The sequence below is a fragment of the Nostoc sp. genome (assembly GCF_036917355.1).
GTDB lineage: Bacteria > Cyanobacteriota > Cyanobacteriia > Cyanobacteriales > Nostocaceae > Nostoc.
On sequence record NZ_JBALDP010000030.1, the window covers coordinates 1 to 218,644 of the forward strand.

At 41.0% G+C, this 218,644-nt stretch carries 177 protein-coding genes, 9 pseudogenes and 1 CRISPR repeat array; of the genes and pseudogenes, 92 read left to right on the forward strand and 94 right to left on the reverse strand.

The features are described from left to right. Positions 1–231 precede the first annotated feature (231 nt). Positions 232–1,245: an alpha/beta hydrolase gene (locus V7K53_RS08400; protein WP_335197093.1), complete on the forward strand. Its 1,014-nt coding sequence runs from the start codon at positions 232–234 to the stop codon at positions 1,243–1,245. Between the two features lie 214 nt (positions 1,246–1,459). Here V7K53_RS08400 and V7K53_RS08405 read toward each other — a convergent pair whose 3' ends face one another. From V7K53_RS08405 to V7K53_RS08415, 3 genes are all read right to left on the reverse strand, one after another. Then, positions 1,460–3,331, reverse strand: a complete 1,872-nt coding sequence (locus tag V7K53_RS08405) for a lipoxygenase family protein (RefSeq protein ID WP_335197094.1) — start codon at positions 3,329–3,331, stop codon at positions 1,460–1,462. A 162-nt stretch (positions 3,332–3,493) separates the two neighbouring features. Beyond that, positions 3,494–3,625 carry a hypothetical protein gene (locus V7K53_RS08410; RefSeq protein WP_335197095.1) on the reverse strand — a complete coding sequence of 44 codons (132 nt, stop codon included), beginning with the start codon at positions 3,623–3,625 and terminating at the stop codon, positions 3,494–3,496. 685 nt (positions 3,626–4,310) lie between these two features. Beyond that, positions 4,311–5,960, reverse strand: a complete 1,650-nt coding sequence (locus V7K53_RS08415; RefSeq protein WP_335197096.1) for a Ppx/GppA phosphatase family protein — start codon at positions 5,958–5,960, stop codon at positions 4,311–4,313. A gap of 339 nt (positions 5,961–6,299) precedes the next feature. Between V7K53_RS08415 and V7K53_RS08420 the strand changes: the two genes are divergently transcribed. Next, a complete protein-coding gene (locus V7K53_RS08420) occupies positions 6,300–7,181 on the forward strand; it encodes a 4-hydroxybenzoate solanesyltransferase (protein WP_335197097.1) in 882 nt (293 codons plus the stop codon). A gap of 125 nt (positions 7,182–7,306) precedes the next feature. Here V7K53_RS08420 and V7K53_RS08425 read toward each other — a convergent pair whose 3' ends face one another. From V7K53_RS08425 to V7K53_RS08435, 3 genes are all read right to left on the reverse strand, one after another. Continuing rightward, entirely contained in the window at positions 7,307–7,453 is a 147-nt protein-coding gene (locus V7K53_RS08425) for a transposase family protein (protein WP_335197098.1), read from the reverse strand. 142 nt (positions 7,454–7,595) lie between these two features. Continuing rightward, on the reverse strand, positions 7,596–9,107 hold the full coding sequence (locus tag V7K53_RS08430) for a hypothetical protein (protein WP_335197099.1): 1,512 nt from the start codon (positions 9,105–9,107) through the stop codon (positions 7,596–7,598). A 659-nt stretch (positions 9,108–9,766) separates the two neighbouring features. After that, complete coding sequence (locus V7K53_RS08435) at positions 9,767–10,285, reverse strand: hypothetical protein (RefSeq protein ID WP_335197100.1); 519 nt, start codon at positions 10,283–10,285, stop codon at positions 9,767–9,769. A gap of 739 nt (positions 10,286–11,024) precedes the next feature. Here V7K53_RS08435 and V7K53_RS08440 point away from each other — a divergent pair. Beyond that, complete coding sequence (locus tag V7K53_RS08440) at positions 11,025–11,690, forward strand: NIL domain-containing protein (protein WP_335197101.1); 666 nt, start codon at positions 11,025–11,027, stop codon at positions 11,688–11,690. A 27-nt stretch (positions 11,691–11,717) separates the two neighbouring features. Beyond that, the gene (locus V7K53_RS08445; protein WP_335197102.1) at positions 11,718–12,056 is read left to right on the forward strand and encodes an NIL domain-containing protein; all 339 of its coding nucleotides are present in this window, start codon (positions 11,718–11,720) and stop codon (positions 12,054–12,056) included. A 6-nt stretch (positions 12,057–12,062) separates the two neighbouring features. On the opposite strand, the gene V7K53_RS08450 is transcribed toward V7K53_RS08445, so the two are convergent. Further along, positions 12,063–12,653 (reverse strand): Crp/Fnr family transcriptional regulator, encoded by a 591-nt coding sequence (locus V7K53_RS08450; RefSeq protein ID WP_334715912.1) that lies wholly within the window; start codon positions 12,651–12,653, stop codon positions 12,063–12,065. A gap of 252 nt (positions 12,654–12,905) precedes the next feature. After that, a complete protein-coding gene (cysE, locus tag V7K53_RS08455) occupies positions 12,906–13,631 on the reverse strand; it encodes a serine O-acetyltransferase (protein ID WP_335197103.1) in 726 nt (241 codons plus the stop codon). 226 nt (positions 13,632–13,857) lie between these two features. Here cysE and V7K53_RS08460 point away from each other — a divergent pair, with 226 nt between their 5' ends. The 3 genes from V7K53_RS08460 to V7K53_RS08470 all read left to right on the forward strand — a co-directional run bounded on the left by V7K53_RS08460 (position 13,858) and on the right by V7K53_RS08470 (position 16,904). Then, positions 13,858–14,328, forward strand: coding sequence for an RrF2 family transcriptional regulator (locus V7K53_RS08460; RefSeq protein WP_322692964.1), 471 nt, complete (start codon positions 13,858–13,860; stop codon positions 14,326–14,328). Between the two features lie 18 nt (positions 14,329–14,346). After that, on the forward strand, positions 14,347–15,309 hold the full coding sequence (cysK, locus tag V7K53_RS08465; RefSeq protein WP_099103540.1) for a cysteine synthase A: 963 nt from the start codon (positions 14,347–14,349) through the stop codon (positions 15,307–15,309). 233 nt (positions 15,310–15,542) lie between these two features. After that, positions 15,543–16,904, forward strand: coding sequence for a DUF3574 domain-containing protein (locus V7K53_RS08470; protein ID WP_335197104.1), 1,362 nt, complete (start codon positions 15,543–15,545; stop codon positions 16,902–16,904). A gap of 23 nt (positions 16,905–16,927) precedes the next feature. Here V7K53_RS08470 and V7K53_RS08475 read toward each other — a convergent pair whose 3' ends face one another. Beyond that, a complete protein-coding gene (locus V7K53_RS08475; RefSeq protein ID WP_335197105.1) occupies positions 16,928–17,638 on the reverse strand; it encodes a cadmium resistance transporter in 711 nt (236 codons plus the stop codon). Positions 17,639–17,888: 250 nt separating this feature from the next. Between V7K53_RS08475 and V7K53_RS08480 the strand changes: the two genes are divergently transcribed. Further along, positions 17,889–18,542 (forward strand): cadmium resistance transporter, encoded by a 654-nt coding sequence (locus tag V7K53_RS08480; RefSeq protein ID WP_335197106.1) that lies wholly within the window; start codon positions 17,889–17,891, stop codon positions 18,540–18,542. A gap of 51 nt (positions 18,543–18,593) precedes the next feature. Here the strand turns inward: V7K53_RS08480 and V7K53_RS08485 are convergent, their stop codons facing one another. Then, positions 18,594–19,391, reverse strand: coding sequence for a sulfite exporter TauE/SafE family protein (locus tag V7K53_RS08485; RefSeq protein ID WP_335197240.1), 798 nt, complete (start codon positions 19,389–19,391; stop codon positions 18,594–18,596). Positions 19,392–19,814: 423 nt separating this feature from the next. On the opposite strand from V7K53_RS08485, the pseudogene V7K53_RS08490 reads away from it, so the two are divergent. The 7 genes and pseudogenes from V7K53_RS08490 to hetF form a co-directional block, all read left to right on the forward strand. Beyond that, a pseudogene (locus V7K53_RS08490) lies at positions 19,815–19,992 on the forward strand (NADH-dependent alcohol dehydrogenase); the annotation flags it as partial. Between the two features lie 231 nt (positions 19,993–20,223). Beyond that, complete coding sequence (locus V7K53_RS08495) at positions 20,224–20,811, forward strand: TetR/AcrR family transcriptional regulator (protein ID WP_335197107.1); 588 nt, start codon at positions 20,224–20,226, stop codon at positions 20,809–20,811. A gap of 41 nt (positions 20,812–20,852) precedes the next feature. Continuing rightward, complete coding sequence (locus tag V7K53_RS08500) at positions 20,853–21,299, forward strand: acyl-CoA thioesterase (RefSeq protein ID WP_335197108.1); 447 nt, start codon at positions 20,853–20,855, stop codon at positions 21,297–21,299. 839 nt (positions 21,300–22,138) lie between these two features. Continuing rightward, entirely contained in the window at positions 22,139–22,969 is an 831-nt protein-coding gene (locus V7K53_RS08505) for a phytoene/squalene synthase family protein (RefSeq protein ID WP_335197109.1), read from the forward strand. A 680-nt stretch (positions 22,970–23,649) separates the two neighbouring features. Continuing rightward, a complete protein-coding gene (locus tag V7K53_RS08510; protein ID WP_335197110.1) occupies positions 23,650–25,245 on the forward strand; it encodes a serine/threonine-protein kinase in 1,596 nt (531 codons plus the stop codon). 695 nt (positions 25,246–25,940) lie between these two features. Further along, a complete protein-coding gene (locus V7K53_RS08515) occupies positions 25,941–26,699 on the forward strand; it encodes an FHA domain-containing protein (protein WP_335197111.1) in 759 nt (252 codons plus the stop codon). Positions 26,700–28,493: 1,794 nt separating this feature from the next. Beyond that, positions 28,494–30,998 (forward strand): cell division protein HetF, encoded by a 2,505-nt coding sequence (gene hetF, locus V7K53_RS08520; RefSeq protein ID WP_335197112.1) that lies wholly within the window; start codon positions 28,494–28,496, stop codon positions 30,996–30,998. Positions 30,999–31,068: 70 nt separating this feature from the next. On the opposite strand, the gene V7K53_RS08525 is transcribed toward hetF, so the two are convergent. From V7K53_RS08525 to V7K53_RS08545, 5 genes and pseudogenes are all read right to left on the reverse strand, one after another. Further along, positions 31,069–31,635 (reverse strand): antibiotic biosynthesis monooxygenase, encoded by a 567-nt coding sequence (locus V7K53_RS08525; RefSeq protein WP_335197113.1) that lies wholly within the window; start codon positions 31,633–31,635, stop codon positions 31,069–31,071. Positions 31,636–31,783: 148 nt separating this feature from the next. After that, complete coding sequence (locus V7K53_RS08530) at positions 31,784–32,722, reverse strand: SMP-30/gluconolactonase/LRE family protein (RefSeq protein WP_335197114.1); 939 nt, start codon at positions 32,720–32,722, stop codon at positions 31,784–31,786. A 6-nt stretch (positions 32,723–32,728) separates the two neighbouring features. Then, positions 32,729–32,881 (reverse strand): annotated as a pseudogene (locus tag V7K53_RS08535) (short-chain dehydrogenase); the annotation flags it as partial. A 213-nt stretch (positions 32,882–33,094) separates the two neighbouring features. Beyond that, a CRISPR array of direct repeats spans positions 33,095–34,515; the repeat unit is 37 nt; unit sequence GTTTCAATCCCTAATAGGGATTTTGATGAATTGCAAT. A gap of 401 nt (positions 34,516–34,916) precedes the next feature. Next, complete coding sequence (locus V7K53_RS08540) at positions 34,917–35,213, reverse strand: hypothetical protein (RefSeq protein WP_335197115.1); 297 nt, start codon at positions 35,211–35,213, stop codon at positions 34,917–34,919. A gap of 207 nt (positions 35,214–35,420) precedes the next feature. Continuing rightward, on the reverse strand, positions 35,421–36,257 hold the full coding sequence (locus V7K53_RS08545) for a prephenate/arogenate dehydrogenase (RefSeq protein WP_335197241.1): 837 nt from the start codon (positions 36,255–36,257) through the stop codon (positions 35,421–35,423). A gap of 70 nt (positions 36,258–36,327) precedes the next feature. Between V7K53_RS08545 and V7K53_RS08550 the strand changes: the two genes are divergently transcribed. The 3 genes from V7K53_RS08550 to V7K53_RS08560 all read left to right on the forward strand — a co-directional run bounded on the left by V7K53_RS08550 (position 36,328) and on the right by V7K53_RS08560 (position 39,527). Next, on the forward strand, positions 36,328–37,890 hold the full coding sequence (locus V7K53_RS08550) for a pentapeptide repeat-containing protein (protein WP_335197242.1): 1,563 nt from the start codon (positions 36,328–36,330) through the stop codon (positions 37,888–37,890). An 89-nt stretch (positions 37,891–37,979) separates the two neighbouring features. Beyond that, positions 37,980–38,573: a DUF1517 domain-containing protein gene (locus V7K53_RS08555; protein ID WP_335197116.1), complete on the forward strand. Its 594-nt coding sequence runs from the start codon at positions 37,980–37,982 to the stop codon at positions 38,571–38,573. A gap of 69 nt (positions 38,574–38,642) precedes the next feature. Continuing rightward, positions 38,643–39,527, forward strand: coding sequence for a hypothetical protein (locus V7K53_RS08560; RefSeq protein WP_335197117.1), 885 nt, complete (start codon positions 38,643–38,645; stop codon positions 39,525–39,527). 605 nt (positions 39,528–40,132) lie between these two features. Here V7K53_RS08560 and V7K53_RS08565 read toward each other — a convergent pair. Then, positions 40,133–40,501, reverse strand: a complete 369-nt coding sequence (locus tag V7K53_RS08565) for a hypothetical protein (RefSeq protein ID WP_335197118.1) — start codon at positions 40,499–40,501, stop codon at positions 40,133–40,135. A 189-nt stretch (positions 40,502–40,690) separates the two neighbouring features. Beyond that, on the reverse strand, positions 40,691–41,464 hold the full coding sequence (locus tag V7K53_RS08570) for a hypothetical protein (RefSeq protein WP_335197119.1): 774 nt from the start codon (positions 41,462–41,464) through the stop codon (positions 40,691–40,693). Between the two features lie 113 nt (positions 41,465–41,577). Between V7K53_RS08570 and V7K53_RS08575 the strand changes: the two genes are divergently transcribed. Further along, positions 41,578–42,045, forward strand: coding sequence for a hypothetical protein (locus tag V7K53_RS08575; RefSeq protein ID WP_335197120.1), 468 nt, complete (start codon positions 41,578–41,580; stop codon positions 42,043–42,045). 40 nt (positions 42,046–42,085) lie between these two features. On the opposite strand, the gene V7K53_RS08580 is transcribed toward V7K53_RS08575, so the two are convergent. Next, entirely contained in the window at positions 42,086–42,493 is a 408-nt protein-coding gene (locus tag V7K53_RS08580; RefSeq protein ID WP_335197243.1) for a hypothetical protein, read from the reverse strand. Between the two features lie 67 nt (positions 42,494–42,560). On the opposite strand from V7K53_RS08580, the gene V7K53_RS08585 reads away from it, so the two are divergent. After that, positions 42,561–43,226 (forward strand): class I SAM-dependent methyltransferase, encoded by a 666-nt coding sequence (locus V7K53_RS08585; protein ID WP_335197121.1) that lies wholly within the window; start codon positions 42,561–42,563, stop codon positions 43,224–43,226. A 54-nt stretch (positions 43,227–43,280) separates the two neighbouring features. On the opposite strand, the gene V7K53_RS08590 is transcribed toward V7K53_RS08585, so the two are convergent. The 8 genes and pseudogenes from V7K53_RS08590 to V7K53_RS08625 all read right to left on the reverse strand — a co-directional run bounded on the left by V7K53_RS08590 (position 43,281) and on the right by V7K53_RS08625 (position 53,428). Continuing rightward, the gene (locus tag V7K53_RS08590) at positions 43,281–44,957 is read right to left on the reverse strand and encodes a fasciclin domain-containing protein (RefSeq protein WP_335197122.1); all 1,677 of its coding nucleotides are present in this window, start codon (positions 44,955–44,957) and stop codon (positions 43,281–43,283) included. Between the two features lie 739 nt (positions 44,958–45,696). Beyond that, positions 45,697–46,164, reverse strand: coding sequence for a GNAT family N-acetyltransferase (locus tag V7K53_RS08595; protein ID WP_335197123.1), 468 nt, complete (start codon positions 46,162–46,164; stop codon positions 45,697–45,699). A 228-nt stretch (positions 46,165–46,392) separates the two neighbouring features. Further along, on the reverse strand, positions 46,393–46,968 hold the full coding sequence (locus V7K53_RS08600; RefSeq protein WP_335197248.1) for a hypothetical protein: 576 nt from the start codon (positions 46,966–46,968) through the stop codon (positions 46,393–46,395). Positions 46,969–47,097: 129 nt separating this feature from the next. Next, positions 47,098–48,099: pseudogene (locus tag V7K53_RS08605) on the reverse strand (M14 family metallopeptidase); the annotation flags it as partial. Positions 48,100–48,130: 31 nt separating this feature from the next. Continuing rightward, positions 48,131–48,313 (reverse strand): hypothetical protein, encoded by a 183-nt coding sequence (locus tag V7K53_RS08610; RefSeq protein ID WP_335197124.1) that lies wholly within the window; start codon positions 48,311–48,313, stop codon positions 48,131–48,133. A 2-nt stretch (positions 48,314–48,315) separates the two neighbouring features. Beyond that, the gene (locus V7K53_RS08615; RefSeq protein ID WP_179065490.1) at positions 48,316–48,510 is read right to left on the reverse strand and encodes a hypothetical protein; all 195 of its coding nucleotides are present in this window, start codon (positions 48,508–48,510) and stop codon (positions 48,316–48,318) included. Between the two features lie 167 nt (positions 48,511–48,677). Then, a complete protein-coding gene (locus V7K53_RS08620) occupies positions 48,678–52,532 on the reverse strand; it encodes a CHAT domain-containing protein (protein WP_335197125.1) in 3,855 nt (1,284 codons plus the stop codon). 197 nt (positions 52,533–52,729) lie between these two features. After that, complete coding sequence (locus tag V7K53_RS08625) at positions 52,730–53,428, reverse strand: hypothetical protein (protein WP_335197126.1); 699 nt, start codon at positions 53,426–53,428, stop codon at positions 52,730–52,732. 379 nt (positions 53,429–53,807) lie between these two features. On the opposite strand from V7K53_RS08625, the gene V7K53_RS08630 reads away from it, so the two are divergent. Beyond that, positions 53,808–55,865: a DNA polymerase III subunit gamma/tau gene (locus V7K53_RS08630; protein WP_335197127.1), complete on the forward strand. Its 2,058-nt coding sequence runs from the start codon at positions 53,808–53,810 to the stop codon at positions 55,863–55,865. Between the two features lie 66 nt (positions 55,866–55,931). On the opposite strand, the gene V7K53_RS08635 is transcribed toward V7K53_RS08630, so the two are convergent. Then, positions 55,932–57,338, reverse strand: a complete 1,407-nt coding sequence (locus tag V7K53_RS08635) for a glycosyltransferase (RefSeq protein ID WP_335197128.1) — start codon at positions 57,336–57,338, stop codon at positions 55,932–55,934. 203 nt (positions 57,339–57,541) lie between these two features. Beyond that, positions 57,542–57,691 (reverse strand): hypothetical protein, encoded by a 150-nt coding sequence (locus tag V7K53_RS08640; protein ID WP_335197130.1) that lies wholly within the window; start codon positions 57,689–57,691, stop codon positions 57,542–57,544. A 294-nt stretch (positions 57,692–57,985) separates the two neighbouring features. On the opposite strand from V7K53_RS08640, the gene ebsA reads away from it, so the two are divergent. Continuing rightward, positions 57,986–58,360: a type IV pilus biogenesis protein EbsA gene (gene ebsA / locus V7K53_RS08645; protein WP_289797664.1), complete on the forward strand. Its 375-nt coding sequence runs from the start codon at positions 57,986–57,988 to the stop codon at positions 58,358–58,360. Between the two features lie 167 nt (positions 58,361–58,527). On the opposite strand, the gene V7K53_RS08650 is transcribed toward ebsA, so the two are convergent. Continuing rightward, positions 58,528–59,331, reverse strand: a complete 804-nt coding sequence (locus V7K53_RS08650; RefSeq protein WP_335197131.1) for a PEP-CTERM sorting domain-containing protein — start codon at positions 59,329–59,331, stop codon at positions 58,528–58,530. A 227-nt stretch (positions 59,332–59,558) separates the two neighbouring features. Next, positions 59,559–61,544 (reverse strand): AAA-like domain-containing protein, encoded by a 1,986-nt coding sequence (locus V7K53_RS08655; protein ID WP_335197132.1) that lies wholly within the window; start codon positions 61,542–61,544, stop codon positions 59,559–59,561. A gap of 488 nt (positions 61,545–62,032) precedes the next feature. On the opposite strand from V7K53_RS08655, the gene V7K53_RS08660 reads away from it, so the two are divergent. Beyond that, positions 62,033–63,652, forward strand: a complete 1,620-nt coding sequence (locus V7K53_RS08660; RefSeq protein WP_335197133.1) for a PAS domain-containing protein — start codon at positions 62,033–62,035, stop codon at positions 63,650–63,652. Positions 63,653–63,809: 157 nt separating this feature from the next. On the opposite strand, the gene V7K53_RS08665 is transcribed toward V7K53_RS08660, so the two are convergent. Beyond that, positions 63,810–65,285 carry an SIMPL domain-containing protein gene (locus V7K53_RS08665; protein ID WP_335197134.1) on the reverse strand — a complete coding sequence of 492 codons (1,476 nt, stop codon included), beginning with the start codon at positions 65,283–65,285 and terminating at the stop codon, positions 63,810–63,812. 385 nt (positions 65,286–65,670) lie between these two features. Here V7K53_RS08665 and V7K53_RS08670 point away from each other — a divergent pair, with 385 nt between their 5' ends. From V7K53_RS08670 to V7K53_RS08685, 4 genes are all read left to right on the forward strand, one after another. Continuing rightward, positions 65,671–66,267 (forward strand): cytochrome b/b6 domain-containing protein, encoded by a 597-nt coding sequence (locus V7K53_RS08670; protein ID WP_335197135.1) that lies wholly within the window; start codon positions 65,671–65,673, stop codon positions 66,265–66,267. A gap of 27 nt (positions 66,268–66,294) precedes the next feature. Continuing rightward, positions 66,295–67,728 (forward strand): bifunctional orotidine-5'-phosphate decarboxylase/orotate phosphoribosyltransferase, encoded by a 1,434-nt coding sequence (locus tag V7K53_RS08675; protein WP_335197136.1) that lies wholly within the window; start codon positions 66,295–66,297, stop codon positions 67,726–67,728. A gap of 157 nt (positions 67,729–67,885) precedes the next feature. Further along, the gene (locus V7K53_RS08680; RefSeq protein WP_335197137.1) at positions 67,886–68,986 is read left to right on the forward strand and encodes an AI-2E family transporter; all 1,101 of its coding nucleotides are present in this window, start codon (positions 67,886–67,888) and stop codon (positions 68,984–68,986) included. A gap of 119 nt (positions 68,987–69,105) precedes the next feature. After that, positions 69,106–69,819 carry a serine/threonine protein kinase gene (locus tag V7K53_RS08685; protein WP_335197138.1) on the forward strand — a complete coding sequence of 238 codons (714 nt, stop codon included), beginning with the start codon at positions 69,106–69,108 and terminating at the stop codon, positions 69,817–69,819. Positions 69,820–70,001: 182 nt separating this feature from the next. On the opposite strand, the gene V7K53_RS08690 is transcribed toward V7K53_RS08685, so the two are convergent. The 3 genes from V7K53_RS08690 to V7K53_RS08700 form a co-directional block, all read right to left on the reverse strand. Further along, the gene (locus V7K53_RS08690; protein WP_335197139.1) at positions 70,002–70,982 is read right to left on the reverse strand and encodes an AbiJ-NTD4 domain-containing protein; all 981 of its coding nucleotides are present in this window, start codon (positions 70,980–70,982) and stop codon (positions 70,002–70,004) included. 202 nt (positions 70,983–71,184) lie between these two features. Next, on the reverse strand, positions 71,185–71,439 hold the full coding sequence (locus tag V7K53_RS08695; RefSeq protein ID WP_335197140.1) for a DUF5615 family PIN-like protein: 255 nt from the start codon (positions 71,437–71,439) through the stop codon (positions 71,185–71,187). Continuing rightward, positions 71,436–71,726, reverse strand: coding sequence for a DUF433 domain-containing protein (locus V7K53_RS08700; protein WP_094347923.1), 291 nt, complete (start codon positions 71,724–71,726; stop codon positions 71,436–71,438). The genes V7K53_RS08695 and V7K53_RS08700 overlap by 4 nt, the downstream gene beginning before the upstream one ends. A 252-nt stretch (positions 71,727–71,978) precedes the next feature. On the opposite strand from V7K53_RS08700, the gene V7K53_RS08705 reads away from it, so the two are divergent. Then, positions 71,979–73,889 carry a GTPase family protein gene (locus V7K53_RS08705; protein WP_335197141.1) on the forward strand — a complete coding sequence of 637 codons (1,911 nt, stop codon included), beginning with the start codon at positions 71,979–71,981 and terminating at the stop codon, positions 73,887–73,889. Between the two features lie 321 nt (positions 73,890–74,210). Continuing rightward, entirely contained in the window at positions 74,211–75,890 is a 1,680-nt protein-coding gene (locus V7K53_RS08710; RefSeq protein WP_335197142.1) for a hybrid sensor histidine kinase/response regulator, read from the forward strand. A 36-nt stretch (positions 75,891–75,926) separates the two neighbouring features. On the opposite strand, the gene V7K53_RS08715 is transcribed toward V7K53_RS08710, so the two are convergent. Both V7K53_RS08715 and V7K53_RS08720 read right to left on the reverse strand, forming a co-directional pair. Continuing rightward, positions 75,927–76,385 carry a DUF29 domain-containing protein gene (locus tag V7K53_RS08715; RefSeq protein ID WP_335197143.1) on the reverse strand — a complete coding sequence of 153 codons (459 nt, stop codon included), beginning with the start codon at positions 76,383–76,385 and terminating at the stop codon, positions 75,927–75,929. A gap of 158 nt (positions 76,386–76,543) precedes the next feature. After that, a complete protein-coding gene (locus tag V7K53_RS08720) occupies positions 76,544–77,653 on the reverse strand; it encodes an S-(hydroxymethyl)glutathione dehydrogenase/class III alcohol dehydrogenase (RefSeq protein WP_335197145.1) in 1,110 nt (369 codons plus the stop codon). A gap of 380 nt (positions 77,654–78,033) precedes the next feature. Here V7K53_RS08720 and V7K53_RS08725 point away from each other — a divergent pair, with 380 nt between their 5' ends. From V7K53_RS08725 to V7K53_RS08740, 4 genes are all read left to right on the forward strand, one after another. Then, positions 78,034–79,317, forward strand: a complete 1,284-nt coding sequence (locus tag V7K53_RS08725) for a valine--pyruvate transaminase (RefSeq protein ID WP_335197146.1) — start codon at positions 78,034–78,036, stop codon at positions 79,315–79,317. A 199-nt stretch (positions 79,318–79,516) separates the two neighbouring features. Further along, positions 79,517–80,269: a ribosome maturation factor RimM gene (rimM, locus tag V7K53_RS08730; protein ID WP_335197147.1), complete on the forward strand. Its 753-nt coding sequence runs from the start codon at positions 79,517–79,519 to the stop codon at positions 80,267–80,269. Positions 80,270–80,332: 63 nt separating this feature from the next. After that, on the forward strand, positions 80,333–80,569 hold the full coding sequence (locus V7K53_RS08735; protein ID WP_335187860.1) for a type II toxin-antitoxin system PemK/MazF family toxin: 237 nt from the start codon (positions 80,333–80,335) through the stop codon (positions 80,567–80,569). A gap of 315 nt (positions 80,570–80,884) precedes the next feature. After that, entirely contained in the window at positions 80,885–83,266 is a 2,382-nt protein-coding gene (locus tag V7K53_RS08740) for a phosphoketolase family protein (RefSeq protein WP_335197148.1), read from the forward strand. Positions 83,267–83,481: 215 nt separating this feature from the next. Here V7K53_RS08740 and V7K53_RS08745 read toward each other — a convergent pair whose 3' ends face one another. Then, positions 83,482–85,485 (reverse strand): hypothetical protein, encoded by a 2,004-nt coding sequence (locus V7K53_RS08745; RefSeq protein ID WP_335197149.1) that lies wholly within the window; start codon positions 85,483–85,485, stop codon positions 83,482–83,484. Positions 85,486–85,945: 460 nt separating this feature from the next. On the opposite strand from V7K53_RS08745, the pseudogene V7K53_RS34015 reads away from it, so the two are divergent. The 4 genes and pseudogenes from V7K53_RS34015 to V7K53_RS08770 form a co-directional block, all read left to right on the forward strand. Beyond that, positions 85,946–86,939: pseudogene (locus V7K53_RS34015) on the forward strand (IS982 family transposase); the annotation flags it as partial. A gap of 107 nt (positions 86,940–87,046) precedes the next feature. After that, complete coding sequence (locus V7K53_RS08760; protein ID WP_335197152.1) at positions 87,047–88,654, forward strand: DUF1565 domain-containing protein; 1,608 nt, start codon at positions 87,047–87,049, stop codon at positions 88,652–88,654. A 512-nt stretch (positions 88,655–89,166) separates the two neighbouring features. Then, positions 89,167–91,278: a bifunctional arginine dihydrolase/ornithine cyclodeaminase gene (argZ, locus tag V7K53_RS08765; RefSeq protein WP_335197153.1), complete on the forward strand. Its 2,112-nt coding sequence runs from the start codon at positions 89,167–89,169 to the stop codon at positions 91,276–91,278. A gap of 34 nt (positions 91,279–91,312) precedes the next feature. Beyond that, positions 91,313–91,837 carry a DUF2085 domain-containing protein gene (locus V7K53_RS08770; RefSeq protein WP_335197154.1) on the forward strand — a complete coding sequence of 175 codons (525 nt, stop codon included), beginning with the start codon at positions 91,313–91,315 and terminating at the stop codon, positions 91,835–91,837. Positions 91,838–91,989: 152 nt separating this feature from the next. On the opposite strand, the gene V7K53_RS08775 is transcribed toward V7K53_RS08770, so the two are convergent. The 7 genes from V7K53_RS08775 to V7K53_RS08805 all read right to left on the reverse strand — a co-directional run bounded on the left by V7K53_RS08775 (position 91,990) and on the right by V7K53_RS08805 (position 100,934). After that, complete coding sequence (locus tag V7K53_RS08775) at positions 91,990–93,267, reverse strand: glycosyltransferase (RefSeq protein ID WP_335197155.1); 1,278 nt, start codon at positions 93,265–93,267, stop codon at positions 91,990–91,992. Positions 93,268–94,041: 774 nt separating this feature from the next. After that, positions 94,042–95,301: a glycosyltransferase gene (locus V7K53_RS08780; protein WP_335197156.1), complete on the reverse strand. Its 1,260-nt coding sequence runs from the start codon at positions 95,299–95,301 to the stop codon at positions 94,042–94,044. Positions 95,302–95,492: 191 nt separating this feature from the next. Continuing rightward, on the reverse strand, positions 95,493–95,960 hold the full coding sequence (locus V7K53_RS08785; RefSeq protein ID WP_335197157.1) for a DUF2141 domain-containing protein: 468 nt from the start codon (positions 95,958–95,960) through the stop codon (positions 95,493–95,495). 78 nt (positions 95,961–96,038) lie between these two features. Beyond that, the gene (locus V7K53_RS08790; protein ID WP_335197158.1) at positions 96,039–97,022 is read right to left on the reverse strand and encodes a glycosyltransferase family 2 protein; all 984 of its coding nucleotides are present in this window, start codon (positions 97,020–97,022) and stop codon (positions 96,039–96,041) included. Positions 97,023–97,215: 193 nt separating this feature from the next. Continuing rightward, positions 97,216–98,220 (reverse strand): NAD-dependent epimerase/dehydratase family protein, encoded by a 1,005-nt coding sequence (locus tag V7K53_RS08795; RefSeq protein ID WP_335197159.1) that lies wholly within the window; start codon positions 98,218–98,220, stop codon positions 97,216–97,218. A 206-nt stretch (positions 98,221–98,426) separates the two neighbouring features. Continuing rightward, positions 98,427–99,605, reverse strand: coding sequence for an ABC transporter permease DevC (devC, locus tag V7K53_RS08800; RefSeq protein WP_335197160.1), 1,179 nt, complete (start codon positions 99,603–99,605; stop codon positions 98,427–98,429). Positions 99,606–99,725: 120 nt separating this feature from the next. Continuing rightward, positions 99,726–100,934: an ABC exporter membrane fusion protein gene (locus V7K53_RS08805; RefSeq protein WP_335197161.1), complete on the reverse strand. Its 1,209-nt coding sequence runs from the start codon at positions 100,932–100,934 to the stop codon at positions 99,726–99,728. A 1,330-nt stretch (positions 100,935–102,264) separates the two neighbouring features. Between V7K53_RS08805 and V7K53_RS08810 the strand changes: the two are divergent. The 7 genes and pseudogenes from V7K53_RS08810 to V7K53_RS08840 all read left to right on the forward strand — a co-directional run bounded on the left by V7K53_RS08810 (position 102,265) and on the right by V7K53_RS08840 (position 119,847). After that, positions 102,265–102,542, forward strand: a pseudogene (locus V7K53_RS08810) (hypothetical protein). A 224-nt stretch (positions 102,543–102,766) separates the two neighbouring features. Continuing rightward, on the forward strand, positions 102,767–108,184 hold the full coding sequence (locus tag V7K53_RS08815; protein WP_335197162.1) for a beta-ketoacyl synthase N-terminal-like domain-containing protein: 5,418 nt from the start codon (positions 102,767–102,769) through the stop codon (positions 108,182–108,184). A gap of 146 nt (positions 108,185–108,330) precedes the next feature. Continuing rightward, a complete protein-coding gene (locus tag V7K53_RS08820) occupies positions 108,331–110,058 on the forward strand; it encodes an SDR family NAD(P)-dependent oxidoreductase (RefSeq protein WP_335197163.1) in 1,728 nt (575 codons plus the stop codon). Positions 110,059–110,279: 221 nt separating this feature from the next. Then, positions 110,280–115,031 (forward strand): PfaB family protein, encoded by a 4,752-nt coding sequence (locus V7K53_RS08825; protein ID WP_335197164.1) that lies wholly within the window; start codon positions 110,280–110,282, stop codon positions 115,029–115,031. A gap of 296 nt (positions 115,032–115,327) precedes the next feature. Then, entirely contained in the window at positions 115,328–117,004 is a 1,677-nt protein-coding gene (locus V7K53_RS08830) for a PfaD family polyunsaturated fatty acid/polyketide biosynthesis protein (RefSeq protein WP_335197165.1), read from the forward strand. A 2-nt stretch (positions 117,005–117,006) separates the two neighbouring features. Then, positions 117,007–118,521, forward strand: coding sequence for a thioester reductase domain-containing protein (locus V7K53_RS08835; RefSeq protein ID WP_335197166.1), 1,515 nt, complete (start codon positions 117,007–117,009; stop codon positions 118,519–118,521). 522 nt (positions 118,522–119,043) lie between these two features. Continuing rightward, complete coding sequence (locus tag V7K53_RS08840) at positions 119,044–119,847, forward strand: SDR family NAD(P)-dependent oxidoreductase (protein WP_335197167.1); 804 nt, start codon at positions 119,044–119,046, stop codon at positions 119,845–119,847. Positions 119,848–119,894: 47 nt separating this feature from the next. On the opposite strand, the gene hetI is transcribed toward V7K53_RS08840, so the two are convergent. Beyond that, complete coding sequence (gene hetI, locus V7K53_RS08845; RefSeq protein WP_335197168.1) at positions 119,895–120,614, reverse strand: 4'-phosphopantetheinyl transferase HetI; 720 nt, start codon at positions 120,612–120,614, stop codon at positions 119,895–119,897. Positions 120,615–121,108: 494 nt separating this feature from the next. Here hetI and V7K53_RS08850 point away from each other — a divergent pair, with 494 nt between their 5' ends. Next, entirely contained in the window at positions 121,109–121,276 is a 168-nt protein-coding gene (locus V7K53_RS08850; protein ID WP_180277755.1) for a hypothetical protein, read from the forward strand. 91 nt (positions 121,277–121,367) lie between these two features. On the opposite strand, the gene V7K53_RS08855 is transcribed toward V7K53_RS08850, so the two are convergent. Continuing rightward, positions 121,368–122,432, reverse strand: coding sequence for a YheT family hydrolase (locus tag V7K53_RS08855; RefSeq protein WP_335197169.1), 1,065 nt, complete (start codon positions 122,430–122,432; stop codon positions 121,368–121,370). A gap of 157 nt (positions 122,433–122,589) precedes the next feature. Between V7K53_RS08855 and V7K53_RS08860 the strand changes: the two genes are divergently transcribed. Together V7K53_RS08860 and V7K53_RS08865 are read left to right on the forward strand one after the other, a co-directional pair. Beyond that, positions 122,590–123,333 (forward strand): response regulator transcription factor, encoded by a 744-nt coding sequence (locus V7K53_RS08860; RefSeq protein ID WP_335005140.1) that lies wholly within the window; start codon positions 122,590–122,592, stop codon positions 123,331–123,333. Positions 123,334–123,765: 432 nt separating this feature from the next. After that, entirely contained in the window at positions 123,766–124,230 is a 465-nt protein-coding gene (locus V7K53_RS08865) for a hypothetical protein (RefSeq protein ID WP_335197170.1), read from the forward strand. A 97-nt stretch (positions 124,231–124,327) separates the two neighbouring features. Here the strand turns inward: V7K53_RS08865 and V7K53_RS08870 are convergent, their stop codons facing one another. Beyond that, positions 124,328–125,170, reverse strand: coding sequence for a methyltransferase domain-containing protein (locus V7K53_RS08870; protein WP_335197171.1), 843 nt, complete (start codon positions 125,168–125,170; stop codon positions 124,328–124,330). Between the two features lie 267 nt (positions 125,171–125,437). Here V7K53_RS08870 and V7K53_RS08875 point away from each other — a divergent pair, with 267 nt between their 5' ends. Then, positions 125,438–126,772 (forward strand): TrkH family potassium uptake protein, encoded by a 1,335-nt coding sequence (locus V7K53_RS08875; RefSeq protein WP_335197172.1) that lies wholly within the window; start codon positions 125,438–125,440, stop codon positions 126,770–126,772. Positions 126,773–126,928: 156 nt separating this feature from the next. Continuing rightward, positions 126,929–127,624, forward strand: coding sequence for a potassium channel family protein (locus tag V7K53_RS08880; protein WP_322639626.1), 696 nt, complete (start codon positions 126,929–126,931; stop codon positions 127,622–127,624). A 208-nt stretch (positions 127,625–127,832) separates the two neighbouring features. On the opposite strand, the gene V7K53_RS08885 is transcribed toward V7K53_RS08880, so the two are convergent. Next, positions 127,833–128,933 (reverse strand): tetratricopeptide repeat protein, encoded by a 1,101-nt coding sequence (locus tag V7K53_RS08885; protein WP_335197173.1) that lies wholly within the window; start codon positions 128,931–128,933, stop codon positions 127,833–127,835. 111 nt (positions 128,934–129,044) lie between these two features. Further along, entirely contained in the window at positions 129,045–130,244 is a 1,200-nt protein-coding gene (queA, locus tag V7K53_RS08890) for a tRNA preQ1(34) S-adenosylmethionine ribosyltransferase-isomerase QueA (RefSeq protein ID WP_335197244.1), read from the reverse strand. A gap of 245 nt (positions 130,245–130,489) precedes the next feature. On the opposite strand from queA, the gene V7K53_RS08895 reads away from it, so the two are divergent. Beyond that, entirely contained in the window at positions 130,490–130,879 is a 390-nt protein-coding gene (locus V7K53_RS08895) for a hypothetical protein (RefSeq protein ID WP_012412259.1), read from the forward strand. A gap of 71 nt (positions 130,880–130,950) precedes the next feature. On the opposite strand, the gene V7K53_RS08900 is transcribed toward V7K53_RS08895, so the two are convergent. Then, the gene (locus V7K53_RS08900) at positions 130,951–131,481 is read right to left on the reverse strand and encodes a YraN family protein (protein ID WP_335197174.1); all 531 of its coding nucleotides are present in this window, start codon (positions 131,479–131,481) and stop codon (positions 130,951–130,953) included. A 14-nt stretch (positions 131,482–131,495) separates the two neighbouring features. On the opposite strand from V7K53_RS08900, the gene V7K53_RS08905 reads away from it, so the two are divergent. Beyond that, the gene (locus tag V7K53_RS08905; protein WP_442940476.1) at positions 131,496–132,101 is read left to right on the forward strand and encodes a pentapeptide repeat-containing protein; all 606 of its coding nucleotides are present in this window, start codon (positions 131,496–131,498) and stop codon (positions 132,099–132,101) included. A 63-nt stretch (positions 132,102–132,164) separates the two neighbouring features. Here the strand turns inward: V7K53_RS08905 and V7K53_RS08910 are convergent, their stop codons facing one another. After that, entirely contained in the window at positions 132,165–132,542 is a 378-nt protein-coding gene (locus V7K53_RS08910; protein WP_335197176.1) for a hypothetical protein, read from the reverse strand. Between the two features lie 163 nt (positions 132,543–132,705). Between V7K53_RS08910 and V7K53_RS08915 the strand changes: the two genes are divergently transcribed. The 4 genes from V7K53_RS08915 to V7K53_RS08930 all read left to right on the forward strand — a co-directional run bounded on the left by V7K53_RS08915 (position 132,706) and on the right by V7K53_RS08930 (position 136,334). Continuing rightward, entirely contained in the window at positions 132,706–133,485 is a 780-nt protein-coding gene (locus V7K53_RS08915; protein ID WP_335197177.1) for a Uma2 family endonuclease, read from the forward strand. Positions 133,486–133,580: 95 nt separating this feature from the next. Further along, positions 133,581–133,709 carry a hypothetical protein gene (locus tag V7K53_RS08920; protein WP_335197178.1) on the forward strand — a complete coding sequence of 43 codons (129 nt, stop codon included), beginning with the start codon at positions 133,581–133,583 and terminating at the stop codon, positions 133,707–133,709. 348 nt (positions 133,710–134,057) lie between these two features. Then, a complete protein-coding gene (locus V7K53_RS08925; protein ID WP_335197179.1) occupies positions 134,058–135,428 on the forward strand; it encodes an AAA family ATPase in 1,371 nt (456 codons plus the stop codon). Further along, entirely contained in the window at positions 135,429–136,334 is a 906-nt protein-coding gene (locus V7K53_RS08930; RefSeq protein ID WP_335197180.1) for a DUF4435 domain-containing protein, read from the forward strand. 201 nt (positions 136,335–136,535) lie between these two features. Here the strand turns inward: V7K53_RS08930 and V7K53_RS08935 are convergent, their stop codons facing one another. Then, complete coding sequence (locus tag V7K53_RS08935) at positions 136,536–138,290, reverse strand: N-acetylmuramoyl-L-alanine amidase (RefSeq protein ID WP_335197181.1); 1,755 nt, start codon at positions 138,288–138,290, stop codon at positions 136,536–136,538. Positions 138,291–138,374: 84 nt separating this feature from the next. Between V7K53_RS08935 and V7K53_RS08940 the strand changes: the two genes are divergently transcribed. Together V7K53_RS08940 and V7K53_RS08945 are read left to right on the forward strand one after the other, a co-directional pair. Continuing rightward, on the forward strand, positions 138,375–140,012 hold the full coding sequence (locus V7K53_RS08940; protein WP_335197182.1) for a CTP synthase: 1,638 nt from the start codon (positions 138,375–138,377) through the stop codon (positions 140,010–140,012). Between the two features lie 132 nt (positions 140,013–140,144). Beyond that, positions 140,145–140,567 (forward strand): hypothetical protein, encoded by a 423-nt coding sequence (locus V7K53_RS08945; protein ID WP_334844543.1) that lies wholly within the window; start codon positions 140,145–140,147, stop codon positions 140,565–140,567. A gap of 190 nt (positions 140,568–140,757) precedes the next feature. Here V7K53_RS08945 and V7K53_RS08950 read toward each other — a convergent pair whose 3' ends face one another. From V7K53_RS08950 to V7K53_RS08965, 4 genes are all read right to left on the reverse strand, one after another. Then, positions 140,758–142,227 carry a sugar ABC transporter substrate-binding protein gene (locus V7K53_RS08950; protein WP_335197183.1) on the reverse strand — a complete coding sequence of 490 codons (1,470 nt, stop codon included), beginning with the start codon at positions 142,225–142,227 and terminating at the stop codon, positions 140,758–140,760. A gap of 541 nt (positions 142,228–142,768) precedes the next feature. Further along, positions 142,769–143,665 carry an ROK family protein gene (locus V7K53_RS08955; protein ID WP_335197184.1) on the reverse strand — a complete coding sequence of 299 codons (897 nt, stop codon included), beginning with the start codon at positions 143,663–143,665 and terminating at the stop codon, positions 142,769–142,771. 144 nt (positions 143,666–143,809) lie between these two features. Beyond that, positions 143,810–144,019, reverse strand: a complete 210-nt coding sequence (locus tag V7K53_RS08960) for a hypothetical protein (protein WP_335197185.1) — start codon at positions 144,017–144,019, stop codon at positions 143,810–143,812. 87 nt (positions 144,020–144,106) lie between these two features. Then, the gene (locus tag V7K53_RS08965) at positions 144,107–145,003 is read right to left on the reverse strand and encodes an ABC transporter permease (protein ID WP_292726601.1); all 897 of its coding nucleotides are present in this window, start codon (positions 145,001–145,003) and stop codon (positions 144,107–144,109) included. Between the two features lie 328 nt (positions 145,004–145,331). Here V7K53_RS08965 and V7K53_RS08970 point away from each other — a divergent pair, with 328 nt between their 5' ends. Beyond that, the gene (locus tag V7K53_RS08970; protein WP_335197186.1) at positions 145,332–145,619 is read left to right on the forward strand and encodes a hypothetical protein; all 288 of its coding nucleotides are present in this window, start codon (positions 145,332–145,334) and stop codon (positions 145,617–145,619) included. Between the two features lie 238 nt (positions 145,620–145,857). On the opposite strand, the gene trxB is transcribed toward V7K53_RS08970, so the two are convergent. Continuing rightward, complete coding sequence (trxB, locus tag V7K53_RS08975; protein WP_335197245.1) at positions 145,858–147,228, reverse strand: thioredoxin-disulfide reductase; 1,371 nt, start codon at positions 147,226–147,228, stop codon at positions 145,858–145,860. A 180-nt stretch (positions 147,229–147,408) separates the two neighbouring features. On the opposite strand from trxB, the gene V7K53_RS08980 reads away from it, so the two are divergent. The 5 genes and pseudogenes from V7K53_RS08980 (at position 147,409) to V7K53_RS09000 (ending at position 152,193) form a co-directional block, all read left to right on the forward strand. After that, complete coding sequence (locus V7K53_RS08980; protein ID WP_335197187.1) at positions 147,409–147,975, forward strand: Uma2 family endonuclease; 567 nt, start codon at positions 147,409–147,411, stop codon at positions 147,973–147,975. 204 nt (positions 147,976–148,179) lie between these two features. Continuing rightward, complete coding sequence (locus tag V7K53_RS08985) at positions 148,180–148,734, forward strand: type IV pilin-like G/H family protein (protein WP_335197188.1); 555 nt, start codon at positions 148,180–148,182, stop codon at positions 148,732–148,734. Positions 148,735–148,869: 135 nt separating this feature from the next. After that, positions 148,870–151,089, forward strand: coding sequence for an O-linked N-acetylglucosamine transferase, SPINDLY family protein (locus tag V7K53_RS08990; protein ID WP_335197189.1), 2,220 nt, complete (start codon positions 148,870–148,872; stop codon positions 151,087–151,089). Between the two features lie 362 nt (positions 151,090–151,451). Beyond that, a pseudogene (locus V7K53_RS08995) lies at positions 151,452–151,870 on the forward strand (XisH family protein). After that, positions 151,858–152,193, forward strand: coding sequence for a XisI protein (locus V7K53_RS09000; RefSeq protein WP_335197190.1), 336 nt, complete (start codon positions 151,858–151,860; stop codon positions 152,191–152,193). Before V7K53_RS08995 ends, V7K53_RS09000 begins: the two are co-directional and overlap by 13 nt. Here the strand turns inward: V7K53_RS09000 and V7K53_RS09005 are convergent. From V7K53_RS09005 to V7K53_RS09050, 10 genes are all read right to left on the reverse strand, one after another. Further along, positions 152,190–157,052: a glycosyltransferase gene (locus V7K53_RS09005; RefSeq protein WP_335197191.1), complete on the reverse strand. Its 4,863-nt coding sequence runs from the start codon at positions 157,050–157,052 to the stop codon at positions 152,190–152,192. The genes V7K53_RS09000 and V7K53_RS09005 overlap by 4 nt on opposite strands. Positions 157,053–157,076: 24 nt before the next feature. After that, entirely contained in the window at positions 157,077–158,291 is a 1,215-nt protein-coding gene (locus tag V7K53_RS09010) for an aminotransferase class I/II-fold pyridoxal phosphate-dependent enzyme (RefSeq protein WP_335197192.1), read from the reverse strand. Positions 158,292–158,316: 25 nt separating this feature from the next. Next, complete coding sequence (locus V7K53_RS09015) at positions 158,317–159,132, reverse strand: methyltransferase domain-containing protein (protein WP_335197193.1); 816 nt, start codon at positions 159,130–159,132, stop codon at positions 158,317–158,319. A 127-nt stretch (positions 159,133–159,259) separates the two neighbouring features. Beyond that, the gene (locus V7K53_RS09020; protein WP_335197194.1) at positions 159,260–160,282 is read right to left on the reverse strand and encodes an aromatic ring-hydroxylating oxygenase subunit alpha; all 1,023 of its coding nucleotides are present in this window, start codon (positions 160,280–160,282) and stop codon (positions 159,260–159,262) included. Between the two features lies 1 nt (position 160,283). Beyond that, positions 160,284–160,916 (reverse strand): acetyltransferase, encoded by a 633-nt coding sequence (locus V7K53_RS09025; RefSeq protein WP_335197195.1) that lies wholly within the window; start codon positions 160,914–160,916, stop codon positions 160,284–160,286. Then, positions 160,916–161,680: an SDR family NAD(P)-dependent oxidoreductase gene (locus tag V7K53_RS09030; protein ID WP_335197196.1), complete on the reverse strand. Its 765-nt coding sequence runs from the start codon at positions 161,678–161,680 to the stop codon at positions 160,916–160,918. Before V7K53_RS09030 ends, V7K53_RS09025 begins: the two co-directional genes overlap by 1 nt. After that, a complete protein-coding gene (locus V7K53_RS09035; RefSeq protein ID WP_335197197.1) occupies positions 161,677–162,750 on the reverse strand; it encodes a ketoacyl-ACP synthase III in 1,074 nt (357 codons plus the stop codon). The genes V7K53_RS09030 and V7K53_RS09035 overlap by 4 nt, the downstream gene beginning before the upstream one ends. A 7-nt stretch (positions 162,751–162,757) precedes the next feature. Continuing rightward, the gene (locus V7K53_RS09040) at positions 162,758–162,982 is read right to left on the reverse strand and encodes an acyl carrier protein (protein ID WP_334958968.1); all 225 of its coding nucleotides are present in this window, start codon (positions 162,980–162,982) and stop codon (positions 162,758–162,760) included. 17 nt (positions 162,983–162,999) lie between these two features. Further along, positions 163,000–164,019 (reverse strand): ketoacyl-ACP synthase III, encoded by a 1,020-nt coding sequence (locus tag V7K53_RS09045; RefSeq protein WP_335197198.1) that lies wholly within the window; start codon positions 164,017–164,019, stop codon positions 163,000–163,002. Positions 164,020–164,128: 109 nt separating this feature from the next. Continuing rightward, positions 164,129–164,524 (reverse strand): tetratricopeptide repeat protein, encoded by a 396-nt coding sequence (locus V7K53_RS09050; protein WP_335197199.1) that lies wholly within the window; start codon positions 164,522–164,524, stop codon positions 164,129–164,131. A 145-nt stretch (positions 164,525–164,669) separates the two neighbouring features. On the opposite strand from V7K53_RS09050, the gene V7K53_RS09055 reads away from it, so the two are divergent. Continuing rightward, the gene (locus tag V7K53_RS09055) at positions 164,670–164,858 is read left to right on the forward strand and encodes a hypothetical protein (protein WP_335197200.1); all 189 of its coding nucleotides are present in this window, start codon (positions 164,670–164,672) and stop codon (positions 164,856–164,858) included. A gap of 692 nt (positions 164,859–165,550) precedes the next feature. Then, positions 165,551–165,769 carry a DUF4327 family protein gene (locus V7K53_RS09060; RefSeq protein ID WP_012407469.1) on the forward strand — a complete coding sequence of 73 codons (219 nt, stop codon included), beginning with the start codon at positions 165,551–165,553 and terminating at the stop codon, positions 165,767–165,769. A gap of 77 nt (positions 165,770–165,846) precedes the next feature. On the opposite strand, the gene V7K53_RS09065 is transcribed toward V7K53_RS09060, so the two are convergent. The 3 genes from V7K53_RS09065 to V7K53_RS09075 form a co-directional block, all read right to left on the reverse strand. Continuing rightward, positions 165,847–167,130, reverse strand: a complete 1,284-nt coding sequence (locus V7K53_RS09065; RefSeq protein WP_335197201.1) for a protein kinase domain-containing protein — start codon at positions 167,128–167,130, stop codon at positions 165,847–165,849. A 149-nt stretch (positions 167,131–167,279) separates the two neighbouring features. After that, complete coding sequence (locus V7K53_RS09070; RefSeq protein WP_335197202.1) at positions 167,280–169,274, reverse strand: serine/threonine phosphatase; 1,995 nt, start codon at positions 169,272–169,274, stop codon at positions 167,280–167,282. 280 nt (positions 169,275–169,554) lie between these two features. Continuing rightward, positions 169,555–170,346, reverse strand: a complete 792-nt coding sequence (locus tag V7K53_RS09075; protein WP_335197203.1) for a basic amino acid ABC transporter substrate-binding protein — start codon at positions 170,344–170,346, stop codon at positions 169,555–169,557. Positions 170,347–170,478: 132 nt separating this feature from the next. Here V7K53_RS09075 and V7K53_RS09080 point away from each other — a divergent pair, with 132 nt between their 5' ends. Continuing rightward, positions 170,479–171,681, forward strand: a complete 1,203-nt coding sequence (locus tag V7K53_RS09080) for an aminotransferase-like domain-containing protein (protein ID WP_335197204.1) — start codon at positions 170,479–170,481, stop codon at positions 171,679–171,681. A 125-nt stretch (positions 171,682–171,806) separates the two neighbouring features. Here V7K53_RS09080 and V7K53_RS09085 read toward each other — a convergent pair whose 3' ends face one another. From V7K53_RS09085 to V7K53_RS09100, 4 genes are all read right to left on the reverse strand, one after another. Further along, a complete protein-coding gene (locus V7K53_RS09085; RefSeq protein ID WP_335197205.1) occupies positions 171,807–172,262 on the reverse strand; it encodes a hypothetical protein in 456 nt (151 codons plus the stop codon). Positions 172,263–172,628: 366 nt separating this feature from the next. Beyond that, the gene (locus V7K53_RS09090) at positions 172,629–173,255 is read right to left on the reverse strand and encodes a J domain-containing protein (protein WP_335197206.1); all 627 of its coding nucleotides are present in this window, start codon (positions 173,253–173,255) and stop codon (positions 172,629–172,631) included. A gap of 225 nt (positions 173,256–173,480) precedes the next feature. Then, positions 173,481–174,092, reverse strand: a complete 612-nt coding sequence (locus tag V7K53_RS09095; RefSeq protein WP_179067384.1) for an ATP-dependent Clp protease proteolytic subunit — start codon at positions 174,090–174,092, stop codon at positions 173,481–173,483. Between the two features lie 120 nt (positions 174,093–174,212). Beyond that, positions 174,213–174,875, reverse strand: coding sequence for an ATP-dependent Clp protease proteolytic subunit (locus tag V7K53_RS09100; RefSeq protein ID WP_292732139.1), 663 nt, complete (start codon positions 174,873–174,875; stop codon positions 174,213–174,215). Positions 174,876–175,113: 238 nt separating this feature from the next. Between V7K53_RS09100 and V7K53_RS09105 the strand changes: the two genes are divergently transcribed. From V7K53_RS09105 to V7K53_RS09115, 3 genes are read left to right on the forward strand one after another with little or no spacing between them, the layout of a single operon-like run. After that, positions 175,114–176,370 carry a vWA domain-containing protein gene (locus tag V7K53_RS09105; RefSeq protein WP_335197207.1) on the forward strand — a complete coding sequence of 419 codons (1,257 nt, stop codon included), beginning with the start codon at positions 175,114–175,116 and terminating at the stop codon, positions 176,368–176,370. Then, the gene (locus V7K53_RS09110; RefSeq protein ID WP_335197208.1) at positions 176,367–177,647 is read left to right on the forward strand and encodes a vWA domain-containing protein; all 1,281 of its coding nucleotides are present in this window, start codon (positions 176,367–176,369) and stop codon (positions 177,645–177,647) included. Before V7K53_RS09105 ends, V7K53_RS09110 begins: the two co-directional genes overlap by 4 nt. Before the next feature lie 29 nt (positions 177,648–177,676). Beyond that, positions 177,677–178,375 (forward strand): SMI1/KNR4 family protein, encoded by a 699-nt coding sequence (locus V7K53_RS09115; RefSeq protein WP_335197209.1) that lies wholly within the window; start codon positions 177,677–177,679, stop codon positions 178,373–178,375. A gap of 315 nt (positions 178,376–178,690) precedes the next feature. On the opposite strand, the pseudogene V7K53_RS09120 reads toward V7K53_RS09115, so the two are convergent. Beyond that, positions 178,691–178,933: pseudogene (locus tag V7K53_RS09120) on the reverse strand (IS5/IS1182 family transposase); the annotation flags it as partial. Between the two features lie 423 nt (positions 178,934–179,356). Between V7K53_RS09120 and V7K53_RS09125 the strand changes: the two are divergent. Together V7K53_RS09125 and V7K53_RS09130 are read left to right on the forward strand one after the other, a co-directional pair. Then, positions 179,357–180,676 (forward strand): hypothetical protein, encoded by a 1,320-nt coding sequence (locus V7K53_RS09125; protein ID WP_335197210.1) that lies wholly within the window; start codon positions 179,357–179,359, stop codon positions 180,674–180,676. 368 nt (positions 180,677–181,044) lie between these two features. Next, positions 181,045–181,572 carry a GNAT family N-acetyltransferase gene (locus V7K53_RS09130; RefSeq protein ID WP_335197211.1) on the forward strand — a complete coding sequence of 176 codons (528 nt, stop codon included), beginning with the start codon at positions 181,045–181,047 and terminating at the stop codon, positions 181,570–181,572. 145 nt (positions 181,573–181,717) lie between these two features. Here the strand turns inward: V7K53_RS09130 and V7K53_RS09135 are convergent, their stop codons facing one another. Continuing rightward, positions 181,718–181,939, reverse strand: coding sequence for a hypothetical protein (locus V7K53_RS09135; protein WP_335197212.1), 222 nt, complete (start codon positions 181,937–181,939; stop codon positions 181,718–181,720). A gap of 304 nt (positions 181,940–182,243) precedes the next feature. On the opposite strand from V7K53_RS09135, the gene gloA2 reads away from it, so the two are divergent. Then, positions 182,244–182,630, forward strand: coding sequence for an SMU1112c/YaeR family gloxylase I-like metalloprotein (gene gloA2, locus V7K53_RS09140; protein ID WP_335197213.1), 387 nt, complete (start codon positions 182,244–182,246; stop codon positions 182,628–182,630). Positions 182,631–182,801: 171 nt separating this feature from the next. Here the strand turns inward: gloA2 and V7K53_RS09145 are convergent, their stop codons facing one another. Then, positions 182,802–183,299, reverse strand: a complete 498-nt coding sequence (locus tag V7K53_RS09145) for a hypothetical protein (protein WP_335197214.1) — start codon at positions 183,297–183,299, stop codon at positions 182,802–182,804. A 354-nt stretch (positions 183,300–183,653) separates the two neighbouring features. On the opposite strand from V7K53_RS09145, the gene bioU reads away from it, so the two are divergent. Together bioU and V7K53_RS09155 are read left to right on the forward strand one after the other, a co-directional pair. After that, positions 183,654–184,673 carry a (S)-8-amino-7-oxononanoate synthase BioU gene (bioU, locus tag V7K53_RS09150; protein WP_335197215.1) on the forward strand — a complete coding sequence of 340 codons (1,020 nt, stop codon included), beginning with the start codon at positions 183,654–183,656 and terminating at the stop codon, positions 184,671–184,673. Positions 184,674–184,907: 234 nt separating this feature from the next. Further along, positions 184,908–185,837 carry an alpha/beta fold hydrolase gene (locus V7K53_RS09155; protein ID WP_335197246.1) on the forward strand — a complete coding sequence of 310 codons (930 nt, stop codon included), beginning with the start codon at positions 184,908–184,910 and terminating at the stop codon, positions 185,835–185,837. A 40-nt stretch (positions 185,838–185,877) separates the two neighbouring features. Here V7K53_RS09155 and V7K53_RS09160 read toward each other — a convergent pair whose 3' ends face one another. After that, positions 185,878–186,243, reverse strand: a complete 366-nt coding sequence (locus tag V7K53_RS09160) for a phospholipid-binding protein (RefSeq protein ID WP_335197216.1) — start codon at positions 186,241–186,243, stop codon at positions 185,878–185,880. Between the two features lie 268 nt (positions 186,244–186,511). Here V7K53_RS09160 and ilvN point away from each other — a divergent pair, with 268 nt between their 5' ends. The 3 genes from ilvN (at position 186,512) to V7K53_RS09175 (ending at position 188,008) form a co-directional block, all read left to right on the forward strand. Then, positions 186,512–187,030, forward strand: coding sequence for an acetolactate synthase small subunit (gene ilvN / locus V7K53_RS09165; protein ID WP_099101540.1), 519 nt, complete (start codon positions 186,512–186,514; stop codon positions 187,028–187,030). 383 nt (positions 187,031–187,413) lie between these two features. Next, positions 187,414–187,719 (forward strand): type II toxin-antitoxin system Phd/YefM family antitoxin, encoded by a 306-nt coding sequence (locus V7K53_RS09170; RefSeq protein WP_334895304.1) that lies wholly within the window; start codon positions 187,414–187,416, stop codon positions 187,717–187,719. Continuing rightward, entirely contained in the window at positions 187,691–188,008 is a 318-nt protein-coding gene (locus tag V7K53_RS09175; RefSeq protein ID WP_335197217.1) for a Txe/YoeB family addiction module toxin, read from the forward strand. Before V7K53_RS09170 ends, V7K53_RS09175 begins: the two co-directional genes overlap by 29 nt. A gap of 5 nt (positions 188,009–188,013) precedes the next feature. Here V7K53_RS09175 and V7K53_RS09180 read toward each other — a convergent pair whose 3' ends face one another. From V7K53_RS09180 to V7K53_RS09200, 6 genes are all read right to left on the reverse strand, one after another. Continuing rightward, a complete protein-coding gene (locus V7K53_RS09180; RefSeq protein ID WP_335197218.1) occupies positions 188,014–189,141 on the reverse strand; it encodes a YbjN domain-containing protein in 1,128 nt (375 codons plus the stop codon). A gap of 208 nt (positions 189,142–189,349) precedes the next feature. Next, entirely contained in the window at positions 189,350–189,757 is a 408-nt protein-coding gene (locus V7K53_RS09185; protein WP_335197219.1) for a YbjN domain-containing protein, read from the reverse strand. 24 nt (positions 189,758–189,781) lie between these two features. Continuing rightward, positions 189,782–190,228 (reverse strand): hypothetical protein, encoded by a 447-nt coding sequence (locus V7K53_RS09190; protein ID WP_335197220.1) that lies wholly within the window; start codon positions 190,226–190,228, stop codon positions 189,782–189,784. Between the two features lie 15 nt (positions 190,229–190,243). Next, complete coding sequence (locus V7K53_RS09195) at positions 190,244–196,015, reverse strand: eCIS core domain-containing protein (protein ID WP_335197221.1); 5,772 nt, start codon at positions 196,013–196,015, stop codon at positions 190,244–190,246. A 353-nt stretch (positions 196,016–196,368) separates the two neighbouring features. Beyond that, positions 196,369–196,518: a DVUA0089 family protein gene (locus V7K53_RS34020; RefSeq protein ID WP_442940475.1), complete on the reverse strand. Its 150-nt coding sequence runs from the start codon at positions 196,516–196,518 to the stop codon at positions 196,369–196,371. Positions 196,519–196,697: 179 nt separating this feature from the next. Beyond that, the gene (locus V7K53_RS09200; protein ID WP_335197222.1) at positions 196,698–198,515 is read right to left on the reverse strand and encodes a calcium-binding protein; all 1,818 of its coding nucleotides are present in this window, start codon (positions 198,513–198,515) and stop codon (positions 196,698–196,700) included. Between the two features lie 853 nt (positions 198,516–199,368). Here V7K53_RS09200 and V7K53_RS09205 point away from each other — a divergent pair. Both V7K53_RS09205 and V7K53_RS09210 read left to right on the forward strand, forming a co-directional pair. Continuing rightward, positions 199,369–199,785 (forward strand): ribosomal maturation YjgA family protein, encoded by a 417-nt coding sequence (locus tag V7K53_RS09205; protein ID WP_335197223.1) that lies wholly within the window; start codon positions 199,369–199,371, stop codon positions 199,783–199,785. Continuing rightward, on the forward strand, positions 199,763–199,990 hold the full coding sequence (locus V7K53_RS09210; protein WP_335197224.1) for a DUF167 domain-containing protein: 228 nt from the start codon (positions 199,763–199,765) through the stop codon (positions 199,988–199,990). Before V7K53_RS09205 ends, V7K53_RS09210 begins: the two co-directional genes overlap by 23 nt. Before the next feature lie 122 nt (positions 199,991–200,112). On the opposite strand, the gene V7K53_RS09215 is transcribed toward V7K53_RS09210, so the two are convergent. Beyond that, a complete protein-coding gene (locus V7K53_RS09215; RefSeq protein WP_335197225.1) occupies positions 200,113–200,724 on the reverse strand; it encodes a glutathione S-transferase family protein in 612 nt (203 codons plus the stop codon). 198 nt (positions 200,725–200,922) lie between these two features. Between V7K53_RS09215 and V7K53_RS09220 the strand changes: the two genes are divergently transcribed. The 4 genes from V7K53_RS09220 (at position 200,923) to V7K53_RS09235 (ending at position 203,293) form a co-directional block, all read left to right on the forward strand. Continuing rightward, positions 200,923–201,624 carry an SOS response-associated peptidase gene (locus V7K53_RS09220; protein WP_335197226.1) on the forward strand — a complete coding sequence of 234 codons (702 nt, stop codon included), beginning with the start codon at positions 200,923–200,925 and terminating at the stop codon, positions 201,622–201,624. Between the two features lie 121 nt (positions 201,625–201,745). After that, positions 201,746–202,267 carry a photosystem I assembly protein Ycf3 gene (locus tag V7K53_RS09225; protein ID WP_335197227.1) on the forward strand — a complete coding sequence of 174 codons (522 nt, stop codon included), beginning with the start codon at positions 201,746–201,748 and terminating at the stop codon, positions 202,265–202,267. Between the two features lie 128 nt (positions 202,268–202,395). Beyond that, on the forward strand, positions 202,396–202,686 hold the full coding sequence (gene gatC / locus V7K53_RS09230; RefSeq protein WP_289797570.1) for an Asp-tRNA(Asn)/Glu-tRNA(Gln) amidotransferase subunit GatC: 291 nt from the start codon (positions 202,396–202,398) through the stop codon (positions 202,684–202,686). 346 nt (positions 202,687–203,032) lie between these two features. Further along, positions 203,033–203,293, forward strand: a complete 261-nt coding sequence (locus V7K53_RS09235) for a MoaD/ThiS family protein (RefSeq protein WP_099103963.1) — start codon at positions 203,033–203,035, stop codon at positions 203,291–203,293. A 68-nt stretch (positions 203,294–203,361) separates the two neighbouring features. On the opposite strand, the gene V7K53_RS09240 is transcribed toward V7K53_RS09235, so the two are convergent. Next, positions 203,362–204,219: a lysophospholipid acyltransferase family protein gene (locus tag V7K53_RS09240; RefSeq protein WP_335197228.1), complete on the reverse strand. Its 858-nt coding sequence runs from the start codon at positions 204,217–204,219 to the stop codon at positions 203,362–203,364. Between the two features lie 272 nt (positions 204,220–204,491). Between V7K53_RS09240 and V7K53_RS09245 the strand changes: the two are divergent. Further along, a pseudogene (locus tag V7K53_RS09245) lies at positions 204,492–205,164 on the forward strand (IS701 family transposase); the annotation flags it as partial. Between the two features lie 199 nt (positions 205,165–205,363). Here V7K53_RS09245 and V7K53_RS09250 read toward each other — a convergent pair. The 8 genes and pseudogenes from V7K53_RS09250 to purE form a co-directional block, all read right to left on the reverse strand. Continuing rightward, a pseudogene (locus V7K53_RS09250) lies at positions 205,364–205,564 on the reverse strand (hypothetical protein); the annotation flags it as partial. Beyond that, a complete protein-coding gene (cysW, locus tag V7K53_RS09255; protein WP_335197229.1) occupies positions 205,564–206,439 on the reverse strand; it encodes a sulfate ABC transporter permease subunit CysW in 876 nt (291 codons plus the stop codon). The gene cysW and the pseudogene V7K53_RS09250, both read right to left, overlap by 1 nt. Beyond that, positions 206,426–207,286, reverse strand: coding sequence for a sulfate ABC transporter permease subunit CysT (cysT, locus tag V7K53_RS09260; RefSeq protein WP_335197230.1), 861 nt, complete (start codon positions 207,284–207,286; stop codon positions 206,426–206,428). Before cysT ends, cysW begins: the two co-directional genes overlap by 14 nt. 146 nt (positions 207,287–207,432) lie before the next feature. Next, positions 207,433–208,581 carry a sulfate ABC transporter substrate-binding protein gene (locus tag V7K53_RS09265; protein WP_335197231.1) on the reverse strand — a complete coding sequence of 383 codons (1,149 nt, stop codon included), beginning with the start codon at positions 208,579–208,581 and terminating at the stop codon, positions 207,433–207,435. A 297-nt stretch (positions 208,582–208,878) separates the two neighbouring features. Beyond that, positions 208,879–209,643 (reverse strand): sulfite exporter TauE/SafE family protein, encoded by a 765-nt coding sequence (locus V7K53_RS09270; protein ID WP_335197232.1) that lies wholly within the window; start codon positions 209,641–209,643, stop codon positions 208,879–208,881. A gap of 426 nt (positions 209,644–210,069) precedes the next feature. Continuing rightward, positions 210,070–210,849: a class II glutamine amidotransferase gene (locus V7K53_RS09275; RefSeq protein ID WP_335197233.1), complete on the reverse strand. Its 780-nt coding sequence runs from the start codon at positions 210,847–210,849 to the stop codon at positions 210,070–210,072. A gap of 161 nt (positions 210,850–211,010) precedes the next feature. Beyond that, positions 211,011–211,310, reverse strand: a complete 300-nt coding sequence (locus V7K53_RS09280; RefSeq protein ID WP_335197234.1) for a putative quinol monooxygenase — start codon at positions 211,308–211,310, stop codon at positions 211,011–211,013. A 95-nt stretch (positions 211,311–211,405) separates the two neighbouring features. Continuing rightward, the gene (gene purE, locus V7K53_RS09285) at positions 211,406–211,924 is read right to left on the reverse strand and encodes a 5-(carboxyamino)imidazole ribonucleotide mutase (protein ID WP_335197235.1); all 519 of its coding nucleotides are present in this window, start codon (positions 211,922–211,924) and stop codon (positions 211,406–211,408) included. Positions 211,925–212,083: 159 nt separating this feature from the next. Here purE and nagA point away from each other — a divergent pair, with 159 nt between their 5' ends. The 8 genes from nagA to bchM all read left to right on the forward strand — a co-directional run bounded on the left by nagA (position 212,084) and on the right by bchM (position 218,447). Further along, on the forward strand, positions 212,084–213,247 hold the full coding sequence (nagA, locus tag V7K53_RS09290) for an N-acetylglucosamine-6-phosphate deacetylase (protein WP_335197236.1): 1,164 nt from the start codon (positions 212,084–212,086) through the stop codon (positions 213,245–213,247). 84 nt (positions 213,248–213,331) lie between these two features. Beyond that, entirely contained in the window at positions 213,332–213,739 is a 408-nt protein-coding gene (locus tag V7K53_RS09295; RefSeq protein ID WP_335187759.1) for a hypothetical protein, read from the forward strand. Positions 213,740–214,045: 306 nt separating this feature from the next. Continuing rightward, on the forward strand, positions 214,046–214,342 hold the full coding sequence (locus V7K53_RS09300; protein WP_335197237.1) for a hypothetical protein: 297 nt from the start codon (positions 214,046–214,048) through the stop codon (positions 214,340–214,342). Between the two features lie 3 nt (positions 214,343–214,345). Beyond that, a complete protein-coding gene (locus V7K53_RS09305; protein WP_335197247.1) occupies positions 214,346–216,337 on the forward strand; it encodes a tetratricopeptide repeat protein in 1,992 nt (663 codons plus the stop codon). Between the two features lie 85 nt (positions 216,338–216,422). Further along, positions 216,423–216,743, forward strand: coding sequence for a DUF433 domain-containing protein (locus V7K53_RS09310; RefSeq protein ID WP_335197238.1), 321 nt, complete (start codon positions 216,423–216,425; stop codon positions 216,741–216,743). Beyond that, complete coding sequence (locus tag V7K53_RS09315) at positions 216,740–217,087, forward strand: DUF5615 family PIN-like protein (RefSeq protein ID WP_335187753.1); 348 nt, start codon at positions 216,740–216,742, stop codon at positions 217,085–217,087. Before V7K53_RS09310 ends, V7K53_RS09315 begins: the two co-directional genes overlap by 4 nt. Positions 217,088–217,105: 18 nt before the next feature. After that, on the forward strand, positions 217,106–217,474 hold the full coding sequence (locus V7K53_RS09320) for a DUF4288 domain-containing protein (protein WP_335197239.1): 369 nt from the start codon (positions 217,106–217,108) through the stop codon (positions 217,472–217,474). 286 nt (positions 217,475–217,760) lie between these two features. Then, the gene (gene bchM / locus V7K53_RS09325) at positions 217,761–218,447 is read left to right on the forward strand and encodes a magnesium protoporphyrin IX methyltransferase (RefSeq protein ID WP_289797917.1); all 687 of its coding nucleotides are present in this window, start codon (positions 217,761–217,763) and stop codon (positions 218,445–218,447) included. The last annotated feature ends 197 nt before the right edge of the window (positions 218,448–218,644 follow it).

Below are 218,644 nucleotides of genomic sequence, written 5' to 3' on the forward strand. Positions count from 1 at the left end.
CGATTTCAATCTCAAAAGGACGGCTCATGAGTATTCAAATTTATCAAGTTTGCTTCCCTCTATTATATGCAGCTTCATATTAAATTGGTATAACATATATCTAGGATTCCTATTTAATTTTTTAATCAACTAAGCTGCTTAAAAGCTTGCCAGACAAAGATTTACTTTTCAGTATTCTGAGCAGGATTCAAGTAGGATTACTATATGTATATGAATATAATAATTACATAAATGAAAGTTGGCATTCAAAATACAGTAGAAATTCTAGAGCAAGTTCACCAATTAGAGTCCACATTAGGTCTTAAAAATGAAGCCTGCCGTTCTAAATTTTTGATTCATCCTGACTTCACATCAAAAGTTTTTTTGTTTTTGCATGGTTTTACAGCAGGCCCTTACCAGTTCGAGCCGCTTGGTAAAGCCTTCTTTAACAAGGGATATAACGTTTTGATTCCTTTACAACCCGGTCATGGACGCTCAGGTGACTGGAAGTCGCAAAATCCTCCACCGCTGCCAACAGATATTGAGATTTATCAACAATTTGTCATCAAATGGTTGCAGATTGCCAAAACGCTAGGTCAACAAGTTGTGATTGGTGGATTATCAACAGGTGGAACTTTAGCTGCTTGGTTAGCTTTAGAGTATCCTCAAGAGATTGACCGCACTTTATTGTTCACGCCTTATTTAGGTAGCCGCTATTTACTATTCGATCAACTCATCAAAATTCTGCCAATTTACTTTGAATGGTTCAACAAAAATGCACCTGGGAATTTTGGTTATAAAGGTTTTCGTCTCAAGGCCTTACGGATATTTCTAGAATTGGGATCTCAGGTTTTAGACAAGGCTCAAGGCTGTGTTTCTGCTCCAATCTTAATGGTATCTAGTGAGGCAGATCGTGCTGTTAGTCGCTCGAAACAGCAAGATTTTTTCCGAAGAGTACTTAAGCAGCAACCAAAATCCTGGTATTACTGTTTCGATGATTCGCTTCATATTGAACACCGAATGATGACAAAATTGGAAGACAATGATTATGAAGAACTGGTAATTACTCTTGCTAAAGCATTTGTTGAGAGTGATTTAACTTGGGTAGAGTTTCAGGAAATGGCAAAGCGGATAGCGCAGGGACAAGCCTATGACCAAATTATGCGAGAACTCAACTTTGATGAACAAGTTTTTCAACAGCTATCTGCAATGATGACTCAAGGTTTTGGCTGTGAGCATCTTAAATGTATCAATCCAGATTCTTAATGAGTATGTCAATTTTGCAAAAACGTCTTTCAAGACGTGATTTATCGCGTCTCTACATCAGGGTTAGGGTGGGGGAAAACCAGATTCATAAACTACTTCAGACTTGTGTGTACACCGTAGCCTTATTCTTGGGGAGGGAATTAAGGGATGGGGTGTTAGGGATTTTTGCAAGATACCTAATGATTAACTGTTGTTTTGATAGCTCACAAGAAGCTTATCCACTTGTACTGTTAGCCATACGAGAAGGTAGAAAGCCAGGGTAACATTCCTTTCGGCGTTTATTGTTTTGTTCGATGAGTTTTTCTAAACCTTGGAGCCGATATTGCAAGCCTTTTAGAACATTAATAGCTCGAAAGTCTTGAAAACTATTCACGCCGAAATCTGTAAATGCCTTGGGATCTTGCTTAGTGCCAATCACTGCCATAACGTTAACCTGAGCGAAGGTTGCCTCAACGCCAGGTAAAAAACTAGTGAGGCTCTCGTCCCGAACGATTCCTTTGATGGTTGGAATAGGCCGATAGATGGCTCCTGGCATATTCGGAATAAAAGCCATGTATTGGTATTGAATCCAGGCAATAGCTGAGTGTTGTGGGCCAGCAGTAAAAATGACTTGTGTGAGTAGATCGATCAACTGGTCGCGGTTGGTCAGACGGGATGGTAAAGAAACTATACCAAAACCTTGCTCGCTAATGGGTCTTTGTAAAACTTGTATCCAATTTTGTAGTTCAAAATCCTCACGGATATCTCGGTTGGATTTGTAGTAAATTGCTACATATTGACTAACATATTCTTCTAAGGCTTTCCACACTAGCAAGCCGTCATCACGATAGGGAAAATCTCGCAATACAGAACGGTCATCGACACCGCGCTGGCGTAAATTAGTAGGAAGAGCAAATTTGCTGAAATTGTTAAAAACCTCACTAACACCTTGATTTGCAAGGTTAAGTGAGCTTTCAAGAGTGCCTCCTAAAATGATATCTACCAATCCTCCAGGATTGATTAGTACCCGATCCGCAAGGGCATTGATTGCCATTGTGAACTCAAAATGGGGTTTTAGCAGCACATTCACGGGATGGCGAGCTGCTAGTTCGCGAACAGTAGCTAGTGCAATTGGTTCTAAAACAAGATGGGTCTGCCCCAAGTGACGTACTAACTCATGGACATAAAAATCAGCCATCTGAGCGATCAGTTTAGCTAAAGTCCAGTCAACCCCATCCATTGGTGTACAAAGCAGGCTGATTCCGGGAACTTGTCCTAGTTGGATGGCAATAGGGATTAAGCGTGAATCTCTGCGACTGCGATCGCAATAATAAAGTGTAAGTGGGGCAGTAAGAAATTGATTCTTTTTCGGAGTAACGGTATCACTATCAAGTAATGCATAATCGGTGACAAACAGATTGCCATTTTGAGTAGCACTTTTGAGAGTTTCTCTAACGTAGCCTCTTCTATATACACTTCTAAGCACAGTTTGAAAAATCTCATCCGTTATTCCAAGTTTTTGAGTCAGGCTGTAATTGAGTGTCAAGACATTGGTTAGTTCCATTGGGTTGGGGCCAGAAAGCCGCTGTTGCGCGAATGTGGCATCGCTTTGGAAGTTGTTCTTCTTGGCTACATCTGGTAAGGGCAGAATAGGAAAAACCGCAGCGTAGTCTTCTAACTTGAGAAATAATTGAGGATTCTTGAAAAACGCCTGTTGATTCGCTGCTACTTTCTCTGCCAAAATTCCCCGATTATTGTTATACCCTTCAGAAAAAATCTCTTGGGCAGGTAAAGTTGCCACACGGACAGAAGCTGGTAGCCGCGATGCAATCTGATATTCTTGACGTATTTGTTGTAACTGCTGTTGACGCTCTTGCTGGCATTTGAGCGGATCGTGTTGCGGTAAAGTTGGGATGTGCGGATTGACAGGAGGACTTGGCTTTGAAGGGTGAGTATCGCCTCTGACCAAGTTTTCCAAGCCAGGGGTACAGGCTAGACCTAATAGAGCTAGCATAGTACGGCGCGATAGGATGTATTTCTCTATTAATTGTTGGTGTCGTTGCTGTCGAGTCGGTAAGCGCATCACATTACCCTCCCCAAAAAACATACTTTTCAACCAATAAAAATCATACGGTATCTATCGTTTTTTGTGTAAAACATGATACTTATCTTCAAATTACTAAAAAAGGAAAAAACTCTTGGGGAGCGTCAGAAAGAATGCGTGCAAGTTGATTTATACCGTAATTACTTTAGGATGTGTAAGACTAAATTAGTATCGCTCAAAGAAACATTGCATTTGACTTTGGCAACTATCCTCTACCCCACGCATCAGTGAGGAGCCTACCGAAATTTTACCTTGAAGTGTCCAGACAACTGCGTAAGCGTAGCCCGTCGTAGACATCGCCATACCTAGCGGTAAAAATCTGCGCAAGTTTCTTTTGCAGCCCTCAATATTATGTCTGCTTGATTACTTATTAAACTAGTGAAATTTTATATAAGGATATCTAAGTTTCCCGGCTTAGATATCCACTAGCAACATAACCTACATTTAATAGATTGTTAATTCTATTCTAATTACTAATGTTTGTTTTTAAATGGTTCCTTGGGACAGTTATAAATTCATCCTTAAGTTAGATGTCAAAATGATATATTTTTTTAACTCGATACATTTTGCAAATTTAATTAAGATTTTTGTTGTATAATAGAATATTATTTGTTAATAATACCTTCTTAAAAAGTCATTAATTAAATAAATTTTTTGATTTTTACCTTAAGCTTTTATATTGAGACTAACTTCTCAAGCTGATTATCGATCGCAAGCATAAACATAAGCGGGAGCATCCACTTTTGGTGGATCGCCCTGCGCTAAGGCGCATGCTACGCGAACAGACTAGAAGTCTGGCGCTATACAAACTAAACCCGCCTGCGCGAGTTTCAGAGAGTCCGCGTAGGCGGACTTATCTGCGAGATGCACTCGCGTTCGTTTGTGTAGCCGCGATTTCCAATCGCTCGGTGTTTCATTCCAGTGAATGCTCCCAACATAAGCTATGTGCAGGTGCGTTACACTAGTTAACGCACCCCACCTTCTAAGACAAGTTAGGAATACTAGAATTTTCTAAACTCGCTACTAATTTCACTCCAAACTCTTCCTCAAACACTCCTTTTTTATAATTTAAGCTCCAAAGTTCTAAATCACAATCATCATCCAATTGAGTTGGGAAAATTAGTAGGTTGACCTGATTAAGTTGTGGATAATACTCACATTGCACTTGAGCGACTGCACCAATTTGTCGCCTATCTAATGCTACTGCTAATCTTAAAATCGCACTTAATTGACTAACAATTTGTCGCTGTTGTTTAGTCAGCAAACTCTGGTAGTTTTCATGTTTTTTCTTGGGCGGCGATTTGCGATGATAACGCGCTAAATTGGCAATAATTTCAATCTCGGTTTCTGTATAACCGAGTAATTCACCATTGCGAATTAAATAGTAAGAGTGCTTGTGATGAGACGAATGGCTGATATAATGACCGCAATTGTGTAATATGGCGGCTGCCCAGAGCATTTGTCGTTCATCAGTTCCCCAATGATGTAGAGTACCTTGAGTTTGGTCAAATAAACTCTCCGCAAATTTTGCGACGCGATCGCTGTATTCTAAATTGATATGGTATTTATCTGCGAGTTTGAGAACATTCCGTTCCCGAACTGAACTTTGGTAGCGCAGCTTATCTTCAATTAAACCGTGGGTTAGCATCCAGTCTACGATTACGCCTTCTCTCAGAGAACGCTCACAAACTGTAATCGATTCACTACCCAAAAGGGTCATTGCTTCCTGTAATATGACTGCGCCAGCGAGGATAACTTCAGGGCGCTTCTCTGGCATACCAGGAATCTCAGCTCTTTCGGAATTACTCAGTTTCCGCAAGCGATTTACCAACTCTTGCAAGTCTTTAAAACTAAATTGGTAGCCGTTGAGAGTGGAAGGAATAACACCCGACTTTTCTCGTGCATGAATCATCGCCAGGGTTTCAATTGTACCCGCCGTACCCACCAAACGCGGAGATTCCCCTAACTCTAGGTTTGCTAAGATTTCTTCTACAGAACGTTCCAACATCCCACGTGCATAAGCTTGCAGATACTGGAACTCAGTGTTGCTGATGGGATCAGTGGTGATTAACTCACTAGTAAGTCGCACTGCACCAACTTTGGTACTGGTGAGAGTACGGGCTTGGTGACTATCGCCTAAAATCAATTCTGTGGAACCACCGCCAATATCAATAATCATGTGGGGCTGGTTATTAAATTCCATCCCCGATAGCACACCAAGATAAATTCGCCGCGCTTCTTCTTGACCAGAAATCAAGTTAACGCTTAAACCCAACTCCGTTTCTATTGTGTGCAAAAAATCTTTACCATTGGGGGCTTCTCGCACAGCACTAGTTGCCACAGCGATAATTGTTTCAGCGTTGATAGTTTTGGCAACTTCTTGGAAGCGTCTTAAAGCCGCGATCGCCTTTTCAATTATCTCTGGTTTGAGTTCTCCAGTGGTAAGATTGCGATCGCCAAGCCTCACGGTTTCCTTTTCTCTAGCAATAATGCTGAAAGCTGGTAGTGTGGGGTCAATCTTGACTACTACCATGTGTAGAGAATTTGTTCCCAGGTCAATGGCAGCAATAATCCGATGTTGCTTAGATGGTTGAGTAGGAATACTCTCCCAGCTAGAAACTAAATTCAGCATCTAGTTTTCTCTCTTTATTAAGAAATGATGGCAAACGGTGATACGTCGGGGTAGCTAGCACTGATATTTATGACAACACACTTGCTCAGATTGAGTGCTGTTAGCGGTAGCAGAGCGTTGAGCCAGTGCTGAATATTGAGTAAATTAAAAAATACTCAGCATTCGCAACTCAGCTTGATCGAGGGTAACTGAGCTATGTATATTCACCCTACTATTTATAACCGCAGTGACTATTTAAAGTTGCCACTGGGGGTTATGTTTTTACAAATAACAAATAACGTTATTCTATAGATGTAAAGAAGTGTGAATTCATCTCTCTAAAGCTATTTGTTGATTTCTATGTTAACGACGCCAGAACGCCCCCAGTCACCAATTTGGCTTGTAATTATCCGGCTTTTACGCTGGCATAAACCAGAAGGGCGGTTAATTTTAATGATTCCTGCCCTTTGGGCTGTGTTTTTGGCAGCTTCAGGAAAACCGCCTTTACCTCTGGTTGGTGTGATTATATTGGGTACTCTGGCCACGAGTGCGGCTGGGTGTGTTATCAACGATTTGTGGGATCGGGATATCGATCCAGAAGTGGAGAGAACACGCGATCGCCCCCTCGCTTCTCGCGCCTTATCTGTGAAAGTTGGGATTGTAGTTGCGATCGTCTCTTTAGCGTGTGCAGCAGTCTTGGCCTTTTATCTTAACCCCCTGAGTTTCTGGTTATGCGTAGCAGCAGTGCCTGTAATTTTGCTTTATCCAGGTGCAAAGCGGGTGTTTCCCGTACCGCAACTGGTGCTTTCCATCGCTTGGGGTTTTGGGGTCTTGATTAGCTGGAGTGCAGTAACGCAAAGCATTTCTCAACCAACTTGGTTGCTTTGGGGTGCGACAGTACTGTGGACATTGGGATTTGATACAGTTTACGCCATGAGCGACAAAGAAGACGATCGCCGCATTGGTGTTAATTCTAGCGCCCTATTTTTTGGTAATTATGCCCCTCTAGCCATTGGAATTTTCTTTGCTGGCACAATCTTATTATTGTCTTGGTTAGGCGTAGTTATACATCTGCACTTAGCTTTCTGGATTGGCCTTGCAGTTGCTACTATCGGATGGGTTTGGCAGTCTCTACGATTAACAGACCGACACTTACCCAATTCTGCTTACGGTGAGATGTTCCGGCAAAATGTGTGGATTGGTTTTATTTTACTTGCTGGAATGATTGCTGGATCTTTCTAAGGAGTAAATTGGATTTACCCCCTTAATCCCCCCTTTCCAAGGCAGGTCTGTTTCATTCCACAAGGATAAGGAGTTTGTCAACATCATGAGAGATAAATCTGTGGGCAATAGCCAAGTCTGTGTATTTAGGTAAAATCCTCCAATGGTCGGTAGCCCCAATACCCAGTCATTGCTGCCAGCAATATGAGCAATAACACTAACCATAACTCATGTCTTCGTCCCCGGATGTGCCGATAATCTGGGACTTCCTGCAATTGTTCAATGAGATTCATACCCTTTATCTACCCATTTTTCTCCACCCTCCATAAATCATTATTATTTTTCTCTGCTTGTATGAAACCACCCTGCAACTTCGTAAAAGTTGTCGGGGATCTTGTTTTTCATGAATTATTTAGAATTGCTGTAGTGATTTTTCTACAAAAGCGTATACCAAATACCGTTATCATTTTGACGTAAAATACGGTATTTTCCCTCAAGAAATTCTAGCATTTTTGGGAAATTTTTGTTGATAGTAGGCTGCTGAATATAATCAATAAAGATATAAGGAGGCTTAGATGAATCTAACTCTTGTAGAAGTTTTGTCCATTGCTCAGGCAGAAAATATTCAAGTGCCCAACCACGTAGTGATGTTGCCTGAATTCGATTGGAGAAGTAGTAAATAGATGGATCGCCAGCTACATAAATATTACCAGGAAGACTTCCTGGTTGGGAGATAAATTCAGCCTCTGAACGAAGAGATGGATATTTTTCTCTAAAAACAGTCTGATATTTAAATCGTGTATCTTCAGTTAAAGCAAAGTTGTTATTAACCAGAACAACGCTCTTTTTTATAAGAGTATTAGATAAAGGCAAGAAAAACAAAAATATTAGCAAGATTGTAGTAAATGGGGAACTCAATTTTTTTAAAGACTCCCATAAAACATCTAATCCTTTAGTAGCTAAAATACCTAAAGGTACAAACAATAGTAAATAATGGTATTCCCAAAATGCGCCACGTTGTAGAACAATCACACCCCAAGCAAAAATACACCAAATCACAAGTAGCAAAGTCAATATATTCTTAGACTTACGCAATGATACATCTACTGCAACAGTAGCTGCTAAAAGTAGAGGGTAAAAATTATTTAAGAACCATTTTATTCCTGCAAAAAGCCCACTTGGGTCAAATTGGGAATTAGCAACAATCCGAGGTGGATATAAAAAGAATGTTTGATACAAAATTGGTAAACTATTAAACCAGGCATAATAGCTAACAATAAATAAAATAGGAAATATAATCCCCATAAAAATTGGAATAAATATTTCTACAAAAACTTTTTGAATTGGCTCCCGTTTGATTAGCACAGAATAGATTAAAAGAGTTAGCCAAAATGAAAGCAATATTAACAGAAGTATTAATTTAAATGTGATGACAATTCCACCAATAAAGCCTGATAGTAAAAGTAGAAAAAATCTTTTTCTACCTTCATATTGAAAAGATTGAGAAGTCAACCAAACACAAGTAAATAAAGGCAAACTAACCAGTGCCTCTACTTGAGTCAGATGCCAAGGCTTTGAAACAGTATAGTAAACGCCAACCGTTAACAAAGGTACTAGACTTGCGATTATCGGATGCCGAAAATAGCTTTTTAGACTCAGCAACAATATTATAGACAGAAACACCATGTAAATAAGTTCAAAGAGATGGATACCAATCTCATTAAAACCAAATAAAGTTCCTGCCAAAAAGTAAAAGCAAAAAATCCCCGGTTGCTTCACATCCCAAAAATCACGATAAAGTAACTTTCCTTGTTGCATCTCCAAAGCACCAAGCCTAAAAAATGCTTGATCTCCATCAAATGGAAAAGGTAAATGTATAAGACCAATAACCACAATTGCAATCAAAACGAGAAAGTCAATTTTATTGAATTTAGTAATATTAATCATCAAACTTTATAATCAAAATTTAACCGACTATCTTATGCTGATTAATATCCTAACAGGGGAAAGAAGAAGGTAATTTTAGGATATGAACTTAAAGTTTAAAGTTTTCGCGATCGCGCCAGCACTTACCTGTTAGTTTATTAATAATTAGCTCAAGTACTAACTAAGTCCCACGTAGTTGCGTGTGGATGGCTCATGTCGTTCGAGAGATTTGCCTTCATCCTTCTGGATGTATTTAATTTAACTAAGTATTAAGAGGTTTTAATCTTTGTGACGGTAGTGGTGTCCGTCGGTAAAGCTGCGGTTATTGGCAATGAGGAGCTATTTCTCTCCTTTCCCCCTGCTAACCGTTTGTAAGGCAATATGCATTTCTTTTGTTCCCCACTCTTTGCTACCGTGTATACACAAGTCGGATGTAAAGAGGTGCATAGGATTTCCAAGAGGCAAAAACTTTGGATAATCCCATCTTAATTCACGCTAAAACGATACCAGGAAAGCCGCAGACTTTCGGTTGATAAAAAAAGAGGCGGTATTATATGAGGCGATTCCCCAACATCAATCGCTAAATCTCTGGCAAATAAGTCGAGTAAATTGCTTAATGAAGGTGGTCTGATTAAGTGGGAGCTAAAAATTAAAAATGAAAGTAATGCAGTTTATTAAATTTAGCAACGTGACAGCTTACCAGAAAATATTACTATTTTGGAAAGGTCTATAGAACTTCCTAGTGATGATTGTGCAATTATATTAATACCTAATAGTCCTTGTCCACCACATGAAGTAGATAGAACAGCAATACCATCTTGCTTTGCAAATCCATTAGAACCGCTAGATGTAAACTTGGTAGTTTTAATGGGAGATATGGCTTGACCAAGAGCACCACCACTAAAGCTATAGGTTCTGCTTAAGCTAGCACCTTTACTCATTGAACTAACTGTAGCACTTCCTTTGTACAGTATCTGTATATCTTTGACGAAGAAACCACTAGGAATAAAAGTCTGAGCACGTAAAATACACCTTTGACGCTGACCCTCGCTTGCACTGATGTTATCCAAGGTGATTGGTAAGGTTCTACGGACAGATCCAGTCGGCTGATTTGCAACACTACATCCAACCGTTGTTATTGCTCCAAAAGAAATACTAGGCAAATCTTGAGCCAAAGCCTTGGTCGCAATAACGTTCATTCCAAAAATTGTAGATATAGACAGTAATACACCAAATTGTTTAAAGTTCATATAGATTGCACTCACGTTATTAAAGTTGTTTAAGGCGGTCAATTCTCAAGATAGTTAATGCAAGACTTGAGCGTCTCAATCTTGATGCTTGATATTAGAAAAAGAATGTAAAGAACTCGTAAATAAATACGGTGCTTATTAAAACTTAAATCTTGTAAACGACATTCCCCAGTTGCAGGGTCAGGTGATGATATTTTAGGGTTTATTCATGTAAGTCCCTAAAAGCTATGTGTAACTTATTCTCTCACAAGAACATCGAACGGGAGCAACGCGATTTGGTGAGGTCGGGTAAAAAGGATGCGTTCAGTTTTGATTCCAAGATAATAACGATATCAGCGAAGAGACAGATGAAATAACTTCTCAATTCGTTTAGTGTCAAGTACTCTACATAAACTGCTCCTAACTTACGTTAATTTGCTGATTGCTTTTTTGCGGACTTTGTGATATTTTCCTGTAAATAACAATTAAATCCATTAAATCCGTAGAGTTGCCGTAGTTAAATAAAAAGCCAGAAATATGAAAATTTCTATGAGGCTGATATTCAACCACACACAGTTAAATTGTAGGAGCACGGCATTAGTAAGATTTTCTGCCAAACCCAAAAATTGCGTAGGACTTCGGCATGGTTCGACTCCGCTCACCAGTCGCTCTGTTACCACCGTAGGTATGGCTATTGGAAATTAATCTGATGTCTGAGAGTAAATCTGTAGAACCTGCTTCAGTCCACAGTCGAATTCTTGTGCCTCAACGGTATAATAGACAACCTGTAATTTCTCGGCTGGTGTCTCGTTATAGTTTAACTGTCAATATCAAAGCTGCATCCCTGACATCCGACAGTGACAGCGATGGCTGGTTTGATTTGGAACTTTCAGGAAATCCTCAAAAACTGACAAATAGCCTATCTTACTTGCAAGGATTGGGAGTGAATTTACTGCAACTAGCGATCGCTAACCAAATTCAACCCAACCAGCACACTCTACCTTTCCCAAATCCAGCTACCAAACTGAGTCCCAAAGACTCTGCACAGCTGACAAATAAATGGCAAGAACAATTCCAGCAATGGATTTCTCTGGGTCAAACCAATCGATTGCGCTTGCAACTGTGCGTCTTAAAATCCTATTACGAAGAACCAGTGATTTCCGAGTTAGTTTCTCGTTATGGTCTAACAGTCAATATCACCAGTGCTATACTTCAACCCGATACGCAAGATGACGGCTGGTTTGACTTGGATTTGTGGGGGAGAACAAAGCAACTCTACTCTAGCTTGAGTTATTTAGAAAAACTGGGACTACCGATTTGGCTGGATTTGTCTAGCGTTTATAGCGATGTCTACGACGGGCTACGCCTACGCTAATTAATAAAATAAAATCATCACTATTTAATGGCAACACTAAATAACCAAAAAAACAATTCCCAAAACAGATTATCACTGGTTTCTTCAGTTTCTGAAAAAAGCCAAGTCACTCAGATTCGTCTGCGGATACATATTCCCAAATGCTATCTGCAAGCGCCCGTGATTTCGCAGTTAATTTCTACTTGTGGCTTGGTAGTTAATATTACCAAGGCTATGCTACAACCAAGTGCAGATGCAGAAGGATGCTTTGACATTGAACTGCGGGGAACAGTGCCACAAATTTCTCGCGGTTTAGCTTACCTAGAATCTTTGAATCTTAGAATTGTGGGTAAGCCGAATGCTGACGGCGATAGCTGGTTTTACTGAAATAATCTAAATTTCGTAGTACCAAATTTCTTCTTCTTTTAGGACAATTCGATGTAGGGAAAGACGATCGATCAAGCCCTCTTGTTCAAACTGCCCAAGAACACGAGTGATCGTAACACGAGTTGAACCGAGCATTTCCGCCAGGTCTTCATGAGTCAGACGCATATCTATTAAACGTCCCTTCTCAACTTCCGAACCAAACTTTTTGGATAACCATGCCAATAGCTTGATGAGCATAGTATCCACTTTTTTATGGCTACGAATAATCATCAATTCTTGAGCCTGTTGGATATGGGCCAGTAGAGTTTCTGTTAGTTCAGTCCACTCCTCTAGAGGTAAAACTGTTGCCTCCACTTTAGTTAGGCATTCCATCTGATAAGGTTCTAATTTTGACAACCTCTTACCAACGACATCTCCAGGCCCCCACAATCCTAAAGCAACAGTTGTACCATCTTCCAGATAGCTAAAAGTTCTCACAAAACCCGTTTCAATCTTCCAAAGGTCGTTATGATGCTCTGGCAGAAATGACCTACGGGCAAAAAGTTGCTTAGTATTGTTACTGCTTGAACTAGATAAGCTTGTGTACAAAGACACCATATTATATAAAACTATTCTCCGATAAATTAACCGTAGTATTACATTTATATCAGGTTATAAGAACCTATGGGTATTTTAAAGAGGGGAGAGATGAGCAGAGGAGCAGCACTTCTCTACGAGAGGCTGCACTTCGACTACGCTCAGTGACCACGCCAACGACTACGCTCAGTGACCGAGGAGAAGTTGCAGTAAGTTTTTCCCCTCTGCCCCTCTGCACCTCTGCCTCTTGTGCCCAATGTCCAATTTCCTAAATTAAATTCCCGCACCATCAAGAAAATCTTCTATCATCCCATCAGAATTATTACTCTTAGGGTTGTCGGTTAATTCGTCGCCAAGCTCAGTTGGGGACAAACTTGATTGTTCCAACTGCTCAAACTGTTTCTCTAGAGACTTGACGCGTTCAAATAAAGCGCGGATGACTTCAGCTTCTACGTCACGTACTTTATCATGATCCAGAACGTTGTTAGACGAGTTGTTCTGACGAGTTACGCGCCCTGGAATCCCAACTACAGTAGTGTTACTGGGGACATCTCGTAGCACCACAGAACCGGCTCCAATACGGACGCGATCGCCAATTTGAATATTTCCCAATACCTTCGCACCTGCTCCCACAACCACATGAGAACCTAAAGTTGGATGGCGTTTGCCGCTTTCTTTCCCAGTTCCGCCAAGGGTGACACCTTGATAAATCAGAGCATAGTCGCCCACGATTGCAGTCTCGCCAATCACTACTCCCATCCCGTGGTCAATAAACACTCCCTGGCCAATTAATGCCCCAGGATGAATTTCAATTCCGGTTAAAAACCTACTAATATGAGATATGAATCTTGGTATGAAGGGAATTCCAATTTTATACAGCCAGTGTGACAATCGATGAAACACTAGAGCTTGCAGTCCAGGGTAACAGAACAATACTTCTAGCCAGTTACGGGCTGCTGGATCACGCTCAAAAATGGTTCGCAAATCAGTTAGTAGCATACTCTGTTGAGATTTTTTTTGGTAGGTGAGGCTCTGAAAACAGAAACTCAGGATGATTCCCAGAAAAAGATCGAGTCCTTATATGGGAATTGTGTAATATCAAAATCTACGGTAATTCGATAGAGTATAGTGTTTTTGTGGGTAATAAGTGGGATGCTATCACATTCCACAGTTGAAAAAAATTAATTTCGCATAAACTGCGATAAGTCCCTCAATTCACCGTAGTATGTTGAGTACAGTGTTGAATAGCCAAAACTACGCTCTCTTGGATCTGTCTTCCAAAGTGGAATATGCGCTGCTGGCACTATTAGAACTGGCAAGCCACCACGGACAAAAACTTCCTTTAACTATGAGCGAGATTACTGCCAAGCAACCTATACCTGAGCGCTATCTGGAACAAATTTTGACCAACCTCCGGCGTGCTGGTGTGGTGCAGAGTCAACGCGGCTCTAAAGGAGGTTTCGTTTTAGTTCGGGAACCTTGGCAGATTACAATACTTGAAATTGTCACTTTGGTTGAAGGCGAGCGGAAAGAGAAAGATACCTCTAACTCTCCGACTCTGGAAAAGACTCTGGTTTATGAAGTTTGGGAGCAAGCTAACGCTGCCTCAATAGAAGTTTTGGGTCGTTATACACTCCAAGACTTGTGCGAGGAAAGAGAAACTCGCGCCCAGCAGAGTCCAATGTATTATATTTAGACACGACGGAGTACCCCCATGCGGATAGCGAAAGATATCACAGAGTTAATCGGCCGAACTCCTTTAGTTCAATTAAACAAGATTCCCCAAGCTTCAGGAGCGGTTGCTCGGATTGTGGTGAAGCTAGAAAGCATGAATCCAGCATCTTCTGTGAAAGACCGGATTGGCGCGAGTATGGTGGAAGCGGCGGAAGAAGCAGGCTTGATTCACCCCGGAAAAACTGTTTTAGTAGAGCCGACTTCTGGAAATACAGGAATTGCGCTAGCGATGGTGGCAGCTGCCAAGGGCTACCATCTCATTCTAACGATGCCTGACACAATGAGCCACGAAAGACGATCCATGCTCAAAGCTTATGGCGCTCAACTAGAGTTAACGCCAGGGGTAGAAGGGATGCGAGGAGCGATCGCTCATGCAGAACAGCTTGTAGCTAAAACGCCCAATGCTTATATGTTGCAGCAGTTCCGCAACCCCGCCAACCCGAAAGTTCACGCTGAAACCACAGCCGAAGAAATTTGGAATGATACCGATGGAGAGGTAGATATTCTCGTGGCGGGAGTGGGTACTGGTGGGACGATTACGGGAGTTTCAGAAGTTATTAAAAAACGGAAGCCGAGTTTCCAAGCGATCGCAGTTGAACCAAGCAACAGCCCGGTATTAGCAGGCGGTAAATCAGGTCCTCACAAAATTCAAGGTATCGGCGCGGGATTTGTCCCAGCAATTTACCGTTCAGAACTGGTAGATGAAGTGATTCAGGTAGCAGATGAGCAAGCGATCGCTTACAGCCGTCGCCTCGCAAAAGAAGAAGGATTGCTATCGGGGATTTCTACTGGCGCTGCTTTATACGCGGCTATTCAAGTGGCACAACGACCAGAAAATGCAGGTCGCCTCATCGTGATGATCCAGCCTAGCTTCGGCGAACGCTACCTCAGCACCTCACTATTCAAAGACCCAGAGGAGAATGAGTGGTTGAGTAAAGTTTGATTCAGGTGGGGTCTCAATCCCCATCAGTTAAGCCCAAAATCCTTGCTAGAGACGCATTAGCACAACAGGACGTTAGCGTAACCCAATCAAATTTCGCGTCTCTACAGGTCTAAAATATGAAACCTCTACTCAGTCTCGCGTCAGCTTGATTGAGCAAGTTATATCTTAGATTCAAGAATCTCAGTGTCTTTAGAACAGAGAGTGTCAAATCTAGCTTTTCGGAAAAATAACTAATGCCTAATCTAATAGTGAAGAATATTTTCACCGAAATTTCTACAACCTTAGCGACAGGTGTAGCGCTCTCTATTGGGATTTCATTTACTGCATTCAGGGCAGATGCTGCTTCCCTTATCCAGGAAAGTTTATTCTTTGGACGCGATATTCCTAGTGGTGGAGAAGTTTCTGATAGAGATTTTCAAACATTTTTAAACAATATCATTACTCCCCGCTTCCCAAATGGATTAACAGTTTTTGATGCCAACGGACAATACTTATACAATACAGGCAATATTATTCAGGAAAAATCTAAATACGTCACTCTCTTTATTGAAGATACCCCGAAAAATCAAGCCTCTATTTACGACATTAGTCAGGCGTATAACCAACAGTTTAATCAAGAAAGCGTTTTGCGAGTCTCAAATAAAGGAGTAAATGTTAGTTTCGGCTTAGGCGATTTATTTCAAAATTCTCCTAGTAACGAATTTATTAAAACAGATTTATATTTTGGGCGCGATATTCCCGGAGATGGGGAAGTTTCTAATAATGATTTTCAAACTTTCTTAAACAATGTCATTACCCCTCGCTTCCCAGATGGATTGACAGTTTTCGATGCTAATGGGCAGTATCTAGACAGCACAGGTACTATTATCAAGGAAAAGTCCAAGGACGTAACGCTCTTTTTTACAGATACCTCCAAAAATCAAGCATCCATCTATGACGTTGTTAGTAAATACACTCAAGAATTTAATCAAGAAAGTGTTTTGCAAGTTGCAGATGAAGATGTGAAAGTGAGTTTTGACCCAAGTGATATATTGAATGATACTCCAACTAACAAATTCATCAGAACAGATTTATACTTTGGGCGCGATATTCCCGGAGGTGGCGAGGTTTCTAATAATGATTTTCAAAGCTTTTTAAATAATGTCGTTACCCCTCTTTTTCCAGATGGATTAACTGTTTTCGATGCTAATGGACAGTATTTAGACAGCACAGGCAATATTATTGAAGAAAAGTCTAAGAGTATTTCCTTGTTTTTTAACGATACTCAGCAAAACAAAAACTCTATCTACAACATTATTAATAAATACACTCAACGATTCAATCAAGAAAGTGTTTTGCAAGTTGTTGATGAAAATGTAAATGTTAGCTTCATCACGGCATCACAACCAGTTACTATTCCTGAATCAAGTTTTGCTTGGGGTTTAGTTGCATTAGGTATTTTAGGTACTGGTTCAGTTCTCAAGAAAAAGATAGTAAAATCTACGACTCAAAGGCAGTATGTAACCGTTGCTGAATGGATGTTGAATACGGAAGCTCAAGTCTGCGTTGATAAGCCAGTAATCGAGGAATTTGCCACTCAAGGTAAACGCATTTAAATTAAAATCTAAAATTAGCTTTGTTATCTACTAGAATTTTCGCCAATTTTATCGTTACTTTCATTATTTTTCACCAAAATCATCAAACAGACACCACTAGCAGCTAGTTTTATTGGACTTAAAGCTTCACTTTTTAATACAATAAAAACCCCTAATCCGATCAGAATAAAAGGCACAAGATTATTAATATAGTGAGTCAATACATCAGCTATAACTCTGTTGTTAATTAATTTGTATGCAACGTAGCACCAAACTCCTAACAAGAGAAAAAATAATCCGATAATTACCAAAAAACTCTCTAAGTTGCAGCTAGCAAATAAAGGCACATAGACACTAATATTATCGCTACCATTAGCAATGGTAACAGCTGCCACACTATAAGCTTGGGGAGATAAAAAGCTAGTAATTGTTGATGCTTCAGCTTCTTCTGTGGCAGCTAGAACTTCTTTTGATGAATCTTCTTCCTGATTCACTAAGCTACTGATACCTATAGACATTGGTAGTAAACCAAGTAATCCAATCCAGTTTTTTGATAAAACTAATCCACCGAATAAACCCGAAAGGCTAAGGATTAACAGAACTGTAAAACCGAGAAACTGGCCAGCAACTATATGCCGGGGGCGAAAGTTAGCATTTATTTGAGAAAAAAACAACAATAGAATGACAATATCATCAATGTTAGTGGCAATGAACGCAATTGCCCCTGTAGTAATTTCAGTAACTAACTCGCTCATATTTAACAGCAGTTTTCAGGTATTTAGACTACGACTGAGATGGAGAATAAGGAGTGGGGAATGGTGTCAATACTGTTCGGTTAAGCATTTTTAACTTGAAATTGGGTTTGGGGAAAAGGTTAAAGGTTTTTCTTTTCCCTTTTCTCCTTCCCCTTTTCCCCTTAACCGAAAGGTATTGGGAGTGGTGTAGTTCAATTACTTGAAAGGTTAATTTGGTATGGTGGTAAATCGTAGATTCTAAAAATCAAGCATGAGTCAGCTAGGGACAGCCTTCAGTGAAGGGATAATTGCCTTCATCGCCACTAACATTGATGACATCATTATCTTGTTAATATTTTTTTCACAAGTAGATGCTAATTTCCGGCGGCGGCATATCTTACTCGGTCAATATCTGGGTTTTACAGCCATTATCATCGCTAGCTTACCAGGATTTTTTGGTGGATTGGTTGTACAGCGAGAATGGATAGGATTGTTAGGACTACTACCAATAGCAATTGGTATTCAACAATTAATATCTAGAAAAGAAGAAACTATAACAGTTCAGACAGTCAGTAGTGATTTTAGAGAGCCTACACCTACTAACCCGGTATTGTCTTTTATTTTGAGTATTTTGCACCCCCAAACCTATAAAGTGGCAGCAGTAACGATCGCTAATGGTGGTGACAATATTAGTATATATATCCCTTTGTTCGCTGGTCATAACCTTGCCAGTTTGGGAGTAATTTTAGGTATATTTTTTATCATGGTAGGGGTTTGGTGTGCGATCGCTTATTTTTTAAGCCGTCAACCTACCATTGCTAATATTTTAAGTCGCTACGGTAAAGCTGCCGTACCTTTTGTGTTAATTGGCTTGGGTCTGTTCATTATGTATGAGCGAGGTACATTCACTCTACTCTTTGGGTAAGAAGTTAATCAATCTTGGATGTTGGATTTGGAATTGAAAATCTCAAATTGGTTACACCTGATGAACTAATTTCCAACTCACCATCATTAAAATGGCGTAAATAATAAATCGTAGTGGCCGTTGCGGAGCTACTTGGCAGATTTTAGCACCTAGTAACACCCCAGGCACAGAGCCTAACCATATAGGCAGTACCAAATTCCAATCAACTGTTCCCAGGCTAAGATGACCAAGGGCTGTAAACAGCAGTAAAATTGCTGCGTGTGAAATATCAGTACCCACTAGCTTCCGTGCATCAAGGCGGAAAAACCCAATCAGCACTAGGGCAAACATTGAACCTGAAGAGACGCTAGTTAGACCGACAAAACAGCCTAAAATTGCTCCCAAAGTAATTGTTATAAATCGACCAAAGTTAGTTTCTAAGTCTAACTTTGGCAGTTCGGGTAAATTAAATTTTGGGAAAAAAGTCAATAACAACAATTGCACTAGTGCTAACACTGTGACTAGCAAAATCATCCCACCTAGCAAACGGAGCAAGATATTATCCAGGCTATACTCACCTGTATGTTTAATGAAGTGCAAAATCCCCACTCCGAACAATGAGCCCGGAACACTTCCAAAGGCCAACCATTTGACAACTTCTGTATCCAGGGTTTTTTGTTCCCAATGCTTGACGCTACCAACAACCTTCATTAATGTGGCAGCTACAACATCAGAACTCACGGCGATGGAAGGTGGAACCTGAAAAACAAAAATCAACATTGGGGTGATGAGAGAGGCTCCGCCAATTCCCGTCAAACCAACTATGATGCCAACGAAGAAGCTTAAGAATGGTAGTAATAAATAGTGCATACTCTTTGGGGGTTTGAGAAAGTCAGCTAGAACTTCACTACTAGAGAGCAATAACTCAGCCGAATCACAGCCCAGTGGTAGATAGAGCTGGTCATGGCAAGTTATTGTGTTTCTCAAAAGATGAGTGACACAAGAAAAGGTTATCCAGCTAAAAGTTAGAGCAGAGGATTACTGGACAACTTAAAACCTGTCTGGAAGTTTTTGGAAGTATGACAACTGGTATTTAGCTGAAACAGACTTTGATAACTGCTTATAGGTCAGTTGTTTGACTAAAATCAACTTCTTACTGGTTTTTTTGCGGTTTTACATACTAAAGCCGGTAAAGCGATGTACTTACCGTATTTTACTTGTAAACGCGATCAAACGTCCAGCGTATTCGCTTTGTATATCGCTATATTCTCTGGATAATAGACCGCAAGTCTAATAACTCATGGAAAATTTTGTTTTTACAACCCAGTCAAAATCCTGTTTAGCAAAGCTCAAATCGCCAATATTGCTGCTGAAATTTCTGTTGATGCCAAAATTTATCATTACCGACAGTAGAGGTAGCATCAAAACTAATAGTATTTATGACCAGGTGAAATCTGCGTTGTCTGAACGTTGTGCCAACTTACTTAACTATATTGTCTTCACTTCAAATGCCATCGTGCAAATCTATGTATACCTTGACTTCATCGAATAGATCTTTGTTCAGAACTCGGCGTTGAAAAATACTTGACCTGCAAGCATATATCATGATATTAATAAAAAGACTGTTCGGTCGGTAATTTTCAATTTACAGTAATTTTTAGTTCAGTAAATTTACAACTCTCTACTCTAATAAATCGCTGTAATGTCCAAAGGCGAAGAAACAAAAAATAGAATTCTCCACCAAGCAGCCGAACTGTTTAACCAACAGGGATATGCAGGCTCATCGATGTCAGACATTATGCGTGTAACTGGATTACAGAAAGGAGGAATTTACAATCACTTCCAAAGCAAAGACGATCTGGCACTACAGGCTTTTGATTTTGCGATCGCTCGCATTAAGCACCATACCAGATTTGCATTACGAAGTAAATACCACGCACTAGAACGTCTGCAAGCAATCATTGGGGTGTTTAGTAGCTTCACAGAAAATCCACCGATCAAGGGAGGGTGTCCACTGCTGAATACTGCTGTGGAAAGTGATGATGCTCATCCGGCGTTGCGAGAACGCGCTCAACAAGCGATGAACTCTTGGCTACATCTAATTTGTCGAATTATTGAAAAAGGAATTGAAAAGGGTGAAATTAGCCCTGAAGTGAGTGCTGATGAAATCGCTACCATCATAATCGCAACGCTGGAAGGAGGCATAATGATGAGCAAGCTTTATGGAGATTCAATTCATATCCATAGGGTAATTAATCACCTAAATCAATACTTGGAAGCTTCACTTTAATTGAACAGACCCAGCAGTATTAAAAAATATCAAGAGAAATAATGCTAGGAAATAACAATTTACACAGACCATTAGAAGTAGTATTAGCAATTCCTGTCAAAACATACGACATTGATTTTATGGGAATTGTGAGTAATATCGTGTATATCAGATGGCTAGAGGATTTACGTCTAAAGTTATTAGATGAACATTGGCAACTCAATCAACAAATTGAGCAAGGATATACACCAATTATCGCTGGGACTGAAATTGAATATAAACGTCCAATAAAGATTATCGATCGAGTGATTGGACGTTTATGGCTGAGTGGTTTAGGACGCTTAAAGTGGACTGTGCAAGCTGAAATTTTATCTAACAATGAGTTAGCAGCAGTGGCTAGCCAGAAGGGTGGTTTTGTCAGTCTGCAAAATAATCGTCTTATTCCCATTCCAGAAGAATTACAAAAAAAATATTTACAGTATCAACAAGGGATTCATAAAATTCAATAATTAGGAATACTTCAATATTTTTTTTAATTTATTACAGACTGTTCGGTTTGTTTGTATGTAAACATAATCTGGACCATAACACCGATTCTTGATGAATACGCGAAATAACCCCAATGCCTACGGCATCTCCTCTTGCTAAAAGCAGATGGGGAGGTGTCCTCTCATTCCCACTTCTTGAAAAAGTGGGGTAAAGGGTAAAGGTATGGAATTTTCCCTATTATTGCCAATATCGTAAATATACGGGAACTTCTTGTTTGGAGTTTTAGTCACTTTATGTCACTTTGAACAGCAAGGCGTTTCTGACTCCAATAGATTAGGTATAGTCCAACTCAGGCATCACAGCCTTATATGTCGTCCAATTTAACTGACCCTAACTCTTCGCTAAACCACTGTACCCATCCAAAGCTATGTACCAATGCTGTTATCCGTTGTCAGCATTTCCTGAATTGTCTTTATATATACAATAATTCCACTTTGTTAGTCAGATTAACGCAGACTTAAAGCACTTTTAAATCGCTAAAATGGATGTTTGCTTATAGAACAATTTCGTCATATCGAACCAAATATTACCATAATTCTTTATATGTTTGCTAAAAGTTTATGAAAGCTATATCAAACGACACTTCAAACACTTTTGCACCCAAAAACCTCTATACTAGACTAGACTTTGATAAATTTGAGAGTTTTGTTAATTGCAACACCAAAAACTATCAATTTTTAGATGAAATACTAGCGTATCTTATAGTCTATAGTTTTTAAGGTTTAGTCAAAACTATATCCAGTATCATCAAAAAACTGCAAACTTCATGTGGTGCAAAAATCAAGTGGGGAGTGAAAACATGAATTTACGTAGAGATGCATTGCAAATCCTCAAAGAAACTAGCCGAACTTTTTATATCCCAATTAGTGTTTTACCGCCAGAATTGCAAGAAGCAGTAGCATCGGCATATTTGTGTATGCGTGCCATTGATGAAATTGAAGATCATCCCGAACTAGATAACGCTACTAAAGCAAAGCTGTTAAGAACCATCAGCCTGACATTGCAGGCAGGAGTTGATGGCTTCGCGGTAGATGCTTTCTTTGCAGGATTTAGTGGGTATGAGAATTCATTAGAAGAAGTCACTTTGAGAATTAGAGAATGGTCACTGCTAGCACCAGACAGCATTGCACCTCGAATTTGGGACGCCACTGCTGCAATGGCAGACCGAATGGCTTATTGGGCAGAAAAAAACTGGAAAATTTACACAGAATCTGATTTAGATCGTTATACCTTTGGAGTTGCAGGTGCAGTGGGACTGTTACTTTCTGACTTGTGGGCTTGGTATGATGGAACACAAACGAACCGTACCCAGGCGATTGGTTTTGGCCGGGGTTTACAAGCAGTTAATATCTTGCGTAACCATACTGAAGATTTGGGGCGTGGGGTAGAATTCTTCCCAGAAGGTTGGAGTGCAGAAAATATGCAAGAGTATGCCCGGCGCAATCTAGCCCTGGCAGAAGCTTATATCAAAGACCTTCCTACCGGGCCAGCCTTAGATTTTTGTCAAATCCCCTTCACCTTGGCAAACGGCACCCTTGACGCCCTTGCTAATGGTAAAGAGAAACTCAGCCGCAGTGATGTTTTTGCACTTATCGAACAGCTGATTAGTGTGAACATGAAAGCTAGCTAATAATCTCTTAACGACTGATGGAGATAATTCTAAATTGCCTCCAAATTTGGGCATCCAAAATTCTACAACGAATATTCTGTAGAGTAGCCAGTGCGGTCTTCTCCCTTCTCTACGAGACGCTCCGCGTTCGCGTAGCGTTCCGAAGGAAAAGCGTTAGCCTCTCCCAAAGGGAGACGCTACGCGTAGCTTGCTTCCACAAAGTGGTACGAGAGGCTTGTCTGCGACACGCACTCGCGTTCGCCAACGGCATGGCTGGCATGGCTTCTCTACGAGAGGCTGCGCCAATGCTTAGAGCGAGTCCGCGAGCGTCTGGGGTTTCCCCAAATTAGTAACTGGCGTTGGACACTGCCCTCCAATACCTTTTAATACCAATTCTCCCATGCAAAAACCAGATTAAAGCTGATTTTCTGAATGTGATAATAGCGCGATAAACGCCACAAACCTTGAGAGAGCGTTATTAGGAATTACGAATTGCTAGAAAATAGCATAAACAGTATTTGCCAATGTAAGTATAATAAATAATCTTGTTTAGCGATCACCTTAGGTAATCTCAGTTAAACTTTAGGAACTCTTCAAAGGATTTCCAGCAAAAATTACCTGGCAAGAGTTGATTAATGTCTAAATAATTGGAAGGGAGTATAACACTCCCCGTGATTATTCGTGCAGCGAGTTGAGAGTGCATGAGCTACTGCTTAAATCCTACCTGTTCCGATCCAGAAAATTTGGTATATAGCCAAAGGTGTCAGTCTTGTGGCTCGCAACTACTGTTGCGCGATCGCTATCAGACGATCAAACCATTAGGTCAGGGTGGCTTTGGAGCGACCTTCCTAGCCAACGATCAAGGCTTACCAGGAGAACCGAGTTGCGTAATCAAACAATTACGCCCATCAGGAAGCGCCCCACACGTTTTACAGATGGCCAGAGAACTCTTTGAACGAGAAGCCAAAACTCTAGGTAAGATTGGCAATCATCCCCAAGTACCAAGATTGTTAGACTATTTTGAAGATCGCGAGCAATTCTACTTAGTTCAAGAATATATCAGTGGTGATACCTTGCAAGAGGAGGTCAAACTTAACGGCATCTTGAGCGAAACTGGAGTTAAGCAATTTTTGAGCGAGATTTTGCCACTGTTGCAATACATCCACGAGCAAAAGGTGATTCACCGTGATATCAAGCCAGCTAACTTAATCCGCCGCACTCAAGATGCTAGAATGGTGCTCATCGATTTTGGTGCCGTCAAAAACCAAATTAGCCAAAGTGCGACAGGCCCATCAGGACAGACAGCATTAACTGCGTATGCTATTGGTACTCCTGGTTTTGCACCTCCAGAGCAAATGGCTATGCGTCCAGTCTACGCCAGTGATATTTATGCATTGGGGGTCACATGCATTTATTTACTGACTAGCAAAACTCCTAAAGATTTAGATTACAATCCCAACACTGGCGAGATGATGTGGGAGCAGCTTGTGCAAGTGAGCGATCACTTGGGCAATGTGTTACGAAAAATGTTAGAGGTGTCTGTACGTAATCGCTATCAGTCTGCGGCAGAAGTTCTCAGAGCATTGGAAATAGAACCATACTTAGATAGTTTAGCAAAAGGTTTGCTGATTAAATCTGATAACGGATCTAAAGAGCGAACACATAACCACCTGGAAAATTCTGCTGTTTTATGTAACAACCCGGCTGCTACCAGCACTGGAGTGGCACAGGTAGCGGCAGCGATTCGTGCTAGACGAGCCAAGGCAGCTGAAGCCGCGGGATCGCACCAAGGTTCTGGGATGGCCAAATCAACAACTTTCAGTAGCAACAGCAATGGTTCACAAGGTCAAAATTCTAAAGTTGGGCGAAAGTTAGATACCCAAGGTTTATTAACAGCTTATCTGAAGGGAAGACGAGATTTTGCCTTACACAATTTAAATTTGCTAAATCTGCAAGGTGCTGATTTATCTCAAACAAATTTCCATTCTGCTCAATTGCAAAAAACCAATCTTCAGGGAGCAAATCTTCACAATAGTGACTTTGGCAGAGCTAGTCTTACTCGAGCAAATCTTAAGGATGCTAATTTGAGCAAAGCATACTTTAACCATGCTGATTTAGAAGGAGCAGACCTGCGAGGCGCAGACCTTAGCAATGCTTATCTCAGCAATGCTAACCTCCGAGGAGCTAATCTGTGTGGTGCTAATCTCACCAGTGCCAAAATTTCTGATGAGCAGCTAGCACTAGCAAAAACAAATTGGATGACCGTGCGCCCCAATGGAAAACGAGGCTTGTTGTGATTTGAAAGTGTGAACTAGCCCAATCTATAAACCGATGGAGTTTCGTAATTCATCGGGAATAGCCTCCTTTTGTCGCCATAGTTAGATGCGAATATTTTCCTATATTAGGTTCTAGATTATCCTGATGGATGAATCCTTTTTATTGAAGTCAATTATTTGAGATTAGCAGAATAGCCTCAACCCCCCTGCTTTTAAGTTTTCCATTTTTATTAAAAATTTTAAAACACTCATTTTATCAGAATCACAAGGTTGAACTTTTCTTATATCTGGGAAAATTAGCCCTGCTTCTTCTCGATAAAAACTTAGATTTATTCAGAATTGACCAAACATATATAATGTTTAGGTTGAGCCATAGCTATCACTCTCATAAATATTAAGAAATATCCAAATATCTAGCAAAAATACGTAGATGTTTGTTAATTCTTCATGAAATCTTTATGATTTTTATCTGTTACAAATAACAAATGATTATTTACAATAAACAATAAAGCATCATAATAATTTTCTAAAGGTATTTACATGCTTTTTATGGCTTATAAATAACAGGGAATCTCACACCTAAAATTTGTAAAATGAATGATCCTAAACCACTAAATTTTTCAAATGGCAGCAAAAAGCAAAAAATCAATTATTCCTGATTGTCGGCTGGAGATGTATATTACAACCGAAATCAGGTAGTATAAGGTTTACGTATAATGACTGACTTTGCACAAACGGAAATAGAACGGCGATTAACTTTATATCAAGTATTTCTCAAGTTGTATGAACACCACAGCAGCCTTCTAGATGAAATACTTCAGCTAGAAAACCTATCTCAACCTTCGTTGAGGAGAGTCAAGACGACGGGTTACGTACATGGCGTAGTGGATAGTGCTGCTGTTTATTTGATGACTAACTTGGGGGACAATCAGACTCAGAGTTTACGACAGCCACAACAAATCTGGACGATAGGTCGTAATCGCACCAGTGGTATTTGCATTGCTGACAATCATCTGTCTCGTCGCCACGCTGCTATTCAGCATATTGACGAGCAAGGCTTTTACTTAATTGATTTCAACAGTACCAATGGCTCGTTTGTGAATGGTAATCGGGCTGTTAGGCCGATTAAGCTCAAAGACGGCGATCGCATCCGTCTAGGAAATATGACTTTTGATTTTTTCGTGACTTCTACCTACCGCGTTCTGCCAACTGTTGCAATGGATTTATTGATGCAGCTTGTGCATCGAAGAAATAATCATACAGTAGACATACTTAGTTATTCCCAGAATAGACAAAAACCTTTAATTGAAAAACCAGATTCTAATTTAGAGGCTTTCAGAAATTTTGGAATAGTTGAGAAGCTTGAAAATTTTTATGACAACTTCAGTTCAGAACAGAAATCAGAAATTTTAGACCGCCTGTTTACCACACAATTACCGTCTAATTCCAACCAACTAAAAAATTGGAATTTCTAGCAGTTCTCAATTGCTTCAAGAGTGCTGTTAGCGGTAGTGTGATATTTAGTCTGTGCTGAGAAGGTAAGGTTTGCTGAGGCAGACAAATAGTGAAAGTTAAAAGGGAACTCGTCAAAATATATAAAAAAAATTAAGAATGTGATTAAATATCATAGCAATCATTTTGGAGTAGCGTCTCTAGCTCACAATAAAAAGAAACCGATTCAGGGATTGAGTGAGTAAGTTATGCTCTATCCTGGCAACAGGAGGATACTCAAGGTCTACCAGTAGTAGCAACAGTGATAGTGATGTACTCCGGTTATGTGGCTCACCGCTGCGCGTCTACGGCAAAAAAAACCCCCAGTGGGTGTTAACCTACTAGGGGAGTTAGTTATCAGGGTGCATCTACCAATTAAATGTTCTCAGGTTGAAGACTATACTCCGGATAAATTTGTACAAAGGTGAGTTATTTTTTAAATAAAAAAACCCCAGTGGGTGTTAGCCTACTAGGGGAGTGAGTTATCAGGGTGCATCTACCAATAATCTTTTCTAGGGCAGCCAGCATCTTCCCGGAAAAATGAACTAAATTAGGGTTGATGGTAATGTCTACGATGTGGTGTGAAGCTCGTACCTCTATGGAGAAGCAAGCTACACGTAGCATCTCTGAGAGAAAAAGACTCGCTAAGATTTCTCTACGAGATGCATTTGCGATCGCTATTGGTAACGCAAGTAGTAGAAAAAACTCCCAGTGGGTGTTAACCTATCAGGGGAGTGAGTTATCAGGGTCATTTATTTTTTTTAATAAAAAAAACCCCCAGTAGGTGTTAGCCTACTAGGGGAGTGAGTTATCAGGGTGCATCTACCAATAATCTTTTCTAGGGGCAGCTAGCATCTTCCGGGAAAAATGGACTAAATTAGAGGCGATGTCTACGATGGCCTGTAAAGCTCGTAGCCTTATGGAGAAGCAAGCTACGCGTAGTGTCTTTGAGAGGAAAAGACTCGCTAACATTTCTCTACTAGACGCATTCGCCTCGTTAGCAGTGACGTAGCTAGAAAAAACCCCCAGTGGGTGTTAACCAACCAGGGGAGTGAGTTATCAGGGTGCATCTACCAATAATCTTTTCTAAAATAAATGGGTCGCTACCGGATAAATTAGCAGAGGTTGAAGTTGTTACTGTTTGTCGATCGGAGAAAAACCTCAGAGGGGTTAGTTATCAGGATAGACCTGCCAATTAAACGATCGGTGCGCTGCTTTACAAAATGGGTGTGTCAAGGTTAATCAATAGGACTCAATTTTCATAAAAAAATCCCCAGTGGGCGTTAGCCTACCAGGGGAGTTAGTTATCAGGGTGCATCTACCACTTAAATGTTCTAGGTTTAACCACCATGCTCCGGATAAATTTATGAGAAAATTGATTGTTATCGTGTGTGAAAAAAACCAAAGCGGATATTAACTCAATTAGGGGAGTTAAAGATCGAGGGACATCCATCTATTAATCAAGTATTCTAGGATTAAGCACTATTTTCTGGTAGAGAATATCTGCGTCAGAAATTGCTGTTGTTTGCCAAAAACAAAAAAAACCCCCAGTGGGTGTTAGCCAACTAGGGGAGTTGAAGATCAAGGTGCATCTACCAATTAAGTGTTCTAGACCCAAGTAATCCGATCCGGATAAAGTTGTAAAGGCAGAAAAACCAAAACGACACCGAATCAGAAACATTCAGGGGCAGGATGCATCTAAATTATCAGAGAAAGCGAAAAATCGACTTGAAACTTTCGCGTTTCAAACCAGATTTAGGAGGCGGACAGGAGAAGTTGTGACCCAGGAATTCCATATTTCCGTAACCCCAGTAGGGCAAAATGACTACTTGGTGCGGACGGAACAAGTCGCGCCTGGGGTACCATTGGCAGAAGAATTGGTGACTTGGCCTATAGCTGATTGGTTGATGGCTGCTGGGCATTTGATGAATGACCCGTTGAATTCGGTGTTGCAAGGAGATCCATTTACCTCTGGTGGGCATGAAAGCGATATCGCCAGAAACTCTGTGAATTTAGTGGCGTTGGGTCAACAATTTTATAACGCCCTATTTCAAGGCACTCTCAGAGATAGTTGGATTACTGCCCAAGGTATTGCCCAGAACCATCAACAAGTACTACGCTTACGCTTGGGGCTAAAAGACACTAGATTAGCTCGTTTGCCTTGGGAAGTGATGCACGCAGGCGATCGCCCTCTGGCTACTGGGCCTTATGTGGCTTTTTCTCGCTTCCAAAGTGGAATTTTGGGGGCTTCTCCTTTGCGATCGCAAAATATGCCCACACCACAAGAACAAGGTGGTGTCAGAGTCTTGATGGTAATTGCTTCCCCCTCAGATCAAGTCCGTCTTGACTTGCAGAAACAAGAAGCAATTAAACTGCAAGCGGAACTTCACCGTCAAACGTCACGGCCTGGTGAAAGTCGCAATCGTTTCCCCGAAATTGAACTCACTGTACTAGATCAACCAGGACGGGAAGAACTGACGCAAGCCCTAGAACAAGGCAGATACCACGTTCTCCACTACTCTGGTCATAGTAACTTAGGCGCAAATGGCGGAGAAATTTATCTTGTTAGTCGCAGAACTGGCTTAACGGAAATCTTGACTGGAGACGATTTGGCAGGTTTGCTCGTCAACAATAATATCCAAATGGCAGTGTTTAATTCCTGCTTGGGCGCTTACACAGCAGCGTCAAATCCCTCTGGAGATACTGGCGAACGAAACTTAGCGGAAAGTCTGGTGAAGCGCGGAATTAGAAGCGTTTTGGCGATGTCAGAACGGATTCCTGATGAAGTGGCGTTGACACTAACACAATTGTTTTACCGCAATTTGAGTCAGGGATATCCAGTAGATTTGTGTGTAAGTCGGGTGCGTCAAGGATTAATCTCTGCCTATGGTTCTCACCAGATGTACTGGGCATTACCGATTTTATATCTCCAGCCAGAATTTGATGGTTTTTTAAGTCAGGAAACTGAGGTATCTGCAAGTGCGGATTCGCTGAATCAGTATAGTTCGCCTTTAGGGGTAACTTCCACGATGTACCCTGGTATACCTGATGATAGCGAGATGCCTTTAGGAATGGAAGACATGATTCCTAGTGGTTTGACGCGGGACTCTTCTGGGTTGGACTGGCTAGGTGAAGATACTTGGGGCGATCTGGTTGATGAAATTGAGTATGATGACCCAAGCTATGAAGAAGATTCTGCGATAGTTTCGGATTTGTTTCGTCAGCTAGATAACCAAAAACCTGGAACTGAAGCGGATCGACAAATTCACGAAAATAGTCTTCACCAAAGCCAGATATCAGAGGAAACGACTTCCTCAGAAGAGTCAGCAGATTTGTGGGGAGAAGTTCCACCACCGCCACCTGCAACTCCTGGAAACCTTGAAGAAAATTGGCAAAAGTCTAATTTTTCGCAATCGCAACCACCCCCACCAAGAAATCGTACCCGTCGCCGCAAACTGTGGCCGATTGTGGGTGTTGCGGGGATCGGTGCGATCGCTGCTGCGATCGGTTTAAATTGGTGGTGGCAAAATCGCCCCCAAGCACTGCCTAAAATACCAGAAATTCCCGCCCAGTCTCTACCTGATTCTCGACCGATTCAAAAGCAGCCGAATATCGATTTAGGGATAGAAGCCACTGGAATTGTCACCGCTACTGCTACGGAAAAATTGAGTCAGGGTGACTTGCAAGGTGGGCTATTGGCTGTAGAAGAACTACTGAATCGGGGCGCACTAGCTGCGGCTGAAACTTCCTTAAAACTAATTCCCAGTAAACAAGCTGACGATCCCTCTGTGAATTTTTACAAGGGACGATTGGCGTGGCAGTCTATCCAAACTGGAGACAATAACTATAGCGTCGATGATGCCCGCCGTTATTGGGAAACTGCTGCCAAAGCTAAACCAGAATCGCTTTTGTATAATAACGCTTTGGGATTTGCCTACTACACAGAAGGCAATTTGAATCGAGCCAATGATGCTTGGTTCAAGGCTTTGAATTTAGCTCTCAAAGAACAAAACACAAATTCAACATCCAGAAATACAGCAGTTCCTCAAGATGCTTTAACTTCCTATGCTGGTTTAGCTCTTGGATTGTATAAATCTGCACTTAGTCAATCTAATGGAAAGCAGACGCAATATTTGAATGAAGCGATTAAGTTGCGGCAAACGGTTCTCAAGTCCGATCCAGGAAATTTCCAGGTAGATAAATTAGCTAAAAATTGGCTGTGGACGGAGAAGGCGATTGAAGATTGGCGATCGCTCCTTCAGCAAAAAGGCGAAGAACAGTAATATATTGTGATGGCGCGATCGCTGTGATGGTTGTCTTCGGATCTGAAATAGAGTTAGTTCGACTTTATTCCTAAATTTTTCGTGATTTAGGATATAGCCAAAAGCTAAACAAGCGGCTAACTCTCGGCATGACAACATAGGTTAAGAGCAAAACCATAGTAATCGTTATAATCAACGAAATAATCAAGGGTGGTAAAGCACGAATTAGGGGTACTAAGAACGTATTCAATAAATTAATCAACACATATACAGCTCCCCAAGTTAGCAAGGCTGTTTTATAGCGCGGTGGAGTTTTTAATGGTTGACCAGGAAGAGAAAACCAAGCTTCTAATCCACTAATTTTTTGAACATAAGGATCGGATTCAACCAAATGCTTACCTTCATTGAGCAAATGTTCGCGATCGCGCGATGTCATCCACACCTCTAAATTTTCATAATTGTCAAATCGGAAGATAATCACATATTCATTTCTTACCCCAAGTTGGGGGCAAATCACATTTGTTCCCATGTGACCTACGTAAGTTCTGGAAACCCTGGTAATCTCCTTCAACCAAGCTTCGTAAGCAGTTTCACATCCAGGTTTGACAAGTTGTGTAATGACCACGGTTACAAATCGATCGTTCTGTTCTATCTCCATTATTTATGCCAATCAATTTTGGATTTTAGATTTTTTCACGTAGTTTACCAATTGCAGAGCAAGTAAAAATTTGCTTGCTGTGAAACATTTATAAATTTGGAATTTTCAATTAAAAATCCCAAATTTAAAATCTAAAATTCGGTCACGCTCAAGCTAAGGGATATCCAGGTTTTCCAACTTCAAGCCGAACAACATTAGCAGGAACGACACCAGTGGGTGGAGGTAAAAACATTCCACCATTGGTAACAACATAAATTGCAGTGCGGTCGCTTTCAGTTTGACCAAAAGCCACGGCTGTGCTGCCAATTACACCTGCCTCGGCTTGAGCAATAATAGTAGTACTGCGATCGCTTGCAATTCGTACCACACTGTTGTATATATGCGTTGCTCCATAAAGATTGCCTTCCACGTCAAAAGCGAAGTCATCAATATTAGTTTGCTCTACAAAAATTTCCGGCTCACCTGGTTGATTTGCGGTATCAACGGGAATGCGCAACAGCAACATTTTTTCCGTATTTGAAACGTAGAGAAAATCATCAAAACGCTTCAAACCATTTGCAGCCGGAATGATATTTTCCGAATTGCTACGAGCAAGCATTGGATGTTCTAGCCAAATTGAGGCACGAGGTTGAGCGATATCAATCAGCCAAATTGCACCCCGATAAGAATCTGCTGCTAAATACTGAGTGTCAGAAAGCGGAGTGATGCCATTGAGAAATATTGCATCTGGCAGTTTCAGCAAGGTTTCCACTGTCCCATCATTGGCAACTAAAGAAATCACTGGTATAGAATCAGCATTCCAGCCTGTTGCCACTAAACCCCCATTGGCAGCGAAAGCAAGACCACTTACTTTACCTTCAACAGTGGCATGAATCTGCTGATTGCCATCTGGACTAATGGCAACAATCTCGCCAACTTCGTGATTAGTTACAAATATTGTGCCATCTGGTGCGTAGGCGTAGCCCGCCGCAGGTATCGCTAGATTTTCCAAAAAAGTATTGACAGGGAAGGAAGCAATAACTTTAGCAGGTGCTAATTCAATGGTTGTATCTACGTAAATAGGCGGTAAAACTGCGGAATTTCCCATCTTAACCTACCACTGTAATTGAATCGGGCCACCAAACTTTCGCATCTCTGCAAAAAATAGTCCTTGCGCTCCTCCATCGGGAAGTGTTGCCAAATAAACAGCTGTTTGCGCTCCTTCTTCTGCCGTGAACGGAGCATCATCTCCTCCCATATCGGTCTCCTGTGACTACAGCAATCCTTTTTTGAGTCGTCATTTTTATGACCTTCAAACTGCTTTTAAGCTTACTGTACTGAGATGTTGTAAATTAAGCAAATTGATTTTAGGAATATATCTTTTAGGTGTTATGTATTGACAATAAACACCAAGTATGAATTGGGTTAAAGATGAATTGCAATCTTGGCGGCCTTTAATATATGAGGCGATATCAACAACGTTTCAATCCCTAATAGGGATTTTGATGAATTGCAATCTTTACAGGGGGTGCAATAGCTCAAAACTTTCCAGGTATCAGTTTCAATCCCTAATAGGGATTTTGATGAATTGCAATCTGAGATTAAGTTGGCAGACTTTCATAAAAGCTTGTTTCAATCCCTAATAGGGATTTTGATGAATTGCAATTTTCAGCACAAGGAATCAGGCAAGAGATTGCAAAAGTTTCAATCCCTAATAGGGATTTTGATGAATTGCAATGGCTAGGATACAATTATTGTCTCAGTGGAGATACGTTTCAATCCCTAATAGGGATTTTGATGAATTGCAATAGCTTTGACGGCGTTTGGCTGGGGACTTGGCAAAGTTTCAATCCCTAATAGGGATTTTGATGAATTGCAATATATTTATCATTGCAAAGTTCCTCCAATCAACAATTCGTTTCAATCCCTAATAGGGATTTTGATGAATTGCAATCTTTTTCTATGCTTAGTAAAGGCATAGTACCGACTGTTTCAATCCCTAATAGGGATTTTGATGAATTGCAATAAGCATCGAAATAAATCTCCATCAACATACGTAATAGTTTCAATCCCTAATAGGGATTTTGATGAATTGCAATAGACAATTATGACTCTGACACTAAAGCACAAGTTTTTGTTTCAATCCCTAATAGGGATTTTGATGAATTGCAATATCATGTATGGGTCTATCTGGGGGAAGTGTTCAAGTTTCAATCCCTAATAGGGATTTTGATGAATTGCAATTTAACGAGATGCCTACGTATCAATAAGCACTAAGTGTTTCAATCCCTAATAGGGATTTTGATGAATTGCAATTGTCTCCAAAAGTTTTACCGCCTTTGGAATTTCGCGTTTCAATCCCTAATAGGGATTTTGATGAATTGCAATTACTTATGGGTATATGGCTGTCCCAAGGTGTCATATGTTTCAATCCCTAATAGGGATTTTGATGAATTGCAATATGATAGGGCCTGTTTCTTGTGGGCTTAGTCGTTGGTTTCAATCCCTAATAGGGATTTTGATGAATTGCAATATGCATCCGTTATTGCTCTAGCTGATTCTGGAGTATGTTTCAATCCCTAATAGGGATTTTGATGAATTGCAATATCTTTTCCACAATTTTAGCCACAAGGTTTCTGTGTTTCAATCCCTAATAGGGATTTTGATGAATTGCAATACCAAAATACATAGCCAGCTACTAAACAAAAAGCGTTTCAATCCCTAATAGGGATTTTGATGAATTGCAATATGAGCTAGAGAAATTCATTGGATACGTTGGCACTATCGTTTCAATCCCTAATAGGGATTTTGATGAATTGCAATTTGTTGCTTTAGTACATCAATTTGGCGTTGAAGTTTGTCGCGTTTCAATCCCTAATAGGGATTTTGATGAATTGCAATAGCGGGAGCCTGAAAGCCAAGCTATATTTAGTTTTCAAGGTGCGGTTGCGCGATTCTGGAGCAATCATAGCATTAGAGAATTCCTTTGGGAAGAGTGCCGGGAAAAGTTAAAGGCTGACATCCTAGTTTTTGTAAGCATTTCAGAGATTGCGCGGATGACAATTGGGTGATGAGTAGGGTGAAATGCTTGCTGGTATTGAGATAGAAGCACTTTTTTATGGCTGTGGAATTTGTACACCTACCCATTCGCGCATTTGACACACAGGAACTCTATGAGAGACGCGATCGCTAAAAATAATCTAATGGTGATGGGGGGCGCGATCGCTGCCTTCGGAGCCAGAAATCTCAGTTTTTAATATGCTTTATAGCCTCCCACATCACACACAACAACATTTGTAATGTTAGTCTTGAGACTCCTCAGAGATAGATTCTGATTCGGTTTCAAGTTCTTCTGTTTGAACTTTGGGGGCTGGAGGTTTAACGGGTTTTGGACCACGTGCTAGTGCAGGATTCACGGGTTGTCTGCCTTCATCCCTATATGACGATCCTTTTTTCCCTTTGTCAGACGAGCGATCGCGGCTCGGTTTTGAGCTTTTGGGTTTGGATTCAATAGGGGTTACAGAATCCGTATTTTCGGAATTGTTGTCAGTGTTTGCTTGAGACTGACGTTCCGATTTCTTAATTGGACGTTCTACCATTGTTGATTTTTGTAAATTTATCTGTATGGTACATCGGTTTGGTGACTGTCAGACTGTTGAGTAGCATTTTTAAATATTTTATTGTTGGAATTTCTGAGTAGCTCTAGAGAGTTGTTTTGACAAAAAAGCAGCCAACAAACTTTATTAATTAACTCACTAAATTAAAAAATGGGTGCGTTATCCATAGCTAAACGCACCCGACAACTATTAAACAAAATCAGGTCGTGCCTGTTGCCTTGATTTGAACTTTTCTTCTAAAACTACCCAATTTTCTTGCTCAATTAAGTTAGTCAACTCATCGAGGTTTTGACGATATTGTTGCAGCGATCGCAGTAATGCTTGACGATTATACCGTGCCATCATCACGCCCAACTCTGGATTCCCACCACCCACACGACTGGTATCCCGGAAGCCTGAACTAGCTAACTTTTGGGCTAATTGCAAAACATCGGGGTCTGTTTCGCTCAAACAAGCAGCAATCAATGAGGAACTGACCATTACCGGTAAATGGGAAATCCAACTTACAGCGCGATCGTGTTGTTCTGGTTGACAATAATAGATGTTAGCTCCGAGCGATCGCACAATTTCTTCCACAACTGTAATTGCATTAGTTGGGGTTGTAGTTATCGGTGTTAAGACATAAGGTTTATCAACAAATAAATCTCGCTGTGCAGCTTCTATCCCACTGTCTGTTCTGCCCGCCATTGGATGACCGCCGATAAAATTATCCCAAAGGGGAGTAATATCCTTGACTATCTGTGCTTTCGCCGAACCTACATCAGTGACGATTGTAGTAACAGGCAAATGAGCGACTAACTGTTCAAATTGGGGCACAATAAGGGCTAGAGGTGTACAAATAAATACAACTTCTGCGGCTGCTAATAGGCTCAGATCGACTGATGCTCGATCAACACTGCCGAGGGTAAGTGCCTTTTGACAGGTTGCTTCACGGCGACTAACTCCTAAGATATGATGTCCTTGCGATCGCAAATCAAAACCCAAAGATCCGCCTATCAGTCCCAATCCTAAAATTCCAATATTCATTTTTGATTTTGACATTCCGTTTTTTATGACTTTACCAACTATTAAAGTTGGCATCCAAGGGGTAGCATCGATGACTGTAGAGGAATTACTGGAACAATACGCAGCAGGAGTCTTAAACTTTAGTGGTGTTGACCTCCCAGAAGCCAACCTGAGTGGAGTAAAACTCAGTGGTGTAAATCTGAGCGATGCTAATTTGAGTATAGTCAACCTGAGTGGCGCGAATCTGAGTGAAGCTAACTTGAGCAATGCCAAGCTGAATGTAGCTAGACTGAGTGGTGCGAATCTATGTAGCGCCATCCTCAATAACGCCAGTCTCAACGTCGCTAATTTGATTCGAGCCGATCTTAGTCGCGCTCAACTTAGAGGAGCCTCATTAATCCGCACCGAGTTAGTTCGCGCTGACCTCAGTCGCGCTGATTTGTCGGAGGCCGATCTCACCGGTGCTGATTTGCGAGAGGCGACACTCCGGCAAGCGAATCTCCGTCACGCTAACTTAAGTGAGGCTATCTTGAGAGGTGCTTCCTTAACTGGAGCCAACTTGGAGATGGCTAACTTAAACGCCAGCGACCTTAGTCGTTCGGATTTGAGCGGTGCAAATTTGCGAGATGCCGAACTCAGACAAGCCAATCTTAGCCATACTAATTTGAGCGGGGCAGATTTGAGTGGTGCAAATCTCCGGTGGGCAGATTTAAGCGGCGCAAATCTCCGGTGGGCAGATTTGAGCGGTGCAAAATTGAGCGGGGCTGATTTAATTGGCGCAGATTTAAGCAATGCCAATTTAACAAATACAAGTTTAGTCCACGCCAATTTAACTCAGGCAAAATTAATTAGGGCAGAATGGATCGGTGCTGACTTAACAGGAGCAACTTTAACGGGAGCCAAGCTTTATGCCACTTCCAGATTTGGTTTAAAAACTGAAGGCATGGTTTGTGAATGGGTCGATCTTAGCCCAAATGGCGATCGCTCCATTGTCCAAAATTTCCATTCTGAAGAGTCACGAGATTTTTTTAACGAAACACCGCCAACAATTCGGATTATTGTTGATGCAGCCTTAGAACACGAAGCTAATTTTGCGATCGCTGGTGCTTACTACCAAATTGCTCAAGAATATCGAGGGCTGAAACAACCTCCAAGCATCGAAAGTGGCCGTCGCCGAACTATTTTTACCTTTCATGTAGATAGCGACGAAGCATTATTTCTCACTGCTTACATCGTCATTCTTCCCTTTCTAGATGCAGCATCTACCCAAAAGAATATTTCTAGCATTGTGGAAATGATTAACAGTGAAGTTGTTGCAAACCAAAACTTAAAATCGCCTCATATAGTGAAACAATTAAATACTCTTTTAGAACAAGCTATGAATCAAGCTAAAACAATTAAACAGATGAAAAAAAATATTGAAGTAGCCGCAAAGTTAAATTTTTGTAAAGCCCCAACCCAAATAGTTTTAACAAATTCCAGCGCCCACACTTTGATTGTTTATGACCATCCCAACTTTGGAAAAAGATTTATTAATCGTTCTGTTCTCAATGCTTCAGCTTATGATATATCCAGTGATTCAACAAAAAATATATTACCTTCATTAGATATAATTATAGATTTTGTCAAAGGATTTCATTATATTAGTCATTAGTTATAGGGCATTGGGGATTGGGCATTGGGTATTGGGTATTGAACTAATGACAAATTACAAATGACAAAAACAAAATTTTGGAGGAAAAAATGAGCAATTTTTTTAATAAAATGATTGGTCGAACTCGCTATGTAGTGTTTCGCCTATTTCTGCACTTAGGGGGAGGCGAAGTAGCGCCAATTTTGGGAGTATTAAATAGTGCTGGACGGGATGCGATCGATGCCGATGGCGACTTAGAAGTTTTAGGAGAAGGATTAGTAGAAATTAGCCAAACCCTGCTGCAATATGATGAATATTGGCTTTCTGCTGCCAACGAAGGTGACGTATTTTTTAATGAGGGCGAAGCGGGGGATTACGTGAATGAATTATTTACTGACTCTGCCGAAAGATATCTCAGCGAACCAAATTACAGTTCTGACTCTGGGTTGAATGAACCTTTATCTATACCTGTAACCCGCAACGTGATTGTGATGATTACAGTCGCTTATGAAGGAGAAGTACCAGATTTGGAAACCGATCTTTCTAACGTTCAGGCGCTCAAGGAAGGATTGAAAGCATTGATAAATTTGCATTATAAACATAGATTAAAGGCAATCCAAGTACATTTCTCACCAGCACAGTTAGGCGATGAACTTACTAGCGATCAACTGTTGCAGTATTACCCAGAATTAATTCCTTTGTAATCTGTTGGGTAGTCCGTACTTACTACTCAGATGATAAATTGTTAAGCTCAGAGATAGGACAATAATCCAATGATCATGACCATAGTACGTAAATTTACAGCCGTTTTTTTAGCTCTGAGTTTGTGTATCACAACTGTTGCTTGTGGTGGCGAGAACCAAAGTACTCCTCCAGCTAAGAACGTTAGCCAAACTTCTACTAATACAAAGTTGAGTGATGGTGAGTATCAAATACAACAAGCGACTTATGACGATGCAACTGGTGAGTACAACCTGTTTTTACTAAACAGTAAGCCCCCAACCTTTGCAACCGAAAATTTGCAAATGGCACGGTTAACTGATGATGAAATCAAGCAGGGTAAAAAAACCTATCTGAAGGTAGAAAAAGGGCAACCGATTTTATATCTGACAGAAGACTTTAAACTTGAGTATGTTCACAACGTTACCGAAAATAAAACCAATCCCCAAACAGGACAACAAGAGACGGTTGTAGTCCGTCGAGAAAATAGCTTCTGGGCACCATTTGCTGGGTCTGTGGCTGGTAGCTTGGCGGGACAGGCAATTGGTAGTATGTTGTTTAGACCCCAGTATTATGTACCCCCTGTTTATCAATCAGGACAAGGATTAAGTGGCTTTGGTGGATATGGTGGAAGCTATGGCCAAGCAGTTCAAAGTTACCAAACTCGGTACAACACGCAACCCGCAGCAGTGAGAAATCGCACTGCGTTCCGTAATACAGGAACAATTAGAAGGTCATATCCTGGAAATACAAATATACGCAATACACCGCGTAGCACTACAGGTAATAACCGTCCTTCTGGTTCTGGTTTTGGTGGCAGCACCTTGCAACCTTCTGGCAGAGCCACCTCACCCAGACGCAATTCTGGCAGTGGTTTTGGTAGTGGACGTAGTTCAGCACCCCGCCGCTCAACTGGTTTTGGCAGCAGACGCCGTTAGAAAATTCCAAATCTAATAAATAGACTGCCTAAGAAGTTAAGGTAGTTGTACACAAAGAAGCCGGAGGGTTATAAGTTAACACTTCGGCTTCTCTTTATATATATGCAATTCCTGAAGATTAATTATGAATTATTCGGTCAAATAATATGAAATACTAAATACAAATATTGCTAACAGAACAGGAATCATTTTACTAAAGTCTATTCGCTTTTGTTGAACCATTTCTAAACAAGACATAGGAATCATCAAAGGCCAGAAGATAGCTGTAACTAAAAACATCACAACCGATAAAAATTTATCATCGGCAGTGGAAGTGGGATGATGTAGGGAAAATATTAACCAATTGGTTAAAAAATAGCATGACATTAACAAGTAACCAATAGTTAAAGTCAGTTGTATCTGATTCACTGTGAGTACTCCTGAAGTTATGTAAGCTTTACTATAGCCTTTCCTGTTCTAGTTAGGTACACGATGAGCCTCAATAGTGGATTTTAAATTAGTGGAAATGAAGGGATACTCACTAAGTCGTTAGATGTAAATCAATTAAAGTTTGTAGTAAGGACTTTAGTCCTGATAATCCTTGTTTTCTGTTTAATAATGCCTATTTATTTAGGAATGTTAACTATCAATACTGCTATGTAAACAAGCATCCAATCAAGAAAAATTATATTAACTATGAACCATATATTGATTTTATACCCTCTTGACTTAAAGTATAATACAATAGCCCTGTCGATTATTCCCACAGTTCCTGATGTATTAATTAAATAATTCGCAAGCATTGCCCAGGCGTAAACAAAACCATTTCCTCGTTGCTCGATTGGCGTTGTTAAGTGATTATAATACTGAGAAATAGCAAAAGTTCCAAAACAAATAGCATAACCTATTAGCCACTTGCTGTTCGGCATAATCTGAGCAATAAAAAAAGGAATAATTGTGGCTAATATAAAAAACAAGAGAAGAGAATCCAACATTTGCAATTCTTTCCTTTTTTATAACATATAGAAACATTGCATACCGAACTACTGCAACTTATATCAAACTTTTCCTTTTGTTTGTAGAGTATAGTTAACCCTTTTTGAAGACATTTTTTAAATTTTGGATGATGAATATTCACTATCACAATCCAAAACTTAAAATTTGGTCAGTTATTAAAGCAATAATCAAGCGGTCTTAAAAAATCGGATAATTTCGCGGACATGATCCAGAAATTGCCCGTCGGTGGAAAGTTGCGCGATCGCATTTCTGGCTTCTCTCCCCAAACGCTCATGTTCCGTTTGATTTGTCGCCCGTAATTCTTCTAAATTAGCCGCAATTCGGGCTAAATCTCTGCGAGTTTCTTCGGCAAAACGTTGTTGAGTTGCGGGTAAGGAATAGGGTTGTTCAGGATTAAGCTGATCTTCCAATGACTGGATTTTTTGTTCCAATATAGAGAAGCGATCGCGCAGTTCAAAAATATCTTCGCGCGGATACTTCCATTCTTGGCGAATCATCGCTAACCGCGCATATAAATACTCATAAGCGCGAATCGCGGGACGCAGAATTGTTAATAACAAAGCTGCACCAGAACTTATATATCCAACCGTACTAATACCAGTGACAGCAAGGGTATAAAGACCAACGGCTGAGAATAAGTGTAAAGCAATAGCAACCCAGAGCGATCGCTTTGCCAACAATGTGACATACTTCACTTGTTTCTCATCAACTGGAATTCCTTTCTCAGTTGATTGTGCTGCTTCTGCTAAGACTTCTTTGGCTTGAAAATGCACATTCCACGGTACGGTAACAATTACCAACAGCCACCAAAAACTTGCACCACCAATCACCCAATCAAGAAAGTTACCTGTAGGTATGTGCAACCATTGCAGTAAGCCAAAAGCCACTAGCACCGGAACCACAATTCCAACAATGGAACTGATGAAAAAGTTGATATACATCTTACCCTGTCTCCGATGAAACTATCACCTCGATTATGGCTAGTGGTTCTCAATTATACAAATAGATTTGTGATGGTTTTTCTAGTTGCACATAATAAAAGAAGGGAGAAATAATGGAATACTACTTTGTAGAGTTTCAAGTAGATGATTCCAAAAGATTCAATGCTCTTTGTGAAGTTTTCAACGAAATTAAAAAAGATAAAGACAACGATTCTTGGCGTAATGAAGAAGATTGGCTAATTTTTTTTGATCGCCAAGCTTTATCACATTTTTGGTGGCCTAGTGAAGAGGAAGAGACTGAACATTTCCGTCGCTGGTTCGCAACTCCTGTGGAACAAAGGTGGACAGATCCTAGCCTCGAAACTCCTTGGGACTTTTATTCTATGTTTGATGCTTTTCAAAATGGTGAATATCAATTAATTGCTTGTAGGATGGTTTCTGCCGACAGAGCTAGACTGGAGTTTGAACCCTTTAGCTATCCCTATGGTGGAACTGGTGCAATACAAGCATTAGTTGAATCCTTCGATTTTGTAATTCTTGCAGAAGATGACGGTATAGAATATACAAAATTTAACCTGTAGTTTGGGAAAAGAATGAGACAATTTAAACCTTTCTCCGTCACTATTGGATGAGATAACTACGCCAAATTGATTGAGTATCCTTACTACCTTTTTCTGGAAGCAGCAATCGCCAAGTTTTACCTTCTTGCTGAATTTGCAGGTAAACATCAAAGGGTTTTTGTGGTTGCGTCAAGCGTCGTTTTGGTAGCTTAACAATCAAGTCGTAGGTTCCCCGCACGTGGAAAGCTGGTAAATTGTCAATCGTCAGGGGTTGTTCCTGGGTAATTGATAGCCGCTTGATTTCAAATCCTTGAAAATCTAAATCCAACTGTTGGCTAAGTTTTTGTTGAGTTTGTTCTAGCCCAAGTGCGATCGCTTTTTGCACTAAATCGCTAGTTGGTAGCAGTCCAATACTGCCACAAGCTGTCACTAGCACCAGCAATATTGCTGTCAAAACTAACCGCACCATGTTATTCCTGAGATTCCACTTATCAGCGATAGTATAACTGTAGATTCTCTCAATTCTCTCATCTACCATGCCAAAACAGTCTATAGGTCTTGATAATCAACTCTACAATTATCTTTTATCCGTTTCGCTACGAGAGCCAGAAATTCTTGAAAAGTTGCGCCAAGAAACCGCCAATCATCCTCGGAGTGGAATGCAGATTTCACCAGAACAAGGGCAGTTTATGAGCCTTCTGGTACAGTTAATTGGAGCGAAGAAAACCCTAGAAGTTGGAGTGTTTACGGGTTATAGCTCACTTTCTGTAGCTTTGGCACTACCGCCTGATGGCAAGATTATCGCTTGTGATGTGAGTGAAGAATTTACTGCGATCGCTCGGCGGTATTGGCAAGAAGCTGGGGTTGCCGATAAAATCGATCTACAATTAGCACCAGCTTTGGAAACTTTAGATCGGTTATTAGCAACTGGGCAAGCCGAAACTTTTGATTTTGCCTTTATTGATGCTGATAAAGAAAATTATGATGGATATTATGAGCGATCGCTGCAATTAGTTCGTCCAGGTGGATTGATTGCGATCGATAATGTTTTATGGTCTGGACAAGTAGCTGATGAGCAAAATCAAGATGAAAGCACCCAAGCAATCCGAGCGCTGAACGAGAAGTTACATCATGACGAACGCATTACCCTCTCCCTTGTCCCCATCGCCGATGGACTTACTTTAGCAATCAAGCGACCTTAACACAGCAAGAGCGCACAACTAACTGTGCGCCCTTATTGTATGTTCTACTTCTATTTACCTGAAGTTATAGCCAATTCCTAATTGCAGTCCGACATCAGTATCATCTACAAAAGCAGCATTGACACCACCTGTTAGCGTAAGTCTAGAACCGAGAGGAATGTCTACACCACCTGTTAACAGTAATCCAATATCAGTATCAGCATTAGCTTCAATTGCTATACCAGCACCGATGTAAGGAGATATACTATAGGTTCTTTCACCCACTGAACCTGCTCTGCGAGGAGAAAAATCTAAAGTTACGGGAACTAGAAATATTGTATCGTCCCCAAAGATTACCGATGGTCGAACTGATAGATAGTTTGTCAGACCAAGTTTGCTGATCACTGTAAAGTTAGTGTCGCTCAGAGCTGTATCATCGCCGCTCAAACCAATGTTACCACCAACTCCGATATAGCTTCTGCCACCACGAGTACTTCTACCTACGTTAACATCAGGTGTTGTACTTCCTGTTGATGGCTGATTTAACTGACTGATGTTAACATCAGGCGGAATCAGGACTTGGTTAATTGCATGGATAACACCATTGCTAGCTTTCACATCCGCCTGGAGAACTCTGGCATTATTCACCGAGACTTGACTGTTAGCGGAATCGATTTTAATATTTACAGGTCTTCCTTCATCGGTTGTCAATTCCCCTGCTGAGAGTTGACTAGCAGTTACCGCACCGGGAACCACATGATATCTCAAAATCTTAACTAACGCTTCTCTGTTTTCTGGTTGCTCTAACTGCTGTAAGGTAGCAGCAGGCAAAGCAGCAAATGCGTCATTGGTGGGAGCGAAGACTGTATAAGGTCCAGGCTGTTGAAGAATATCTGCTAGACCGGCTGTCTTTAATAAAGAGGTCAGAGTTGTAAAAGAACTACTGGATGCCGCTAGGGAGACAATATCAGTACTTGTAGGAGTTCCAGCTACAACATACTGACTAGCTGGAAGATTGCTAGCAATGGGTTGCACCCGTCCCTGTTTAACTAAAGCTTGATATAAAAGTGCTGCTGCTTCAGCACGAGTCAAAGACTGTTGCGGATTGAGTTGTTTTACATCCGGGTAGTTGACAACAAGATTACTTACTGTCGCTGCTGCCACACTGCCAACAGCATACTCTGGGATAGCTGAGGCATCGTTGTAGTAAGTAGTGAGAGTACTTGTATCGCCACCAGTTAAACCTAAGCCACTGCTTAAAGCAACGATCCCCTGTACTCTCGGAATTTCTTGATTTGGTCTAAACACGTTCCCAGGATAGCCTGCCAAAAATCCAGTTTCGTAGGCGTTTTGAATTGCAGCAGCTGCCCAGTAGTTAGCAGGAACATCACTAAATCCACCCGCACTTAATTGCCGGACTCGGTTTTGGTTACTGAAAGCTTTTTGAATCAAGGCAGCAAATTCAGCACGGGTCACAGGCTGATTTGGTCTATAAGTGCCATCAGGAAACCCACTAATCACGTTATTCTCAGCTAGGGCTTGAATGAAGGGACGCGCCCAATAATCTGAGGAAACATCAGACAGGTTAACTGTTGAAGTCGGCGATGGTGTCGCAGGTGATGGTGTCGCAGATGGAACAGGAGTTTGAGATGAAGCTGGGGCAGAAATTATGATGGGGGTTATTGTAGCAGCTGTCATTCCCAGAACTAGCAAAGTAACCTTTGTTGATGACCAACGAAACAAACTAGACATGGAAATATCCTCTTTTCAATTTCTTGGGTTGACTATTGGAAAATATTGGATGCAAGGTTAAGTGAATATAGATATCCAGATGATTACTTGGTTCGCCTTGATATGGAAACCAAAAATGAAACCCATTAACTCTGGAAAGTTCAAATGTGGGACATTATGAGTAGCTGCTCTGATATCTCATAACATTTATCTAAATGTTTACCACATGTAGTATCGGATTCCTATTTGTTTTTTAAAGAACCGCAGATCGCACTAAAGAGAAGCAGGCATACTGTGGTCATCTCTTCTGTTGCAACAATAAAGATAATTAATGCAGGTAGGCGATTTTATCAGTTCTAAAATTGCAGTCAAGCAGTAAAATAATTGGCCTTTAATAGCCATCTCTTTATAATTGCCGACGAGGGTTCATGCCGTCAAACTTAATGTATCATGATCTTTAGCAAGATTTAAGAAATAAAATGCCTCTTGGCGATATGATGTATTATTAATCTTTGATCGAAATTATACAACTAACTCAGGGCTGGATTTTGAAGAAAAACTTTCACTCTTTAGATAGTTGTCCTTGATGGTAAATTTTCAAATACTAGACTGAAAATTCGCGATCGCAATCAAAAATTTAGAGCCTGATTGCGCCAAGATTTTTGGCTAGGAATTATTTTTTTACAAAAGACTATTTTATAAAAGCGAACCCAAAAATAAACTAGGCTTTTTGAAAGCTGGCTAATCTATGCAATTTTGCTCACAACTCCTCTGGAGGTAGGGCAACAAATCCAGTTTTTAGTCCACGCTTGAATCCTGCTTTTTCATAGAAGTACAACGTCTCCTCGTTTTTTGAGCCACTTAGAAGCATCACTTTATAGCACTGTTGCTGCCATGCTAATGCTAAGGCATAATGTAGCACTTTTGTACCAAATCCTTGTTGTCGAAAATCTAGATGGGTGACAACATTTTCAATAATGCCGTATGGACGTGCGGCACGCGTTAAGTTGGGAACAATGGTTAAATTACATGTTGCTACTAGCTGGTTATCAACATCAAGCACAACGTAATACAAACGGGGATCGTGTAAAATCTCATCCCAGATAGATTGTAAAACATCATCAGCAGGTAAAGGTGCATCAACAGGATTTAGATGCTTATATAAAGCCAAAAGTTGGGGAAGTTCGTCGCGTGTAATTAGGCGAACGGTAATTATCGGTTTAGACAAAGCTGTAAATCGACGTAAAAATTTATCGTTGCGATAAGGCAGGAGGCAGCACTTCTCTACGAGAGGCTTCTCTTTCAGAGACGCTAACGCGAACGCCAACGGCTACGCTCAGCGACCGGAGGCAGGAGGAAAGAAAGTTTTAGTCTAGTTTATCTCTGTTCACATAGTTTAGTTTTATTGTGCTAACTTACTTATTAAGGGAATTTTTGACAATTTCAAATGTCAAAATTATGGGAATGCCAATTCAGTGCGAGCAACTCCAGCGCGTTCATGACGGGCTAGCAGTTTAACTGTACTACCTTGAGGCGCACGCACCACCCATTCCACTTTTGCTCGATCCTTGGTAGGATCGCTGTGCCGTCTAATGGGAGTTGAAGGCTTGTAGGCTCGTCCCTCTAATTGACCTAACTCTTCACGGGGTTTACCTGTTACCAAAGTTCCCCCAGAAGGCAGTTCAATTTCACAGATACAGCCCCGCACCAGCTTTTTTTCTAAAGCTTTTTGGGTGACATTAGTGGGCAACCAGCCTGTATTATGCACAACTAATTGCACCCGATAAGTATCATCACCCAAGCTGTGGACACTGGCTTCGTAAATCTCTAAACGAGGAGATATTAATAGATGCCAAACCAGCCATTCTGGGAAGAGGGCTATTTCTTTCTCCAGAAACTCAGGGGGTGGATTTGTCCAAGCGTACATGGTATCCCAGCCGCCTAGTTCAATCTGACCGAGTTGGGGATGCTCGAAGGGATACCAATCTATATAGCCCTTACCTGCAAGTTTTTCATCGCTCCAACGCAGCAACTTCAGGTCATCTTCTATGGGGTGTTCTCGCTGCCAATCGATGTATTTATAATCATTAATTCCAGCTTGGCGCTGCGGACTCCAGACTTCTACTGTCCAGGTAAATAAACCTTGGTATTCATAAGCCCAGTCGTCGAATGTACCTGTAATTACGTCTTTGGGGTCGTAGCGGAAATCATGAAAAGCAGAGATGGCTGGGTATTGAGTAAGTTCAGTGCCTTTAGCGCCAATGCGTTGATAGGTGCGGAGGTCATTGACCGGGAATTCACCATCGCTGAGGTGGGTGTAGGGACGGATGAGAACACCGCTGAAAGTGTGAAATGCGATCGCTCCTGTAATATTAGAATGTGTAGTGATAAATTGAACTAGCGATGTCTACGACGGGCTACGCCTACGCACTTCTGTTTCAGATGTAGGATAAGGGCCAGCCCCCGATTGCTCAGATTCTTGCCGCCACAAAAATGGAAAATTCCGGTTTAAATCTAGCCCTTCCTTAGAAGGCTGAATTTTAATCTGAACTCCATCATAATTTTCTATATTTCCTTCTGGTAGTACGCGATAATACTGTCCACCTGTTTCTGTTGGTTCGCGTCGTACCAGCAAGCGTGGTTCAGTAGAAGAGACCTTCCAAGCCCCATTAGCATCGGGGATTCGCATCAGTAAAATCCGACCATCGTCATCGATATCTTCCATCACTAACCCGTCATTACCTTCCTCATCATGGGGATAGGGACGAGTACCGGAGCGAATAAATTTCGGTTTGTCAGCCAATGCCAACTCAGCACCATCAGGATTAACACGGGGGCAAATGTAGAAGGTGCGGGTATCTAAACAACGGGTAAACTCTGGGTGAGTACCGTAAGCTGTAACTAATGTTTGCAATAGGTATAAACAAACACTTGATAGTGCTAGTTCGGTGGCGTGAATGTTGCCATCAACCCAGAGAGCAGGTTTTTCTTGATGTGCGCCAGTGGCAAAGTTGCTAACTGTCAATAGCCAGATGTCACGTCCTTCGTAACTTTTACCAATGCTTTCTATGCGTACTAGTTGGGGAAATTCCTTCGCATAACTGTGTAGAATGCGCGTTAAGTCTTCATAACGATAGTATTTATCAAACCGAATATCTGGCATAATAAACCCCTCAGTACGAATTATTTTAAACCTATTGCCGTTTTAATTCTTGTATCAATAGCTGACAACGTTTACTAGCTTCTTTAGCTTGTTGTCTGAACTGTTTAGCTTGTTCCCGATCCGTCAAACACACTTCAGTTGCTTTTTTGCTAAATTTTACAGTTTGACTACTGAGTTCTTTAATCCGAGTTTTTAATTCTTCAATTGTTTTCATTTCTACTCCAATTCTGAGATGATGATTTCTAAATTTTCGACTTCTTCATAAAGTCTATCTGCTCGACTAGCCAACAAACTAGCATCGTCAAAATCATTGTTCTCTATTGCTCTATCATGAGCTTCATATAACTCTTCAATTATCTTATGTAGTTCTGCGTAAGCTTTAAGTAATATATTTCTGGTTTCTGATTTCATATTTATTTTTAATCTTCACTCCTGCCATAAACTTTCAGACCACAGTGAATTAATACAATTTTTGTATATAATTAGACCATTTTACTGAGGTTATTGAACTTTTAGAAAAGTGAAGCTAAAAATAAGTATCTAGCTAATTTTATGGCTGGAATAGAAGTTTCAAAAGATTAATTCGGCTTACCCGTAATCGTGAATGCTGCCCAGTAGTAAGGATGGTTATAAAGAATTTTATCTGATGCCATTTTACTATTTCTATATAGTTGTGTCGCTAAATAAGTTTGAATTCTTACTTCTTCTGGATGCAGATTATTCAAAATATCTTCATACCATTTTGTCAGTTCTCCAGCAGTTAGTTCTTTTAGCCATCGTGTTGCTTCGGCTAAAGCAGTAACGGCTGATTTATTGGGCTGTAATCGTCGATAAAACTCGATCATCACCAAGGCACTAGCGGAAGATTCCACACTCCAGAGAGTACTCACTACATGAGGTATACCCTGAGTTACAAAACCACTGACTAAACTCACATATTCGCTGCTGATGGTGTAGTTGTTAGTACTTAAATTTTCACAGGCAGAGAGGGTAATAAGGTTGTAACTATCTAGATGTTGTTGGCAGATTTCATCTAGAGTAAGTCTGTCTTCACCTGCTAATGCTAATTCTGATTTTTTAGGTTCAGCTAAATTATTAGTGGCATGACCCGTAAAATGCAAGATATTATAATTATCAGATAAGGCATTTTCAACAATACTTTTCGTAGCTTCTACCCCCTGAATTCGTTGGATATTATTGAACATCTGACTAACAATTTCAGACTCCAGTTTGGCAAATTTCAGTGTGGGATAACCTGTAGTTTCAGGATGTTCAACACTGAGCAAGAACTTATTTTGCCACTGCCAAATATCCTCGGTTCTGATTGATAAACCTATTTGGGCACTAGGTAGATAGGTGACGCTGAAATTTGATTCTACATTGGGTAACTCTTCTGGTGAGGGCGAAGAAAGATGGAAAAGTGTATGAATGGGCAATCTGTACAAGTCACGGTGAGGAATTAAGACTAGTTGGGTGATGCCTTCGAGTTCCTGTGCAATTGTGGAAATATTTAGGATTTCATACAGTTGCAACAGTTTCTCTTCCATCTCAACTCGCCAAGAATGGTGACTTTTACTTTCTTTGTCATGGGCTGTGCTGCGATATTCTTGGTATTGTTGATGCCAATCTTCTAGCCAAGTTTCAAATTCAATTAGACGTTGTACTGCTTCGGGTAGAGGCAATTCATTGAGACGAATAGCGTCTTCGCCCAAAGGTATTACCCCAGTATCTTGCATGGGTGTAAACAGGAGAATTGGTGATGGCGCTTGGTCTTTGAGAATAAATGTTTGTAGGGCGACTGGACTAATATGCCAGTAAATAATTGCTGTTGTGGGATTGAATAGTTGTTGAATTGCGCCATAATAAGGCGAGTAAATATTATGATTCCAACCAGAAAGCAGCCAGTTTAAACAAGCATTTTTACCTTGTTCGGCAATTTCCCAAGCTTCTACTAAATCACCCGACTCAACAGCTAAGTCAACTGCCAATTGATCGAAGCCGACAAATTTTAAAGCTAGTTGTTTTTTACTTTCATCTGAGCGAGTTTCTTCACTCAGTAATTGTCGCAATAAATCTGTCCCACGTTGCAGCAATTCTTGAACTTGTGTGGTTTGTCCCAAACCCATCAACACTTTGCTTAGAGATTGTAAAACCTCTAAATGCAACTGGGGAAAATACTCTAATGTCAGGGTCAACAGCGCTTGATGGTACTCAGATGCAGCTTTGCGCCAATAATCGCGGGTATTGGTATGTTTTTTACCTTCTTCGTAGTAAGTATTAGCGATCGCAAAATGCAATCTACCCCAACCTTCTGGATGGGTATCTGTCCGCAGATGCTTTAACCCTTCTTCGTAGCTGGCTAATCTTCCTTCGTAGCCGCCCTGTTGTAAGGCAGGATTTGTCGCGATGATACTACTCGACAAATTCAGTAATTCGTCATAATTAACTAAATGACCGATCGCAGTTCCCCGACCAATCCAAGCTTCCCAATAGTCTTGTTTAATTTGCAAAGCGTTGTCATAACAAACGATCGCATCAGCATACTGTTCTAAATGAACCAGTGCTATTGCCTGATTATACCAAGCTAAGTGGAAGTCGGGTTTAATCGCGATCGCTTGCCGATAGGAGGCGATCGCTTCTTCTCTCCGTCCTAAGTTGTCTAATGCTATACCTCGGTTATACCACGCTAAGTAGAAATCAGCTTGAACTGAAAGTGCTTTATCCCAGGAGGCGATCGCTTCTGACCATCTTCCTAAATTAAACAGCACTACACCCCTGTCTATCCAAACTTCATGGTACTCTGGGTTAATTTCTATAGCTCTGTCGTAAGATATAATCGCCTCGGCAAATTGTTCGCTGACAGCTAGGGCTATGCCTCGGTGATACCAGTTTTCCTGGTCTTCTGGTTCGAGTTGCAGCGCTTGGTCATAACTAGCAATAGCTTCTGGTAGCCAACCTAATTTCAGCAGTGCCAAACCCTTGCTAGACCACGCTTCTTGATAGTCTGGCTTGATTTCTATAGCTTTGTCAAAAGAAGCGATCGCTTCTTCAAAGTATCCTAATTCTCCGAGAGTTCCACCCCGGTTGTACCAAGCTTTGTAGAAGTCTGGCTTCAATTCTATGGCTGTTTCATAAGACGCGATCGCTTCATCAAAACGTTCTAAATGGAACAGCGTTAAGCCTCGATTAAACCAATATTCGGAAAATTCGGGTTGCATTTCAATGGCTTGGTCATAAGATGCGATCGCGCCTAGCAAATCGCCTGTTTTCGCTTGCTGAAGACCTTGGTAAAACCACCCTTGAGCGTGGGTAATCGGATTATCACTATGCCGCTCAATAATACCAGGGGAATTACTGCTTTGAACAGCCAAATCAGAAGCAAGTTGCTGGACTAAATTGGTACTTTGATCCAACCTCACCCACAACTCATCTAAAGTATTTGCCACATTCGGCTCTAAATTCGTCAAAGTGTTATCCCAGGTTTCCACCGAGGGAGACGTTGCTAATTCAGTCCTTTGTCTAGTGGAAAGGAGATGTGCTGGTGTCGTAATTTGAACAACTTCTTCGTCGAACCGAAGTTGAGTTAACAAGCTGATTGTATCTTCTGCTGCCGGGAGGGGGATATTTTCTGGTATTGTGGTTTGGGCCTCTTCCCTTTCATATTCTGATACCAGTTCCTCGAAGTTTTCGGGCAATCTCTCCTCAAAAGAGGCAGTTTGAGGTGCTGACGTTATTGGTTCAACATCTGGGTCATCATATTCCCATAATTGTTCGCCAAAGCTAAGGATTAGCTCTTGTCCGGGAGGAGTGGGGAGAATTTCTTCATCGGTTGTAGTTTCTACCACATCTGGCTCATCATACTCCCATAACTGTTCGCCCAAATCGCGGATCAGTTCTTGTCCAGGAGTAGTTTCTATTACATCTGGCTCATCATGCTCCCATAACTGTTCGCCCAAATCGCGGATCAGTTCTTGCCCAGGAGTGATTTCTAGATCATCTTGTGCCTGATTGTCAGGGTAATCTTCTATTTCTGTAGGTAAGTTTTGCATTAGCCGAATGCCAATGTCATAAGCAACTTCTCCAATTCTGCCAACACCAAGTTCCCCCAATTGCACCATTTGTGTTGCTAAAAGAGGATTTGGTGTAGGTGAAGCTAGCAAGCTTTCACCAAACATCACCAACCAGTCTATCCAACGTTCAGCCGGAATGCGACTTTCGATCCGTTGCAGATACCTCAATGCCCACTGTCGTCCTCGTGCTTGATGCACGCCTTCTAACAATTGGATAAACAATTGTTCCAGATCCGCATTGGTTAGTTCTGGTAGTACCCCCACCAGATTGCGTCCTCTCGCACCCTTGAGAGAACTATTCTGTTTACTTGCAATGAGGCGCTTTAAAAACCTTTTAAGCGACTGCGATATCCGCCTGAGCATCTGCCACACTCTTGGATTTTGTTTTTCTAGATTGTAGCCATCGTTGTGTTAAAAAAATCATCAATTACGTAAAAATCCATTAGATTCGGACAGCGCTTCCGTAGCAGGTTAGCAAAAAATATACAAATCTTCAAGAGCATAGCATTACAACGTTACAATTCCCAGGTTTAACTCTTGAATTTGACTCTGGCAAGCAGTTAATTTTCAGTTTGCTCTGTAGTCGATTGACCGTCAGGATATAACTGACTAATTAATGCCTGGACAAGCACTTGTGGATCGTCTGTTTCAACGGCAAGCTGTTGAGCAATTTGCTGACGTAAATTTTCATCCTCCTGTAACATTACAAACAACTGTTCTAGGGTGACAGTTTGGTATTCTCCCTCTGAGAGGTTCTCTGACGCATCTGCCGACTCTGATACTGGGGCAGCTACCTCAGATGGCAAAGGAGTGCTAAAAGCATCTGGCCCTTCATATTCCCAAACTGGTTCGCCTTCATTACGTGTCAACAATTGCATCCCGATATTATAGGCAACATCTCCAATTTCTCCGACTTTTAACTCACCCAATTGCACTAACCGCGCAGCCATTTCATTATTGGGTGTTGGAGATGCGAGCAATCTGTCGCCAAAGCGCCCTAACCACTCAACCCAGTCTTGAGTTGTGATGCGATGTTCGATATTATGCAGCCACTTCTGTGCCCATGCTTCCCCTCGTGCTTGATGTACTCCTTGCAACAGTTCGTTGAAGAGAAATTCCAGATCCGTATCGCTCAAGGGTGGTGCTGGTTCTTTTTCCACATTTCCCCTAGATTTTGAGGTAGTCTGTTTTCCACCAAACAAGCTCTGAAAAAGCTTTTTGAGCCATTGAAATAGCCGCTTGAGCATCTGCTGCACCATCGAGTTTTACTTTATCTATAAAATTGTAGCGATCGCACTGGACTATGGCGTTAGTTCAGTCAATAAAACGTATAGTCATTAGTCATTAGTCATTTGTCATTTGTCAAGAGTTATTCTCCTCTGCTTCCCAGTCTTCTTAAATAGAACAAATGTACTAAATGATATGCTATAATTCCGATACATTGATGTTGAAATCATAGTAAAGGATAAGCTTTGGTTGCTTGCTTTCCTGAATGCCAAAATTTATGGCATTAGTTGAGTGCAAGGGCTATGGCAACATCAATAAATAAAGCCAGGTACGAGAGTTTAAAATTATTGAATCCTAAACTCGACTCGGTGCTACTAATTCACGTTGAAAGGCATTGAAGTCTATTTTTCCATGTCTTACGAACCCCTGCACCACAAATATCGCCCCAAGAGTTTTGCTGAACTGGTGGGTCAAGAGGCGATCGCGACCACCCTCACGAACGCGATCGGCACATCCAAAATCGCCCCTGCCTACTTATTCACTGGGCCAAGAGGTACGGGGAAAACTTCTAGTGCCCGAATTTTGGCTAAATCCCTCAATTGTCTCAAAGGCGATAAGCCCACGGCTGAACCCTGCGGCGTGTGTGAGGTTTGTCAGGGGATCACCAAGGGCTACGCCTTAGACGTAATTGAAATAGACGCCGCTAGTAACACTGGTGTCGATAATATCCGTGAGTTGATTGAAAAAGCCCAGTTTGCTCCTGTGCAGTGTCGCTACAAGGTTTATGTTATTGATGAATGCCACATGCTCAGTACTCAGGCATTCAATGCGCTACTAAAGACCCTAGAGGAACCACCGAGACATGTGGTTTTTGTATTGGCGACAACAGACCCGCAACGGGTGTTACCAACGATTATTTCGCGCTGTCAAAGGTTTGATTTTAGACGCATTCAGTTAGAGGCGATGGTGAAGCATTTAAGTGCGATCGCTTCTTATGAAAACATTCATATTTCACATGATGCTGTCACCCTGGTAGCCCAACTTTCTCAGGGAGGGTTGCGGGATGCCGAAAGTCTACTCGATCAATTGGGTTTATTAGCGGGTGAAGTCACACCAGAGCGAGTTTGGGATTTGGTGGGGACGGTAAGCGAACAGGACTTGTTAGCGCTTTTAAATGCGATCGCTCAAGATAAACCGGAAGCAGTTCTAGACTGTACTCACTACATCCTAGATCGTGGTCGAGAACCCCTAACTATTCTGCAAAATCTCGCTGCTTTTTACCGCGACTTACTGATTGCTAAAACAGCACCTCACCGCCACGATTTAGTTGCTTGTACTCAGCAAACTTGGACAGCGTTGGTTGAGTTTGCTCAATACTTCGATATGAGCGTGATTTTGGCGGGACAGAAACACTTGCGAGAAGCGGAAGTACAAATTAAAAATACCACCCAGCCGCGTTTGTGGTTGGAGGTAACATTACTAGGATTGTTACCCAGTGCGACGACGAATATTCAGCCACAAGCCCCAAGTTTCGCGCCGCGAGTTAATACACCTGCTGTATCTCCAAGCTATCCTCCAGTCGTTGCCCAAAATCACCCAGTCTCTTCTGTACCTTTAGCTGAACCGCAAACAAATCATAATTCTGCATCTGCCAATCATCAAGCCGCTGCCCAAAATCAGCCCGTCACTTCATCTCCCCCAGTTGAACAGCAAACAAATCAAAATTCTGTTGCTAAATCAGTTTCACCACCAACTCCAGAACCTGTTGCTATTCCTGTGCCACCTGCGAACATTGAACCAGTAACTTCAGAAGTTGTTGGGGAAGAAGAATATGACTTAACTCAGATTTGGCAACAGGTGCGTGCTAATTTTCCGATGCCTTCCAGGCAAGCTTTACTGGGGCAAATGTGCCAGCTAATAGAGTTTAACGGTACTGTAGCGCGTATTGCTGTCAAAGGAGCTAAGTGGTATGAAACACTTAAATCCGATCTCCCGATGATGAAGACAGCTTTCCAGAAGACTTTTGGGAGTGAAGTTCAGGTAAATCTGGAACAAATAAGCTCTGTAACTGCTACCTCAGCTAAGAAAGCTCCTCTGCCAAAGGACTCTACTCGCGTTCAGCAACCACCAACTCCCAGTTACAACCAGCAAATTTCGCCTCCATCGCCAGCACCAGCATCCGCACCACCACTAAAAACCGAGCCGACGACAGCAAGAAATGGAAATGGGACAAATGGAAATGGGGCAAATGGAAATGGAGCAAACGGAAATGGGGTGCAAACTTTGCCTCCATCGCCACAGCGAACACCTGCACCCGATTGGGAAGTTGATGAAGTAGCGATCGCAGCTCAACGTGTAGCAGAATTTTTCAATGGGCAAATTATCCGTTTTGCAGATGATTTCCCAGAATTCTCCGATTCCATAACTACACCAGAATGGGTAGAAGAAGCAGACGTGGATGATGAATAAAAAAATGCAAAATTATCAAAAATAATTTTGCATTTTTAATTTTTAATTTTTAATTCCCCAAAGGGGCTATTCCCCATTCCCTGTATGCAAGGTTTTTACCCATTTCAGGCGCTTTGGTCTGACCGACATCCGGGCAGTAGTACTGCTCATGACGACTAACCAGTGCAACATATATAAACTGCCACGCAGGGTTTGCACCAGCATCGTAAGATATGTAGAAAGTGGGAATTTTTGATCTTGACGTACCCGCTTCAGACCTGTAAACATCCCTACCATCGACATAGAAATAGACAAACCAGTGATGGGACTTAACATTGGTGGGCGATGACGAGCGATCGCCATTAATAAATCTGGGACTGCTGCTGTGGGTAAGATATACATAATCAGCATAAAAATCAGCAAATCCCAGCTTTTACGCGTTCCCATCCGGTTTTTGAGAATTAAATCCCAATAATCCAAATAGCGCTGATAACCGCCTTCTGCCCAACGGTTGCGCTGATGCCAGAGTGAAACTGCACTTGTCACTCCTTCTTCTTGCACCGCTGGATGGAAAACACACTCAATATCCCATTTATCCAAATGTAAGCGGATTGTCAAATCCAAATCATCGGTAATGGTTTCTTCATTCCAGCCACCGCAGCTTTCCAAGGCGGAACGCCGGACAAATTGACCATTGCCCCGCAGTTCGCCAATGCCACCAAGGGCAGTTCGCTGTTGCTGGAACCAGGTATCAAGTGCCATTTCTGCCATTTGACCCTTAGTCCAAAAGTTGTCTTTAGCGTTGGCGATCGCTTTTCGCACCTGCACCGCCCCCACGTTTTCTCTTTGAAATAAAGGTATTACCTGTTGCAGCAAGTCTGGTGTTACTTGGGCATCAGCATCAAATACTGCGATAATGTCGCCCTTTGTCAGCGGCAATACCTGATTCAACGCCCCCGATTTGCCACCAGTAGCTTCTGCTGAACGCCTTAGTACTTTCAGTTGGTCGTGTTTCTGTGCGAGTTCCGCTAATAAATGTGGCGTGCTATCACTGCTGCGATCGTCAATTATCCAAATTTCGTACTGCCCACCTGGATATTCCAGATTACAAAGATTTGTGACTAATTTAGCAATTACCGCTTCCTCATTTTTCGCAGCCACTAGTACAGAAACAGAAGGTAAATCTCCCTGTATTTCTTTTGGATAGCGACGGGATTTAGTAAACACTACCACCAAAGCATGAAATCCTAGAATGGTGGTTAGTCCTAGAATAAAAATTGAAGCCCAAGAAACTAAATGTAGAGCGATCGTGCCACTCCAGACGATAGTCAAGACTAGAGCTGCTTTGCCTCTACGACCTTGAAACCGGGATGGTAGAGACATAGAATCTGTCTCTAACACTGACTCCTCATCTACTGATAGGTCAGACAATAAGGAGTTGAGCGGATCGAGCTCTTGATAAGAATCTTCTTCGGGCCAGGAATTCGCTGGCATAGGTTAGGTTGCTTGATTCAAAAACCACTATTTGTCTACAGTTAGTAATTTTACGGACAAATATCCCTAAGCTACTTTTCCCGATATTAATCGGAATGGGCAAACTGCAATACCCGCTATCCCTAAGCCAAAAGCCGCTGGGACTACCTTTGTTGTCACCGTCACTGTGCGTAATTACCTCATATTAACCGCGTTTACTACTCTTAGACAGAAGCTTGATTCCTTTGATAGCCACTTCGGCAGGAAGCTTGTAGAGTCGGACTTTCTCCAATGAGAACTCCGGTTTGGGTAAAGTAATAGCAAGGTAGCAGCAGCTTTTTGTTGGGAAAAACTGCAATAACGGCATCCACCACTTTACAGTAGGCATTTTTAGTGTTGTCGTTCCCAGATTCGATAACAGTTAATGCAGCATCATTGTAACCGAAATTTTAATATTTCTTAGTAGTAACTTCATTTATTAGGAGGCATGGGGCATTGGTATTGGGATTAGGGAGAGGTGACAGGTGATAGGGAATAATCTGTACCCTGTAACCTCTACCCTATTCCCTTCTTCACTAACCACTATGTGCTTTAGACACATCTTTGGGGAATACTACTAACATCCACTAATATCCCCAGTTGCTAATTAACTTGAGGAATATTTAACTATGTCTATTGAGCAACTCCAGCCTGCAACTCAACAACAAGCCAGTGTTTACTTACCTTATGTTCAGGGCGCTAGGCGCAATTTCTTACCCTATGCCATCAGTCTTTATCAAAAAGGGGTCTTGGAGGGACATCGCAAGATAGAAGCCAGCGAACATGTCCCCTTTGTCGCCTCCTGGAATGTTGCTACTTTACCCTCAGACTTAACCCGTTGCCGAATTCAGTTTGATGGCAATGCTGACCTGAGTTATGAACTGATGATGGCTAGTTTCGAGTTTATTAATTTTTTAATTGAACTTATGGACAACTATAAACGTTATCGTATAACCGATTTTTCACAACCGTTTTACCGCAAGCTACTGCGTATAGATGATTGATTAAACTCAGCCAGATTTACAAAAGTCTGGCTTATTTTAAATTGATAGATAAATAAGTTCGTAGTAAGGACTTTAGTGCTTATTATCTAAGATTATTTGCTCACAAGGCACTGATTCTTACAATTCAGCTTAAACCTTGTGAGCTTTTTTATAACAGGCTTTCAGTTTTAAAACGTCTTCCTAAGTCCGCTGTCTTTTCTTCTTTTCAGAACGATACCAAAACTTGCTACCATCAGAGTTCCAAAAAGGCTAGCGGGTTCTGGAATAGAAGTTTCATTTATAGGTACTATGATTCTTAGATTTGCCAAACTAGCATTAGTTATGGTCAAGGATGTTACACCTGGCAAACCTGGGATATCAGACTGGAAATCAAAGACCGTGGGAGTTAAATTACCATTGGGATTACTATATCGCTCCCCATATCCACTCACTTCAAAAGTACCTTGATACTTCTTTCCGGTGTCTGGGTCGGTGACAGTACCAGTATAGAAAGCTTTTGTGAGATTAAATTCGTCTTGAACTACTCCTTGAAATGTAGTTCCTGGCAATTGTCCCTGGTAGAGGAAGGCAGTCAACTGACCACCAGAAAGCACCGGCGATGTCAGAACACCATTAAACGAGACAATCGGAATACCTTTAAAGTCAACAAAGTAATGCAGACTTCCATCGGAGCGTGTTTCTACCTTTAAATAGTCTGACTGGTATACAGGAACATAATTAGGATTATTATTAGTACCTAAGTTCCGGTAATAAGTTCCAGTATCATCCGTATCAATACGAGTAATACTGTTATTGAAATTGGGATTATTTCTGGGAAGTTCGATAGTTCCTGATAATGTACCAGTGCTTTCAATTGTGATGAATTGAGCAGCAATTGCACTTGCTCCACTCATAGCGATCGCTACTGCTGCGAGACAACTGCTGCTAATAGCTGCAAAACCTAGCTTAATCCCTGATGAAGTCACTTTCATTAACAAATTGTTCCTTTAATTGCCGATAGTAAACACACCTAATCTGCTGAGATTTATTACAAATATTTCTCAAGCATGATTTATTATTCCCAAGGTGGTGATGGAAGTTTCATCGACAACAAAAAGTTTTGTCAATCCCTATTTTTATTCTTGCACTTGCAGAATATCTTGAAGAAAATCGCCTGATTAATCAATTTCAATTTCTTTATTTAATTCTAATTTTTAGATTAAACTACAACGCGATCGCGTCCTTTTCTTTTGGCTTGATAGAGTGCTTCTTCAGCAGCATTAACTAAAGTATTAGGTTCAATTCCTATTAGCGGAATCACGCTTGCCACCCCTACACTCACAGTTAAAACAGCAGCAGGTAAACCACCAATGTTAGGATACTCGCATTTAATCCCTAAAGCTTTTACTTGCTCTCGAATATGTTCGGCAATATCCATTGCAGCAGTAACATCTATTTGAGCAAGAATGGCAAATTCTTCACCACCATAACGAGCCACTAACATTTTACTGCTTTCGTCTCGAATTTGGGAACTCACAAAAGCACTGCCAGTTGAATGATTCATATTCTCACTGGATGATAAACTGCTATTACTTAGTGAGTGCCTTACACAGTTACAGATAGTATTAGCGATTTGTCGTAAACACTCATCTCCCGCCGATCTACCATAAGTTTTATTGTAAATTTTAAAATAGTCGATATCGCACAAAATCAGTGATATTGGAGTGTTTTGACTAGCGAAATTTTGCCACTCAATTTGTAGGTAGCTTTCAAAGTAGTGGCGATTAACTAATTGAGTTAGTTCATCTAAACTAGAGAGGAAGAGAAACTGTTGATTTTCTTGCCTCAACCGTTCAACATGAGTATTGTTGAAATGCTCACTTTTTTTGAGATATTGTTGGAAATATAACCGATATAATTCACACGCAGGAGTACTGCGATCGCCTTCTAAATTAATTAGCCCTATACTTTGTAATTTATATGCCAATCTTGGCTCTAATTTAACATAAGTAGTATTAATCACTTCATAAAAAGCATCTCCCAATTCTGGCTCATCTCGAAGTGCTAATAAATACTGCCTTAGAGACTGGTTATAGATTCCGGCTTCTGTGGGTGCTTGTTGCAATAATTGCCCTAAATCCCCTTTTAATCCGCCTTTACCTACAAGCTGATACAATGCCAATCGCACCAAATAAGGATTTCCTCCCACCATTGCCATCAAACTATCGGCATCTTTACCATCTGTCCAATCCAAGCCATGACGTTGTGCTAAATCCTGCACCTGCTCTTTCGTAAAGGGAGGTAAATTAATTGTCAAACCAATATTAAATGGCGATTGAGTTAGTTTTATGGGAACAAGAATTTCCGTCGAATAAACCAGAACCAGACGCAATTTTTGCCAAATTTCTACCCTTTTGGCTTGTTCATGCCACGATCGCACCAATGGTAACAATTCTCCAGTAATTTCCTGATACTCAAATACCCAATCCACCTCATTTAATACTAAAATTAGAGGACTTGAGAGCGCAGACAGTAAATATTTTTGGAAATAGATAGAGCAGCTGACTTTGCTACCCATATCTTCATCCCAATAATCATTGAGTTTTGTTTCTAGCTGTAACTCCCGACTAACATTGGCACAGAACCAGCGCAAAAATTTATCCAAACTGGCAAATACTGCTTTGTCTGCTTGCTGAAAGTCCAAAGTTACGGTGCGAAAGCCTTGCTTGTTAGCGTGTGCAAGCAACCGGAGAATCAAAGAGCTTTTCCCCATCTTTTTGGGTGATTTGATGCAAATTACACTCCCAGGTTCAGCCATTTCTGCGTAAGCGAGTTCTTCAATTGGCGGGCGAGGGATGTAAAATCTGGAATTAAGAGATACTGGGCCAGTAGGGAATTCTAAGGATATCGCTGTGGCGGCTCGGTTGAATTCCTTAATTAACTGCTGATGCGCTTCGCTAAAAGGGTGATTTTCTAGAGTCTGGCGAAAGTTGGATTTATGTATTGGTTCTTTGCAAAAATTACTCAGTACTTGCCATAAATGAGCAGCGACTTTCTTGACACGTTCCTCGCCGTAGTGCGCTTCACTAGCTATATTGGTGTAGGTTTTTCCTTGCCACGAAGAACGCAATATCAATTCTTGGAGCGTCGTTAAACCGGTTGCTTGACTGGCTTTTAGTAGCAATACTAGTTCATCTATAGTCATTACTCACTGACTCTAATTCAGTATGATATTTTTTCACACCATTCAGCTTTGGAAGTCAATATCGGCTGCCTTGTATGCATAGCAGCCAGCCCTGACTAAAAAAGCTACAAAAAAGCCTTGACAATTTTTTGCATCCTTAAATTATTTGGCGTGATTTAATCATAGAATTTTTTTTACAAATTTTTCGGGGTTTTTAGGTAATTATATGTGACTTGAACTACTTTTTTTAGACATATCTTAGAATGTAGATGCACACAATGTAGCGATTGTTTTCTAAAAGATTGCTATTGCGATCGCAACTGAGGTTATATTTGTCCGTTTACTTTTTTCTAAATTCCATCCCAATTTCTGATATGGGCTGATATATCCCTGACTTAAGTTACAGCCTAATAAACCAACTAGGCGATTTGCCCATAACTGAATCTTCAGGGTGCTAAAACAGCGTAGAGAGAAAGCTACAGAATATCTTCCTCATCGTACCAGCAGCTATGCATATCCAAAAACCCGCTACCCATGAATCGGAAGCTCCACTTTCAGTACAAGATTCTCAAAGTTTCCCAGAGGCCAAAGACTTATCTCTAGAAAATTTAGATCCTTGCCAATGCTCACAAACCGCCATACAAATGGCATTAATCGCTAGTGGCTTGGGGTTGTGGGATTGGAATCTGGTAACTGACAAAACCTATTACGATCCCCAGTGGAAAAGCATCCTGGGATATAAAGTAGACGAAATCGACAACGATTATAAATCCTTTGAACAACTGGTACATCCACAGGATTTACCAAGAATTCGCCAGGTATTGCACGATTATCTCCAAGGATGCATACCTGTGTTTGAAGTCGAATTGCGAATGTTGACTAAATCTGGGGAGTGGAAGTGGATTTTGACTTGTGGCAAAGTATTTCAGTGGGATAAATTCGGTAAACCAGTGCGGATGGTGGGAACCCACAAGGATATTAATCAGGATAAAGCGATGTCTACGACGGTCACTGAGCCTGTCCTGAGCGTAGCCGTTGGCGCAGCCTCTCATAGAGAAGGGCGCAGCCAAAGTGCGGGCTGCGCCTACGCTACCCAACAATACCAACTATTTGAACAACTCCAAACTGAAATTGCTCAACGCCAGTCTACCGAAGAACAAGTTAGGGAAAAATCAGAGCAGCTAGAAACTACCCTCGAAGAACTCAAATATACCCAAAAGCAGTTATTGCAGAACCAGAAAATGGCTAATCTCGGTCAACTGGTGGCGGATATGGCTAACGAAATTAACAATTCTGTTAGCTTTATCTCCGGTAATCTCCATCCTGCTAGTAAATACGCTGAAGATTTAATCAGAATTATTGAACTTTACCAATATTACTATCCCACCCCTACCCCAGTAATTGCCTTACATTTGCAACACCTTGACTTTGGTTTCGTGAAGACAGAATTTTTAAAATTACTGTGGTCAATGCGAGCTGGTTCTGAACGCGTCAAAGATATTGTTTTCGCTTTGCAGAATTTTTCTACTTCTGACGAAAGTCAAATGAAAAAGGTTGATTTACATGAAGGATTTGATAGTGTTCTGAGGATTTTGCAGCATCGTCTCAAAGAAAAACCTGATAGAGCAGAGATTAAAGTAATTAAAACCTTTGGTGAATTACCCTTAATCGAATGTTACCCTGGTGAACTGAATCAGGTATTCATGAACATCTTAACTAATGCCATTGATACTTTAGAAGATAGGATGAAACATGATTATTCTTTTACTCCAAAAATTTTGATTCATACAGAAGTTGTTAGCAGTCATTTATCATTGGTCAATAATCATGAACCTTGGGTAAAGGACAAACCACTAGGGAAAAAACACAAAGTTATCATTCGCATTTTTGACAATGGCAAAGGTATACTTCCCCATATCCAAAAACATATATTTGAACCGTTTTTTACAACCAAACCAATAGGCAAAAGTCAAGGGCTAGGACTATCAATTAGTCGGCAAATTATAGTTGAAAAACATCAAGGTAAACTTAAGTGTAATTCTCAATTAGGTCAAGGGACAGAGTTGGTGATTGAGATGAATACAACAGCAAGACACTATGCCGCGATTAGAAAACACGCCAGCTTTTAGTTCAGGCAAAAGATGAGATGAATCGCCGTCAAGACAAAACGACTGATTATTGTAGAGACGGCGATTTATCGCGTCTTTGTGATGATTTATCGCATCTTTGCGATCTAGAATTTTCAATCAAAAAACCTTAACCGAATCGTATTGGCATAAGTCCTAATTAAGCAATTTGCTGCGATCCATTAAGAGGTAGATCGAGAATCACTCCTGAATTTGGAGAATAACCGATATCTAGAGAAACACTAGCTTTTATCGTCTGAGAACCACCAATTATAGGAGTTGTAGAAACCCTATCTGTTATTAGATTAGACACGAACGGAGATAGTATAGGATTGTCATTTGAGTTAATATCAATGTCAATAATCTGTCCGGGAGTTAACTGCAAGGTACTAAAAACAGCCTGAGCCTGAGCTTTGGCATCTTTAACAGCTTCGCTCAGAACTTGCAGGCGTGCCTGCTGCAATACTTCGTCTGAGGCAGTGAAGCTGATATTCTGTATGACATTTGCGCCTGCTTGGATAGCTTTGTCAATTGCTGCCCCAGATTGATTTTTTGGTAACTCAAACTGAAGTGTGTTGAGACCTTCAAAGCCGGTTAGAGTTTGAGTACCATTTTCATAGCTATAGACAGGATTTAGTTGAATAGATATAGTTTGAAGTTCTTTCGCTCCAAGCTTGCGCAGTACACCAACTACCGCTGTTGAACGTTGAGCAACTTGTTCTTGAACTGCGGTTGCAGTTTTTGCCTGGACTTTAATTCCCAATTGCACCTCAGTCAAAGTGGTAGCAACACTGACCTCTCCTTTACCAGTAACTTCCAATATCTGAGCAGTGCTACCAATGAGGGGATCGGCGATCGCAAGACCCGGATTTCTCACACCGATGAGATTATCAGTAGCCAAAGCAAGAGTCCCTGCTGAATTTGGAGAATAACCGATATCTAAAGAAACACTAGCTTCTATCGTCTGAGAACCACCAATTATAGGAGTTGTACTAGCTGCTGCCGAAACCCTGTCTGCTGTTAGATTAGACACCAAGGGAGATGGTCTAGGATTATCATCTGAGTTAATATCAATGTCAATAATCTGTCCGGGAGTTAACTGCAAGGTACTAAAAACAGCCTGAGCCTGAGCTTTGGCATCTTTAACAGCTTCGCTCAGAACTTGCAGGCGTGCCTGCTGCAATACTTCGTCTGAGGCAGTGAAGCTGATATTCTGTATGACATTTGCGCCTGCTTGGATAGCTTTGTCAATTGCTGCCCCAGATTGATTTGTTGGTAACTCAAACTGAAGTGTGTTGAGACCTTCAAAGCCGGTGAGGGTTTGAGTACCATTTTCATAGCTATAGACAGGATTTAGTTGAATAGATATAGTTTGAAGTTCTTTCGCTCCAAGCTTGCGCAGTACATCAACTACCGCTGTTGAACGTTGAGCAACTTGTTCTTGAACTGCGGTTGCAGTTTTTGCCTGTACTTTAATTCCCAATTGCACCTCAGTCAAAGTGGTAGCAACACTGACCTCTCCTTTACCAGTAACTTCCAATATCTGAGCAGTGTTTGAGGCAGTGCTACCAATGAAGGGATCGGCGATCGCAAGACCCAAATTTCTCACACCTATGAGATTATCTGTGTTAGCCATCTTATTCTCCTTGCTTAAATCATGTTTGATACCTGTTGATGTCTTAATCTTAATCGTATCGGAACACTCATTTGTGACAACCAGCATTCTCAACATTCTCATGCTTTGAAGCGTTTTATTAGTCGTGTTCGTCAGCGTGTTGAAGGTGTTTTTCATGAAATTCAAAACACTGGAGTCTCAACCTATTTAATTCACATTAGGCGTCATTTAGCTGAGAACAACCCTAGCCATACCTAAACTGACAGCTAAAACAGCAGATGTAGACCATTAATGTCAGAATACTGAATCTAATGATGAGAAAATAAAGGTAAGCAATGCCCACCTCCAAACTTGCTGGGCTATTTACCCAAGACAGATAAACAGCAAATTTTATCAGTCAAAATTTATGACTTACACCGTTCCCTCTCCAACTCGAAAGCGACCCACTCAAGCAATAGGAGCCAAAATTTTCCACTGGTGTAACATCATTAGTCTATTTATCATGCTCACCAGTGGACTACAAATTTACAACGCCAACCCTGTTTTTGGTGGACGCGCAGGTTTGCACATTCCTCCGATATTTACTTTAGGAGGTTGGCTTGCAGGAGGTAGACACTGGCATTTTGCAGCAATGTGGCTATTCTCGCTGAATCTGTTGTGGTATGGAATTTACATTTTAATTACCCGACGCTGGCGACATCGCTTTGTCGGTGCTAATGACTTCAAAGCATTACAAAAAACTCAAAATTCCCAACGCCTAATTTATGCTTGGCATCGGATTGCTTATACCGCAATTATTCCTATTTTGCTGCTGGCATTATTTACAGGGATAGGAATGTATAAACCTGCTCAATTTCCCTGGATTGTGGATTGCTTTGGCGATTGGCAAGCATTGCGAATTGTTCACTTTGCCTCAGTGCCGATGGTTATCTTATTTGTAGTAATTCACTATCAATTAGGGCATAAGGCTGGTGGTACTGAATTAACAGAATCAATGTTTTGATCGACAATCCTTTTTTAAACAAAAAAAATGAACTTTTTTGATAAATTGAATGGAAATATCTTACAAAATCAAAGCTTACTATTTGTAGGACTCGATCCAAATCCAGAGATGATGCCTGAGCGTTATGAATCTGAAGAACTCATCGCTGGTTTGGAGAAGTGGTTAAAATTCATTATTGCGGAAACTTCTGATTACGTTTGTGCTTATAAACCGACACTTGGCTTTTACGAAGCTTTAGGTATTCCTGGTTTAGAACTGCTGTACAAAACTTTAGCAGCTATTCCAGCCCATATCCCAGTGATTTTAGATGCCAAACACAGTGACTTAAATACTAGTACCATCTTTGCCCAGACTGTGTTTACACAATGGCAAGTGGACGCAATCACTCTCAGCCCCTATACAGGACAAGATCACGTAGCACCTTTTTTAGTCTATCCTGATAAAGCGGTGTTTATTTTATGCTGTACTTCTAATCCAGGTGCAGAAGCTCTACAGCAATATCCTACAAAGGAATCACCCCTTTATTTACAGGTAGTAAAAGAATCAAAAACTTGGGGAACTCCAGAACAATTGGGTTTGGAAGTGGGAACTACAAATCCTGAAGTTTTAGCACTTATTCGAGCAGTTGCACCTGAACGAATTATTATGGCGCGTAGCATCTGGGCGGAGGGTCAAAACCTGAAACAAATTTTAGAAGCTGGCTTGAATAGTAATGGTGATGGTTTACTGATTCCTGTTCCTCAAGATATGTTGGGAAATACTCAATTATCACAAGAAGTCCAGTCTCTACGTGCAGAAATTAATCAAATCAAAACTGAAATTATTCACGAAAATTCTACTTGTTCTGTGTGGTTTCCTGATGTTTGTTTTCTAAATCAGCACCCCCACCAAGATTTGATTTTACAACTTTACGATCTTGACTGCATTATGTTTGGCAGCTTTGTTCAAGCATCAGGAGCGATATTTCCTTATTACATCGACTTACGCAAAATTATTTCCAACCCCCAAGTTTTTAATCAAGTTCTCACAGCTTATGAGGATATTTTGAAGAACCTGAATTTTGATAGATTAGCAGGTATTCCCTATGGTTCATTACCTACTGCGACTGGTTTAGCTTTGCGCCTTCACTGTCCGATGATTTTCCCGCGTAAAGAGGTGAAAGCACACGGAACTCGGAGAGTAATTGAGGGTAACTTTCATACTGGTGAAACAGTTGTAGTGGTTGATGATATTCTCATTAGTGGTAAAAGTGTTATGGAAGGAGCAGGAAAGTTGGAATCAGCCGGATTAAAGGTTAATGATATTGTGGTATTTATCGACCACGAACAGGGGGTGAAAGATAGGTTACAGCAAAATGGTTATTGCAGTCATGCGGTTTTAACTATTTCGGAAATTACTAATACTCTCTATCAAGCAGGGCGAATAAATGAAGAACAATTTTCAGCTTTTGCTGAAAGTTAGTAATTGGAATAATTGGGAGTAGGGAATGGGGAATTGCGAGAGACACGATTAATGCGTCTGTAATCGAGGAAGATTTTTATTGTCTACTTCTTCTGGAGCAGATTTCATTACTCGGTTCAATCTAGTAACTAGAATAATTTTCGCTTTGAAATTAATTATGAATTTTTCACTGAATCAACTACTTAGATGGTTAATTTTTACGTTGTTATTTCCTCTAGTATTTCTCAATGCTTGGCTAGCATCCTTGCTGGTTAGAAACTTTCAACCTGTCGTCACAATTCTTGTTTTGGCTACTTTGCTTGCATTCGTTTTAAACTATCCTGTTTCGATTCTCCAACAGCGGAGAGTTAAACGCGGCTATGCAGTAGCATTAGTTTTTATATTAGCATTGATAATTGTTGTGGCTTTGGGTATCACTTTACTGCCCATTGTTTTAGAGCAATTTAATGAAATGGTTAAAGTCTTTCCCCAATGGATTGATTCTAGCGAAGAAAAACTTCAGAGTGTCAATAATTGGTTTTTGAAACATAAAATAAATGTTAATTTAAGTCAGCTATTAGCACAAGTTACTGACCAATTACCTAATGAATTAGAGTTTGTTTCCGATAAACTTTTAAGTATTATTATAGATACAATTGATAGTATTTCTGAGGCGTTAATCACAGTAGTGCTAACTTTTTACTTATTGTTAGATGGCCCAAGAATTTGGGAGGCGATATTTAAGAAGTTACCTGGAAATCTTGCCCAGCAAATAAGCCAGTCTATTCAGCAAAACTTCCAAAATTACTTGATTGGTCAGGGAACTTTGGCTTTGCTGATGGGTGTTTCAATAACATTATTGTTTTTAGCTTTTCAAGTCCAGTTTGCTTTGCTCTTTGGTTTGGGAGTTGGACTTTTGAGCTTAATTCCCTTTGGTGATGTCGTCAGTCTGGTTTTAATAACTTTAATCATAGCGTCACATGACTTTTGGCTAGCAGCTAAGGTGTTTGCAGTAGCTGTTGTTATCGATCAGTTAATCGATCAGGCGATCGCACCCCGTCTTTTGGGCAAATTTACTGGTATTAGACCAATATGGGTATTAATTGCTTTGCTTGTAGGAACCAATGTTGGCGGAGTCTTGGGTTTACTAGTTGCGGTACCTGTAGCTGGCTTTATCAAAGATGTAGCAGATGGTTTTTCTAAATCTGTTAATTCTGATAACCTGGGTGAGGGTGAAGCAGCATCAGAATTGTTGGTAGAAAAATCAATATCGCAATGAGTTTTGAATAAAAATTGCTATCTCTAGCGTTAAAAGTAAGTAGCAACGGTGTAATTTAGGTCGTAATTCACTCAAGTCAACTTTATTCCCAAACCTTGTAAATTGGCTAAGGAATTAATATGGACAAATTGCCCCTAAAACAGTTAGTCAAAAACATTTATCAGGAACTACTGCCTAGATTACAGATTGAAAGTATCAATCCCTGCGATCCAGTTAAGGTAAGCCATCTTCCACAACCTTGGCGGCTGCTTGGCAGAGGAAATTACGCCGCAGTATTTTATCACCCCGATTCCCCTAACTATGTAGTTAAAATTTATGCCCCAGGACGGACAGGTTTTGAAGAGGAAGTAGAAGTTTACCGTCGTCTAGGTTATCATCCAGCCTTTTCTGAGTGTTTGTACGCCAAGGATGGATTTTTAGTCTTGAAACGGCTTTATGGAACAACCCTCTACGATTGTATGCACTTTGGTTTACTAATTCCCAAGCAGGTAATAAAGGACATTGATGAAGCTCTTGACTATGCGCGAAGTCGTGGACTCCACCCTCATGATGTCCACGGGCGTAATGTCATGATGTACCAAGGCAGAGGATTAGTTGTAGATATATCAGATTTCCTGCATCAAGAAGCTTGCTCTAAGTGGAATAACCTAAAAAAGGCTTACTACTGGTTATATCTGCCCGTGTTTTACCCACTTCGACTGCGCATACCATACTTTGTCTTAAATATCGTCCGCAAATGTTATCGCTTGGGAACTTCTGTTAAAAATTTTTGTTACCTACTATCTCTAAGATTAACTAATATTAAGTATTTAAATAAGTATTTAAAACGTTAAGAGCGATCGCCAGAAATTTTGTGTTATCCAATTTTTGCCTATTTTGGCACTTTCGTCATCAACACTTCGTTGATAGATTTTATTGTTGCTTGCGATCGCTGAATGTATCGAAGACAATTGCGTAGACAGCCAGAGGCGATCGCTCCTTATCTTTCAATATTTAATTAAAAAGCGATCGCACTCTAAATCTTCGATTTCAGGTAATTTATGAAAGACGTACATGAAAGTAAAAAGAACTTTGCATCAGCAATAGTTAGATCAGGCTCAGTCAACATAGCATGTCTGATACCTCCCTCATCACTTGTATATCCATACAAAATTAAGAATGAATTTTTTAAAGCGGGATGTAAATTGTGAGAAACTTCCAGAACCTTCAGAGCATCTGCTAAAGTTGTCTTTGGTTTTCCAGTAATAGCTTTTGCAAGACTTTCAACTGCGGAAATAGATTCTTTTATAGAGTTTCTGTAGTCAGGATTTTCTTTGTCGCTCATCAAAGCAAGGGAGCGCTTCAAATGACTGGACACAGCAGGAAAATTTTTATCATCTACTGCTTGCTCAAGCATTTCAATTTCTTGCTCATTGGTGATATCTGTGAATACACCTCCAACAAATCTGTAACCTGCCAGTTCTCTTTCTAATACAAAGTTTATCTCTTCTACAAGTTTCGGAGATTTGAAATAATTCATAGTGATTTCAATAAAATCGTAAACTTCATACCATTGGCATTTTTGAAAATATGTGGATAACCACTTTACAGATGCTCTTGAGCTTCCAGGCAAGTTATCCAAAGGATACTTAAAATATTTTACCCAAAGATATTCAATAAAAACGTCTATAAGTTTGCCCGAATATCTGATAATACCTTTATATATGGAATTTGAGTATTTTAAAAATAAATTTCCACTTAATACATTCCAAAGAGAATTGCGTAGAGCATCATTCATACTATCAATCTGGATAATTTCAGATATTGGCTTTAAACCTCGTCGCTGACTAAATGTATTGCCTGAAAACTCGACTTTAAACATCTTAGGTAATTGTTGTCTTACCTCACTTTCAGAAAATCTCTCAGGCTCATGTATATGACAGTACCCAGAAGAATTAGCTTTGAGCTTACATTTTTCTCCAGATTTAGTTGTTGCTTTGCAATTAGCTGATGCCATACAAGATTACTTCGAGGATATCTTTATTAAGATAGCAGTCTTACCAATGAAACCTAGTATTAATTAAAACGCTGACAGTGGTCTAATAGCTTTTATCAATATAAGCACTTAAAAATATCACTTGGTTTACCATCTCCTCAGCCGAACGAGTAGCAACCAACTTGAGCAACCCTTGTAACTGTTGCCCTACTGAATAGCGTTGTTACTGCAACAAGATAATGCCAGCATGATTTCTTTCTGTGGCTAGAAACTCGTTATGTAAGCAGCAAAAGTCTTTTCGGTTGTAGCTATAGATAACACGCCCTTGTTCTGTTGCCCAAATTAGCTGCTCATCATCAGAATAGCTCTGCCTGCTCACATCGGCCACTGTCACAACATTCAAGTTTGCATTACAGAAAGCTTTGATTAGGGACTTCTCAACACTGTCCTCATCTAAATACAAACGAATTTGGCTCACTGTCTCTTCGCCGTGTACTCAGCTTCCAAACGGTCGTATTCTTCAATTTCTGCGGCAATCTCCGTGTCAATTACTTCCTGGTTAGCATAGTAGTAAGCTAGCGCTGCATAAACTTGTGCCAACATTAGCTGTGGTCTTTGGACAACTATCTCTTCCGGTTTCATGCCTGCGTTGAAATCGATCGCAATATTATGTACCGTAATCCGGTGTCCCGCAATCCGAGGGCGACCACCACAGGTTCCGGGTGTGCTGACAATCAGCGTGCCAATGTCGGTAATTGTTTGCATAGCTTGTTTACTAAATTTTGCTCTCATAGACAACTGAGCAATTTTAAACTTCTTCTAATTTAGAAATATAAATATCCAGTTGTTTATTTAGCTACCTACAGCAAAATAAAACATTTATCCCTAATAATTAGGAGTCTACCATTAATCCCAGAATACCAAACATCCTGCTTGCATTGAAGACGATAGACTTTTTATAAGAGTAATTTTTACAAAAACTCGAATTTTCTAACATTTCAAAGCAGGTATAGGGCAATGGTGCGATTAAAACTGTGGCAGTGGGTAGTCTTAGCAATCCCGATCGCGTTTATCATTATTTTCTTACTGGTATCCGCCGGTTCACAAATTCATGCGTGGGGCATTAATTGGATTTGGGGTGTATTCACCGTTTTATTTGTTGGTTGGCGTTGGCTGCTAGTCAAATGGACTCAACCAGCTGTTAACCAAGTGGAAGCTGTATTAACTCAAGTCCGTGAAGAACTGGAATCGACAGCAGAAGATACAGTAGAGCAACCAGTGGGAAGCGACACCACAAAGCTTGCAGAAGCCGCCCTTCAAGAAATTCTCCAAGCAGCACAAAGCGATCGCCCGATTTGGGAAGACTGGCAAACTTTTTGGACGCGATGTCAGGATTTAGTCGTAGCGATCGCTCGTATCTATAATCCTCAGATTCAATATCCCCTGCTGAATATTTACGTTCCCCAAGCTTACGGGCTGATTCGGGGAACGGTAGATGATATGGATCGGTGGATGCAAAATTTATCCCCGATCCTCAATCAGGTAACGGTTGGACAAGCATACCAAGGATATGAGGTCTACCGGAAGTTGGAACCATCGGCTCGGAAATTCTGGAAAGTTTGGAACTGGGCACAGTGGATCTTAAATCCGGTGGCGGCAGTGGCAAAACAAGCCAGTCAGGGTTCTAGTAACCAAGCAACTCAGCAATTATTGGGAAATTTGAGCCAGTTATTTCGGGAAGCTGCCCTGAGAAACTTATGCCTACAAGCGATCGCACTTTACGGAGGTAGCACATTACCAGTTCCAGCAACCGTAGTTTCCCCACCAACTTTACCCAAGGCAAAAACCCAAACACTCCGAGAAATCCTGACTCAAGCTCAACCAGCTGAGGCGGTTGAGCAAAAACCCGTGAATATTCTGCTGGTAGGGCGCACGGGATCGGGAAAAAGTAGCCTGATTAATACGCTATTTCAGGCGGATCTCGCAGCCGTTGACGTTTTACCCAGTACCGATCGCATTCATAATTATCAATGGCAAACTGAAAGTGGCGAAACTCTAACGCTTTTAGATACACCTGGTTACGAACAAGTCAACCGTGCCGAACTCCGAAACTTGGTGCTTGATTATGCGATCAACTCAGATTTGCTGCTGTTAGCTACTCCTGCCCTCGATCCTGCCCTGCAAATGGATGTGGACTTTTTGCAAGCTATCAAAGCAGAAATTGCAGATTTACCTGCGATCGCGATTGTCACCCAGGTAGATCGGCTGCGTCCGATCCGCGAATGGCAACCACCTTATGATTGGGAATCGGGCGATCGCCCCAAAGAAATTGCGATTCGCGAAGCCACTGAGTATCGTGCCAAACAGCTAGGAAACTTCTGTAATCTAGTTTTACCCGTGGTTACAGGTGACAGCAAAACAAATCGAGTTGCCTGGGGAGTAGAAGCGCTATCGTTGGGATTAGTGGATGCGATCGCACCTACCAAGCAACTCCGTCTCGCCCGCTTTTTGCGTAACCTAGAAACTCGCATCGTCGCCGCCGCCAAAATCATCGACCACTACACCTTCCAAATGACGACAACACAAGGATTAACGGCATTGCTCAAAAGTCCCGTCCTTCAGTTTGTTTCTACGTTCTCAACCGGATCTCCAGCCTTAGCGTATATGCTGGCGGAGCAAATTCCTGTGGAACAGTTGCCGATTGTGATTGGTAAACTACAAATGGGATATGAACTTTTCTCGCTCTTGAACCCCAAGTCGCTCAACTTTGAATTGCTATCCCTTTGGCCGCTACTGCTGGAAAACACCGCTGCACCCGATCGCAACGCCTGGGCATTTGGTCACGCTCTAGTGGAGTACTGGACGCAAAATTTGACGGTTGAACAACTCCGAGAGCGATTTGAGTATTATTTAGCGATCGCCAAATAATTTGCCTGCGATGGCGATGTCTACGAAGGATTGTGACGCATCTTCGATATTCTTGCAAATACTACGTCTAAATAATGAGTTTAAGCTGTTACATAACCACCGTAGATTAAACACCAAAAGCTGCATTAATGAATAAAAGTAAATTACGAATATTTACTTAGTACTTTTGAAGAATTTCATCCTATATAAGGAAAAGTAAAAATGCGGTAACAGATTGTAATCTCAAGATCGAGGTTAAGATTACGATTAAGAGTAGGTGTCTACTGAACCTACCCGCTTTACCTAAGTTTTTATACAGATATCTTTTTGTTCGGAGTTTTTATGAAAAATATATTACAAACCTCCATCTCTCAAGAACAGAATTCAGATCCGAGCTATGGCATTTCCTCTTACAACAGGCTACTTGCCGTTGTGAAGGATTTGGCTTGTGTGCGGACTATTGAGGAAATTATTGAGATTGTGCGTTTGGCTGCTCGCGATCTCACAAATGCTGATGGAGTAACTTTTGTATTGCGGGATGGTGAATGTTGCCACTATGTCGATGAAAACGCCATTGGTCCACTTTGGAAAGGTATGCGTTTTCCGCTCAAGTCTTGCATCTCCGGTTGGGCAATGCTCAATAAAAAAGCAGCCGTAATTGAGGACATTTACCAAGATGCACGGATTCCGATTGAGGCGTACAAGGTAACTTTTGTCAAAAGTTTAGTGATGGTTCCGATTCGCGTTTCCGATCCACTGGGTGCGATCGGAGCTTACTGGAGTACACGCCACCTAGCCACACCCGAAGAGATTGGACTCCTTGAGATTTTAACCGATACTACAGCAGTTGCGATCGCTAACGTGCAACTTTTCCAGAAACTAACGAACCAAAACGCCCTAAAAGACAAATTTATTGCGATGTTGGCTCACGAACTGAGGAATCCCGTTGCCCCCATCTCCAACGGCGTTCAGCTACTGAAGCTGAAGCTAGGACAGACTGGCGCAGTTGGGGAAACAGTTTTAATGATGCAAAACCAGATCAAGCACCTCTCGAAATTAATCGATGAGTTACTTGACGTATCGTCCATCACTTATGGAAAGATTTCATTAAACCTTGAGAAAGTTAATCTGGTGGAATTGATTCGCCAGAGTCTCAATGACCATGCACAAGCAATCAAGAGATGGAACCTTAATGTAGTAGAAGACCTGCCAAACACGCCCGTCTGGGCTTATGTTGATTCCACTCGCTTCTTCCAAATCTTTGGGAACCTTCTTGATAACGCCTTAAAGTTTTCCCAGCCAGATGGGACGATCTGGGTGGATTTCTCAGTTATTCCTGGTGAGAATGGCTCAGGTAGTGTAGCGACCTTATCCGTAAGAGATACAGGCATAGGGATAGACCCGACAATATTACCAGAACTTTTCGAGCCGTTTACCCAGGCCGATCGCAGTTTAGATCGTTCGCGGGGCGGGCTAGGTTTGGGACTTTCGGTAGTAAAAAGTCTTGTAGAACTTCATGGTGGTAATGTTGAAGCCTCAAGTAGAGGGATAAATTTGGGAGCAGAATTCAAAGTCACTCTCCCCGTATGCGAAGAGATTACAGCCTCGGACAACGAACTAGAGATTACAGAAGCGGCGAAAAAGTCGTTGAAGATTTTAGTCATCGAAGATAACGAGGATTCAGCCGTATCATTACAAGCGGTACTTGAGTATTTTGGGCATGAAGTTTCCATTGCCAAGAATGGAATTTTAGGGGTAGAAACTGCAAAGAAGCTTGAGCCTCATGTAATTATTTGTGACATCGGACTTCCCGAAATGGATGGATTCGCCGTTGCACAGGAACTGAGTAAAGACTCCAAATTCACTCGCTCAATTCTGATTGCGCTTACCGGCTACGGTAGCCAAGAGGATCGGCAGCTTGCGCTGAAGGCTGGTTTCAAATGCCACTTAACCAAGCCTGTAGACTTTGAAATACTGATAGCAGAAATCGATCGATACTTTGATGAAGTATTATCAAGTTGAGAAATTTTGCTACTTGTGAATTTTGACTGACGAGTGTCAATCCATTAAATCATCTGTGGTAGACTCACCAGGATAAAAGCGATCGCTCAAAATTTCCTCAAAAAGATATAAACATTGGTTGGGAAAAGTTGAAAGTGGCAGATTTGTTTCTCCTGATGCTAAATCCCTACCATTTTCATAAGATTCCTGGAGTGCTTCTTCAATGTAAGGTTTCAGGCTAGGATTTTCGTTCAGCAACTTGAGAATTTCCCGTCGTTGCACTCTAATTGTTGCTAACCAACTACGACTGCGTTGCTTTGGTTGATATTCCCATTTGAGTAAATGTGCAATTAACACACTAAAACGATTTCTCAATTCTTGGCGTTCCTTTCTTCCCAAAGATTCAATTTCCTCAATTAAATTGGGTAGGTCAAGCTGGTTCCATTGATGATGACGCAAAAAGTTAGCCTGTTCTTGAGTCCAAGTGTAGAAGTCTGTTTCATAGAAGTTTGGCATCAGTTTTTTTGCCTTTTTTCAGATTTGTAGTGTCTACATAATTTTCAAATGCATAATTCATAATTATGTTTCAGATAGAGATTTGAACCTTATTTGAAACAGGACTGTCTGCGTAAGCATCAAGCACAAATTACGAATTACGAATTAATAATTACGAATTAGAAAGTCACCACACTGCGAATTGATTCACCTTTGTGCATCAATTCAAAAGCATCATTAATTTGCTCAATGGGCATCACATGGGTAATCAAATCATCAATATTTATCTTACCTTCCATATACCAATCAACAATTTTTGGCACATCTGTACGTCCTCTAGCGCCACCGAATGCTGAACCTTTCCAAACGCGCCCAGTGACTAATTGAAAAGGACGAGTGCTGATTTCTTGTCCAGCACCAGCAACACCAATAATCACACTGACACCCCAACCTTTATGGCAGCATTCTAATGCTTGACGCATAATTTTGACATTACCGATACATTCAAAACTGTAATCGGCACCGCCTTTTGTTAAATCAACCAGATAGGGAACTAAATCACCCTCTACTTCTTGGGGATTAACAAAATGCGTCATGCCAAACTTTTCCGCCAAAGCGCGTTTGCTGGGATTAATATCTACACCGACAATCATATTTGCCCCTACCATCCGCGCCGCTTGGATGACATTTAAACCAATACCACCCAAGCCGAAAACAACGACATTTGCTCCCGGTTCCACCTTGGCAGTATTGATAACTGCGCCAATACCAGTAGTCACACCGCAGCCAATGTAACAAACCTTATCAAACGGTGCATCTTCCCGAATTTTTGCCACTGCGATTTCTGGTAGCACCGTATAGTTGGCAAAGGTGGATGTACCCATATAATGATGAATCATCTGCCCATCGATACTAAAGCGACTGGTGCCATCGGGCATCACACCGCGTCCTTGAGTTTGGCGAATGGCTTGGCAAAGATTAGTTTTGAAACTCAGACAATATTCGCACTGACGACATTCGGGAGTGTAGAGCGGAATCACGCGATCGCCTGGTTTGAGACTGGTGACACCAGCGCCTACTTCCACTACCACGCCAGCACCTTCATGTCCCAAAATTGCCGGAAACAAACCTTCGGGATCGTCACCAGATAGGGTAAAGGCGTCGGTATGACAAACCCCGCTTGCTTTCACTTCAACTAAGACTTCGCCGGCTTGTGGCCCTGATAGTTGAACGGTTTCAATCGTCAATGGCTTACCTGCACTGTAAGCTACTGCTGCTTTAACTTCCAATGTCAGCGCTCCTGTATAGTTTTGTCATTTGTCATTTGTCATTTGTTATTTGTTATTTGTCATTGGGATTAAGAGATAGGTTACAGGTGATAGGGAATAATCTCTACCCTGTACCCTGTAACCTGTACCCTATTCTCTTCTTTTCTCTCCAGTTTCCTCACAGGCATTGAACGCATGATAAACTTTTGTATTACTTCATCGTATTTACTAAGCACGATCGCGGCTATAACGATAAATATTATTACCTTTGTTAAAAAGTCATTCTCTCGCTAGATTGGTTAAAGGCGGCAACAGCTGTTTTGGCAACGATGTAAACTGGATGTCAGCAGCAAACCCCAAATAATTTGTCCACCCTCAATTAATATATTTTGTCACAGCTTATGAACCCTGCCCTAACTCAAATTGGCGCTCAAATGTCCAACCTGACCGGCGTCAGAGCAATCATGAAGGATATTATCGAAACATTACGAGCGGGTGCAGGGCAGCAGTTTATTAATTTGAGTGCTGGTAATCCGTTGATTTTGCCAGAGGTAGAGCAATTATGGCGGGATTGCACTGCACAGCTTTTGGCTAGTCCAGAATATGGTGAGGTAGTTTGCCGCTACGGTTCAAGTCAGGGCTATGCACCATTTGTTGAAGCGATCGCCAATGATTTTAACAAACGCTACGGGTTAAAATTAACCGATCGCAATATCCTGATCACCCCCGGTAGTCAAACCCTCTACTTCTACGCTGCTAATACCTTCGGTGGCTACACCCCTAGCGGCGAGTTAAAACAAATTGTTTTGCCCCTCAGCCCTGACTACACAGGTTATGGCGGTATCTGCTTAGTTCCAAAAGCCTTAACTGCCTACAAACCAACTCTCGATATTGATGCAGCTGCCCACCGATTTAAATATCGCCCCGACTTTAGCAAACTTACAATTACAGAAAATACGGGTTGTGTTCTTTTCTCTCGCCCCTGTAATCCTACTGGTAACGTCCTCACCGATGATGAGGTGAAAAAGATTGCCGCCCTAGCTGCGCCTTACAATCTACCTGTGTTGATTGACTCAGCTTATGCGCCTCCCTTCCCAGCATTGAACTTTACCGAAATGACACCAGTGTTTGGTGATAATATCCTCCACTGCATGAGTTTATCGAAAGCGGGATTACCAGGGGAAAGAATTGGTATAGCTATTGGGGATGAAAAGTGGATTGAAGTGCTGGAGTGTTTTCAGGCAAATATGAGTCTCCATTCTTCACGTTACGGCCAAGCGATCGCAGCTTATGCAATCAATTCTGGTGCTTTAGTGGATATTTCCCATACTGTCATCCGTCCCTTTTACCAAAATAAATTTACCGTTTTAGAAACTAGCTTAGAACAAGCGATGCCCAAGAATTTACCTTGGTATCTCCATCGCGGCGAAGGGGCAATTTTTGCATGGTTGTGGTTACAAGATTTACCTATCAGTGATTGGGAATTTTACCAGCAATTAAAGCAAGTAGGTGTGATTATTGTTCCTGGAAGTACCTTCTTCCCCGGTTTAGAGGAAGAATGGGCGCACAAGCACCAATGTTTCCGCATCAGCCTCACCGGCAGCGATGAAGAGATTGCCACTGCCATGCAACGTTTAGCAAAAGTAGCTGAAGAAGCTTATAAAGGTGCGGCGGTGACTGCCTAGTACCGCAAGGCGGAATTAAAAATTAAAAATTAAAAATTAAAAATGAATACAGCGTAAGCGTTTCATTGATTTGGAATGGTGAGCAGTCGCTCAGAGAGGGTTCCCCCCATGAGGAACTGCCGTTAGCGCAGCGTTAACGAGTTATCGAGCGTCAGGGGTGGTTTATTTCCGCCGTGTTGTAGTAGTAGGAAAAATGGAAATGAAACACGAAGAAGCTAATAAAGAGATTGGAGGCAGAGGTGCAGAGGGGCAGAGGGGCAGACGTGCAGAGAAGCAGAGGGGCAAGAGAGTAGGAGGGAATTCAAAAATTCAAAATGTCCAATCTCCAACCCCTAATCCCCAGCCCGTAGTTCCCAATCCTCAATCCCCAGCCCCCAATCTCGACGATTGGCTAGAAATTGGTAAGATTGTTTCCCCTCAAGGATTGTCTGGAGAATTACGGGTTTATCCTGTATCGGACTTTCCCGAAAGATTTGAGGTGCCAGGAAAACGTTGGTTGTTGTGTTCAGGTGACATAGAACCACAACCAATCGAATTATTGACAGGACGTTATATCAGTAATAAAAACTTGTATGTCATCAAATTAGCTGGTGTGGAAAATTGCGATCGCGCCGAGGCGTTGCGCGGTTGTAAGTTAATGGTGCCAGCAAACGATCGCCCTCAATTAGGCGAAGATGAATATCATGTCCTCGATTTGATTGGCTTGGAAGTATTCATGCAAGCATCTGGCGAACTCGTGGGTACAGTGGTAGACATTATCCCGGCTGGCAATGATTTGTTAGAAGTAAAATTACACCCATCTTTTACCACTGACAAAGGACAAATGACAAATGACAAAGGACAAAAGACTGTTTTGATTCCATTTGTGGAAGCGATCGCACCAGTAGTAGACTTGAAATCCAATCGCATTGAAATTACGCCGCCACCTGGTTTGTTGGAAATTAATAATTAGGTTATTCCTCGATCTGCCTCTAGCTAGTTTTGCTGTACTCGATAGTTCAAGGGAAAGCAAAGCTTGAAGCATGAGAAAATTAGAGTACATACTCTATCTATTAATCCTTCAGGTGAAGGCGGTTTAACCCAAGAGTCAGTGGTACTTTCTTATCAAATAGTTGTCATCGATAGGCAGCGATTAATCCGAAAATTAGGAACTCTTTCTCCTAATTATTTATTAATGCTAAAAGTGGCATTAGATTACAATGCGGTTCGGATAAGCAATTTTCTTCTCCCTTTTGGTTTGGAAAAAGGGTAAGGGGTAAGGGGGAAAAGTTTGAATTTAGCCTTTTCCCTTTTCCCTTTCCCCCTTAACCGAACCGTATTGCATTAGATTACACTTTACAACTAGATAATTATGACGAAGACAATGCTGATTGATACTATTAATTAGTAGCGTAAGGGTAGCTCATTCTAGACATTGCCTCCATCTTGTGCCCACTTGTGCCCAGAGACAGAAATTTAGTCACAAAGGCTGAAAAAGTTCATCATCGGTTAGATGGCCATTATCTTAAAAATAAGTAGAATTACATACTGGTAAATCCGTCAAATCCTTTTGTAATGGAGTGTCGCAATGACATTAGCCAGTCCTCCACAAACAAAGCCTTTAACTGATGAAGAGTTACGTAAGATAAACGCCTACTGGCGTGCAGCTAACTATCTTTCCGTTGGGCAGATATATCTACTCGACAATCCGCTACTAAAAGAACCGCTAAAGCTGGAACACGTTAAACCCAGACTATTGGGGCACTGGGGAACAACACCAGGGCTGAACTTAATCTATGCTCATCTGAATCGGGTCATCAAAAAATATGACCTCAACATGATATATATTGCTGGCCCTGGTCATGGTGGCCCTGGACTGGTAGCCAACACCTACCTGGAAGGCACTTACACCAAGTATTATCACAACATCTCCCAGGATGCTGAAGGAATCCAGAAACTCTTCAAACAGTTCTCTTTCCCTGGTGGTATTCCCAGCCACGTTGCACCGGAAACCCCTGGTTCGATCCACGAAGGCGGGGAACTAGGTTATGCCCTCGTTCACGCTTTTGGTGCTGCCTTTGATAACCCTGACTTGATCGTTGCAGCTGTTGTGGGTGACGGTGAAGCTGAAACAGGTGCTTTAGCAACTAGCTGGCATTCCAACAAATTTCTTAACCCCGTGCATGATGGGGCTGTACTGCCGATTCTGCACTTGAATGGATATAAAATTGCTAACCCAACAGTACTGGCACGCATCAGCCATGAGGAATTAGAAAGCTTATTTGTAGGCTACGGCTACAAGCCCTACTTTGTCGAAGGTGACGATCCCGCAGATGTACACCAGCAGATGGCGGCGACTCTAGATATAGCGATCGCGGAAATTCAAAGTATCCAAAGAGAAGCCCGCGTACACGGTTTCACCAAACGTCCGCAGTGGCCAATGATTGTCTTGAAAACCCCCAAAGGTTGGACAGGGCCAAAGGAAGTAGATGGTAAAAAAACAGAAGGTTTTTGGCGATCGCACCAAGTTCCCTTTGGCAACATCGCCAAACAGCCAGAACATCTGAAACTCCTAGAAAATTGGATGAAGAGTTACAAACCAGAAGAACTCTTCGACGTTAACGGCACACTAATCCCAGAACTAGCAGAACTGGCTCCCAAAGGTCATCGACGCATGGGTGACAATCCCCACGCTAACGGCGGTCTTTTGCTGTGCGACCTGAAGATGCCCGACTTTCGAGACTATGCTGTAGATGTTCTCAAACCAGGGCAAGCGATCGCTGAAGCTACCCAAGTTGCCGGAAAATTCCTCCGGGATATCATGCAACTTAACCAAGAAAGCCGCAACTTCCGTATCGTCGGCCCTGACGAAACGGTATCAAATCGCTTGGGCGCTGTGCTAGAAGCCACAGACCGGGATTGGGCAGCCCAGATCCTCCCCGAAGATGACCACCTTTCCCCCGATGGTCGGGTGATGGAAATTCTTAGCGAAACTAATTGTCAAGGATGGTTAGAAGGCTACCTCCTCACAGGACGCCACGGGTTTTTCTCTTGCTATGAGGCGTTTATCCACATCATTGACTCGATGTTCAATCAGCACGCCAAATGGCTGAAAACTACCAGACATATTCCCTGGCGCAAACCAATTGCTTCGCTCAATTATCTACTCACCTCCCACGTTTGGCGGCAAGACCATAACGGTTTCTCTCACCAAGACCCCGGTTTTATTGACCATGTAGTTAACAAAAAAGCAGAAATCGTTCGCGTGTATTTGCCCCCCGATGCCAACACTCTGCTATCAGTAACTGACCATTGTTTAAGAAGCCGCAACTATGTCAATGTCATCATTGCCGGAAAGCAACCAGCATTGCAATACCTAAATATGGATGCTGCTATCAAGCACTGCACCAAAGGCATCGGTATTTGGGAATGGGCAAGTAACGACAAAGACGGCGAACCAGATGTAGTTATGGCTTGTGCTGGGGATATTCCCACCTTAGAAACTTTAGCGGCTGTAGACATTCTGCGTCAGCATTTCCCTGAGTTAAAGGTGCGGGTGGTAAACGTAGTCGATTTGATGACACTACAGCCGAAAAGCGAACATCCCCACGGTTTGAGCGAAAAAGACTTTGACACGATTTTTACCACCGATAAACACATTATCTTTGCCTTTCATGGCTATCCCTGGTTGATTCATCGTTTAACCTATCGCCACACCAATCACGATCAGTTGCATGTGCGTGGCTACAAGGAAGAAGGAACCACCACCACTCCCTTTGATATGGTTGTGCTTAACGAGCTAGATCGCTTCCATCTAGTGATGGATGTAATCGATCGCGTACCAAAGCTAGGATATAGGGCAGCTTATGTCAAACAGCAGTTGCAAGATAAGCTGATCGAACACAAACATTACATTGAGAAGTACGGCGACGATATGCCAGAAATTCGTGATTGGAAGTGGCCCTATTAATAGGAAGACAGGCTTTTTCAGTTGAAGAGAATATACAACTTTGCTAACTCCCTGACTTTGTAGGAAAGGGAGTTTTCGTCTATCGTCAGCGAACCAGGTACAGTTCTCAAAACTATAGCAGGCAACAAAGAATAGGCAACAGGCTTAAAAGTCTTTTGCTATCGGGGTTTGACGTTCAGTTTCTCTACTAACCTACCTGGCAACTGCTATAACTACTACTTTCCCCGTGAGGCTTTTTCCCTCTTTCTTCTCTGCTCTATTGTATTTACGTTCTCTTGCTGCTGTTTGTGGTATTTTTGGAATGCATCACTTTTTTCATATTCTTCAATCCATTTGTCACCTTGCACGCCCTTCAAATCTCTTATATATACCTTATAAGTTTCAGGGTTTACACCTAAACTTTTCAAATGTCTTAAAGTCGTATACATCTGATCCGGGTCAGGCTTATAGTGACCGCTTTTATCTGCGATCGCTTCAAGTTTGCCATTTATAACCTTAATGGCACCAGCACCTTTGATTGGGGTGCCAGCTAAAGCACTGGAGTGATGATATTTTCCTTGTTTATGAGCATCAGCGTAGAATTTCCCATCTGGACTAAGCACAAAGATCATCCAATCCTGCCCACCATCCGGCGCACCAAGAGCTTCCATCCCTAGTGAGCTAAGGCTATCCCCAAAAGCATCTTGCCATTTACCACCACTCACCGTAACTCCTCTCGGTCTGCGTTCTGCCTCAGACTCTAAGTATTGAACTCCCTCAATAGATATATTTTTTTGCTTCAGCCAATCCCAGAAAGAAATTGTCGGGGGCGGTGGAGATGCATTAGCGTATTTTGATTTTGCTTTCCATGTCCAGAAATTAGCTTCACCGCCTTCTTGCTGTTTCTGGTCATTAAAAGCAGCTATCATTTCTTTATCTTTCTTTTCCTGTTCATTCAGCCATTCTAGGATTGCTGTCTCGCTTATCCAATCTTCAAAATGCCCGGCTTCTATATCCTTACCTGCCAACTTAAAAGCTGGCCGATGCAATGCATCCCATGCTTCAAGCCAATAACTCTGATGATTTGTGTCGAGAACGCGAAGTTCTGCCCACCTCGTCGCCTTTTGCTCAGCCCTAAATTGGCTAACTATATCTTTGTGGGTTAGGGGTTTTGACTTACCCTTGATCTGAGGTAAAGATGAATCTGTTCTTACTATCTTCTTCAGTTTATTCCAGCGTTCCTTCCCGGTTGTCTTTGGTTTAGTTTGCTCTTCTACTTTGCTTTCTGGTATCTCTGGTTTAGCTTCTTTTCTTAACTGTTCAGCTTCGTTTTCTAATAAAATTTTTTGTAGGTATTCTATGATTTCTTCACCGTTTAAAGGAGTAATTTCAGTGAGTCCATCTTGGATTTTACTTGACAGTAAATCAGTTAATAATTTTCGTGCTAATTGCATTGTATTGTCGTAATCAAGTTGAAACTCCTGTTTGGACTGGATATTATCTGGATTTTTTTCTTTTTCTTCTTTATATTGAGACAAAAGATAGTCTGCTATTTTATTTAAATTTTTCTCAACCTCTCGATTGATATCGAATAAGGTTGTTTCTGATTCAGAGGAGGTATTTGGTATTTCATCTTCTGACTCTTTCATCTCTTCCTTTGATTCCTGAGGTCGAAAATCTGAGGCTTGTGAATCTGTATAAATGCTCGCTCCAGACTCGGATTCTAACTGTTGCGCCTCTTCCTCTGCTTTGATAGACTTATTCGTTATCCGATCTGTTGTTGGTTTTCTCTTATCACTCAGCCACGGTTGTGAGTCAGTTGAAACTTTATTTTCTTGTCCTATCTGTTCAAACTTTTTAATTATATCTTGAACGCCTAAAAGCTGGATAACATCTCCATCTGTCTGAGTTACCTTACACTGTATCCCATCTACTGTATTCACTACATTACCCGATTCACTTGAAGCTGTTCTCTTATCGCTTACACCAACCTGATGCTTTAGTTTAGAAGCCGTCTGAATGGGAATATTCTTACTCTGCGGTTCATGCATTTGGCTTACGACATCTGTGGCTACCCTATTTGCTTCCTGCTCATACTTATCCCCAGGTTGCCCAATTTGAAGTTGTGGCTGAATTTGTTGTGCTAAACGTGTTTCACGCCTTGTAAATAAATCAGGGATTTCTAACAGGTTAGGCTGACCCTTGCTACTTTCTTTTCTCTGCATCCAGAAGTTATTCATCTTGGCTTGCAATACACCCAAGCGTTCCTGTCCTTCTGGCGTTATCGTGCCATGTTTTGCCTGGATCTCTAATTTTGTAGCCTCCATTTTTTGATTTTGTAAGGCTTGATTATCTATTTGTTCTTGGGTGAGAGGCTTCCCCGATATCTCTTTACTCTGGATACGAAAGTATCGAGGTGTCAACTTGGATATTTCTTGGGGTCTTTGGTAACTTTGTAAGTTAGATTTGTGGACTCTTTGAAATTTCATTTATGACTTGTTTGTCACTCAGATCGAACGTATTGTAACACCAGAAGTGTTTGCATAATTTTTTCACTTTGTACTGTTAACCTGAGTTCGGGATAAGGAAAAGGACAGGTAGTAAGCTGAAAATAACAACAAATCCAGCAACCTGCCCTATGTTTAGTTTAGATGCTTTGTTTTGTCATGTAGATAATTTCTGTAAAGCATTTGAAGCGCAATGGCACAAACAACTGTTAAAACATGGAGGAATTAAACGTATTCGCACTAAAAGCCTTTGTTTAAGTGAAATTATCACAATTTTGATTGCTTTTCATCAAAATCACTACCGGAACTTCAAGCATTTTTATCTCAATCAGGTCAAGCAGCAATGGAGTTCTGCTTTTCCAGGCCTTCCAAGTTATCAAAGATTTATTAGACTTCTTGCATAAGTCGGGAAAAGGGTAAGGGGGAAGGGGAAAAGGTTCTGTATTGTCCCCTTCCCCTTTAACCTTTACCCTTTTCCCCCTCTTGCAAAAAGCACTTTTGCAAGAGGTCTATTGAATGGATACCATCAACCTTGATACCGTTGTGTGTCTATCTCAAGCATTGTTTTGGACGATGTACGGGTATCGGTTTTATCGATTCAACCAGCTTGAAGGTATGCCATAACCGTCGGATTCCTCGGCATAAGGTGTTTGAGGGTTTAGCCTCTCGTGGCAAAACTTCTGTGGATTGGTTTTTTGGCTTTAAGCAACATAAAAGTCGTAAATGAACTTGGTCAAATCTTAAATGTGGCTCTGACTCCTGGTAACATTGATGACCGTAAACCTGTGCCCGATTTACTGCGTGAGTTGTTTGGCAAAATATTTGGCGTTAGCGAAGCTCACCGAAGGTATCGCGGCTATGTTTCTGAAAAACTCGCTTCTCAGCTTTTGGAACAGTTCGGAATCCAATTTTTTGCTAAACCCCGTCGCAATATGAAGAATAGGCTGATGCGTCTTCATGACAAGCTTTTGTCCCGTAAACGCTCAATTATTGAGACTATTAACGACCAACTCAAAAACATTTCTCAGATTGAACATTCAAGACACCGATAGCGAAGCGGTAGCCGGTACCCCGGCGTCAGCCCCGTTAATTTTTGCGTTAACGTTTTGTGCGGATTAATTGCTTATTGCCACCAACCTAAGAAACCTAGCCTTCAGATGGACTGGCTTTTATCTCAAACAGCTTAACCCGAACTCAGGTTACTGTTAAGTAATTTCGGCTACTTAATGCATCGACCGCTACTCATTTTCATAGTTAGCGCTAGGATAGCTATGTATTTTATGAAAGTATAAATATGGCTCAAACTTTTTACGTAAATCCAGTGTCGGGCAGCAATACCAACCCAGGTACCCAACAAGCCCCCTTCAAAACAATTACGCAAGCCCTGAAGGTAGCTACTGTTGATACTAAGATTCAATTAGCAGATGGTAATTACAATGCGGCTAGCGGTGAAGTCTTTCCGTTAACGATTCCATCTGGCGTAACAGTGGTGGGTAATGAAGCCAATAAGGGCAATGGTATTTTAATTGAAGGAAGTGGTAGTTACCTGAGCCGTACTTTTGCTGGTCAGAATGTCACTTTTGTACTGCTGGATAAAGCTGAACTGCGTGGGGTTACTGTAACAAATTTAGCTAGTCGTGGTAGTGGTGTCTGGATTGAATCAACTGCCCCTACTGTTGCCAATAGCACCTTCATCAACAATAAGCGGGAGGGAGTATTTGCTACAGGCGATGCTAACCCAGTTGTTCTAGGTAATGTGTTCACTGAGAATGCAGCTAATGGAATTGCGATCGCTAAAAATTCTAAAGGTCAAATCGAAAATAACACCTACTTTAAAACAGGTTTTGGCATTGCCATTAGTGATACTGCATCACCCATCCTTCGAGATAACAGAATCTATGAAAACCGTTCTGGCATCGTCATCTCTGGTAGTGCCCGTCCCCTATTACGTAATAATGTCAGTGAAAATAATACTGATGATGGGATCACAGTAATTGGAACTGCTCTACCGGATATCGGCAGTATCAATAGTCCAGGGGGCAATACTCTACGCAATAACGGTAAATTTGATTTGCAAAATGTCAGTTCTAACAAGCTGATTTCTTTAGGAAATAAAATAGATGTGTCTAAAGTCGCCGGAAACATAGAGTTTGCAGATAGTTCGGTTCCAACACCCACGCCAACGCCAACGCCAACACCAACGCCAACGCCAACGCCAACGCCAACGCCAACACCAACGCCAACACCAACACCAACGCCAACACCAATTCCAACACCGACACCCACGCCAACGCCAACACCAACACCAACCCCAACACCTACTATTGAATTAACCGATATTGCAAATCATTGGGCAGGTGGGTTTATTCGAGAATTAGTCAAATTGGGGATAGTTAATGGTTTTCCCGATCGCACATTTAAACCCGATGCAACAATGACACGGGCACAATTCGCGGCAATACTGGTAAAAGCTTTCAACCCATCACCAAGCCGTGCAGCGATCAAATTCAAAGATGTACCAGCAGACTTCTGGGCAGCCAAGGTAATTCAGCAGGCATATCAAGGTTTATTTCTCTCTGGTTTTCCCGACAATACCTTTAGTCCCAACAAAAATATCCAACGCGTGCAAGTGATTGTCTCTTTAGTGAATGGACTGGGGTTATCTACTGATGGTACGGCAACTATCAAAGTTTTTGATGACCAAGCTAAGATTCCTGAATATGCCAAGGATGAGGTAGTAAAAGCTATAGACAAGGAAATTATTGTCAATTACCCAAACCTGAAACAACTCAATCCTACCCGCGATGCTACACGCGCTGAGGTAGCAGCGATAGTGTATCAAGCTTTGGTAGATGCTGGTCGTGTAGCAGCGATCAATTCGTCTTATATAGTGACTGCTTGAGGGAGGCAGGGGAGCAGGGGGGTAGGGGAGCAGGGGAGCAGGGGAGCAAATCATTATATAGGGCAATGAGTTCAGTTAAGTATTTCTTCCTTTTGTTCCTTTGCGTATTTCTCTATGAGAGCTAATGCGTAGCTTGCTTCTGCGTAGGAGTATGCATTCTTTGCGTTAGCCTACGGGAGTTTTGCGTCTGCGTTAAAAAAATTGACTTTGATAAAAAGTTAAGCTTTAATGCAAGCGTATTTAGCGATCGCTAGCAATATTTACTATTGACTGCTTTTAACGGTGTTTTCACCTGCCCCACTTTCTTGGAAACCAGATTAAATCAGGCTTTCTTAATTTTGAATTTTGAATTGGTATTATTACCATGTTCCAGTAATAGAATTGATAACGAAGGCTTGGTAAAGTCTTCGTTATCAAAAGATAGAAGCTTTAGTAGCAGATTTTACCTCTAAAAAAACAAAAATCTGTATTCAAAGTAAGCTTGTAGCATATAAAACGCTTGTAAGATTTTTATGACTTCCCGGATTCGCTTTTTAATGTGCCCTCCTGACCACTACGACGTGGACTATGTGATTAATCCTTGGATGGAAGGGAATATTCACAAGTCATCGCGCGATCGCGCCGTGGAACAGTGGCAGGGACTACATCAAATCCTTAAACAACACGCCATTGTAGATTTAGTACCACCTGAAAAAGGCTGGCCTGATTTGGTTTTTACCGCCAATGCTGGCTTAGTTCTGGGCAATAATGTCGTCCTCAGTCGCTTTTTGCACAAAGAACGTCAGGGAGAGGAGCCTTTCTTCAAACAATGGTTTGAGGCAAATGGTTATACAGTCAATGAACTTCCCAAAGATTTGCCCTTTGAGGGAGCAGGAGACGCACTACTAGATCGGGAAGGACGCTGGTTATGGGCGGGATACGGTTTCCGTTCGGAATTAGATTCTCACCCTTATCTAGCTAAATGGCTGGATATTGAGGTGCTATCCCTACGATTAATAGACGAACGTTTCTATCACCTGGATACCTGCTTTTGTCCTTTAACAAATGGCTATTTGCTTTACTATCCCGGTGCTTTTGATTCTTACTCCAACCGCTTAATTGAAATGCGAGTCGCACCAGAAAAGCGGATCGCAATTGAAGAAGCCGATGCACTTAACTTCGCTTGTAATACGGTGAATGTTGATAACATCGTCATTATGAACAAGGCGAGTGATGCTTTAAAAACCCGCCTTGCAGATGTAGGTTTCCAAGTGCTGGAAACACCTTTGACGGAATTTCTCAAAGCTGGTGGCGCGGCTAAATGCTTAACTCTGCGAGTGACAGAACCAGTTAGAGATGAAATTCATGCCAATGTCTCGGTAGAAAGCCGCGTCATTCGCATGGAAGGACATTTGCTAGATGCTGGCTTAATTAACCGCGCTTTGGATTTGATCATAGATGCCGGGGGAAGTTTCCAAGTCTTAAATTTCAACTTGGGAGAACAGCGACAAAGTACTTCAGCCGCAGAGGTGAAGGTATCAGCACCATCTCATGAGGTGATGGAAGAAATCATCTCAATGTTGATTGATTTGGGTGCAGTAGATTTACCCCATGATGAGCGAGATGCCAAGCTGGAGCCGGTAATCCAAGATGGTGTTGCGCCTGATGATTTCTACGTCAGTACCATTTATCCCACTGAAGTACGAATTAATGGTCAGTGGGTGAAGGTAGAAAATCAACGGATGGATGGCGCGATCGCCATTACTCAAACTCCCACAGGTTTAGTTGCTCGGTGTAAAATACTGCGCGATTTAGAAGTTGGCGAACAAGTAATTGTAGATGTGTTAGGTATCCGCACCATCCGCAAAACTGAATCGCGGGAAGTCCGCAGCACTCAAGAATTCAGCTTTATGTCGGCGGGAGTTTCCAGCGAACGGCGTGTGGAATTGGTCGTTGAACAAGTGGCTTGGGAATTGCGTAAAATCCGTGATGCTGGTGGTAAAGTAGTTGTCACGGCAGGCCCAGTGGTGATTCACACTGGTGGCGGCGAACACTTGGCGCAACTGGTTCGGGAAGGATATGTACAGGCGTTGCTGGGTGGGAATGCGATCGCAGTTCACGACATCGAGCAAAATATCATGGGCACTTCCTTGGGTGTGGACATGAAGCGGGGTGTCGCCGTCCGTGGTGGACACCGCCATCACCTGAAGGTAATTAATAGTATCCGCCGTTATGGCAGCATTCCCAAAGCTGTGGAGGCGGGAGCAATTAAAAGTGGTGTCATGTATGAATGTGTCCGCAATAATGTGCCTTTTGTGCTTGCGGGTTCGATTCGGGATGACGGGCCTTTGCCTGATACCGTAATGGATTTGATTCAAGCACAGGAGCAATATGCCAAACACTTAGAAGGTGCAGAGATGATTTTAATGCTGTCATCGATGCTGCACTCCATTGGCGTGGGGAATATGACCCCGGCAGGTGTGAAAATGGTATGTGTCGATATTAATCCAGCTGTAGTGACTAAGTTAAGCGATCGCGGTTCTGTAGAATCAGTGGGTGTAGTGACAGATGTGGGCTTATTCCTCAGTCTGTTGATTCAGCAGTTGGATAAGTTGACAAGTCCGTATGTAAATAAGGTAGGTTAAGAAAACGTAGACGCAAAGACGCAGACAAAGGGAAATGACAAGAGTAGCTTTCAGTGAAGAGTTGCAGATTAATTGGGTCAGTTTTATCGCTGATTTCTTGTTGGTAGGGATGGTTTTTGGCCCGCCTATCGCTCCCTTTTTGGCTGCGTCTGGAGTGTCTTTGCTTCCTGGAATTGCGGACATCATTTATTTCATGGGTAATCATGTGTGTCCGCAACCAGATATGGGGTTGGATTTAGCACCACCGTTTATTATGGCTGTGTGTATGCGCTGCTACGGCACTGTCACGGGTTTGCTAATTACTCGTCTGCTGTATGGCGTAACTGGTGGTAAAGGATTTTACTGGTTAAATCAGTATGGCTGGAGTGGTGTGGCTTTAGCAAGTGTGCTGATGATGGCTTATCCTTTGGAATTAGCAGCACAAGTTTTTGGTTTGTGGAATTTTAATAACTATCTGGTTACACCTTTTGGGTTAATTACAGGTTTGGCGTGGGGATTGTTTACTATGCCGATCTTGCATGGGTGGTATGGTGCTAAAACTAGCTTGACCAAATTGTAAGTTTTATCGCACAACTTAATAGAGTGGATTAATTTTTTTTGGAAGTCGATGCAATGGCATTGTCAGCCGGAACAATGGCATTGCACTAGGTTGCGTTTAAATAGCACTAATTAGCGATCGCTAATAATGTAAATACTAGCGATCGCTAATTGTTATCGTCTTATACTGGTTGTACCTACCTCAACCTTCTGCGCTCCTTCAATGATTTGGTAGAGTTTGTCTTCAAATTTTTCCATACATGCTGACCAATCAAAGTCAAGTATAGAGGGGCGAGCATGCCGAGTCATATCTGCTTTCAAGTCAGGATTTTCTAGAATCGTAATTACCTTTTGAGCGAAGTCTGTAGGGTTGTTAGGTTGGGCAAGAAAGCCGTTACGGCCAGGAAATACCTGCTCCGAAGTTGACGGTGCAACAACAGCAACCAGAGGAGTTCCAGACGCTAATGCTTCGTTATTTGTCGTGCAGAAGTTCTCGGTGACGGAGGGGTTCACAAAAACATCCGCTCTGGCAAACCAACCTAGAAGTTCTGTACCGTGAGACTCACCCCATACAGTAACACCCAATCCAAACTTTTTAGCACGTTCGCGGATCTCTTCATCTAGCGGGCCACTACCAACAATTACCAGATGGACATCAGGAATTTTGGCAGCTATGACTGGAAATATATCAAGCAGTTGGCTGACATTCTTTTCGGGGGTGATGCGTCCGACAAACAAAATAGTTGGTCGGTTATCGTTGGGAATTGGGTTGTAACAAATATTTCGCGGATGAAATTTTTCGCAATCGATGCCTTGATAAGCAACGTATTCAGCGCGTTGGCATTTCAATTCTTCGTATTTAGTCAGTTGTTCTTTAGAAGAGAAGTAATTGAAGTCATAAGACTCACTAAACTGCTTGACTAAAACGGGAATGATCGGACGAACCAAATTGAAGAATCGGTCTCCAAAGTAATATTTGATATACGCAACGATATCTGTATGGAAGAGTGATATTATTGGCGTGCCTGTTCGTTTTGCGTATTGAGTGCCGATAGGGCGACCATAACCTTGCAAGAAAAATGAGTACAAACCTCTCATTTGTGCTGCTTCTTCAACCACGATAATATCGGGCTTGAATTTCTCCAGCAACTTGGTATCACTCCAATGCCGATAGTTCAATGGTTGAGGAAGAGACTTATAGAATAGCAGCGGTTCTGTGGGGAATGCGTAAGCAGAGAAGTTGGGGAAAGACTGAATTTGCTCTAAACCTACCATAGGGCGATCGCCAACATTTTTGGGGTAGCGATCGTTGATTTGCGGATGGATTAGAAAAACCTCATGTCCCTGCTCTAGCAACCAACGAACTCGTTGGTGAACTGCCACAGAAACACCAGTTAAGAAAGGAGCGTACAACCCTGTAAACAGTGCAATGCGAAGTTTTTGCTTAGTCATAATAAAGGGGAATATTTCACAAAATTGCTGGTTTTTAACTTAGGATTTACGCAGCTTATGTTTCATGAACATCCTGATTATTTGGCTCAGAAATTCCCACTAATACAGTTAGACTAAGGATTTACGCATTGTCAAATAGTTGAAATTTTCGATTTTGAAGTGGATGTTTATAGTGCTTCTAGTTTGTGTGCAATAGAGTCCGAACTCTCTCCTTTTAGAAGAGATGCTTTGAGGCACTCCCCTGACAGCAACAAAGGTTTTCCGCTTTCCTATCTTCTTAGGCTACGGTATACACACAAGTTTGAAAAGGTGATTAAGCAGGGTTTTACCCCACCCTAACCCTCCCCTTATAAAGGGGAGGGAACTAGATAAATTTCCGGTCTCCCCCCTTTATAAGGGGGGATTAAGGGGGGTAAATTCAGGGTTTGGGCTTCATTACCAAGATGTGTGTACACCGTAGCTTCTTAAGAGAGAGTTAGAGAAAGGTAGGGAAAAGGTTGGAGATTAAGTAGACTCAATTGCAAACACGTATATAAACCTGGGTTAGAAACTATCAAAACATCCAAAAGGCTAAGTCAAAATTCCCCTTAATATATTTGTCTAAACCCTTGTAAAAAATGTAAATACGTTTTGATAATCAACAAGGAAAAACGTATATTTTTACAAAGGTTATAGCTAATATAGTTCTACTAAATATAAGATAATATAATTTGAAGACTAGGGAATGTTTAGTGTAATAACTTTCATGCCCTAGTTGATATTTAGCAATTTAATTCAAAGAGAAACCTTGCTATTAATCGGTTGATCCAACCATTGATAAGGGCGATATTCCACTAAGCGGACATTCCAAGGCCCTTGAACCCGATAGCTGACACCGCGCCAGGTAACTGTTGAAGTCCACAAGGATGATAGCATCGCTAACCCATAAACCCACTGTGTCAACGGAATCCCAATTAACATTTTAATGATTGTAGGAGCTGATAATTTGGCGATCGCCTGGTCATTAGAGCGAACCACTCGCTGTATTTCTAATTCCAACACCAGCATTATCAAGAGTAATCCGACAGTGTAAACTCCATAGCAGACTAACAACAGAGCCGCAGCTTCCCATTTTGCTTCTAACAGCGACTCTAGAACTAACACACTTAGTAGAGTCGGAAACAAAATGCTAGAAACAGCTTCACTCACAAGAGCCAACCAACGGGGATGATAGAGTCGAGAAAAAAGGATAAGGCGCTTGAGATAGTCTACTAAGTTGAATAAATCAGTCTCTTCACGATTGACTATTAGCAGCGAAGGCACAAACTTTACCTGAAAACCATGTTTTTTCAGGATGTCATGCATCATAAAATCTTCGCCTAAAGCTTGTCCCCATTTATCTAGGAGTTCTGTTTGGCGAAGCACTTCTGTTTTCACAGCCAAAGTTCCACCCCAAGGAATCTGGAAGATAAACATTTGCACTACTGTAGACACATTGCCGACGTACCGCACTAAAGAACCCCAATACCTGCCTGTTGGTACGTACCACCGATTGCCGGTTGTTGCGCCGACTTTCGCATCGCCTAGAGGACTGACTAATTCTCGCAGCCAATTTAAATGAACTATAGTATCAGCATCAACTAAAGCAACCACCTTGTAGGAGTCGTCCAACTCACGGATAGCTTGGATTAAAGAACTGCATTTGAGACTACAACTGTTGCGTACTATTCTCAAAGGGCTGATTTGAACGTTGGTTGCTTCTTGCTCAGTGATGGTTTCACTAGCGATTTTCCAAGCAGGATCTTCGTGACTATCAACGATTAATTTTAAATCATACTGTGGATAGTTTTGATTTAGGAGCGATCGCAAACATCTAGGCAAAAACGGATCGGCTCCGCGTAAGCAAAGAATTACTGCTGTTTTGGGTAACCGATCGTCTGGTAATAAGTTTTTTTTAGACGAGCGCAGATACCATATAAAGACAAGCGTAAAACACACCTGAATAACCAGCCAACCCATCAAAGACTTAGACAGAAATATTGCCAAATCTTCCATTAAATTTTTAGTCTCCGACAGAATAAGGGATTGGGCATAGGGAGGAGGCAGAGGGGCAGGTGGTCACTGAATCTCGACTTCGCTCGATTTCCGGGTAGTCGTTGGCGCAGCCTCTCCGACAGGAGAAGTGGGGAAGGGTGCAGAAGAGAGGAATTTTCCCCCTATTCCCTACTCCTCACTCCCTATTCCCTTTACGAATCAAGCGAATATTTCATGATGATGTTGACTGTCGTATTTTTGTTTACAGCAAAACTGGCATCACGAAACTTTGGTGTACCTGTTTGTATGGACACAGTTGGATTTTTGGAAATCCCAAAACCTTCTTTGGGAATACCGAAAAAGTCTTTATTGAGTTTGCGATCGCCATTTTGATCGTCAACCACAGCGACAGCATAAGTTCCAGGTTTCAAACCGGAGAATTCTTTTTTTACAGAAGTGCCATTAATCTTAGCGCAGCCACTTTGAGCTTCACTAGCACTACTCATTGGAAATCCTTTTTCATTTGCATAAACTCGGAAGCAAATCTCACCTTTTTTGTGATGTATTCCATTTACTACAACATTAAGTGTTGCAGTTGGCTCTGCGTTCACTGTTTTAGCAAAGCTGATGCTCACTAAAGTAGCAAGCAAAACATGAGATAGTTGAGATAGTTTCAGCATAATTTTATAGTCAGAATAGGTGATTTTGGAGTTGATATAAAGCTGCATTCGCCAGCTTTTATTTGTAAACTGGTTCTTTCAAAGAATGACTTGCTCTTCTTTAACGAATGCTGTTTTCCAACCTTTCCAAAGTACTTGCAGCACACTTAGCAAATCTTTCAGCAAAAGATATTCTGTCCCTTTTAACTGCTGTTGTAGACTTCTATGACAACATAGCCGCTCATTCAAACTCAGGGGACTACGCCATATAGAGAGTATATACTCCCAGATTATTCTCCAATGTGGGAATAAAATTTGTCCTTTCTTTGCTGAATCAAACCACACTGTATACCCATAAAAATCAGGCAGCATACTCAAGAATGATTTTTGATTTGTATTTGTTAACAACAAATAATTGGGAAAAAACATACTCATTGATTGTTGCGGATGACTTCTGAAGAAAAACAGGTATTCAGGGATTTCATAAAACCTACCAAGGATACCAAGTCTTAACAAAAGAATTCCATCTGCATTACCATAACCACCCATAGGTGGTATCTTTTTCAAAGCACTAGCGCGAATTACCCCGTAACATTGGTTGCATAAATGCTTAGTCAGTAATTCGTGAAAGCGCTCATGTGGTTTTAGTGCATCTGCCTTGACTTTGATATCGTAATTTTGGATAAAATTCCCCTGTTCATCAATGAAATATGCCTGGGAGTGACACAAGATTATAGTAGGATCTTGGTCAAGCACCTCAACACACTTCTTGATAAAATCTGGAGAATGTAGATCGTCACAGGCTGCCCATTTAAAATACTCACCCGATGACAGTTGCAAGACACGATTAAAGTTACCAGCACAACCGATATTCTTGTCATTCCGGTAGTAACGAATACGTTGGTCTTGCTCGACATAAGCTCTACAAATTTCTTCAGTTTTATCTGTAGATGCATTATCTGAAATAATTAGCTCAAAATCTTCAAAGGTCTGAGCCAAGAGTGAATCTATGGCTTCTTTGAGAAATTTTTCACCATTGTATACAGGTAATCCGATGCTCAATCTTGGCTGATTGCTACTCATAGAAAACAAGTATTCGGAAAATCTGTGGATTAGTTTACGCTTAATCGTAGTTAGGTAGATGCAACGTAAGAATTCAGAATTTAGTAGGTTGGCTTGAGGAACGAAACCCAACATTAGCAAGGTTTTTTTATATTTCAATGTCGCTCAATCCAAGCAACTATTCTAATTTTTATAACTCCCTACTCCCAAAAGACTATTTCATTAAGCTTTGAATATCTGTTTTTTGCAGCCATTCATGTGTTTGCTGCATACCTAACTCTAGGTCAACTGCTGGTTTGTAATTTAACAGATTTTGGGCTTTGGCAATGGAACAAGCGTAAGGACGAGTCATAAAATCTATGGACTCTGGTAAGATATCAACTTTTTTCCGAAAAAGTTTTTGTCCTTGAACGCGTAGCTTTAGAAACAACTTGATTTCATCTTTCGATAATGAAAGGGGTGCTTGTAAATCTTCCATTGCTGCTAAACGCATAAAATACTCTTTCCACGAAGTTTCTTGTCCATCGGTGATATTAAATATTTCACCGTAGATTTGTTTTTCTATCGCGAGAAAGATGCCATCAATCAGGTTATCTATGTATACGTGATTAATCACTCCTTTAGCATCATTAGCACAAGCAAATAATTTTTGACGCATCATCAGAATTGGTCTGACTATCCAGGGAATACTTCCTGGCCCGTAAACATCTCCGGCTCGAATAATAATGATGCCAAAATCTGGAGGATTATTCAGTTCTAAAACTGCTGTTTCGGCTTCTATTTTCGTTTGACAGTAGGGATTATTTTCGCCAGAAAGTGGCCCGGATTCTGTAACACCATCAGGATAATTGAAACCATAAACCATTACACTGGATAGATGCACAAATGTTTTGACACCAGCTTGTTTAGCAGCTTTAGCTATGTTGAGGCTACCACCAACATTCACATCACGAAAATGCTTAATTGCACCAGCTTCTTCGGCAATTTGCTCTGTATGTAAAACGACATCTACTCCCTGACAAGCCTTTTGAGCAATAGTAGAATCGGTAATACTACCAATAATTACCTCTACACCTAAATTCTGTAATTGTTTGTTCTGCTCTGTAGAACTTTGTAGTCCACGAACCTTCATCCCTTGCGCTATGGCTAGCTCGGCTGTACGCAAACCGACAAATTCATTAATCCCAGTAATTAGGAGAGTTTTGTCTTTGAGGTTCATAAAATCGTAATTATTGTTAAATAGGTGAAATTGAGTTATTAGATAAAAGACTTTAAGTAATACCAAATTTCAAGATTGGTAAATACTTTTAATCTAAAATCTAAAATTGTATAAGAAGAAAATTTCTGTGGAGAGGCTGCACTAATACTTAGCCATCAGTCTATCTCGCGGCAAAATAATTGAGTAATTTTGCTGCTAGGCATCAGCTAGAAAATATCTCCCGGATCTGCGGAGCGAAGTTTATTGATAGCAAGCGCTCCTGATGTTATACACATTAAGACTGTTGAAGTTAAGACGATCGCTGCATTATTAGTGGTCATAACTATTGGTAGTTTAGTTGCTTCTGCTGCAAAACTATATAACAAGACAGAAGTAAGAAATCCTGGGATATAACCTAAAATTGCCAAAATCAAAGCTTGCTGAAATACCACATTTAATAAATAGCTATTGGCATAACCGATGGCTTTTAAAGTGGCGTAAGCAACGAACTGTGTAGCAATATTGCTATAAAGAATTTGATAAACAATAACTACACCGACCACCGCAGCCATTGTCAACATCAAGTTAAGAATAAAACCAATGGGTGTTCTGACAGCCCAATATTTTTTTTCAAAATCAATGAAGCCTTGGCGGGTAAAAACTTGGACATCATTAGGCAAACTTGCTTGCAAATTTTTCAGTACTGTTTCTGCATTAGTACCAGGTTTGAGGGAAATCAAACCAATATCGATCATATCTGCCGGACGAGTATTGGGATTTATCCTTAAGAAAGTGGAGTCACTAACAAGTAAATTTCCGTCTACACCAAAGGAAGGGCCTAATGTGAATAAGCCACCAATTCTCACTCGATAACCAATTAATGAATTGAAGGGAAATATTTCAATTGTCTGTGCAGTCTCTCCTGCATTAAATTTTTCAGCTATTGGGCCAAACTCTGGTCGAGAACCCCGGTCAAAAAGCATGACATCGGGAGTTTTGAGTTTATCTAAATTTTTCTCAACTTCTGGGAGATTTATCACAGGTCTACCCGGATCGAAACCAATAACGTATATTGAATATTTCTCACCAGTTGCCGGATTTTTTAGTTTGGCAAATTGCAAATACATGGGGCTAACTGACTCTACGCCATCAAACCCCAAAGATTGATATAAACGAGTCCGCGAAAAACTTTGATTTGAGGTCAAAGATTTATATTGCGAACTAACTAAAAATAAATCTCCTTTGAGATTCTGATGGACTGCGGTTGCACTGGAATAGAGGGCATCTTGAAAACCAAGTTGCACAAACATTAGCAGCACAATAAAACCAATCCCGGCTACAGCTACTAATAAACGAACTTTTTGCTGGGCTAGCTGTAGCCATGCTAAAGGAATTTTGAAAATCATGGATTTATTTATTATTTGTCATTTGTCACTTGTACTGAGTTTCGACAACGCTTAACTACCGCGAAGCCGTTGGCGTAGCCTCTCGTAGAGAAGTATTTGTCATTTGTGAATGACTTATGACTAAATATGAATGGCGACATCGACTTGTAAGTTAGTTAAACGAGCGACCTTTTCACTATCTGCGGGATTATCGATGGAGATTTTCACTTCCACTATTCTGCGGTCTGTATCTGAACCAGGGTTGAGGCTAAAGATGCTTTGTTTGTCAACTTGCCAACCAATTTCTTTTACAGTTCCTTTTATTGTTCCAGTAAATGCTGTGCTGGTAATGGTGGCTTTTTGTCCTACACGCACTTTTTGAACATCGGTTTGATACACCTCTGCAATCACATACATTTGAGATGTCTTACCTATTTCAGCAAATCCTCTACTGGTGCTAATTACTTCTCCGGTTTTGGCGTGAATTTTCAAAATTTTGCCATTTATGGGAGATTTTATATAACTTAAATCCAAGTCGGCTTTTGCTTGTTGAACAGCAGTTGTGGCACTATTGACTTCGGTTTGTGCGACTTGAACATCTACACTACGCACTTCGCTAATACTAGTGAGTTGCGCTTGTGCTTGCTTGCGTTGTTCTTGGAATGTGTCTTGAGTTCGCTTGAGAGTGGCTTGGGCTTCTGTTAGTTGCTGTTGTGTAGTTTTTAGTTGCAAAGCTTTGGTATCTGCTACAGAAGCAGCGATCGCACCTTGTTTATATAATTGCTGATAGCGATTATTCTCGGCTTGAGCGTTGTCTACTTCTGCCTGGATGCGGGCAATTGTCGCCTCTTGGGTAGCAACGTCCCCTTTATATTGTGGCTCTAAACGTGCGATCGCAGCCTTCTGAGCATCAACATCTCCAGTTTTAGCTCCAGATTTCACCTGCGCTAATTTAGCTTTGGCAACTTGGAGTTTGTCTAAAGCCTGTTGCAATGCAGTTCTAGAACGACCATAGTTTTCGAGATAGGCCAATAATTGCCCTGCTTTAACCGCATCTCCTTCTTTCACCAACAGTCTGTCTACTCGTACCCCATTATTAGAAGCGGGAGCAGTCAAAGAAGTAACTTCGCCTTCTGGCTCCAAACGTCCCAAGGCTGTCACAGCAACTTTCGCAGGTGTGGCAGCTTTTGGAGGGTTGGCTGGCGATGTCACAACTTTGGGTTTAGACCAATAGGGTGTCAAACTATAGAAAGCGATTAATCCAGCCGCTAAAGTCAGAGAAGCTGCTAAAATTACTTGCGATCGGCCTACGGGTTTTGTGAATAATCGACTTTCTTTATTTACTGCCATATTTTCATTCCAACTCTGCTTTTTTAAGGGATATCCTGGTTATATTTAGTCGATTACAATGGACTCATCCGCAAATTACCCAGAGGGCTTTTTCTCTAGGTTTTCTACCTTAATCAAGTGGATGGGTCTAAATTGGTTTTATATGAATTGTTGTACGCTTTTACCGCCCAAACTTACTATTGTGGCGTGAAAATTAATGGCGTGTTACTTCAAAGCTTCCTAAGTTATATCCTAATTTGATATCTAATCCAGTAGCGTAAAATACAATAGCGCTAGTCAGAAAATTTAACTTTCAAGAACAACCAAGCGCTAAAAAAATGAGATGAAAACCTGGATAAACTTGTTATCAAGTATGGGCTAAAATTTGATTATTGTCAACTAATTTAATTTACATAAGTCCTGATTCTATCACTAAAATATTTCATCACAGTAAGATTAGGTGCTGAAGAAATGTACCGAACACTAATCTTTTCTCTAGTAATTGAATACCTACAAATAGTTCATTATTAAGCAGATTTGGTATTACTAACAGATTCTTATTATCAAGGTTGTGTAATATAAGACATTCTTCTAGCGATTTCTCGTAAGGGCAATTCATCAATTGTACTTCTTTAAGCTATTAGCTCTGTAATTGATTGCGAGCGGGTCAGTTGGTAGATGAGATACAAAATCTGAGCTTTGCTTTGGTTTATTTTTTACTTAAGATTCATTTAACCCATATTATGTTTATCAAGCAACATACTTAAAATTAATATTTGCTTTATAAATAACCACTTTGCTTCTTAAGTTGACTTATATTAAAAAATAACCAACAATTTTGACTCAATTATGATATCTCTCTGAAAAATAATACTTATAGTTATTGGCTTTGTCTATGTATTCATTGAATTGTTACTTACTAGACAACAGATTTGTAGTGTTAACTTAACCAAGAGAGTATTTATGTTGAACCCGTAGATAACAAAATTCCTTATATATTTATTTAGTCATGAATTATACTTTTATGCTAAATTTATTCAAAACTTCTATCAGTAAGAGTATATGGTTATTTATAAAATAACTTTAAAGGAATGATTTAGTTTCTGTAAAGTATGCTAGTGTTTTTATTAATTCAATGCTTTAAAGTGGTTAGACAAACTAGTTATTTAATTGATATTTTTAAATTAAAAATAACTAAAGATAACTGCGTTGTCATTACCTAGAGATCGTTTAATTACTTTTTCAATTTGCATAAACTCGGATTAAAGGTGGTGTCTTTTCTGTAACGAACTTGTCAACTTTACTGGGTCAAATACCATAAAATATATTATCCCGGACGTTGAAATTAGCTATGACATCGATTGAGATACAGAACGTTGTTATTAACACTAGCTATATTGCTGTGTTTAGGCTAGATAATCAAACGGTTTCGGGTGAAAAAATGTTTCTGTTTCCTTAGCTACTCCTCAGTTTTCTTCGCTCCAGTAGGATACTATTGCTCAAAATCTCTACTATTACAAATGGATTGAATTCACTGGTCAAGCAGCTATTACACTCCAAGACTATTTTACCAGTTTTAACAACGTCATCGATCTATTGCCACAATATCAAAAGTCTAGTGTTGGATAAGATTTTTTCGCGATGTCTACGACGGGCTACGCCTACGCAGTATGCCAAAGTCGCCTATAAATCTAAGGCTTTATGAGGGCAGTATGTATCGTGTGGTGTCAATTTGGAGAAAAGCATTTAGCACAGATAGGATAGCTAGCTGCTTACAAGACGAGAGATTTTCATTATTTAGTAGGCAACAGAAATTACTGTAACTACACAATCCACAGTACTAACTATGCCCTATGTCTGCTTATTCAATTGATACTGCCTTAGCGGAGTTAGAGAGCCTTATCAATAATTGTGAAAAGGCTGTGATGAGGTCTATAGAGGAAAAAAACATGAAGTCAGATAAATCAGATAAATCAGTGTCAATTAACAAAATTAACAGACAATTACAACACAATCCTATCGCCATTGTTGGGATGGCTTCTCTATTGCCTCAAGCCAGAAATTTACGGGAATACTGGCAAAATATTGTAAACAAAATTGACTGTATTACTGATGTTCCTTCCACTCACTGGAGCGTCGAAGATTATTACGATCCAAATCCTAGAACTACGGAAGATAAAACCTACTGTAAAAGAGGCGGGTTTCTTCCAGAGGTTGATTTTAACCCGATGGAATTCGGTATACCACCTAGCATTTTGGAAGTCACAGATGTATCGCAACTATTAAGTTTACTAGTTGCGAAAGAAGCGATGGAAGATGCAGGTTATGGTGAAAAACGTGAGTTTAACCGCGAGATGGTTGGGGTAATCTTAGGCGTGGCTATGGCCAAGCAATTAGGAATGCCACTTTCTGCAAGATTGGAATATCCGATTTGGGAAAAAGCTCTCAAAAGCAGTGGTTTATCTGACGAAGATACCCAAAAAATCGTTGATAAAATCAAAAGCGCTTATGTGAAGTGGGATGAGAACGCTTTCCCCGGAATGTTAGCTAACGTAGTCGCGGGTAGAATTGCCAATCGCCTAAACTTTGGCGGGATGAATTGCGTAGTTGATGCGGCTTGCGCTAGTTCCTTTGGTGCTTTGAAAATGGCAATTAGTGAGCTAGTTGAGCATCGCTCTGACATGATGCTGACTGGTGGTGTTGATACCGACAACACCATCATGGCTTACATCTCGTTCAGCAAAACACCGGCTGTTTCTCCTAGTGAAAATGTCAAACCATTCGATGCTAAATCTGATGGGATGATGCTGGGTGAAGGTATCGGGATGATTGTCCTCAAACGGTTAGAAGATGCTGAACGGGACAACGATAAAATCTATGCCGTAATTAAAGGTATTGGTACTTCCAGCGATGGGCGTTACAAGAGCATTTATGCTCCTCGCAAAGAAGGTCAAGTCAAAGCCTTAGAACGCGCTTATGAAGATGCCGGCTTCTCTCCCGCTACTGTTGGTTTGATGGAAGCACATGGCACTGGCACAATGGCTGGAGATCCGACAGAATTCGGTTCTTTAAAAGACTTCTTTGATGTACATGATGACAAAAAGCAGCACATCGCTTTGGGGAGTGTGAAATCGCAAATCGGACACACAAAAGCGGCTGCGGGTGCGGCGAGTTTGATTAAAACTGCTTTGGCTTTACATCACAAAGTATTACCGCCCACAATTAACATTACTGAGCCGAACCCCAAACTCAACATTAAAAATTCATCCTTTTATTTGAATACCGAAACTAGACCTTGGATTCGTCCAGAAGGGGAAGCACCAAGACGCGCAGGTGTGAGTTCCTTTGGCTTTGGTGGAACCAACTATCACGTTGTTTTGGAAGAATATGAAGCCGACCAAAACCAGGCTTACCGCTTACATAGTGATGCTAGTGAAGTGCTGTTGTTTGCTCCTACAGTAGACCAATTGTTGAGCAAATCTGAAGAGATTTTAGGTAAGTTGCGATCGCCTGAAGCACCAACACACTATGCACAATTAGTCAATGAGTGCAAATCACAACAAATTCCCCTTTCTGCTGCCAGATTTGGATTTGTAGCTGAGAATCTCGAAGAAACTTGCAAGTTGCTGCAAACTAGCATTGAGTGGCTGAAACACAAAGGAACAGCAGCATCTTGGGAGCATCCCCAAGGGATTTATTATCGTTCCTCTGGTATGGAGTTGGGCGGAAAAGTTGTCTCTCTATTTTCTGGTCAAGGTTCGCAATACCTGGAGATGGGACGCGAACTGGTGATGAATTTTCCTTTGATGCGTCGTCTGCATGGTTATATGGATAGCCTGTTGCTCAAAGATAATTTACAGCCGTTGTCAGAAATCGTTTTCCCTCATCCTGTGTTTGGAGAGGCAGAAAAGAATGTCCAAATTGCTGCCTTGCAACGCACAGAATATGCTCAACCAGCCATCGGGGTGTTGAGTGCAGGGATGTACAGCATTCTGCAACAAGCTGGATTTAAGTCAGATTTTGTTGCCGGACATAGCTTTGGTGAACTGACAGCGCTATGGGCTGCGGGGGTTTTGAGTACTGAAGATTACTTGTTCTTAGTGAAAGCTAGGGGTCAAGCAATGGCTGCACCCGAAGATCCAGATCATGATGCGGGAAGTATGCTGGCTGTCAAAGAAGATATCAGCAAAGTGGAAGCAGTGCTGAGACATTTTCCGCAAGTTGCGATCGCTAATCAAAATTCTCCGACTCAATTTGTCTTGGCTGGGCCTACCGCAGAAATAGCGAGAATCAAAGAGGCTTTACACGAGAAAGGATATACAGCTGTATTGTTACCTGTATCAGCAGCGTTCCATACACCGTTAATCGCCTTTGCTCAGAAATCCTTTGCGATCGCTACTAAGTCCGTCAAATTCCAAAGTCCCAAAATCCCTGTTTACAGCAACGTTACCAGTAAGCAGTATCCCAAAGAACCCCAAGGTATTCAAAAGATTCTGGAAACGCACCTTTCCAATTCAGTGCTGTTTAAGCAGGAAATTGAAAATATCTATGCGGCGGGTGGTACTTGCTTTGTGGAATTTGGGCCGAGAAGAATTCTCACCAACTTAGTCAAAGATATCCTTGGCGATCGCCCACATATTACCGTATCTTTGAACCCCAGCACTCAAAAGAATAGCGATCGCTCCTTACGAGAAGCAGTTGTGCAGTTGCGGGTGATAGGTATGGCTTTGAATAACCTCGATCCTTACCAACTTCCCCAAACCATCCCGCCAATTGAGACGAAGAAGACATTAAATGTCCGTTTAAACGGGATAAACTACAGATCCGAAAAAACGAAAAATGCCTTCGCTCTAGCTTTGCAGGATGGGCACAAAGTTACATTACCCACCCCTGAATCTTCTGAAACTGTAGCTCCTTTATTTAGTAGCCCCGGTGTAACTCCACCTGTAGCAGTGATAGAGACTAACGGACATAAAAAACTTACCCCAGCAATGAACGGTGTGACTGCTAGTATCATCACCCAGCCAGAGCAACAGATGAATCCTGTTACCCTGTCACAACCAGTCCAGGAATCTAAGATGCAACCAACACCAGAAAAACTTACAAATTACGAACAACTTTTAGCAAGTTTAGAATATCTCCTGACACAGTTCCAGGAAAATCAAGCCGAGAATTTACAAGTTCACGGTACTTATCTCAACCATCAAATGGAATACGCCAAAGCATTTTTCCAACTGATGCAGCAGCAGAATTCCTTGTTGAGTGAAAGTAAATCAACAGCCGAAACTGCCAAAATGAAGCTAGTTGTCATGGAAAGCTTAGAGCGTAGCATGATGCAGTTTCACTCCCAACAAGGTGAAACCCTACGCATCCATGAGCAATATCTTCAAGAGCAGTTGGAATATACTAAGAGCTTTTTCCAACTCATACAGCAAGAATATTCTCAAATCATCTCAGGTGAGGGAGCAACCCAACTAACAGAGATAAGCAATTTCACTCCGTTCACAACAGAAACAACTGTTACTGATGCACCCGTACCCCTTACTACCAAGATAGTAGAAAGCCAGCCTTTGCCTGTAACTGAGCCTGTAGCTAAAAACGGCTTAAATGTTACCCAAACACCTCTCCCGGCTGCTGTAGAGCCTGTAGCTGAAACTTCCTACTCCCCACTTCCTACTCCCCACTTTGCCACTGTAGAGACAGTAGAGCCTGTAGTCGCGCCACCTGTCCCAGTAGTAGAACCCCAAGCCGAGGTTGTAGTCAAAATTAGCTCACCTCCAGTCGAGGAAGTTGTTGCATTCACCCCAGAACCAGCACCCACAACTGCTGCACCTGTATCTGGCGCAACCATCGATATTGTTGACTTGGATAAAAACCTGTTAGCCATCACCAGCGACAAGACCGGCTACCCAGTCGAAATGCTGGAAATGGACATGGACATGGAGGCTGATTTAGGAATTGACTCTATCAAACGGGTGGAAATCTTGGGGGCGCTACAAGAAATGTACCCAAACCTACCCAAGCCCAATTTAGAAGAACTGTCAGAAAAACGCACCATTGGTCAAGTTGTAGAGTATCTGCAATCCCACGCTTCCAAAAGTATTACTGTAGAAATTGCAGTTCACGAAGTACAACAAGCAACTGAGATTGCAGTAGAAACTGCACCAGTAGTTGAGGTAGTCGCTGCGCCGGAACCAAGCATAGTTGTTGCATTCACTCCAGAACCAGAAACTGCTCCCGCTACAAGTGATGAATTTGCAAACTTAGGTGAAACCCTGTTAGCCATCACCAGCGATAAAACCGGCTATCCAGTCGAAATGCTGGAACTGGAAATGGACATGGAAGCCGACTTAGGGATTGACTCGATTAAACGGGTGGAAATCTTAGGGGCGATGCAAGAAATGTACCCCAACTTACCCAAACCGAATATTGAAGAACTTGGCGATCTCCGCACCATCGGTCAAATAGTCGATTACCTACAGCAGTTGGCTGGAGGTGAAAAAAAAAAGTCTGAACCTGAGTTTGTCCAACAGCAGCCACCGGAATTAGAGCATAATATCCAGCGCCATCTCGTCAAACTCAGAAGTCTACCACAGCCCGATTATTTGGATTTCACGTTACCAGAGGGACACATCGGTTTAATCACCGATGATGGTTCCCTCACCACTTATAAATTAACTGAATCCCTAATCGAGAAAGGCTGGAAAGTAGTAGTTATCAGCTTCCCCCAATCGCTCATCGCCCAACAAGCGCCCTTACCCACAGGAGTAACCCGCGTCACCTTAGCAAACTTGAGTGAAGAACATCTTCAACAACAATTGCAAGCGATCGCATCTCACTGCGGAACGATTGGGGCCTTCATCCATCTGCATCCGATGTTTGTAGGAAATAATACCGGGAGTATTTCTTATAACGAATCAGAAAAGGCGATCGTCAAGCACGTATTTTTGATGGCGAAACACCTCAAACCCTCCCTCAACGAAGCCGCAAAGCATGGACGTAGTTGTTTCTGCACAGTTGCTCATCTTGATGGAGCCTTCGGTTTGGAGTACAAAGTTAACTTCGGTGCGATCGGCGCTGGTTTATTTGGATTAACCAAAACTCTGAGATGGGAATGGCCAAAGGTATTTACTCGTGCGATCGACCTAAGCCCCAGACTTGATGCTAAACAGTCAGTACAAAACATCATCGCCGAACTTCACGATCCCAACCTTTATATAAGTGAAGTTGGCTACGGCTCACAAGGACGAGTCACCATTATGGCCGATTAATTTCCCCTCTCTGCGCTCTCTGCGTCTCTGTGGTTCGTTTAAAAAAAAACCGCAGAGGCACAGAGGACACAGAGAAACAGATAGGAAACAACTTTTCTTAATTACGAATTACGAATTACGAATTACGAATTAATATCAGAGGATTTATGACACAAACAGCCCAGCTTAGTCCATCATCTGTCTTTGTCGTGAGCGGCGGTGCAAAAGGGATTACGGCTGAGTGTACTATCAGATTAGCTCAACAGCAACCCTGCAAATTCATCCTCCTCGGTCGCTCCGAACTATTAGAAACCGAGCCAGATTATGCCCAAAATTCTGATGACTCCGCATTGAAAAAATGCATCATGGAAAACCTTCTTTCTCAAGGAGAGAAGCCCACACCCATGAATGTACAAAAAATATATAACAAAATAACCTCCAGCCGCGAAATTAAAAAGACTCTAGCAGCAATTGAAAAAACCGGAGCTAAAGCAGAATATATCAGCGTCGATGTCACAGATACGCCAGCTTTACAAGAAAAACTTGCTACTGCTGTGCAACATCTCGGCCCAATTACCGGAATTATCCACGGCGCGGGAAATTTAGCTGATAAGTTAATTGAAAAGAAAACAGAAGAGGATTTTGAAAAGGTTTACACCGCCAAAGTTCAAGGTTTAGAAAATCTGCTAACTTGCGTCAACCCTAATCAACTTCAGCATTTAGTTTTATTTTCTTCCGTAACAGGCTTTTACGGAAATCCCGGACAATCTGATTATGCGATCGCAAATGAAATTCTGAACAAATCAGCCCATATATTTAAGCAAAGTTATCCCTCATGCCACGTAGTCGCTATCAACTGGGGCGCTTGGGATAGTGGCATGGTAACAGCAGAGTTAAAGAAGATTTTTCAAGAGCGAAAAATTGAAATAATTCCGATTGCAGTTGGGGCGCAAATGCTCGTGAAAGAAATGGATCATACCAATCATGCAACCGCACAAGTTGTTATTGGTAGTCCACTAGTTCCAATGGCTACAGAGTTAGATTCAGAACTACGAACCTATCGTATCCGTCGCCAAATGACATTAGAGGCTAATCCATTTTTGCACGATCATACGATTGCTGGTTCTCCAGTTTTGCCAGCAACTTGTGCAATGACCTGGATTATCAATGCTTCTGAACAATTATATCCAGGCTACAGATTGTTTAATTACCAAGATTTTAAAGTTTTAAAGGGGATTACTTTCAATGAAACATTAGCGAAGGAACATATTTTAGAAATAGAAGAAATTTCTAAAGTTAATCTTGAAAGAATCGAACTTAAAGCCAAAATTTCGAGTAAAAACCCACAAGGTAGAATCCAGTTTCATTTTAGCGCTCAACTCAATCTCCAGCGAGAAATCCCAGATGTACCCACTTATGAATCTCTCAATCTCGAAGAAGATAATATCATCACCGCTACAGGAAAAGATTTTTACCAAAATGGTGGGGCTACATTATTTCATGGCCCCGCTTTTCAAGAAATAAAAAGGGTTTTAAACATCAGTCCTGAAAAAATTACTACAGAATGTCTGTGGCCAGAACTCACCCCACAGCAACAAGGACAATTCCCCGTCCAATGGGTAAATCCTTACACAACTGACTTGAGTATGCACGCCTTATGGGTTTGGACACAACACTTTTATGAAGAAGGTTGTTTACCTGGAAAAGTAGAAAAATTTGAACAATTTGCGATGATACCACATAACGAAACATTTTACGTTTCTTGTGAAGTACTATCTAAGACACCAAGCAGTGCGATCGCAAACTTTATCATACACGACCGCCAAGGTAAAATATATTCACGAATGCTCGGCGCTCATGCCATTATTTGGTCAATGAAAATGCTCAGAAGCTAATAATCTTCCTTTACCACTCAACACCTATAGCATTCCTAAAATTTCTGTGAAATTCTTTCTCTTCTTCGCGTCCTTTGCGTCCTTCGCGGTTCGTTAAAAAGAGTATTTATCACAACTCAAATAGGATTGCTATAACTTGCCACTTCAAAGTTTGGGGAACAGCGTAAATCCTGCCTTTTAATTATCTCTTGCTAAATACCCAAACTCGGAGCATATAAATCGTGGAAAAAATAGCCATTATCGCATTATCATGCCTATTCCCCGATGCAAAGAATCCTGAAGAATACTGGCAAAACATCGTTAATCAAAAAGATTCGACATCCTCTGCAACCGTCGAAGAAATCGGAGTAGATCCGACAATATTTCACAATCCAGTTAAAGGTACACCAGACAAAACTTATTCCCTCAAAGGCGGTTACATCCGCAACTTCCAGTTTAATCCATCCGAATACAATCTACCATCAGAATTTGTTGATAGCTTAGATAACACCTTCAAATGGTCATTGTATGCAGCTAAACAAGCAATTGAACAAAGTGGTTATTGGGGTAATCAAACTGTTCTGGCAAAATGTGGCGTAATTTTAGGTAATTTGTCATTCCCAACAAAATTATCTAATCAATTATTCTCTCCAATTTACCAGCAAGCTATTAATCCTGCTGTCAGAGAACTTTTGCAGGATAAAGACTTTGATTTAGCTGCTTTACCAAGTGCAACTAAAGCATCTTTATACAATGCGATGATATCTGGTTTACCAGCATCTATCGTAGCTCAAGCTTTATCTCTATCCCAGATTAATTTATGTCTGGATGCTGCTTGTTCGTCATCATTTTACGCGATTAAACTAGCATCTCATTACTTATGGTCACACAAAGCTGATGTCATGTTAGCTGGAGCCATCAGTTGTGCAGATTCTTTATTCGTGCGGATGTTATTTTCCGGTGTTCAAGGGTATGCAGAAAACGGCATCAGTCGCCCCTTAGATAAATCATCTAGAGGATTAATTCCCGCCGATGGTGTTGGGATGGTGATGCTGAAGAGATATTCTGATGCCGTTAGAGATGGTGATAATATTCTCGCCACTATCTGCGGTAATGGACTCTCGAATGATGGCAAAGGTAAACATTTACTCAGTCCTAATCCTAAAGGACAAACCTTAGCTTTTGAACGAGCCTATAATGAGGCGAATTTTAGTCCAAAAAGCATCGATTATCTAGAGTGTCATGCCACTGGCACATTACTAGGAGATACAACCGAATTCAACTCGATAGAAACATTCTTCGGTCAACATCAAGCTGCGCCTCTGGTAGGTTCTGCCAAAGCAAACACTGGTCACTTGTTAACTGCTGCTGGCATGGTTGGCTTGACTAAAGTGATTTTGAGTATGTCTCATGGTGTAATTCCAGCAACCATGAATATTTCCGATCCTTTAACGTCAGAAAAAGGTACAATTACTGCCGATAAAATTGTTAGAACAGCTACGACATGGCCGAATAATAATGCACCAATTAAACGGGCTGCTATCAGTGCTTTCGGTTTTGGCGGCACTAATTCTCATCTGATTTTAGAACAAGGAAATACAGCAGAATCAGTTGAATCAACTCCACCTGTTCCACCTACCAAAATTGCTATTGTCGGCATGGATGCCTTTTTTGGTAACTGCAATGGCTTAGATGCTTTTGAACGCAGTATTTATGATGGAACACAACATTTTACTTCTCTACCACCTCAAAGATGGCATGGTATAGAAAATCAAGAAAGTGTTCTGAAAGAGTACGGTTTAACAGATGGAAAAGCACCAGTAGGGGCATATATCAAAGATTTTGAAATCGATACTTTATCGTGCAAAATCCCACCGAATGAAATAGAGAAATTAAACCCACAACAATTGTTGCTTTTGAAAGTTAGCGATCGCGCCGTGAAAGATGCGAAACTACAGGAGGGTGGCAATGTGGCTGTGATTGTTGCCGCCGAGACAGAATTCTCTGTGCATCAGCTACAGCAAAGATGGAATCTATCTTGGCAAGTTAAGGATGGCTTACTCAATCAAGGAATTTCTCTACCTGCTGAACAGCTTGCACAACTGGAAACCATCGTCAAAGATAGCATTCACCAACCAGTAGAAATCGGCGAATACGTGAGTCACATCGCCAACATCATGGCAAGTCGGATTTCTGCTTTATGGAACTTCACTGGCCCTGCATTTACCATCAGCGCTGGCGAAAATTCTGCCCTCAAAGCCTTGGAAGTTGCCCAAATGCTACTTGCTACTGGCGAAGTAGATGCAGTGGTTGTTGGTGCGGTAGATTTAGCCGGTGGTGTAGAAAACGTCTTGTTCCGCAGCCAATTTGCACCAATTAATACGGGTGTCAACACGTTGGGTTTTGACCAACAAGCTAATGGCTGGACGGTTGGCGAGGGTGCGGGTGCAGTTGTCCTTAAGCGCTACGAAGCTGCGAAGGAAGACAACGAACGCATCTATGCAGTAATTGATGCCATGAGTTTTGCACAAGGTAATTCTACTTTGAGTGACGCTTTGGTAAAACCTGATGCTTCAGCTATCAGCAATGTCTGCAAACAAGCTTTCGAGATGGCGGAGATTCAACCCACAGAGGTTAACTATGTAGAAGTCTTCGGTAGCGGCGTTCCCCAGGAGGATGAAGCCGAAATCACAGGTTTACTGCAAGCTTATCCGAAAGTGGGCAACGGTTTGCACTGTGCATTAGGTAGCGTCAAAGCCAATATCGGCCACACCTATACAGCATCGGGAATTGCTAGCTTAATCAAAACCGCTCTCTGTCTTTATTACAGGTATATTCCTGCCACACCCAAATGGTCTGGTGTCAAAACACCGCAAGTATGGGAAGGTAGCCCCTTCTATGTAGCGATGGAATCAAGACCTTGGTTTGTTGATAAAGGCGGCACACGCAGAATAGCAGCAATTAATAGTATGGGTATAGATGGCAGTTACGCCCATTTAATCTTATCGGAAGAACCCAGCCAAGAGGAGCGGGATAACAGATATTTGCAACAAATGCCTTTTCATCTGTTTCCTATCGCAGTTAGCGATCGCTCCACTATACCCGATATCCTAAACCATCTTCAAAAATCTATTGAAGCTAGTTCTTCTTTATCAGCTACCGCTAGCCAAACATTCGCTACCTTTCAACAGCATTCTAATCCAAAATACGTCTTATCAATTACAGGACGTAACACAAAAGATTTACTCAAAGAAATTGAATCTGCCCGCAAAGGTGTAAACAATGCCTTTGAAAATGGTACAGATTGGCAAACACCACTAGGGAGTTATTTCACAGCAAAACCATTAGGTAAAACTGGAGCAGTTGCTTATGTTTACCCCGCAGCAGTCAATTCTTATATTGGCATCGGTCGTACTGTCTTCCGTTTATTTCCAAAAGTTTTCGAGGATTTAAAAAGTAACAATCTCTACAATCGGGCTGCCGATGTCGAAAAGTTAGTTTACCCCAGAAGCTTACCTAAATTGACAACCAGGCAATTAGAAACTCTCGAAAAGCAATTGTTAGATGATTCGCTAGCAATGTTTGAAAGTGAAATCGCCTTTGCTAGATACATGACAGCAATTTTCCGAGATGATTTTAAAGTCAAGCCGCAATCTGTATTTGGGTATAGCTTGGGTGAAACTAGTATGATGGTTGCCCAAGGAGTTTGGAGTGATTTTGAAGGCGGAAGCAACACCTTAAACTCATCACCTCTATTTGGCGATAAATTATCTGGGCCGAAAAATGCTGTGCGTGAATATTGGGGATTAACAGATTCACCAAACAACAATTTTTGGAATACTTATGTTCTCATGGCTACTCCATCTCAAGTTAGAGAATGCCTGAAACATGAAAATCATGTCTACTTAACTCAAATCAACACACCAGAAGAAGTATTGATTGCTGGTGATGATGCCGCCTGCAAGCGAGTGATTGCAACTTTAGGTTGCAACGCTTTCCCCGCTCCCTTCGACCATGTGATACATTGTGAAGCGATGCGATCGCAGTTCGAGGAAATCAAGAAGGTAAACAGCTTACCATCACAAAATCTTCCTGGGATTGTGTTTTATTCTGCCGCCGATTATCAACCAGTTGCACTCGAAAGAGATGCGATCGCGCATAACATTGCCAAAGGATTGTGCCAAGAACTTGATTTTCCACAATTAGTAAATCGTGTTTACGGCGATGGGGTCAAAATATTTCTAGAAGCAGGCGCGGGTAGTGTCTGTTCACGATGGATTGATAAAATCCTTGGAAACAAAGAACATATCACAGTTTCTCTGAATCGTAGAGGAATGGATGACCATGCTTCGATGGTTAAAGCATTAGCAAAACTACTCAGCCATCAGGTGAATGTGGATTTATCACCACTGTATAGCAAAGCCCAAGACACTGCTAATTCAAGTAAAGCAACATTGAGAACAGTTACCTTGGGTGGAAAAGCGATCGCTGCTACAATTTTGAGCGACGAAAATCGTAAACTTGTTGAAAATTTGGTTGAGGATATTAAGTGCGATCGCTTCAAAATACAGCATCCAGATATACCTAATATCCAACAATCTGAAATCACAGATTATCTTAACACTTCCAACCAAATAAGCCAAGAAGAAACTTACTCCCCTAACATCTTGCCTCAGCCAGAAGAAGTAAAACCGAAAAATATCATTGATAACGTTTTTCAACCGAGAGAACAATTACAATCTTCTGAGTTAAGCGCAATTAGACAGTCAATTCCTGTTTCTTTTCCACCCGTCAGAACTCAAAAAATTAGTAGCATCATCAGCATGTTCGATTTAAATAAGACCCAGTATCAAAAGCTCAATGCTAATAATTCAAAGATAACTAAAGCACACACAGCCTTCTTACAAGCTAGACAAGATTACAGTCAGCAAATGAGCGAAATAATTCAATTGCAACTAGCTTGCGCCCAAAACTTGCTTAACGACGAATCTTAATATCTCATACCAATTCTCTCTCAACTTGCACCGATTAATTCTTAACTCCTTTCTTCCTTGGTGTCCTTGGCGTCTTGGCGGTTCGTTTAAAAATTATTACGTGCATCTTCATGGAGAATTGGTATGAAAATTTAGATTTGTATAGCAATTCTATCTAAGTTTTGGAAATGAACGAACCGCCAAGACGCCAAGAGCGCCAAGGAAGAGAGAAGTTTTCACATACGATTTAGGATTGCTATATAAAGAGTCCACACCCTTCATATCATCCATTGTTTGTAATCCGAGGGATAACTACCGTGACAACCGTAGATACGGTACTAAGTAAACACGATAATGGTCTTAACTTCTCCGCTTGGTCTCATAACAAAAACCAGGTTTGGAAAGGTTCTTTAGAAACTGTATCTTTTGAGAAACAAACCATCAAAGATAAATTGATGGTGTTAAATAAACCCTGCTACATCGTGAAAGTTGCCGGAAAAATCGGTGTCACTAATGAGGGTTATTTATCCCCTGGTGATAATGGCACAACAGCACAAGTAGAACTGCTAACATTTGCAGCCCCAATCCGCATTCAACAATTTGGAGATCCGAATTTTCTCTCCTCTCATGGAGTGAAATATGCCTACGTTACCGGCGCAATGGCTGGCGGAATTGCTTCCGAAGAAATGGTCATTGCACTCGGAAAAGAGCAAATTTTGAGTTCCTTTGGTGCAGGTGGTTTAACTCCAGAACGTTTGGAAGCAGCCATAAATCGCATTCAACAAGCCTTACCTCAAGGGCCCTACGCATTTAATCTAATCCACAGCCCCAACGAACCTGCGATTGAACGCCGCGCAGTGGATTTATATCTCAAATATCAAGTGAGAACAGTAGAAGCCTCTGCATTTCTCGACTTGACACCCAACATTGTTTATTACCGTGTTGCTGGATTGGGGTTGAATAGCGCCAATCAAATTGAAATCAAAAATAAAATCATTGCGAAAATTTCTCGCCGAGAAGTTGCGACTAAATTTCTGCAACCAGCACCAGCCAGAATAATCAAAGAACTTCTTGAACAAGGGTTAATTACTGAGTTACAAGCAACCCTTGCAGCCAAAGTTCCAATGGCTGATGATATTACCGTCGAGGCTGATTCTGGAGGACATACAGATAATCGTCCCCTGGTTTGTGTGTTACCTTCTATTATTGCCTTACGAGATGAAATTCAAGCACAATATCATTACCAAGCACCGATTAGAATTGGCGTTGCAGGGGGAATTGGGACACCACAATCAGCATTAGCAGCCTTTATGATGGGTGCTGCTTATATAATGACCGGTTCCATTAATCAGTCATGTGTTGAATCTGGGGCTTGTGAACATACCAAAAAGTTACTAGCTCAAGCAGAAATGGCAGATATGATAATGGCCCCAGCAGCAGATATGTTTGAAATGGGAGTCAAATTGCAAGTTCTCAAACGGGGTACGATGTTCCCCATGCGAGCGCAGAAATTATTTGAACTCTATCGCGCTTATGATTCCATTGAAGAGATTCCTTTGGCAGAAAGGCAGAAATTAGAAAAACAAGTTTTTCGCAAAACTATTGCTGAAGTATGGGAAGGAACTGCGGCTTATTTATCCCAAAAGAACCCTGAGAAACTTGGGAAAGCAGTCAATAATCCTAAACTAAAAATGGCGTTGATTTTCCGTTGGTATCTAGGATTATCTTCTCGCTGGTCTAGTTCTGGCGAAAAAGGTAGAGAAGTCGATTATCAAATTTGGTGTGGCCCGGCAATGGGCGGTTTCAATGACTGGGTACGCGGTTCTTACCTGTCTGAACCAAATAATCGTGGTGTAGTTGATGTTGCTAATCAAATTATGACTGGTGCAGCATTTTTGTACCGTGTCCAAAATTTGAAAATTCAAGGACTGCAAGCTTCCGATTATTACAGTCAGTATCACCCTGTTCGTTCTACATCATTGTTGGAGATTTAAAAATGACTATAAAACAGTCTTTCACAGCAGACGATATTCAAATATTTTTGGTATCTAATTTAGCTAAGTTGCTAGGAGTAGCAACTGACGAAATAGATGTCAAAGAACATTTAGAAAACTATGGCTTGGATTCAGCCCAAGCAATGATTCTAGTAAGTAACTTAGAAAAGTTGCTCGGATTTCAACCATCTCCATTGCTGCTGTGGCATTACCCAAATATTGAAGCTCTTTCACAGCGTTTAGCTGAAGAAGTACAAGAAGGTTCACCAGTTCAAGATACAAAGGTAGTAGCCTCTAATGCCAATACTGCACCCACTGTTCTAGATTTAGGTGCTGAGGCTGTTCTTGACCCCACCATCCATCCCGGCGCTGCATCGAATGTAGCTATAGGTGAACCCAAGAACATCTTTTTAACTGGAGGAACAGGCTTTTTAGGAGCTTTTATCATCCGGGAATTGCTACAAGAAACTAATGCGGATATCTATTGTTTAGTGCGTGCTGCTAATGCTGAAGAAGGCAAAAGCAAACTCCAAAAGAATCTGGAACAGTATGCAATTTGGCAGGAAGAATTTAGCTCCAGAATTATTCCGATTGTCGGCGATTTATCTCAACCATTATTAGGTATTGGTTCGGAACAGTTTCAAATTTTAGCTGCAAATATTGATACTATATATCATAGTGCTGCTTTGTTGAATTATGTTTTCCCATACTCAGCACTGAAAGCAGCCAATGTTTTAGGCACTCAAGAAGTTTTGAGATTAGCTTGTCAAGTTAAAGTCAAGCCTGTACATTACGTTTCTAGTGTTGCTGTTTTTGAATCCACTGCTTATGCTGGCAAGGTTGTCAAAGAGCAGGATGAATTCAATCATTGGGAAGGTATTTATCTGGGTTACTCACAAACAAAATGGGTAGCTGAAAAGTTAGTCAAAATTGCTCGTGACCGTGGACTTCCTGTAACTATCCATAGACCACCACTGATTTCAGGTGATAGCAAAACAGGTATTTGTAACACACACGACTTTATCAATTTAATGACCAAGGGCTGTCTACAAATGGGATATTTCCCTGATGTAGATTATATGTTGGATATGTCACCTGTGGATTATGTAAGTAAAGCGATCGTTTATCTATCACGCCAAAAAGAATCCATAGGTAAAGCTTTCAATTTACAACATCCCCAACCTGCTGCTTTAAAAATGCTAGTTGAGTGGATACGCTCTTTTGGTTATTCAGTTGAGATGATTCCTTACGAAAAATGGCAATCAGAGTTAATCAATAATGTCACTTCTGCTGACAATCCTTTATACACTCTGCGACCATTTTTGCTGGAACGTTGGTCTGATGAACAACTGACTATTCCTGATTTGTATTTACAAGCTAGAAGACCCCATATTAGCTGCCAAGATACTCTTCATGCATTGGCAGGTAGTTCTATTGCTTGTCCTCCAATTGATTCTCAATTGTTTATGACTTATACAGCCTACTTGATTCAAAGCGGTTTCTTGAATATCGCTTAGTAATTCACAGATTGTATAGGATGTGTTACGTCTTCCGTAACACACCCTACTAAATAATTTTATTTAGTCCATGTTTTTTAAAACTCAGTACTGCTGAATAGCCAATATTTCAGATGCCAGCAACAACTCATACACTAACAGCGGCAATATAATTGCCCTGTTTTTTTATGCTCAATCATGTAAATTTTTAGTATTCACCCCTTGACAGAAGCAATCGAGGATAGAATGGTTAGTGTCGGGCATAAAAGTTTAATTTTCCCTACTGGCTTTTGTGAGTAATCAAAAGCGATCGCTAGCAGTCTGAAATAACCAAGCTTCTTAAATGCCTAGCTTTTTCGATGCATAAGTCCTAAATTTACGCTTGGACTGCTACATCTATTTAATGAACCACACAAGCATTTGAAAGGGTAATAACTCAAGATATTTCTCGTTGGTTCAGATATTACGCGTACTTAATTGTAGAACGAGAACCACTGTAAATGCAACGCAGCTTCATCAAGTTGAATTCACTAACATTCTTACATGAACACAAAACATCAAGGTCAGAGCAAAAAAACTGCTCTTATTACTGGGGCAGCCGGTGGAATTGGCTATGAATTAGCATGTATTTTTGCTGCTCATGATTACAATCTAGTCTTAGTAGACAGAAACGGGCCAAAGCTAGTAGAAATTGCAGCTAAATTCCAAAAAAAATTTGGAATTTTTGTCAAAACTCTTGTTAAGGATTTATCTATATCAACTGCTCCTGAAGAAATTTTCACGGAGTTGCAACTCGCCAATATTAATGTTGATGTGCTGGTAAATAATGCTGGATTTGGTATCTATGGATTATTTCACGAAACAGACTTAGCGACTGAATTGGAAATGTTACAGGTAAATTTGGTTTGCCTCACTCATCTAACCAAGCTATTCGTGAAGCACATGGTAAAGCAAGGTGAAGGAAAAATATTGAATGTTTCTTCGGCTGCTGCGTTTCAACCAGGGCCTTTGATGGCGGTTTATTTTGCTACTAAAGCTTATATCTTATCTTTTTCTGAAGCGATCGCTAATGAATTAGAAGGTACAGGTGTCACTGTGACAGTTCTTTGCCCAGGCTCAACAGAATCTGGCTTTCATGAAAGAACCGGGATGGCTGACTCGAAGTTGCTCAAGGGTAAGAGAATGATGGATGCACAAACTGTAGCCGAGATTGGTTTTCATGGCTTAATGAAGGGCAAAACCATTGTTATTCCTGGTTTTATGAATAAACTACTTGCAAAAAGCGTCAGATTTGTACCCAGAAAGTTAGTGACAAAAATTGTGAGAAATATGCAGGAAGATAAGTAGGGGCATTGGGCATTGGGGAAGAATAACAAATGACTAATTACTAATGACTAATATTGCCAGTATTTTAAGTTCCAGCCACAATTTGCTATAGCAACAGCAGCAACATAATTGTTAGCAGGTACTAGTTCAAAAAGACTCCAGTCTTCAGTTATCTGTAACTTAGCTGGTTCTGTGGGAGTTAGCAATACTTCAATTTGCTCTAACTGGGATAGTCCGTCTCCAGTTGCTTTTAAATAAGCTTCCTTACAAGTCCAATAACGGAAAAATACCTCTTGCTGTTGGTTTGCAGATAGCGATCGCAACATCTCATATTCTCTCGGTAAAAAGAACCGTTTGGCAAGAGCTTCAATATCAGACATCGGGCGAATATATTCTAGGTCTACACCAATTTGGCGGGTACAATTCACCGCACACAAACCCAAACCTTGGGAATGAGACAAGTTAAACGCCAGTCCACTATCGGCAAATTTATCTGCTAATACTGGTTTGCCTCGCTGTTGATAATTAAACTGCACTTGTAAGGGCTGGATACCCAAATAGCTACCTAATACAGTTCGCAGAATACCACGACCAGCAATGAAACGCTCTCGATGTTCCTGAAAATAGAACCGTTCAGCACGAGCCGTTTCGTCACTGGAAAGAGTTGCTGCTAAACTTTGCAGTTGTGTTTCTGGTTGGTCAAGGTCTATGCGCCAGACATGAATCTCATCCGGTAGCAAAGTTAAATCCGTCGGTGCAGGTAGCCAAATATCATTAGAAGCGGTCATTGAGTCAAAAAGTCAAGGGAATTGTACTTTAATAGTTTGTTTAATTACGACGATTATTATGGGTGGATCTGGTTTAACGCTTTAGCATTACTATATACAACTGCGCGTGTTTTTCCTAGAATCTGCCATAGGTGTTGTTAGATATTAAGTCTAGCTGTAAACATAAATATAGGTAGCCGCGATTGCTTTTGCCAGCTAAATATTATAATTTATTACTCTAGATGTATGCTCCTCAACTCCACATTAAATCCCCTGAGAGAGCATACTTTAAAACTCTTGACAGAGAATCGCAAATTTTATTTTGGCTACAACATTAGCTATTACAGTATTACTCAAAGGAACTACGACCAATGTCTGCAAGTGTTCTGAAGTAGATATCTCTTCAGTAGTAAATGGTTTTTTTCAGAAAGTGTTAAATCTGGAACAAAAAACCCTTGCCAAAGCTTGTTAAAAACCTATTACAACTACTTTTTTGTAGAACATAGTGAGGATGAATGATTATAAATTTGGAATACTTTGCCTTTTTTATACTGCTACTAGCAGCGCTGCTATTAGCAATTAGGCAAATGAGCGTTGCTTTGGATGAGTTAGATATTGCGCGTTTTACTCTCTGGACAGGTATTGCTTCTGTTCTTGCTGGTTTACCAATGATATTGTGGTAGATTCTGGGTCAATACCATCCTCTCTATTTTGGGCTTCCAAGCAATACGACTCCATCAGTAGAATATCCTAGCAACTAGAATATCATCTGGCCTACTTTGTTCGTTGTTGCTCTAACCATTGTAAAACCCGATTCCATGCCCACCAAAGATCGGGGTCTTGTACTTGACGCTGGCACTCTTTGCTACTCAAATAGCCAACATGGCCGCCGTATTGAGTAAGTAACAAATCTATTGCAGGATTGCGATCGCACGCTTCTTCTAATTCCGGTATGATACTTGGGTCAAAAAGTGGATCATCGGCAGCATATAAAATCAAAGTCGGTTTCGATATTTGCGGCAATATTTGTAAAGCACTACTAGCTTGGTAATATGCTTCCACAGAAGGAAAACCTAGTTGCTTAATTACCAGTTCATTGTCAAAACCCCAAATACTATTCGCCCGTTCAATCGCTTCTGGGTCAAGGCTTCCAGGATGGGCATCATGAATCCGCCACGCCAGTTTTTTTAAATTTTGGGCAATCCCTGCTTCTAAATATCTGCCGAAGGGCTTTGTAACCAGATAAGATAGCGATCGCTCCGAATCCAAACTTGGGCAAATCACCATACCACCGCCAATATCGCTATCTTTTAGCTCTAAATCTCCATACTCTCTAATCACCTCACCAGCCACCTTCACCGCCCATAGCGCCAACTGTCCTCCTAAAGAATATCCTGTAAACCAAAACTTACCCGGACATCCCATTGCCTTCGCAGCGGCGGCAATGCGAACAAAATCTTCCCCCTCATACAAACCATCAGAGGTGAGAGTCGGGGATAATTCGGCGGTTTTGCCGTGGGCACGCCAATCAAATAACACCACAGCATAGCCTTGAGCGTAGGCTTTACGTCCTAGCACTCTCAAAAACCATTCTGTTTTTAATTCTCCGGTAATGCCATAAGTCCCGATAATCGTGCTGTGAGCATTTTCCGGGATGGCAACCAAGCCAAAAATTGGCACACCTTGGCCACCAATAAAAATTTTTTCGTGATAAGACGGTTCTGGGTCTTTAGTAGTACTTTGCCAGTTACGTTTTCCCCACAAAGCGGTGTATACAGTCATCATCACACCGTTTTGTAAAAACCAAGACGGATTGTAGGGGGGAGTATAACACATCATAGACTATAAGATTTCGTGTAATTGAGTCTTGATTTCACAGTCATTTAATCTTAATATTTATGTAAGATTTAAAAACTTTTTCATCATTGATTCAAAAATCTTTGTATCTATCAAAGGTTGTTAATTATCCTTAATAAGTAGTAATAATTTTTTAAGAATGCCGAGGATTCTTGTCATAGACGATGACCCAGCGATTTCAGAACTAGTTGCCGTCAACTTGGAAATGGCTGGCTACGATGTTAGTCAAGCTGAAGACGGCATCAAAGGTCAAGCGCTGGCTCTCCAGCTACAACCAGACTTGATCATGCTCGATTTAATGTTGCCCAGGGTAGATGGGTTTACCGTTTGCCAACGCCTGCGCCGCGACGATCGCACCTCTGAGATTCCCGTGTTAATGTTGACGGCTTTGAGCCAAACTCAGGATAAGGTGGAAGGCTTCAATGCTGGCGCAGATGACTACCTCACCAAACCTTTTGAAGTTGAAGAACTGCTGGCGCGGGTGCGGGCACTTTTGCGGCGGACTGACCGGATTCCCCAAGCCGCAAAGCACAGTGAGATTCTCAACTATGGCTCATTAACCCTCGTTCCCGAAAGATTTGAGGCAATATGGTTCAATGAGACGGTGAAATTGACTCACTTGGAATTTGAGCTACTTCACTGCTTGCTGCAACGCCACGGTCAAACAGTTTCTCCCAGCGAAATCCTCAGAGAAGTTTGGGGCTACGATCCTGATGATGACATAGAAACGATTCGAGTGCATATTCGCCACTTGCGAACCAAGCTAGAACCAGATCCTCGCCATCCCCGCTATATCAAGACAGTGTATGGTGCTGGATACTGTCTTGAATTACCCGGTGTACCTCCATCCAATGAAGGAGCTTCGGTAACAGTCGTTGAATAAAATGACGCTAAATTCCCTTAAACTTTGCTATCACGTAGGCAAGAACTCTCTGTAACTCTTATTACTTACCGCTTAGTTAAGGTTATTAGTGGAATTTAGTAGTATGTAGAGATGTTGCGATACAACGTCTCTACAAGCGTATCCTTGAGATTTTAAGATAAAGCTTATTTTGTCAATAAGTTAAAATACTTAAAATAAGTTTAATTACAATGATAATCATGTGGTAAAGAGGGAGAGGATGCGAGTATAGATCGCACTCCTCTGCCTCTTTTTGATTATCATTATTTTCAAAGTCTTTGACAGCTTAAATATTATATGAAAAAGTTATAAAAAAGTATTGTAACGACAGAATAACTTTGTCAAAAACATGCTTAATTCTTAGGTAAATTCAATTTATCAAACTGAAATATATACAAAATAGGAGTTAAAAAAATGCGGCTTTTTATAAAAGGTTATTTGGTGAGTATGTTGGCTGGAGTCATAAGCTTAATGGCGAACCAAGCTTTGGCAGTAACGGGGCCAGGAGCTACTATGAAGAATTCCTTTCCCCAAGACAATTCATGTTTAAGCACTTCGAGTTATGGGGGAATTATCAATAACTGTAGTTACAGTGTTCAAGTTGTAGGAACTTTGCAACTGTCACCAGGTTCTCACCCAACGTCAGTCAGAATTTATGGAAATAATAGCTCGTGTCAAGCAGTTTCGATTAATGGTGTTGGAAACGCTACCTCGCTTAGTTTTCTAACTTATACTACTTCTGGGCCAAAAGTTTGGCAAACCCTGAATCTCGGTAGCTTTGATGTATATGATGGGCCTGATGGGAATAGCGAAACAGGTACACTTTTTAGGTGTTCACTCGAAGCTGGTGGCATTATAGGCAATTTCACAGCAAAGTAAGGTTTCTGAAGGTAGATATTAGCCGTCATTGAATTTCTTAAATTGTAGTGCGATCGCGCTGTGGTGAAACAGCGCGGTTTTCTCCCAAAGAACGTTTCTACTTATTCCCGCACAATAAACCAAACCGAACTAACCCGCGCTCATAACCGCGACGCATCAACCCCAGTGATAACGCGCCTTGAATGGTAGTCCAACCGGCGTTGAGTAAGCCCCAAAGTGCTTGGGGAGTAAATGCCGAATCAATGACTACATTCCAAAAGGGAGCGACGGCGGTTGACCAATCGGCGGTGCGAATATTGTTTAATGGAAGTTGACGTGCGATCGCTTCATACTCTGGTAAAGAAATCACATAAGGCAAACAATACACCCGATAAATATCCTGCAAGTGCTTTTCTTCATCCGGTGTCAGTGGTAACTTATCAGTCGCTCGATGACACCAAGTCACCATAATTAACTTGCCACCAGGTTTCAACACCCGATAGCACTCCTGGAGAAACTTAGTTTTATCTGGCATGTGTTCGCCGCTTTCCAGCGACCAAACTAAGTCAAAAGAATTATCAGCAAAAGGCATTGCTTGAGCATTGGCGACTTGAAACTGAGTTTTCAGACTCAAATTCGCTTCCGTTGCGCGTTCCGTTGCTCTCGCAGCTTGCACAGGACTCAAAGTAATCCCTGTAGCCTTAGCATTAAACTTTTCTGCTAGGTATAAAGAACTACCACCAATACCACAACCCACATCAAGGATATTTTCTGCTGCTTGTACCCCCGCCCAATTGAGCAGTTCCTCGATTAAATCAATTTGAGCTTGACGGCGGTCTTTTTTCTGGCTGCCATCGACACCGTAGTAGCCGTGGTGCATGTGTTCGCCCCAAATCTGTTCCCACAGACCGGAGGAAGCATCGTAGAACTGCTGAATTTGCTCGTAAAGTGTTGCACTCATGAAAAAAGTAATATTGAGACGAAGTATAATTCAAAAAAAACATACTTGTAGGCTACCATGTGTGTTTTTAATTAAATAAGAGTATTTTTGTTCCAAGAAAAGTAAACCAGGATTTATCCTCCTTGGATAAATCCTGGTTTACCTTAATAAACAGTTCTTGCTCGAATTTATACTAAGTAATCCCAAGTGTGGCTACAGATTGAAGTATGTGCCAACCCATATTAAATCTGGCTTTTTGAATTTTGAATTTTGAATTTTGAATTAATTATGACCGTTTCTCGCACAGTTTGTCTGGGATTTTTGGCTGTCATCACTATAGGAACAATCTTGCTGATGATGCCTCTCTCTACTAGCGATGGTACTTGGAACGACCCTATTGTGGCGCTGTTCACTTCGACATCCGCAGTTTGTGTTACTGGCTTATCAGTGGTTGACCCTGGTAGTTATTTTTCTTTTTGGGGTCAGTTGTTTATGACACTGCTGGTTCAGATTGGCGGTTTGGGCTACATGACAAGCACTACCTTTCTAATTCTGCTAATTGGACGCAAGTTTGACTTGCGACAAAAGGTAGCTATTCAACAAGCTTTAGACCGACCAGGAATGAGCGGGAGTGCCCAAGTTATCCGTTCAATTATTGCCACAACTTTAATTTTTGAAATTACAGGAATATTCTTACTTCTACCAGCTTTTGTTCCAAAATTTGGTTGGAATCAAGGACTTTGGTTGTCGATTTTTCATAGTGTTAATGCTTGGAATAATGCTGGTTTTAGTTTATTTAAAGATAACTTAATTGGTTATCAGTCCTCCTTATTAGTAGTCTTCACCATCACCATGTTGATTATCTTTGGGGGAATTGGCTATCAAGTAATTTTGGAAATGTATCTTTGGTTGCGCGATCGCATTCTCAAAAAAAATCATAACCAAATATTTTCCCTAGATTTTAAAGTTGCAACTAGTACAACTATTATCTTATTAGTAATAGGGACAATCGCCTTTTTCTGTATAGAAATCAGAAACCCTGAAACATTTGGTTATCTAAATTTACGTGGACAAATATTAGTAGCTTGGTTTCAATCAGTTACTCCCAGAACTGCTGGCTTTAACACCATCGATATTGGCAAAATGACTACCGCTGGTCTATTTATTACGATTGCGCTGATGTTTATTGGTGCAAGTCCAGGTGGTACAGGAGGAGGAATGAAAACAACAACCCTGAGAGTCTTGACCAGTTGCACTAAAACGATTCTCCAGGGAAAAGAAGAAGTTTTATTGTACGATCGCAAAATAGCAATATCTTTAATTTTGAAAGCTGTAGGTGTGTTAGTGGGTTCAGTAGCGACGGTTATTTTAGCTACTATTATAATTAGCCTCACAGATCCAACATTAGATTTTATCCAAATTTTGTTTGAAGTGGTATCAGCCTTTGCTACCGTGGGGCTTTCTACAGGCATTACAGCAAGTATCTCCACAGCAGCAAAGCTGATCTTAATTGTCACTATGTACATTGGACGAGTAGGTGTTTTACTACTTATGTCTGCTGTACTAGGAGACCCACGTCCAACCAGAATTCACTATCCTGAAGAAAATTTGCTCGTAGGATAGTTAGGGAGAGAATAATTCTTGACAACTGACTAATGGTTAATGACTAATGACTAAACTGATAAAATATACATTGAAAGGCAAAAATAAAATTTTTAATTCAAGCGGTATAACCGTTTTTTGCCCTAAATACAGGGAGCCATCATAAGGATAAAAAGGGTGAATCTGTCATCATTAAGTTTTTTTCGCAGTTTACGTAAAGATAACCAGCAATTTGCTGTAGTTGGGTTAGGTCGTTTTGGTAGGTCTGTCTGTTCCACGCTGCACAATTTTGGTTATCAAGTGCTAGCAACAGATATTGATGAAAAACGAGTTTCAGAAGCATTAACTGAGGGAATAGTTGGTCATGCTTTGCAACTAGACTCTACAGAACCAGCCGCACTCAAAGAAGCTGGAATTTTTGAATTTGATACTGTAATTGTCGCGATTGGCAACTACGTTCAAGAAAGTATCATAACCACCCTAAATGTGAAAGAGGCTGGTGTACCTCATGTAGTTGCTAAAGCTTCTAGTGAAGTTCACCGTAAACTGTTGCGGCGAGTAGGAGCAGATCATGTTGTTTTTCCTGAGTATGAAGCGGGTTGTGCCCTAGCGCGTACTCTTACCAAACCAGCAATTCTAGATCGGTTTGACCTCGACCCAGATAACAGTATTGTAGAGTTGATTGTGCCTGATGAATTTCACGGTAAAACCATCACCGAACTTCAACTTCGTAACCGCTATGGTTTAAATTTACTAGCAGTAAGCCAGGATGGGAAATTTCAAATTAATCCTGATGCTACCAAGCGTTTAGAGCGTGGTTCAGCAATGGTTGTTATTGGTTGCAATAAAGATATTAATCGTTTGCCGATTTAAAAAAGTTAGGAGTTAGGAGTTATGCCATATGCAACTTTTATTCAAGCCTAACCTTAAGTAGAGAATAGGCTTACTGCATGAATCAAAAGCCCTCACCCTAAATCCCTCTCCCAAGCTTGGGAGAGGGACTTTGAAATTGGCTCCTCTTCTCACAAAATTGGGAGAAGAGGTTGGGGGATGAGGGCAAATCGCCTTAACTCTGAGTTTTTTATTGTCCGGGATTTGTTGAAGTGGATTGTGGTTCAACTGAGACAGGCACATCGCCAGGGTTCGCGGGCATTTCTGATTGATTTGGCGTCTGTGGCTCAGGTGTTTGTACTGTAGAATCTGAACTCTGAGAAGGAGTAGCTGTTTGACTGGCTTGAGGTTGCTGTTGCCCAGTTTTCTGAGCAATTTGCTGCATTAACTGCTCAATTTTCTGGGCTTGTTCAATGTTACCTTGCTCGCGATATTCATTGTGAGCGCGTTTCAAAACTCCACTGGCTTTTTTGAATTCGCCCTGATTATATAAAGTTACTCCCAGGTTATAGTAAGCTGAGGCACTTTTTGGATTTAGGCGAATAGCTTGCCGATAAACAGAAATAGCCTCAGGAGCTTGACCATGCATTGCTAGCAAATTTGCCATGTTGCTGTAGGCTGCGGCATTTTTAGGATCTAGCTTCAAAGCTTGGCGATAACTGGCGATCGCAGGCTCGATTTGACCTTGTTGTTGCAAGGCGATCGCTAAGTTAAGATAAGCATTGGCATTGCTGCTATCTAGATTAATTGCTTTTTGGTATGCAGCGATCGCTTCCTCTGACTTTCCTTGTTCGTATAGCAACAAACCCAGATTATACAGCGCTGCCACCCTTGTGGAATCTATCGCCAAGCTCTGGCGATAAGCGGTAATTGCTGCATCTTTTTCTCCTTGTCGGTGCAACACTAACCCTAAGTTGTAATAAGCTTCGCTAGAATTGGGATTAACTTTTATCGCCTCTGTAAATTCTTGTAAAGCTACATCTAGGCGATTTTGCTCTATCAATATATTACCGAGATAATTTCGTGCTGCTCCAAGGTTAGGATCTCGTCGCAACGCTTGGCGAAAGGCATATTCTGCACCTTGTAAGTCTTGGCGGTTATAGCGCGTAACTCCTTGCTGGAAAAAGCTAGCTGCTTCGAGATCCTGAGAAATTGCAGTTTCTGCCAGCAGCTTGCTAACTGGGAAATTAGTAATTGTCGGTGCAGCCAAGAGCAAAAATGCAGAACAGCCACCGAGTGTCACCTGACAAAATAAATTTAACCAATGAGAAAATAGGTATTTTTCAGACATTAATAGCAGACCTGTACTTATTTTTAACCTCTTATAAGTCAGAGTACCCACCACGAAAGAAAAAATTCCCAATTATCCAACTTTTAACTCCTAACTCTTGTACAGACGCGATTAATCGCCTCTCTCCCCACTCCCCGCTCCCGTAGCTGACGGCAAAATTAGCATGGCATCACCGAATGAATAAAAGCGATATCCAAAAGCGATCGCTTCGTTGTATATATTCAATAATCGTTGTCTGCCAATTAGGGCACTTACCAACATCAACAAACTAGAACGCGGTAAGTGAAAATTCGTAATCAAACCATCCACCACCCGCCATTGGTAGCCGGGATAAATAAACAAGTCTGTTTTTCCGCAAAATGGTTGTAAATTACCCGATTGAGCCGCCCCTTCCAAAGCCCGTACTGCCGTTGTTCCCACAGCAATAATTCGACCGCCAGCAGCTTTCGTGGCGCGGATTTGCTCTACTGTAGCTGCGGGAACTTCAATCCATTCCTCATGCATCTGATGGGTAGTTACATCTTCCACTTCCACAGGGCGAAAAGTGCCGACACCAACGTGTAGCGTCACAAAAGCTCGATCGATTTTGCGATCGCGCAACTTTTGTAATAATTCTGGGGTAAAGTGTAATCCTGCCGTCGGAGCTGCGATCGCTCCTGGCTGTTTAGCATAAACTGTCTGATACTGCTCATCAGCAGCTTCTGAGGTAGTGATATATGGTGGTAACGGTACTTCACCAAATACCTCTAACAGTTCCACCAAAGTCTTACCCTCTGGTACATCAAATTGCAACAAACGCCCCCCGGTAGCTGCATCTGTTTCTAGAACCGTAGCCGTGAGTTGGTGACTGGGTACTAGGGAAGAATCTTTACAATCCTCAATTCCTAATTGCCTTGCTGTAAAAACAATCTTCGCTCCCCGTTTGAAGCTTTTTCCTGGCTTAACTAAAGCTAACCAACAGTTATGCTGCCGTTCTTCCAACAGCAACACCTGGATTTTCGCACCAGTGGATTTATGACCATAAAGCCGCGCTGGAATGACTCTTGTATTGTTCATAACCAACAAATCACCAGAGCGCAGCAGTGCAGGCAAATCATGGAAAATATGGTGTAGAGGTGCTGTTTCGATGCCTGTAGTCGGAGAATCAACTACCAGTAACCGCGAACTATCTCTAGGAACTGCTGGGTTTTGGGCAATGAGTTCTGGAGGTAGTTCGTAGTCATAGCCAGCTACCGAGCAATCTAATTCCAAATTTTTTTCTTGTGGGCTAGATGTATCTTTCAAATTGACTTGTACTAGTTTTTGGTTTATTTAGTATTTATACTCTCTTAAAAAGGCTGAGTTAAGTTTTACCTTCTAAAGGAACTTTAAGGCATCTTTACTCAGTTTTGCCGCTAGGCTATAAGATTGTTACTATTAAGTAACACGGAAAAATTAACATAAAAATTGGGTAAACCTCCCCATCTAAAAACGGGGGCTTTTACCCTACCGGGAACAGGCACTGATTGACGAATATAGATATGTAGGATTGGCTTTGATCCCAAGCACCAACAAACATGGAATACTTGTACTATCTGGCAAATGCCAGTCTAACCCTGAGGGTCGTTCAACACCTCCACGCTAGACCCCAGACACCAGTTTCGTTCGTCACCGTAATTCATCAAATTGATGGCTGGGTGGTTAGGATCAAACTCAAAGGTCAAGTCTCGCCCCAAGAAGATGGCGACTTTCGGGCTTTTCTAAATGAATTAGGAATTAGCTACGAACCGCCAATGAGGGTGCAAATGGCACTTTGGAGTTTGGAAGCTGGACAGTGCCCTGTGGATGTGATGCGTCGTTATCAGGTAGCGATCGTTTCTCACGGTAGCCCAGAAAGAGACGAAATTGAAGCGTTCCGGCAGCAGTTTGTCCGGGGCTTAGGTTACTGTCCAGAAACTTTAGCGTGAGACTATATTAGTTGTAACGCTACTACAAAATTATTGGTCATTGGTAATTAAGATATTTTATCGATTACCAATTAACCATTATTAATTAAAGAGTCAAAAGCTGCCAGAATATATTCTTGCAGCTTAAACTTGTATCCGGGTACTGATGAAGTAGCTAGAGCTTCCTGATTTGCTGTAACCCCAGTCAGATTTTTTGATATCCTTTGACAGTAGACAATAGCAACATCAAATCGACAAGAATAATCTGCCTTCTCAGGATACTGGGCTAAGAATGTTTCAGCTGTACGACAGATTTTTGCTTGCTTTTGTGGAGTGATTGCGCTTCTTCCCCCGGCATCCCAACTACCTGAACTGCGGGTTTTGACCTCAACAAATGCCAATATTGAGTGCTGAGTGCTGAGTTCTCCTACTGCTCCTCTGCTCCCCTGCTCCCCTGCTGCCTCTGCTTTTCTATCATATTCAGCGATGATATCAATTTCCCCCCAGCGACAAGAAAAGCGACGATGAAGAATTATCCAACCAGTAGATTGCAACCATTGCGCTACTAGGTCTTCTCCTAATGAACCAATATCTGGATAATGAGATGGAGGAAGGTTAGCCATTGACTAAAAATATGATGAATTCTGTGAATTCTAGGTTAAGCGATGCCTGCGGCGGTCTACGCCTACGCACAACGGGTTCTACACTCGACTTATCCCGAACAAAGTTGAGATTGAAGTATAAAACAGACCATCACATTTGGGCAAGCATACTCAGCTTATTCCTGTGGGGAATAATTGCCATCACCGCAACGGTCGGTTTTGCTCCAACAGCTTTGGCACTTGAATATAATAAGGAAATTTTGGTCGAGGCTGATTTTTCAGGACGTGATTTAACAGACTCTAGCTTTACTAAAGCTAATCTTCGCCAGAGCAACTTCAGTCACGCTAATTTGAACGGTGTCAGTTTCTTTGCAGCAAATTTGGAGTCTGCGAATTTGGAGGGTTCTGATTTAAGAAATGCCACTTTAGACTCGGCTCGTTTAGTCAGAGCAAATTTGACAAATGCACTGTTGGAGGGTGCCTTTGCTGCTAACGCCAGATTTGATGGTGCAATCATTGACGGGGCAGATTTTACCGATACGCTGCTGCGTCCCGATGAGCAAAAAAAATTGTGCAAACTTGCCAAAGGGACTAATCCGATTACAGGACGAGATACGCGTGACACGTTGTTTTGTCCTTAGTATTTTCTACCTGGCACTGGGATTGGGCATGGGGCATTCCCCACTTCCCACTCCCTACTTAACCTACCAACCATCTGCACCAATCTTTTGACAAACAATTTGCATTCCTTTGCCTGGTGAAGAATTAGCTACAAAAGGTATTTCTCCTTTTTCTCCATCCTCTTGAAGTAGCTGTCCCTCCGAACCATAAATGGCAATGCGATTCCGAAAAAGCCGCGATTCTTTGCACGAAGCATGGAATGTAGTCTCGAAAATGCCATCACCATACATTCCGTAAAGCTTGTATGTAGTGCCTTTTATAGTTTCCGTATCCAGAGCTACACTGTTTCCTAATTTATCATGCCCTACAGTGATATATCTTTGTGCATCTTCAGCGAGCGCACTGCCATTACTCAATAAAATAGCGATCGCTCCCACCATACCGCCTATCTTAAAATACATACAGTTTCAAAATATAAGATTTCATATATTTCTATCCGCAATCAAAGCGGTTCTGGCAGGGTAAAAGCACTGAAATCAAGATATAGCAAGGTGTTATACTAGGTTGTAATACATTATGGGAAGCGTAAAGCACTAAATAAATAGCTGCAATACTTTTCAAAGTATGAGTGAAACACTTGCTGATATTGCCATACCGCCTCAGTTTCCCGATCACACTCAACTACCAGAGTCTGATGGTACGTTTGTGAAAAATTTTCAAGAGCATCCCCAAACCGTCATTTTGACAGACTCAATTGCTCAAGTTTTGCAACGCTTACATCCAGATGGACAGTATTGCATTGGTCAGGATTGTGGTATTTACTGGCGAGAGACTGAACCACCAGAAAAAGGAGCAGCAGCACCGGATTGGTTTTATGTCCCTGGTGTACCACCAAGGCTAGATGGCAAAAACCGCCGCTCCTATGTTTTGTGGCGGGAATACATACCGCCATTGATTGCCGTAGAACTAGCTAGTGGTAATGGCGATGAAGAACGAGATGTTACTCCTTTACCTCTAGCTGGTAGTCGGGAAGGCGCAAAACCAGGTAAATTCTGGGTATATGAGCGAATAATCCGAATTCCCTACTATGCCATTTATGAAATTAGTAATGACAAACTGGAGGTTTATCACCTGGTAGATTTTTCTTACCACAAAATGCAGCCTAATGAGCGAGGTCACTACCCAATTCCTCCTTTAGGAGTAGAACTAGGGTTATGGCAAGGAAGCTACTTGAATAATCCTGAGCAATTTTGGTTGCGCTGGTGGGATTTAGAAGGAAATCTGTTACTGATTGGTCAAGAAGAAGCTGAGTTGCAAAGGCATAGAGCCGAGCAAGCAGAACGAAAAGCTGCACAATTAGCAGAACGGCTCAGGGCAATGGGTATCGATCCAGATGTAGAGTAATATTTACTAAGTTATGGTAAGCCGAAAAACTTAGTAATTACAGGCAAAAGCTTACCACAGACTTCAACTAGCTTTTGAGTAGAAGGCAATCAGCAATGTCTACGACGGACTACGCCAACGCACCTTTCAAGAACTTGAGAGCTGTTTTTGCTATCTTCTGCATGGCTCCATTTTTTGGGTTTGGCAGTGGGGCGATCGCATCTGTGTTTAAATGGAAACCATAAGAAAATAAGCTAATCCTTCAAACCCTGTAGCGATTGCCTCAAAGCAAATTGTAAAAAAGTTTGAACAAAGACCAAAGTAAGAAACTTTTGCACGGCATTTTTGACCATTGGTCGGCACAGTCCAGCGATATCAAAGGTTTTGAGAGTCTCCTCTTATTCGTACAACAACACTTAAGTTACCGTTGAAGTAGAAAATAGGGCTGTGTAACGAGTTTTCAGTAGAGCATTATGCTGAGTAAGCAGTTATTAGCTATCCTTAAGAAGCTGTTTACTGTCAAAAGACTCATTAATAATCCACTTGAGTTATTTTTCGACTATCTTAATCATTAGCTACTGGAACTTCTAGTTATGTTGCTAGGTGATCATTTGAATTCAAGTCAGCTAAAATCATTTTCGATTAATGGCTTGTTTGGTTTTAAGAATGTAAAAATTCCTTTTGAGAAGGAAGCCGTTATTCTGATTGCAGAAAATGGTTCAGGGAAAACTACTATTTTAAATGCTTTATACTACTCAATTTCTTGCAAGTTTCACAAGTTAAGGGCTATAGATTTTGATTCAGTAATTCTTGAGTTTGAATCTGGAGTCAGTGTCGAGATAAAAAAAATTGATTTAAAGTCATATTATCAAGGTGATATTTTTGAATTTATTTCTTTGCTCAGACCGTATTTATCTAGCCGAGAAATAGATAGATTGAGGATGGAGGTTAAAAAAGGTTCATCGTCTGAACTCGTTCGCAGACAGTTGTTTGAACTGATAGCGAAATATGCTTTACCCTCCAGATATATGGAAATAGCAGAAGAAATTGATTTGAGACTTAGACGCGATCAAGAAGGAGATCAAAAAAGTAAAATCGATAAAATTATAAAAACTATTCAAGAAAATCTAAATGAAACTATTCTATATTTTCCAACATATAGGAGGATCGAAGAAGATATAAAGAACTTGGGGTATGAAGAAGAGAGATTTGAGCGCCTGAACTTTAGTGAGGGAGAAGGTAAGCTTATTCAATTCGGAATGAATGATGTCATTGGCAAGTTTGATGAGATAAAAAAAGCCATTAAAGACTCAGCACTTAATCTCTTTTCAAAAGTAACGGGTGAAATTTTAACTCAGTTTGTTGAGGGAATTGAAATTAATCAAGAAATGAGAGACAGCATTCAGCCTGACACGTTGAATATAGTTTTAAGTCGTGTTGGCGAAAAAAATATATCAAAATCTGATAGGGAGAGAATTGAAAAACTAGTAAGTTCAGGAGAAATAAATTCTCCTCAATATGATCAGCTCGTCTATTTTTTATCAAAATTAGTTGGTTTGTATGAACAGCAAAAAGAAAAAGATGAGTCCATAAACCAATTGGCCACAATATGCAACGAGTATTTAAATAAAAAACGTATTATTTATGATGAAGCTAATGTAGATATATCTATAGTACAAACTAGAAATATCAGCCCGATTGAGATTAGAAACCTTTCATCCGGAGAAAAGCAAATCATCTCACTCTTTTCCAAGATTTATTTGGAGTCCTCCGAGGACTTTATTCTACTGTTTGATGAGCCAGAATTATCACTATCTATTGAATGGCAAAAGCTTTTACTTCCGGATATTTTGAAGTCAGGGAAATGTAGGCTACTTGTAGCAGTCACTCATTCCCCATTTATCTTCGATAACGAGTTAGATTTGAATGCCAATGATCTAGATATTTTTGTGCGAGAGGAATGAATGTCAGTAGACAATTTAAGAGCTTCGCGTGGAAAAGCTGTCGTCATATTTGCTGAATTTACTAGACTTTACAAGCAGTATGATTCTGCACTTTATTGCTTCTTTGAGGGAGAAGATAGTAAGTACTATGGGATTAGAATAAAGAACGTCACAAGACCTGAGAAAGATATTTACCTTAGCTGCAATGGTAAGGAGGGTGTTTTAGATGTTCACAGAATGCTCTCATCCCGTAAACGTTATGCAAATGTTAAAGCGGCTTATTTTGTAGATAAAGATTTTGATATATCAATAAAAGAGACGAGTTTGAATAGGATATATGAAACACCTTGTTACTCAGTAGAAAACTTCTATACATCAGTTCAATGCTTTTCTGAAATTTTGAGAAGTGAATTTAAGCTAACCGAGTCAGATGAAAATTTTCAAAGATGTATTTCTCTTTATACGAAACTACAAGAAGATTTTCATAACGCAGTAGAATTGCTAAATGCTTGGATAGCTTGTCAAAGAGAGCAGTCTAGTAAGTTAAACATTTCGGGGCTTAGTGTATTGCAATTTGTGCATATTGACTTAGATAAAATCACAGTAAAATATACAATTGATGATTTATATGACATGTTTCCAAATGTATCTATTATTCCTCAACGGGAACTAGATATTAAGGTATCTGATCTCCAATCCAACATTCGACAAAAAAGTTTTAGAGGTAAGTTTGAGATTGAGTTTTTATTTTATTTCCTTCAAAAACTTATGAACGAAGCTAATAATGGTAATTATCCATATTTCACTCGAAAGGTGAATATTAAACTACATTTATCAAAAAAGACGATAATTTCTGATTTGTCTCAATACGCTGATACATCAAGCTGTCTCTATAGCTATCTTGAGTCTTTTCAAGTTGCCTATTGAAACGCTAACTGCTCGTGTTACTCTACTATATTGATTTTGAAATCAGGAGAGTAAAGCACATTTGTACAAAGTATACGCAGCATAACCCTATCGTGTAAGTCAAAAAGCTCGAACAAAGAATGATCGCAAGATTGAGTAGGAACTAGCTTAAGAAGAGCGATCGCACTCCACCAAGGTAGAACTAGTGTTGTACCTCCAAATCTATCTCACACTCCTAAACCACTCAGTAATCCCCTGAGCGATCGCTTTTGCCATTTTCTTCTGTTCTTCTGGGTTGACAACCTGCTCAAATTCATCGGGATTGCTCATAAAACCCAATTCCAGTAACACCGATGGCGCATCTGCTGGACGTGTCAGCGCCAGGTTATCCCAATACACACCATAAGAAGGTTTGCCGAGTTTTTTGACTACATAGTTCTGTAAAAATATGGCGAGACTGTGTGCTTGGGGTTGATACCAAAATGCGCCAAATCCCTTGATTTTTTCGGCATCGCCATCATCTGGTAAGGAGTTGTGATGTATGGAAATTGCGATCGCAGGTTCTTCTTGACTGATAATTGCCTGACGTTCTACTAGCGAAACTTCCTTGTCGTCCTCCCGCGTCATCACCACCGTTGCCCCTCGCTTCACCAATTCGTCCCGCAACAACTTGGAAACTACCAAATTGACATCTTTTTCTAAATATCCAGTTGGCCCACTGGCACCAGTTTCTTTACCGCCATGCCCTGGATCTAGTACAATCTTGAAATTAGCTAAAGGCTTGCGTCTTGTGTTCCCGATTTTAGGCGGATGACGCAAAGCCAAAACCAGGGTTGTACCGTCGTATTTCAGCTTGTATCCCCACTGTTGAGCTTTTTTGAGGTTAAAGGTGTATTTTACTTGTCCTGGGGCTTCCTGTTGCCAGTCTAGGCGATTAATTAGGGGGTTGTCATCCAGGCGAATTATGTCTGTTTGGGCAGTGGTATTGTAGAGAGTGAGAGCGAGAGTTTGCTCACTTTGTTGTACGCTCACGGGTACGGGAACTTGCAAGGGGAAAACTATCTCTGTCGCACTAGGGAGTTGACGGTATCCGACACTGCGAATTATTGTCTGTGGCGGAACTGCACCGGGTAGAATGCGGGTTTCTTTACTATTAATCCAAGCGCCATAATCTAGGCGCAACCATTCACCTTCCCTACCTGTAACTGTTGCGCGTGTGCCTTTGGGCAGTGGTGTAAGTCGAGAATGATCGGTGCTAGGGCCAGTACGAGCAACGCCTGATTCTACTGTAACCTCAGAAACTGGCAACTGCGATCTTGAGAGGATTTCAATCTTACCAGATCCTGGTTGAGTTATCATCTTGCCGTTAAGCGTCAGTTGAAATTGAGGTTTTCCCAGATCGGCGGCTGTTGCCACTGTGGTGCAACCTTGATAGTTGCCTACGCTAGACTGGGCATGAGGCTGATTTTGACCTGTCAAAGCTGCCAAATTACTTGGTAGTTGTGCTTGTTGAGGTTGTGGTAAAAGGGCAATAGTTTGATTAGCCAGGATTACAGAGACATTAGCGTTAGGGGGTGCGATCGCACTAAAACAAATTACTTCTCCTGGTAATCTGGCAATATCAACTGCAGGAGTCAGGGAATCTTTCGCAAAAGCTACCCCTTGTGGTAGCTCAGGGCTAGCGTTAAGCCCGATCACCTTAATTTTAAGTTCTTGATTGTGGTAACGCACAGTAAAAAGATTCTCCCCCAACTGCAAGGGGAAACTAGGCGAAAAATGACCAGCTTTGCTGCGGGTAATTGGCTTACTATTGATCAAAACCTGACCATCTGGTGGTGCAGTGCCCAGAAAGAAGATTTTTTGGGCACTTGTCTGGTAGTTTGTCTGAGGAAAAACGACTATAAGAGATGGCTCTGCCAATGCAACTGAGGAGGTGAGAATACAGCCTAATATTACTAATCCTAAGAGGTTTTTCACAGCAAATCACAGAAGATGACACCACAACAACTGTGGCACAATGACGGGATGTATTTTTAGAAGTTGTTAGAAATTCAAAATACTATGACTAAGTTTATCTTTGTTACTGGAGGCGTAGTTTCCAGTATTGGTAAGGGCATTGTAGCAGCAAGTTTAGGGCGTTTGCTCAAGTCGCGCGAATATTCGGTGTCGATTCTCAAACTCGACCCTTATATCAATATCGATCCTGGGACGATGAGTCCCTTTCAGCATGGGGAAGTATTCGTTACCCAAGATGGTGCAGAGACAGATTTGGACTTGGGGCATTACGAACGCTTTACCGATACCTCAATGTCACGCTTAAATTGTGTGACTACTGGCTCGATTTACCAGGCAGTGATCAATAAAGAGCGGCGCGGAGACTACAATGGCGGTACTGTACAGGTAATTCCTCATATTACCAATGAAATTAAAGAGCGGATTCTGCGAGTTGCTAAAAGTACCAATCCTTCTGTAGTAATTACAGAAATCGGCGGGACGGTGGGAGATATTGAATCACTGCCGTTTTTGGAAGCAATTCGCCAGTTCCGTAAAGAGGTAGGACGCCAGAATGTTTTGTATATGCACGTCACGCTGGTGCCGTGGATTGCCTCGGCGGGTGAAATGAAAACTAAGCCGACACAGCATTCAGTTAAAGAACTGAGATCCATTGGTATTCAACCAGATATTTTAGTTTGTCGGAGCGATCGCCCTTTACCCAAGGGATTAAAGCAGAAATTGTCGGGATTTTGCGATGTACCGGAAGAATGCGTTATCACTTCCCAAGATGCCAAAAGTATCTATGAAGTACCGCTAAATCTAGAACGGGAAGGAATGGCAGAACAAGTGCTGAACTTGCTGCAAATGGAACAACGTAAACCAGATTTGACGCAGTGGCAAACCCTGGTACAACGGTTACATAGTCCCAAACACGAGGTAGAAATTGCCATTGTTGGTAAATATGTGCAGTTAAGTGATGCCTATCTATCTGTAGTGGAAGCGCTGAACCATGCGGCAATCTCTACTTATGGCAAACTGCGCCTGCGTTGGATAAATTCAGAAAATTTAGAAACTGAACCAGCCGAAAATTATCTTCAGGGTGTCGATGGCATAGTTGTACCAGGAGGTTTCGGGGTTCGGGGAGTCGATGGCAAAATTGCCGCCATTAAATACGCCCGCGATCGCCAAATTCCCTTCTTGGGTTTATGCCTGGGAATGCAATGTTCTGTGATTGAGTGGGCCAGAAACGTAGGGGGATTAACAGGTGCTAATAGTGCCGAATTTGACCCTTACACAACTGATCCGGTAATTAATTTATTGCCAGAACAGCAGGAAGTTGTGGATTTAGGGGGTACAATGCGCTTGGGACTATACCCTTGTCGTGTTCTCCCTGATACCTTAGCTTTTAAGCTCTATCAAGAAGATGTGATTTATGAACGGCATCGACATCGCTATGAGTTCAACAATGCTTACCGCGATTTGTTGTTAAAGTCTGGCTATGCGATCAGTGGTACTTCTCCCGATGGACGTTTAGTTGAAATTGTGGAATTAACCAAGCACCCATTCTTTCTTGCTTGCCAATTTCATCCAGAATTTCAATCACGCCCTAGTACACCTCATCCCTTATTTAAAGGATTCATTCAAACAGCGATCGCTCTTTCTCTTTCGACATCTAGCACACCAACACCATTGGAGGTGTCATAACAATTCGTAATTCGTAATTCAAAATTAATTTTTTAGATTTTGAATTAGTGCATAACAACATTAACTTAAGACTTCAGTAGATTTGGACATCCAGGGTGCATCATTCGTAAATTTCGGACTTGAGGAGATGTTGTGGCGTACTGGGTGAAAATCCTTTACGAGAGGAAAGAATATGTAGTAAATTTTGAACGTGTCCATGCTTTTTGTTATGAACTGAATGGCAGAGTTACTTTTTGGCTACCCGATAGTGCCATTCCCATAGTAATTAACCCACAAAATAACCTGGAAGATTATCAAAAAATTCTCGATTATTTAGAATGTGTGACAGGATTAGAATTAGATCGTGCCCACTGGGTGAAAATAATTTACGAAAAAAATGAATATGTCATTAATCTCAACTGCATCAGTTCCTTTTGTCATGAACCGAACGGCAGGATAACTTTTTGGTTGCCAGATGGCACTATTCCTATTATCATCAACCCTGTGAGTAATCCTGAATCTTATGAAAAAGTTGTGAAATACGTTCAAAAAGCAACAGGATATTCTTTGTCTTGAAATTATTGTGTAGCACAACAAGGTAAAAATAAAGTTGAAAAACAGATTTATATATTCTCAATCTTAAAAAATGGTTTGTAGAAATTTTTGCTCAATTAGCCTAGCTATTGAATCATCTTTTTTGTAGAGTTATATAAGAAGAAAATTGTAACTTTAGTGGTAAGGTGCTAATTCTAAAATTGCATATAGCTCACTGCCATTCATCAAAAATTTGTTTTATCCGCTCAATTGCCGTGTCTGCGGCTTCTTCTGGAGATATGCTATTGACAACTATTTGATTGAGAGCTTTACCCCAAACATTCTCTTCTAAAACTAGGCTGTAAGCAGGGTTTTGAACAATATAAAATGGGCGAGTATCTTTAGTTAGTGTTTGAGTTGCAGTGGAAAGATGAGGATCTGCTGGATTTGTCCAAAAGGGGTCTTTCCAAACAGGCTTCATTACTGGTAGATACCGACCTCCGGTAGCTTTGAGATAGTTTCCTATTATTTCAGGTTTAATTAAATACGCAAGAAAATCTTTGGCTATCTTCTGGTTTTTAGACTCGGCAAATAAAACTATTTCATTAATCGAGACTAAGAAGCGCATCGGTTTATCATTAGGTTTGTTCGGAAATTCTAGGATACCAAGTTTGTGACGATAGGTGTCAGAATCTTGGCGCACAGCAGCAGGAATCGAAAGTGAACTGTTAGGCGTCATAACCACGCCACGATTGAGCAAGCTGCGATTATTGTCTGGATTTAACCAGTTTACTGCATCTGGTGGTACGTAGCCCTGCTGGAAAAATTTCGCATACCACTCTAAGCTTTTAACAATACCTTGATACACCTTGGGATCGTTGAGTAGAAGTTGACCCTTGGAGTCTAAAATTTGGACATTGTATGCCTCTAAAATCTGCTCAAACAAGTAGTAGGTATCTGTAGAACCAGTGGAGAAAGGAAAACCTAATCCGTAAATATTCTGTTTTTGCTGTGCGCGCAAATCATCCTGCACTTGTTTCCAAAACTCCCAGAAAGCATCCCAATCTTTAGGGATATCGCTTTGAGTTCGACCTACTTTCTCTAGTAAGTCTCGCCAGTAGAAGATGTGAATTGTTAATTGATTAATTGGGACTGCATAATAACTCGGCTTCTTATCAACGTTGTTATATAAACGAACTGCTTCCAGAACACCTTCAGAATAAATACTTTTAACTGGCTCAATTACATCAGAGACATCTGCCAGTTTACCTTCCCAGGCAAGACGTGGATACAGCTCCCTCTCAGCACTGCTATTTATGACGAGATCGGGCGAATTACCTGCCTGAAGTGCCCTTTGAGTCTTTTGTGGCAATTCATCGTTAGTATAGAAAGTAAGTTTAATTTTGTTGCCGCTTTGTTGTTCCCAGTTACTAACGATCTTCTGGAGCGCTTCATCCTCTTCCAAAGTGTAACCTTTATCTGACCAAATCTTCAGGACTTTACTGTTAATAGGAGACTCGGTGACTGAAGATTGGCTAGATTTTAAGATGTTAATGCAGGCAAGAATTATCAAGCTGAATATTAATGCCACGAGTACGTAGCGATGGCTAGCTCTTATTAGCATTACGGTAAAAGTTTGCTTGACTCTTTGCTGATACTTCAAGCCTTTAGTCATTGGACTGGCTTTGGTTGTGAATAACATACTCATTTTATGATTTTTGCCAGAAAAACATCTTTACTGCATCTTCTGACATTACATAGCGCTTATTCAAGCTTTAAATAGTTGCTTTTCACTGAATACGCTTGGGTTAGCGCCAAAAATCTTAAGCTGTGTAGGTTGGGTTGAGGAACGAAACTCAAAATTTCCTGGATTTTGTTGGGTTGCGCTTTGCTTAACCCAACCTACATTTTTCTTAACTGAACTGTATTGGCTTTTCACTTACTTTTCACCATCAGTCAGAATTGCTAAGTAAGTGGGCAAGAATAAAATTAACTATGTTACGTAATATAAAATTAATTAAATTACCTCGTAGTAGGAGCTTCAGCAATAATCTAAGCCTCTTTCCATTTCGGGGAGAAGGGTTCCAAGAATAAGTTGCAGATCGCGTTACTTATTTTATCCGCAATCCTAAATTCTCTGCCTATTCTGTAAAAAAGTTGATCTCTGTAGGAAGTTGCAAACCCAATTTTTCTTCTAATTTGTAAAGACAGATGTCTCTAGCTGGGGTTGTTTGAATCATAATTTAAAATCTTAAATAGTTTTGCCATGCCAACTTTGCTGCACCTACTATTCCTGCAAAATTGCCTAACTCCGCTGGCAATATTTGTAAACCCTCTCGTGATAAAGGCTGCACTCTCTTCTCAATTTCTGCCTTCACACTTGGTAAGAAAAACTCAAAGCTACCACTGATACCGCCACCAATCACGATCGCTTGTGGTGTGAGTACATAAATCAAACTCGTCAAACCAATTCCCAAATTCACACCATATTCTTGCCAAAAAGTCAATGCTGCGGCATCTCCTTGTTGGGCAAGAAAACCCAATTCGATGGGTTCCTTGAGAGTGCGGCGGCGAATTGCAGTAGCACAGGCATATTGTTCCAAAGAGCCTCGATTGCCACTATTACAAATTGGACCATCAGGATTCAATGAAATCAAACCCAATTCCCCTGCGGCTCCTTGATGTCCAATAAATAGTTTGCCATCAAGGATAATTGCGCCACCAACCCCAGTACCTAAAGTTAGCAGAATCAGATTTTGAAAGTGGCGACCGGCTCCCAGCCAAGCTTCTCCCAAAAGAGCGCAATTAGCATCATTAGCGATCGCAGTCGGTTTGCCAGTTTTAGCTTCTAGCCAGTCTGCTAAAGGCACATCGATCCATCCAGGTAAGTTAATAGCGATTTTGGCAATGCGTCCTGCGGCATCGGATGGGCCAGGAGTACCAACACCAATGGCAACAGCTTGATTATCTGGATCGATTTGAGCGATCGCATCTACCAGCACCGCCAAGACTGCTTCCGGCGTTGTTGGTTGAGGAGATACCATAGTCAAAGATTGCAGACAAGTACCATCATCTGCAAAACGTCCCAGCTTAATTGCTGTACCCCCGACATCAATGCCAATTACTTGAGAACTCACCACTTTAAAATCCTCAGCTAGCAAACCTTTGCGTATCCTTTGCGCTTACCTCTACGCTCCTGTGCGTTTCAATTTCACTCCTCAATTCGCCATTATTTTCTAGTAAATCTATACTTAGCATCTTGGCGCGAAAAAATACTCAATTTTTTATTCTATTGAGTGTAAGTTGCTTTCATCACCGATTTGAAGATGCGGGGCTTTCAACTCGGCTCTCTGTAAATTAGCAACAGTTGTAGTCCGAAAACTCGATTGCTCCTGCCAAGCTGTAATTGGCGCACCTCTTAAGATACCAGCAAGAGCAACGGAAAGGATAAACCCGCCAGTAGCGGCAGCAATTAACGTTAGATTATCTTTCATACAAATCTCTGTATTGTTTATTTGTCATTAGTCATTTGTCTTTTGTCATTTGTCTAAAATTAATGACCAATGACTAATGACCAATGATTACTGTCGGATTCTATTTTCTCTCCGTAATCGGGGATTGACAAATTCATTTAACCCTTCACCAAGTAGTGATAACCCTACCACCATGAATGTCATAGTTAAACCAGGGAAAAGTGTAGTCCACCAAATGCCAGTGGGTAGAGCTTCTAAGGCTTGCTTTAAATCATGTCCCCATTCTGCCACTTCTTCGGGAAGTCCTAGCCCCAAAAAGCCCAAACCGCCCAACACCAAAATTGCATCAGCGGCGTTGAGTGTAAATAGGACGGGTACGCTTTGAATGACGTTGAAAAACAGATAACGAGAAAGCACAACCCAAGTAGAAGCGCCCATTGCTTGAGCAGCTTCGATGAACACTTCAGTTTTCACGCTCACGGTGTGGTTGCGGACAACGCGATAATATTGGGGGATATAGGCAATGCTAATAGCGATCGCTGCATTTAATATCCCACGCCCCACCACAAATGCCAGTGTCACAGATAGCAGTAGTCCCGGTAGAGTGTAAATGCTGTCCATAATAAATAGCAGCACTTTATCCAATTTACCGCCGAGATAACCACTCAGCATCCCCAAAGGCACACCGATAATCATACTCAGCGCCGTTGCCAAAATCACCACCTGCAAAGCAGCTTGAGCGCCGAATAATGTCCGAGAGAACACATCATAGCCGAGGCGACTAGTACCAAACCAATGTTTAGCTGAGGGTGGCTCGTGAATTGGATTAGAGAGAAAATCTTTCGGGTTTTGCAGCCATCCCCAAGCCTGTAATACGGGAGCGAAAAATGCCAGGAAGATGAAAAATAGGGTAATGGCTAACCCGATGAGCATGAGTTTTTGGGAAAGATTGAGACTTTTGCCAAACTGCAAAAATGTCGGTAGTCGCCGTTTTGTAATGGCCATAAAGCGATCGCCTGAAGCAAAGCTTGATACGCTGACCATTTTACATATTAGATAGGGGATTGCGTTAACATCCTGAATAAAAGTCTGACTATCTAACGCTGGATACAGAGCTAGACCGAGTTAGAGGTGAAATTATGCCTGATTTTTGCCAAAGCTTTTAACCACGATTCAGAGTACTACAATATTATTCGCGATAATCTTTATCAACGAATCAGTCATCTTGATCATGCAGCCTTTGATTTTTTGACTCTTCAGTATTTTAACTGTTGTCTTAGCTGTTGATACTTAATTAATATGTTGCACAATATTTTTTATTATCTTAGTCATTGTGAAACCTCTTCTACAGACTTACTTAGAACAAGAAATCTGGATACTAGTAAGGGATAAGTGGTATTTCGCCACAATTATCGGAGTTTGGGATGATTTGTTGTGGTTTAAACATAGAACTTACAACAAAGATACAGAGGAAGATACTTTCTGGGAAATGGTTGTGAAAATCAGTGAAGTAATTGCTATTGATAAAGTTAAATCTGTTATTAGTAGAAAACCAGATATGCTGATTGCACGGATACTAGAAAATGAGCAAGATACAAGCGATCGTCATCAAGATAATTAATATTAATTAGCTCTATTTCGGAGTTAGACTCATTCTTTGCACCTGTTTCAAGATGCAAAAAATGAGCAGTAAAGTTATCGGCTATAGTGCAATACAGTTCAGGATGACAACAAAATCCTGATGTAGAGACGCGATAAATCGCGTCTGAAAATACCAATTATCTACACCAATAACCTATAACCCAAGCGTATTGGGCTATAGGTTATTGGGTATTGGGAACTGCCCAATACCTACTATCTCAAAGATTACTTTCAATCAACTGGCGATATTCGCTCTTTTGCTTCACGCCTTTGACTTCCTTCACCAGTTCCTTATTTTTGAACAACTGAACTGTTGGCGTTCCTGTCACACCAGCATTTTCAGCAATATCTCGGTCTTTGTCGATATCAATTTCCACAAAGTGAATTTTGCTGTCAAATTCATCCACCACTTTATTTAAAATTGGCTTCAGGGTATGACAAGGGCCACAACCAGGAGAGACGTATTTAACAAGGAGTAAGCGATCGCTTTCATGGAACAATTTCCGTAAAGCATAACCTCCCTCATGGCGCGTCCCATCCAAATTAAATCCTGCTTCTTCCTCAGCTTCAGTCTTTTTGGCTGGCTGATGTTCTAATTCATTATCTGCTGTTTCTGGTTGTTGATGGAATTCTTGAATCAAGCCACTAGATGACAACCAGCGTTCTGCCAACATTGCCGCCATACAGCCAGTACCCGCAGCCGTAATTGCTTGCCGAAACTCATGATCTTGTACGTCACCAGCAGCAAAAACGCCTTCTACACTGGTTTCTACAGAACCGGGCTTAGTGACAACGTAACCTACCTCATCCAGTTCTAATTGTCCTTTAAATAAAGAGGTATTGGGACTATGACCAACGGCGTAAAATAAACCCTTAGCGTGCAGTTGGCTCTCTTCACCAGTTTTAGTATTGCGGACTTTCACCCCTTCCATGTGACCATTACCGAAGATATCCACGGCTTCTGTGTTCCAATGCACTTGGATTTTTGGGTTGTTCAAAACGCGGTCTTGCATGGCTTTAGAAGCCCGCATTTTATCGGTGCGTACCAACATATTTACCTTAGAACCGTATTTGGTGAGGTAAATTGACTCTTCCGCCGCCGAGTCGCCAGCACCAATCACAGCCAATTCTGCGCCGTGGAAAATTGGTGTTGCACCATCGCAAATTGCACAAGCGGAGATACCCCGACTCCAAAATTCATGTTCGCTGGGTAAACCTAAACGCTTTGCTGTTGCACCCGTAGCAATAACGATGCTGTTGGTTTTAATTTCCCTTTCTTGCGATCGCACTGTAAATGGACGCTGACTCAAGTCAACTGAGATAACATCTTCAGTATATAGTTCAGCCCCCCAACGCTCCGCCTGCGCCTTCATCTGATCCATCAGTTCCGGCCCGGTAATTCCTTTAGGAAACCCAGGAAAATTCTCAACTTCTGTCGTTGTCATTAGTTGCCCACCAGGTAATCCCCCGGCTTGGAAACCTTCAAATACAACGGGTTTCAGGTTAGCGCGTCCGGCATAAATGGCGGCTGTGTACCCTGCTGGGCCAGAACCGATAATTACTAAGTTTTCTACAGTTGGGTTAGTCATGCAAATATATGAACTCATAACGACTACGCTTAATATAGCATAACAAACTGTGATTGGCTATGCCAAGTGGGAAGCGATCGCAAGTTAGAAAAATTGGGAATACAGAGACAGCGCTCAGATGTTGCCGCTTGATGTGCGAGGAGTATTTATGATAACTATAAGAGTATTTGCTGTCGTGTTATGTCTTTTACTATTACAGACTTAGAGCAGCTACAAACTGAGCATCCAGAATGGCAGATGGAGCTGGTAGAGGGGAAAATCGTAGTTATGGGGCCATCAGATTACGAGTCAGAGGAAATTGGCACTCGGTTGAGTACCTTCTTGAATATTTGGGTAATGTCGCGCAAGCTTGGGCGAGTGACTGGCTCTAGCGCAGGCTTCATATTACCTAGAATAGAAGAGGACGACTCAGAAAAAAGAAACTTGCGTGCCCCTGATGTGTCTTTTGTTAAGGCTGACCGATTAAAGAAGACCAAGCGCGACTTTGTAGAGTTAGTTCCAGACCTAATGGTAGAGATTAAATCTAAAAGTGACAGAATTAAACCGCTTGAAGAGAAGATTCAGCTATTCTTGCAACTTGGGTCTACAGTCGGTATATTGATTGACCCTGACAACTTGACAGTAACGGTTTATCGAATAAATCAAGCTCCAGTGGTGATGCAGAATGGCGACATCCTCACACTACCAGACTTGCTGCCAGGTTGGGAACTAGCAATATCAGAACTGTGGCCACCTGAGTTTGAATAAGGCGCTTCCACAATCGAAGTTGAGAATCTCAACCTTGGTCAACAGCAGGGATTTAGTGATGTTTGTGTCATTTCGGATGCCAGGATTCTGGATTATGTAATTGTATCTCCCCAAACTTTTTTTCTGGAGGTGATAGGAAAGCGATCGCAGCTGGGTAAGTTACATCTAGAACACCCAAGCACTTCCTACCCCAGGAAAACACTTATGAAAACCGAATTAAAAGCCAAGTTTCTCCAACACATCCTCAACAAAAAGAATGAAAATGAGGGTTTTACACTTATTGAATTGCTAGTAGTAATTATCATCATCGGTATTTTGTCTGCGATCGCTCTACCTTCTTTCTTGAACCAAGCCAACAAAGCCAAGCAGTCAGAAGCTAAAACCTACGTAGGTTCTATGAACCGCGCTCAACAAGCTTATTACCTAGAAAATAGTACATTTTCAACTTCAATTGGTGCTTTAGGTCTTGGTATTGCAACACAAACTATAAACTACACATATACGGCTGTTAGTGGTGGAGACGCTAGTTCAATAAACAACCGAGCAACAGTAATAAATACCAGTGCGCCTCTCAAAGCCTATATTGGTGCTGTAGAGGTGACAACCCAACAAGCAACCAGTGAAGCTACTACCGTAGCTGTTTTGTGTGAATCTAACAGCGCTATGGTTAACGGTGGTACAAATGCAAGTGCCGTTACAATTGGCACCACTCCTGGACAACCTACTTGTCCCAGCAGTTACATCTCTTTGGCTAAGTAACCAAGGACAAACAGTATATAAATTGTCTTTCAACTAGATATTTTCCAAAGTGGGTAGATGCTTCTATCCACTTTATTTTCATTATGTGAGTTGTTCACAAGTATATTCTTCATAAAACTTTCTCAGAGAATTACAATGATTACTGATATATGTAATTGGCAAAATCAAGCTGAACAATACTTCATTCAAGAAAAATATTCGCAAGCAGCAGAGTTATACGAACAAGCAATAGCAATAGAACCAAATACTATCTCTTATTATTGGCATTTAGGGTTACTAATGCTATTACAAGGGCAAGAAGCAGAAGCTCAAATGACTTGGATGCTGCCAATAACAGAGGCAGATGAAGAACAATTATCAATTTGGATAAATGAACTATTTCAATTTTTACAAATAGAAGCTGAAAGACGCGAGATACTGGCAGAATATTCTCTAGCTTGGCTAATTCGCCAACATATACGAGAAATTAATCCTGGCGATCTAAATAATTTGCTTCAAATCCTTATACTTTCTATCAAATTGGAAAAATTTGAAGAAATTGATAATTTGAATGATTGGGGATTAATTGAAAGCTTAAATGCAAAAGAAAATATAGAAATCAATACCGAATTATTAATCCAATTTTTAAAAGAATTTTTAAATACTGTCCCATTACATCCAATTAATCTAAATTTAATAGAAGCTAGTCTTCCTTATTTCACTGAAACTCATCAATGCTTCTCTCTACTGCTTCCTGCTGCTATCCAAATTGGCCATACTTTGCGGCAGCCTTTACTAGCAGCATCTCTGCTAGAATTGCATTTACGATTGGAGCCAAATAATGTAGAAATTTTGCGGCACTTAGCGACTTTTTATCAAGACGCTCGTAATTATTCTCAAGGAATAGAGACAGCTAGATTATGTTATTCCTTATCAGAAAGATTGGCTGATAAAATTTTTGCACTCCATTTACTGTTAAGAGGTCTAATGACAGCTGGGGGATATTGGCAAGAGATATGTACAACTTGTCAAGAATTGGAAACAGTGTTTCAACAATTTATTAAATCTGAACGAATTCCTTTAGAAGAAGGAAGAATTTTACGGTTGCTTACGCCATCTTTTGCGATACCTCACATTAAAGATACTCCTGCTGATTTTCGAGCTATTCATAATCAGGTAGCTGAAATTTTTAACTTTTATATTAAAGCTTTTGGACAATCAGAAAGAAAAAATTATTGTCATGAAAATATCAATAACCGAGATTTATCTTCCCCTACTAAAAAATTAAAAATTGGTTATGTATCTTACGCTTTAAGGAATCATTCTGTTGGTTGGCTAGCTCGCTGGCTATTTCAGCATCATAATCGAGATAAATTTGATATTCATACTTATTTTGTGAACTATCAATTAGTCAATGACTATCTCCAAGAGTGGTATCTAGGTCAGGCAGGAAAAGCTCGTCAATTAGGTATGAATGGTCTAGAAATTGCTGACCAGATATATCAAGATGAAATTGATATTTTAATTGACCTTGACAGTATCACTCTAGATATTACCAGTGAAGTTATGGCACTCAAGCCAGCACCAATTCAAGTTACTTGGCTGGGATGGGATGCATCAGGCATACCTGCAATTGATTATTTTATCGCAGATCCTTATGTACTACCAAATGATGCACAAGATTACTATACAGAAAAAATCTGGCGATTACCCCAAACTTACATAGCAGTAGATGGTTTTGAAGTTGGTGTACCAACTCTCCGCCGCGATGACTTGGATATTCCTATGGATGCCGTTGTCTATCTCAGCGCCCAAAGAGGATATAAGCGCCATCCAGAAACCACAAAGTGGCAAATGCAAATTATTAAACAAGTACCGAACAGTTACTTTTTGATTAAAGGGCCTGCTGAGGAAGAAACAATTAAACGCTTCTTTTACCAAATTGCCGAAGAAGAAGGTGTAGATTGTTCTCGGTTACGATTTTTACCACAAGTTTATTTAGAGTCAGTTCATCGTGCTAATTTAGGCATTGCTGATATTGTATTAGATACATTTCCCTACAATGGAGCGACAACAACCTTAGAAACATTATGGATGGGTATCCCTTTAGTTACAAGAGTTGGTGAACAATTTGCAGCCCGTAATAGCTACACCATGATGATGAATGCGGGTATTACAGAAGGTATTGCTTGGACTGATGAAGAGTATATAGAATGGGGTGTGCGCTTGGGGAAAGATGAGGCTTTACGTCAGCGAGTCACTCTGAAGCTGAAAGCATCGCGGCAAACAGCACCGTTGTGGAATGGCAAACAGTTTACCCGTGAGATGGAGAAGGCTTATGAGCAGATGTGGCAAAGGTATATTGAGCGGAAATAAGCTCGTAGTTAGCGCTTAGGTAATTTCTCATAAAAAAATACCTCTGTTGACGAATTTCGACTTCTCTGCGAGACGCTACGCGAACGCTCAACTCTCGACTGCTCAGTTGGTTGAGCGAAGTCGAAACCAACTGGCTATGGTAAATTTATTATTAGAATTCACCTTAAGCGCTCAAAATAACCTACTACAGCAATTTCCAGGTAAATCAATCATGTACAGACGCAATAAATCGCGTCTTGAAAGACCAATTATCTACACCAGTAACCCTTAACTGAACCGTATCGATCTATTAGGTGGTTGTTTATATCGCATGGCGGGTTTAAAAGGTAATATAAAAATAATAAATATAATTGTAGATATTTATGTCTGCTAAAGATATCTTTCATGAAGTTGTCAAAAAAGCTTTGCAGAAGGATGGTTGGCAGATTACTCATGACCAGCTCCCAATTAGCGTGGGTGGTGTGAATGTCTCTATTGATTTAGCTGCTGAAAAACTCATTGCGGCAGAACCGGAAGGAGAAAAATTGCTGTTGAAGTTAAAACTTTTTTGGAGAAATCATCTGCAATCTCAGAATTTAATACAGCATTGGGACAGTTTATTAACTATAGAGGCGCATTAAGGCGACGACAGCCAGAGCGTGTTTTGTATTTAGCAGTACCTTTGACAACTTATAAAACATTTTTTCAACTTGATTTCCCTCAAGCCATGATTGAAGAGAATCAAGTCAAAATGATTATTTATGATGTAGAGCAAGAGGTGATTTTCAAATGGATAAACTAGCCCACTATCGCCAGATAGTACAGCAAATATTACAGAAGTATAGTGAGCAAAAACCCTCTGATAGTAATATAGATGTTGAGAATATTTTTGATATAGAACGTGACCATTACCAGGTAGTCCATGTAGGCTGGGAAGGTCAAGATTGGGTACATAGTTGTATCATCCATATTGATATTAAGGGTGAAAAAATTTGGCTTCAGTGGAATGCTACAGAAGATGATATTGCAGCAAATTTAGTTACTATAGGAGTTCCTAAAGAGGACATTGTGTTAGGGTTTGAATCTCCTTTCATGAGGAAGTTTACAGAATATGCAGTGGGTTAGAGAGGCGTCATCTCTAATTTAGATGCGCTCAAGCTATCTACATCGCAGAATGGGAGATTTTCTGCTTTCGCTTGTGCGATCGCCTGTTGATTATCTGTTGCTAAAGCAATTCGAGTATGTATTCTAGGCAAAAGAGTTTTCCATTGTGTATCACTCATCTTACTAAGCAGAGAAATTTCTGGCCCCTCAGTTATATCGACATCATCTTCCATGAGCAAATTCATCGTCAAAGACGATAAAAGCATATCGGCTTCTTCTTCAGAAATATTTTGAGTATCTATCAGGAGAGTTAAGCTACTTTTATCTGGGTGAGTAGTGAGAGTAGAAATGACACTTGCTAAATCTTGATATAGTATGTCTTCTGGCTGTAACCAGTCTGGAAAAATAATTAGGTTAGTATCTCCTAAGCGGAAATTTTGACTCAAAGTATCTGCAAGATATTTACTAAATAGTTTTTGGAAGAGACTGCCTATTTTAGCTGAGTAAGAGCGACTATCTAGAAAACAAGGATTAGCTTGCATTTTTTCCTTGATTTCGGCACTCTTTTGTTGGCGTAACTTAGGGTTATTTCCAAGTGCGATCGCTAACTGTATATAATAATCTTCACTATCGGCAACTAAGTCAGGTACATCTAATGCTTGCACCATTGCAGCGCCCATTGCAGAGCGAAAACTAGTTCCCCGTCTAGCAATTACTGGTAAATTAACCTGTAATGGTTCTATCAAAGAAGTTGTCCCAGCAAATGGAAAAGAATCTAGATAAACATCGGCAATTTTGAAGTATTCTTTAACTTCTTCACGCTTTGGCACTGGCTGAGGATCTAAGACCATCAGTTGGTCTGCTGGTATTCCATACTTTGAAAATACTTTATTTAAGTGATTCACAAAAGCTTTTTTAGGATAACTGTTTGACCAATTTGGGCCAAATGGCAGAAGCACTAAAACGGAGTTAGGAACTCCAGAAATTATTTTTGCCCAAGTACCAATTAGTTCAGGGATGATTTTAAAGAAGTTAGCACCAGAGATAAAAATAACTGCTTCTTCAGATATACCCAAACTTTCTCGATCAACTTTGACAGTTACATTTTCTTCTTCATTACCATAACTAAAGCAATGAGCAGTTCCTTCAAGTTTCACTAACTTTTCTTGATATTGCTGTTGTGCCGTTGCCGATGGATCGGTTAACGTACCAGAAATGTAATAATCTATATGCGGCATTCCTGTTGTTACCACAGAGCCGCCACTTGTGACTTGTATTCTAGCTAACCGATGCATTGATAAGAAGCAGATTTGATTGGTTACTGCGGTCACATTGGTAGCAATGAATAATATATCGAGATCGTCAGCACGAATAATATTGGCCTGTTCTGTTAAATCTTGTGGTAATACTTTAAAGGAGTTTGCACAGCTTTGGCAATATTGCTCTAGTTGATGACCAGTTTGGTTAAGAGAGTACAAGATTACTTCAAAATCTCTACTGATATACTCATAAACAGGAAGGTAAGCAAATGTTTCAGAACCAGGTAGAAAATGTGCAGCCAGGACACCCAATCGAATTTTTTTTCTGGTTATAGGTCTATCAACAAACTCGTAATCTACCTCATAACCCTTAGCTTTTAATAAAAACTCTATAATTTCTCCACGTTTAGCATAGATATCTTTAAGATTATGCTCATTAAAATATAGGGGAATAAAATTAGCAAGGGGAGTAAAGTTATTAATTATTTCATCCCACAGACGGGAATCAGGATTTTTAAATATCGATGTGTGTAAGTAATCAATCCACCCCTGCATATAGTAATAGTAATTTTCTGCATCACCTGGTTCTTGAAAATGAACTGGAGAAGAAAATAGGAATTGTAAATAGTCCTTAATTAACCAACTCGGTATCCGAGATAGGTCATGCCGTAATGGTAACTGGTCAGCACGGCCATACAGCATAGCTACTAGTAAATGCTGAATTGCTTTTGGCTCATCAAAACCTTGAGATATAGTTTTAAAGATATCATTAGTAAAAATCTGCTCTTCATCAGTCAGGCTTTCATATTTGATGCTACTATTCACTAACATCTTATGTGTTTTACCTAGCAGACCCACATACATATCTGTTATCTGCTCATCTGAAGCATTCAGGTATTCTTCTGCTATTTGTTTTCGCAACTCCTGCAATTGTGCATTTTGTTCGCTCAAAGTTGCGTATCTATAAAGAGCTTGTTGTCTCGTGGCTTCAGGATATCGTGTATCACTGTAAATTGTCTTAAAAAGTTTTTGGTAATCTAAGGAAATAGCATCCTTTAAAGCAACATTTCGACGAGTTTGTTGTTGCGGATGTATCCTAAAGTGAGATAAAACTCGATCGACAAAACCAACTTTGTATTGACTCATAATTCTGAGCCACATTTCCAAATCTACAAGTTGACAAAACTCAGAATTAAATAATCCTACTTTTTCAAAAACATCTTTTCTAATAAGGACTGTGCTTGGTTCTCCAATTTTATTAATTGGATTGTCAAGTATATTTGGCTCTAGCAAAAGTTGCTGTCCTGATTGAATTGGCTTTAATGCTGACCAAGCTTTGTGTACATTTTTAGCTTCATGATGCATTAAAAAATTTGAATCATAAACGGTATGACCAGTATTAGTGAAGAGGGTTCGCGGAGAGAAAACTAAGCCTATCTCTTCATCTTGTTCAGCCAAATCAACCATTTCTTCAATAGCTGTGGGCTCTAGTAAATCATCTTGAAATAAAAACTTTATATATTTACCTTTAGCTTGAGAAATACAAAAATTCCAATTTTGAGCTAGTCCATACTGACTATGTTCGAGAATTGAAAAATCAACGGATAATTTTTGATTAAATAATTTAGCAATCTCAACTGTGCTGTCAGTAGAATTATCATCAGATAAGATAATTTCTATATGAGGATAGGTTTGGCATAAAACACTATTAATAGCTTCTGCAACAAATTTTTCACCATTGTAAGTAGGAATACAAATACTAACTAACGGCTGTCCTTGTAAGAAGCTAGTTTTCTTGTAAGCAGTTTGTTGCCGTAATTTATCTAATTCATTCTGATTTGCTAATTGAGCTTCACATATAAGCAATGAATATACTCTAGTTTCACGATTCTTTAGTTCAGGTATATCACTCAATCCCCATGCAACATCCTTGATATTTGTGTAGCCTGTTTCAATGAGTCTACGATTTAATTCTTCTCTGTCGTAAAGCCACTGATGGCCCCACCAGCGCAAAGAAATATTTAGCATTTCAGCACGAGTTTTAATAAACTTGAATTCTGGCCAATTCAACCATTCTTGATTTTGCCAATCTTCAGAATTGTATTTCTCCACAACATCCTCTAAAGAAGGCATAGCTATACGCAAGATTCCTCCTGGCTGTAAAACACGGTGACACTCGCGGAGAAAAAATCTAGCTTCTTCAACTGTCAAATGCTCTAAAAAATGCTCATTATATATCAATGCACAAGAATCATCATCAAAAGGAAGTCTTTGTGCAGCATTACAAACTAAATCAACAGCCTTTTTATCTTTATCTATATCTATATTTATCCAATTATCAAATTTTACATCTCCGCACCCAATATTCAATTTATAAGGTTTTTCAAAACTAGATAAAATTAAATATTTATCACTAAATTTCTCCCATAAGAAAGCAGGAATATTTTCTATGCCGGACAAAGAGATTGCTTTTTTATCTTCTCTGTTCAAAATTATTTTCCCTGTAAGAAAAGGGATGAGATTTCGCCATTTAATATCACCTAAATTCCCGGTAAAAGAAATTTGTACTTCCTCACTTACTTCTATTCCTTCCTCCATATAAAGATTCATAACAATACTGGATAAATAAAAACTTGCATCTTCTTCACTGATATGATTATTACATATCAGTAAAGTGATTTCATGCTTGTTAATATGATTGTTTAGTCCTTTAATAAGAACAGCTAAACTTTGACATAGTAATTCATCTGACTGATTCCAATCTGGAAAAATAATTAAGTTTGTATTTCTTAAATTTAAATATTCTTTTAGACCAACTGGTGAAAAATTAATTAATTCTTGATCTTTTAAGACAATAGCTAGTTGTTGAGAGTAAAAATTTGTGGATGTATTTATAATCGCTTGATATTGAGAACTAAGATTATATTTTATAGTGTCAAGCATTCTAATAGTTTCTTTTATTTGCGATTCTCGGCTTTTACTAGACCATACTCCTTTTGCGTGAACCCTATATGCTGCCATCACTTCATCAATATATCCGATTTTTCCATACTGTGCATTTAAAATATGGAAAGTCCAATCTCCCATACTTTGTTCAGAAAACCAATCAGGGAACTCTTGTACCAAGCCAGCACGATACATTACTGAAGGAGTAGAAATAAAATTGTTTATTAACAAATTTTCTATAGTAGACGTTTTTGACTGATTGTGTAAGAAAATCGTAGGAGAATAACTGTTATCTTGCCAAAATACTAATACATTATGAAAACATATAGCAAAGTCTAGGTTTTTATCCAAAAAATCTACTTGCTTTTGTAGTTTATCGCATGAAGTCCAGTAGTCATCACCTTCTAAAACTGCGATATACTGACCTTGGCAAGCTTGCAACGTATTCATAAAGTTCTTATGCATCCCGAGGTTTTTATCAGGCAATAACAACCGAATTTTTTTGGGATAATTCCTTTGGTAATCAATAAGAATTTGGCGTGTATTATCTGTAGAATAGTCTTCTCCTATAACAACTTCATATTCAAAATTAACTTCCTGCATTAAAACACTTTCAATAGCCTGGGCAATATAATTTTCATGATTATAGGTCATCATTAAAATACTTACTTTCATGTTTTTACCTCTCAGATATAAATTTTAGATGTGTGAATAAAATCGGGCTTTTGAAAGTTCGCAACTATTTGCGACGACTAATTTGATAATTTGACAAATTTTGCTAATATCTTCTGGGTTTAATGCCATACCTGTTGGTAGGCAGAGTACTCGATTGATAAGTTTTTCAGTTTTAGGTAGCAATAGCCGATTGTAAGGAAAATAAGAACGATAAGGTTCCATATTATGGCAACCTGGATAGAAGTACTTTCGAGCAATAACATTTTCAGCCTGTAATATTTCCACTAAATAATCTCGGCTTATACCAAAATCTTTTTCATCAATTTCCAAAATAATATACTGATAATTACATTTTTGTGTTTTATCATAAGTAACAAGTTTTAGCCCAGGAATACTCTGCAACTCTTGTTTATATTGTTGGTAATTACGATAATTAATAGCAACAAACTCTTCTAAACTTTCAAGCCCTGTCAAACCCATTGCCGCTGATGCTTCATGCATTTTACCGTTTGTACCAATATAGATAACGTTATCCATACCTGCAAAACCAAAGTTAGACATCAGGCGAATTTTTGCGGCTAATTCATCATTATTAGTCACAATTGCTCCACCCTCAAACGTATTTAAAAATTTAGTAGCGTGGAAGCTAAAAACCTCAGCATCTCCAAAGCTACCAATCATACGTCCTTGATGTGAACAGCCGAAAGCATGAGCCGCATCAAACATTAATTTTAAGTTGTGGGTGCGGGCAATTTTACTTAAAGCCTCCACGTTACAGGGGCGGCCCCACAAATGAACTCCAATAATGCCTGTAGTACGTGGAGTTATTAATTGCTTTATTTGCTTTGGATCAATGTTGTGGGTTTTAGGATCGATATCACAAAATACAGGAGTAATTTCTTGCCATTGTAGAGCGTGTGCAGTTGCAATAAAGGTAAAAGAAGGGACAATAACTTCGCCTTTTAAACCCGCAGCGCGGATGGCTATTTCTAATGCTACTGTAGCGTTACAGCTAGCAATACAATGCTTTACTCCGACAAATTCAGCAATGCGTTGCTCAAATTCTTGTACATAATAGCCATTGTTCGTTAGCCATCTTCTATCTAAGATGTCATTGATACGATTAAGTAAGCGTTCGCGGTTTCCAATATTAGGACGACCAACGTGTAATTTTTCCGCGAATGTAGGTGTTCCGTCAAATAAAGCTAATTCATTTAAGTATTTTTTGATGTAAACCATTTTTTATTATTTTGGCTAACTGTAATCATTTGTTCATTACTCCCCAATAATTCACGAATCCCTCTTTGAAATAAAACCCCTCTGCTTCAGTTAATAAGTTTTTAATAACCGACATTTGAATATTATCCATTTCTCGAAACCAAAACCATAACCGAGAAGGAACATGGTATATGGAAGCTTTATAGTTCCATTGTTCAAAGAGAATTTGCATACTCTGATTAGTAAAGAATGAGACATGTGGTGCCTGAAGATAAAACCAATCTGGATCTGGTGAAATATCTTCCTTAACCAGTACATGAAGAGCTAAGACTCCATCTTTAGCAATTAAGCTGTTAATGACATCAAGTGTATGTCTTTCACGAATATGTTCAAATACAGATGTATTAATTAGTAAACTATACTGAGTTTTTTGAAGTACCTCATTCGTTAGATAGTCAGAATTATGTTGCATATATAAATCATATTTCTGTACATTTAAACCTCTATTATTTAAAATATCAACTAGCTTACCGTCCCCACAACCCCAATCAACCCAAGCTAGAGAATTGGGAAGAATTTCTAATTTAGCAAGTTTATAAATAACCTCACATTGGAGGTACAATCGCTCATACCAGCGAGGATCTGATGGATTGTAGTTTTGATTTTGATAAGAATTATGACAATTAAAATTGAGTTTTTCCCACTCCGTATCTGACATCTCATAGTGTGTTTTAGAGAAAACAAAACCACAGGTTTCACATTTATGGTAATCTATTAAATTTAATTCAAAGCTGTGCTGAAAGTCTTTAGAAAAATAGAACTTTGTTTCTGCTTTACATATTAAGCAACTTAAAGTATTCATTTTATTTATAAAACTTTATTGGAATGTCTTTAGTAATCAGTAGTTTATATGGCAATAAACTTATTTGATGTAAAAAATTAGAACTATATAAGCACTTCCTAAAAAAGAGATTAATAATCTACAAATACTAATCATCAAAGATTAATTCAGATTTGCATATTTTTCTAAAGTGAACTATCCTTTCTTCAAATCTTGTAACAAAAGGAGGTCGTTCCACAGACCATGATGCTAATGGTACTCGTTTACAAATTAAATGATCTTCATCGAAAACCTGTCTGTTAATCTTTGAAGTAGAGTGAAAAAGCGGTTCAATGATATTCCTATCAGATAATTTACTGAGCTTGGATGTAAGTAACCTACTCGTGAAGTTAGTATTATTCTCATCATTTGTAGGAAAAAAATTCTGCAATGAATAAGAATAGCCAAAAGTTGAGGACAGCATTGTAAATGGAAACAAATAGATACTCATATAACCCTCATACTGAAAATAAGTCGAGAAATATTTCTTCAAACCTAATAAATGCTTTATTGTCCGAGTGTCGCCGATGGAAAAATAACAAGTTGAATTTACACCTGAAAAGATATCAGTGTCATGCTCAAGTTTAAGCAACCCCAAAGAAGAAGAATGAACAAAAGGAACATGCAATGGTTCTAATGCATTTTCAACTGCAATTACAAAATTGCAATCATAACTATACCGATTGAAATCATACCGATCAAAAATTGAATGAGAAATTGCCTCTACTAAAGGTGTAACTTCTCCCAATTGGGAAGCAAGACTAAACTTAGGAGAAATGCTGGCAAACAAGAAATCACCACACCAATCTATCTCAAGCAAGTTCAGTGTGACTGATGAAAAATCGCTAGTTGAGGAGAATTGGGATTTAGGAACACAAAGCTGACCGTTTTTGTAAGACCAGCCATGATAGGTGCATAAAAATGGCTGATTACCAAAGTCCTTTAGAAATATTCTTGCACCTCTATGGGGGCAGAGATTATTGAATGCTATGACACTACCGTTGTCATTGAAAACAACAACTTCCTCTCCTAGCCAATCAAAACGGATAAAGTCTCCAGAATCTCTTATTTCTTGTCTATGGCAAAGTAAGTGCCAGTAGTTATTTCGTAACTTTCGGGTAAGAGGATTCATCTTAGAGCTTCCTAGCTGGAGCCGCGAACATAGTAGAACCTTCAGTCACTGTTCTCACGATTAATGCTCCTGCTCCTATTTTTGCTGAATTACCAATAGATACATGAGGCAAAACTTTAGCCCCAGTTCCAAAAAATACAGAATGACCACATTTGACACCGCCAGTCAGATCTACATGGGAACTTACTGTTGTGTAATCACCTACCTGAACGTCATGCCCGGCACCTGAGAAACAATTAAAAGTTACGAAATTACCAATAGTAGCATCAGCTGAAATAACAGAGAATGGACATAAAATAACCCCTTCGCCAAGACGAGCCGTTCTTGCTAGCACTGCTGTTGGGTGAATCAAAGTGATAAATTTACCACCTCTATTTTTTAAAGAAGTTACTAAACTCTCCTTGTCTTTAGGATCACCTATGCCAAGCAAAAATAAGTCTCGATCAGTAGGTTGATAAGTACTAATTTGACCAAGCCAAGTTAATTTATAGTCAAAACCATCAAGAACATTGGGGATATCACTAATAAATCCATCTAATGGTGGAAATATGCCATGAGTCTGAGCATCATAGACCCAATTAATTAACTCTCGCCCAAACGCCCCTGCTCCTACTAATATGCAACGTTGTTCCATTACCGCACCATATACCCACCATCAATGACCAAGTTAGTTCCAGTAACCCACCGTGAAGCATCAGAGACTAAAAATAAGACAGCATTGGCAACATCTTCAGGTTGTCCAAAACCCAATAAGTGTTTACGTTCATAGTCAGATATTGCTTCTGTAGAACTAGCTACTACCAGTCTGGCGTGCATCTCGGTTTTCACTGCCCCTGCCACAATGGAATTAACCCGAATTTTACGCGGTGCCAACTCACAGGACAGTGAGCGAACCATAGCATCAACTCCTGACTTGACGGCAGAATAGGCCGATAAACCTAGCTGACCTCGAAAACCAGCAACAGAAGACATAAACACTATTGATCCACCATTGGTTATAACTCCTTTAGAAGATGAAGCGCGAGCGATACCAAATGCTGCAAAAAAACTGCTCTCTAAAAGATGTTCTAAGTTAGATTGTTTAATCATTCTTGCTGGCAGAACTAATTCTGAGCCTGCTGAATGAAATATTCCTGAGAGAGAACCGTATTTTCCAGCAATAGACTTCACCCAATCAGTCACCTCATCAGCATTAGATAACTCAAAAGGCAAAGCTACATGATTATTTCCTGCCATAGCTTCAATACAAGCTGCCAATCTAGATTCGTTGCGACCAGAAACCAACACCTGCCCACCACATTCAGCAATCATTATTGCAGCTGCTTTTCCAAGACCAGATGAAGCTCCTGTAACCAGGAAAACTTTTTCTTTTAGTGCGTCAGGAGCAAATATACTCATGGCTGAAAGTCAATCATCTCAACAACATCAAGTGGGCCAACAGTAAGTACACTAGAACCCCAAGAATAACCTACACCGAAACCAAACATTGCTAAACGGACAGATTGTTTTTGTAATAACAAACCCAAATTATCAGTCATGAGTAATGGGATAGAGGCACTGCTGGTATTCCCAAACTTATTGATATTGATGGGAATCCGAGCCATTGACAATTTTGTCTTTTTAATCAAGTGTTTGAGCATAAATAAATTGGCCTGATGAAACAAAAATGTATCAAAATTCTCTGCTTTTTGTCCTGAAAATTCAAATGTCGATGATATCAACGTAGTAACTACTTGCATAGTGAAGGTAAATATTTCAGTACCATCCATATAAAGGCAATTTGGGTCTTTCCCTTCTAACCTTGGATCTTTTGTAAGAGAATAATCTTTAGATGCACCACGAGGAATAATCAAGTTATGAGATCCCTTTCCATCAGTGCCAAGTATAAAAAAAGCATCATTTGAAGAATTCTCAGAATACTCTAATGCAGTGACAGTTCCCGCATCTCCAAATAGCATAGCGGTAGACCGATCAGAGGGATTTATGCACTTACTGCTGGTGTCACCAACTGCTAGAAAAACACGTTTTACAGCCCCTGTTTGAATCATATTTAAGCCTAGCCACAGAGCATAGGGATAAGCTGAACAGCCAAGATTAATATCAAAAGCTAAACAGGAAGGCTGAAGTCCAAGACGACCATGAAGTGAACAAGCAGTGGCTGGTAGACGATAATCTGGTGTTTGAGATACGAATATCAAAGCATCAATGGATTCTCTTTCCCAGTCTAAACCGCTTAAAAGACGTTCTGCTGCTTGGTAACAAAGGTCTGCTGTTGAAACTCCTTCATCTACCCAGCGTCGATGCTCAACACCAATCATCTTAACTACTTCCTTAACAGCATCTGCACCAAACTGTTCCGCAAAATAGTCATTAGAAATTTGACGAGTTGGCAGACAAGCTACGACTCCGGCTATACGACCACCTTTTGTTCTAAGTTGCTTGCCGACTGGTGTGTTGATGACACTCATATATGAATTATCCCTTTTGCTTTTGGGAGATGAGCTTTTCAATATCTCCCACTGTCTGAGAAGCGGCAAGAGAGTCTCCATTCAGCATTACATTAAAGCAGTCATCGACTAGCGCAATTGTAGAAATAAATGCAAGTGAATCCCAATCCATTCGAGTTAGGTCAAGGCTTGGAGAAACTTCGTTGACATCAATCTCAAGTATTTCGGCTAGACCTTCGTAAAAAGCTTGCATGATTTAACTCCTAAAAATCAAAATTTAACTACCGTTGCAGACCAAGAATACCCAACTCCAAACCCTAAGAGCAATAATTTATTTCCTCGCTTTAAGCGAGATTCATTAAGCATTGACTCTAGGGTAAGGGGTATGCTTGATGATACTGTATTTCCACACATTTTTAAAAAAATGGGAAACTTTTCCTCAGATAAATTGAGCTTTTTTCGTAAAGTATCGAGCATAAACTGATTAGCCTGATGCAAAACAATATAGTCAAAATCATCTAAAGATCCGCCGCATTTTTTTAGTAAATCATTTATTGCTTTTGGCACGGAGGAAAGTGTAAACGCTATCACTTCCGAACCATTCATGTATAGGTTGTCTTGTGACCTCACATTACCAGAATCATCGACTTCTTCCTTTGCCGTATGTTCAGACTGTGCAGAACGGAAACCTCCTGTTTTCACGATTATGTTATTGGCTCCATTGCCATCAGTTCCAAATACGAAAGGCCCAATAAATTCTTCATTTGTTTCTTCTGATGCTTCAATTAAGGTTGCTGTTGCTCCGTCACCAAATAAAGTGCGTACACTCTTATCCATAGGATGAATAAATTTTGAGTAGGTATCTGCCGTCAAGAAAAGAACTCTACGAGCAGATCCTGTTTCGATGAGTCCTTTAGCAACAGATAAGCCATAAACAAAACCAGAACAGCCAAGGTTAATATCAAAGGCCCCAGCAGTATTAGGAATTCCCAGACGATATTGGAGCAAACAGGCGGTAGTAGGTAAAAAGTAATCTGGTGTTTGAGTACAGAGAATAACAAAGTCGATATCCCCAGGAGTAACAATATTTTTTTTAAATAACTTACGGGCTGCCTTAAAAGCTAAGTCAGCAGCAGTTTCATCATCTACTGCAATACGTCTTTCAATAATTCCTGTTTTTTGATAAATCTTTTCAGAAGACCAACCTGGATAAATTTTGGTTAAATCATCATTATGCAAAATTTCTTTGGGCAGATATGATGCAATGTCAACTATTCGAGAGCGAAACATATTTTTTATAGAAATATCGAATTAACGATTATTCATGGACGAGTCGAGAGTTGAAATAATCTCAATCTTAGTGTTAAGGTGAACTAATTAAGCACTTAGCGATCGCTATTTACTTCTGCTTTCCCTCTTGTTTCTTAATCTTTTCTAATACAACTTTGTAATCTTGCCGATCGGGATGCAACTTCACCAGCTTCTCCAAAGGTTCCATCGCACCTTTCGTATCCTTCAATTGCAACCGCAGCACAGACAGTTTCTCTAAAGCAAGTTGGTTTTCTGGTTCCCGTTGTAAAACCAGCTCGTAGCCCTGCGCTTGTTGCTGTAATCCTGACTCAGGAGAAGCAGACGCAGTTGCTGGCTTAGGTTGAGTAGCCTGTTGGATTGCTGGAATAACTGCAAATAGCGTAGAACCAAAAAACGAGAACATCGACACTATTGTGACAATCTTTTGTCGCCGCTGAATCTGCTTTTTGCGGGTAATTAGGTACTCTTCGTCTGAACCAGCCATGCCTCACATACTTGCTGCGGTAAACACTTAAGTATCAGCAAGCCTCCCGTTCTGAGGATACCCATCTGCTCAACAGAAACTAACATCCGCGCTAAAAATTTTTTACACAAACTTCAAATGCTGACTCTGAAGACGAGAGAACCTTATGGTAAGCCTACTTGGTTTGCCAAAGAAACTTTGCGGGGTAAAGGGTAAGGGGGAAAGGGGAAAGGTTTTAAATCCCTTACCCTTTCCCCTTTCCCCAGCCTTCACAAGCGCATTTTTGGGTTGGCAGACCACTTGCACCGACAATTTTGCCATGCGTAGTTTACCGCCGATCGCTCCTATACCTTAAAACAAAACCCTACCCTATGCTCTAACAAGCTTTAATTCTCTGGGCAAAACATAAAAATTATATAAAGATTTACAATTATTTCCCCTAAAGCCATATGTTTGGGATAATCTAAATAACATTTAAATCAACAGAAAGAGTAGATGTTTCTACTCAATAGCAAATTTCCCTGTCAATCAAAAACTTTCAAACTAGCTCGTATCGTATAGCTACTTCAACAAGCAAGCATATTTTTCGTAATTTAAACAAACACAATTTTCCCAGTAGTCCTCAGTGACACTACTTAGTGGAACTTCCTTGAGGACTAATTATTCTGCTCGGCGTCCACAATAGATATCTTACGAAAGGTAGTGTTGCACTGTTGCGGAAAAAAGGTAGACGTAAAGAGGAAAAACAAAAGGGGCGAAAGTTCAAGGAAAAAGGGTAAACATAAACATCCCTCACTCCTTCTGGCAAAACTTTTGTCTGACTTCTGCGAAAAGTTTAAGGACTGCTTGGTAAAAATGGGATTTTCTGGTGGTAATTACCGTACAAAACCGAATTTACCAGTAACTTAGTAGAGTTTGTTATGGTATAGTTAAAAAGTTAAGACTAGCTTTACCAAATTAAACCACTCTACGGGCCGGCAACAATTGCAGAATGGAAAGCAGTTTTAATTAAGCATTTACCCACAAAATCAGAATTCAATCGAGGTTATGACTCAGCAAGTGATTCACCCAATGGTGAAATTGCAGCGCAATGTGCAATCACTCATAGAATCGAATATTATCAAGCCAAGCGATAGCATCTGGAAAATCGCTCTGCTCTATGGTAATGAATGGCAGCACTGGAAACAAGAATTGCTTGACTTTGGCTTTAGTATGCAAGACCCAGTTAGTGAATTGCTAGCTGTAGAAACTTGGGATGAAGAGTAGGGTATAGGGAATAGGGGATAGAAATTTTTAATATTCACCACTCCCTAGACGCGATTAATCGCGTCTCTCCCGACTCTCTAAACTTTGCAGGCAGCTAAAGCCGCAGCCAATTCCTTTGCATTTTGATAGCGATCGCGTGGCAATGGTTCTGTAACGCGATCGATAACATCTCTTAATTGGGAACTAATAGTGGGAACTTTTGCCACATTAAACCTGAAGTTTCGCCCTCGTTGGCGGTAATACTTAAACGGGTTTTCGCCTGTGAGCAGAAAAATCAGCGTTGGTCCAATTGCATACAAATCAGATTGAGTTAAAGGTTGTCCTCGTTCTTGTTCGGGAGCGCAGTAACCTTCTGCACCAATTCGAGTACCGGGCGCTGTGCCAATTTCTTTAACTGCGCCAAAATCTAGCACCACTATACGATTTCCTGAACTTCGCACCATTAAATTGGCGGGTTTGATATCGCGGTGAATCAGTGGAGGCTCTTGGCTATGAAGATAGTCCAAAATATCACAGGTTTGGATCATCCAAGCGATCGCTTGGTTTGGTGTCACTGGGCCAGTGGTATAGACACGTTTCTCCAAATCTTGTCCGTGAATTAGTTCCATTGCCAAGTATTTTTTTCCGTCTTCTACAAAGAAGTCGTAATACTTGGGAATTCCAGGATGGTTAAGGGATTTGAGAGTGTGCGCCTCTCGCTCAAATAACTCTTGAGCTTTGACAATTTTTAGCATATCAGCATTCATTTGCTTCAACACCAGCAGTTGTGGCACACCCGCAATCAGACCAGCCTCATCCCAAGCCAGATAGGTAGTACCCATACCTCCTTGTCCGAGAGTTCTCAACACCTGATAATGGCGAATTTTCTGTTGGACTGAGAGAGGTTGACCGCAGTGGATGCAAAACAGATTGTTTGGAGAATTGCCTTCGTGCGTGCAAGTAGAAGATAAATTTGCCAGATTTCCTGCTGAGTAAAGTGTCTCAGCGACGTTTTCTTCTGTAGCTTGTTGCTGCGATCGCAAACCAGTTTCCAGTACTGTTACCTCCTGAATTTGGAATTGCAGTATTGGGCCTCCCTGTGCCAATTGCAAAAGGGAATTATCTGGTAACGGACTCTGAAGTACAAGAATACCATTGAGAAAAGTCCCATTTGTACCTTGACTAATCAGCTGCCAAGCATCGCCATTATTGCTAGCGTCACCGACTTTTCTCAGTTCTAGATGATGCCGCGAAACTAAACTATCAGTTAAAACAACGTGATTATCTGCCGCTCGACCAATCCGAATTATGGAGGAGTTCTCAAAGCTCCACTGCTGGAGGGGCGTTTTCTGTTGCGGTTCTAACAGGGTCAGACTAACCACAATACAACCTACAAGGTAAATGGATTAGGGATTGGGGAATGGGGCATTGGGCACAAGAGGCAGAGGTGCGGAGGGGAAAAATTTACTGCAACTTCTCCTCTGCTTCCCTGCTCCCCTGCTTCTTCCCCATGCCCCATGCCCATTTATGATTAACTTTCTAGATTTGGACGTACTTTTGCCCGAATAAGTATACCAGTAATATTGTCGTGACCGTTGTGTTGATTTGCCAAATCAATTAATTCTGTCACACCCCGTTCTAAGTTAGCACCAGAACTAAGTAAGGGTTCTAAGTGAGTCTGCCAATGGGTTTCTAGTAAATCATTGTCTGATAGACCGTCCGATGCCAACAGCAGAAGAGTGTCTTCGTTGATGTCGAAAAAGCCTACGTCGGGATTAATCGAGTTTTCATCACGAGGTCCCAAGGCTTGGGTAAGTTGGTAGGCATCTGGACGAGCGTAAGCTATGCTTGCTTCCACTCCTCGGTTAATTTCCCGTTGCCCAACTTCATGATCTACTGTGACTTGTTCTAGCCCCTGCTTGCGCGTCAGGCGATAGAGACGGCTATCTCCCACATGAGCAACTGCTGCTTGAGTATCTTGAATTAAAAGCATTACTAAAGTTGTACCCATACGCCCAACTCCAGAACGGGCATCTTGTTGATTGAGCTTGTAAATCGCCTCATTAGCTAAATACACTGCCTCACGAATACTATCTTCTGTTGGCATCTGGTTCGCAATCCAGTGTTCTTGAAAGTATTGCCGTAGGGTGTTGACTGCTAACTCGCTGGCGATCTCGCCGCCAGCGTGTCCACCCATACCATCACAAAGAATATACAAACCATGCCCTTCTAAGACTCGACTTTTGGGTAACTCCAGTTTTTGAATTTTGGTTTCAATGCCAAAGTAGTCTTCGTTATGATGACGTTGACGCCCCACATCTGTGCGTCCTGCATCTTCTAAGCTACTTAACTGCATCGCCAGCACCACAGTTGGCATATCATCAGTTTTGCTAATGATATCTTCTAACTCATCGGATTGCGGGATAGTGGACACAGCAGTATTTTTCTCCTCTATTGGCGGCAAAGTTGCGGTTCCTAGTGCTTCCAGTTCAATAGAAATTTCCTCCAAACGCGATCGCAATTGGGCGATCGTCTGAATCTTACCTACCTCTAAATCTCCCAACATCTGGACTACGGAGCCAAATTGAGTTCGTTGCGACTGTCTAAATAGTGCTTGCCAAACTCTTCCCAAAGTTTGGATAGTTAACGGCTCCTCTGGAATAGCAGATGTTTGGCGAGGGGCATCTTCTGGCGACTCCGTGGCGGGCTGAGAATTCGATGATTCCACATACAACCTTTGTAGTGCCAACGTTTGGTCTTCATCCAATCGCAAATTCGACAAATCTAAAAGGCTTTGACGACAATTTACTGGTTCCAATACTGCCCAAAGTTGGGTCATTTCATAACACCAGTGTAAAATTTTTAACGAACTGGTTGTTTCTTCTTGCCACAGGTCGAGTAAATACTGCCAATCCGAGCGATTTTCGATTATCAATACCTGTATATCACCTTGCTGCCATGCGTCGTGAATCGACGGTATCCCTCGCTCACCTTGGGATTGTAAAGCAATATAAAGTTTAGCAAGGCGAGGAATCTCACTTGCTTCCACTGCTGGTGTGAGCAAATCTGATTCCTGACTTTCTAGGATTGCCTCAATCGGTGATATTTGATACGGCTGGCAGTCTAGAACTCTCACACCCACATCAGTAATAATGGCAGTTTCTGTTTGAGCAGGTAGCGCATCTAATAATTGATAGCGTTCTTGGGAGTCTAAATAGGAGCCTAATGTAATTTGAGAGTTAGGCGATAAAGGAGATGAGGAGGGTATTGCTTGCTCATCTCCCTCACCTTCCACATCTCCGACATCCCCTTCTCCTCTCAAAGCTTCCCCAGTCGTTTCTTTAGCAATAATTGCCCAAAACACTGTTCCACATTCTGCGTCACAGTTATGACAACGTAATGCATTCACAGGTACATCATCGGTACTGCATTCAGGACAAACCTTGTGAGTCAGGGACGTGCCACAGTTTTGACAGAATTTGTTGCTATTGGGGTTTTCAAATTTACACTGAGGGCAAATCAGCATAGTGGAAGTTCCTTTATTCCCATTCGTTCCAAGGTGCTTCTAGCCACTAACATCCAAGGTGCCACAATTGGCTGTCCCTGACTACAGTAGATTGTAGTTTATCAATGAATTTTGGTGGCAGTATTAATTGTGACGCATATTAGATAAATATTTCATATATTGGCAGGCAATTCCTTATAAATGGGGAATAAAGAAGGGAATAGGTTACAGGTGACAGGTGACAGATTATTTTCTATAACCTGTCACCTGTCACCTCTCCCCTAATCCCAATCCCCAATTGTCAAGAGTCCGGCAATTGTGGAGGTTCAACTTTAAACCATTTTTGATAAATTTGCTTGTAAGTGCCATTGGATAACAAAGTTGCTATACCTTTGTTAATTTCATCCAAATGGGAGGAATCCTTGGGCGTAGCAATCCCGTAGTATTCTTCAGTGAGCAAATCCGCAACAACTCTGATGCCTTTGAGTTTGCCATTTTTAATCGCATACAAAGTCGCGAAAGCATCACTAACCACAGCATCAACGTTGCCATTGAGTAAGTCTTGGAAAAATTCTGGCCCAGAATTAAAAGTACTAATTTTGGCATTGGGGATGGTTTTGGCAAAATCTGCCCCAGTGGAACCAATTTGGACAGCAATTTTTTTACCTTTGAGACTATTGAAGTCTTTAATATTTTGATTGTCTTCGCGGACAGCGATCGCAAGTCCCGCTTTAAAATAAGGTCGTGAAAAAGCAATTGTTTTCAGACGTTCGGCGGTAATCGTGATTCCGCTAATTGCTGCATCAACTCTTTGAGCTTGCAAAGTTGAGATCGTTCCATCAAAGGGCAGACTTTCAAACTGGACTGCAAAACCTGCTACTTTAGCGATCGCATTCATTAAATCAATATCAAAGCCTTCCAAGTTACCGCTAGCTGTTTGGATCTCAAAAGGGACAAAAGTGGGGTCTGTAGCCACCTTGAGAGGTTTAACTTCTGGGTTAGTAGTGGGATATAAACTCTGACAGGCAATAATCAGTAGTAGGCAGCCTAAGCTTAGAATCAGCTGCTGCCACTTGAAGTTTATTAATTTCACTGTAGTAATTTTGTTCTAGTAATCAATATTTACGATACTTGTCATGATGTTATAAGAAAGAATACATACGTATGACTTTTTGCTAATTGCCTTTGTGTGTTCTATATTCTGACTCCCAATTTTTAATCGCTTATGGCTTCTACCACTTCTGCTTACCAAATTGCTGATTTGTTCGCCGAAAGAGCTAGAAATCTGACACCACCAACTTACGGCACTGAGTTAACCAAAATCATCACCGTCAGCTTTGCCTATGGTCTGGCCGACCCAATTCTCTTTCCTCATGCTGATTTGTCTGCTGCAAGTGCTGCTGTACTGGCAGAAGAAGCTCCGATCGCTCTCAATTACGGGCCACCTTCAGCCCAACTTTACGAACAAATAATCCTCCGCTTGCAAGCTCAAGGAATCCCTGCCGATCGCGATCGCGTGATTATTGGCTACGGTTCCGGTCAGATTTTGGGCTTGCTACCAGATGTGTTTGTCGAACCTGGTGATGTGGTAATTGTGGAAGGGCCAACCTTCTTGGGAGTAGTTAATAGATTTGTCCAGGCTGGCGCCCGCCTGATTACCATTCCTGTTGATGAGATGGGAATGGATGTAGATGCGTTAGAAGAAACTTTAAGCGACTTGAAAAAACGGGGTATTCGACCCAGGTTTATTTACACTATCCCTACTTTTCATAATCCCACAGGCACTACTATGTCATTATCTCGCCGCCAAAAACTGGTAGCGTTAGCGGCTGAGTATGGCGTGTTGGTGGTAGAAGACGATGCCTACAGCGATTTGCGCTTCCAAGGTGAAATTGTGCCATCCTTGGCAAGCCTTGACAAAGAGGGGTGGGTGTTATATGTGAATACCTTCTCGAAAATCATTGCGCCTGGTATTCGGCTAGGCTGGGCTTGTGGCGATCCAGCAATTATTGAGCGGTTGGCAATGTTCAAAAGTGAAGGGCCTGTGGGGCCGTTTGTCAGCCATGTGGTTGGCCGCTACTGTGCTACAGGTAAACTAGAACGTCACATTCAGGAGCTAATCGCCTGTTACAAACATAAGTGTAATTTGTTGTTAGAAGCGATCGCTCATGAGTTTCCCAGTGATATAGTTGCTTTGCGACCAGGTGGTGGCTTTTTCGTGTGGTGTAAATTGCCGCCAGACATCAGCGCCAAAGCACTCCTAACTGCTGCCAATGAACATGGCGTCAGTTTTCTGCCAGGGACTCGTTGCTACGCTAATGGACAAGGAGATGATGCCATTAGGTTAGCTTTTAGCTTTCAAACAACCGAGAAGATTGTTGAGGGAATCGCTACCTTGGGAGCAGTGCTACGTGGATGGCAGCGATGATCGTACCAATTTTAGATTTTATGGAAAGTCCGCTCTAAGGAAATCTCCGGTCAGACTTTCCAACTTGCGATCTGTAGCAATTAGCGAACCGCTCTCCTTTTTCCACATCCTGTGAAAAGTCACGCTTAGTACCAGTTAGTGCGGGTCACGACGGTTCCGGTGCCGCAGACTAGGGCCGCGCGGGAGAGGCGACCACTGAGGTTATTGCCGACCTTCGTGTAGGCAAAGTTAATGCCCGGATCGACGGTCTCACCAACATAGTCCCAGCTGCTAGGGTTGGGGTTACTGCTCCGGGTGCGATCGAGGTAGACCTTGCAGTAAGGCGGCGCGTTGTCGATTCGTGCGAATGAACCGCATTGGCCGCTGTAGAAGTACTTCAGCGTTATGTTGCTTCCAGCCCAGGTTGCCCTCTTACTCTGCTGGAGGTTGTAACGGCAGGGCGTGGACTCCGGGTAGCGACCTTCATAAGGGTAGTTTGGATAGCCCGGACTGTTGAACGGCGCAGCCTGAGCGGCGGTCGCAAATGCTAGCGATGTGGAGATGAATAGGCCGAAAACCCTGGTGATTGTTCTGATCCCCATGAGTGGTTTCCAAATTCAATTTTATATTTATTTACTAGATTAACTGTTTATAGTAAATAGGCAGAAAAATTTCTAAGTATGTAACAAAAATCTAAAGTAATTAACCCTCTTTAATCACTCTGAACAAAGAAAAATAAGAGCGTATTTTTCAACTGTAAATAAAGCGATAATTGAAGCGTTTATTTGCTAACAGAATCCGAAAATCAAGGTTTTTGGTAAAAGTTTTATACTCAGAACTAGCCCTTTCAAGGTGACTCAGCATTTTTTGGGAATTATATTTAACTGCATTAGTCGCAGATAACACAGAAGTAAGAAGAATTATTGTCCAAAAATTTTACCTAGCTTGAAAGGGCTAATTTTGAATCTTTAAAAAATTTGCTCCAAGCGCTGGAAATCACGCTGGACTTCATACCAGAGACTTTTATTATGAGGATCTGTTTTCAAAGCTTTTTTGAGATAAATTCTGGCTTTGAGTAGTTGTTTTTCGGAAATTAGCGCCCGTCCCCAAATTTGATAAGCGATCGCTAGCCATTGGCGAACTTCTGCATCTGTTGACAAACGATCTGCTAAAGCTTCCGCCAAGGCGATCGCTTGGGGAAATCGTTTTTCTTGCAAAAATCGCTGCAATTGCTCATAAGTCTTCCACTTCAGCCGTTCTTCTATTTCCAATAAATTAGGCGGCTTTGGTTTCCCTGATTCTTGACTTGTCACCGTTGTTACTGGTGTTTTCTGCCTATGCGTTGCCTTAGCGTCATCACGCATACCAGATGTTGATACCTGAGTTGAATGTGCCACAGTTTCCTCTGGTAGTACCACTGTCATCAGGAGTTTGTACGCTTCTGTCAACGCAATAAATTTATCTTTGGCTTTGTTGTCATCTGGGTTGATATCGGGATGATATTGCTGCGCCAGTCGTCGGTAAGACGCTTTGATGTCAGCAAAAGAAGCTCCCGATCTTAAACCTAGTAAACGGTAGCAATCTCCAAGATCCATCTTGAGCTATCAGCTATCGAATATTTAGCTATTGGCTATTATCTGTCAGTATCAGCTTCAAGCCCGGACTATTAATGATAAGGGCTAATTTTCTATTTTAAAGTTCAATCTTGACAGTTTGTTCATAAAAGGGCATTGGGGATTAGCGAGCTAGGAGTTAGGAGTTATAAGTTAGAATTCTTCCCCTGTTTCCCTTACTCCTCTGCCCCTCTGCCCCCTGCCTTCCTATTCCCCAGTTATTACCGAGGTTCGTTCTTCAATCACACGGTCAATTAAACCGTATTCTTTTGCCTCTTCGGCAGACATAAAAAAGTCACGATCCATATCTTTTTCAATCTTTTCTATGGTCTGACCTGTTTTATCAGCATAAATGCCATTGAGCTGGTGACGAATCCGCAGAATTTCTCTAGCTTCAATTTCGATATCGGTTGCTTGTCCACGGGTACCACCTGAAGGCTGGTGAATCATAATCCGTGAGTGAGGCAATGCTAACCGTTTGCCTTTGGTGCCAGCTGCCAGCAGGAAAGACCCCATTGAAGCAGCTAATCCCACGCAAATAGTCACTACATCTGATTTAATATGTTGCATGGTGTCAAAAATAGCCATGCCAGATGTAACCATCCCACCTGGGGAATTGATGTATAAATAAATATCTTTACCTGGATCGTCTGAGTCCAGATACAGCATTACAGCGATAATTTGATTGGCAATTTCATCATCAATATCTCGCCCCAAGAATATAATCCGTTCCCGGTAAAGGCGATCGTAGATGCTAATCCAATCTGTATATTGTCCACCGGGCATCCGGTAAGGAACTTTAGGAACGCCTATAGGCATAATTTACTCCGTTTTTAATTAGTCATTAGTCATTGGTCATTAGTCATTGGTCATTAGTCATTGGTCATTAATAATTTTTAGTTATTAACAAAGGACGAAGGACAAAGGACGAATGGCAAATTAAAGGACACTGGCAGGAAGTGGGGGATTGGCGAGTTCTTCTTTCTCAAAAACTCGGTCAATTAAACCGTATTCCTTCGCTTCATAGGGTGTTAAATATAACAACCGATCCATGTCTTTAGTAATTTTTTCTGGAGCCTGTCCAGTGGTGCGATGTAAGATATCAACTAACGCCCCTTTATTTACCAAAACTTCCCTGGCGCGAATTTGAATATCCGTTGCTTGACCTTGGGCGTAGCTCTTGGGCTGATGCAGGATAATCGAGGAGTGAGGCAAACTAGCGCGGCAACCTTTTGTACCAGCACTGAGAAGCATCGCTGCCATTCCCATTGCGGAACCAACGCAAATGGTGTGGATAGGAGGTTTGATATATTTCATGGTGTCATAAATGGCGAAGGCTTCGGTTTCAAAGCCAATGGGTTCGCCACTGTAACCGGAAGTGCCGGTGGAGTTGATATAGATTTTAATCGGTTTGTCGGGGTCGTCGGATTGCAAAAACAGCAATTCGGCCACGATTAATTCCGTGACAGCAGGCACCAGAGGCATCCCAATATAGACAATTCGCTCCTTCAATAAGAGGGAAGGTAAATCTGGCGGTGGTGTCCGGTAAAAGTTATCGCCGTAATATGGGGCTTGAACAGCCTTAATTGGGGAAATGTCCATAGCAACTGATCGCCTGAAACTATGCCGTTAACTGTAATACATCCTAGCGTGATGCCAGCCTTCCTTAAGGTGCGGATTTCTCCCTAATGCTGAAGGTGGCTTCGCATCTGCCAATGCTTGGCTTCTAAGATATTCTGATTATATTAGTGTATTTATGTTGGATAAGTTTTCCGTAGAGCTAAAGTAGTGCTTTGAAGTTATTTTTTAATATGTATATCCTGAATAGGGACTCTGAGTTATGAAGGTTAATTTGCAGCCTGCCTTGAATGATGGTAATTTGGACGCAAATCAACTGAACAGTCAACGTCAGTTGGGAATTTCGATTTCGGCGATCGCAGAAAATCAAGATCGCCATGTACCCCTGAATTTATGCTTAATTCTCGATCATAGTGGTTCGATGAACGGGCGATCGCTAGAAACGGTCAAAAAAGCCGCGAATCGTCTGGTGGATAGACTCAATCCCGGCGATCGCCTCAGTGTGGTAGTTTTCGATCACCGTGCCAAAGTCTTAGTACCCAGTCAAAGTGTCGAAAATCCAGAGAAAATCAAACAGCAAATCAATCGCCTAGCCGCCGATGGTGGAACTGCGATTGATGAAGGACTGCGTTTGGGGATTGAGGAGTTGGCGAAGGGCAAAAAAGATACTGTTTCCCAAGCTTTTTTGTTAACCGACGGGGAAAATGAACACGGTGATAACAATCGCTGTTTGAAATTTGCCCAATTAGCTGCTAGCTATAATTTGACTTTGAATACTTTGGGATTTGGTGACAACTGGAACCAAGATGTTTTAGAAAAAATTGCTGATGCTGGCTTAGGTACTTTATCTTATATTCAAAAACCCGAACAGGCAGTGGAAGAGTTTAATCGCTTGTTCAGCCGTATTCAAACAGTGGGATTGACTAATGCTTATCTGTTATTCTCCCTCATGCCCCATGTCCGGCTAGCAGAACTTAAACCCATCGCCCAAGTTTCCCCAGACACAATCGAGTTACCACTGCAACAAGAAGCTGATGGACGTTTCGCTGTGCGGTTGGGAGATTTAATGAAAGATGCAGAACGGGTAATCTTAGCTAATATTTATTTGGGACAATTGCCAACAGGTGAACAAGCGATCGCTAATGTACAAGTCCGCTACGATGACCCAGCCGCTAACAAAGTAGGTTTAGTTACACCAAATATCCCAGTTTATGCCCATGTAGTGAAAAATTACCAAGCAGACCCGAATCCCCAGGTGCAACAATCCATTTTAGCATTAGCTAAGTATCGCCAAACCCAGCTAGCTGAAACGAAATTACAACAGGGCGATCGCAGTGGTGCAGCGACGATGTTACAAACGGCTGCGAAAACTGCTTTGCAAATGGGAGATACTGGGGCGGCGACGGTGTTGCAAACTTCTGCCACCCAGCTACAATCTGGTGGAGATTTATCTGAAAGCGATCGCAAGAAAACCAGAATTGTCTCCAAAACAGTTTTGCAAGATACTCCTCCTCAATGAAAGTTAAATTGCTCTCCGCGTTAAATGACAATAATGTTGATGTGGCTCAAACAAGTAGCCAACGTCAACTAGCAATGACGATTTTTGCGATTGCTGGTGAGTCCGATCGAAATCTACCACTCAATCTCTGCTTGATTTTGGATAAAAGTGGTTCCATGCATGGACAACCAATTAAAATGGCGATTCAGGCGGTGGAAGGATTAATCGATCGGTTGAAAGTAGGCGATCGCATTTCAGTTGTGGCTTTTTCCGGTACTGCGGAAGTCATTATCCCTAACCAAGCGATTGAAGACCCCGAAAGCATCAAATCTCAAATAAAAAGCAAACTGACTGCTAGCGGTGGCACTGCGATCGCTGATGGTTTGGAATTGGGAATTACAGAACTGATGAAGGGCACAAGAGGCGCTGTTTCTCAGGCGTTTCTGCTGACGGATGGGCATGGTGAAAGCGGTTTGCGGATTTGGAAATGGGATATTGGGCGAGATGACAATAAACGCTGTCTGAAACTGGCGCAAAAGGCTGCCAAGCTGAACCTAACTATCAATACCTTCGGATTTGGCAATAGCTGGAATCAGGATTTGCTGGAAAAAATTGCTGATGTTGGTGGTGGGACTTTAGCGTATATTGAACGCCCTGAACAAGCTGTAGATCAATTTAGCCGACTATTTGGGCGGATTCAGTCGATTGGGTTAACTAATGCCTACCTGCTGTTATCTCTAGTGCCAAATGTGCGATTAGCAGAACTGAAACCTATTGCCCAAGTTGCCCCAGACACAATTGAGTTACCAGTGGAACCCGAAGCTGATGGTAGCTTTGCTGTACGTTTGGGAGATTTGATGCAGGATGTAGAACGGGTAGTTTTGGCGAACATTTATCTGGGACAATTGCCAGAAGGTAAACAAGCGATCGCTCATCTACAAATCCGTTATGATGATCCGTTGGTTAACGAAGAAGGTTTACTTTCGCCTCTCATGCCGGTGTATGCAGATGTAGTGCGGGCGTATCAACCGACATCTAATCCTCAAGTGCAACAATCTATTTTAGCATTAGCGAAGTATCGCCAAACCCAGTTAGCCGAAGCGAAATTGCAACAAGGCGATCGCACTGGTGCAGCCACGATGCTACAAACGGCTGCCAAAACCGCTTTACAAATTGGAGATAAAGGTGCAGCGACAGTGTTGCAAACTTCCGCCACTCGCCTGCAAGCTGGCGAAGAACTTTCGGAAGCAGATTTGAAGAAGACTAGGATTGTATCAAAGACTGTTTTACAGGAATAGTAAAAATTGACTTTGTTGGGAAGTGTAGAATGTCAACAATAAACTCTGTTATTGATAAGATTGCAATCCTTGCAGAACAGAGTGGTTATATAGGCTTTCTTGAAGATTGGAGTGTTTGCGGCGGTTATAATCCAGATTATCTTCCAAAATTAAGTTTTGAGCAGATCCAGGAACTTACTCAGAAGTATCCGTTTAATTTACCATTAGAACTTTGTGAACTATACCAAAGGGGTAATAGTTGTTTGCCTATTGGTGTCAACCCCAAAAAAAATTGGGATTCCTTCGACAGTTATTTTCCATTTGAATTTCCATTTGAAGATGACGTTTTTTTTCCGTTAGGAGAAGCAATTAATACATATTGCTCTATAGCCTCTTGGTTAAAGAAGAACGAACACAAATTACAGCTATCAAGAAAGACAAATAATTGCCAGCAAAAAGTTCTAGCTTCTCTCCTGAATAGCAATAATTTTTCTTCACGCTTGTTTCCCATTTCTAGCACGGAGAATGGCTTATACGTTGTAGTTGGTAATAAAAAACAACAGGAAAAATCACCAATACTCTTTTTATGGGAAGATTTAGTAATTTCTATGGAATGGCCAAGCCTAACTTGCATGATGCTAGGAATGGCAGAAGTCATGGAAAGAAAGATGCAGTCACCAAAGCCTAATGGGTATGAAATCGAAGCTATTTGGCATAAGTATGCTGTCGCAGAGAGTGGTAATCCCTGAGCAAGCAACAGTTTCATAGCGGTTAGGTAGTTCAATGATGCGAAAGTCCATGTAGGACTATGCAAAAATTAAGGCTTGCTTTAGTGAGCGATTCATCTTTCAAAACAAGGATTTTCAGGGATAAAGCCCTTACTACAAACTTTGATTGATTTACACGTAATTACTTAAGATTTTTTATATTTTTTCATTTGCGGAGTTAGTTAAATCGGTAATACTTATGTTGTTTTTGGAGGACATCTTACTACACCTTTTATGTATTCTGGTCGCGAGGGTACACGCCCAAAGTCATTGCTTCTACAAACAATACTTATCAGTTTCACTTGCTTGTCTATCAGATAGGTTTTCTAAGAATTGCATTATCAGTACCATCGCTAATCGCCAAGGTGTTTGTGCTGACTGCCCCCTCGGAGGATATACAGACACAAAGTCTTCATCCTGAAACAAGATTCCAAGTTCGTCGCGCAGACGCATATAGAGATTACCTTTTGGAAATGCGGCCTTGGCTACACGAACCGTTTCATTAGGAATAAGAGGAATTTTTTCGGGATGTAAACACATATACTGCCTCCCAGGTATTTCTTCTAGTTTATTGATAATTGAGGCAGCTAACTTATTTTTTTTCTTCCGTGTAATACATGGAACAGTAGTTCATCCTATCCATGTATTACACGATAAAATCAGCGTTTTTATGTTAAGTAATGTTTCGCCAACGGTATCCTTTACGCAGATGTCAAGCGCTGGGATACCTTTGAAAACTATTCAAGAAATCTCTTTAACAGCGACCTGGGGATGTTGCAGCGTTATCTGGAGGTAACGCCAGAGCAGAAGCGGAAAGCTGTTTCGGTAGTTGGATTCTAGATGCCTAACCACAAGTAATCGCTAAATTCCTTGGACTGCTAAAGCAGAGGGGTAGGATAAGCACTAAACTCTACTTAAGGACATAATTAAGCATGTCAATGCGTCCCCAAAAGGGTTAATAATATGGCAAATAATTGGACGAGGAATTCAGCAGTTACATTACTGCTCCCATTTGAGTCTGGTAAGGTTTATCTGATTGAAGCAGACTCTAATAGACAAAAAAGTCTTTACGATAGTTGGAGTGGATTTTTTGCATCAGAGCAGGGTAAGATTCGAGATTTTTCTTACAAAACAGAATTTACTGGTTCACCACCTGATTTCCATTTTCCCTGTCCGCTTGGACTAATGGTTGAGTTCAAGTGGAGTCTTGAAAATAGTCATAAAATTCTTGCTTTAATACAAGAAAGTCCCAGTAAAAAATTGATTAATGAAGAACAAGAAGTTGAATGTAAAGTATGTTTTTTTACAAGCGGTGTAGCCTGTTTTGTACTGCGTACACTTCAGATATTACCTGTCAATGATTTGAATGATTTGAATGATTTGAATGATTTTGATGAGTGGAGAGATAGAGTACGAATGTCAAAAACTATTAGAGAAAAAGTAGAGTATGCTCGAAGACATTACCTAAAACTAATGGATATATGGGCACCTAATCAGTACTCTCTACAACTCTTCAAAATTCTTCCAGAAAGAACTTGTTTAGAAGAACCAGATATTCCCTATGGCGATTGGATATTTTACAGCAACAACAATGAACTCTACGATGATTTCATTACATTCAAAAATGTAAAAGTTCGAGTGAACGAGGAGGCAACTTATGTTTCAGGTGATTGGGCAAGGTTTAGAGATGACGTAGAAACAACTGTCATACTGTCGATAGCAGCTTGGCATGTACTCTATGTGATAGATTCATTCATCTGCAAGTTCATGCAAAACGCTCTTTTTTATCGGGAATATGGTAGATTTGAGCAAACCGATATTGATTCTCTTCGAGATTATTACATGGAAGTAGCAAAGGCTTCAAGACCGTTCCGCTACACTTTTAAAGGGCAATACTTAGCTATTATGGAAAACTTACATAAAGTATGGGGCACCGATCAATTATGGCGCGATTTTAGCGACAGGATTAGAGAGTTTGCATCTCATTCTGCCGATCAAGAACGAACTTCGATCCAAACACTAGGGATTACTTTAAGTTGTCTTACCTTTATTACTGCCACCAATGCTGTCGCTAATTTGGCAAACATATATAACTCGAAGTCACATAATTTTAATACTTTTTCTCTGGTCCATTATTTTATCTTAGTTTTGATATTTATTTTAATTGGCTGGCTTGTGATTTCAACTTTGCTGCTGAAGAAAAATCCGTTCTTAGTGCTAAAAAAAATTATTTATAAGTTAAGACGGTCAGTTCGCTCATTTAAAAACTCTGTGAGGAATTAAACTGCTACACAGCTTAACCAGCCTAAGTTCCGTGATATTTTTATGGGTAATTGACCGTTAGGAGCTTTTAGAAAGAAACTATAGCGGTTTTCGTTTGAGTGAAATACAGCATGTGGGAAGATAATGAAAGTCAATAGCAAAATGCATCTGGGATGAAAGCATACTCCACTGACCTTTGCCAAAAAGCGATTGATGCGTATAAAAATCAAGAAGGTTTTCAACGAAACCTGGCAAAAAGGTAAGCGTGTGAGTTTAACGTTTATCAAGAAAGGCAGCTATGCAGAAGACAGGAGGTAGAAGGAAACTGCCCTCTGCATAGCTGCCTTCTTCAACCAAAAGCTACTGAAGCATCACAGAGGATATCAACTATGCCTTGCCTTACTTCAACTTCCACTCTTAAAGTTTGCGTTGGCATTCTTCTTCCTAGTAGCTATCCGAATGAAATTGTTACAGGTGATGGGCATTACTTTCATCGTCATCAAGTGATTGACGAGATTGTCAAACTCCATTTGTACCTTGGACACAAGCTAGGTGAAAATCTAAATCCAATGGCAGTTCGTGAGGGTGTAGAAACGATGATCGAGAATTCCTCACTGGGTCAGTATGTCTTAGCTTGGACAGAAAACGATCGGGTTATAGGACAACTTGAGATCAAAAAAACCTTTGAGGCTTGGTATAATTCTGCTTATTGGTACCTTGACAACTACGTCGTCTTTCCAGAGTTCCAGAAGAAAGGTGTTGGTACAATTTTATTGGATTACGTGAAGAAACTTGCTGATGTGGAAGGCATAAGCTGTCTTCGTCTCTATGTTGCAAACCACAACATTGATGCAGAGGCATTCTATACTCACCGAGGATTCTATGCTAAAGGACACATGATGGAGTATCAATTCTGACAAATTAACCAATAAACCAGCGCTTGCACCAGTAAAGATAACTGTTGATGCGTCAATCGGTACTGTTTCTTTTTGTTCGGGATAAATTTCACCACTGATATATAATTTATACCAAATTTTATCTCTAATTCCAGTGATTGCTAATTTATGCGATCGTCTCCGGTGGACGGAACGCCATCGCTAATGCAATTACGGTATGGTTATCAAAACTGAACCAAAAGCTTCTCGGTTGGGTGCTAAGCTGATTTTTTACCATATGGAAGGGAAGGTCAACTGAAGAACCACGTAAATTTGGCAGAAGTTGTATCACACAACGAGATAATAAGGGTTGTAGGGTTATTTTGGCGCACAGATGATATATAAGCATTTGCAATCACATTGCCAACAGTGCGCTTTGGCAAGGAAAAATCAAGGTTTGGAAGCTTTACGCGTTCTTCGTGACGCCTGTTTTTGGGAACATAGCACGGTTTTTCTGCGGTCAAGCACCCGTTAGTGCCATAAGCAAACCATAATTTTACGTTAAAATTACCGCATAATTTGTGTGAAACGGCTCATTGCGGAAGGTTTGCATTTTCAAGATTAGCACTTTGCTAAAGCCCTTATCTTGCAAAGACTAGTAAAACTCTGCTAAAAGTGCTACAGGTAAATGATTAGTAGCTGGAAAAGTACACATGAAAACCACTGGCATTCATCATGTAGCCATTATTTGTTCTGACTACGATCGCTCCAAAAAATTTTATGTAGAAGTTTTAGGCTTTCCGATTATTCAAGAGACTTTTCGCGCCGCCAGAAATTCTTATAAATTAGATTTAAAAGTTACAGAAAATACTCAAGTCGAACTATTCTCTTTTCCCAATCCTCCACAACGGCCTAGTAAACCAGAGTCTTGTGGTTTAAGACATCTTGCTTTTCAAGTTGATGATGTAGAGGAAACTGTTTATTATTTAAAATCAAAAGGGTTAGAGGTAGAAAATATCAGAGTTGATGAAATTACAGGAAAAAAATATACTTTCTTTAAAGACCCAGACAATTTACCATTAGAAATTTATGAGCGTTAAAATTACTGCTTACAGATGAACTTATTATCACTATAGATAATGAAGCGATGTCTACAACGACCTACGCCTACGCCTACGCACCAGTCTAATTACGGCTTATTGCTGGCAAAATTTCTATATTCATAAACAGTGAATCTCCTGAAAACAAGTTATTTTGATTCTAAGTCGACTTTACCGCATAAAATTTATCTGATTGTTTGGGGGACAGTAAATACTTCTACCAAAAGAATCGCCAGTTTCAGCATCCCTTACTTCCACAAGTTTAGCGTTATCAGTACAGACACTTCTACCTCTAGACATTCTCAACTCACCTTGGACAAAACCAGTCACTATCCACACCATTCGGTTATTAGAAATCGATGATTTGTACTCTCCTGTTTTGGCTGCAAATTCTTCGTATGTTGTAAGTTTTGCTTCTGTAATTCGCATCTTACTAGACTTTTTAATAACACTTTCAATCGTCATCAAACGGCTTGCTGGTAAGCTATTATTTGCAGGATATATTCGTACTCTTGAGTTGAATGGTATTGGTTGATTGACTGGCTTTTTTGTCTGTACTGGTTTAGCTGTGACTGTCTGCACTAGCAATAAATTAGTGGTGTTCGCAAATAGAAAAGCAGATAATAAAGTTATTGTAAAAATATTAACTTTAGTGCAAATGCGCTTCATAATACTCAGAATTTTAACAACTTCATACCACTTTAAGCGATCGCCTCCGTGAGTATTTGCATCATCACCCCATAAACTCTATTGTGTCAAAGCGTCAAGTTTAGCCAGTATTCTTAAGCCTTCCTCTCAGTTGCCAGTTGCGGCCATTGGTTTAAATCTGGTATATTCCCAGTCAAAAAACTCAAAAGCGATCGCTAGTAGATAAATATCTGCAATATCCAGCCAAAGAACCCAGGATAATGAATCATAATTAATCTCTATAGCTTTGAGTTATCAGCCATCAGCCACCAGTTACCAGCCGGAAGCTGAGATGCCGAATAATCAAGGCTTTTGATTCAACTTAACGAATTGACTATGAATTCTGAACAAATCAAAAATTCTCTAAATATTTCGCCAGCGATACGTGTGGGAGTACTGGGTTTTGGCGGACTCGGACAAGCAGCCGCTAAGGTAGTTGCTGGCAAACGAGAAATGATTTTAGTCGCAGCAGCAGATCAAAAAGGTTACGTTTATGCTGCTGAAGGTTTAAATACTGAAAAATCCATTGCAACCTATCAAGCCCAAGGTTCGGTGGGTTATTTAGAGCCAATTGGTACATTAACAAATCAAAGTATTCAAGATTTAATCGAAATAGCTGAAGTAGATGGGTATTTTTTGGCTTTACCCAACCTACCAAATGACTTTATTCCCAATGTCGCCAAGGAATTTATCAAATCTGGTTGGCGTGGGGTATTAGTAGATGCAATTAAACGCACCACTGCTGTAGAACAACTCCTAGCGATGAAAGAGGAACTGCAAGCCGCCGGGATTACCTACATGACAGGATGTGGTGCTACCCCTGGACTATTAACAGCAGCAGCAGCTTTAGCCGCCCAAAGTTACGCCGAAATTCATCAAGTTGAAATTACCTTTGGGGTGGGAATTGCTAACTGGGAAGCTTACCGCGCCACTGTTCGGGAAGACATTGGCCACATGCCTGGTTACACAGTAGAAGCTGCTAGGGCGATGACTGACGCGGAAGTAGAAGCACTACTAGATAAAACTAACGGCGTGCTGACTTTGAAAAATATGGAACACGCTGATGATGTGATGTTAGAAGTAGCCGGGATAGTAGGGCGCGATCGCGTTACAGTTGGTGGTGTAGTCGATACCCGCAATCCCAAAAAGCCTCTCAGCACTAATGTGAAGGTAACAGGACGTACCTTTGAAGGGAAGATTTCTACCCATACATTTACTCTCGGAGATGAAACCAGCATGGCAGCAAATGTCTGCGGCCCTGCTTTTGGCTATCTCAAAGCTGGTAGACAATTGCACCAACGCGGCATCTATGGAATATTCACCGCTGCTGAAATTATGCCCCAATTTGTTAGATAAATAGGGAATGGGGAATGGGGAAGAAGCAGGCGAGCAGGGGAGCAGGGGAGCAGCGGAGCAGGGGAGAAGTTGCAGTAAGTTTTTCCCCTCTGCCCCTCGGTCACTGAGCGACTTGCCCTGAGCGTAGTCGAAGGGAGCCGAAGTGCTGCCCCTCCGCACCTCTGCCTCTTTTCAATCCCCAATGCCCAATTCTTATAATGGTATTTCAACGCTGATAAATCGGAGGTAAGTGCGATCGCTACGGTACACTGGCAGGAACGAGTTGGTAATCAAAGAGATTGGATTTGGCGTGGCTGGCAAACTCGCTACACTTACATTCGCCCTAGCCAAAATCACCACAATACAACACCCCTAATTCTGTTACATGGCTTTGGCGCTTCCATTGGTCATTGGCGACATAATTTAGAAGTATTGGGTGAGTATCATACAGTTTACGCTATAGATATGTTGGGTTTTGGTGCTTCTGAAAAAGCCGCAGCTAATTACAGCATCGAACTCTGGGTTGAACAGGTTTACGATTTCTGGAAAACATTTATCCGTCAACCAGCAATATTAATAGGCAATTCCAACGGTTCACTAATATCTATGGCCGCCGCCGCCGCTCATCCCGATATGCTGCTGGGTATGGTGATGATGAGTTTACCCGACCCGTCATTAGAACAAGAAGCAATTCCTCCTGTGCTGCGCCCACTCGTCACAGCAATTAAAAATGTTGTTGCTTCACCGTTGATACTTAAACCTGTATTTAACTTCGTGCGCCGTCCTGCGGTGCTGCGTCGCTGGGCTAGTCTCGCCTATGCTAACCCAGAGGCGATTACCGATGAACTTATCGAAATTTTAGCAGGGCCTCCCCAAGACCGGGGTTCTGCGAGAGCATTTAGTGCTTTGTTCAAAGCTGCGATCGGAATTAATTTTAGTCCTAGTGTCAAGACAGTATTACCAACCTTAACAATTCCCATGCTTTTAATTTGGGGACAAAAAGACCGATTTGTTCCGCCAGCACTAGCTAGCCAATTTGCCCAATATAACGAGAAGTTGGAACTGCTGAATCTGGAGGATGTAGGGCATTGTCCCCATGATGAATGTCCAGAACAAGTTAACCAAGCGATTTTAGATTGGATTGAGAGATGGATTGGCGATCGCCAACCATTGGCTGTTCCCTAAATATTATTATGCAATGAGGGTGCGATCGCATTAGCAGTAACTAGCCAATCGTCGCTTGGTTAGTGTCAACATCTGTAGTCCCATTCACAGAACGCGCCACAGAAACCATTTTGTTGAGAATTTCTTGACTAGGAACTTTACCTTTCAACACCACAGTGCTACCTGTCTGAGCAACCCAAAGGGTATTAACATCGTCGAGTTGGGCGTCTTCATCAAATGCCAACGCTACCCGCTTTGCCAAACCACTTTGGTCATATTCTCCGTTTAATCCCAGACGTTCTGGGGGTATCGATTGCGTAGCAGTAGCAAAATTAGCACTAGGAGCTTGCTCTATAGCCTGTGGAGCCGGATTTACTTCGGCATTTTGAGGTTTTTCCATGCCAAACAATCTTTGTAACCAACCCATAAAACTTTTCTCCTATTAGCGGCCTATCAAATTTGAGTATAAAAGTTTTACAAAAATGCCGCATCTGCCAATAAAAAGATATTCATTCAATGAAATTACTGCTTGCGGTATGATTTCTAGACAATTTCTCGATTGAGAATGCAACGAGTGCAACGGTTAAGTTTACAATAGGAGGTCGCACTGAAAATTTAGTGCGGTAGTAGGTCTAGCGTTGCCCTTTGCTAGTGTCTGCGTTACTCAATTCCTGCTCTAGCCTCTGTTGGCGAAGATGAAACATACCCTTTCAGTTCTCGTAGAAGATGAGGCGGGTGTTCTTTCCCGCATTTCTGGTTTATTTGCGCGTCGCGGCTTTAATATTGAAAGCCTTGCTGTTGGCCCTGCTGAACAAGGAGGAGTCTCTCGAATTACAATGGTTGTCCCTGGTGACGATCGCGTGATCGAGCAGCTCACCAAGCAACTGTACAAGTTAGTCAATGTCCTAAAAGTTCAGGACATTACCGAAACACCTTGTGTCGAGCGGGAATTGATGCTTTTGAAGGTGAATGCTAGTACCAGCAATCGCTCAGAAGTGATCGAATTGTCTCAGATTTTCCGGGCGCGAGTTGTGGATGTGGCAGAAGATTCTCTCACCTTAGAAGTTGTGGGAGATCCAGGTAAAATGGTAGCGATCGTGCAAGTATTACAAAAATTTGGTTTGAAAGAAATCGCCCGCACTGGCAAAATTGCCCTGACTCGTGAATCAGGCGTGAATACCGAGTTACTCAAATCTTTGGAAGCAAAGGTTTAGTTGCGAATTTAAATCAAGATTCAGAAATACTCAACCGCAGCAGAAGTCATAGTGGCAATTGTTACTATGACTTCCGCTTAGGGACTAGCAAAAAAACAAATATCCAACTAACCTTCAATTTTGGCGTTTCCGCTTCTCCTGTCGGAGAAGCTACGCGAACGCGTTGCCGTAGGCCTCGTTATAGTAGAACCTTAATCTGGCTTACTCTATAAAAATGTACTAAAAATTTCCAATGCTGAATGATTAGCATACCTTTCAACTTGGGCGGAGGCGGGTAGCGGCTTGTTGTTAGACATCGCTTGTTTGTCAAGATTTAGGTAACAGTAATGGAAGAACGAACCGCATAGTTTATAATTTATGTACAACTTTATGTACATTAACTAATGTTGTTTTACAAAATCACATCCCCAACCGATGCGAGAAATGACTTTTTTAAGTTATTAGAGCTGGTGGTAGAAAATCATCAGGTGTACATGATCAACCGTCGTGATGGTGAAAATGTAGCCTTAATTGCTGAATCAGATTTAGTGAGTTTACTTGAGACGGTTTATCTTTTGCGATCGCCTGCTAATGCGCGTCGTTTATTGGATGCAATAGAAGAATCAAAAACAGGAAAAATCCAATCTCAAACGCTAGCAGAACTTCAGCAGGAGTTGGGGATTGAGCAAGAAGAAGAAAAAGAAAGCTGAACCCATTGAAATTAAACCAGTTATTGTTAATCGCAGTCCTGGTTTTAGTTCTCAATTTAAAGAAGATTTAGTTTGGTGGTTTAAGCAGGATTTTCAGAAAGCATCGAAAATATTAGATTTGGTTACGGCTGTAATGCAAGACCCATTTGAGGGTATTGGTAAACCAGAACCATTAAAATATATGGATGCAGATATTTGGTCGCGGCGAATTGATTTAGAACATCGGCTTGTATATCGGGTGGGAAACACTCAGATTGATTTTCTCGCTTGTCGGTATCACTATGAATAATTAGCTTACCTTTCAACTTGAGCGATCGCTTCTTCTGGCGATACATTACCATAGATGACAGACATAATCCCTGGCAGGTATTCATCCATCATCGTGACATTGGCGTAAACCACCCGCTGAATGAGGGCAAAACTGAGTCTGTCACCTTCGACATCAATGCTGGTTTTGTAACTAATCTCGCCGTCGGTAAAATCTAGTTCAAAGTTGCCGATAATCATGCCAGAATTAGCTCTAGTTATAAACTCTGCTACAGCCAGCCGCTTATTTTCTGGTGCATTGACTGGACAAATTGAGTAAAAAACGAATTGATTTTGTTCATTTCTGGCTCTAGCATAACAATTCCATGTTCCATTTTCGCCTTGGAACGGTATTTGTAAAGCTGGCTGTACTGGAAGTTGTACAAACGGCCAATTATCAGCTTGAAAGAAATTAATTATTGCTTCAAAAATATTACTACTTGTAGGAGATGGTGGAATATTTGCCTCTATTTTTTGTGTAATATCATCTGGGTTAATATTAGCTAATTCTGTTAAAATTTTATCGATTCCCTCCAGCATTTTGGCAGATGCTTTCTGAGTTTTGACAGATAAATTCGCCTCAGTCCAATCTTTAAAAAAGTTGACAATACCTTCAGCAATTCCTTCACCGAAAGCGCTTGTTTGAGCCAGATTTTCTGGACTAATATAAGACCAAAGAGTACGATAGCCGATTTCGCCTGATTCTTGTTGCTGTTTAACAGATAAACCCAACCAACTTTCAGTGAAGAGGATTTGGTTATCGGGTTGTTCTTGGCTTAAATTCAGGAAATATTTTGCAGCTTCGTCAATTTTGATGGCGTGTTCTGCTAAGAGTGGTAATAAATCGGGTTTTAGGCTGACTTCGATTGTAATGTCTGGTTTGCTGAGGAATTTGCCAGATGATAGAGGATTACGTGCATCTGGTTTGAGATTGAATAAGGCGGCGGTATCGATGCGTTGGTAGAGTTGTGGGTTGACTTGGAAGGTGAGGCGACACTCGATGAGTTCGTTGTCTTGTGTGGTGAGGGAGAGGGCGATCGCGCGAACACTTAAAGGGGATTGGGAGGAGTCGTGTAGGGTTAGTTCACTGTCTAATTGATGATTTTCAGTTACCATATCCTACAAATTTATGCTTGCATTAGTACGCTTTCATAGAATTGCAATTTAACCTGAACCGAGGCTTTTGGACTAAGCTTTTGGACTAATAATATAAGACCAAAAGGCGCGATCGCCCCATACCTTATCCCATTGCCAAGTTAGTATGAGGCGATCGCACTTTATATTCAGCTATATTGAGATTTCCAGCTTCAGCGTTATGTTAGATTCAATTATCTCCAACTTTTTCTAGAATAGATGGGTAATCCATATCAGCAGCATAAGCCGCAGCATCAAGACAATTAACGATCATAGGCATTTGTAAGTCTGTATTAAAGTAGAAAATACCAGTACGAAAAGCAATTTCCCCAGTAGTATAATTCAACTCAAAACTGCCAAAAAATGTTTTCAGGTTTAATTGATTGAGAAATTGTGCTACTTTATTATTTTGAGATTGCATAACCTTTATAGGTAGGTATGCAATGGCTAATATAATAGATTTCTCTAAATTCGTGATATTGAGATGAACTATTAACTCAGCATTTTGACCATGATAACGAGTGTGATATAAACCATTGTTAGCCTTCTCTAAATTCCAACCTTCTTTTTTCAAAGCCTGTAAAATTTTTTCGTCCATAAGCCTTTATCCTTCCTGAAGGATTTAGTTTAGGTTGGCTTTTTGAAATGCATCCTCTATCGCCATTTCATCTTCTAAAATCGATGGGATTGATAACCAGAAATCTTGAACTCCTTGATAAACTTCTTGTGCAATATTGTGTACTAGTTGAGGATTTAACTGGATATTTTCAAAAAACATACCTATTTTAAAGTATACTTGCTTACTATTTATATCTAATTCCAAATTACCAACAGGAATTCTATAATTTGCATAATTGATAAACTCAAGAATTACTGATTCTTTCTCTTCCGGTACATATACTGGAATATTGCCTTTAGCGGACAACATTTTATGCTCTTCTTGACAATAAAAAGAGATAAAAAATGCTCTGTGACCTTCCTCCACAGGAATTAATAACCAATAATCATCGGTCAGTGTTGACCGCCAACCTGCTTCCAGCAAAGCAGTCATTATAAAATGTATTGTCATATATTTTATTCATAATCAACTGTTGTTAGGCAATTCCAGGTATTTAATGATAGCGTCACTAAATTTGACAACAATACTTTCATCTTTTTCAGCTTTATGATCTTCAAAAATCTTGCGTAAATCTTGGTATAATTTTGGATTTTTCTCTTTCACTGCTGATAAATCTCTACTAGTAACAATTTCTCTCTTACCTTCATGATTTAGCCTAGAGTCAAGTTCCTCAGTTTTAATATCACTAGGATTAGGATCGCTCTCGGCTTGAGACATTGAAAAATGTTGGAAGACAGTTTCATTTTCATCTTTAAAGCCTTCACTTCTCTCGTCAAGTAATAGCATATTGGTAATATGTGCCACAGAATGCCGTGATGGTTCTGCAACAACTGATGCTACAAATACTGTTTCCTGATTTGATGCACCTGTGATACTATTGGGAAAATTCTTATAGAACTCTTTAGCTTGTTTAACTGATACAGCATTACTTCCATAGTCATACTTACTTGTCAGTTCTCGGGGAACTCCAACTTTTGCCTTGATGCTCAAGTTGAAACCTGTAATCTTCTTATTTTGGATTTGTTCTTTACAGATATTCAGCATGATGTTGGGGTCTCCCGCACTCTCTATGGCAGTGTAATCTTGTTGAATACGCTGAATTAATTGTTCCTTATTTTGGATTTTTTCGGCTTTATGCTTGTCAGCAATTTTGTCATTTTCTTGAATTGCGCTGATTGCTCTCTCGGCTTTTGATTTTTCTTCTTGTAAGTCTTTAAGTCTCTTTTGTAATAACGATCTTGTTTGTTTGTAGGTGTCACCGCTAGCAGATTTCAAATAGTAGTCGTATACTTTATCTGCTTTATCTGTAGGTACTATGTAGTAATTATTCACCTGGCAGACAAAGAAATCTCCCCCACCAACTTTAAAAGTATTATTCGGATAAAATTCTGCTTGACTGGCTACAGAATAAACTATCTGCGCTTTAGCCAATTCTTGATGAATTTTATTACCTTCTCGCTTTATTGTCGTTTCTCTATCAGCTCTGGAACGTTCTAGTAATTCACGATCTCTCCGTGGTGTCTCAGCCGTTGGATTTTCCATAGCAGCACCACGAGGATCTTTTACACCCGATAATTTTCCTGTTTTCTCGTTTTGGTTAGATATTGAACGTTCAAGTAATTCACGATCTCTCCGTGGTGTCTCAGTTGTGGGATTTTCTGTAGTAGAAGCACCGCGAGGATCTATTAATTCCGATGATTGTCGCGCTTTACCGCTGCGGATATCGACTTTAGAATAACCTTTATAATGGGTGTTGGAAACTTGCTTCAAAGACTCATACAGCAGTTTATCAAATCTGCCTTCATCTTCTTTATTGCTCTTATGTTCAACCTGGTCTGATTTGCCGTCAGGATTAATTTTTCCTTCAAAGTGAATCATATCTCCATCTTTTGTCTGTTTATCAACAACCAGCTTGAGATATTGCATCCGGTAGTTCTTCTTGATGGTTTTGATGCGGTTATTCACTTCCTTTAAGGACAATTCATCATTATCGCCAATCCTTTCTGCTTCCTTCAGTGCAGCTTTTAAATCGGCTGATTTCTGTTCTTGCGTCCTCTGGTCTTTTCCACTTAAAGCAGCTTCCTTTTTCTCTTCAAACCAATTTTGTGCAGTTTCCTTCTTATCCTCAACCCACCGCTTACCTGCTTTATATTTCTCCTTCGCCGAATCTTTCAGTTCTCCAGCCTTCTTACCAAACTTGCTATTCTTAACCTTGTTACCAACTTTCTTAAACGCCTTTGCACCTTTATCAATTACCCAATCAACTGCTTTTTCCATCGGTTTCCGCAGTTTTTGGAATATTGCCTGAATCTTGCCGGCAATTCCATCTAAGCCCAAAAGACTTGCTAGGAAGCTGATGACGACTGGTAAAGATTTAGCAAGGGCATTTTCAACACCCTTGATTGCTTGATCGATCGCACCACTAGCGATCGCACCAATGGCATCCAGTATCGCATTAATTAAATCGGCAATCTGCTGGGCGCGTTCAATAAAGAATTTGACAATCTCATAAATCGCCTTAGCAGCTTTGATGAATGCTGAAGCTGGCGTCAACAGGCTGAGAATCCACTCAATCCCGGCTGTAATCACTTTTTCAATAATAAAATTCTTGATGGGTTCGATTACCAAAGCGTTGAGGTCGCCCATCTTCTCTTGGACAAACTGCCACATCCCAGCCACTCCTTCACTGGCTAAGACTTGAAATACATCAACAGTTTGTTCCAATCGGCTGACCTTTTCTTCACCCAATCGTTTCACAGCTTGGGCGCGAATTGCTTCATAAGTGAAGCCTAAAAGCTGCATTGCTAGGCTAAAGATCCCTTTGAGGTCGAAGTTTTCTGGCATTTCAATACCAGTTTCTGCCATTGTGCCAGTCAGCCAGCCGATTAATCCTTGCTGGAGGTGCTTCCCGATATTATTCATGAAGTTGAGGAAGCCTTGTTTCACCGCCTGGATCAAATTAGTCAAGAAACCAATCGGGTCTTTGAGGATTTGCCCAACGACGCCAGCAACTCGCGCTAGCACTTGCAAAAGCATTTTGGTCAGTTCAATTATCGTCTTAATGACTCCCACGATGAAGTCGAAAGCTTTTTGAATAAAACCTTTATTTGCTGCCTTCATCTCTTCAATGCGGGCATCAACAGCTTCCAAATTCTCCTGATATTTCTGGGCTAGGGTGTCAATTAGCTCGTCTTGCTTATCGTCAACACTTTGTTGCAATTCTTCAAATTTGCTGTCAATGTCTGCGGCTGCTTGTTGACCGACTCCTTTCAACTCTTGCGGCAGTTGGTTAACATAATTCTGAATCTCCTGCTTACCACTGGCAATTTCTGCTTTAGCTTGGGTCAGTCCTTTACTGATAATGGCGACAACTTTGTTAATGACACTATCCATCTGATTAATGTAAAGCTGCCGTCCCTCTTGATAGAAAGCGTTCACCTCTGAGGGCATACCAAACAATTTGTCTCCCAGCCATTTTGCTGGCCCCCAAAAGCCACTGTAGCGATCGCTTTTATAGTCGTCCATCCGCTTGCCAACGTAATCCTCGAAGGCTTTTTTGGCGTCAGCAGCACCAGCATCAAAGGCTTGTATAACTTGCCCATCTAGTTCGCTGAGGGTTTTCTCAACTTTGCCTTTGGTCTTGTCATAAATCTTATTAATATCACCAGCAACTTTTGCCCGTGCTTGCTCATCCTTGCCCTTGGCTCCCACTTGCTGTTCTGTTACCTGACCCAGGTTTTGGGTACGGATACCGTGCATTGCTTGCAAATGCTGCTGGGCTGTAGCTTCTGCCGTAGCTTGAGCGGTTGCTAATATGCCTTGCTCTTTTTGGCGATATTGTGGCGGTGCTTCTTGTGCATTGGTTTGAGCATCTTTCTTGGCTGCGAGTGCCCCTTGAAACTCCGGTTCATTGGAGTTTGCCAATTGCTCCTCGGTAATATCCGCCTCTTTCATCTGCTGGTCAAGTTTTTTACTGTCATCTTGCAGTGGTGCCTCAACTTCAGCTTGTCCTTTAGATTTGGGTGCAGCTTTATCTGCATCAACGCCTGTTGGCGCTGTCCCTGGCTCATTCTTGGGCAGCGGTGTTACTTGTTTAGCCTCAATCCCACTGGCATCGGGTTTTTCTTTGGTTTTCTCTTCTAACTGACCCTGAGAGCTTTTCTGTTCTTCTTTAACCTGGCCACTCAAATCGCCTTTCACAGAATCCAGTTTGTTGTTATTTTTAAAGTTGTCCGCCTCTTCCAAGTTCTTGGGAGCCATATCAGCAATGCGCTCCATCAATTTGGCTTTGAAGGCGGCAGCGTCAAATCCTGGTGTTGGGGCTTGTTGCATCTCCCCAACTTGATTGGCTTGCGCTTTGCTGTCTACTTCATTACCTGGGGGTTGGGCTGCCGCTTGGGCTTCTTGGGCTTTGTTATTAGCCGGTGGGTGTTTTTTCTCAAGTCCTGCAACCTCTTTTGTTGTGCCGACTACCGCTTGAAATGCTGGGTCATCTTCAGGGGAAGTTGGAGCTTTTTCACCATCAGCTGCTGCATCAGGTAATTTTACTGTTGTACTGGCTACATTTGCTCCTGGTAATCCGGCGATCGCTTTCCCTGCGTTTCCTCCAGATAAATCTGCGGCTCCTTTACCTACATCTGCTCCTTTGCTTTGAGCTTGCTGTTGAGAATCGACCTTTTCTGTATTAACTTTGGTATCTTTTGACTCAGGCTCTTTTGGTTGATTCCCCCCAACCTCAACCTGTTTCTGAGTTACTACTGCACCAACCTTTTTTGTCGAAGGTGGATCTGTTGCCGCGTTCCCACCCTCATCTGGGGGTGTGGGGATAGCTTGGTGTTTTTCTGTCGTAGCCTGATTTTGTTGTTCGCCGTTTTCCGTATCAGTTTTGGATTCTAAATTTTTTTGGTTATCTTCGTCAGTTGGTTTTTGGAAATTCTCCCGCAGTTGGATAACTAGCCCATGCCCCGCAGAAGTTGTCGGCACTTTTGTCTGAAGTTTATTTTCTTTTGGTGCTACATGAAGAGATTTCGGCTGCACTGCACTGCCATTCTGCTGGACAACGTGCGTCAACTCATGAGCCAGTAATTCTTTGCCTGCATTACTTCCAGGAGAGTATTCGCCTTGACGGAAGAACACATCTTGTCCTGTGGTGAAAGCACGAGCTTGTATAGATTCATTTAACTTATTAGATTGAGCATCAGTATGAACCCGGACACCACCAAAATCAGCCCCAAATGCTTGCTCCATTGGCTGCTTGATCTCATCTGCCAGCGGCTGCCCATTGCCACGTGCTTGTTGGATAGAAGTTTCTAGCTCAGATGTTGCGCCTGTCCTTCCTTCACCCTGACACTGCACCAAAGGCGTAATGGAACCCGCTAGGGATTTCATTTGTAATTGGTCTTCTTCCTCTGATAATGCCTCCCGACCTACGCTCATCCTCTGCATCACCAGATTGGCGACGCTATCAGCCTCCTGCTCATAAATGTCTCCAGGCTGATTAACTGTCAATTTTGTTTGTGGACGCCGCAGTGATATTCGACTAATGTCATGTCCAAGCGGTTTGTTTGGGGATTTTACCTCAGCAACTGTCTGGGATGAAGTACTAAGCGACTTCATTTGCAATTCTTCTTCCTCTGGTAGTTTCTCCCGTTGCAGCGAGGAAGTTTCTCCCCAAGATTTCATTTGTACTTCTTCTTCCTCTAGCAGTTCCTCGCGCTGAATACTGACCTCTGGTTTCATTTGCAATTCATCTTCATCATCAGGTAATTCTTTTCGCTGAAGTTGCTCACTCCGTGGCTGATGAATTCTTTGCATCACCTGACGTGCTGTTTGGTCAGCTTCTTGCTCGTAACGATCTCCAGGCTCCCCAATCGTCAGTTTTGCCTGAATTAGTGTTGGTGTATCTGGTCTTCTGGCTGGAATATTGGCAAAGTTATGACCAAATCGAGTTGCTTTTTCCAGTCGAGAATTCAAAGATCGATCCATCTTGGCTTGCAATACAGTCAGCCGTTCTTGTCCCTCTGGCGTAATCGTCCGATGCTTGGCTTGTAATTCCAATCCAGTTACTTCCATCTTTTCTTCTGCAAAAGCTTCATTTTCTACGTCCGTTTGTGTCACGGGCGTAGAAAATGAAGCTTTTTGAGTTTGGCCACCAAATGGTCTATGGGCCAATTGAGGAGTTTGTTCTGGTGCTTGGGAATTAGAAAAGCTGGATGAGGGACTTTTGAGGGATTTCATCGGTTTTATTGAAACTATTGACGATTCAATTTGTCTAGGTGATTAGTTTTGATTCTCATTTACCCAAAATTGCAATTATCAAGATAATTTTAGAACGCTAATCAATTAGAAAGAATTAAGATGTGTTTCCCCCAAAGATAAGTACTAGCTTGTAAATAGTTTCATGTCGGATAAAGGAGAACACGCAGCCGTGTTCCCCTAGCCACGAGGAAAAGTATCCTTGAATCTGCCTTGTGATATTAGTACTTTCTTAAGTTGACAACGTTTTTATGCAAAACTGACTCCTAGTGTATAAGAAAAATCAGGATTAAAACTGCTACTAGAGAAAGTTCCCCTATCTTCAGGCAAGAAAGCTATTTACTCACTAAAATGTAGTACGTACCTGCACTCAGGGAACTGGTAATTAATGACGAATTGCTACCGCCGCTATCGTCGTTCGTTTGCAGTAAATTCTCAATCCCAGTATCGTCAAACAGTCCGAGAACTGTATCTCCCGATGTCACTGTCTTAATAGTGACAGTTCCTGGATTTGCTAAAGAAAATTTAAAAAAGTCGAAATCCAGCCCCTAGTTGAACTGTGGCAATCTGGGCTGAAAGATTAATTGTTTGAGCTGATGATAAGCAACCTAACCCTTCAGGACTGGCGAATGTATTGTTTGTACTTTATCCAGTATTTTTCCGCTCATAGAAAAGTGAAATTGTCACTATCAAGTGTGAGACCCACTACCCCTTGCACAATACCGATGATCTCACCTTGCTCTGCTCCCAGTTTGTCTAAGAATATTCGTGTGTTGTTTCCAACAACTTGCAAGCGGTAATCCTGTGAAAATCCGTTGAGTTCAATTCGGTCTTGGCTAGAGTTGAAGTCAGTAATAAAAGCCAAGTCGCCAAAACCAGGATTCGTAGTGTTGTTATCGTCGTAGAAAACATTTTCAGCGTCCCCCAGGATAAATCTATCTGCCCCAGCCCCGCCAGTCAAGTTATCAATTTCCCCTAATCCAGGTGGAAGCGGACTACCAGGAAAAGTACCGATGAGGATATCATTTCCAGATCCCCCGTTGAGGATATCATTGCCAGGCCCGCCTTGTAGGCTATCATTGCCGTCCTCACCATTGAGAAGATCGTCGCCATTACTACCGTCTAGCGTATCATCGCCTGCTCTTGCATTTAGAGTGTTATTAGAAGTATTACCAAAAAGAAAGTTGTTAAGACTGTTACCTATCCCGGTAAGGTTGCCACCTTCTCTCAGTCTCAGGTTCTCCAGATTGGCTCCTAATGTGTAGCTTACAGAAGACCGGACGGTATCTATGCCTGAATTCGCAGCCTCTGTAATGATATCAAGAGTAGTGTCAACAAAGTAACTATCGTCACCTGCACCACCTTTTAAAGTATCATTTCCTACACCCCCATTCAGTGTGTCATCGCCATTATTACCGGATAATTGATTATTTTGGTTATCGCCAACAATGTTGTCATTTTCATTTGTGCCGATGACATTATCAAAGTTGACTGCGGTAAATGACAATGTTCCCAAACCAGGAACGTTATTAGCAGTCAAACTTCGGCTTTGCAGGTTAACGGCGATAGATACCCCAGCTAAAGATTGGGATGCATCGATGGTGTTGTTGGCAACATTAGCATTAGCAATAACCTTTTCGACTTTAAAGAGTAGGTCTTTTCCCAATCCTCCAGCTTTTTGAATAGTTCCAACACCTGACAAGGTAATGGTTTGACCTAGTTGAGTGTAGTCTGCGGTATCAATGCCATCTCCACCATCAATGTTGTCATTACCCTGACTGCCTTTAAAGGTATCGCTGCCTGCACCACCTTTTAAAGTATCATTTCCTACACCCCCATTCAGTGTATCATTGCCATTATTACCGGATAATAGGTTATTTTGGTTATCGCCAACAATGATGTCATTTGCATTTGTGCCGATGACATTATCAAAGTTGACTGCGGTAAATGACAATGTTCCCAAACCAGGAACGTTATTGGCAGCTAAACTTTGGGTTTGCAGGTTAGCGGTGATAGATACCCCAGGCAAAGATTGGGATGCATCTATGGTATTGTTGGCAACCTTAGGATTAGCAATAACCTTTTCGACTTTAAAGAGTAGGTCTTTTCCCAATCCTCCAGCTTTTTGAATAGTTCCGACACCTGATAAGGTAATAGTTTGACCTAGTTGAGTGTAGTCTGCGGTATCAATGCCATCTCCACCATCAATGTTGTCGTTACCCTGACTGCTTTTAAAGGTGTCACTGCCTGCACCACCTTTTAAAGTGTCGTTTCCTGTGCCCCCATCAAGTGTATCATTGCCATCTCCACCACTGAGACTGTCGTTCGCCGTGCCACCTGCGAGAGAATCGTTACCAGCCAAGCCATTCAAGATATCGTTACCAGAGGCACTATTGGCGTTACCACCACTAGCCCAACCAACTATGGTGTCATTTCCTAAACTCCCATTTATCGTGTCAGGATTTGTAGTACCGAAAACCATATTATCTCTCCTAAATTTCTCACTAAATATCTAAGTTCAGCATCAATCCAAGAACTATTGATCGGTTCAATGTAGATTACTTGTAATTTGCATAATCTCATGTTAAAAAACATTAACTATACTATTTAGTTAGGAACTTCTCAAGAAAAAATATCCAACTACTTACTGTGGGCTGATACAAAAAGCCAGCCCTTTGTTGCAAGCGAAACGCTTACTCTACAAAATCAGATAATTTATTTTCTGAAAACCCATTAATTGATTACGCAAAATATTAAGTAATTAGGTCAAGTTTTTGGGTTTTCCGCCAACTTTTTGAACCTATGCTGTAATTTTTAATTATCATGAAGTATAAGGTTAAACTTAAACGAACTTTTTTATCAAATCTTAAAAATCCTTAATAAATCCAATTTATAATAAATTGATATATGTTTTAAAACCTGAAATTAAAATATTTTTTAAAATCTACTGATTTGTTTGGTCAATGTTGATGTTACCAGCTTTTTAGCTTGATGGTGTTTCTCATGAAGTTAGGTTTAAATATCATTTTTTTGTTAAAAAACTATTATGTTTAATTACAAAATAACATTTATCTATGCTGTGGAATAATAAATATGAATATTTAGTTATATATTGCTTCCTTATAGATCAATACATCCCAACTCTGTATTTGGAGCAATAGTTCATGTAGGATTGAAAGGGGAATGAAGCCAAACCAGAGTGCGTAAATTGGAGACTATTAAAAATTTGAATGGCGATTCAGACCCTAACCAAATTTTACTTATATTGTCTTCCCTAATACCCAACCGAGACTTATAGTCGTTCCGTTGCTAAAATCTTGCATAGTCTATAGAAAATGCTTCGATACCGTAACCAAACAATATTTATTCTTATTTCTGTACTCATCGTTGTACCGATGGGATTTTTGTTTAAGTATTATAATGGGCCTGCCCATCACTGGTTTAATGATTACGGAGCAGCTGTATTTTACGAAATATTTTGGTGTCTGTTCGTATTTTGGTTTTTCAGAAGTCGAGCAGCGGTAATCCAAATTCCTATATGGGTTTTTGTCATCACCTGTATACTAGAATTCTTGCAACTTTGGCATCCGCCACTATTAGAGCAAATTCGCGCAACCTTGATAGGTAAATTGTTACTTGGTACGACCTTTGTTTGGTGGGATTTTCCTCATTATGTATTGGGTTCTGTTTTAGGTTGGTTGTGGCTACGACAATTACACGGAATTGGTCATGCAAAAAACAGTCAAGGTTAAACCTAATTCAAAACAGCAAAGAATTCAAGAACAATCTGATGGCAGTCTGACTGTTTATTTAAAATCGCCCCCAGTTGATGGGAAGGCTAATGAAGAGTTAATTAAACTACTAGCAGATAAATTTGATGTACCTAAGTCTCATATCAGAATTAAGTCAGGTTTCTCCTCTCGGCAAAAGCTGATGGAAATTGATACGAATACCTAACTGCTGCTTAATAATATCTTTTGTGAAAACTTTGCTGCCTTCTGAACGTGAGCTACATTCCACCCAGTACATTCTCTACTAGAGACAAGAAACGAAAGGCAGAAACTTGCAAAATCTAATTTTTATGCCTGTGTAATACTGATATACCTTGGTTGAGTTTTGACTCTTTCTATCCAAGCTTGGATAGCAGGATATTGTGTTAAATCAAACCCACCTTCATCAGCTACATGAGTGTAAGCAAACAAAGCGATATCAGCAATCGTGTAACGCTCTCCTACAAAAAAATCTTGAGAAGTTAAGTGTTTATCCATCAAGCTAAGTGCTGCATAGCCTGGTTCGCGTTTTTGTTTGATAGCTTCACTATATTGTTCAGTTTTACCTAAAATAGAAATCCAAAATCTTGATGTAGCAATAAAAGGCTCATGGCTATATTGTTCAAAACATAACCATTGCAGCACCTGCGCTCGTAAAAAGCGGTCATAAGGTAAAAACTCTGTACCTTCACTTAGATAAACCAATATGGCATTTGATTCTGCCAAATATTTCCCTGGCTCGATTTCCAAAACAGGTATCTTACCGTTAGGATTTTTACTTAAAAATTCTGGTGTTCGAGTCTCGCCTTGCAAGATGTTAAGCTCTATCCTCTCAAAAGGCATACCTAGTTGTGTCAATAAAAGACGTATCTTATAACCATGGCCAGAAGGTAAAAAATCGTACAGATGCAGTAGTTCCATGTTAAAATACAGTTAGGAATGTGTTGAGAAGTGAAGGTTCAAAATAGAATATTTTACCAAAAGATTTTCCCAAAACCGGATATTTTTTTTGTATTTAGTATCTGAACGTACTACAGAAAATTATTCGAGAAAATAAAAAAAATATTATTTATTTCTAGATTGAGATGTTTAATTTAGTTAATGGTCGAAAAGAAAACTATGTGTGGAAGATTTACTCTAAACCATTCGGCAGCAGGATTGTCTGAAGTTTTCCATGTCGAGTCAGTTCCAGATTTGGCAGCGGAATATAACATTGCGCCTACGCAAATGGTGGCGACAGTGTTACAAAATCCCGAAAGCGAAAAGCGGGAATTTAAGCAGTTGCATTGGGGATTAATTCCGTCATGGGCGAAAGATGCAGGAATGGGAGCAAAGCTGATTAATGCTAGGGCAGAAACTGTTGCCGAAAAACCTGCTTTTCGTTCAGCTTTTAAGCACAGACGCTGTTTAGTGCTAGCTGATGGCTTTTATGAGTGGCAACGCCAACAAGGTAAGAAGCAGCCATTTTATTTTCGTCTTCAAGATGGGCAACCTTTCGGTTTTGCAGGTTTGTGGGAGAAATGGCGATCGCCTGCTAACGAAGAAATAATCTCTTGTACAATTTTGACAACGGCAGCTAACGAATTACTCCAACCTATCCACGAGCGGATGCCAGTGATTCTGGAACCACAAGATTACGATTTATGGCTAGATTCCCAAGTGCAAACAGCCGAAACCCTACAGCAGCTATTGCGTCCATATCCAGCGCCAGCAATGACTGCATATCCAGTTAGCACCTTGGTAAACAACTCTCGACATAATAGTTCAGAATGTATCGTACCCCTCAGCGAGAAGAATGCCCCCGCAAATCAGTTAAATTAACTATTGAGTGAACTAGGGGATTGGGGAGATGAGGGGACAAGGGAGACAAAAGGATAAAGAAAGTGTTTTCCCGCCCAATGCCCAATGCCCAATGCCCAATGCCCAATACCCAGAGAGAAATATGCCAAGAACACAAAAAAACGATAATTTTATTGACAAATCCTTTACTGTGATGGCAGATATCATTCTGAAGATCCTGCCAACCAACAAAAAAGCTAAAGAAGCGTTTGTTTATTATCGAGATGGTATGTCGGCCCAAGCGGAAGGGGAATATGCTGAGGCATTGGAATACTATGAAGAAGCTCTAACACTAGAGGAAGATACCAACGATCGCGGCTATATTTTCTACAATATGGGGCTAATCTATGCCAGCAATGGCGACCACGACAAAGCTTTAGAACTGTATCATAAGGCAATTGAGTTGAACCCACGTATGCCCCAAGCCTTGAACAACATCGCGGTGATTTATCACTATCAAGGCGAAAAAGAAAAAGAAGCTGGAGATAACGAGGCTGGCGAAGCACTTTTTGACCAAGCAGCAGATTATTGGATTCGAGCTATTCGCATGGCCCCTAATAACTATGTCGAAGCTCAAAACTGGCTGAAAACCACTGGGCGATCGCAAATTGACGTATTCTTTTAGTCATTAGTCATTAGTTCTTTGTCATTTGCTAAGGACTAAGGACTAATGACCAATGACCAATGACCAATACTTCTCTACGAGAGGCTACGCCAACGACTACGCTCAGTACAAGTGACAAATGACAATTTATGATTGACCAAGAACAAGTTCACAAAGTAGCTAATCTTGCTCGTTTAGAATTGACTCCAGAAGAAGAGAAACAATTTACTACCCAGTTGGGAAGTATTCTGGACTATATCGAACAATTGAATGAACTTGATGTCAGTAATGTGCTGCCAACAACACGCGCAATTGATGTCAGTAACATCACACGAGAGGATGAATTACAACCCTATCCCGACCGAGAAAGTATTCTCAACAGTGCGCCTGAACAGGAAGGCGAATTTTTTAAAGTACCAAAAATCCTCAATGCTGAATAGTCAAACAATTTAAGATTTTAGATTTGCAATTTTAGATTGACAATAGCGCAGCGTAAAGCTTTCTCTTTTCCCAAAAGGAGAAGCTACGCGTAGCTTCCTTCCACAAAGGTTACGAGAGGCTTGTCTACGACACTTGCAGAAGTACGCCAAGGCATGGCAACTTTTAGAGATGCTATTGCGTAGCTTGCTTCTCCGTAGGAGTACGCTTAGAGCAAGTCCTAACAGCGTATACTTAGATTTGTTTCACAAAGGGCGGGGAAGCAAAACATACATAAGTTATGTTGAACATTTGTTTACATTATTGGCAACTATTAAAACACTTGCTCGTACCGCCAAAGTATGTTTTATGTCTAAATCTGTAATCACCGTTACCGTCAAATTGTTCGCTGCTTATCAAGAAGCCTTTAGGGTTTCGGAACTAGTACTGGAATTTCCTAATAGTATGCCAGTCAAAGCAGTATGCGATCGCCTCATAGCGGAACACCCTGAACTCTCACAGTGGCGCGATATAACCCGTTTTGGCATTAATTTGATATTTGTCGAACCAGATACCCTACTACAAGATGGGGATGAGGTTGTGTTGATTCCACCAGTCAGTGGCGGCTAAGAAAACAGTTAGGAGTTAGGAGTTAGGAGTGATAAATTAAAGATTCAAAACTTCTAACTCATAACTATTTAAAGAGAATTGGTCTTAGCCGTTAGCTTTATTAAGTTATCTAACTCTTGCTGCATCTGACTAACAACTAATTCATAACATTCATAGACATAGTAGCGATCGCTAGCTGCTTCACGGCCGTAGCGTTCAAATACAATTGGCGGACAAACCCGCGTATACATGGGCACTGGCAATGGAATATTGGGTAATGGCCCAATTGCTAATCCCCAAGGCAGTCCAAGATAGATTGGAAAAACTTCTGGATCGATACCTAATAGCCAAGGCATCCCCCACTCGTGGAGTTGCTGCACAACTTTGTAGCAGTCAGCGATGACAATGAGTGTATCGTGAGCGCCCCAGGAAATCACAGGCACAATCGGCACATTTTCCCGTAACGCTAACTTGATAAATCCTTGTCGCCCCGCAAGGTAGATTTTGTTACGTAAATAATGCGGCCGGAAGACATCTTCGGCTCCACCGGGATAAACTAGCACACTCGCTCCAGAGCGCAAGGCAGTGTAAGCCATTTTCGGATGGGCGATGATTGCTCCAGCCTTAGCTACCAGTTGCGCTAGTGACGTGCTAACCTGCCAAGCCTTGGGATGCATCAAACCATAAATGGGTTTCTCTACACCAAATCTTCGGAACCAGTCGTACATCATCATTGCCATGTCGGGTGCCGCGAGTCCCCCATTGTGCGAACCAACAAATAAGACTTTTTGCTGGGGTGGAATATTCTCCCAGCCACTAGTTTGAACTCGGAAATAGTAGTGATACAAAAACCCAAATAGGGGCATCAGAGATTCTATGAACTTTGGATCTCGCTCATCCAAAGACCAACCGGGTTTTTTGTTTAAGAAATGTTGCTTTTTTGACATCGATGCATTCTAACAGCATTGGCAAAGTTCAAACAATCCCTTGTTTAGATATAACTCAATACGGTTGGGTTCAAGCTAAAACTCTGTATTAAAGTCAACATAGACACATAGGGGTTGATTTTACTTAATTGCGATCGCTTAATCATTAGATATTTGGTGAAATTAAATATGCGCGATCCATAACCCTTGTAGAGACTTAGCACTGCTAACTTTCTTTTGTCACTTCGGGAAGAGTAAAATCAGAAAGAAGGGTTGAAAGCCAGGAGGGGAGAATGACACAGCCAAGAAGCCCCAAACCTAGCATCAAATTTGTGGATGAATATTGTGCAATCTACAGAAACATCTTTCCAGAAGTCAGAAGCGCATGAAAATTTCCGAAATTTACATTTGGGAATGATATCAGAAATAAAAAGGAAATCTTTACCAGAAATAGCCAAGGTAGTAGGGTTAGAGAATCAACAATCATTACATCATTTTTTAACAGAATCATTAAAGAAGCGAAGATTAGAATTAATCCTGCGAGTATTAAATAAGCGATGCCTACGGTGGGCTACGCCTACGCTAATTCTAATAATTGATGAAACAGGAGACAAAAAACAAGGTCGTACTACAGACTATGTAAAACGGCAATATATTGGGAACTTAGGCAAAATAGAAAATGGCATAGTGGTAGTGACAGCTTATGGTGTGATTGAAGATATGACCTTTCCTTTAACATTTCAAATTTATAAACCAAGGGAGAGATTACAGCCAGGAGATAAATATAAAACCAAGCCAGAAATCGCAGCAGAATTAATCAGAGAACTCCAAGTAATGGGGTTTAAGTTTGAATTGGTTTTGGCAGATAGCCTGTATGGGGAAAGTGATGGCAATTTTATTAGTGTATTGAATCAATTACAACTCTGTTTTGTTGTTGCTATACGTAGTAACCACGGAGTTTGGCTATTATTCTGACATTCAGAAATGGTGAGCCAGCGCGTTGCGGGGGTTCCCCCCGTTGTAGCGACTGGCGAACCCGAAGGGTGGGAAATAGTTTGTAGTACTATCTCATGGTCAGCCTTCATTCAAGTGTCTTCTGCCAATCTCACAGCTACATTTTCAAAATATTTGCGGAACACCCTTTGTGGGATGAAAATCATGGTTGGAAGAAGCAACCGACGCCACGCACAGCAGCGGTTTCATTATTATTGCTGGTGAGAAATTGTTTGTTAAACTCACGGCGCGTGATGCAAGAAACGACTTGACGTGCCTTCGCGGGGCTATTTTCAAACTGCGTTGGTGTTAGTTCTTATTTAAGACAATATTTCGACCAGCCTTTTAAGGTTTCTGGTTTAACTTGCCATTCTATTCAACATCTTTAATGCGGGTTTTCCGTTCTAGAATCTCCTTCAGCACCAAGGTTACTACTGCTAACAACGCTAACAGTACAGCCGCAGAGAAAGCCGCTTCAGTTTCGTATTGTTTGTAAGCGTCTTCTACAAACAGTGGTAGGCTCTGCGTTTGGTCAGCAATGTTGCCAGATACCACTGAAACCGCTCCGAATTCACCCATTGCTCTGGCATTGGTCAAAATTAAACCGTAGAGTAAACCCCAACGGATACTGGGTAGGGTGACGCGCAAAAATATCTGCCAATCTTTCGCACCTAGAGTTCTAGCAGCTTCTTCTTGATCCTTACCAAACTCTTCTAAAACCGGAATCACTTCCCGTGCCACAAAGGGCATACTCACGAAGGCTGTAGCCAGTACCATTCCTGGAAAGGCAAAGATAATCTTGATATCATGGGCTTGGAGCCAAGGACCAAACCACCCATTCCGTCCGTAAAGTAGGACAATCATTAATCCTGCAACTACGGGCGAAATTGAAAAGGGCAGGTCAATAATGCTCAAAACTACGGCACGTCCTGGAAATTTATGGCGAGCGATCGCCCAAGCTGCACATAAACCAAATACCGTATTTAAAGGTAGAGAAATCACAGCTAACAACAGTGTCAGCCAAGCTGCATGGATAAAAGCTGGTCGCGTTAGGTTGGACAGAAACGGTCCAACTCCCTTGCTGAAGGCTTGGATAAAAACGTTAACTGCTGGGATATATTGAACTAGGGCTAAATAGGCGATCGCTATCCCAATTAAAACTATTGGCACCCAACTCTTCTGCTCTTTAGGCTTGGCCGTATGTGTATCAGATACAGAAGAGTGAAAACTTGGCTTATCTACTGTCATATCGCCTTGCCCATGCTTGTAAGAAATTAATTGCCAATAACAATACCAACGAAATTGATAGTAAAACTATGCCAATTACTGTTGCACCAGAATAGTCATACTGCTCTAACCGTTGGAAAATCAGCACAGGTGCGATCAAATCTTGATAGGGCGTATTGGAAGAGATAATCACAGTCGAACCATACTCTCCAACTGCACGAGAGAAACCCAAGGCAACACCAGTCAAAATTGTGGGAAATAAAGGTGGCAAAATCACTTTCCAGAAGGTCTGCCATTGAGAAGCACCCAGACACCAGGCGGCTTCTTCAATTTCATGTTCCATTTCCTGAAGTACGGGTTGCACAGTTCTCACAATAAAAGGTAGTGAGATAAATATCATTGCTACTGCTACTCCTGTGCGGGTAAAAGATACCTTAATTCCCAGTGGCGCTAGTAGCGAACCTAGCCAGCCATTATCGCTGTAAACTGTTGCCAAGGTTAGCCCTGCTACCGAAGTTGGTAGTGCAAAGGGTAAATCTACTGTGGCATCAATCAAGCGCTTTAAGGGAAAGTCGTAGCGAACCAGAACCCAAGCAATTAGAGTTCCAAATACGCCATTGAGTAAGGCAGCAAATATTGCCGTCACAAAAGTTACATTGTATGTTGCTAGTGCGATATCACTGGTTGCGATCGCCCAAAACCTAGATGGAGGTTCTGTAGCTGCTTTCAGGAACATAGCAACTATAGGGATAAACAACATCACCGTCAGGTATGCAATGGTGATTCGCCAAGTCCAAGGGACTCGCCCCAATCTCTTCCAGAATGGCGTTTTGCCTTCAACTTCCACAGAAGGAGATACAGATGTCATAGTGAAAAATTCAAAATTTCAAATTCACAAGGAGCTTTTTGCCAGTGTTCGTAATTGCTAATTCGTAATTCAAGCACAGACCAACTACTTTTAATTCTGGAGAAAAGAAAGTTGTGGAGTCAGAATTACGAATTACGAATTACGAATTATTTTTGGGCTTGAATCTTGTCAAACACGCCCCCATCTGCGAAGAACTTCTTATCAATTGCTTCCCAACCGCCTAAGTCTGCAACTGTACCTAAAGTTTTCACCTTGGGAAATTTGTCTGTAACTTCTTTAGTTTGAGCTATAGCTTCATCCACAGGACGGAATCCCAATTTGACAAACTCTTGCTGTGCTTCTGGGCTATAAAGGTATTTCACAAAACCTTCAGCAACTTCGCGGGTTCCGTGCTTATCGACGTTTTTATCCACAACCGCGATCGGATTGTCAATGGATATATTCACATCAGGAACGACATACTCAACCTTTTCGCCCTTTTGCTGTGCCAAAATAACTTCATTTTCGTAGTTGATTAAGACATCACCCTGCCCTTGCTTGGCGAATGTATCAGTAGCTTCCCGCGCATCTTTAGGCAAGATTGGGACATTTTTGTAAACTTTAGTCACAAATTCAGTAGCTTTCGCCTCATCGCCACCTGTTTTAATCACAGAATCCCATAGTGCTAAGAAATTCCACTTAGCAACACCTGATGTTTTGGGATTAGCAGTAATCAATTTGACACCATCTTTGGCTAAATCTGCCCAGTTCTTGATGCCTTTAGGATTGCCTTGACGAGTGACTAATGCTGCAACTGATTTGGAGACAATACCATTGTTGGGAACTTCTTTTTCCCATCCTGGCTGAATCAATCCAGCTTTCTCAATCTTTGAGGTGTCTCCAGCTAGGGCCAAGTGGACAACATCTGCTTCCAAACCATCAATAACAGCGCGAGTTTGGGAACCAGAACCGCCATAGCTTTGCTTGAAGACGACAGTTTGATTATGATCTTTCTTCCACTGTTCTACAAACTTAGGAATAATTGCTTCGTGAGCGGCTTTAGTAACTGCAAAGGAAACCAGAGTTAGTTCAACATTATCTTTGCTTGCAGCCACAGGATTAGCACTAGCAGCAGGGGTTTCAGAGGCAGAATTACTCCCAGTTCCACCACCAGAGCAGGCGGCAAGGGCTACACTCAATACAGTACCTACCAAAAAGAGTGATACAAAGCCTTTGAGCGAATTTAGTCTGAACCGATACGTTCTATGTTCAGCTATCGCTTGTAATCTTTTCAGTGGGCGTTGCCACAAACTCATTCTATTTCCTCCACTAAATCTACAGATAATTGATGGGAATACAGTTATATACTGTTTATAATACTGGATGATTCCATGTATCTAGTTGCAAACACAAAAAAACCTCACATTCTTTATCAAGAACATGGTGATTTTACCAGTTCTGTGAAAAATTAAAAATGCTTTTACTTTCAACTATCAAATTGCGTAGGCGCAGCCCGGCGTAGGCATCGCAATCAACTATCTGCTGCATCAAGCAACTTGCTAGGGAATAGCTAATCTAGCATAGGCGTAGCCCTTCGTAGATATCGGCTTCGCTCAACGTAGGACAACAAAATCAAGTAATGTCTTAAGTGCAAGAGCAATTACTGTAGTGAGAAATATACGGCGCAACCAGATATTACTAAGTTTCAGGGCAACCCGCGATCCGACAACTCCACCAATAAACATAGTAATACTCAGAATAGTACCTAGTTGGTAATCAACTATTCCCTGTGTAAAGAAAATAATGGTAGCAATTAGCGAAGAAAAAATGTTGATAAACTTTGTGTTTGCTACCGCCTGCACAAATGTCATCTGAAATAGACTGACATAAGCTGCTGTTAGCATGGTGACATAGCCTCCACTAAAGAAACCACCATAAACACCAAGCACAAAAGTTGCCATATATCCACCAATTTCTGCTATTGGTGATGGTTTCCCTATTCTTGAAACGATTCCAGCGTTCCGATTAGTGATTGAAAAGACGGTAACTACAATCATCAAAATCGAGATAATCAGAGGCATCGATTTTGAAGGTACAATTAAAACAAGTAATGCACCAATAATTGAGCCTAAAAGTGTTAATAAAATCATTATTGGTAAGCGACTGTAGTCAATTGCTTTTTTACCAATAAAAGGTAATGTACCACCAATACTCATAAAAGTTAATGCTAGCATATTAGTGGCAAGAGCAATACGCGGTTCAATACTCAATTGCAACATTACAGGGACGGTAATTAAAGAAGTGCTTCCTGTAATGACGCTTATAACACTTGTTAGAAAGAAAACTGCGATGAGTAAAAGTAATTGGGTAGCATTCATTAGAGATTTGATCTTTATGTTATTATCAATACATTTTTTTAAAGGATGCTTGCAGTAAATAAAAGATATCTAAAGCCCATAATATTAAGGAAATACAGTTTTTTTAGAATTATATTAATCTAGATATCATTCAGTGTAAACTTATAATTTTTATACCAATATAAACGGTATATGTTATATATATTGGTAACAACTAAGTTGGGAAATTTATATAAATTGGTAAATTACAACAGTGAGCTACATCCAATACTGTACGGTCAAGGGTTATTGTTGTAGATGATTGATCTTTCAAGACGCGATTTATCGCGTCCTACATCAGGATTTGATTGCTTATTATTAACTGTATATATTGCAATATAAATAGCATGGAAAATAAAACCCATCTAGAAATCATCTAAATGGGCAAAACGGAACAACTCATTATTATTAACTGAATGCATATTTCAGGGGCAAACCATCCTGAAAAACTAGTAATTCTCCCGGTTGAATTTGTGTCCAAACTTCATTGTCGGTGAGGGGTGTGGTAGCAATGACAGCGACGCGATCGCGTTCAGTAGTCACTTCCCGAAAATCTACGGTCATGTCTTGGTCAATTAAATGGGCAGCAGCAAAGGGCGCTTGGCGAACAATGTAGCTGAGTTTAGTTGAGCAATAAGCAAAAAAGTGTTCTCCATCTGATAATAAGTAATTAAATATACCTACTTTCGCAATTACAGCAGTAATTTCTTGCAGCACAAAGTACAGTTCCTTGATATCGGGCTTACCTTTAGGAAAGCGCGATCGCAATGTTTCTAGCATCATGCAGAATGCTTTTTCACTATCGGTATCACCTACGGCTTGATAAAAGCCTAAATTTTCTGGATCGAACTCTGGCAAATTACCGTTGTGGGCAAACACCCAATACTGACCCCACAATTCCCTGCGGAAAGGATGGCAGTTGTGTAGGGCAATTTCACCCTGGGTAGCTTTGCGGATATGGGCTATGACATGGGTTGAGTGGATAGGATAACTCCGTACAAACTCCGCTACCGGAGAAGCAACAGAAGGTTGGGCATCTAAAAACATTCGACATCCCTTTCCTTCAAAGAAAGCAATGCCCCAACCATCGCGATGGTCATCCGTTTTTCCTCCCCGTGCAGAAAACCCTTCAAAAGAAAAGCAAATATCCGTTGGAACATTGCAATTCATTCCGAGCAGTTGGCACATGGATGTTGCAGCTCTCAATTTTTGACTAAGGCCTCAGGATCAAGATACTTCAGAATGCTGCATGATTCTGGAGCGATCGCTTCAATCTTAGAATTTAAGGCTGAGATATTCCATAATGATCCCCAAAAATAAAGAGTCTGCTTCTAGTTAGCATGATGACACTATGCCAAAAGATGGTAGCGGCGGATATCTGGTGCAGCAGTCACTAAACCTTCGAGTTTAGCTGCTGCCGCTTGGAAATGGGGTGAATCTATATGAGTATTCAGGGCTTCATGAGAAGTCCACTCTTCTACAAAAGTAAAGTCTGTTGGATCGTATTGGTTTTGCAAAAGTTCATACTTAATCGCACCTGCTTCCTGACGGGTTGGCTCAATAAGTTCCAACAGTACAGCTTTTAGTTCTTCTACTTTGTTAGGCAAAGCAATAATACGGGCAACAATGCGAATAGTTTGGTTTGTCATTTGTTATTTGTCATTTGTCATTAAGTCAAGAGTTAGGAATTCTTTCGCTGCTCCTCTGCTCCTCTGCTTCCCTGCTGCTCTGGTATTAATATTTATTAAAACATCTGTTGTAAATATTGTTCATAGCCTAGTTGTTCTAGTTTTGCTTGCTTGGCAACTACTGATTCACATAGGGTTTGACGATATTGTTGCACTTTTTCTAGCAATTCTGGTTGATGAGTTGCGAGGATTTGTATTGCTAAAAGACCAGCATTTTTGGCATTACCGATCGCTACTGTTGCCACAGGAATACCACCAGGCATCTGTAAAATAGAATACAAAGAATCTACACCTTGTAAGTTCCGAGTGGGTACAGGAACACCAATCACAGGAAGAGGAGTTAAAGACGCTACCATTCCTGGTAAATGGGCAGCACCACCGGCACCCGCAATAATTACCTTGATACCGCGTTGGTGTGCAAGTTGAGCATATTCCACCATGCGTTCTGGGGTACGGTGAGCCGAAACGATCGCAACTTCGCTCTCAACGCCAAATTCTTCACAAACTGCGATCGCATCTTTCATAGTGGGCAAATCGGAATCGCTGCCCATGATAATACCAACTAGGGGAGTCATAATAATTCAAAATTCAAAATTCAAAATTCAAAATTATTTGAGCTAGCTTATGGAAGCTAGGTGATGCGGATCATCATCTCATCTATTGGCGTTGTTTGAATTGATTCATTGATGTTGGTTGCATCTAAAATCAGATTTAGCTCTCTTCTCGCCAGTGTGATGACCCAAGCAACACAAAATCCTGTAGATATTATCAATGCTAGAGTGACTGGTTACAAAGATTTGCAGATGCTCTTGGTTAATCCAGAGGGCATAATTGAGCAAATCTTGCCAATGGGTACAGTAGGGACGCACAGCCGTGCATCCATAATCGATGTAGCTGGCGACTGGATTTCATTGGGTGGCGTTGATTTGCAAATTAACGGTGCGTTGGGCTTGGCATTTCCTGATTTAACGGCTGAAAATGCTCATGTACTCCAGAAAATAACGCAATTTTTGTGGGATGTTGGGGTAGATGGATTTTTACCGACACTTGTGACAACTTCAGTAGAAAAGATTCAGCGATCGCTTGCAGTCATTGCTGATATTATCCCCTGTAAACAAGCAGGTGCCAAGATTCTCGGAGTTCATTTAGAAGGCCCATTTTTGAATTACCAAAAGCGCGGCGCACACCCAGCAGAGTACTTGTTACCCTTAACAATTGACGAGGTAAAGCGGGTTTTGGGAGATTATGCCCACGTCATAAAAGTCATTACCTTAGCGCCGGAGTTAGATCCCACTGGCGAAGTAATTCCATATTTGCGTTCTTTGGGAATTACCGTTAGTTTAGGACATTCTCAGGCAACATCAGTCCAAGCGCAACTTGCTTTTAAACTCGGTGCAACGATGGTAACTCATGCTTTCAATGCCATGCCACCATTGCATCACCGCGAACCAGGATTATTAGGGGCAGCAATTACCCATCCTGATGTAATGTGCGGTTTTATTGCTGATGGCGAACACGTTTCGCTCACGATGCTGCAAATTTTACTTCGCGCTAGCTATGAAGAAAAAGGGCTGTTCCTTGTGAGTGATGCCCTTTCACCTCTGGGGCTACTCGATGGCGTGTATCCTTGGGACAGTCGGCAAATTGAAGTTAAAAACGGTACAGCACGACTGGCGGATGGCACTTTATCGGGGACGACTTTACCTTTATTAGTGGGAGTACAGAATTTGGTGAAGTGGGGGATTTGTGATGTGGAAACTGCCATTTTACTAGCTACCACTGCACCTAGACAGGCAATTGGTTTGCCTGGAATTGTCAAGAGTCAAGCCGCTAATTTATTACGCTGGCATTGGGATGAAGCGACAAAAGAACTAACTTGGCAGCGATTATTGGGCTAAATTTTGCGTCAAGGTGACACGGGAAGAAGCGTTAATTATACTCAGCAAAAATGTGTACATTTGTGAGATAGAGATCATAAACCAATGGATATAGCTTTACTTGTTAAATTTCTCGCTCCCTGTCTGCCATTTCTGTTAAATGTGGGTAATAAAGCCGTAGAAGGGGCATCTCAGAAAGTAGGTGAGGATGTTTGGAATAAAGCCAAAGCTATTTGGGCTAAGTTACATCCCAAAGTAGAGGCTAAGGAAGCAGCGAAGGAAGCAGCAACGGATGTGGCACAAAAGCCAGAGGATGAAGATTTACAAGCAAGTTTGCGAGTGCAACTCAAAAAGATTTTAGAAGCGGATACAGCACTTGCAGAGGAAATAGCTAAGATTTTGCAAGCATCGACTGACAAACCCGGAGACAATATTCAGTTCAGCGCTAATACTTACGACCAAAGTACGGTGAAGCAAGTTGGGAAGATTGACGCAAACCAAGTAAGTTTTTAACTAAGTAGGGTGGATAGAGTACTGCTCACCCTACAAATTTTGATGTTTCGAGTTCCAAACACCAAGTTTCAAGTTCCAAACACTAAGTTCCGAGTTCTGAACACCAAATTTCGAGTTCTGAACACCAAATTTCGAGTTTTGAACACCAAGTTTCGAGTTCTGAACACCAAGTTCCGAGTTATGAACACAAACTACCGAGTTCCGAACACCAAGTTCCGAGTTATGAACATCAAGTTTCAAGTTATGAACGCCAAACTTCGAGTTCACAGTCACAATATCAAGCAAAATTTCTACCTACTGTAAGCAATGATAGAGGAACCCAGTTCCAGTAACTCGAACAACATTGAAATGAATCTTACTGCTTACGGTAACAGTAAGGTAACTCAAGTAGGACAGATAAATGCAGCAGAAGTCAAGATTATTGTTGACCGAATAGAACCAGTACTAGAGCGATTACAACAAATCTCTCAACCAGAATCGCCTGGGGTTCTCAAAGCAGGCAACCCTAACAAAAGTTTGGCTTACTGGCAGGGACGGAAAACAGAAATTGCCCAAATACAGCAATGGTTAACTGATAAAAATACCTGCCTAATTGGCATATAAGGCATCGGTGGCACAGGTAAATCGATGCTGGCAGCTAAAATTTATGACGAAATTGAGGGTTTCCCAAAGAGATTTTGGGCTGATGTTAGTTATGGCGCAGATTTTAGCGATTTAGCCCGCCAAGTCCTCAGTGAATTTGGCTTTCGGGTTCCAGAAGAAGAAGCGCAGTTAATGCAGGCGCTAGTTAAGTGTCTGCAATCTGGGCAATATTTACTCATCATTGACAACCTGGAGAGTTTATTACAACCAGATAGACAATGGGGGAGTCAATTCTACGGTGACTTTTTCAATGCTTGGGTGGAATATGGCGGTAATAGTAAGGTCATAGTCACCACTAGGGAAAGACCAGAATTAAAAGGCTTTGAGTGGCTACTTCTGAAAGGTTTACAAGTAGAAGAAGGGGTAGCACTGTTAACCGAGTTAGGCATTCGCAGGGATTTAGGGGATTTTGTCGAATTAGTAGATGGGCATCCCCTGCTGTTAAAATTGGTCGCAGATTTATTAAAAGAAGAATACCGCGAAGACCCGGATTTAAGACGATTGGCAGATTTAGGCTTAGGGAATTTGCGGCAGTTGTTGACAGATCTCCAAGTGGTAGGTGTGCATCGCCGGCCGAATGTGGGGATAGTGTTGGTGTTAGATGCCAGTTTTGAGCGATTGAGTGAATTGCAAAAAGCTTTATTGCTCAATATCAGCGTTTATCGTGGTGCTTTTGATAGTGCAGCAGCCGTGGCAGTGTTGCCAGAAAGTTCACAAACAGAGATTGAGGGAGAATTGAGGAATCTGGTTAAGCGTTCTTTGTTGTTAGAAAAACTCAATGGTAAGCGGCGGTTTGAGTTTCAGCCTGTGGTGTTGGAGTATGCGCGGTATAAGGCTGGTAATCAGACCGAGGCGCATCAACAAGCCATTGATTATTATCTTTTAAATGTTAAACAACAACCTTGGCAGACTAAAGAAGATATCAAGGAATATTTAGAAATTTTTTATCACTGGTATCAACTAGAAAATTATGACTCGGCATTTGATGTATTAGACGCTTGCAATGATTTTTTGAGCTTGCGGGGTTATTACACAGATCAAGTTTATTTCTATAGGCAGTTGATAGAAGCGTGGGAAAAAAGGGGAGAAAGAGAACACTGGATTTATCTGGCTGCTCTCACTAATTTAGGCAATTCTTATTATTTCTTGGGAGATTACTTCCAGGCAATTAAGTTTTGCCAGCAGTCATTGGAGATAGCTAAAGAGATAGACTACCCAGATGTGAAAGCTGCTTCTTTAAATATCTTAGGACTTGTTTACCGCCAGCGAGAACAATACAAGCAAGCAATTGAGTTTTTCCAGCAGTCTTTAAGGATAGTCAAGGATTTCAAGGAGATGCGTTATCGCAATCAAGAAGCCAAATTAATAGGCAATTTGGGTAATGCGTATCAATATTTGGGGGAATACTTGCAAGCAATTGAGTTTCACCAGCAGTCTTTGGAGTTAGCCCAGGAGCTAGGCGATTCTAATTGGGAAGCTAGCTGTTTAGGTAATTTGGGCAATTCTTCTCATGGCTTGAAAGAATACAACCAAGCAATTGAATTCTTTCAGCAGCAATTAAAGATAGTTAAAGAGATAGATCGTCAGGGGGAAACTAATTGTTTGGGCAATTTAGGTATTGCTTATCGCTGCTTAGGGCAATATCAACAGGCAATAGAGTTTCAACAGAAGTCTTTGGAGATAGCTAGAGAAATAGGCGATCGCAAGGGGCAAGCAGACGCTTGGTTTAACTTAGGTTTGGCATTAGAATACGTCAATAGGGAATCAGACGCGCTGGGTGCTTATAGCAATGCTCGTGAACTATATCAGGCGCTAGAAATCGATGCTAAGGTACAAGATTGCAACAATGCAATTGGATATCTTTCACAACCAAAAACGTCTCTAGTCTCCCATCGTGGGTTTTGGGTGTGGTTGCGTCGGTTATGGCGTTGGGTACGCAGTTGGTTTCGGCGGTAAAATAATGTGTAGGAATAATGATACACATAAATTTAAGGTACAAGTAAAAAATTAAAACAATTCCAAAAACTTTAACGTAAAAATTATGACTCAAGCAACAACTACTGAATACAAACATATTCTAGTTGATGAAAATAATGTTCCTTTCATTAAAGGAACATCTATGAAACTTGTCGAATTAATTACTTCCATCCATGCTTATGGTTGGAGTCCAGAAGAATTACATTTTCAATATCCACATTTGAGCATGAGCCAGATTTATTCGGCTTTAGCTTATTATTGGGAACATAAAGAAGAAATTGATGCTGATATGCAGCAACGTTTTGAGTATGCGGAAAGATTACGTTTAGAAACAGGAGAATCTCCATTAGCAAAAAGACTCCGTGCAGAAGGATTAATTAAATGAGTGTTGCTCTTTATATTGATGAGAATGTGCATCGAGGAATTACAGATGGATTACGGATTCGGGGTGTAGATGTATTAACAGTACAAGAAGATGGGCGGACTAGCTTTCCCGATCCTCTTGTACTTGACCGTGCGACAGAACTTGAGCGTGTTTTGTTTTCCCAAGATGACGATTTTCTAGCTGAAGCCAACCATCGTCAAGACAAACAAATAAATTTTGCTGGTGTTATTTATGCCCATAAACTCAGAGTTACTGTTGGCGATTGTGTTCGCGATTTAGAAATTATTGCTAAAACTGCCTATCTTGAAGAATTAAGTAATCGTGTTCAATACTTACCTTTGTAAGCTCGTGGATAAAATGAGATGGAAGCTAAAAGTGCAAAGAAAGCAGAATCCTTCTACATTGCTCTAATTCTCTACAAATCATCTTCAGATAAACCCGATCGTCAACCTTTGTACCAAGAAAGCTTTGTTTTGATTAAAGCTGCTTCTTTAGAGAAAGCAAAAGTAAAGGCTTTGAATCATGGTAAAAATGAAAGTGTCAGCTATACAAATGAAAATGGAGAAACTATTACTTGGTCTTTACAGCAAGTAGTAGACGTGAATTCAGTGTTGTATGATGACTTTGATTCATCTGAGGATATTGTTGATTTATATGCTCGACATTTTCGGAATTATGAGGCTTACCAATCATTTGAGCCGTTATTGTCTAAAGAGCAATTTGGAGAATAGTTATCAAACCACGCGATCGCTCTTGTCGATTCCCATCACTGAGCCAACAGCGATCGCAATTGTTTTTACTTGCATTGACTCCAATGAAACCTAAGTTAAATTAAGTATTTTGCCTGTTATTGAGTTTTGCGCGTCTGGGCTGGAATTCGACACCCTGAGTTCCTCTATGCACGTAAGTATCCTTGCTTATCGGCCAACTATCATCTGGAAAAATCTGGAAGACCGCTCTTATGGGTTCCTATCAATGATAATTTTAAGCATTGGGAACCCCTAAAAATCGAAGTTTATGAACGCAGCCGACGACAAAACGATTGTTCGCGAGTATTTCAATTCCACAGGGTTTGACCGTTGGAAGCGAATCTACGGCGATGGCGAAGTTAACAAAGTCCAATTAGACATCCGCAATGGACACCAGCAAACTGTAGATACAGTTCTCGGTTGGTTGAAGGCTGATAACAATTTACCAGAGCTATCAATCTGTGATGCTGGGTGTGGTGTCGGTAGTCTCAGTATTCCCCTGGCAGTAGATGGTGCCAAAGTCTATGCCACCGATATTTCGGAAAAAATGGTAGAAGAAGGCAGAGATAGAGCAAAGCAAACTTTGGGAAATACCGAAAATCCTACTTTTGCTGTGCAGGATTTAGAATCGTTGAGTGGTAGCTACCATACCGTTATTTGCCTAGATGTTCTCATCCATTACCCTCAAGAAAAAGCCGATGAGATGATATCTCACCTCTGTTCTTTGGCACAGTCGCGGATAATTCTCAGTTTTGCGCCGAAGACCTGCGCCCTGAGTATACTCAAGAAAATTGGCAGTTTCTTTCCTGGGCCAAGTAAAGCCACTCGTGCATATTTGCATCGTGAGGCTGATGTGGTGAAAATCTTGGAAAGTAATGGCTTTTCATTGCAACGACGGGCAATGACGAAGACTCGCTTCTATTTTTCTCGCCTACTGGAAGCTACACGCAATTAAGGCTAAATCGCAGCAAAGGGCTTATAAACCTCTTGCTGTGATTTGACAATCTCAAACCTGAGATATGGTAAATATTGCCGTTGGCATCAAGCTTTGTTTTTCTCTAATACCAATTTAATATGAAGCTGCATAGAATAAAGCTTCCAGGATAAAGTTGTAAGAAGAGACAGAAATTACCTGCTCAAATGTAAGTTGGT

What these genes read in the sequence shown, in the direction of transcription:
- V7K53_RS08770 (WP_335197154.1), top strand. Translation starts at nt 91,313, where the DNA reads ATGACAAGAGTAGCTTTCAGTGAAGAGTTGCAGATTAATTGGGTCAGT.
- V7K53_RS08470 (WP_335197104.1), top strand. Translation starts at nt 15,543, where the DNA reads ATGCCTAATCTAATAGTGAAGAATATTTTCACCGAAATTTCTACAACC.
- V7K53_RS08410 (WP_335197095.1), bottom strand. Translation starts at nt 3,625, where the DNA reads ATGTCTACGACGGGCTACGCTTACGCAGTTGTCTGGACACTTCAAGGT.
- V7K53_RS08485 (WP_335197240.1), bottom strand. Translation starts at nt 19,391, where the DNA reads ATGCACTATTTATTACTACCATTCTTAAGCTTCTTCGTTGGCATCATA.
- V7K53_RS08445 (WP_335197102.1), top strand. Translation starts at nt 11,718, where the DNA reads ATGGCAACACTAAATAACCAAAAAAACAATTCCCAAAACAGATTATCA.
- V7K53_RS08590 (WP_335197122.1), bottom strand. Translation starts at nt 44,957, where the DNA reads ATGTCTAGTTTGTTTCGTTGGTCATCAACAAAGGTTACTTTGCTAGTT.
- V7K53_RS08460 (WP_322692964.1), top strand. Translation starts at nt 13,858, where the DNA reads ATGTTGAGTACAGTGTTGAATAGCCAAAACTACGCTCTCTTGGATCTG.
- V7K53_RS09005 (WP_335197191.1), bottom strand. Translation starts at nt 157,052, where the DNA reads ATGAAAGTAAGTATTTTAATGATGACCTATAATCATGAAAATTATATT.
- V7K53_RS08915 (WP_335197177.1), top strand. Translation starts at nt 132,706, where the DNA reads ATGAGTGAAACACTTGCTGATATTGCCATACCGCCTCAGTTTCCCGAT.
- cysW (WP_335197229.1), bottom strand. Translation starts at nt 206,439, where the DNA reads ATGACAGTAGATAAGCCAAGTTTTCACTCTTCTGTATCTGATACACAT.
- cysE (WP_335197103.1), bottom strand. Translation starts at nt 13,631, where the DNA reads ATGCTACTAACTGATTTGCGAACCATTTTTGAGCGTGATCCAGCAGCC.
- V7K53_RS08775 (WP_335197155.1), bottom strand. Translation starts at nt 93,267, where the DNA reads ATGACTAAGCAAAAACTTCGCATTGCACTGTTTACAGGGTTGTACGCT.
- V7K53_RS08925 (WP_335197179.1), top strand. Translation starts at nt 134,058, where the DNA reads ATGTTGCTAGGTGATCATTTGAATTCAAGTCAGCTAAAATCATTTTCG.
- ebsA (WP_289797664.1), top strand. Translation starts at nt 57,986, where the DNA reads ATGTCTATTGAGCAACTCCAGCCTGCAACTCAACAACAAGCCAGTGTT.
- V7K53_RS09220 (WP_335197226.1), top strand. Translation starts at nt 200,923, where the DNA reads ATGTGTGGAAGATTTACTCTAAACCATTCGGCAGCAGGATTGTCTGAA.
- nagA (WP_335197236.1), top strand. Translation starts at nt 212,084, where the DNA reads ATGACCCAAGCAACACAAAATCCTGTAGATATTATCAATGCTAGAGTG.
- V7K53_RS08650 (WP_335197131.1), bottom strand. Translation starts at nt 59,331, where the DNA reads ATGAAAGTGACTTCATCAGGGATTAAGCTAGGTTTTGCAGCTATTAGC.
- V7K53_RS08565 (WP_335197118.1), bottom strand. Translation starts at nt 40,501, where the DNA reads ATGTTGGATTCTCTTCTCTTGTTTTTTATATTAGCCACAATTATTCCT.
- bchM (WP_289797917.1), top strand. Translation starts at nt 217,761, where the DNA reads ATGAACGCAGCCGACGACAAAACGATTGTTCGCGAGTATTTCAATTCC.
- V7K53_RS09020 (WP_335197194.1), bottom strand. Translation starts at nt 160,282, where the DNA reads ATGAATCCTCTTACCCGAAAGTTACGAAATAACTACTGGCACTTACTT.
- V7K53_RS09125 (WP_335197210.1), top strand. Translation starts at nt 179,357, where the DNA reads ATGGCAAATAATTGGACGAGGAATTCAGCAGTTACATTACTGCTCCCA.
- gloA2 (WP_335197213.1), top strand. Translation starts at nt 182,244, where the DNA reads ATGAAAACCACTGGCATTCATCATGTAGCCATTATTTGTTCTGACTAC.
- V7K53_RS08550 (WP_335197242.1), top strand. Translation starts at nt 36,328, where the DNA reads ATGACTGTAGAGGAATTACTGGAACAATACGCAGCAGGAGTCTTAAAC.
- V7K53_RS08495 (WP_335197107.1), top strand. Translation starts at nt 20,224, where the DNA reads ATGTCCAAAGGCGAAGAAACAAAAAATAGAATTCTCCACCAAGCAGCC.
- V7K53_RS08815 (WP_335197162.1), top strand. Translation starts at nt 102,767, where the DNA reads ATGTCTGCTTATTCAATTGATACTGCCTTAGCGGAGTTAGAGAGCCTT.
- cysK (WP_099103540.1), top strand. Translation starts at nt 14,347, where the DNA reads ATGCGGATAGCGAAAGATATCACAGAGTTAATCGGCCGAACTCCTTTA.
- V7K53_RS08545 (WP_335197241.1), bottom strand. Translation starts at nt 36,257, where the DNA reads ATGAATATTGGAATTTTAGGATTGGGACTGATAGGCGGATCTTTGGGT.
- V7K53_RS09300 (WP_335197237.1), top strand. Translation starts at nt 214,046, where the DNA reads ATGATAGAGGAACCCAGTTCCAGTAACTCGAACAACATTGAAATGAAT.
- V7K53_RS08585 (WP_335197121.1), top strand. Translation starts at nt 42,561, where the DNA reads ATGCCAAAACAGTCTATAGGTCTTGATAATCAACTCTACAATTATCTT.
- V7K53_RS08420 (WP_335197097.1), top strand. Translation starts at nt 6,300, where the DNA reads ATGTTAACGACGCCAGAACGCCCCCAGTCACCAATTTGGCTTGTAATT.
- V7K53_RS08540 (WP_335197115.1), bottom strand. Translation starts at nt 35,213, where the DNA reads ATGGTAGAACGTCCAATTAAGAAATCGGAACGTCAGTCTCAAGCAAAC.
- V7K53_RS08515 (WP_335197111.1), top strand. Translation starts at nt 25,941, where the DNA reads ATGACTGACTTTGCACAAACGGAAATAGAACGGCGATTAACTTTATAT.
- V7K53_RS08870 (WP_335197171.1), bottom strand. Translation starts at nt 125,170, where the DNA reads ATGAGTGCAACACTTTACGAGCAAATTCAGCAGTTCTACGATGCTTCC.
- V7K53_RS08965 (WP_292726601.1), bottom strand. Translation starts at nt 145,003, where the DNA reads ATGGCCATTACAAAACGGCGACTACCGACATTTTTGCAGTTTGGCAAA.
- V7K53_RS09315 (WP_335187753.1), top strand. Translation starts at nt 216,740, where the DNA reads ATGAGTGTTGCTCTTTATATTGATGAGAATGTGCATCGAGGAATTACA.
- V7K53_RS09265 (WP_335197231.1), bottom strand. Translation starts at nt 208,581, where the DNA reads ATGAGTTTGTGGCAACGCCCACTGAAAAGATTACAAGCGATAGCTGAA.
- V7K53_RS08805 (WP_335197161.1), bottom strand. Translation starts at nt 100,934, where the DNA reads ATGGCAGTAAATAAAGAAAGTCGATTATTCACAAAACCCGTAGGCCGA.
- V7K53_RS08905 (WP_442940476.1), top strand. Translation starts at nt 131,496, where the DNA reads ATGAATTCTGTGAATTCTAGGTTAAGCGATGCCTGCGGCGGTCTACGC.
- V7K53_RS08615 (WP_179065490.1), bottom strand. Translation starts at nt 48,510, where the DNA reads ATGAAATCAGAAACCAGAAATATATTACTTAAAGCTTACGCAGAACTA.
- V7K53_RS08865 (WP_335197170.1), top strand. Translation starts at nt 123,766, where the DNA reads ATGCGGCTTTTTATAAAAGGTTATTTGGTGAGTATGTTGGCTGGAGTC.
- V7K53_RS08430 (WP_335197099.1), bottom strand. Translation starts at nt 9,107, where the DNA reads ATGATTAATATTACTAAATTCAATAAAATTGACTTTCTCGTTTTGATT.
- V7K53_RS08980 (WP_335197187.1), top strand. Translation starts at nt 147,409, where the DNA reads ATGTCTTTTACTATTACAGACTTAGAGCAGCTACAAACTGAGCATCCA.
- V7K53_RS09085 (WP_335197205.1), bottom strand. Translation starts at nt 172,262, where the DNA reads ATGGGGATCAGAACAATCACCAGGGTTTTCGGCCTATTCATCTCCACA.
- V7K53_RS08580 (WP_335197243.1), bottom strand. Translation starts at nt 42,493, where the DNA reads ATGGTGCGGTTAGTTTTGACAGCAATATTGCTGGTGCTAGTGACAGCT.
- V7K53_RS08705 (WP_335197141.1), top strand. Translation starts at nt 71,979, where the DNA reads ATGGTGCGATTAAAACTGTGGCAGTGGGTAGTCTTAGCAATCCCGATC.
- V7K53_RS08940 (WP_335197182.1), top strand. Translation starts at nt 138,375, where the DNA reads ATGACTAAGTTTATCTTTGTTACTGGAGGCGTAGTTTCCAGTATTGGT.
- V7K53_RS09275 (WP_335197233.1), bottom strand. Translation starts at nt 210,849, where the DNA reads ATGTGCCAACTGCTCGGAATGAATTGCAATGTTCCAACGGATATTTGC.
- V7K53_RS08680 (WP_335197137.1), top strand. Translation starts at nt 67,886, where the DNA reads ATGAATTTTTCACTGAATCAACTACTTAGATGGTTAATTTTTACGTTG.
- V7K53_RS08625 (WP_335197126.1), bottom strand. Translation starts at nt 53,428, where the DNA reads ATGGTGCAGCAGATGCTCAAGCGGCTATTTCAATGGCTCAAAAAGCTT.
- V7K53_RS08820 (WP_335197163.1), top strand. Translation starts at nt 108,331, where the DNA reads ATGACACAAACAGCCCAGCTTAGTCCATCATCTGTCTTTGTCGTGAGC.
- V7K53_RS08990 (WP_335197189.1), top strand. Translation starts at nt 148,870, where the DNA reads ATGATTACTGATATATGTAATTGGCAAAATCAAGCTGAACAATACTTC.
- V7K53_RS09045 (WP_335197198.1), bottom strand. Translation starts at nt 164,019, where the DNA reads ATGTTTCGCTCTCGAATAGTTGACATTGCATCATATCTGCCCAAAGAA.
- purE (WP_335197235.1), bottom strand. Translation starts at nt 211,924, where the DNA reads ATGACTCCCCTAGTTGGTATTATCATGGGCAGCGATTCCGATTTGCCC.
- V7K53_RS08790 (WP_335197158.1), bottom strand. Translation starts at nt 97,022, where the DNA reads ATGAGTAGCAATCAGCCAAGATTGAGCATCGGATTACCTGTATACAAT.
- V7K53_RS08725 (WP_335197146.1), top strand. Translation starts at nt 78,034, where the DNA reads ATGAACCCTGCCCTAACTCAAATTGGCGCTCAAATGTCCAACCTGACC.
- V7K53_RS08400 (WP_335197093.1), top strand. Translation starts at nt 232, where the DNA reads ATGAAAGTTGGCATTCAAAATACAGTAGAAATTCTAGAGCAAGTTCAC.
- V7K53_RS08985 (WP_335197188.1), top strand. Translation starts at nt 148,180, where the DNA reads ATGAAAACCGAATTAAAAGCCAAGTTTCTCCAACACATCCTCAACAAA.
- V7K53_RS09310 (WP_335197238.1), top strand. Translation starts at nt 216,423, where the DNA reads ATGACTCAAGCAACAACTACTGAATACAAACATATTCTAGTTGATGAA.
- V7K53_RS09200 (WP_335197222.1), bottom strand. Translation starts at nt 198,515, where the DNA reads ATGGTTTTCGGTACTACAAATCCTGACACGATAAATGGGAGTTTAGGA.
- V7K53_RS09010 (WP_335197192.1), bottom strand. Translation starts at nt 158,291, where the DNA reads ATGGTTTACATCAAAAAATACTTAAATGAATTAGCTTTATTTGACGGA.
- V7K53_RS09215 (WP_335197225.1), bottom strand. Translation starts at nt 200,724, where the DNA reads ATGGAACTACTGCATCTGTACGATTTTTTACCTTCTGGCCATGGTTAT.
- V7K53_RS08920 (WP_335197178.1), top strand. Translation starts at nt 133,581, where the DNA reads ATGTCTACGACGGACTACGCCAACGCACCTTTCAAGAACTTGAGAGCT.
- V7K53_RS09110 (WP_335197208.1), top strand. Translation starts at nt 176,367, where the DNA reads ATGAAAGTTAAATTGCTCTCCGCGTTAAATGACAATAATGTTGATGTG.
- V7K53_RS08610 (WP_335197124.1), bottom strand. Translation starts at nt 48,313, where the DNA reads ATGAAAACAATTGAAGAATTAAAAACTCGGATTAAAGAACTCAGTAGT.
- rimM (WP_335197147.1), top strand. Translation starts at nt 79,517, where the DNA reads ATGAAACACGAAGAAGCTAATAAAGAGATTGGAGGCAGAGGTGCAGAG.
- V7K53_RS08480 (WP_335197106.1), top strand. Translation starts at nt 17,889, where the DNA reads ATGAGTCAGCTAGGGACAGCCTTCAGTGAAGGGATAATTGCCTTCATC.
- V7K53_RS08690 (WP_335197139.1), bottom strand. Translation starts at nt 70,982, where the DNA reads ATGGCATCAGCTAATTGCAAAGCAACAACTAAATCTGGAGAAAAATGT.
- V7K53_RS09135 (WP_335197212.1), bottom strand. Translation starts at nt 181,939, where the DNA reads ATGCTTATATATCATCTGTGCGCCAAAATAACCCTACAACCCTTATTA.
- V7K53_RS08475 (WP_335197105.1), bottom strand. Translation starts at nt 17,638, where the DNA reads ATGAGCGAGTTAGTTACTGAAATTACTACAGGGGCAATTGCGTTCATT.
- V7K53_RS08560 (WP_335197117.1), top strand. Translation starts at nt 38,643, where the DNA reads ATGATCATGACCATAGTACGTAAATTTACAGCCGTTTTTTTAGCTCTG.
- argZ (WP_335197153.1), top strand. Translation starts at nt 89,167, where the DNA reads ATGACTTCCCGGATTCGCTTTTTAATGTGCCCTCCTGACCACTACGAC.
- V7K53_RS09000 (WP_335197190.1), top strand. Translation starts at nt 151,858, where the DNA reads ATGGATAAACTAGCCCACTATCGCCAGATAGTACAGCAAATATTACAG.
- V7K53_RS09060 (WP_012407469.1), top strand. Translation starts at nt 165,551, where the DNA reads ATGACTCAGCAAGTGATTCACCCAATGGTGAAATTGCAGCGCAATGTG.
- V7K53_RS08435 (WP_335197100.1), bottom strand. Translation starts at nt 10,285, where the DNA reads ATGAACGTTATTGCGACCAAGGCTTTGGCTCAAGATTTGCCTAGTATT.
- V7K53_RS09015 (WP_335197193.1), bottom strand. Translation starts at nt 159,132, where the DNA reads ATGAATACTTTAAGTTGCTTAATATGTAAAGCAGAAACAAAGTTCTAT.
- V7K53_RS09070 (WP_335197202.1), bottom strand. Translation starts at nt 169,274, where the DNA reads ATGCTGATTTGCCCTCAGTGTAAATTTGAAAACCCCAATAGCAACAAA.
- V7K53_RS09115 (WP_335197209.1), top strand. Translation starts at nt 177,677, where the DNA reads ATGTCAACAATAAACTCTGTTATTGATAAGATTGCAATCCTTGCAGAA.
- V7K53_RS09195 (WP_335197221.1), bottom strand. Translation starts at nt 196,015, where the DNA reads ATGAAATCCCTCAAAAGTCCCTCATCCAGCTTTTCTAATTCCCAAGCA.
- V7K53_RS09180 (WP_335197218.1), bottom strand. Translation starts at nt 189,141, where the DNA reads ATGGTAACTGAAAATCATCAATTAGACAGTGAACTAACCCTACACGAC.
- V7K53_RS08835 (WP_335197166.1), top strand. Translation starts at nt 117,007, where the DNA reads ATGACTATAAAACAGTCTTTCACAGCAGACGATATTCAAATATTTTTG.
- V7K53_RS08665 (WP_335197134.1), bottom strand. Translation starts at nt 65,285, where the DNA reads ATGGCTAACACAGATAATCTCATAGGTGTGAGAAATTTGGGTCTTGCG.
- V7K53_RS09240 (WP_335197228.1), bottom strand. Translation starts at nt 204,219, where the DNA reads ATGTCAAAAAAGCAACATTTCTTAAACAAAAAACCCGGTTGGTCTTTG.
- V7K53_RS08960 (WP_335197185.1), bottom strand. Translation starts at nt 144,019, where the DNA reads ATGAAAGATAATCTAACGTTAATTGCTGCCGCTACTGGCGGGTTTATC.
- V7K53_RS09170 (WP_334895304.1), top strand. Translation starts at nt 187,414, where the DNA reads ATGTTGTTTTACAAAATCACATCCCCAACCGATGCGAGAAATGACTTT.
- V7K53_RS08930 (WP_335197180.1), top strand. Translation starts at nt 135,429, where the DNA reads ATGTCAGTAGACAATTTAAGAGCTTCGCGTGGAAAAGCTGTCGTCATA.
- V7K53_RS08620 (WP_335197125.1), bottom strand. Translation starts at nt 52,532, where the DNA reads ATGCTCAGGCGGATATCGCAGTCGCTTAAAAGGTTTTTAAAGCGCCTC.
- V7K53_RS08660 (WP_335197133.1), top strand. Translation starts at nt 62,033, where the DNA reads ATGCATATCCAAAAACCCGCTACCCATGAATCGGAAGCTCCACTTTCA.
- V7K53_RS09090 (WP_335197206.1), bottom strand. Translation starts at nt 173,255, where the DNA reads ATGGATCTTGGAGATTGCTACCGTTTACTAGGTTTAAGATCGGGAGCT.
- V7K53_RS09040 (WP_334958968.1), bottom strand. Translation starts at nt 162,982, where the DNA reads ATGCAAGCTTTTTACGAAGGTCTAGCCGAAATACTTGAGATTGATGTC.
- V7K53_RS08910 (WP_335197176.1), bottom strand. Translation starts at nt 132,542, where the DNA reads ATGTATTTTAAGATAGGCGGTATGGTGGGAGCGATCGCTATTTTATTG.
- V7K53_RS09320 (WP_335197239.1), top strand. Translation starts at nt 217,106, where the DNA reads ATGGAAGCTAAAAGTGCAAAGAAAGCAGAATCCTTCTACATTGCTCTA.
- V7K53_RS08630 (WP_335197127.1), top strand. Translation starts at nt 53,808, where the DNA reads ATGTCTTACGAACCCCTGCACCACAAATATCGCCCCAAGAGTTTTGCT.
- V7K53_RS08655 (WP_335197132.1), bottom strand. Translation starts at nt 61,544, where the DNA reads ATGACTATAGATGAACTAGTATTGCTACTAAAAGCCAGTCAAGCAACC.
- V7K53_RS08840 (WP_335197167.1), top strand. Translation starts at nt 119,044, where the DNA reads ATGAACACAAAACATCAAGGTCAGAGCAAAAAAACTGCTCTTATTACT.
- V7K53_RS08450 (WP_334715912.1), bottom strand. Translation starts at nt 12,653, where the DNA reads ATGGTGTCTTTGTACACAAGCTTATCTAGTTCAAGCAGTAACAATACT.
- V7K53_RS08795 (WP_335197159.1), bottom strand. Translation starts at nt 98,220, where the DNA reads ATGAACCTCAAAGACAAAACTCTCCTAATTACTGGGATTAATGAATTT.
- V7K53_RS08860 (WP_335005140.1), top strand. Translation starts at nt 122,590, where the DNA reads ATGCCGAGGATTCTTGTCATAGACGATGACCCAGCGATTTCAGAACTA.
- bioU (WP_335197215.1), top strand. Translation starts at nt 183,654, where the DNA reads ATGAATTCTGAACAAATCAAAAATTCTCTAAATATTTCGCCAGCGATA.
- V7K53_RS08415 (WP_335197096.1), bottom strand. Translation starts at nt 5,960, where the DNA reads ATGCTGAATTTAGTTTCTAGCTGGGAGAGTATTCCTACTCAACCATCT.
- V7K53_RS09280 (WP_335197234.1), bottom strand. Translation starts at nt 211,310, where the DNA reads ATGACAAACCAAACTATTCGCATTGTTGCCCGTATTATTGCTTTGCCT.
- V7K53_RS09225 (WP_335197227.1), top strand. Translation starts at nt 201,746, where the DNA reads ATGCCAAGAACACAAAAAAACGATAATTTTATTGACAAATCCTTTACT.
- V7K53_RS08685 (WP_335197138.1), top strand. Translation starts at nt 69,106, where the DNA reads ATGGACAAATTGCCCCTAAAACAGTTAGTCAAAAACATTTATCAGGAA.
- V7K53_RS08780 (WP_335197156.1), bottom strand. Translation starts at nt 95,301, where the DNA reads ATGGAAGATTTGGCAATATTTCTGTCTAAGTCTTTGATGGGTTGGCTG.
- V7K53_RS09185 (WP_335197219.1), bottom strand. Translation starts at nt 189,757, where the DNA reads ATGGACGAAAAAATTTTACAGGCTTTGAAAAAAGAAGGTTGGAATTTA.
- V7K53_RS08855 (WP_335197169.1), bottom strand. Translation starts at nt 122,432, where the DNA reads ATGATGTGTTATACTCCCCCCTACAATCCGTCTTGGTTTTTACAAAAC.
- V7K53_RS08875 (WP_335197172.1), top strand. Translation starts at nt 125,438, where the DNA reads ATGACCGTTTCTCGCACAGTTTGTCTGGGATTTTTGGCTGTCATCACT.
- V7K53_RS09205 (WP_335197223.1), top strand. Translation starts at nt 199,369, where the DNA reads ATGCTTCGATACCGTAACCAAACAATATTTATTCTTATTTCTGTACTC.
- V7K53_RS09100 (WP_292732139.1), bottom strand. Translation starts at nt 174,875, where the DNA reads ATGGACATTTCCCCAATTAAGGCTGTTCAAGCCCCATATTACGGCGAT.
- V7K53_RS09025 (WP_335197195.1), bottom strand. Translation starts at nt 160,916, where the DNA reads ATGGAACAACGTTGCATATTAGTAGGAGCAGGGGCGTTTGGGCGAGAG.
- V7K53_RS09160 (WP_335197216.1), bottom strand. Translation starts at nt 186,243, where the DNA reads ATGGGTTGGTTACAAAGATTGTTTGGCATGGAAAAACCTCAAAATGCC.
- V7K53_RS09210 (WP_335197224.1), top strand. Translation starts at nt 199,763, where the DNA reads ATGCAAAAAACAGTCAAGGTTAAACCTAATTCAAAACAGCAAAGAATT.
- V7K53_RS08570 (WP_335197119.1), bottom strand. Translation starts at nt 41,464, where the DNA reads ATGTATATCAACTTTTTCATCAGTTCCATTGTTGGAATTGTGGTTCCG.
- V7K53_RS08900 (WP_335197174.1), bottom strand. Translation starts at nt 131,481, where the DNA reads ATGGCTAACCTTCCTCCATCTCATTATCCAGATATTGGTTCATTAGGA.
- V7K53_RS08635 (WP_335197128.1), bottom strand. Translation starts at nt 57,338, where the DNA reads ATGCCAGCGAATTCCTGGCCCGAAGAAGATTCTTATCAAGAGCTCGAT.
- V7K53_RS08510 (WP_335197110.1), top strand. Translation starts at nt 23,650, where the DNA reads ATGAGCTACTGCTTAAATCCTACCTGTTCCGATCCAGAAAATTTGGTA.
- gatC (WP_289797570.1), top strand. Translation starts at nt 202,396, where the DNA reads ATGATTGACCAAGAACAAGTTCACAAAGTAGCTAATCTTGCTCGTTTA.
- V7K53_RS09095 (WP_179067384.1), bottom strand. Translation starts at nt 174,092, where the DNA reads ATGCCTATAGGCGTTCCTAAAGTTCCTTACCGGATGCCCGGTGGACAA.
- cysT (WP_335197230.1), bottom strand. Translation starts at nt 207,286, where the DNA reads ATGACATCTGTATCTCCTTCTGTGGAAGTTGAAGGCAAAACGCCATTC.
- V7K53_RS08715 (WP_335197143.1), bottom strand. Translation starts at nt 76,385, where the DNA reads ATGCCAAACTTCTATGAAACAGACTTCTACACTTGGACTCAAGAACAG.
- V7K53_RS08555 (WP_335197116.1), top strand. Translation starts at nt 37,980, where the DNA reads ATGAGCAATTTTTTTAATAAAATGATTGGTCGAACTCGCTATGTAGTG.
- V7K53_RS08505 (WP_335197109.1), top strand. Translation starts at nt 22,139, where the DNA reads ATGAATTTACGTAGAGATGCATTGCAAATCCTCAAAGAAACTAGCCGA.
- V7K53_RS08405 (WP_335197094.1), bottom strand. Translation starts at nt 3,331, where the DNA reads ATGTTTTTTGGGGAGGGTAATGTGATGCGCTTACCGACTCGACAGCAA.
- V7K53_RS08760 (WP_335197152.1), top strand. Translation starts at nt 87,047, where the DNA reads ATGGCTCAAACTTTTTACGTAAATCCAGTGTCGGGCAGCAATACCAAC.
- V7K53_RS08710 (WP_335197142.1), top strand. Translation starts at nt 74,211, where the DNA reads ATGAAAAATATATTACAAACCTCCATCTCTCAAGAACAGAATTCAGAT.
- V7K53_RS09270 (WP_335197232.1), bottom strand. Translation starts at nt 209,643, where the DNA reads ATGAATGCTACCCAATTACTTTTACTCATCGCAGTTTTCTTTCTAACA.
- V7K53_RS08440 (WP_335197101.1), top strand. Translation starts at nt 11,025, where the DNA reads ATGTCTGAGAGTAAATCTGTAGAACCTGCTTCAGTCCACAGTCGAATT.
- V7K53_RS09145 (WP_335197214.1), bottom strand. Translation starts at nt 183,299, where the DNA reads ATGAAGCGCATTTGCACTAAAGTTAATATTTTTACAATAACTTTATTA.
- V7K53_RS09190 (WP_335197220.1), bottom strand. Translation starts at nt 190,228, where the DNA reads ATGACAATACATTTTATAATGACTGCTTTGCTGGAAGCAGGTTGGCGG.
- V7K53_RS08850 (WP_180277755.1), top strand. Translation starts at nt 121,109, where the DNA reads ATGATTATAAATTTGGAATACTTTGCCTTTTTTATACTGCTACTAGCA.
- V7K53_RS09105 (WP_335197207.1), top strand. Translation starts at nt 175,114, where the DNA reads ATGAAGGTTAATTTGCAGCCTGCCTTGAATGATGGTAATTTGGACGCA.
- V7K53_RS08895 (WP_012412259.1), top strand. Translation starts at nt 130,490, where the DNA reads ATGGAATACTTGTACTATCTGGCAAATGCCAGTCTAACCCTGAGGGTC.
- V7K53_RS09050 (WP_335197199.1), bottom strand. Translation starts at nt 164,524, where the DNA reads ATGGCTGGTTCAGACGAAGAGTACCTAATTACCCGCAAAAAGCAGATT.
- V7K53_RS08575 (WP_335197120.1), top strand. Translation starts at nt 41,578, where the DNA reads ATGGAATACTACTTTGTAGAGTTTCAAGTAGATGATTCCAAAAGATTC.
- V7K53_RS08675 (WP_335197136.1), top strand. Translation starts at nt 66,295, where the DNA reads ATGAACTTTTTTGATAAATTGAATGGAAATATCTTACAAAATCAAAGC.
- V7K53_RS08670 (WP_335197135.1), top strand. Translation starts at nt 65,671, where the DNA reads ATGACTTACACCGTTCCCTCTCCAACTCGAAAGCGACCCACTCAAGCA.
- V7K53_RS09035 (WP_335197197.1), bottom strand. Translation starts at nt 162,750, where the DNA reads ATGAGTGTCATCAACACACCAGTCGGCAAGCAACTTAGAACAAAAGGT.
- ilvN (WP_099101540.1), top strand. Translation starts at nt 186,512, where the DNA reads ATGAAACATACCCTTTCAGTTCTCGTAGAAGATGAGGCGGGTGTTCTT.
- V7K53_RS09080 (WP_335197204.1), top strand. Translation starts at nt 170,479, where the DNA reads ATGGCTTCTACCACTTCTGCTTACCAAATTGCTGATTTGTTCGCCGAA.
- V7K53_RS08950 (WP_335197183.1), bottom strand. Translation starts at nt 142,227, where the DNA reads ATGTTATTCACAACCAAAGCCAGTCCAATGACTAAAGGCTTGAAGTAT.
- V7K53_RS09130 (WP_335197211.1), top strand. Translation starts at nt 181,045, where the DNA reads ATGCCTTGCCTTACTTCAACTTCCACTCTTAAAGTTTGCGTTGGCATT.
- hetI (WP_335197168.1), bottom strand. Translation starts at nt 120,614, where the DNA reads ATGACCGCTTCTAATGATATTTGGCTACCTGCACCGACGGATTTAACT.
- V7K53_RS08885 (WP_335197173.1), bottom strand. Translation starts at nt 128,933, where the DNA reads ATGTCTGAAAAATACCTATTTTCTCATTGGTTAAATTTATTTTGTCAG.
- V7K53_RS09030 (WP_335197196.1), bottom strand. Translation starts at nt 161,680, where the DNA reads ATGAGTATATTTGCTCCTGACGCACTAAAAGAAAAAGTTTTCCTGGTT.
- V7K53_RS09235 (WP_099103963.1), top strand. Translation starts at nt 203,033, where the DNA reads ATGTCTAAATCTGTAATCACCGTTACCGTCAAATTGTTCGCTGCTTAT.
- V7K53_RS08530 (WP_335197114.1), bottom strand. Translation starts at nt 32,722, where the DNA reads ATGGGAAATTCCGCAGTTTTACCGCCTATTTACGTAGATACAACCATT.
- V7K53_RS08740 (WP_335197148.1), top strand. Translation starts at nt 80,885, where the DNA reads ATGACATTAGCCAGTCCTCCACAAACAAAGCCTTTAACTGATGAAGAG.
- devC (WP_335197160.1), bottom strand. Translation starts at nt 99,605, where the DNA reads ATGATTTTCAAAATTCCTTTAGCATGGCTACAGCTAGCCCAGCAAAAA.
- V7K53_RS09055 (WP_335197200.1), top strand. Translation starts at nt 164,670, where the DNA reads ATGGTAAGCCTACTTGGTTTGCCAAAGAAACTTTGCGGGGTAAAGGGT.
- V7K53_RS08700 (WP_094347923.1), bottom strand. Translation starts at nt 71,726, where the DNA reads ATGCAAACAATTACCGACATTGGCACGCTGATTGTCAGCACACCCGGA.
- V7K53_RS09295 (WP_335187759.1), top strand. Translation starts at nt 213,332, where the DNA reads ATGGATATAGCTTTACTTGTTAAATTTCTCGCTCCCTGTCTGCCATTT.
- V7K53_RS08525 (WP_335197113.1), bottom strand. Translation starts at nt 31,635, where the DNA reads ATGGAGATAGAACAGAACGATCGATTTGTAACCGTGGTCATTACACAA.
- V7K53_RS08745 (WP_335197149.1), bottom strand. Translation starts at nt 85,485, where the DNA reads ATGAATAACTTCTGGATGCAGAGAAAAGAAAGTAGCAAGGGTCAGCCT.
- V7K53_RS08785 (WP_335197157.1), bottom strand. Translation starts at nt 95,960, where the DNA reads ATGCTGAAACTATCTCAACTATCTCATGTTTTGCTTGCTACTTTAGTG.
- V7K53_RS08500 (WP_335197108.1), top strand. Translation starts at nt 20,853, where the DNA reads ATGCTAGGAAATAACAATTTACACAGACCATTAGAAGTAGTATTAGCA.
- V7K53_RS08425 (WP_335197098.1), bottom strand. Translation starts at nt 7,453, where the DNA reads ATGAATCTCATTGAACAATTGCAGGAAGTCCCAGATTATCGGCACATC.
- trxB (WP_335197245.1), bottom strand. Translation starts at nt 147,228, where the DNA reads ATGACTAACCCAACTGTAGAAAACTTAGTAATTATCGGTTCTGGCCCA.